This window comes from uncultured Maribacter sp. (assembly GCF_947496775.1).
In the GTDB taxonomy this organism is placed as follows: Bacteria; Bacteroidota; Bacteroidia; order Flavobacteriales; family Flavobacteriaceae; genus Maribacter_B.
Genome location: NZ_CANMDU010000004.1, coordinates 115344 through 286815, shown reverse-complemented (window position 1 = coordinate 286815; position 171472 = coordinate 115344). Strand labels below are relative to the sequence as shown.

Here is a 171472-nt window from a genome sequence, read left to right as displayed (position 1 = left end):
AAAAAATCCAGCGAAGCTAGCTTCGCTGGATTAATTTAATTATTTAATAAATTGTCAACCTATTTTAGGACGACTCAAACTTTGTTTAAAACCCCTGTTTTCAGGGAACACTTTTTACTGCTTTCGGCCTGTTTTTTATTGTTATTACCACCTATTTTTGGTACCATAAATAAAAGAGAAGTAAAAACACAATTTATAGTTAAAAGTAGTGTTAAATAGTAAAGTATTAACCAACCTATTTATGAATAGAAAAGCGCTAGTTTATTTTAGTTTGTTTCTATGTATTTCTTTATGCACAAGTTGCTTCGAAATATTAGAAGAGATAAAACTAAATAAAGATGGAAGTGGTACTATTATGGTAACACTAAATATGAGCAAGAGCAAAACCAAATTAGCATCTCTAATGCTTTTAGATAGTATTAATGGATATAAAATTCCTTCTGAAGACGAAATAGATGAATCTTTTAAAGATGTTTTATATCATTTAGAAAAAACACCAGGAATATCTAACATCAAAAAAACAAAAGATTTTGAGAATTATGTTTTTACCATTTCTTGTGATTTTAAAAATGTAGATAACGTAAATGGTATTTTTAAAGACCTAATTAAGAAGCAGAACAAAAACAATTACACCAATTTTACTACAACCAATTTATCATACAATACGTCTACTAATGTTTTTAGAAGGCATTTTACCTATGATGATGCTATAAAGAAATCTTTTAATAATTTAAAAACAGAAGACCGTAAAGTATTTGATGATGCTAGTTATACATGCATTTATAGGTTCGAAAATAAGGTAAAAAATGTATCTAATACAAATGCTAAGGTTGCCCCTAATAAAGGAGCAGTCTTTTTAAAAATTGATGCATTATCTCTTATTCTTGGAGAGAAGAACGTTGAAAATAAAATAGAATTAACCCAATAATATCTTTAAATGAAAAAGTTTTTAATAGCAGTTTCTGCTTTTTGTATCACTGTCTCGCTAACTGCGCAGGACTTAATATCTAAAATACCATCTACGGCTTCTGCTGTAGTTTCTATAAAAGGAAAAAATGTTTTGGAGTTAATGAGTTTAGAGGAGTTTTCTAACTCAAAGTTTGGTTCTTTTTTAGAGAAAGAATTAATGGATGAAAGCAAGGGGAAACTAGAAACTCTGGAAGATTTAGGTTTAGATTATAATAATACATTTCATTATTTTTTTGAAATAAATGATGGTGTTTACACCAACTGTTTTCTTATTCCTTTAAAGGATGGAAAAGCTTTTACTGGTTTGTTAAGAAATAGTGAGATAAAAAAAACCATAACAGAAGGTAATCTATCTTACATTCAAAATTATAGAGGAGATGAGGTTACTATGTGGAATAAAGATGTTTTAATGTTTGTTGTTTCATCTGACCATAAAGTAAAAGAAGAATCTTATAGTTATTACAATGATTACCAATCAGAAGTTGCAGTAGAAGCTGTTGTAGAGGGAGCTGTAGATGCAACGGAAGATGATTATTATACTAGTGATGCTTATAAAAAAGAACAAGAAGAGAGAGAAAAAAAGCGTTTAGAAAGAGAAGAAAAACGCTTGGCAAGAACTAAAGAGTTTTCTCAAGAAGTTTTAGATAAAGCAAAGAAAATAATAGGGGGTACTTATGCTAATAAAAGCATACTAACCAATAAAAGCTATCTTAAAAGTTTAGGTAAAGGAAAAGAAGAAGCTAGCGTTTGGGTAAACGATTTTGCTACAATATATGAGCAAGCAATACCTAGTTATAGGTTAGGGAACTCTTTTAATCCATATAATTTTATGAATATAGACAAATTATATGGTGGTTTAACTTTAATGGCAAAGTTAGATTTTAATAAAGATGAAGCGGTTATAAAAACAGAATATACCATGAATAATGAAATGGCGGAGCTTTATAAACCTATGTATAATGGGAAGATTAATAAAAGTTTTGTCAAATATATTAATGAAGATAATATGTTAGGGTATATGTCTTTAAACCTTAGTACAGAAGGGGTTCTTAAGGCATACCCAAATTTAGCCTCCAGTTTGTTTGATACTGGTTCTGGAGAAACAATAAGTGAGTCGGTAGCTTTAGGAGCTAAAGTTTTTTCTATGTTAATAGATGAAGAAGAAACTGCAAAAATATTTAGAGGGGATATGTTTTTAGCACTTACAAACCTAACAGAAAAGCAAGTAACCTATACAGACTATGAGTATGATGAAGATTTTAATTACAAAGAAGTAGAAAAAACTAAAACCGAAACTATTCCAGATTTTATGTTCATGTTTACATCAGAAGAGCAAGAAATATTTAATAGACTGGTAAGAATAGGTCTTAAAGAAAAGCAATTAGAAGCCAATAATGGGGTGTATCAATTAATAGACTTACCCAAATCTACTCCGTTTAACATGTACGTTATGTATAAGGACAAAACAGTATTTCTTGGAAGCTCTTTAAAAGATATGAGTGCAATACAAAGCGGAAGATTTGTTTCTAAACTTTCTGGTGCGCATAAAAAGAACATTATCAAAAATGCATTGAGCATGTACGTAAATGGAAAAAAGATTATTTCTGAAATTCCAGTGGAATCTTTTCCAAGAGGATTACGTAAAAAAGTAGATTTCTTAACCTCTAATACAGAAGATATAAAGTTTAATTTTCAGAAAATAAAAGGAAACGCTATGAAAGGAGAACTTATATGGGAAATACCATCAGAAGGGCATAAGAACAGTTTTGTTTATTTCATCAATATGATAGACGCTATGATGGATAAATAAATATGAAAAAAACGCTCAAAACATTTTTATTACTTAGTATAACTTCATTAATTGGTTATTGGGGTTATACTTGGTATTGTAATACAGCCTCTTTAGTTGGCGTTATTCATAAAGATGCTGATAGTGTTATTAAAATATCTGTTCACGATATAAAAAAAACAGTACTACTAGATGCAATTACTTCTCCAAGGTACTATTATAATAACGTTTCTTTTAAGAAAAAGGAAACTCGAAAAGATACTATAGATAAAAAAGGAGTAGACTTTTTACCTTATAACCTTGTATTATTTACGGTTCCAAATATAAAGGACACCTATTTCTCTGTACTGCATATTAAAGACGCTAACGCATTTAAAAATCAATTAGAGCATTATATTGGTTCTAATGGATCAAAGTTACAGACCAATGTGAAGAACAATACTCACTGGTTAGAAAATAAAAAACAACATTGGGTTTGTGCATGGAACACGGAAAAACTAATTGTTTCATTTGGGTTAGAGAATTCATATGAAAAAAGCAAAGAGATATTTTTAGATGTTTTAAAGGAGGACAAAGTAATACAGTCTAAAGAGAATAATTGGATTATTTCTTTATCCGAAGCTAAAGGGCATATAACATATTTTACTCAAAAAAGTAAAGTGGAACTCCAATTTAAAGATGGAGAAACTACTCTAGAAGGAATTATTCAAGCGGATGACCAGGTTTACCCTGAGAAAGTTACATATACAAAGATTCCGGAAGCATCAGTGGACTTTTATTGGGATGCTAATTTTAAGAACAAAGACAATACAAAGCAATTTATAAAGTCTTGGCGAAATAGTTCTTTTCTAAGAAAAATGAATATAGACTTGCCACAAGTAACAGAGCTGACTAACGGTTTTTTTTATTTGGGTATAGATGGTATAACGAAGCAAACGGATACTATTGTAACATACACTTATGATGATAATTTTAATAAGATAGAGCAAAAGGCAAGGAAAGAAAAGGAAGTACCTAATATGATTTTAAACTTAGGGAAAAACAAAAAAGGACTAAAAGACTATTTGCTGAAACAAAATCTAATTACTAAAAATCAAGTTTTTATTGGTATTCCTTTATATCAATTTTATATAGATGAAAACAGTGAACATACTACTTTTAAAACAGGAACGCTAAACAGTTCTTTGGAAGAAGTTACTAGCACAAATTTTATGAGCCTATCTGTAAATTTTGAAAAAGCAAAAGAAGATTTGCAAATTGCGCAGTTGCGCCCCTATTTTAATCTACTAAAAAAGTTGCAACTATCCGCAAGGCAATCTACTAAAAAACAAGTTGTACTAGAAGGAAACATCCAAGGGAAAAAGGAAGATATTAATTTTCTTTCCCAGTTGTTTTTTGGTCTTAAAGAAGACTAACATACGGACTGCATAGTCTAATTTAAAAAGCAATGGATATACTTTCTAAAAAAAATCATTTCTAGACGTAATAAAATGTATTTCAACGATACCTATAAATGTTTTTATTGGCAAGCGGAAAAATAAAATAGACTAGCAAGTTGGTTTTGCAAAACCGGCTAATTTTTTATTTCTAAATACAGTTTAACCAATTGTAGTTACTTTAGTAGTATGAATCTTAGTTATTGGGAATATAAAACATGGTTGTCTAACATAGACTTTACTATAGTTGGTAGCGGAATTGTGGGTTTAAATTGCGCTATGTCTTTAAGAATAAAATATCCTAAGGCGCGAATCTTAGTTTTAGAAAAGGGAATATTACCACAAGGGGCAAGCACTAAAAATGCAGGCTTCGCTTGTTTTGGAAGTCTCTCAGAAATACTATCCGATTTAAAAATAAATACTCCAGAAGAAGTTGTAGATCTGGTTCAAAAAAGGTTAGATGGTATTCAGGCTTTAAGAGAAAACCTAGGAGATACAAACATAGGGTATCAACAACTAGGAGGACATGAGCTATTTTTAGAAAAAGACATGGAGTTATATGATATTTCTATGTCCAAAATAGAAGAGATAAATGAAGTACTATTTCCAGTTTTTAAGGATAACGCTTTTTCGGTAAGTAGGAACATTTTTAATTTTTTAAATATTAATGAAAAGTATATAACCCACAAATTTGAGGGTCAGATAAACACTGGAAGTATGATGCAATTTTTATTGAGCAAAGTATTGCAATCTAATATTACTATCTTAAACGGAATTACTGTAGAACAATTTGCAGAAAATAGGGAGCATGTAGAGGTAAAAACGAATAGATTTCATTTTAAAACAAAACAGCTTTTTATTGCTACCAATGGTTTTTCGGCAAGTTTAGTAAAAGAAAAAGTAAGACCTGCGAGAGCTCAAGTATTAATTACCCGACCTATAAAAAATTTGCATATTAAGGGCAATTTTCATTTGGAAGAGGGTTTTTATTATTTCAGAAATATAGAAGACAGAATCTTACTTGGGGGTGGTAGAAATTTAGATTTTAAAGGAGAAGAAACTACAGATTTTGGAAGTACGGCTATAATTCAAGAAAAATTAGAAACCCTTTTAAGAGAAACAGTTTTGCCCAGAAATTCTTTTGAAATTGATCAAAGATGGAGTGGTATTATGGGTGTTGGCTCGGTTAAAAAACCTATAATAAAAGCGGTGTCTAGCAGAGTATATTGTGGGGTAAGATTGGGAGGCATGGGAGTGGCTATTGGTAGCTTTGTAGGGAAAGAGCTAGCCTCAATGTATTCAAAATCTTAAGGCTAGTATTTAAATTAATTACTATATTGATAGTGCCTAAATTAACTTGCTTAATATCTTTTCTTTTGGTTAAACTAAAGTATAATGCTTTAGAAAAACTCGTAATTGTAAATAGGAATGAAAAAAGGAATAAAACGTTTTGGTTTAAAGGTTGTATTCCTGTTTATTACAATCTTTCTAGTAGCGGCATGCTCCTCTTCTAAAAATAAGTATAGAAGAGCGTATGCTAAAGTTTGGAAAGAATTAATTCAATCCCAAGCATGGAAAGAATCGCTCGCAGCAGATAAAAGCGAGGAAGCCCCAAGTAATTTATATACCAGTACAGAAGAAACACTTATCTTAAAAGAACCTGGCACGTTTAAATCTATTGAAAGTGCGTGGTTTATAGATAGATATGCTTCTCTGGTTTCTAGAGCTTATTTTAAAATTATTGCAGAAGCAGAAAATGCGGATACAAGGTTACAACAGGATTATGAGTATTGGACAGCCAAGAGTGAAGCCACTAAAACGAAAGATAAGGAGTTAAAAAAGAAACTAGAGATTGTAAATAAAAAATACGAGGCGCATAAAAATATGCTCTTAGGATTAAAATCATGGAATATTTTTAGTGAAGATAGGTCTGGTGATTTAGACTATTTTAAAGCAGAAAATGAAGAGGCAATTTATAAAATGTATTTGCAGGGCTTAGAGGAAAAAAAGATGATAAATTATCTGGTTTTTCAGTTAGCAGATTTATATCATTTTGAAGATTAATCGCAAAGCCAGAATGTGGTTTATTAGTTTATAAGAGAATTACAATATTATTTATGCCTACAATAAGTTTAAAAGAAGATGCATTTCAATTTTGTAAAGATTATATTAAAAATCGTTTTAATAGAATTCAGAATCAAATCCAAGAAATACAAACAGCCTTAACTACAGAAACCAAAAGTAGTGCTGGTGATAAACATGAAACCGGTAGAGCAATGTTGCAACTAGAAAGGGAAAAACTGGGCCAACAATTGGCAGAGGTAGAAAAAGTATCGCAAGTATTAAGTAAAATTAATATCTCTGGAAAGCAAAAATATATAGGACCTGGAACTTTGGTGAAAACAAATGGATTTCATTATTTTATTTGTATATCGGCAGGAGAATATGTTCATAACGAGGCAAGAGTCTATTGTGTATCGGCAGCGACACCAATTGCAAGGATATTAATAGGAAAAGAGACAGGAGATGTTGTTTTTTTTAATGGTAAAGAAATTAAAGTAAAAGAGGTTTTTTAATTATTAGCCAAAAGTATAGTGGGCCATATATATAGCTGTAGATATAGGATATGAATTTTTTACTTATTCCAGACAAATTCAAGGGGTCGCTCACTGCAAATGAAGTAATTAATGCTGTTTCTAAGGGAATAAAAAAAGTAGATGGTACATCCACTATTTACAGTATACTAGCTTCAGATGGCGGAGATGGGTTTTTAGATGCCATTTCTAATAGTATTTCAACTCATGAAGTAGAAATTGAAACCTTAGATCCTATGGGTAGATTAATAGCAGCAACATATTTATTGAACGAAAATAATGATACCGCATATATTGAATTAGCAAAAGCTTCTGGTTTAGAACTTTTAAAAGAAGAAGAACGCAATGTAATGCAAATGTCTACATATGGTACAGGCCTGCAGATAAAAGATGCTGTTTCTAGAGGAATAAAGACAATTTATATAGGTTTAGGCGGTAGCGCAACCAATGATGGTGGTATTGGTATAGCAAATGCTTTGGGATATGTTTTCACAAATAAAGCAGAGGAAGAATTAAAACCTATAGGGGCTAATCTGGGCGCTATATCAAAAATTAAAAAGAGAAAATTTTTAAAGACATTCGCAAGTGTAAAATTTTACGCTGTAAATGATGTAGATAACCCGCTTTTTGGAACAAAAGGAGCTGCTTATGTTTATGGAAAACAGAAAGGGGCGAATGAAGAAGAATTACAAATCTTAGAGAACGGATTGATACACTTAAATCAGTTGGTAGGAGAGCAATTACGGAAGAATTTTGCTTTTATACCAGGAGCTGGTGCAGCTGGAGGAACAGCATATGGATTAAAAACTTTTTTAGATGCCGAATATTTAAGTGGAGTTAACTTTTTATTGCAATTGGCAGAAGTTCCTAAAATAATAGAGACAAAAAATATAGATTATATTATTACCGGAGAAGGTAAAATAGATAGCCAAACCATCCATGGGAAATTAGTAAATGGTGTAGTAAATATGGCTAAGAGATTTAATATTCCTGTAGTTGCTATTTGTGGTAAATTAGATGTTAATGAAAAAGAATTGCAAAAACTGGGAGTTGAAACAGTACTGCAAACGTATAATCCCGAAAAAGGGGTACAGTATAGTATGGATAATGCCGCTTCCGTAATTGTAGAGTTAATAGCGGGTCACTTTAAAGAATCTCGTTAATCTAAATTTGGTTTTCTTCTATTCATTTTTTTTAAAGCTGCTCTTTTTTTAGATTTTAAGCGTTTCTCAATAGCAGACTTCTTTGGTTTTGTTTTACGCCTTACTTTAGGAACTTTTAAGGCATTTTCGAGAAGAAGAAAAAAACGTTTTACAACTAGTTCTTTATTTTTATGTTGACTTCTACTTTCATCACACTGTAAAATAAGAATATTTTCTTTATTTAATCTATTGGCTAGGAAACGCAGAATACGTTCTCTTTCAATATTTCTTAACGCTTTAGAATCGGTAACATTAAAACTCAATTCTACTTTAGAAGAAACTTTATTTACATGCTGTCCGCCGGCACCACTACTTCGTATTGCTTTGAATGTTAGTTCAGAAACGAGTTGCGTTTTGTTCATAACGTAATTACACTAATCGTTGGTTTATAGTTTCAATAGAGACATTTAAAAATACTTTTTTACCAGTTTCTACTGCTATGTTATGGTAGAAAAATATTTTTTCTTCTTCATAAATACCCTCTACTAAATATTGTCCTCCTTGGTAATACGATGTACTTACTTCTACTTCTAAGCCAGATTTATTGGATACTTTAAATTCACTTGCATAAACAATAATTTTTCTTTTAGTGTCTGCATACGACTTTACAATATGTATGGGAATTTTATTCGCTTCTCCAAAAAGAGAAGCTACATATAAGTTATTTGGGTGCTCATATAATTTTTTTGGTGTGTTTTGTGCTAGTATTTTAGTGTCTTTTAAGACAATAACTTGGTCTGCATAGGGTAATATATCATTTGGGTCATGAGTTGCAGTTAATACAGTTATTTTTTCCTTTTTTAAGTAATTAAAAAGATTTCTTCGGAGTCCATTTTTTCTAAAATTGTCAATATGGCTAAAAGGTTCATCTAATAGTAATAATTCTGGTTGTTGTGCCAGTACCCTAGCAAGGGCAACACGTTGTTGTTGTCCGCCACTTAAAAGTTTTACTTTGGTTTCTGCAAAGGAGGTCATTTCAATAGTATCTAAAAGCTCATAAGTTCGTTTTTTTAGTTCTTCTGGGTAGAAGACAGATAAATATTGACTAACATTTTCGAATACCGTTGTATGCGGCATTAAATCAAAATTCTGAGAAAGGTACTTTACATATTCCCCACCTGGAAGTAGATTATAAAGTGGACCTAGAATAGGAGTATCTTTCCAAAATATTTCCCCTTTGTTTAAATCGTAAATACCATAAATAAGCTTTAGTAATGTACTTTTACCACAACCGCTTTCTCCAATTAGAGATATATGTTCTCCTTTAGTAATAGTAAAGGAAACATCTTCTAATATAGGATTTGTACCGTAAGAGAAACTAATATTAGTTACAGCAAGCATATTGTCGAAATTTTGTTTTCTTATTTTATAAAGCTATTTGGTAATTTGGAGTATCCCATATTAAATAATGTAAATCCAAAAATATCTGCGTATTGTGTAATGGTTTTACTTACGGGAGTTCCTGCGCCATGACCAGCGTTAGTTTCTATTCTAATTAAGGTTGGGTTATCGCCAGTTTGTTTAGCTTGTAATTCAGCTGCAAATTTAAAGCTATGTGCAGGAACAACTCGGTCGTCGTGGTCTCCAGTAGTTACCAAAGTTGCTGGATATGAAACACCGTCTTTTACATTATGTAAAGGGGAATATCCTTTTAAATAGGTAAACATTTCTTTACTCTCTTCCGATGTACCATAATCATATGCCCAACCTGCACCGGCTGTAAACGTATGGTAGCGTAGCATATCTAAAACTCCAACCGCGGGTAAGGCTACTTTCATTAAATCGGGTCTTTGTGTCATAGTAGCGCCAACAAGAAGCCCTCCATTACTACCACCACGAATTGCTAAATAATTGGAAGAAGTATATTTGTTTTTTATTAAATATTCTGCAGCGGCAATAAAATCGTCAAAAACGTTTTGCTTTTGCATTTTGGTTCCGGCATCATGCCATTTTTTACCATATTCTCCACCGCCACGTAAATTGGGAACAGCATATATTCCACCTTGTTCCATCCAAACGGCATTGGTAATACTAAAAGAAGGCGTTAAGCTTACATTAAATCCGCCATAACCATACAGAATAGTGGGGTTAGTACCATCTAGAACAAGTCCTTTTTTATGGGTAATTAACATAGGTATTTTAGTACCGTCTTTAGAAGTATAAAATACTTGATTGGATTCGTATTCGTCCGAATCAAAATCTATCTCCGGTTTCCAATATAGGCTATATTCTCCATTTTTTACATTGTATTTATAAGAAGAGCTAGGGGTTTTATAATTAGAGAAAGAAAAGTAAAAATGTGTATCGTCTTTTTTACCACCAAAACCACTGGCACTACCTAAACCAGGGAGTTTAACCTCTCTGATAAGATTTCCGTTATAATCGTACTGAAAAACTTTAGAAATAGCATCTACCATATATTCCGCAAAAAAGTACCCGCCACCTTTACTCGGAGAAAGAACATTTTCTGTTTCGGGAATAAAATCTTTCCAATTTTCTGGCGTAGGATGCGATGCATCTACTGTAACAATTTTTTTATTTGGAGCATTTAAATTAGTAACAATAAATAATTTGGAACCTATATTCTCTAACACATAGCTATCTGTATCGGTTTGGTCAAGAATAGTGGTTAGTACGGCATTAGATGTACGTAAATCCTTAATGAATAATTTGTTTCCTGAGGTAGAAGTTGCAGCTGAAATCACCAAATAGTTATTATCCTTGGTTACAGTAGCACCTACATACCTGTTTTTTTCGGTATCTATTCCGCCATAGACTAAGACATCAGTATTTTGCGGAGTTCCAAGTTTATGATAATAGACTTTATGTTGGTCCGTTTTTGCCGAGAGTTCACTGCCTTCTGGTTTATCATAGCTAGAATAATAAAAACCTTCATTTCCTTTCCAAGAAATACCACTGAATTTAATATCTACTAGAGTATCTCCTAGTATTTTTTTTGTTTCCGTATCTATTACTATCGCTTTTCTCCAGTCACTTCCGCCTTCGGAAATTAAGTAAGCGGCTATAGAGCCGTCTTTTGTAAAACTTAAACCAGCTAAGGAAGTGGTGCCATCTTCGGAAAAAGCATTTGGGTCTAAGAAGATTTCTTCTGAACCATCTTCTTTTTTTCTATAAAGTACGTATTGGTTTTGTAACCCATCATTTTTGTAGTAGTAGGTATAGGAACCCTCCGTAAAAGGAGCGCTTAACTTTTCGTAATTCCATAATTTTTCTAACCGCTCTTTTATCTGCGATTTAAAAGGAATAGTATTTAGGTAAGAAGCAGTTACTTTATTTTGTTCTTTTACCCAAGCTTCGGTTTCGGAACTTCTGTCGTCTTCTAACCAGCGGTATGGGTCTTTTATAGATGTTTCAAAATACGTATCTGTATGATTAGACTTTTTTGTTATAGGGTATTTCACAGTAATGGGTTTTGTTTGCGCCATGCATATGGTGCTTAATAAGGAAAGAAGAATGAAAGATTTCATTTTTTTAAATTAGTCTGTCCTAAATTAATACAAAAAAACCTTTGACACCATTATGGGTCAAAGGTTTTTTATAGGAGGATTAAAATTTCGGTGTTTACTCGATAATCGAGATTTTCCTTTTGGAATACCTTGTCGACTTGCTCCGAATTTGTTCAAATAATACGTTTACACTAATTTATTTTCTAATACGTATTCCGCTATTTGTACGGCATTTGTTGCAGCACCTTTTCTAAGGTTATCGGCAACAATCCACATATTTAAGCTGTTTGGTTGTGTCTCATCTCTACGGATTCTTCCAACAAAAACATCGTCTTTATCATGCGCGTATATTGGCATAGGATAAGTGTTTGTTTCTGGGTTATCTTGTACAGTTACACCAGGAGTATCGTTTAATAATCTTCGAACTTCATTCAGTTCAAAATCGTTTTCAAACTCAACATTAACAGATTCAGAGTGTCCACCTGCCGTAGGTATACGTACCGCAGTAGCACTAATAGAAAAAGCCCTGTCATTTAATATTTTTTGAGGCTCTCTGGCTAGCTTCATTTCTTCTTTGGTATATCCGTTTTCCAAGAAAACATCGCAATGTGGTAATGCGTTTCTGCCAATAGGATAAGGATACGCCATTTCTCCTTCCACACCAGCAATCTCATTTTCTAACTGTTGTACGGCTTTAACACCGGTACCAGAAACAGATTGGTATGTAGATACTACCACACGTTTCATAGTATATTTATTGTGTAACGGAGATAATGCCATTACTAACTGAATTGTTGAGCAGTTTGGATTGGCAATAATTTTATCTTCTGCAGTTAATTCGTTGGCATTAATTTCCGGAACTACTAATTTTTTAGTTGGATCCATACGCCAAGCAGAAGAATTGTCTATTACTGTTGTACCAGCTTCTGCAAATTTTGGTGCCCATTCTAAAGAAGTATCACCTCCAGCAGAAAAAATAGCGATGTCTGGTTTGGCAGTAACTGCATCTGCTAAACCAATTATGGTATAATCTTCTCCTTTATAGGCTAATTTTTTACCTACGGATCGTTCTGATGCGACTAATAATAATTCTGTAATAGGAAAATTACGCTCTGCTAACACTTTTAGCATTACCTCTCCTACCATTCCTGTAGCTCCTACAACTGCTATTTTCACTTTGAAAGTATTTAAAGATTAAAGTGCAAAGTTAGTCATTAGTTAAGGTTGTACAAGTATTAAAAGAAAGAATAATTAAAATTTAACAAAATGTTTTATTTATAACAAATGATAATTAAAACTAAAAAACCCCTACGATTAAGCAGAGGTTTTAATTTTTTATAGAATCTTAAAAAAGCAAGTAGTTGAATTACTTTTTTAAAGAATCACGAATCTCAGTAAGCAATTCTTCTGCAGTAGGTCCTGCTGGAGCTGCTTCTGGCTCTGGCGCTTTTGTTTTGTTGTATGCTTTTACAATTAAGAACATAATAAAACCAACAACAATTAAATTAATAATAGTGTTAATCCATGAACCCCACATAATAGCATTTTCAGGAGTAGTAACTACACCAGCCGCATCAACTACAGCTTCATCTAGAACAATTTTTTTGTCTGCAAAATCAACACCTCCAGCGAAATGGCCAACAAATGGCATTACGATGTTGCTTACAAATCCTTTAATTACTCCGCCTAGAGCGGTTGCCATAATAACTGCTACTGCAAAATCAATCACGTTTCCGGTCATGATGAAATCCTTAAATTCTTTTAACATAATATATAGTGTTTAATTGGTTACATAGTTTAAGACGCAATTTAATAAAAAAAGTCACATTTAAAATTCAAGAGAAGTAATTTAAGGTTTTATTTCTCTTTTAACACGAGAAGATATACTTGTTAAAAGTTCATAAGAAATAGTATTTGCTGTATTCGCAAATTCTTCTGCAGACGAATCTAATCCAAAAATAAGTACTTCATCTCCTTCATTGCAATCAATTTTTGTGACATCAATCATTATCATATCCATACAAACATTTCCTATAATGGGTGCTTTTTTTCCATTTACTAGAACAAAGGATCTTCCTTGTCCATATTGTCTGCCTATTCCATCTGCATGACCAATAGGAAGAGTAGCCGTAATAGTTTCGTTAGTGGCGATAAAAGCTCTATTATAACCCAGGCTTTCTCCTTTTTGTAGTGTATGCTTTTGCGAGATAATAGTTTTTAAAGTAGCTACTGGTTTTAATTTTTTATCTATAGCAGGACTGTTGGAGTAACCATATAATCCTATACCGCTTCGGACCATATTAAATTGAGCCTCAGGATAGTTTAAAATCCCTGAAGTATTTAAAAGATGGTACATTGGTTGGTAATCAATTTCAGAGTCTACTTTAGTTTTAATACTTAAAAATGCCTTAATCTGTTTATTAGTAAATTCTTCATCTTCTAAATCATCAGAGGCAGCTAAATGAGAAAAAACACTTTTAATTTTTAAAGAACTGCAAGCATTTATTTTTGCAAGCAATACGGAAATAACAGAATCTGAAAAACCTAACCGATTTAATCCGGTATTAAACTTTATATGAATAGGATACTCTTGTATCTTTTTTTCTTTTAAAACTTTTTGAAATTCCGTAAGTATACTAATAGAGTATAAACTTGGCTCTAAATGGTTATCAATTATAGTTTTAAAATTGGATGCTTGCGGGTGTAGTACAAGAATAGGTGTGGTAATACCAGCATTACGTAATTCTACCCCTTCTTTAGTATATGCTACAGCTAAATAATCTATACCTAAACCCGATAATTTTTTGGCAATTTTACAAGCATCACTGCCATATGCAAAAGCTTTTACAACACCTAAAAATTTAGTTTTCGGATTTAATTTTGCTTTTAAAAAGTGATAATTGTGTTCTAAAGCTGCTAAACTAATCTCTAAAACGGTCTCTTTGGTTTTAGTCATTAGAATTACTTTTACTCCCTTTAACCTCTTGCGATTTTACAGGAAATTCTTTTACTTTTTCTTTTAATTGCGCTTTGTAAAAAGAACCTCTACTCAAAGGTTCATAAGCTTCTACTTCGCCTAGAAGAACTAAATCATCACTATTTGCTTTTCTAAAGCTGTAATTGGCTAAATTACCAGATCTAGTACAGATTGCATGTACTTTAGTCACATACTCGGCTGTTGCCATTAAATTAGGCATAGGCCCAAAGGGTTTTCCTTTAAAGTCCATATCTAAACCGGCTACAATTACTCTAATGCCTTTATTGGCAAGATCATTACAAACCTGTACAATTTCATCATCAAAAAACTGAGCTTCATCAATTCCAATAACATCACATTGTTCCGCAAGAACTCTAATTTTTGCAGCGGATGATACTGGTGTAGAATGAATTGCGTTGGAGTCATGAGAGACTACTTTCCGATCATCATATCGAGTATCTACGATAGGTTTAAAAATCTCAACATTTAATTTTGCGAATTGAGCCCGCTTTAATCTACGGATTAATTCTTCTGTTTTGCCAGAGAACATAGATCCTGCAATGACCTCTATCCAGCCAAATTGTTCTTTATGATTAACAGTATTTTCAAGAAACATTTTGTAATTTTAGACGAAAATAAGGTGTTTTTCGTTCTTATTTAACGATGATATAAATTTAAAAAAAAAGAAGCACCTTTTCCGAAAGGATAAAAATAATGCCATGAAAAAGAAATTAAAAAGCGAGTTGGTTAAACTGGCGACGCAAATTATTACCGCAGAAGATGTTACTGAGATTGCTGAGCTTTATGAGGTTAGTAAAGATTTGTACGAAAAATTGGCAGTATTAAAATTTATAGACGACAAATTAAATGATGTAGAAGTTAGCACAACTAAGAACGCAATTGCTACGAAATTTGAATCCATGGCAAATGCTGTTTTAAAGGAAAATACTTCTGTACCAGAAAGTAATCCGCATGAAGAGGATATAATTACACCAGGGATGGATACAATAAAAGATATGGTTTTAGAAATGCCCGATACAGAAAAAGTAGATGCTGTCTTATCGGAGTTTATGGCAAAACCAGACTATGCAAAAAATGATAAGGAGCTTTTTATGGCTAAAGGAGATGAGGTGGTTGCAAAAGAAGCAAAATCTGTTAATGACCGAATAAACGGGAAAGAAATTAAAGTGGATTTAAATAATAGATTAGCCTTTGTAAAGAATCTTTTTAATGGCAGTACCGAAGATTATAATCGAGTTTTGTCTCAGTTAAACACCATAGATTCCGAAGAACAATCTATTTCTTTTATTGTAAACATGGTAAAACCAGATTATAATAATTGGGAGGGAAAAGAAGATTTAGAAGCTCGCTTTATGCAGTTGATTGAACGTAAGTTTGCCTAATGTATAAAAATAGTTAGAATATAATACCTTGCTTTTGCAGGGTATTGTTGTTTTAAGACTATTTGAACGACTAAAGTTCCAACCAATTAAACTAATACGTATGAAAACGCAAAAAATCGCATATTGGATTGCAACGGGGCTATTAACAGTGCTAATGCTTTTTTCAGCTTCTATGTATTTTTTTCAACATGAAATGATAGAGGGAGCATTTACATCTTTTGGTTATCCCACGTACATTATTTACCCCTTAGCTGTAGCAAAATTATTAGGATTAGTTGTAATACTTTCTAATAAAGGTGGTGTTCTAAAAGAATGGGCATATGCTGGATTCTTTTTTGATTTCGTACTCGCTTTTTTTGCACATTATATGATTAGCGATGGTCAGCAAACCTTAGCTTTTATTGGCTTAGTGGTTTTATTAGCATCCTATTTTCTTGGAAAGAAAGTAAGGCCGTAAATTTGCAGTATGGGAAAACTCTATTTAGTGCCAACACCAATAGGTAATTTAGAAGATATTACATTACGTGCTATACGTGTACTAAAGGAGGCAGACCTTATTTTGGCAGAAGATACTAGAACAAGTGGTAAGCTTTTAAAACATTTGGAAATAGGTACACCAATGCAAAGTCACCATATGCATAATGAGCATAAAATGGTAGATACGTTAGTACATAAAATAAAAGGAGGAACAACAGTAGCTTTAATCTCCGATGCAGGAACACCAGCAATATCTGATCCAGGGTTTTTATTAACTAGAGCTTGTGTTGCAGAGAATATTGAAGTAGATTGTTTACCTGGCGCTACAGCTTTTGTGCCTGCTTTAGTTAATAGCGGACTGCCTAATGATAAGTTTGTTTTCGAAGGGTTTTTACCTGTGAAGAAAGGTAGGCAAACAAGATTAAAATTATTAGCAGAAGAAACCAGAACCATTATTTTTTATGAATCACCACATAAATTAATAAAGACTTTGGGGCATTTTGTAGAATATTTTGATGCAGAAAGATCTGTTTCTGTTTCAAGAGAACTTACCAAAATGTATGAAGAAACTATAAGGGGAACTGCGGAAGAAGTTTTAAAACATTTTACAGAAAAGCCTCCAAAAGGAGAAATAGTCATAATAGTAGGCGGGAAAAAATAAAAGACTTAAGAGTATGAAAATAGAAGAGTTTAAAGTAAAACTAAATAACACCATGGCAGAAATTGAATTTGCCGATACTATGGCCGTTATAGAAGAAAATTATAATTTTACACCAACGGCTTTTACCAACGGAAAATTAAAAAATAAGGCTGGCGAAAATTCAGGTTCCTGTAAATTATTTGCCTTTGCAACATTACAAGGTTTTACGGTGAATGAAACATTGCGTTGTTTTGGGAAATTTTATTCGGAGGAGGTTCTTTTTAATTTAGACGGTGACAATCATCAGAATATTAGAAATTTTATGTTAACAGGTTTCGATGGTATTTTATTTGATGGAGAAGCCTTAAAAACAAAATAAGATATAATGGAAAAGCTCCTTTCCGAAATTAGAGCCTGTGAGGTATGTAAGGAGCATTTGTCTTTAGGCCCAAGACCTATAGTTACTGCACATGCAGAAGCTAAAATTGCCATTATTGGTCAGGCTCCAGGAACCAAAGTACATGCCTCTGGTATTCCATGGGATGATCCCAGCGGAAAGCAACTACGAAAATGGATGGGAATAACAGACGAAGTTTTTTATGATGAAAAACAAATAGCAATTATACCCATGGGGTTTTGTTATCCTGGAAAAGGAAAAACCGGAGATTTACCGCCAAGACCAGAATGCGCTCCTTTATGGCACGAGCAGTTGTTTAATAAACTTCCGAAATTAGAATTGATTCTTTTAATAGGTATCTACGCCCAAAAATATTATTTAGGAAAAACAGCAGAGAAGAACCTAACAGAAACTGTTCGTGTATTTGAGAATTACCTTCCTAAGCACTTTCCTTTGCCGCATCCTTCTCCTAGAAACAGATTTTGGTTTACTAAAAATCCTTGGTTTAATAGAGATGTTTTGCCGGTGTTGAAAAGTAGGGTAGCTAATACTACTCCATAAGATTCAGTCCAATTTTTTGTGATAGTATCATAAATTTTTCAGGATTTTTTTCAGGGTTTATAGTGTCTATTATTTTGTGTTTTTCGTCTAAAATAAAAATAAGATTGCTACCTAAATCTCCACTTTCTTGCATAGCCATAATTATCTTTACTTTTTTAGAACCATCTCCTTCATAAATTTTTATAACAGAAAGTTTCCCTTTTTCTATATGATTGAATTTGTATTCTTCACCAATAAGTACCCCATCTTTGTATAGATTACCATCAATATCGTCATATTTTGGAGATAAAGAGCCATCTTTTTCATAATAGACTGTTTCCCCTATTTTTTTGTTGTTAGAATATTTTCGCGTAGATTTTAATTCTCCTGTTTTATAATAAAACTTCTCTTCTCCAAAAATAATTCCTTTTCTATAGTTTGTTTCTTGAGCTAAACTTCCGTTTGGATAAAAGATTTTGTTAGTTTCATTAAGAAGGCCGTTATTAAGAATCATTACTTCCTTTAAAATGTTGTTATCTATAACATGGAAAGTCCCTGTCATTTTTTCATTATCATTGGATAAGTGTAATGTAATATCATTCTCTAAATATTGTTTGTAATAATCTTTTGAGCTTATTTCTATTATTGTTCGTGAAGTATTCGAAGGGTTTTTTTTAATATCGATACAACTAGTAATTATAAATACTAGTGAAAAGATTAGTACAAATATTTTATTCATAATAATTTAGTTAGTATAAGGGTTATTTAATTAGGTACTTTTTATTGTATTTTTATCTTCTACAAGAAACGTAAAATTATGAGTACAACAAATAAAGTAACTACAAAATGGTTGGGTAATATGGCTTTTGAGAGCGATAACCCATCTGGGCATAACCTAAAAATAGATATAGCTAAAGAAGATGGCGGAGATGGTAGTGGGTATAGACCTAAAGCCTTAATGCTTAGTTCTCTTGCAGGTTGTTCTGGCTTAGATGTAGCTGCATTGATAAAAAAGATGAAGCTAGAGGTAGAAGAATTTACGATAGAAACTATTGCAAATTTAACAGATGAGCATCCAAAATTTTACGATGCAGTAACGGTAGAGTATCATTTTACAGGACCAAGCTTACATGAGAAAAAATTACAAAGAGCAGTAGACCTATCTATAGAAAAATATTGTGGTGTTATGGAAATGTTTCGCCAGTTTGCTACCATGGAAATTAAAACGGTTTTTCATCATAAATAAATTATTCGTCACTTCGAGTAATTTTGACGGTAGGAGAAATTGTATCGAGAACCTATTCTTTAAATTTCTTTTTTGCATTTGCTACTTGCACTTAAAATTTGAACTTAAACTATGCGCTGGACAATTAAAGCAAAACCCAAACAAGAAGACATTACTGCTTTAGCGCAAGCTTTAAAAGTAGAAGATATAGTTGCAGAACTACTTTTACAAAGGGGAATTTCTACCTACGCAAAGGCTAAAACTTTTTTTAGACCGCAGCTCTCCGATTTGCATGATCCTTTTTTAATGAAAGACATGGATATTGCGGTAGAGCGTATAGAAAAGGCCATTGCAAATAATGAGAACATACTAGTATTTGGCGATTATGATGTGGACGGAACCACCTCTGTAGCTTTAGTTTCCTCTTACCTATTAAGCTATTACCCTAATGTTGCTACTTATATTCCAGATAGATATGCGGAGGGGTATGGAGTATCTTATATGGGGATTGATTTTGCCGAAGACAATGATTTTACTTTAATCATAACCTTAGATTGTGGTGTAAAAGCGATAGACAAGGTTGCTTATGCAAAAGAAAAAGGAATAGATTTTATTATTTGTGACCACCACAGACCAGGAAAAGAATTACCAAAAGCAGTTGCAGTTTTAGACGCTAAAAGAGACGATTGTAATTACCCATATGATGAGCTATGCGGTTGCGGTGTTGGTTTTAAGTTGATACAAGCTTTGGCTGTAAATAATAACCAAACTATAGATGATTTAATACCGTATTTAGACTTAGTTGCCACAGCTATAGGGGCAGATATTGTACCCATAACAGGAGAGAATAGAGTATTGGCCTATTACGGGCTAAAGGTTATTAATAGTAAACCAAGGACTGGTTTTCAAGCTATTATTGCGCAAACAAAGAAACAAAAGTTAACTATTACAGATGTTGTTTTTGTAATTGCACCTCGCATTAATGCTGCAGGAAGAATGAAACATGGGCAGCATGCGGTAAATTTACTAACAGAAACCAATATTGCGCAAGCGGAGAAGTTTGCTAACGAAATTGAGAAGTACAATTTAGATAGAAAGAATTTAGATAAAGAGATTACTAAGCAAGCTTTACAACAAATTATAGACAATGGAGAAGAAGAGAAATTTACTTCCGTGGTATATAAAGATTCATGGCATAAAGGAGTAATAGGTATAGTAGCATCTAGATTAACCGAAACATATTATAGACCTACCTTAGTTTTTACAAAGAGTGGTGAAAAGTTAGCCGCTTCAGCGCGATCCGTAAAAGGTTTCGATGTGTATAATGCCTTAGAAGCAAGCTCGGAATTTATTGAGCAATTTGGAGGACATAAATATGCGGCCGGCTTAACACTTTTAGAATCGCAATATGATGCTTTTAAAACAAAGTTTGAAGAAGTAGTTTCTAAGACTATTAATCCCAATTTATTGACTCCAGAGATTAGTGTGGATTCTAGAATAGAGTTTGCCGATGTAACCCCGAAATTAATGCGAATTATTCGTCAATTTGAACCCTTTGGTCCTGGAAATATGACGCCAGTTTTTATGGCAGAAAATTTAATAGATTCTGGCTATGCTAAAGGAGTTGGCGCAGATGAAAGCCATTTAAAGTGTTGTATTTCTCAGAATTTAAGTACTACCAATGGCACCAAAATTAATGCTATTGGGTTCGGGTTAGGAAATAAATTAACCACTGTTAAGAAAGACTCTTTTAGTGCTGTTTTTTCTATAGATGAGAATGATTGGCAAGGGAATATTTCTTTACAACTGAAAATCAGAGACATAAAATAAGTGCAATTATCAGTACACTTGTATTGATGCCTGTAGGGTATTAATTGTTGGGTTGGATGTTTCGTGTTTTTTTTGTTTTTACAAAAAAAATCTCTCTTACAAAGATAAAAAAGCCCTTGCGAAAGGAGCAAGGACTTTAACCAACTAAAACTCAAAAAATATTAATGTAAAGCGTTAGGTTTCTTAAGAGAAATCTTATAATTTTTCATAAATAAATTGTGGATTTCCTCGTTCGCCTTCACTACTAAGCAGAGCAGTAAACTTAATTTTATAAAAATTACCTGCAGCATCTTTTAAAACAAAATAACGATCATCTTTTACGCTGGGAGGTGAACTAAAAGCATTTCTCCAACCACTACCAATAACGCTATGATCATCATTAACTAATAAAGATTGGTCTACATCACTAGCTGTAAAATCTGCATAACTGGGAATAGGATAATCCGTTCTCTCTTTAGTATCCCTATCTACAGTATATAATGTTTGTTGATATAAGCTTACATTCCCTAATGTATTGTGCAATACATAGTCTGAATATACAAATCCAAATCCGTTACTTGTATTCACAGAAAAAACTCCAGTGAAATTTATATCCCAATTTTCTGTTGCTGGTTGCACATCTACTTCTTTAGAATCACTTAAACTAACAGCTGATACTATTTTAGTAGCATCTTTATTTACCGTTATTTCTGAGAATGTATTAGCATCTAAGGTTGCATATTGTATAGTATAACTACTACCATCTGTTAAAACACGTACTTTCATAAAGCCGTTATGATCTCCTGAAGTAGAAATACTTCCTGAATCCGGAGTCTCTGTAGAAATAGCATTTCCTAATCCAACAATATATACATTGTTTTCTTCAGCGGTTGTAGAAATGGCAGAAAATGCTGTACCGTTTATTTCACCAGACTGTAAATCCGTAAAAACATATCCTTCTGCATGATTAGAATACTGACCATATCCTAAAGGTAACCCTTCTATCAATTCTTCCACAGTTGTAACGGTAACTTGTTTTGGAGAAAAATCTGGGTTTATTGAATTTAAAGTTAAAGCCTTAGTCAATACTGTTCCTTTTGTAACTGTATTTAAATCCGTAATTCCTTCTAATTCTGCAGCTGAAACTAATAATGCCGAGTTTAAAAATACTCTATTCTCTGCACCATTGTATAAACCAATTTCCCATGTATCTCTTTGAACGGCTTTTTGTTGTCCTGTGCTTAAATCTATATATACCTGGTTTGGTTCATTAGGACCGCCTAGTAATACATCTATAACACCAGATGTAGCAGCAGTGGGTGTAAAGCTTAATAGAGAAGATGCTATACTTCCTTTTACCCATTCGGTTTGATCAAAACTAGTAATCTTAAATGTCACTGCTTTAGTGGTACCTTCTATAGCATCTTTTAACTTAGTAAAAATTATTTTGGAATTTAAATCTCCTACTGCTACAGGTATTGTTATTGTTCCATTTACCCCAGAAGGGGTTGTTGTAAAATCTTCTCCGTATGTTGCATTGTCTAAGGAGTAATTAATAGTTATTGTACCTGTTTCTGTAGCAGCTCTAGAGTAGGTAAGTGTAATTTCTTTATCCGTATCCAAGTCTAGCAAACTACTAGTCTCTGCTGTAAAAGCAATAGAGAAGTCAATAAAATCTGTTTTGTCATCATCACTACAAGAGGATAATAAGAGCATGGCTAATACTATGTTGTATACTAATACTTTTTTCATGATTTGTAATTTAATTAAGGTTTAGATTGTATAAAATTTTTATAAAGTATGATCTTCCGTATCCTAGTAACCTAGATCCTCCAGTACTAGAGTTATGTGTTCCCGTAGCTATATCTGTTGCATTAACTCTAATAATATCAGCAAGGTTTCTTGCTCCAAGCGTCAGTTCTAGATTTTGCAGGAGTTTTGTTTTAATAGAAGCGTCCACAAAGTTAAAGGCGTTGGTTTGCCTTACTGCTACTTCATCATTATCATCTAATACATAAATTTGGGATCTACCATTGTGTTTTAAAGAAGCAGATAGTGTTGTGTTTAACTTTGGGATAGTATAGGATAGGCCAGAAGTTAAACTAAAACTCCATAAGTATTTATTTACATCAGCGGTTACATCTATAATAGAACTAGATTCTCCTCTATAGGTAGCTCCTAAATTTATTTGCCAGTTGTTGTTGTAACTAAGACTATTTTCGAAAGAAAAACCTAAAGTTTTGAATTGATCTATATTCTTATAAGTAAATTGTATATCATCATCATCGGCTACAACAAATTCTATTTTATCATGAATGTCAAAAAAGAAGAACTTAAAAGAAGATTTTAAAAAGCCTTTATCTTCTAGTGGCAGTACGTTTTCTAGGGCTAAAAAATAAGATACACCATCTTCTGGTTGTAAATTAGGATTGCCCTGTATATTATGGTTGCTGTCTACAAAAAAGTAGAAAAGTTCTGTAAAATTTGGAGCTCTAAAAGCAGACCCAAACACGGCTTTTAATTTTAGTTTTTTGGTAAAATCATAAGTAGACGATAAGGACCAAATTAATTTATTTCCAAATTGCGAATTTGTAGTAAAACGAGCTCCTGGGTATAATGCTAATTTATCCGTAATATAAAAATCTGCAGAACCAAAAAAGTCATAATTTTCTAATCGATTCTTGACTACACTTGTAGATTGAGTTCCTGATGCAATAGCATCAAAACCAGATTGGTTTGTAAACTCATAGCCTAACTGTAGATTTACTTTTTTATAGCCTGGGAGAATATTACTTATAAAACCTTTAGAGTATAGAATATCGGTAGATTGGTTTAGGAAATCTTTAGTATACCCCTCTATTCCCTGCTGTAAAATATTGTATACGTACTCCTCTATATATCTTTTTTGAGTTTGTAAGGATAGGGAAAGATTATAAGTGCTTTTACCTAAAAAAGGACCATAAACATTTAAGTTATTTACAAGGCGTTTTGTTGTATACCTCTCATCTGTTGCTGTAGGGTTTGCATTTCCTAAGGCGCCTAAACGTCCGTTTACGATATGGCTGTATATATCTAAAATCTCTTCATAAGATTGTAGCCTATATAAAAAAGTGTGGTTCTTTATTTTTAAATTTAAATTACCAAAAAATGTGATTTGTTCTTTTGGATTCCATTCTGCCCCTCTTAAACCATCATTTTCTACAATACCATCTACTAAATTAGCATAGTTTTGTCCTTTAAATGTATTAAAGAAGCCTTTAAAATCGTTTCTTGACACTCCTATATTAGCAGATATATAGTTGTTGTATTTATGTCCTATCTTTAGATTTTGAATATGTTTGCCTTTATCAAACCAAGCATATTCGCCACCAACTGTTTCTTCTTGTAAAGAGGTTTGTACTTGCCACTTGTGTTTTACGTCCTTCTTAGATACAATATTTATAACTCCGGCAACAGCATTGTCTCCATATAATACCCCAGTGGCTCCTTCTACTATCTCTACTCGTTCTACATCTTCTAAATTTATTTGTGTTATATCTATATTATTCCCAATGCCATTATCGCTTGCCATAGGTATTCCATCTAGTAATATCTTTACATATTGACCATCTAAACCAAATAGACTTATTGTTGACCTACCTGTAGTAGCATCAGGTATTACAGAAATATTTAAATTAAATTGAAGTATGTCTGCGAGATTATTTCCAGCAAATTTTGCAATGTCAGTATTATCTATAACTCCAACCGAGAATAATTTTTTACTTAAAGACATCACTTTGTTCTCTCCGGTAACTATTACTTCGTTAAGTTTAGTTACCTCAGTAGAATCGGTATTTATGTTTTTTTGCGCATTGACAGAATGAACTATAAACAAAAGAAAAAATAGAATTTGTTTAGGATAAAAAGCTAGGCTAAAAGAGGGGCTATTGTAGTTGTTTATTTTCATTTAATTAGAATGGTTCTAAATAATTATTTTGACAAATATATGTTTTATTTTTATTCAGTCTAAATAAAATTAATATTTTTGTGATGACATATTTATTTCGATAACTAAAAAACACCTTATGAAAAAAGTAGTATTACTTACCCTATTAGCAATTGGATATATAGCACAGGGTTATTCGCAAAAAAATCATAAAAAACAGGATCAAGAGGCTATAAAGGCCATGTGTGGTTGTTTTAAAGTACAGTTTAAATACACAGAAACATTTGCTCCTGAAATAGATTATGAGAAGCATTTAGATTATACTTCGGGGGCTTTAGAGTGGGCAGAATTAATTGAAGATTCTAATAACAAATTATCTATTCAGCATTTGTTAGTAATAAAAGATACTATGGTAATAAAGCATTGGCGCCAAGATTGGTTGTACGAGAACCAGCAAGTTTTTTATTACGATAAAGACAATAGGTGGAATTTTAAAACCTTACCTAAAGAGGATGTAGAAGGGCAATGGACACAAAAAGTTTTTCAGGTAGATGATAGTCCAAGGTATTCGGGTTCTGCTACATGGATTCATGCGGATGGAAAGCATTATTGGGAAAACAAATCGGATGCTCCATTACCCCGTAGGGAATATTCTAAGCGTAAAGATTATAATGTTATGTCTAGAGGAAATAGACAAGAAATAACAGATATAGGGTGGATTCATGAACAAGATAACGATAAAATTATTCGTAAAATAGGAGAAAAGGATGTGCTTTTAGCGCAAGAAAAAGGATATAATACTTATGTTAAAGTTCCAGATGCTGAGTGTTTGGCAGCCAAGACCTGGTGGCAAAATAATGCTAAATTTTGGAGCAAAGTAAGAAAATCATGGAGTACTATTTACGATAGAGAAACACCCTTGGAGTTAAAAAAGAGTGTAGATAAACAACCTCTGTTTATGCATATGTACGCATTAGAAAAAACAAAGGAAAGTAAAAAAGCAATTACTGCTGTATTAAATCAATTCGTAGTGCCAAGTAATAAAGCAGAAGATGGTAAATAAAGTAGGTATTCTTTTTTCTTATCTATTAATTAGCTCCCTTTTAGTATTTGTTTTCTCCTCTTGGATGCATACCCCTAAACTGATAGCAAAAGTAGATAATGCTATTTTACAAACTTTTGAAATTGACAATTTTCAAAAAGAGATTATTATTCTAGATAATACGAGTTACCCAGAAGGTATGGTAGATTTATCTGAGGACAGGTTATTCAAAATAAAGCAGAATAATGTTGTGCTAGGATATGGATATTTAGGAGAAACAGCAAGTATGAAACGCATGTTCGATTATCTAATCTTATTTAATGCAGACCTAAGTATTAAAAAAGCAAAAGTACTAATCTATAGAGAAGAACATGGAAGGCAAATTGGTAGCCAACGATGGTTAAAACAATTCATTGGTCTTACCATTAAAGATTCTCCTATTTATGAGGAGAATATAGATGCAATTTCTGGAGCTACAATATCGGCAAACAGCATGACTCTTGCTGTTGGTAAAGTTTTACTAAGTATTAAAAACCTCAAAGAGGATAACCTGTTAAAATAATATGATATGGAGGATATTAATCCAATTTATTCTAATGAATTTGGTATGGCTTTTCAATGGAAAAAGAATACCCTAAAAGATAATAGCAAAATACAATTGGTATTTAAAGATACAGGTCTTTTTATTACAAGAGAAGAGTTAATAAGCTTTTCGCAAAATGTGATGCATTCCGTAGAAAGTAATTATTTACAGTGTGAGAATTGTGCGCAAAATGATTCTTGTAGAAAACTATTGTTAAATACACCTGCGTATCAAGTTACTCTTGCATTGGATACTATGGAGTTGTTTGCAATGAAAGATTTGGTGGAAGGCACTATTTTTCAGTTAGATTTAGGCAATTATTTAGATAGTATATGTTCTAATAATTAGGATACTAAAGGTGGTATTATATTCTAAATTAAATATAGTACTACCTTTGGTTTTTTAAATAGAAACCTTTGGATCCATACGCAGCACTTCGTTATAAAGAATTCAACTTATTTTTAGTAGTACGCTTTGCCATGGTATTTGCTTGGTCTATGCAGTTTATTGTTATAGAATGGCAAGTATATTCTATGACAAAAGACCCTCTTTCTTTGGGAATAATTGGTCTTATGGAGGTTATTCCTGCGGTGCTAATGGCTCTTTTTGCAGGACATATTGTAGATCAAAAGGAGAAGCGAACTTTATTGGTTAAATGTATACTTGGGTTTTCTATAATAAGTCTTGGTTTGTTTATGCTAAGTATGCCACAGGTTCAATTAGATTATAGTACCAAGACTATTCTTTATACTATTTACTTCTTAGTTTTTCTTGGTGGTATTGTACGTTCTTTTATTGGCCCAACCATATTTTCTTTAGTAGCTTTAATAGTCCCTAAAAAAATATACCCTAATGCAGCTACTTGGAGTAGCTCTACTTGGCAAATGGCATCGGTTTTAGGGCCTGCTTTTGCTGGTTTTTCTATAAGTTGGATTGGTGTTCATTGGTCCATGTGTATCATTTTTGCGTTTTCTATTGTAGCCTTACTTTTTCTTTTTCAGATAGACAGAAAACCAATATTAAACCCTAAAATTGGCGAACCTATTTTCCAAAGCTTAAAAGAAGGACTAGATTTTGTTTTTAGTACCAAAGCAGTTCTGGGAGCGTTAACTTTAGATATGATAGCTGTTCTTTTTGGAGGAGCCGTGGCATTGTTGCCTATTTTTGCACAAGATATATTATATGTAGGAGCGGAGGGTTTTGGTATACTTAGAGCCGCTCCAGCAGTTGGAGCATTTTTAACTATGCTTGGTTCTACCCGTTTTCCTTTGCATAAAAATGCAGGGAAGAAGTTACTTTACGCCATTTTTGGGTTTGGGGTCTGTATTATTGTTTTTGGATTGTCTACTTACTTTTGGTTATCTGTATTGGCTTTGTTTGCTAGTGGAGCTGTAGACGGGGTTTCTATGATAATTAGGCAAACCATATTGCAATTAAAAACACCAGACCATATGCGAGGAAGAGTAGCATCAGTAAATTCTATTTTTGTAGGCTCTTCTAATGAATTAGGGGCTTTTGAAAGTGGATTAACTGCAAAATGGATGGGAGCAGTTACAGCCGTAGTTTTTGGCGGAACAATGACTTTGTTAACTGTTGGAATTACAGCCATTTCTTTGCCATCTTTTAGAAAGTTAGATTTGCAAAAAGATATAGATAAACATCAGGAAGAGACTACTGCTTAGGTAGTTTTTCTAAATTAAGTTTAGTGCCATCAAAAACGCCGTATGTATAGTAAGAAATCCAATCACCAAGGTTTACGTAGGTAGATTTTCCGTTGAGGTCTATTTCTAAAGGTAAATGGCGGTGTCCAAAAACAAAATAATCGTAATGTTGGCTTTCTAATTTGCGTTTAGCATATTGTACTAACCACTCGTTTTCTTCGCCTAAGAATTTAACATCTTCATCTCCGGAAATAAGTTTATTTTTTACAGATAAGTATTGTCCTAGTCGAACACCAATATCAGGGTGTAACCATTTAAACAACCATTTGGCAAGTGGATTGGTAAACACTTTTTTCATGCGTTTAAAACCTTTGTCCCCAGGGCCAAGACCGTCTCCGTGACCTATAAAAAAGGAAGTGTCATTCAGTTTAAATTGTTGCGTAGTATGGTAAACAGGTATATTTAATTCTTCTTCAAAATAACCATTCATCCAAAGATCATGATTACCAACAAAATAATAAATCGGTATTCCGGCATCACTTAATTCTGCTAATTTACCTAAGGTACGTGTAAATCCTTTTGGAATTACCATTTTATATTCCATCCAGAAATCGAACAAATCTCCTAAAAGCAAAATAGCAGCGGCATCTTCTTTAATCTCGTCTAGCCAAGCAACAAATTTCTTTTCGCGAGGTAAGCTTTGTTTCATGTTGGGAGCTCCCAAGTGGTTATCACTTGCGAAATATACTTTTTTACCCTCCGGAATAGATATTTTTTTCATCTGGATGTAAATATAAGGAAAGTCCTTTTTTTAAGCTTAAAGATGCTTGTTGTAAATCTAAAAAAGTAAGTTCTTTAGCTAAATATTGTAATTTTATATTTAAGGTATAATAGGTTGTTATAAAAACAGACGTTCCATTATGAAATTAAGATTATTACTATTAATTGTTTTTTTAGGTATTCAAACTGTACATGCGCAAAGAGTTATTAAACTACCTCATGAAAAACCTAAAATAATTAATTGGGAAAAAGGGGAAAAAGAATACTTTTCTAAGGTTGCTAATGCTACTATTGTAGCAAATATATCCTCACCTACTTTAACTGTTTATGAACCTGATCCAGAAAAGAAAAACGGAACATCGATTATTATAGCACCAGGCGGTGGTATGTACTTTTTAAGTATGAAGAGTGAAGGTTATAATGTTGCAGAATGGTTAGCAAGCAAAGGAATTACTGCCTATATTTTAAAATATAGATTAGTACCTACAGGTGAAGATGCTGCGGAAGATTTAAATGCTATTATTAAAGAGAGTAACCAAGAGAGAATTCGTATTACAAAAGAAGTATTACCTTATTCTGTAAATGATGGTTTAAGTGCTATTAGTTATGTTCGGGAAAATGCAAAAACCCTAGGTATTGACCCCCAAAAAATTGGTTTTATGGGCTTTTCCGCTGGGGGTGTAATAGCTTTTGGGGTGGTAAAAGAGTGTAAAAAAGAGAATAGGCCTAATTTTTTAGTTCCTGTATATCCCGGAACAGATTTAATTAGCCCTAAACCGACTAAAGATACACCTCCTACATTGTTTGTTACAGCGGCGAACGACCAGTTAATTGATGCTACTTTTTTTACAGAATTGTTTAATAGATGGCATAAAGCGGGTGTAAAAACAGGAATGCACATGTATACCAAAGGCGGACATGGTTTTGGCACTTGGAAAAGAGGTTTTCCAAGTGATAATTGGTTAGATCGCTTTTACGAATGGGCAGAAAGTGAAGATTTTATTACAACGAAACCCTAATATATTACACAGCCTATTTATTATTATCAGATGCATACCATTCTGCAAAAGAAGTTTCTGTTTCTTGTAATTTTAAAGAATGTAGTTGAATGTTTTTTGGTAAACGAGCTTTTATTTTTGCAGAGAAATCTATTACCATATTCTCACTCGTAGGTTGGTAATCTGCTAAGATTACATTGTGACCTCTATCTGTTAGTTCCTTTGCTAAATCTACATGCGGGGTATTTTTATTAAAAACAGTAGCATGATCAAATTGATCTACAATTTCTTCTTTTACTATTTTTTTTAAATCCCCAAAATCTATTACCATGCCTAGTTTTACATGACTTTTGTCTGTAATAGGAGTTCCAATTACGGTTACAGAAAGTTTATAGCTATGGCCATGAACATTTCTACATTTACCATCGTAGCCAAAAAGGGCATGACCGGTTTCAAAATTAAACTGTTTGGTAATTCTAATATTGCTCATTTTCTGTGGAGTATTGCAGTGCAAAGGTATTATATTACAGCAAATCTTTTATTTATCAAGGCATAAATCTCTACTTAGTAAATAAAAGGAGTACAATTAAAGCTTTAGCTAGCTATAAATTAACGTATATAGGGTTTACTAGATAATCGAGATTAAATATTTTAAAGCTTGCTTCAAAATAAAAATTAGTTTCTAATGAATGCCTCGTGTGCTTGTCCCGAGGTAGTTTCCTAAAAGTTCACAAAAGTCACTATGTTAAATTGATCACGGCCCGTTGTTTCAAAAAACTGATTCATATACCCTGCTTCTAGTCTTATATTTTTATTAATATGATATCCTAGCCCTCCGTATAATCTATTTCTATCGAATATAGATGATTTTGTATTTAAGAATATTTCATTGTAGGCCGATATATAATAGCTTTTTTTAGTTGCTTCTTTACTGTATAAAGGAATATTTATTCCTAAGAAATAGCGAAATCTCATTTTAAAATCGCTTTCAACAAAACGCTGTTCAAATCTATATCTATGATTTAAGGTTGTAGTTCCTATTTTTTGTTTCGTGGTAAACTGTTGAAAAATTCTATGTTCATTAACGGAAACTTTATCATCGGTATTTGCTATATAGTTTTCAGATAAAATATAGCCATAACCAAGCAATACGTTACTTTTTCTTTCATTAAAAGTATAACCCAAACCTGTTCTTAATAAAAGTTGTTCTAAGTCACCAATAGCATTATAATTTCGGTATTGTACTTCATGATGTAGGTTCCATTTTTGGTCAATTTTTTTACTACCTATGTAAATTAACCAATTTCCAAAATCGCTTTCCTGACTTTGTACTAGAGTGGGGAGCATTAGACCAAGAATTAATAGTACTACGAGAGTTTTTTTATGCATTACTTAAGTTTAAATTTTGATAAGATTATGCCAATAATAGTAAAAAAACTAATTATACTACAAAAATATATGAAAGAGGAGGAATAAAATTAAAGAGAGTGCAAATAGTTTTTATACTTTGTGACCCAGAGTTATTTTACTTGCTTTATTTTGTCACCTTTAATCGGAGAATAATCTTTTTTTATTTCTTTCTCTACAAGTATTTCTTCAAAGTAACATTTTACACCTGTTGCTACATTCATATCTTTTACGTTTTGAATATGGAAGTGTAGATGTGGTTCCGATGAGTTTCCAGAATTTCCAGAAAGTCCTAAAACTTCTCCCTTTTTAACTTCTTGCCCTAGTTTTACTTCAATGGAGTTTTGTTTAAAGTGTGCAAAAAACAAATATTCATTGTTAATGGTTTTTAAAATTACAGTATTACCAGGAATATAAATTGGATTTATCTCTCCTGGTATATTGTCTTCAATTCCGTCAACTGCCAGTACAATTTTTCCATCACAAGGAGCAATTAATTTTTTTCCAAAAGCATAATAATCTTCGTTAGTTTTTCCGTTCGTTTTATAAGATTTTCCGTTTTTATCTGTAATAACAAAGTCAAAAGCATTTTTTTGAGCTTTACTTTCTACATGGTAATTCAATTCTGCTGTATCTCCGCCCCAAGTTACTGTCCATTTATCTTTAAACGGAAGAACTAGTTTTGTTGTGTTTCGCTCTATTTTCGGAAGAATAACTTCAACAAAGGGCTCAATAAAAAGACCATTAATTTTTGATTGATTATCGGTTGAAATATGTAAAGAAAAAACGCCATATTCGAATTTGGTTATATAAGAAGCAAAAGTTCCTTTAACGTACTTATTAAACTCACGATTTTGTATTTGTCCTGTTTGTTTTTTTAAGGTGGATAAATACTCGTTTGTATCATTTTTCGATAAAGTATTCTTCATTTCGATTGAAAACAAATCGAAAATTCCATTAAAGTTTCCTGAGTTAAACTTTTGTTCAAAATCTTCTGAGATTTTCTTATCCGTAACTTTCTCTGTCTGAGCAAAACTTAAACTCGTAGTAAAAATATAAATGACAAATAAAAATGTTATTCTCATAATGGTGGGTAACTCTATACCTTATCTCTTATATTTTCTTCTATTGCGTACTCTATTTACAAAATAGATTACCAAAACAAAAAGAGCTACAATTGGAAAAACAAGGTCTCCGTTTAATAAATTAATAAATTTCATGTAATTAGTTTTTATGATACCTAAACGCTAACCATAGTCGATTATTATTTTTTAAACTTACGTAAAGTCTGTTTCGTAGCATCGGAAAGTACTAGTTGTCCCGTTATAGCAGCTCTATCTAAAAGAAGTGTATCCCAATGATCGGTACCTTCCCAAAGTACTTTCTTCCACGCTTCTAAAGCCTCAGTATTATATTGGGCTAGTTGGTTGGTATAGAAATCTAATTCTTTATCCATTTCATTAATATCTCTAAAAACCTTAGCAAACAGACCTTTTTGTTGTGCCCAATAGGCGGTTTTCCATTCCGTAGGAGCTAAAGAAAGTTCTCCCAAAGCTGCTTTTCCGATTCTATGGGCAACTGCAGGGGCAATAACTAACGGAGCAATGCCAATAGAAAGTTCCGATAGTTTTATAGAAGCGCCTTCCGATGCAAAAACATAATCGCATGCGGCAGCAATACCGACACCACCACCAACAGCTTTACCTTGAATACGACCAATAATTACTTTAGAACAGCTACGCATGGCGTTTATAACATTAGCAAAACCACTGAAGAAAACTTTTCCTTCGGATAGGTCAGAAACCGCTGTAAGTTCATTAAAAGATGCGCCAGCACAAAAGGCTCTTTCTCCTTCTGATTTTAAAACAATTACGGAAACAGTATTATTGGAAGAAAGCTCCTTTAAGGTTTTGGTTAATCTTTGCAGTAATTCTGCGGTGAAAGAATTACTAGCTGGGTGGCCAAATTCAATGGTAGCTATTTTGTTGTTTATAGAGGTATAGAGGCTTCCTTCGGTCCGTGTAGTTCCCATTTTTTTTGTTTAAAATTAATGCTTTTGTAATAAGGGGCGAAACTTTTGGTTAAACTTCCAAACCAAAGTGCCACCTCTAATTAACATCCAAACGGAGAAAGCTATCCAAATACCATAAAGTCCCCAATGTAAATATTTGCCCATAAAAAGTGTTGGTATAAACCCTAAAAAGGTAGCAGCTAGCTGCACTTTTCTTAAGTACTTCATTTCTCCTAAACCTTTAAAAAGGCCGTCTAATACAAAGGCAATGGTGTGTAAAGGAAGACCTATAAGAATAATAATGAATATAGTGTAAAAAGATTCTAATACTGGAGGTTCTTTAGAAAAGAATGTTCCTATAGGGTAGTAAAAAATAAAGCCAATGAGCATTAATGCAAGACTTACTATGATTCCGTACTTAGTTATTTTCTTAGCTAAAAACCATAGATTTTTGTAATCTTTTGCACCTAGCAATTTCCCTCCTAGAATGTTTCCCGCGGCACCATAACCATCAATAAAAAAGGCAGCAAAAAGCCACAGGTTTATAGCTATAGTATGTGCGCCAATATATTGGTCGCCAAGTGCAGTAGCTTCTCTAACAGCTAAAATAAGAGCAGTATTTAATGCTATGGCACGAACAAAAAGGTTTAGACTCATAATAACAAGTCTTTTCAGTTCTGAATGGATAGGAAGTTTTAGTTTTAAACTTACATCCGTTTTTGTAATTAAAAGTATAAATGCTAAGATTGCCATTATTGCTTGTGCAATTAAACTGGCCCAAGCAGCTCCTTCTAAATACATAGGATTTATAAGACCTTCTATTCCATAAACTAATGCAAGATCTAAAATAACATTTACAATCGCTCCAACTATAGCTATCACCATGGGCCATACTGTATTTTGGAGCCCTCTAAAAATACCCATAATAGCAAAAACAAATAAAGTAAGAGGAAAGCCCCAAACTCTAATGCTATAATATTTTATGCAATAATCTAATATTTTACCCGAGGCATTTAATAGCATAAATATTTCTTCTATAATAAAAATGGTAGATATTAGAATAATAGCGCTTAGAGCAAGGTTCAAAAATATGGCTTGGGCGGGTAGTTTTTTTACATCATCTAATTTTCCAGCCCCTAAATATTGAGAAAGTATAGCAGATATGGCACTACGGGTTTGTCCTAATATCCAAATTAGCATAGATAAAAAGGACCCAACAATTCCTGCTGCAGCTAAAGACTCTAGTCCATCTACTGGAATGTTACCTACTATAGCGGTATCGGTAATAGATAAAAGAGGTTCTGCTATTCCTGCAATAGTAGCAGGAATGGCTAAATTATTTATGCTTTTAAAACTAATTGTTGTTTTCAATATTTCTTTACCATTAAAATGCAAATAGCAACTTTGCGAATAAGAAAATATCAGTAATTTCCGATATCTTTGCACTTGTTATCATCAATAGATTTCAATTTAATTGTAAATTTAGAATATAAATAATCAATCTAACGGTATGAAAAATATCCTAGTTCCAATTGGCACCTCACAAACGTCTCATGAAACCTTACAATATGCAATAGATTTTGCTGTAGAATTTTCGGCAAATGTATTTGTAATGGATGTATTTAGTGCTTCTTCGAAAACAGGAAGTTTAGCAAATATAACGGAGAAGATTGCAAAAAGTAGTAAAGAACGTTTAAGGGAAGTTATTGATAAAACAGAAGCTAAAAACATTGATATTAAGATTGCTACGTATAACGGAGATATCGTTGATGGTATAAATCAAATAGATAAAGAATTGGGTTTAGATTTAATTATCTTGGCGCCTAGAAGTAATGATATAAAGGAGGAGCTATATTTAGGAAGAACTTCGGGTAAGATTATAAAAAGAACAGATATACCTACATTATTGGTTCCTAAAGGAAGCATAAAAAAAGATTTTAAAAAGATATTGGTAGCTTTTAAATCTGGTGTTATTAAAAGACATAGAATACTGGATGCATTAGATACGATACGCAAAAATCAAAATTCTAAAGTAAATTTATTATTAGTAAAAACACCAGGATATACGGATGAGGATTTAAGAGTAAATACAGCCTTAATGGATATAAGCTCTAACCTTACGTTAACTGAAAATGCAACTACATATCTTGGAGTTACAGAGCATTTTAAATCTCATGAGCCAGATTTATTATGTGTTTTTAGAAGAAAAAGAGGTTTCTTTAAAAAATTATGGGAAAAGACCACTATTTCTAAATCGGAATTTTTTGCACCAATTCCAGTACTGGTTTTAAGTGTTAATAATCATTAGGATAAAAAAATTATAGGATTTCCTTTTTGGGGGATTAGCTCAGCTGGCTAGAGCGCTTGCCTGGCAGGCAAGAGGTCACCGGTTCGACTCCGGTATTCTCCACAAAACCATCACTATTCTTGGATTAGTGATGGTTTTAATTTTATAAATTAGATTTATAAAAAAATGCGCCCGTTCTCACTGACGCATTCCAACCAACCTACTTATTGACGGAGAAAATCTCCTTCAATTGTTTTACCATACCTCCGTTACCGGAGACGGTAATCTCACCGATTTTTTCGGCAATCTTTTCAACGTATTCCATTTCCTTCAGCTTGAAGAGCATTTCGTTGTCTTCCATTAGTTTTGCGGTGTTCAGCAAGCTTCGGGTCGACGCCGTTTCTTCACGCCGGGTAATGATATTCGCTTGAGCTCTCTTCTGAGCCACCAAAACCTGGTTCATTATGTCTTTCATTTCACCAGTTAAGATTACATCACGGATACCGCAGCTCAGAACTTCAACACCTAATTGTGTAGTATCCGTTTTGATATCTGCAAATACCGCTTCCGCGATGCTTTCTTTTCGCTCTAGAAGTTCATCTAGCGTATAGGTGCCGATATAGGCACGCAATACCAACTGCATAGCAATGTACAATTGCTTCTCGTAGTCTTTGCTTCCTAGCAAGGCCTTTTCGATATCTATAACTTTATACTGCGTATAGAAGTTGATACGAATAGCAGCCTTGTCTTTTGTCAACAATTCTTGACCAGAAATCTCCAATTGCAATTGACGCATATCCGCTCTGGCGATTTTGATGGAGATATCATTTTTCCAGAAATGGTAAGCACCACTTTCGAGAGTCTTGATATAAACATCATCAACCAAAAGAACAGCTTTTTCATGTGCGGCAACTTCCAAAACACGAACGTAAGGAAGTAATTGTGTATGGCTCAACATCGCTTTGGTAATAGCCTCAGTGATATAGATTTTACTCAAGTCTGCTATAACGAACTCATAGTTGATCAAACCTTTCCAGAAAGCGTACTTACCAGCTGTCAAGACCTGCTTCAAGTTTCCGTTTTCAGAAACCAAAGCCAGTTCAGCATCTTTAACTTCGATGATATGCAACATTGCTTCCAAATCTTGGTCCTGTAGCAAGATTTCTAATGCTATAGGAGCAACAAAGGCTTTGGTAAGGTCATAAATCATAACCACATTTCTAAAACCTACCCAATGTGTACCTTGGGTAATTACTTTTTGGTAATCGCCTCTTTTGAAGACCAAACCTACTTTTCCTGCATTAATTCTTACTCTTTTCATTACTTAAAATTTGTGTCCGCCAGTCTAGTGACGGACGAACGGGTTAAACTATTATCATGTATTACTATTTGTTCTATTTAAAAAAACAGCAGGGGCATATCATCTTTCTGATACGGAAATACTGGTTTTTGATACTCGTTACAATTCGTTTTATAGCATGCATCCGATTGTCTTACTAATAAAATTGTTATCAGTTTTCCAGAAGGAAGGATGACTAAAAAAGGATTTGCCTTTCACATCAAAAAAATCACCATTTCAAAGTAGCTTCATGATTGTCTTTACTCCTCTTTAGGAAATAATGACCGATGTACAACTACTGTTTTTGTCAATTATACGGAGTGACCATCCGGTGGTCTTTTTACAAGTGACCTTCTTGTTGAAAATGGATTTTCAGTCCATAACCTACATTAAAAGTGTAGTGCTCTACCAACTGAGCTACAGGTTTTCAAGCCTGATGGGAATCGAACCCATGACACCTACGTCTGTTGTTCTAACCTCTGAACTACGGTTCTTTTCAGAACCGATGGGATTCGAACCCATGACCCACAGCGCGGAGATTGTTTTTTGGTAAACAATCGAAACCATCAAGTCAAGTTATACATGAAGACATTATACTTCTCAGTAAAACTTCATACAATAGTGCCCTACAGAAACACCCAACAAGACCAGCTTGATATTGTTAATCCTGCCTAAGCAGAAATTTCTTTTCAAAGAACTTTGTACCTCTTGCCAGATTCGAACTGGCACTTTCGTCGAAACGAACAGATTGGCTATAAATGCGCTTCCCTACTTTGGTACTTGACTATTTCGGTGCTTCTGCAAATTCTATTCATTAGCAGGCACGCCGCTAACAACATCTTCCAATCACTCCGTGGCTACGATCAATATCTTTTACCACAGCTCTTCCTTTTAAGCTAAAGAGGTATTTTCCAATTACTTCACAAAACTGAAACATAACTACGCAATTATTATGCGTAGTTCAGATTTCTTTTGTTTTTAGCAGAAGTAGCAAGACTCGAACTCGCATTTCTGGGTTCGTAGCCCAGCGTTCTATCCAATTGAACTATACTCTTATGGTGGAACAGACAGGATTAGTTCGCCTATTCTTTATTTTATAAATCGTTGCTCATGAATGCAGAAAAGCATTTCGAATATGTGCTACAATCGCCTGTATATCAATTGTTTCGTAATTCAACTATCTAGTTTTGTATTTTTTTACTTCTCATTCAATTGTTTAAAATTATTCCACAAAAAAAGCGCCCAATTGTAATTGGACGCTTTCATTTTATCGCTTAATCGAGTTATTTCATAGAATCAACTGTTGGATAAAGTCACATAGCGTCCGTTTCGCTCACTATATTCTGAGCGAAAATAGAAGAGCCAAAGCTCTATTTGTTGGATGATATGTAACTCTCTCGGTGTCATTTGTTTACAAAGATGTTATTTTTAAACGTTTTGTTACTACTATTTGTTCTTTTTCTTCCTTTTTTTAGTTGATAATTTCTTCTTTTGTGCTTTAGATTTATCCAATTTCAATTTCTTTTTAATTCTATTTTCTTCATCAACTATATAAAACATATAGTCATTGTTATAGGTAAGTCTTTTTGCTTCTTTTAAATGTTGCAGCGCAACCTTATAATTTCCATTTGTTTCTAATGCATAGGCCGAAATACAGTACAGCTGAGCTTTATCTATACCTTTTATAGAAAGAGCAAATTCAATTAATCGAAACGCCTTTTCATTTTCATCCGCCCAGATTAAATACTTAGCATATAATGGGTATACATCTATATTATAAGTATCAATTGCTATCACCCTATCAAAGCAATCGAATGCTTCCGAATACTGATTCAAATTTCGAGCATAAACTTTACCTAAAAGACAAAGGGAGGCACAATGATTTTCATCGTAGGACAGGGCGTAGTTCAGTGATTCACAAACTTCGTCCCAATCATAACCAGATGCCGCCTTTGCTTTTAAATAATAGGTATCGGCTATTGTTAGTCCCATTTTTGTTGTTTTAAATCGTTTTTTAGCTTTTGCCGTTTTGGTTTAAAGCTTTTATTTTCTTTTTGGTGTTTGAAATCGGTTCCTTTAAAAATCCGGACCGGATTTCCGCGTTCTATATTCAGATGATTTTCCCATTGGTCCGTCATCCTTTCTTTAAGCTTTTCTATGTTAGCCTCGTTTGCTTTTTCTTTTAATCGGGCTATCGCAAGTTTTTTGTTTTGATGTTGCGAACGACTATCCATGGCAACTACTTGTACTCCTGTGGGGGTATGAATTGCCCGTACGGCTGAGTTTACCTTATTTACATTCTGACCACCAGGACCTGCACTTCTCATCGTTTGAAAAGAGATATCTCTGTCACATATTTCAGAATGCTGTGGCAATTTCAATTCGAAAGCTCCGATAAACCAGTTTTTACGTTTGTGGTATTTTCGAAAAGTTGAGTTGCCAATCCATTGAATTGTTCCTAACCAAGTAGCTAAAAAAACTTCTAGGGTTGCCCCTTTCAAGCGGATGCTGACTGATTGTATCGTTCCATTTTGATTGCCTTTTTCTCTTTGCAAGATGACATACTGAAACCCTTCAGTCTTGGCTTCTTGCAAGAATTTCCTAAGCACTTGGGAAACAACCCAGCTACATTCTGCTGGGCCTCTTCCTGCTGTTATTTGTATTATTTTTTCCATTTTTTCTTTCTTTAAAAAAAAGTAGCCAGCATTAGTATTCCAATAATCTTAGGTTTTCAATATGCTTTATGAATACCGTCGCTAACTACTATCTGTTATTTATCCATTCGCACTATTTTGGGTGTAAAGGTTCCGAGTACTTCAACCAATTCTTGTTGATTTGCCATGACCTTTTCAATGTTTTTGTAGGCCATTGGTGCTTCATCAATTCCTCCACCTATAAGGCTTACCTCATTTGCGTCTAATTGCTTTTTAATCTCGCTGCGAGTAAACGTTTCTTTACACTTTCGTCTTGAAAAAAGACGTCCTGCACCGTGGGAAGCAGAGTGTAAACTCTCCTTGTTACCCAAACCTTTTACGATGTAACCAGGAGCGGTCATTGAGCCAGGTATAATCCCCAATACTCCTTTCCCTGCTGGTGTAGCTCCTTTTCTGTGCACAATGCATTCTTCGCCGTTTACCTCTTCTTTCCAAGCGAAATTGTGATGATTGTCAATTTTTGCCACCGCTTTTTCTCCAATTAATTTGGCCAGACGCTTGTGAATATTATCATGACATGCGGTTGCATAATCGCCAGCTAAATTCATAGCTAACCAATATTCTTGCCCGTCGTGCGTATTTAAATCTAACCAAGCCAAGTGTTGTACTTGCTTTGGTAACGGACATTGCTTAGTTGCCAAATAGGTATAGTGCTTTGCAATATTTGCACCCAACCCTCGTGAACCGCTGTGAGATAATATGCCTAGATATTCTCCAGATTTTAATCCCCATTCGTTTTTTGCATCCATTATAGAAACACTTCCGAACTCGACAAAATGATTTCCTCCACCTGAGGTTCCTAATTGCTTATAGGCTTTGTCTTTCAATCTTTTTACCAAAGGGATGTCGTTAAATTCATCTCTTTCAAAGATTTCATGGTCATGTTTTATTTGATGCGTTTCTCGCATTCCGAATTTGGTATGCTCAGAAAGGATGTTCGACAATTGATGTTTCTTTCCTTTCAGATAAGAGACTGGAATAGGATAAATAGTCAAACACATTCTACAACCGATATCAACGCCTACTCCATAAGGAATCACCGAATTCTTCGTTGCCAAAACACCACCAATGGGTAAACCATAACCAGAATGTGCATCTGGCATCAATGCGCCGGCAACAGAAACTGGAAGTTTTAAGGCATCATACAATTGATACTTGGCTTGTTCTTCAATTTCATTTTCACCATAAATATGAAATGGTGCGCGTACCGCTTTGAGTGCATGCTTTTTCACTATTACAGGATCTACCAAACTTTCAGCAATCTTACCCCAAACCCCATCACCTTTATAGTTTTCAGGATGTAACAATACTTTTTTGGCTTCTCTCAGTATCTGTTCTTTCTTTACTCGTTTGTGATACCGATTGATTTGACCTAATGTAATGTTGATACTATTGTTCTTTGGAAATCCCAATTTAATTAGGTCTTTTCCGCTTAATTTCTTTCCCATGATTTTAATTTTAGGAATAGGATGGCTGTTCCATTTATGGAAACCATACTAGATTTGATATGTTAATTCGGAAAGTTGTGCCTCGAAAAAGAAGGGCATAAAAAAAGTCCGAAACTTTGGAGCTTCGGACTTTCTATCATATTGCGAGTAGCGCTATGCGTGTATGAAGTCCTGAAGCGACACTACAATTGCACCTGGTGCTTGTAGTGTTTTTTGATATGTGATTGAAATTGTCATATATACTTCAGTTAAAAATGTTATTGTTTAATTCTGGTGCAAATCTAAAACGGATATTTGAATTACACAAATAAAATTAAATATAAATTACTGACAATCAATTGTTTGCGGTTAAATTTAGACATAAGATAGCCTGTCCGTTAGTTAACAGATAGCAGCATTATTCATCAATTTGCTGTTTTTCAAATGCTTAGCTTTCAAATGGCATTCTTTTAGAATTTTGAGAATTCTCTAAAAAATTTACATAAAAAAAGCGCCCAATATCTTGGACGCTCTAGTTATGTATCTGTTTTCAATAGTATCTACCCATCAATTCGATGCAATTTTAGCTTTTTAGCGTCCGGTATGTGATTAAAATGATTTAGCATGTACTTTGTTTTTATGATTTACTTTTAAAATTTAAAGAATAAAATGTGGTATGATGCCTATAATATTTCTATTACTTTACCATACACATTTTTGGTCCATCCGTTAATTCTACCGCTATTATTACCAATGAGTAAACCGCGTTTGTCACTTTTTCCTTTTACAAGGTGCGTAAATACATTTCCACGTACTTTACAGAATACAATATCACCTACCTTACAATTTTCCCAACTTATTGGCGCAAGCCTAACAGGTTGTTTAGATTTTAGTATAGGTAACATAGAATTACCAGGTTCTTTTGAAATGATAGTCTCACCATCTTGCAATTTTTGAATTTTCCAATTCATCATTTAAATTTTAAAAGTTATGCAAACCAACTCTTGGCTTACATATCTCCCAAAAGATTTCAAAAGAACTATTTCAATGAACTACTGCAAAGGTGCAAAAATTATTTTAAAGAAGCATTTTTTAGGTTAAGTAGAATTTCTTCTCGACTAGCACCATCAAGTTGTTTTTTATAACAATCGTCTAAAATCACTCCGAATTTTTCGGATGGTTTTAGACCTAAAGCAATTAAATCTCTACCCAGAATAACACGTTGAATCTCTTTTTTACCAAATTCTTTAAATAGCTCAAAACACTTTTCAGATGCTCCATGCTTATCTAACATAACATTTCTACCAGTTCTTCCCGCTGAATCAGCTTTGCTTTGCCATCCTAAAATATCTAACCTACATTTATTATGCAGACGTTTCCAAGCAGACTCTTTGGCCTTAGAATTAAATAATTGCCCTGCTCTCATGTGTAACCCAACAATTGTACTCACTCTTTCTATAAGTGACTTATTATTAGTAATTCTTTTCATAAATGTTTCAGCTAAAGGAATTCCTGCAACATCATGCCCATTAGCCGTTAGTTCTGGTGTGGTGGTTGATGGTTTTCCAATGTCATGTAGCAATGCACCAAACATATAAGTTAACCGCCAATCCTCAGGCACCAAATCTCTTAGTTTAGCCGCATTGTCTATAACCATACAAGTATGCACCCAAACATCTCCTTCAGGATGCCAAATAGGATTTTGTGGACATCCTACTAAATTTTGTAATTCAGGAAAATGTTTTAACCAACCCGAAGCTTTTAAGAACTCTAATCCAATAGAAGGTCTTTCAGCTTTTAGTAATAACTTTTCCCACTCTACAAAAATGCGTTCCGCTTGTAATTCAGAAAAAAATTCAACCATTTTTTTACAAATCTCTAGCGTTTCTTTTGCTACTAATTTACCTTTTCTAGGTAAAAGCTGCATAATACGTAAAACTCGTAAAGGGTCTTCTATAAAAGTATGTTCATTCGTGGCTCTAAGTATTCCTTTTTCTAAATCTGCCAACCCATTATATGGATCCACCAATTCTCCAGTATGTAAGTTTAGATACATGCTATTAATAGTGAGGTCTCTTCTTTTACCTGCTTCTTTTGGCGTCATTTTCGCATCTAATTCAACGGTAAATCCTTTGTGACCTATCCCTACTTTATTTTCTCTTCTAGGGATTGACATATCGATTTCGAAATTAGCAATGACTGTTTTTATAACTCCAAAAGATTTACCTACCAGATTACAATTCATATCTAAACCTTCTATCAACTCAACAAGTTGTACATAGGAAAGACCATAAACTTCAATATCTATATCTTTTACTTCTAATCCATTGATGTTATCAATAACGGCTCCACCTATCAACATAGCTGTTCCATTATTCTGTTCTATTTCTTTTAATAATCTTTGGAAAGCTTCTTCTTCAAAGATTGTATGCCTTGTATTTTGTGAATTTTCCATAGTATTATTTTGTCTAAATTAATTTTTATTTCTTCCTCCTTCTCTTCCAAGGCGCATTGATCTGAAAATCTCCAGCCATAATGCAGCCATAAGGCAGTACTTCATCTATAACCTCTCCTAAACCATATTCTTCCATTTGAGAACGAACTGTTTGTGCATTTTTATAAGCACTAGGTAATTCAGAAATGTCAATCTCTTTAGAAAAGAAACGTACATCTAAGCCTTCTGTTTCTATATCAAACAATGCTTCTTTTGTAAAATCGGCGTTGTTTCTTTTGTGTTGCGTACGGCTCATATTTCTACCAGCACCATGTGGTGCAAAGCCTAAATTGTTTGCGGTTGTTTTACCCTCGACAATTAAAACGGGTTCAGCCATGTTCAAAGGAATCAATCTAGGCCCAGTAATATCAGGCATAAATTTCGCATCCAAAGGAGTGGCGCCCTTAGCATGATAGAACAAATCTCCATCTTTGAAAACAAAGTTATGCTCATTCCAGTAACGGTCTTCAGCTTCCATCTTCAAAACTTCTAAAGTGGCATTATGAATACATTCGTGGTTTAACTTTGTCCATTTTCTTATGGTTTGTAAAGCGTTCCAATACAACTGTCCTTCTTCCGTTTCAAAAGGAATCCACGCATTTTGTTTTAAGGCAGCAGGGCATAAATCTTTTCTGAATCGCTCAGCTATATGCATTCCTTTTTTATATAATCTGGCACCAGGCGCTCTTGAACCATGATGCGTAATCATCATAGTATTACCCGTTTTTTCTGAAATACCCACAAACAAGAAGTGATTACCATCACCTTGTGTACCTAAATGCTCCTTCGCGAGACTTATGTCTTTATCGGCACTCAATAATTTGTTGGCCTTGAACTCAGCTAATAGTTCTTCGGTCAGCTGAAATTGTTTTCCACGTGGTCTTCCACCAGGACCAAAATGCGTTACGGAATGCGCAGCATCCAAAACTAGTTTTGGGTCCGTTTTTCCGAAATCAGTCAACATTACAGAACAACAAATATCTGCACTATGCATACCTGGATGGATGGCGTTTTTTACGACTACCACACCCCCAACAGGAATTGTTCCTGAAGGACCAGTCGGACAAGCATCTGGCATAACTGCACCATTGACTACCGTAGGCGTACGCATTAAAACCTTCATAGATTCTACCACGGAGTTAACATTGGTTTCTTCCAATTGGTTTTCTGCTTTGATGTTTATAGCAAATTCAGCAGCAGTTGCATGTAAGTTTACCATAGGAGGTAAGCGATATTGCTCTAAGAACTCGAGCATAGCTTCACCTTCTAATTGGTTTGTGTTTATATAGTCGATGGCTTCTGGAAACCATTTTCCTGAACGAAAACCTAAATCGATTAATTCTTTTCCTGTAATGTTTACTTTATTTTTCATCTGTCGATTCTTATTATTTTTCAAAGGTCAGATGCAATTCGCCTTTGGAAATCGGATAATATTAGCCAATCCGTTTTGGCTCATTTCATAATTCCTTTTAATTAGCTCTGCCGATTCCAAGCGTTCGGCAGAGCGCTACATGAAGTCGGTGAACCGGCTTCTTTATGATTCCGGTACAAACTTGCGATTCATGTGCGCAATTATTTTGCGTAGTATAGGTTGATTTAGTATTTTCATTAAAAATACTCCTAAATGGCCCTAAACAAAAACGCTCTAATCCGATACAAAACTATTGACAAATGCCTTCAAAATAACTATCGGCAATGGACTCTGAATGATTTGATAGAGGCCTGTTCAGATGCCCTACACGAATACGAGGGTAGGGAAGTGAACGTAAGTAAACGTACCGTGCAACTCGATATTCAGTTGATGCGCGGTGATAAACTAGGTTACAATGCTCCAATTGTTGCTTATGATAGAAAGTATTACAAATACGAAGATGAGGATTATTCCATTACAGATATCCCGATAACCGAGAACGACATGAATGTGCTTTCCGAAACGGTGGAAATGCTAAAGCAGTTTAAAGATTTTTCTTTGTTTTCAGAACTGGGTGGAATTATTCAACGGTTAGAAGATAAAGTATATACGGAGAAGACGCATCAATCCTCCATTATTCATTTAGATAAAAACGAGAATCTCAAAGGACTCCATTGGCTTGACGAACTCTATCAAGCTATTCAGAAAAAGGTGGTTTTGAAATTAGAGTATAAATCTTTTAAAGCTGCTACGGCTAATGTAATTACTTTTCACCCCTGTTTATTGAAGGAATTTAACAACAGATGGTTTCTGATTGGGATGGGAAATAAGAACATGGGCATAGTAAATCTGGCCCTTGACCGAATCATTTCCATTGACTATGATTTCACAACTCCATATTCCAACTATGAATTTGATGCAGACAGCTTTTATAAAGACATAGTAGGTGTGACCGTTAACCAAGGGGAACGGGCTTCTAATATTAAATTATGGATTGACAAATACAATGCTCCTTATGTCGTCACTAAACCTTTACATCATTCACAGATTATTGAAAAAGAAAATGAAGATGGAAGTGTTGAAGTAAATATCAAAGTGAAAATCAACTTTGAATTGGAACGTTTGATTTTGGGTTTTGGTGATGCTATTGAAGTAATTCAACCTGAAAGACTTCGCAAGCGAATTGCTAAGAAATTGGAAAAAGCTATAAGTCTGTATAGCAAAAGTTAGCTTTACACTTCCCTAAGCCAAAGTACTCTTTCCCTCAATGCCTGTTTTATAAAAGATAATTTAGAGCGAGTTTTACATTAAACAATAAAACAGACCAACCATGAAAAAGCTAATTTCACTCATTTTTTTGTCCGTATGCTCCCAGCTTTTTGCCCAAGAGTCTCTGGAAATAGTACTAAAAGATTCTAGTAAATTAAAACTTACTAGTCTAAAAATAGATGTAAGTATCGTTGGTAATTTTGCCACTACTACCTACGATATGAAGTTCTACAACGAACTAGATAGAACCTTGGAAGGAGAATTAGTGTTTCCTTTAGGAGAAGGTCAATCAGTTTCTCAATTTGCTATGGATGTTAACGGCAAACTTCGTGAAGCAGTCATTGTAGAAAAGGAATTAGCTCGTGTTGCTTTTGAAAGCACTGTAAGGCAGAACATTGACCCGGGCCTATTGGAAAAAACGGAGGGAAACAATTATAAGGCAAGAGTATATCCCATATTACCAAGAAAGCATAAACATGTTGTTTTGACTTTTGAGCAAGAACTGTCAACATCGAACCAGCATAAAACCTATGAACTGCCATTGGGTATAAAGACAGATTTAGATAATTTTTCAATACAAATGCAAGTTTTTAATGGAGAGATGCTGCCTAAAATAAAAAGTAGTAGCTACAAAAACTTCTTCTTTAAAAAGAAGAATGATGTTTTTACTGCAAATTTAGAACGGCAAAATCATGCTCCAACCTCCCCTGTACTTGTAGAACTACTAAATACAAACAATACAGAGACAATATTAAGCTACAGGGATTATTTTTATGTAAATCAGACACTCAAACCGAACACTAGACTAAAACAAAAACCTAAAAAAATCAACTTGCTGTGGGATACGTCTTATTCATTAAGAAATAGAAATTTAAGTAAAGAGCTATCGATTTTAGGAGAATATTTCGAATACCTCAGAGACGTTGAAGTGCATTATATTACCTTTAGTAATTCTATACACAAAAACATTGTTTTCAAGGTTCAGAATGGGAATTGGGAAGGACTGAAAAAAGTACTGAAAGAAGCTGTTTATGATGGGGGAACATCTATGAATTTGTTTAAATCACTACTCAAGAAGTCGGGCGAGACACTTCTGTTCACGGATGGGTTAGCAAATCTTGGAGATTTCTCTATTCCGAATAAGCAAGCTATTTATACAATCAACTCAACTACTTCTGCAAATCATGAATTGCTAAGAGAAATTGCTACTTCATCTGGCGGCACTTATATCAATCTAGTTCGGTTACCTGAAACAGAAGCCATAAATACTTTAAAACAAGAAACATTTCAATTTTTAGGAGTTAAACATAACAATACTGTTCGGGAAGTATATCCAAAGAATAAAACATACGTTTCCAAAGATTTTTCCGTTTCAGGGAGATTTTCAGAAGAAACTTCCGTAGAACTGTTATTTGGCTATGGTGGAAAAGTTACTGAGCGAATCAAGGTTCCAATTAAAAAATCTCAAGGTACAGAGTTAGTCAAAAGATTATGGGCCAAACAAAAACTTAAGTACTTAAATACTAATAAAGGGGAGAACAAAGAAAAAATAATTTCACTTGCTAAAAGCCATCATTTGATAACAGATTATACCTCAATGTTGATTTTAGATAGAATTGAAGATTATGTGCGTTATCGTATTGAGCCACCTCAGGAATTGAAAGCTGAATATAAGGAACGGATTAAAAATTTAGAGTCAGCCGAAGTTGATAACCTTGAAGACTTAAATGACAGAAAAGAAGATTTGTTTGATGATTACGCAGCTATTTCGGAATGGTACGCTACCAAGTATCCAAAGAAGAAAGTAAAACAACCCAAAAAGGAAATAGCAAATAATGAAGATACTTCTGTTCCACAAAATAATACTGCTAATGTAGACGCTACCATAGCAACTGACAGTCTTACGAGCCATCCGCCATCTACAAGAATAAGTATTAATATTGATTCGACTAGAAGAATAATTTCTGGTACAGTGTTGGATATTGAAGGAGAACCATTACCAGCAGCGAATGTGTTAGTAAAAGGAACAACGACAGGAACAACAACTGACTTTGATGGTAATTTTAACATAAATGCCGAAGAAGGTGATGAGCTTGTTTTCTCTTATATCGGATTTACGACGACAAATGCTTTTATCGGAGATGCGGATAGCATTTCAATTTCATTGGAAGAAGATGCCGGACATTTAGATGAGGTGGTTGTTGTAGGGAATGGTGTTCAAAGAGTACAAAATATGACCGGTTCAGTGACCTCGGTTGTTTCTCAAGCCTTACAAGGCAAGGCCGCAGGGGTTCAAATCACTCAAAATTCCGGGGAACCAGGTTCAAATACAACTGTTGTAGTAAGGGGATTGAGTTCTATGTCTAATAATAGCAATCCACTTTATATTGTGGACGGGAAAATAGCAACAAATAACCCGATGCTGAACTTAAAACCAGATGATATCCAAGAGATACAAGTTTTAAAAGCACTAAGTGCTGCAGCAATTTATGGTGCTAGAGCTTCTAATGGAGTTATAATTATAACCACAAAGGAAGGCTTGGAATCTAATCAAGAAGCGATAGAGGAATTGAATCAAGAAATAACTGATAAAATAGAACTAAAATCATGGAATCCAGAGACACCCTATATTAAGATTCTAGAAAAAGAGGCAACCGTTGAATTAGCTTATAAAAAGTATCTGGATATAAGAGATGATTATTCCAATAGCCCTTCATTTTATCTTGACGTATCTGACTTTTTTGAGAAAAAAGAAAAATATGATATCGCCATTACAATTCTTACCAACCTAATGGAAGTAGAATTGAACAATCACGAAATCATGAAAGCTTTAGCGTATAAGTTGGAATATTTTGAAGAATACCAATTGGCAACTATTGTTTATGAGAAAGTATTGGAATTAAGACCAGAGGAGCCGCAGTCATATAGAGATTTGGCTTTGGCGTATGAGCAGTCTGGTGAAATACAAAGGAGTTATGATTTACTATACAAATTGTATAAAGGGGATTTATTAGAAAAGGATGAAGAAGAACGTTTCTATGGAATAGAACAAATTGCCTTTATTGAACTTACCAGACTTGTCAATAAATATGGGAAAGAGCTTAAACTTAATAAAGCCGAAAAGGAGAATTTTAAAGACCTGTCGATGGATGTAAGAATCGTTATCGATTGGAATCATAACGATACTGATATTGATTTATGGGTAGAAGACCCAAGAGATGAAAAGGCGTACTATAAAAACCCAGAAACCAAAATTGGGGGTCATATGTCAGAAGATATGATGGAAGGTTATGGACCTGAAGAATTTATGCTAAAAGACGCAATTAAGGGAGAATACAAAATTTTAGTAGACTATTATGCAGATGCTGTTCAGAAAATATCTGGTCCAACCGTTTTAAAGGTGACGATGTTTACCAATTACGCTAGGCCAAGCGAAGAACGTAAAATAGCAGTAGTAAGACTCGATAAAGAAGAAGATGAACTTGAGGTTGGAGTTTTAAGGTTTTAAAAAGAATACCTTCTATTAAGAATTAAAATTTTCTATCTATTTATAAAAGCTTCATGAGTTAAGGACTTGTGAAGCTTTTTTCATTTGAAGACAAAATAGGTTTAAAAAAAATATTATAGATTAATAGGAAAGTAAGTAAGATAGAATTATATGTTGCTTATATTGAGTTCTTTACCTCTTTCGGAGTATTATCTTTAGGATTAATTGTTAAATAATACATAAAATAGTACCTTTTTATACATAGTACTGTAACAAAATTATAAGTCTCTCGTCTATTAAGTGTAAGTCAATTAAACAACAACAACTAAAATATAGAAATTATGAAAGCATCTACGAACAGAACATCTACAGAATCAAGAACAGGACAATATTTTTCGTCTTTAAGTAATAGTAAAAGAGCTCAATGGGCGCAGTATAGAAATTTTAATCGGTAATATCGATTTTAGTACATCAATCATAAAAAAACAATCATGAAAACACTCATCAATCAATCGACAATAGAATCTAAAAAAATCATTTTTTTTAATAGGCTTATAGAAAATAAAAGGTACCGCTATACGGAACAAAATTACTGTTTACATTAAGAAAAAAGAAAATTTTAAAGGGATACACTTCATCAATGTATCTCTTTTTTTTTTGGAATTTGTTTGAATCTGCGTTTTTGTACAATAGTGGGGCGTTCGAGGTTTAATTATTTCTAATTTTTAATTAGAGTTACCGTTTTTGGTTTTGTTAAATGTAAATTTATATAATATACTCCGGATGGAAGAAACTCCGATTCTACTCTAATTTCATTGTTTTCTACTGTGTAGTTTTTATAAGAAACTAACTGGCCTTGAGCGTTAAAAATTTCTGCAAAAACTTTTCCTACTTCTTCAGGTATAAAAATGTTGGAGCTTAAATTAGTAGGGTTAGGATAAATTATTGCATTATTTTTTGACGCTATTGTTTGGTTAAAATTTCCTTCGCAAAGAATCCCTGAAGTAATTTTAATTTTATCTCCTTCCTTAATGTTTATTCTGAAATTGTTTTTGTTTTCTTGTACAAAAAAAGCATTGTTAATTGTAATATTGAATGGGGGAGTTCCATATACTATTTCAATGTTAGCTTCATTAATATATTCTCCATTATTTGTTTCTAGTTTTACCTGCAAAAGATTAGCTTTTTCGATAATAAAATCAAAACATTGTTCAAAATCTATATTTTTTATTGGTGTTACGCAAAAAGAATAGCTCCCTGGTTCTAGATTCTCAATTTCTAATTCATTTTTAAAAGTATAATCTTTATTGTTTAAAGAAAATTTAAAATCTAATGTTTTATTAAGGGAAGAAATTAATATTTTTCCATTATTCGGGTTTATACAATCTTCATTGGTAATATTTAAGCTTAAATTTTCAGGAGATAATGCAATTCCATCAAAATATTTTTGTGCAAGATTAAAAGATTCTATACCAATTTTTTCTCCTATAATGCGCCCCCTAATATCATCAATAGGTGGGTGTATCCCTCCCCAAATTCTGGATAAACTTGTTTGGTCAGATGCATCTCTATAAGTTGCCCATTGTAAAGTAATATCTTCACTTGGACCGTTTTCAAAAACTAAAAAGTTGTTTTCCTCTATATTAAAAGTACCCATTCCACCAGGAAAAAAAGCATCGCCAGTTAGCATAGTTAATACTTCTGAGGCGGCTCTAGAAAAAGTAGAATGTCCTGAAACATAACCAGCAAAAGGAGGAGTTACAAAGGTGCCTCTTTGATAAGGCCACCAATGCGTTCCCAATATCCAATCTACCCCGGCAATATCTGTAATAGGATCTTGAATAAAATCTGGGCCTTTCCATGCGTATATTTTAATTTTGCCCACATTTTCATTATTATCTCCGGCTAACACATCTCCAGATTCAATAAGTTCTATACTGCCCGGAATAAGAGGTATTCCATGGGGATCGTAGCTAGGTAAAGAAGAATCTGTACTTTGTCCTTTTCCGGCCATATATCTAATAGCAGAAATTGGTCTTATATAATCATAGTATCCTTTTATACCCCATGTGTTAACTGCTGAATCGTGCATTGCTCCACCTAATGCAAGATAAGATTTAACATCCCATTCTAAATCATTTAATATAGCACCTTGACCCTCTAATCTTTTAATAGTTTCTGGATGATCATTGACATAGTTTAATATGGTAAACCAGTGACCAGGAGGAGTTTCGGAATCTGGGCCGTCTGCCCAAAATTCAGCTAAAACCCTAGCATAATCTGCCCTTTTTACTAATTGAGGCATATATGGTGCATTAGTAGCAGGATTTAAAGAATGCCCTGTTCCGATGTCTCCTCCTTCATAAAATTTATAGAAATTTTTATATTCTTCAAAAGTTTTAGGGTAGTTAGCTATGTCTACATTGCCCAAAGCTCCTGGAGAAATATCAATAAGGGTTGGGTCGTTAGGGTCTAATTGTGAGGACCATTGGGCTACTAAAGAAAAATGCCATTTATATGGGTCTTCAATACCATTTTCATTAGAGTTTTGAATATATACGGGATCACCAGGGTTATTATATACATAACTATCAAAACCATCATAAAAAGTGCTTTCAAATCCGTTATTAAGTATTTCTAGGTCTTCTTTTTTTAGAGAGAAAGGAGTTACTTCTCCCCATTCGGGACTTAAAAAATCCGGAATGCTAGATGGTTGTGGATTGCCACTTTGATCAATAAATAAGTCAAACGCTAAGGGTTGCCATCTATCAGGGAAATTTAAATCATTTGTATCTTTATATTGCTCTAAAATAATTGGGTCGTTGCTGTACAAATAGTGTTGATTTCTATAGTCATTTTCTTCGTTAGAACCATCTTGCATTCCAAAAGCAATAATTTCACTTGCTAAGTAATTACCTAAAGAAGCATAAGAATTCGTGGTTGAATAATCTAGACTAGTTATATTTTCATCATAATTATAGGATAGGAATAGATTTCGAAAATTTTCTAATGAAGTTGCAGCCCCTGGGGAGTTTTTAAATCTATGGTTCAATAATCTAAACATAGCATAACTTATAACCTCATGTCTTGCTCTTTCTATGTCTATAGTTGTTGGTATGCCTTCAAAAGAGCAATAATAATCACCATAGTTTTTACCTAAAAATACAGTTTCTGCTGTCTCATCAAAAATAGACCATGCATCATACATAATAATAGAGCTATGAAATAAATTTCTTGCATGTACGGTGGGTCTTGCGTAGTCTAATCTTATAGCTTCTAAAAGTACCTCATTCCATTCTCTAGCCACAGAATGCTGAGCTACGGACTTAATAGAAAAAATAGTAGTACATAACAGAACAAGAAATAAATTTTTATTCATAGAAGTAATAACAATTAGTCAGTATTTACCGCTAAAAATAGAAAGAAATATTAGTTCAACAGGGTATTTTTAGTGCAATTACGGCTAATAATTGGTAAAATATAGTTATAGAATTGGTGAAAAGCTAATATTAAATTTGTTGTGCGATAAATAAGGTTGGTATTTGGATTATGATAAAGATGTAGGCACTTTAAAAATAATTTTATTTTTTAGAAATCCCGGAAAAAACAAAAGTTGAAATTTGCCTTTCAATTTCGATAGGATTCATCTGTACAGGGTGCTCCGAATTTTTATCGTGTAACCATCGTAGGGTAGATAGAAAAGTAAATGTGGCAATTTCCAAATCTAAGACCTTAAATACGCCTTGTTCCATTCCTTGTTTTATAACCGTTTTTACCTTATCCTCGTAGGTGTTTCTTTCGGCAACAAAAGTACCAAGTTTAGGTTCTTTTAGGTTTCTCCATTCATTAACTAAGAGGGCCAATTCATATGGTTTTTTAACCATTAAGTCTATATGTGTTCGTATAATTAGCCTAAGTTTTTTTTCGGACGATATGTTTGAATCTATAATAGTATCTACAGCAGAATGAAATTCATTGGAAATTCCAAAGAGATAGGTTTCTAAAAGAGATTGTTTGGAATCTATATAATTGTAAATATTTGCTACTTCACAATTTAGACTGCTTGCAATATCTCTTATGGTAGTTGCTTTAAATCCTTTTTCATTAATCAATTTTAAAGAGACTGCTAAAAAGCGTTCTTTTTTTGTCATTTTGCTCATGCTAAAAGTGTGAATGCATTGGTTAAAGAGCTCAAAACTAAGGAAAAAGTTTGCAATTATCTGTATAATGAATATATTTACATGAACAAACGTTCACGTAAATATATAATTATGCCACTATATCATACTTTAGGTAAAATCCCCAGAAAGAGACATACGGTTTTTAAAAAAGAAGATGGAACGCTACATTACGAGCAATTGTTTGGTACTATTGGTTTTGACGGAATGTCTTCCCTAATGTATCATTTACATAGACCAACGATGGTAAAAGAAGTTGGGGAGAGTATAGATTTAAGCCCCAAAGCAGCTTTAAAACATAATATAAAATCTAGATTATTAAAAGGGTTTGAAGTTAGACCAGAAGATGATTTTTTAGAGAGCAGAAAAGTAGTTTTATTTAATAATGATGTTCATGTTAGCTTGGCGGCTCCTAGAAAATCTATGACGGAGTATTTTTATAAAAACACAGATGCGGATGAGATGCTATTTGTTCATAAGGGGAAAGGAGTTTTAAAAACAATGTTAGGAGATATCCCTTTTGAATATGGAGATTATATTATTATCCCAAGGGGAATGATATACCAGATAACATTTGAAACGGAGAATAACAGATTACTTATTGCAGAATCTTATAATCCAATTTATACACCTAAAAGATATAGAAATTGGTTTGGTCAGCATTTAGAGCACTCTCCATTTTGCGAGCGAGATTTTAAATTGCCAGAAAATCTTAATCCTCAAGATGCCTTCGGAGATTTTGTTATGAAGGTTAAAAAACAGGGACAATTGCATCATATGGTCTATGCATCGCATCCTTTTGATATAGTTGGGTGGGATGGCTATAATTTTCCTTATGCTTTTTCTATCCATAATTTTGAACCTATAACAGGTAGAGTACATCAACCACCACCAGTGCATCAAACTTTTGAAACAAATGCCTTTGTAATTTGTTCTTTTTGCCCTCGTTTGTATGACTACCATCCAGAAGCAATACCTGCACCTTACAATCATTCTAATATAGATTCTGATGAGGTTTTGTATTATGTAGATGGAAATTTTATGAGTAGAAATCACGTAGAACAAGGCCATATTTCCCTACATCCTGCAGGTATACCACATGGACCACATCCTGGAGCTTATGAGAAGAGTATAGGAAAAAAAGAAACAGGTGAATTGGCCGTAATGATAGATACTTTTAAGCCTTTAAAATTAACGCAAATGGCCTTAGATATTGATGATGGTACCTATTATCAATCTTGGTTAGAATAATAGTACCATAACAAAACAACTACAACTATGACAAATACGACTTGTTGGATAGATATTCCACAAAATTCAGATTTTTCTATATATAATATTCCATTCGGAATTTTTTCTACAACCCTTCATACTTCAAGAGTTGGTATCGCTATTGGGAATCAGATTTTAGATTTAGTAGCCGCTTCGGAGCTTGGAATATTTAGTTCCTTAGATTTTAGTACCCATGTTTTTTCTAGCACAACTTTAAATAGTTTTATTGCTTTAGGTAAAGAAATTACTTCTAAAGTAAGAACTATAATTCAAGAAGAACTAACAAATGCGGATAGTGTTTTAAAAACGGATTCCAGTGTTTTTGTAAATCAAAAAGTGGCACAAATGCACTTACCTGTATTTGTTGGAGACTATACCGATTTTTACTCTAGTATTGAGCATGCCACAAATGTAGGTACTATGTTTAGAGACCCCAATAACGCTTTGTTGCCAAATTGGAAACATATTCCGGTGGGTTACCACGGAAGAGCTTCTTCTATTGTGGTAAGTAATGTAAATGTACATAGACCAATGGGCCAAACTATTGCTCCAGATGCTATAGAACCAACATACGGGCCTTCTAAAAGGGTAGATTTTGAATTAGAAATGGCGTACATCATTGGTAAAAAAACGAACCTTGGAGATACGGTTAAAGTAGAAAATGCGGAGGAGTATATTTTTGGAAAAGTATTATTTAATGACTGGTCTGCAAGAGACATTCAAAAATGGGAGTACGTTCCTTTAGGGCCATTTTTAGCAAAGAATTTTGCTTCTTCTATTTCTCCATGGATTGTAACTATGGATGCCTTAGAGCCTTTTAAAGTTGCTGGCCCAGAACAAACTCCAAAAGTATTACCATACTTAGAATATAAAGGAGAACGTAATTATGATATTGAGTTACAAGTAGCTATTAAACCAGAAAGTGGAGAAGAAACTGTAGTTAGTAACTCAAATTTTAAATATATGTATTGGAATATGGCGCAGCAATTAGCACACCATACCATGAACGGTTGTAATATAAATGTAGGGGATATGATGGGCTCTGGTACTATTAGCGGAAAATCTAAAGACAGTTACGGCTCTATGCTAGAACTTTCATGGGCTGGCAAAAACCCAATACAACTTAAAGATGGTACCCAAAGAACTTTTATTGCCGATAACGATACTGTTATTATGCGCGGATTCTGTGAAAAGGATGGAAAAAGAGTTGGTTTTGGAGAAGTAAAAACAAAGTTATTACCTATAAAAAAATAATATGGCAACATTTACTTTAGATCCGCAAGAAATAGAAGTTGTGCAATTGCATGGGTTGTTATTATCAGGTGTAGCACCAAGACCTATTGCACTTGCAAGTACGGTAGATAGAGAGGGAAACGTTAATTTAAGTCCATTTAGCTTTTTTAATGTTTTTAGTGCCAATCCGCCAATATTGATTTTTTCACCAGCAAGAAGGGTTCGGGATAATACAACAAAGCATACTTTAGAAAATGCTTTAGAAACTAAGGAAGTAGTTATTAATACGGTCAATTTTCCTATGGTGGAGCAAATGTCTTTAGCCAGCACGGAATATAATAAAGGAGTAAATGAATTTGCAAAGTCTGGTTTAACAGCTATCCCTTCTGTTAGAGTAAAATCCCCAAGAGTAAAAGAATCTCCGGTTTCTTTTGAATGTGTAGTAGAGAATGTAATAGCGTTAGGAGATCAAGGGGGAGCTGGTAATTTAATCATTGCTAAAGTGGTTTTAATTCATATAGATGATGTGTATACAAATAAAGATGGAAAATTAGATACTATAAAATTAGATATGGTGGCAAGAATGGGAGAAAGTTGGTATACCAGAGCTAATGAAGCTGCCCTATTTGAAATTCCTAAGCCGATTTTTACACAGGGAATAGGGGTAGATAAACTACCTACTCATGTTATAAAGAGTGATATTCTTACTGGAAATAATTTAGGAAGATTGGGTAATGCCGAAAAAATACCATCTGAGAAGGAAATAGCGCAATTTATAAGTACAGATGATTCATTAAAGAAAATGGTTAAGGATAAGGATTTTTATGCATTGCATTGTCGTATCCGAGTTTATATAAAAGAAGAGAATATAACGAATGCGATTTTAACTACTTTTTCGATAAAGTAGATTCTTGAGAATAATAAAAAAAGTAAAAAAATGTCACAAACAGTAGAAGGGGCTAAAGATTTTATGCCTATTAACGGAACTGATTATTTAGAATTTTATGTTAGTAATGCTAAACAAGCAGCACACTATTATAAATCAGCATTCGGATTTAAGTCTCTTGCTTATAAAGGTTTAGAAACTGGAAGTAAAGAGTTAGAGTCTTATGTAGTTGTACAAGATAAAATAAGATTGGTTTTAACTTCTCCTTTAAAAAGTGGAACGGAAGTTGGCAAACATATAGATAAACATGGTGATGGTGTAAAAGTTACGGCGCTTTGGGTAGATGATGCTACTTATGCTTATAATGAAGCTATTAAAAGGGGAGCAACACATTATATGAAACCAGTTTTAGAGAAAGACGAGTTTGGTACTGTTGTACGTTCAGGTATCTATTCTTATGGTGAGGTGGTACATATTTTTGTAGAACGCAAAAACTACAATGGTGTTTTTTTACCAGGATTTACTTCTTGGGAAACGCCTAATTATACTCCAGAAGATGTAGGTCTTAAATATGTGGATCACATGGTAGGAAATGTGGCTTTAGGGCAAATGAATCATTGGGTAAAATTTTATGAAGAAGTAATGGGCTTTACCCAAATTATGTCTTTTGATGATAAAGATATTTCTACAGAATTTACCGCTTTGATGAGTAAAGTAATGAGTTCTGGTAATGGTAGAATAAAATTTCCTATCAATGAACCAGCACCAGGGTTAAAGAAGTCGCAAGTAGATGAGTATTTGGAATTTTATGAAGGAGAAGGAGTGCAACATATTGCAGTAGCAACGGATAATATTGTAAAAACGGTAACAGAATTAAGAAATAGGGGTGTAGAATTTTTAAGAGTTCCCGATTCTTATTATGATGTACTTACAGATAGAGTAGGTAAGATTGATGAAGATATTGAGGCTTTAAGACCTTTAGGAATTTTAGTGGATCGTGATGATGAAGGATATTTGTTGCAGATATTTACAAAAACGGTACAAGCAAGACCAACTATGTTTTTTGAAATAATACAACGTAAGGGAGCTACTTCTTTTGGGAAAGGTAATTTTAAGGCTTTATTTGAAGCCTTGGAAAGAGAACAAGAACTAAGAGGAACTTTATAAGATTAGATTTTCTTATTTATAAAAAAGCCCCATAGTTTAATTAAATATTGGGGCTTTTTTGTTGATAACCTCTCTTATTCTTAACTAATTTTTACTTCTCTTTAGAAGACTTATTTAATACTTTTGAGAGTATATTATGATAATAAAGGATATGAAAGATTTAACAGGAAAAGTAGCGTATATAACAGGCGGTTCTAAAGGAATAGGGTTTGGAGTAGCAAAAAAACTGATGGAAGTGGGCATGAAAGTTGCTATTAGTGGTCGAACCTTAAAGACAGTAGAAAAAGCAGCGGAGTATTTAGGTAATGAAGAACAGGTTTTAGCTTTGTCTTCGGATGTTACTAAGCTAGAAGACGAGAAAGCAGCCATTAAAAAAATCAAAGAGAAATGGGGGCAAGTAGATGTAGTATTGGCAAATGCCGGGGTTGGTCATTTTATGCCCATAGATCAAATGTCTAGTGAGGATTGGCACGTAATGGTAGACACTAATTTAAGTGGTGTTTTTCATACTTTAAAAGCCTCTGTTGAAGCTCTAAAAAAATCTAAGGGGTATTATATAACTTTGGCTAGTTTAGCAGGAACCAATTTTTTTGCAAATGGAGCAGGGTATAACGCCACTAAATATGGAGTTGTTGGTTTTACTCAGGCTGCAATGTTAGATTTAAGAAAGTATGATGTAAAAGTTTCTACCATAATGCCAGGTTCCGTATCTACAGAATTTGCAGGAAACTCCCCATCCGAGAAAGATGCTTGGAAAATACAGCCAGAGGATATAGGAGAATTGGTTTTAGATTTACTTAAAATGCACTCAAGAACATTGCCTAGCAAAATTGAGGTAAGACCAACAAGGCCAGATAAAAAATAACTAAACATCCTTTTCTATAAAAGGAGAATTGGGGTTACATATTTCTAAAACAAGTGATTTTAGCTCTTTGGTAAATAGAGTTAAAATTTCTTGATTTATGATGCTATCATTGGCACTCTTTCTTTTTCCTTCTTGGTAAGCAAATTTTAATAAACCAGCATTCAGGTTTTTAAAAGTTAATATTCCAGCTTGTAATTCAGATATCGGATTGTTAGCATTGTACATAATGCTATAACATAATAGTTGAAATGCTTTACTAAAGGAATATTCTGTAGTTACCTTTTCCCAATTTTTAATAGTAACATTTTTGCCCTCTACACGACCTGTTTTATAATCAATAATTCTTAATGAACCATTTTCTTCATCGATACGATCTAATTTTCCTTTTAGAGTTACCGGGAAGTCTAACTCAGGAAAATGGAGTTTAACACGTAACTGTTGTTCCAGTCCAATTATTTTAATAGAATTTTGTTTTAGTTGCGTAATTTCTAAATCTACAAATCTTTCTATATATCTAATAATTATGTTAAAGGCTAATAGATTTTTCCCTTGTGTAATATCTCCTTCAGAATAGGTTCGTGCGAAGTGTTTTTTTACTAAGGTTGAGATTTGTTTTTTGGATGTTTTAAGAGCCTCCGCATCTAATAGTTTTCCTATGAACGGAGTGTATAAATCTTCTAAAGTATCATGAACTATAGTGCCAAAAGTATTTGCCGCAACGGTTTCTTCTACTGCTAAAACATCTTCAATTTTTAATAAATTACGTTTGTAAAAATCGATAGGATTCCTAATATAGTTACTTAACGATGTTGGTGAAAACCCTTTCGTTGCATGTTCTTTTATAAGTTCTAGTAAGGCAGAATCTTTTTCTATTATTTCTAAATCTTTTACATTCGGTATTATTATAGGTGTAGCAACTTTCTCCTTGATATCTTTTGTTTTATTCTCGTCTGTAAGCAGTTGAGTAATTAATCTACTTTTTTCACCACCTTCTAATACATCCGGTTCTGTATTGTAAATTAAATAGATGTTTTTAGCACGTTGTAATAAACGATAAAAATGATATGTATAAACGGCATCTTTTTCTTTATACGTAGGAAGGCCATGATTAATTTTTAAGTCGAACGGAATAAAAGAATTATTCGACTTTCCAGAAGGTAATATTCCTTCATTGACAGAAGTAATAATTACTGTTTCAAAATCTAGATTACGACTTTCTAACATTCCCATTATTTGAAGTCCTTCAATAGGGTCTCCTTTAAAATCTAAAGTTTCAGAAGAGAGCAGTTCGTTATAAAGACTCAAGAGAGACTTTAAGTCGTTTACGTAGTTATATTCCTGTATTAAGGTGTTAAGTTGATTAAATAAGCTATTGAAGCGGTATAGATATTCTAATGCTAAAGAATTGCTCTGACTAGTGTATATATTTTTTAGCTCAGAGATAATATGTAAGCATTTTTCTATAAAGGTTATCGGTGTATAGGATTCATCTACAAAGAGTTCGGATAGAATTACGTTATCAGGAGCTAAAGCTTTTATTTTAGATGTAGATATGTAAGACCAATTTTTTGTTTTTATCGTTGTACTAATTTTAGAACAACAATCTTCTTCTTTTTCATTAATTAGCGTTGTAGTTGTCGGATGCGATATAAAAGATAGTAAGTTAGAATAGAACCATCCTTTGGAGTTGTTTCCTAGGTATAACTCGAAAAAGGAATTAAAAAAACTTGCTAGAGTAGTTTTTTCTAAGGCATAGCCCATCGTAATATTAATAGCATCTATTTCTTTAGGAATAGAGTTTATTATTGGGTTTAATAGGGTTTCATCTGCAAGAATAACGGCAGTGTTTTTAATAGAATCAGGGGATTCTATTTTTATGTGCCTTAAGAGGTTGCCGACATACTTAGCCTGTGAAATATTTTTGGGAGCACCAATAATTTCTATTTTTTTAGGAGTGTTATAGTAATTACTAACTCCTTTAAAATTATTGGTCTTAAAATAATTCCAGTCTTTCTTATGGCTTCTTAAAAACAAACTTGCGTCATGTATAGAATCTTGCATAAAATAACTATCCATATCCCAATAAATATCAGAATTATGGTATTCCAAAATATACTGTATTATTTTGCTTTCGGACGTATTAAGGGCATTAAAACCAAGGAAAACAAAAATGTTATTTTGTTTTGTTTTTAGATACTCCGTTAATTTTTCAGTGGCTGTCCTATATACTAATCCTTGGTGTCCTTTATTATTTTTAAGTAAAGAATTTTTAAATGTTTGGTATATGGCATCTAGATTATTCCAAAACTTTAGATAGTCATCCATCATCTGTGTTTTTGGAGCATCAGGAGACCAATGGGTAATTTCTTGTATGGCAGATAGGTTAGAAAACAAATCTTTAGTTTCGATTAAGTATCTATCTATTTCGTTAAAATCTTGTAGTAGTGTTTGTCCCCATTTAGAAAAAGAATAAAATGTTTCTACTTCCTGCGGTTTGCTTTGTAAATAGGTGTTGTAAAGCTCAAAAAGTTGTTCTAGATTAGATGCGTATGATAAGCCCGATATTTTTTCTATAAAACTTTCGGTACTTAATATTTCTGGAGCAAAGGAAGTTTGAGTCGTTTTTTGAGCTATTAAATTTTTAAGAAAGGTGCCAGCTCTTTTACTAGGGAGAATAAAAATATGATTACTAAGTGAGTCGTGTTTTTGTACTATTAATTCTAAAGTTTCTTCTAAAAATCCTTTCATTTTTAAATATAAAAAAAGCTCCGCAATTGCGGAGCTTTTAATTTATATTAAGATTGTTAAATCTTCTTATTTTACTAAGTTGATTTCAACTCTTCTGTTAGATTTTCTACCAGCTCTAGTATTGTTAGTAGCGATAGGCTTATCTTCTCCGTATCCAATAGCAGTTAATCTATCAGAAGCAATTCCTTTATCAATTAAGAAATCACGAACTGAATTAGCTCTAGAATCAGATAATTTTTGGTTTAATTTAGCACTACCTACACTATCCGTATGACCTTCAACTGTAAATTTAGCGTTAGGGTACTCTGCTAAGATTGTAATAATATCAACCATTACAGCAGTAGATTCTGCTTTGATAGAAGATTTACCAGTATCAAATAAGATAGTTCTTGCGTAATCGTTTAATTTCTTTTGAACTTCTTCAGTTACTTCAGGACAACCATTGTTAGCAACAGTACCAGCGATAGCAGGACAAGCATCATCTTTATCTAAAACGCTATCACCATCTTTATCAGCCCAAGGACAACCTTTGTTTTCAGCAGGACCAGCTTCGTTAGCACAAGCATCATCTTTATCAGCAACACCATCACCATCAGCATCAGGACAACCAGCTAAAGCAGCTAAACCAGCAACTTCTGGACAAGCATCATCTTTATCAGCAACACCATCACCGTCACCATCAGGACATCCGTTCATTTCTTTAGTACCAGCAGCATTAGGACAAGCATCTTTGCTATCTTCAATACCATCACCATCAGCATCTGGGCAACCATTGAAAGCTTCTAAACCAGCAACTTCCGGACAAGCATCATCTTTGTCATAAACACCATCACCATCTGTATCTGTACCACCAAATTTGATAGCTATACCAGCCATATGTTGCCAGTGAGATACTAAGTAATCCTCAAAAGAATGCTTATAAGAAGATTGTACAGTAAGACCAATGTTTTCTGTAAACCAGAAATTAACACCTAGACCAGCATTAGCAGTACCAGCACCAATTTCATCAATCCAAGAATAACCACCACCTATTTCAGCGAAAGGGTCTATACATTTATTTTGTATAAAGTTGTACTTAATTGTACCATCTATACCATAGTGAGATAAATCATCTCTACTATCATCTCCCCATTTGCTAATTTTATTTAAAGAACCTCTAGCACCAACAGAAAATCCACCACCTACATTTTTAGAAACTCCAATATAAGAGATTGAAGGTAGAATGTTCCAGTGATCTGCTGCGTTGAATAATTCGTTTCCAAAAGAACTAGTACTAAGATCGTCTGCTACGAAATCTCCTGTAGGATATACGTCAATCGCATTAGCTCCAAAACTAACCTGCCATGGGTTATTTTCGTCTTGAGCTTGTATGTTGTTAAAACCTACAACAAGTAGAGCAACAACTAATAATTTGCTAAGATGTTTCATGTTTAAATTTTTAAGTTTAAGTGTTTATTAGCTGCAAATGTAAGTTGTTAAATATTATTAACAAAATGCATAACCTATTTTTTTTGGAGCCTTTTATAGAAAAAAACCTTCCTTTTATCGAGTTTTAGAGCCTTTTTTTGTTTTTAAGACAAATTTTTTTTGTGAGATTTTCCTTAATAAGGAACAGTTCTAAATAAATTCACAGGTTATTTTGTCATTTATATATACAATTATTTTAGTATATATAGAATACCCCATGCTTTCTAGGGCATCGGCATACGAATATAGCTGTTGGTTATATCGGGAGTCTTTTTTTCCGGTTTTATAATCTATAATGGATGCCTTGTTATTTATAATTACTATTCTGTCTGGGCGGAGAATTTCTCCGTTAGGTGTAATAATATCTTTTTCGTTATATATGGTAATGGTGTCCTTATAGTACATACATAAATCTGGATGATTTATGATGTCATTTATGTTATCCTTTAAAATAGGAACATCTATCGGGCTAATCTCTCCAGAGGATAAAGCTTTGGATAAGGCATAATCCGTATCCTTCTCCGTATAAATATTACTTAATATGTTATGTAAAATATTTCCTTTATTTATTGCTTGTTCTCTGTCGGTATTCCAAAGCATGCCAGATTTGGTTATTATCTGAAATCCGGGCCTATTTTTTTCGGTATATCCATAGGCAATATCCGTTTGGTTTTTATTGCTAATTGTTTTTTCGGGATTACTTTCTAAAAGGCCAAAAGTGTATATAGATTGTTCTATGTTCCAAAGATTTTTATATTTTAAAAAAGCAATAAACATTCCCGAATATGTTGCTTCTTTATGGTCTCCTTTTTGAGTTAGGTCTTTTTTAGTAATTACATATAGTCCTTTTACGGCTCTCGTTAATGCCACATAAATAACATTAAAGGCGTCTAGCTCTAATTTGTATTCTTCTTCATTGTATAAAAATTCTGCAGCGGGACCATATTGTACCACTTCTTGCTTTTTGCTAATTAGAAGTTCATTAAAGTTTGGCGATATTTCTGAATTTATAGGCATCCATAATTTGGGTTCTATTTGCTCTTTAAAACTAGAATTTGCAAAAGGAAATATTACTATTTTAAACTCTAGTCCTTTTGCTTTATGTACTGTCATTATTTGTACAGCATTCATACTATCTGGAGCGCTGATACTTAGAGTCTCCTCTTTTTTGTCCCAATAGTTTAAAAACGTTTGTATGTCGGCACCACTATTTTGCTCTATTTCTAATGCTATATCCAAGAAATAGGTAATATAGGCATTTGAAGATTCTGCTAAAGCAAACAGTTTAATGGCAATCTCTAAAGTATCAAAAACAGATAATTGTTCTGTTAATTTTCGATTATAGTAATAATTAGTATGTAATAAAGTATCTAACTGTTTTATATTGTCAGAAATAAACTGGTGTTTTTCCGTTTTATCTTTTGATAGATAATTTAGTATTTGGTAGTTGTTTTCTAAATCATTTGGTAATAGATTGTATCTTAATAAACAAATTAAAAATTTTACTTTAGGGCTATTTTTAAGTAATAAACTTTCAGAAGAGATAATAGGAATGTTATTCTGCATTAAAAAATTTGCAACAGCCACGCCGTGTTTTCTTTTACGAGTAATAATGCAAATATCTTTATAAGAATAATCTTTAGATTTTACTTGTTTAATTGTTTGTAGAACTTCTATACAATAGTCTTCATCTGTACTAGTATCTTTCTCCAAAAAAGAAAGAGATACTACACCTCCTTTTTTAGTATTAGTTCCTTGGTTATTTCCTTGTATATATAGATTTTTATAGGTGTCGTTACTTAATAATGAACTTGTACATGTGAAAAATTCATTGTTAAAATTAATCACCTCCTCATAACTACGATAATTATCGGGTAAATTATTTATGGAAGGTGGCAGTACAAATGGATTTACATTCTTATTTGTTAAATCTAAAAATTGTTCCGCCTTACCGCCTCTCCATCTATAGATAGATTGTTTAACATCTCCTACTAAAAACAAAGAACCCGTTTCCCCTAGAAGGTTTTCACTTTCTAAGGCGTTACCAATTAAAGGAGTAAGATTATTCCATTGCATTTCTGACGTATCCTGAAACTCATCAATAAAATAATGCCTGTATTTTTCTCCTAATCTTTCATAGATAAAAGGAGCAGGTTGGTTTTTAATTTCATTAGATATAATAGTATTAAATTCTGATATGGATAATTGGTCTTTCTCTTTTTGAATATGTTTAACTTCATGTTGAATTGCGTTTAAAACTGTCAGAGGAACCAAATTTTGATAAGCATTTTTTAAGAATGCTCGAGTATACAAAAGGTTTTTTATGGTAGAATAGTATTGTAATAATTGCGAAGAAAGTTCTTCTGTAGATAATGAAACTGTAGCTTTTACAATTTTATTATCGATTAAATTTTGTTCTAGTTTGTTATTGTAAATTTTGCTTGGCTCATAAATACCTTCAATTATTTTTTTAAAATGGTTTGGGAGTGTTTCTCTGGGAAAATCAGTATACTCAAAGCCACTTTTGCTAATTAACTCTAGGGTTTCGGAGGCTAAATTATTAGCATTTTGTTCTATAGTATTTATATCTTTTTTTAGTTTCTTTTTTAAATCCAAGAAGGCATCTAAACCTTTATCGCTTATTTGTTTTAAATGCGGAACATGATTTTCGTTAAATAGAAGCTTGCCAATTTTAGTTAGATCAATGGCAATGTCCCAACTTTTATCATCATCTATCTTTTCAAGGGCAAAATCTAATAATACCTGTGTTAGTTTATCATTAGAGCCGGCTTTATTTATTAATGCGGAAACAGCCTCATCTAACAATAAATTGGTATCTAAAACGACTTCAAAATTTTGAGGTAATTTTAAATCTTTAGCAAAAGTTCGTATTAGTCTATGTGTAAACTTATCTATGGTAGAAATGTCAAAAAAAGCATAATTATGTAAAATTTCTTTTAAAGTTCGTTTACTTTTTTTTTGTAAAGTAACAGCATCTAAATGAAGTTCTTTCATGATGTCTAAGAACATGGAAGAAGCATCTGCTGTCGAAGTAGTTTTACTGAACTCAAACAGGCTAGTAATAATTCTATGTTTCATTTCATTTACCGCTTTATTGGTAAATGTTATAGCAAGTATTTGTTTAAAACTATGTGTAGAAGATAAAACAGTTTTAATATATTCTTTAGAAAGAACATATGTTTTTCCTGAGCCGGCAGAGGCACTGTATATTTTATATGGAACTTCTTGCAATCTCTTTTAATTGCAAAATACGAAATATTGCAATGTTCTTAACAAAGAAATAATTGAATGTGATGGTTAAATACTGTAAATTTGATATGCAAAACTAATATATAAATACACATAATTATGGCTTTTGAATTACCAAAATTACCATACGCATACGATGCGTTAGAACCACATATTGATGCAAGAACTATGGAAATACACCATACGAAGCACCATAACGGATATACAACTAAATTAAATGGCGCTATTGGAGGCTCAGAATTAGAAGGAAAATCTATAGAAGATATTCTTACTAATTTAGATATGTCTAATGGGGCAGTAAGAAATAATGGAGGCGGTTTTTATAATCATTCCTTATTTTGGGAAATCTTATCTCCTAATGGAGGAGGAGAACCTTCTGGAGAATTAGCAGATGCAATAAATGCTGCTTGTGGTTCTTTTGAAGAATTTAAAAACGCATTTAGTACGGCTGCAGGAACAAGATTTGGTTCTGGATGGGCTTGGCTATGTGTTCATAAAGGTGGTAAGGTAGAAGTTTGCTCTACTCCTAACCAAGATAATCCACTTATGCCAGAGTCTGGTTGTAGTGGTTTCCCTATTTTGGGCTTAGATGTTTGGGAACATGCATATTATTTAAACTACCAAAACAGAAGACCAGATTACGTTAACGCTTTTTTTAATATTATCAATTGGGATAAAGTTTCGGAGTTATACGCTGCAAATAAATAATTTATAAGTACTACTCAGTACTAAATTAAAAAACCACCTTGTTTTAACAAGGTGGTTTTTTTGTTTTTATGGCATAGAAAAGGGCGGAGAAGTCTCCACCCTTTTCGTCCCAAATCTTACCATAAACTTAACCTACTTATGCTATGGCGAAACTAAATTACTGGTATTGTGGGAAATAAAAAAGGAATTTTGCGAAATTTTATACAGTAACCTTAAAATTATTTTCTCTAAATATCCTAAAAATGAAGGGTAAATCTTGTTAAATGCTTGAGTGTCAGCAATAAAAAAGGCAGAGTGTAACCCTGCCTTTTTTCCCCAAATCTTACCATGAACTTAACCTACTTATGCTATGGTCCTCCAAAAGTAATGTAAAGAAGAGTTAGTGTAAAAGGTATTGGACGAATGTAGTGTAACTTTAGTTAAAGTGTTGTTTTGGAACTTTAGGTGGTAATTATGTTTGGTTATTTGGCAGTTCTATTTTGTAGAATGCATAAAAAATAAAAGACGGAACATTGTCCCGTCTTTTCCCCAAATCTTACCATGAACTTAACCTACTTATGCTATGGTTCTGCAAAGGTAATGTAAAGAAGAGTTAGGGTAAAAGGTATTGGATGAATGTGGTGTAACTTTAGTTAAAGTGCTGTTTTGGAACTTTAGGTGGTAATAATGTCTGGTTATTCGGCAGTTCTATTTTGTAGAATGCATAAAAAATAAAAGACGGAACATTGTCCCGTCTTTTCCCCAAATCTTACCATGAACTTAACCTACTTATGCTATGGTTCTGCAAAGGTAATGTAAAGAAGAGTTAGGGTAAAAGGTATTGGATGAATGTGGTGTAACTTTAGTTAAAGTGCTGTTTTGGAACTTTAGGTGGTAATTATGTTTGGTTATTTGGCAGTTCTATTTTGTAGAATGCATAAAAAATAAAAGACGGAACATTGTCCCGTCTTTTCCCCAAATCTTACCATGAACTTAACCTACTTATGCTATGGTTCTGCAAAGGTATATCCTTTATATATGCTACAAAAAGCTATTAGTTGAACTACGTATAGATTGGTTAAAAGGTGTAAAGTTTAAAAATAGGATATACGTATTAGGATACTATAAGAATGTATCAAATAAAAAAGGCGGAGTAGTAACTCCACCTTTTTTGCCCCAAATCTTACCATGAACTTAACCTACTTATGCTATGGCAAGTCTAAAATAGCCTTGTGTTATAGGACAAAGACTATAATGCCGTTAAAAGGTAGGTTTTATCGATGAAATACACTATAATATGCATTTCATCGATAGAATTATTAATAGGCTCTTTCGTTTTTTCCTTCGTAAAAGTTTATAAATGCTTTATTTACAACCCTATTCCCTCCTGGTGTGGGGTAGTTACCTGTAAAATACCAATCGCCCAGGTTTTTAGGACAAGCTTGGTGTAACCCTTCTATATTTTGATATATTATTTGAACTTCAGCTCTTATATCTTTTGGGCTTAAAAGTTCTCCAATTTTAATGGATATTTGTTCCGCTGTAAAAGGTTTGTAGAACTCTTTCACATAATTTACAACATCTTTATCGTCTGTAGATAATTGATTTTTACATTTCTTATATATTTCTTCTACAAGATGCATAGTATTATTATCCTTATGTAAATCTAGGGCAGCTCTAAAAGCAATAAAATCTTCTAGCTTGGCCATATCAATTCCGTAACAATCAGGGTATCTAATTTGCGGAGCTGAGGATACAACTATAATTTTCTTAGGCTCTAAGCGATCTAAAATTTTAAGGATACTTTTCTTAAGAGTAGTTCCCCGAACAATACTATCATCTATAATCACAAGATTATCGTCCTTATCTACAGACCCATAGGATATGTCGTATACATGAGCTACTAAATCATCCCTACTACTATCTTGTGTAATAAAAGTTCTTAGTTTAGCATCTTTAATAGCAACTTTTTCTATTCTAGGACGAATTTTTAATATTTCATGTAGTTCTTCACTTGTAATTTTAGAACCAATGGATAGAATCTGTTCTTCTTTTTTCTTATTTAAATAGTTTTGAGCCTCTTTGACCATACCAAAGAAAGAAGTCTCTGCAGTATTTGGTATATAAGAAAAAACAGTTTTTTTGATATCGTGGTCTATGGCATCAAGAATTTGAGGAAAAAGTAATTTACCAAGCTCTTTTCTTTCTTGGTATATTTCTTTATCACTTCCTCTAGAAAAATAAATACGTTCAAAAGAACATGCTTTTCTTTCCGTAGGTTCTAATATTTCTTTAATAGAAGTACTACCACTTTTCTTAATAATAAGCGCATGTCCTGGATCTATTTCTTGCACAGATTCATATGGCACATTAAACACGGTTTGTATAACAGGTCTTTCCGAGGCTACAACAACAACTTCATCATCTTTATAATAATATGCTGGTCTAATGCCTCCAGGGTCTCTTAATACAAAAGCATCTCCATGCCCTAAAAGTCCGGCCATAGCATAGCCACCATCAAAATTTTTGGCAGCCCGCTTAAGAATTTTCGATACTTTTAAGCGTTCCGCAATTAGTTTAGAAGCTTCTCTTTTTGTGTATCCTTCCTTTTTAATTTGCTTGTAGAGTTTAGCTACAGCGTCATCTAAGAAATGGCCAATTTTTTCCATAACAGTAACAGTATCTGCCATTTCTTTTGGATGCTGACCAATTTGCACAAGATTATCAAAAAGCTCATGAACGTTAGTCATGTTAAAATTACCAGCAACAATTAAGTTACGGTGCATCCAGTTGTTTTGTCTTAAAAAAGGGTGAACACTTTCTATACTGTTCTTTCCAAAGGTACCATAACGAACATGACCTAATAATAATTCTCCTATATACGGAATGTTCTTTTTTTGTAATTCTACATTGTCAATGTACTCAGGGTTTTCTGCAAAAGCGGTATTAATTCTGTTATTGATTTGCGCAAAAATGTCTTGGATAGGTAGTTGTTCCGCAGAACGAACTCTACTCATGTATCTTTCTCCGGCATCCATATCTAACTTTATACTGGCTAAACCTGCACCGTCTTGCCCCCGATTGTGCTGTTTCTCCATCATTAGATACATTTTGTTTACACCATAAAATGCAGTGCCGTATTTTTCTTTATAATATTCTAGGGGTTTTAGTAGTCGTATTACAGAAATTCCGCATTCATGTTTAATGGCATCACTCATTACTTTGTAGTTGTATTAAAAAAGCCCCAAATTTGGGGCGTTAGATTATTATAATTCGATGTCAAATTGTGTTAATGTCTTAAATTGATGAAGTCTTTTATTGACTTCATCTCTTTGTAAGTTTTCCATTCTTTCCGTTCCAAATTTCTCTACCGAAAAAGAGGCAAGGTTAGAACCATGTATTACAGCATTTTTTAAATTATTAAAACTAGTGTTTTTGGTTGCTGCTAAATACCCAGAAAATCCTCCTGCAAAAGTATCTCCAGCACCAGTTGGGTCAAAAACTTCCTCTAGAGGTAACGCAGGAGCAAAGAATACTTTGTCATCATGGAATAATAAAGCACCATGTTCTCCTTTTTTAATAACTAAATATTTTGGACCCATTTTAAGGATAGTACTAGCCGCTTTAACTAAAGAGTATTCGCCAGTTAATTGTCTGGCTTCTTCATCATTAATAGTTAAAATATCTATTTCTTTAATTACGCCCTTCAACTCTTCTAAGGCATTATCCATCCAGAAATTCATAGTATCTAGAATGATAAGGTCGGGTTTCTTATCCATTTGCTTAATAACACTCATTTGTACGCTAGGGTGTAAATTTCCTAACATAACAACATTAGCATCTTTAAAGTTTTCAGGAACAACCGGATTAAAATCTGCTAATACATTTAATTCTGTAGTAATTGTATCTCTAGAATTTAAATCATTATGATATTTTCCTTCCCAGAAAAAGGTTTTTCCTCCTTTTACAATCTCTAAAGAAGAAAGGTCTATGTTTTTAGATGTAAGAAGGTTTAAATATTCTTCCGGAAAATCTTCTCCTACCACAGAAACAATGGCAGAATCTACATCAAATTGAGAGGCTGCTAAACCAATAAAAGTAGCAGCTCCTCCTAATATTTTATCGGTTTTTCCAAAAGGAGTTTCAATGGCGTCAAAGGCAACTGTGCCTACTATTAATAATTTACCCATTTTTAATAAAAATTAAGCTGCAAATATACGGCTTTGAAAAACGAAAAACAGTAACCAATTATATCAATTAGTGAAATTTTATAAATAGACTTATTAATTTGTTAAAAAACAACTAGGCGGAATTATTTGCGGCCAAAATCGGCAGGAATTTCTCCCCAAGCTTTGGTTTCCCATTTTACTATGATGGTATTATATGAATTAGTTTGTAACCAATCTGTAGCCCGTTTAATTAGAATAAAAAGTTCCTCGTTTTTTTTATTGGGTTTCAGCTTGGTGTTGCAATTTTTTTTTCGAACCCAACTCATTGCTGTTCTAGAATCGGTGTAAAGAATTCTATCACTATCGTGTTTTTTTAAAAAAGCTAAGCCATGTACTAAAGCTAAAAACTCTCCAATATTATTTGTTCCTTGTTTAAAAGGACCTTGGTGAAATAATTTTTTTCCGGTTTTGGTATCCACGCCTTGGTATTCCATTATACCAGGGTTACCACTAGAGGCAGCATCTACAGAAATAGAGTTGTAATTGGGTAAACCATATTTTGCAAGTTCTTCTTTAGATAATTTGGCTTTATTTGGTTTTTGCCCTTTGTAGTCATTGTAACTACCATTAAATGCAGTTTTAGCAAGGGTTAAGGAGTCAAAAGATTTGTATTGCGCTCCTTTAAAACCAGTAATAGCAGTTTTGCATTCTTTCCAGCTAGTGTAAATTCCAGGTTTTACTCCTTGCCAAACGACATAAAATTTCTTTTTGCCCGCCATTATTGTTCTAAAAGTAGTTTTTCTATCACTCTAGGAAAGTGTTCGTATTCTAAATTATGTACTTTTTCTGCTATTTCTGGAACGGTATCGTTACTTAAGATTTCGACTTTTTCTTGTTGTATTATCGCTCCTTCATCATAATTTTCATTCACATAATGAATGGTAATACCAGTTTCGGTCTCTTTATTTTCTTTAATGGCAGCGTGTACATAATCTCCATACATACCTTTGCCTCCGTATTTAGGTAATAAAGCAGGATGAATATTTATAATTTTTTTTGGAAAAGCCTGAATAAGATTTTTAGGTATTTTCCACAAAAAACCTGCAAGAACAATTAAATCTGGATTAAAAGACTCTAGTACTTTTAATACAGCATCTGTTTTCGAGAATGCGTTTCTATTAAAATATAGGGCATTGATATTTAGCCTGTTGCATCGGTCTAAAACTTTGGCATCCCTTTTGTTAGTTAGTACGCAGGCAATAGTTACATTCGTCTTATTCTGAAAAAACTGTACTATGTTTTCAACATTAGAACCAGAACCAGAAGCAAATAGAACAATACTTTTCATAGTAAGAATTGGTGTGATATATTAAAATATTTATAGGGCTAAAATAGCACACTTGTTTTTAATTTGTTTAAATTAGTTGACATTTTAACGGCAAATAGTGTTATTAAACCATAAGTTTTTTATTTTTGCCAACAATTTAAATTTTAAAACCAATATTATTATGTCAGACATTGCATCAAGAGTAAAAGCTATCATCGTTGATAAATTAGGAGTTGATGAAAACGAAGTGGTAACGGAAGCTAGCTTTACTAACGACTTAGGGGCAGATTCACTGGATACTGTTGAGTTGATTATGGAATTCGAAAAAGAATTCGATATTCAAATTCCTGATGATCAAGCTGAAAATATCGCAACAGTTGGCCAAGCCATAAGCTATATAGAAGAAGCTAAGTAATCCTATGATTACTGGAACAAGATTTTAAATTATCCATGTGGTTAGTATGCCGCATGGATATTTTTTTTTAATTTCCCCTTAGTTAAGGAATAATAAATACCCGGTTCAATGCAATTAAAAAGAGTTGTAGTTACTGGATTAGGCGCGTTAACGCCTATAGGTAATAATATAGAAGAATACTGGAATGCTTTAATCGCTGGTAAGAGTGGGTCTGCGCCTGTTACTTATTACGATACGGAAAAGTTTAAAACTAAATTTGCGTGTGAGTTAAAGAATTTTAACGCATTAGATCATTTTGATAGAAAGGAAGCGCGTAAATTGGATAAATTTGCACAGTATGCCTTAGTTGCTTCAGATGAAGCAATTATAGATTCTGGCTTAGATTTAGATAAAGTAGATAAATTTAGAGTTGGCGTTATTTGGGGTGCTGGTATTGGTGGGCTAGAAACTTTCCAGAATGAAGTTATGAACTTTGCAGAAGGAGATGGTACACCTAGATTTAACCCTTTCTTTATTCCTAAAATGATTGCAGATATTGCTCCAGGAAATATATCAATAAAACATGGTTTTATGGGAGCAAATTATACTACTGTATCTGCATGTGCTTCTTCAGCAAATGCAATGATAGATGCTATGAATAATATTCGATTAGGATATAGCGATGTTATTGTTACAGGAGGAAGTGAGGCAGCAGTAACTATTGCAGGTATGGGAGGATTTGGAGCTATGCACGCTTTATCTAGAAGAAATGATAGCCCAGAAACGGCTTCTAGACCTTTTGATGCTACTCGAGATGGTTTTGTTTTAGGAGAAGGTGCAGGTGCATTAATTCTAGAAGAATATGAACATGCTAAGGCAAGAGGCGCCAAAATTTACGCCGAAGTTTTAGGAGGAGGTTTATCTAATGACGCGTACCATATGACCGCTCCGCATCCTGATGGAATAGGAGTTGTTCGTGTTATGCAAAATTGTTTAAAAGATGCAGGATTAAATCCTGAAGATGTAGACGCTATTAATACACATGGAACATCTACGCCTTTAGGGGATGTTGCAGAACTTAAAGCAATTTCAGAAGTATTTGGCGAGCATGCAGAGAAAATAAATATTAATTCTACCAAGTCCATGACTGGTCACCTACTTGGAGCAGCAGGAGCTATAGAAGCAATAGCATCTATTCTTGCTATGAAACATAGTATCGTGCCTCCAACAATTAACCATACTACGGTTGACGAAAGAATTGATCCGAAATTAAATTTAACACTAAATAAGGCTCAAAAAAGAGAAGTTAATGTTGCTTTAAGCAATACTTTTGGTTTTGGAGGGCACAATGCATGTGTTATTTTTAAAAAAATGAACTAAGAATCGATGAATTTCCCATCAAATATATTTAATTCCCATTCTAAAGAGGATGGGAATTTTTTTTTGGGAATAAAGGCAATACTAGGCTTTAAACCTAAAAATTTAGGAATTTATAAAAAAGCATTTTTACATAGGTCAGCTAATGTAAAAGATAGTGATGGTATTCCAATGAATTATGAGAGGTTAGAGTTTTTGGGAGATTCCATGCTAGGAACCATAATTTCTAAATACCTTTATAATGAAGTTCCAGAAGGAGATGAAGGTTACTTAACTAAGATGCGGTCTAAAATTGTAAGTAGAGAACATCTTAACGAATTAGGAAAAGATTTAGAACTCATAAAATTTGTTGAAAGTAGAATACCAAAATCTCATTTTGGAGATAATATTCACGGAAATGTTTTTGAGGCATTGATAGGAGCAATATACTTAGATAGAGGATATAAATATTGTGAAATATTTATTGAAAATAAGGTTGTTAAACCATATGTAGATATAGAACAGTTAGAAGGTAAAGTAATTAGTTACAAAAGCCTAATAATTGAATGGTGTCAAAAACAAAAAAAGACATTTAATTATAATGTTTACGAAGATACCGGTAACGATACTTTAAAGCATTTCGCAGTAAAATTGTCTATTGCAGATACTGTCGTTGCCAAAGCTCGAGCAACATCAAAGAAAAAGGCAGAAGAAAGAGCGTCTAAAAGAGCATATTTTGCTTTGCAAGATAAAATGAACCAATCTTAGGTTATTTTTTCAACACTATAACGTTATAGTAACAAATTAGGGCGTTTTATTATAATTTCTTAATTAGGCAGATTGCTAATTAATCCTATATTTGTCTTTTTTGTGGCCTATGGTAGCAGTACACAAGATTACTGGAGATTTTTTTGAAGAAGCTTTTATTTTAATTGCTCTGCATAGTAGCTTACCAGATTATAATTTGGTATATGAGATAAACAACTGTCTTAAAGCTAATTTTAAAAGATCTCGAAAAGATTTAGACATATCCAATACAGTGTCTTTTCCGTTTTTTGAATGGGAAGATGAAATTAATGATAGGTATTGGACACTTATTTCTAATAATAGTAAAAAAGAAGAAAGTACTGTATCAACAAATCTTTTTAAAGATGAGCCTGCCTTTACAACGCATCATTTAATTCCAGAGCATAAGGAAATAGATTATTTTCTTAAAATTGAAGAGGATGAAGCACAAATGGTAGATACTATTTTAAAAGCATTGGTAACCATACCCAAAATAATAACAGCATATGAAATAGATGCTGAAAATTTAAAATCTAAGAACAACTTAATATTTTAACAATGCCAAGACAAAAGAAGACAAAAATAGTAGCCACCTTAGGTCCTGCAACAAGCAAAAAAGAAGTTTTAAGAGATATGATCAATACTGGGGTCGATGTCTTTAGAATAAATTTTTCTCATGCAGATTATGAAGATGTTACAGAGCGTGTTAAAATAATAAGAGAGCTTAATGATGAATTAGGAACTAATGTTTCTATTCTAGGAGATTTACAGGGTCCTAAATTACGTGTTGGTGTAATGGCTGGTGAAGTTGTTGTTGTTCCTGGAGACGAAATTACTTTTGTTACTGGTAAACCTTTTGAAGGAACATCAGAAAGAGTGTATATGAACTACACTAAGTTTCCAGAAGATGTACAAGCCGGAGAACGTATTTTATTAGATGATGGTAAGCTAATGTTCGAAGTAATTTCAACCAACAAAAAGGATGAGGTTAAGGCTAAAGTAATTCAAGGAGGTCCTTTAAAATCTAAAAAAGGGGTAAATCTTCCTAATACAAATATTTCCCTACCGGCTTTAACAGAAAAAGATGTTAAAGATGCCATTTTTGCTATCTCCCTAGAGGTAGATTGGATTGCATTATCTTTTGTTCGTTTTAGTCAAGATTTAATAGACCTTCAAAAAATAATCCAAGAACATTCGGAACATAAAATTCCAATTATAGCAAAAATTGAAAAACCAGAAGCAGTTGAAAATATTGATAAAATAGTTTCATACTGCGATGGATTAATGGTGGCCAGAGGAGATTTAGGAGTTGAGGTTCCTGCACATGAGGTTCCACTTATTCAAAAACAATTAGTACTACGTGCTAAAAAAGCAAGAATACCAGTAATTATAGCAACCCAAATGATGGAAACTATGATTACAAGCCTTACGCCTACAAGAGCAGAGGTTAATGATGTAGCAAACTCAGTTATGGATGGGGCAGATGCAGTGATGCTTTCTGGAGAAACTTCTGTCGGGAATTATCCAGTACAGGTTATTGATAAAATGGCAAGTATATTAGAAAGTGTAGAAGGTTCAGATTTAATTAAAGTGCCACAAGAGCCACCACATATTCGTACTAAAAGATATATTACAAAATCGGTATGTTACCATGCATCTTTAATGGCTAACGAAATTAAAGCAAAAGCAATTTCTACTTTAACAAATAGTGGTTATACGGCATTTCAAATTTCCGCATGGAGACCAAGTGCACATATCTTAGTATTTACATCAAACAAAAGAATATTAACACAACTAAATTTACTTTGGGGAGTTAAAGCATTTTATTATGATCGTTATGTCTCTACGGATGAAACTTTAGAAGATGTAAATAAAATTGCATGCAAAAAAGGATTCTTAGAAGAAGGAGATATGTTAATAAGCCTTGCCGCTATGCCCATAAAGGATAAAGGAATGGTAAATACATTGAGAGTTACAGAAATAGAAACTTGTAATTTTTAAGAAAAAGTAAAAACTTATATAAAAGCCCAAACATCATAATGTTTGGGCTTTTTGTTTTTGTAGGATTTCGTAAGTTATAGGGTAATCTTTAGACTAATTTATAGCACAATAATATATATAGTATGAAGTTTGAATTCCTAGATTATAAATTAGGCTCTATTTTTGGATTAACAGATGACATTAAAAAAGAGCACCATAATTTTTCTTTAACTTCTGGGACTATAAATTTTTTATGGAATAGGAACAAGGAAGTCTTAGAAATTAAGATTGATGATATTCCTGTGCAGTTACAGCCCAATCAATTAGTTACCACTACCTATTTACAGCATGTCTCCTATAAAAATACCAATTTACCATTAACTTCTTTCTTATTTAATAGAGAGTTTTATTGTATTTCTGATCATGATAGTGAAGTTTCCTGTAATGGTATTTTATTCTTTGGAACTCAGGACTTACCTATAATTACTATACCTAAAGAACAGGAGCGTAAGTTTAATACATTATATGAAGTGTTTTTGGATGAATTCTCCACTCCAGATAAAATACAAGGAGATATGCTTCAAATGCTTTTAAAGAGGTTAATAATTATTACTACAAGACTTGCTAAAGAACAACTAGTAGTTAAAAGACTAGATAATGATCAAATAGATATTATTCGTAAGTTTAATGTTTTGGTTGATACACATTATAAAACAAAAAGAAAAGTAAACGAATATGCGGAGCTTCTTTTTAAAAGCCCTAAAACACTTTCTAACCTGTTTTCCATTTATAACCAGAAGACTCCACAGCAAATAATTCTGGATAGAGTAGCATTAGAGGCAAAACGTTTAATACGATTTACAGATAAGCAAAACCAAGAGATTGCTTATGAACTAGGATTCAATGATCCTGCTCATTTTAGTCGTTTTTTTAAAAAAACGACTAATTATTCTCCTTCAAAATATCGCGAAATGCAGGAAATCCTTGCCTAAAGGAAATTTTTACAAGTCATCGGGAAATAGGTAATAACAAAAAGGTTGTTTCTCATCGCATCTTTGTAGTGTAATTAAAAAATAGTACAAGATGAAAAACATACATACATCTATTTTTAATCTCATTGAGATTTTTGGAAACACTAAAAGGCCAGGAATTAAAACTTTTAGTTTAGAAAGCCATTGTGAGCAAAAACACCATCATGATTTATATTGTGATGCAGAGAAACCATTTATATCCTATTAACAATAGTTTTTAAAAAATAAGAAAATATGAGCAAATTTAATGTACCAAAAAGAGAAGAAGTAAGTATTGCAAACCAAGCAATTTTTGACAACTTAGAAAAAACAGTAGGGTTTGTACCAAACCTTTATGCTACTTATGCGCATTCAGAAAATGCATTAGGAAACTATTTAGCTTTATCTGGAGCCAAAACATCTTTATCTGCAAAGGAAAAAGAAGTAGTAAACTTGGCAGTAAGCCAAGTAAATAACTGTACATACTGTCTTTCTGCACATACTGCAATAGGTAAAATGAACGGATTTAATGACGCGCAAATATTAGAATTAAGAGCAGGTAAAGCTTCTTTTGATAACAAATTAGATGCATTAGCAGCATTATCTAAAAACATTACGGAAAACCGCGGAGCGACAAGCGGTACTGTAGTAGAGAAATTTTTTAGTGCAGGTTGGACCAAAGAAAATTTAATAGATACTATTGTTTTAGTGGGCGATAAAACTATATCTAACTACTTACATAAAACAACAAATGTGCCTGTAGATTTTCCTGTAGCGGAACCTTTAGAAACAATAGAAGCATAATAAACACAAATAAATAATAAATTTTAAATTTTAAAAAGATGAAAAAAGTAATAGCAATAGTAGCTTTAGTATTAGGAGTAACATTTTCGGCAAATGCCCAAGATAAAATGATGAAAAAGGCTCAAAAAACAATTTCTTTAGAGCAAACTTCAGGAGAATTTACACAAAAACAGATTACAGTTTCTCCAGGAACTTATGTTTTTGAAATTGCAAATAATGCTGTAGGTCATGATGTTGGTTTTGTTTTGGTACAAAAAGGAAAAGATATAAGTAAGCCAGAAAATCATATTCAGACTGCTTATGTAACAGAAGTGGTTGCAACAGGAAAAACCCAAAAATCTAAACCTACAACTTTGGCTAAAGGGGAGTACGTATATTTCTGCCCTATGAATCCAACAGCGACAGACAATACGTTAATTGTACAATAAAGGTTAGGTGTTTGTGCTTATAAATCTTCGGTATATTTTATATATCGGAGATTTTTTATTCTCAACATTTACGATTATTGGGAACAGAAAGTTCCTATTTACTGGGTTACAATATTACCTTGTAGGGTTTTGTTTAGAAATCAAATCGTAATTGAACGTCGATACTTTTTTCTTTGGGTTTTTCTTTAACTTCTGTATTTAAGTTGGTTAATGATATTCCTAACAAGCGTACAGAGTTTTGAAGCTTTTCTTGGTATAAAAGTTCTTTAGCATTTTCTAGTATAAGGTCTTTATTGGCTATAAAATACGGTAACGTTTTACTACGTGTTTGCAATGTAAAATCGCTATATTTTATTTTTAAAGTAATTGTCTTTCCTGCGATCTTAGTTTTTTTTAGGCGTTTTTCTAATTCAATAGCAATATTTTCTAAGCGTTCTAGCATAAAAATTTCACTACTTAAATTTTCATTAAAAGTACGCTCAGCACCTAAAGATTTTGGGATTCTATGAGGTTTAACTTCACTAGTATGAATTCCACGGACCACATTGAAGTAATACGCGCCACTTTTTCCAAAATTTGTTTCTAAGAACTCTTGAGATTTACTTTTTAAATCTTTTCCTGTAAAGATTCCTAGTGTATACATTTTTTGGGTAGTAACTTTACCCACACCGTAAAATTTCCGTATTTCTAAACCCTCTAAAAAGGCATTAACCTCTTCTGGGTTTACTGTTTTTTGTCCATTAGGTTTGTTTATATCACTTGCTACTTTGGCAATAAATTTGTTAATGGATATTCCTGCTGAAGCGGCCAAACCAAGCTCATCAAAAATTCTTTGTCTAATTTCTTTGGCAATTAACGAAGCGGAAGGATTTCCTTTCTTATTTGTGGTTACATCTAAATAGGCTTCGTCTAAAGAAAGAGGCTCTACTAAATCGGTATATTCAAAAAAGATAGCTCTTATTTTTTTTGAAATTTCTTTGTATCGTCCATAACGGGGTTTTACGAAAGTAAGATGAGGGCAATTTTTTTTCGCCATAAAACCACTCATTGCACTACGAACTCCGAATTTCCTAGCTTCATAATTGGCAGCAGAGACCACTCCTCTTATTTCATTGCCGCCAACAGCTAAAGGCTTCCCTTTTAAACTAGGATTGTCTAATTCTTCTACAGATGCATAAAAAGCATCCATGTCTACATGAATTATTTTCCGTAATGGTATATTAGAGGACATAAACAAATGTAAACTTTATATACTTTTACAGAAATAAAAATCTTTTTTTAAATGGTAGAAATAGAGCGTAAATTTTTAGTTAATTCTGATTCTTATAAGAAAGAAGCAAAAATTAAAACGCGCATTGTGCAAGGATTTCTAAATACCCACCCAGAACGTACCGTTCGCATTAGAATTAAGGGAGAACGAGGCTTTATTACAGTAAAAGGAAAAGGCAATGATACGGGAGTTTCTAGGTATGAGTGGGAAAAAGAAATAACGATACTAGAAGCGGAAGAGCTTTTGAAAATAGCAGAACCTGGTAGTATTGATAAGTTTAGATATGAAGTGTTGGTTGGAAATCATGTTTTTGAAGTAGATGAATTTTTTGGGGATAATAAGGGTTTGGTAATAGCTGAGGTAGAATTATCTTCTGAAGAAGAAACTTTTGAAAAGCCAAAATGGTTGGGGAAGGAAGTTTCTGGAATAACGAAATACTATAACTCACAATTAAGTAAGTGCCCCTTTAAAGAATGGGCTTAAGAGGCAAGTATTCCTTTAATACCAAGTAAGGGAATCTTTATTGTATTATTTTCAGTTACGGTATCTTTTTTGAATAAAAAACGCTTTTCAAATAGAACCCCCTTAGAATAGAAGGTTACAAAAAATTCATTATTTAGTTTTAAAACTTCATCTTGTACAAACTCTAATTTAGCAAAAGATTTAGGTTCTAAACCAGCCATACTATGTCGCATAGCTGCTGTCTTTATATCACCATCAAAACCTTTAGAAACTATAAAAACAAGCTCAATGGGAACGTTTTTATCGTTTAAAATATAAGCGTTCCATTCTTTGGCTTTAAAATCAGCATTATACTCATATATTAAGGCTATATAAATATCTGTTACTTCAGGAATATGAATATCTTTTTTCAAAGGAAAAGAGTTTTATAATGCGCTTTTAAATTGCTCCAAAAAGCGAATATCATTCTCACTTAATAAACGAATGTCTGTTATTTGATATAATAACATTGCAATACGGTCTATACCAACACCAAAAGCAAAACCAGAATATTCATCAGGGTTTATGCCACAATTAGTTAAGACATTTGGGTCTACCATACCGCAACCTCCAATTTCTAACCAGCCAGTACCTTTGGTAATCTTGTAATCTGCTTCTGTCTCTAGTCCCCAATAAACATCCACCTCGGCACTAGGTTCCGTAAAAGGAAAGTAAGATGGGCGTAATCTAATTTTAGATTTTCCAAAGAGCTCTGTAGTAAAGAACTGTAGGGTTTGTTTTAAATCGGCAAAAGAAACATTTTTATCAATATATAAACCTTCTATCTGGTGAAAGAAACAGTGTGATCGTGCTGATATAGCTTCGTTTCTGTATACCCTACCTGGCGAAATGGTGCGTATAGGTGGTTTATTATTTTCCATATAACGTACTTGTACAGATGAGGTATGCGTACGTAATAAAATATCCGGATTAGTTTGTACAAAAAAAGTATCCTGCATATCTCTAGCAGGGTGGTATTCTGGTAGGTTTAGGGCTGTAAAATTATGCCAATCATCTTCAATTTCTGGTCCTTCCGATACGTTGAACCCTATTCTAGAAAAGATATCAATAATTTGGTTTTTAACAATGGAAATAGGATGACGAGATCCTAAATTTAGAACTTCTCCAGGACGAGTTAAATCGCCATAAGCTCCTGTTTCTTCCGTTGTTTTTTCTAAAGCATTTTTTATAGTGTTAACTTTTTCTTCTGCCGCCTTTTTGAGTTTGTTTATAGTTTGTCCGAACTCTTTTTTTTGTTCATTAGGAACATTCTTAAACTCCGCAAAGAAATCGTTTAACAACCCTTTTTTACCTAAATATTTAATTCGAAAAGTTTCTACCGCATCTTTAGAATCAGTAGCAAATTTTTCTACTTCGGCAATATGTTCTTTAATTTTGTCAATCATGATTCTTTCTAAACCAGCAAATTTAAAACATTTAGAGCAGTAGCGACCGATTTTTGTCCAAATATGCTACCGTTCTAGAACATTTCACAAAAAATAGTTACTCTTTTACATTCTCTTTGACCCAAGCTAAACATTCTTTAAATGTTTTAAAAATATGTTCTCTAGGAACAAGGTCAGGAATAATATCTACACGTTCCATCATATGTTTGGGTTGCTCTAGAACATCAATGAATAATACGGTTATTTTCGATTTTTCTAAATCTACGAGAACATCTTCCATGGCATATACTCCAGATTGATCCATGTACTGGGTTCTTCCAAGACGAATAATTACGGTAGAAGCAGTTTCTGGTATTTGGTTAGCTAGTTCCTGAAATTCGCTTGTGGAGCCAAAAAATAATGGTCCTTTTAAGTGTTTAATAAAAACTCTTTCCTGTAAATTAATTGGTAAGCCTATTTCATCTGACCAAGCTTTTTCTTTGGATAAGGTTTTAACATCCGATTTTTTAGCGGTAAGGTCACCTATTTTTTTCATGAACATTAAAGATGCTATGATAAGACCAATACCAACAGCATAAACTAAATTCCAAACAGAAGAAAGTACCATTACTAAAAGCATAATCAGTACTTCAGAACTTAACTTAATAGGACCTATTTTTATGTCTTTAGGTAAAGTAGATATTGCTTTTAGGCCTTTATAGTCCATAACCCCTATACCAACGGTAATTAAAATGCCAGCTAAAACTGCTGCTGGTATTTGCGAGGCAACAGTGCTTAAGGCTAACATTACAATTAGCAATAATACACCGGCAATCATTCCAGATAATTTTGTTTTACCACCAGAGTTTATATTTACAACAGTCCTAATAGTAGCTCCAGCCCCTGGAATACCACCAAAAATGGCAGCAATACTATTTCCTATACCTTGCCCAATTAATTCTTTGTTAGGTTTGTGTTTGGTTTTGGTCATATTGTCTGCTACTACAGAGGTTAAAAGAGAATCTATGGATCCTAATAATGCTAAAGTAAGTGCAGTAAAAATATAGGGTGTTACGGCACTTATTTTAAACTCTGTTAGTATCTCTATATTGGGCATTGGAAAACCTTGGGGAATCTCTTCTATTGGTATATATGGTAATCCAAAACCATATGCTACACCAGATACAAGAACTAAAGCAACTAATGTACTTGGGATGGTTGTTGTTATTCTCTTAAAACCAAATATGATAACAATAGTAGCTATTGCTAAACATAGTTCTAACCAGTTAATATTTTGCAAAGCTCTAGATAGTACTTTAAAAGTTCCTAAAACTCCTTTGGCTTCAGAACCAGCTAAGGTTTTGGCCTCTCTTAGAATATCGTTAGAGGTTATTTTTTTAGCTCTTTTAATGGTCTCTTCAAAATTTTCTAAGACTAGAATACCCTCTCCTGCTTCTTCCTTTAGAATATTATCTAAAATAATTTCTTCTGCTTTTGGTTTAAAAGTATTTACATAGTCTACATCTTCTTTTGGATAATAACCAATGGCAGGAAGAATTTGCGTTATTAATATAATAATACCTATGGCAGTCATAAAGCCAGAAACCACGGGGTATGGTATATATTTTATGTATTTACCAATACGCAAAACTCCTAGAATAATTTGAAATATTCCTGCGAGTAGAAATACAGAAAGAATGGCGGGTATAGCTAAAGAAATATCACCATCGTTAACGGCAATTATTTCTGCAATTACAACCATACTAACGGCGGTCATTGGAGCGGTTGGGCCAGATATTTGTGTGTTTGTTCCTCCAAAAAGAGCAGCAAAAAAACTAATAAAGATAGCGCCATATAAACCGGCACTAGGACCTAATCCGGAAGATACACCAAAAGCAAGAGCTAATGGTAATGCTACTATTCCTGAAGTAATGCCACCGAAAAGATCTCCTTTTATGTTAGAGAATAAATTTTTCATGTAAAGGTTAAATTTATGCGTAATTATAGATTTTGTAAAAATAGGTTAGGAAGAGTTTTATACACAAAAAATAAAGTTATTTATTTTTTGTGTATAAAATTTAATATAAGACACAAAAAGAGTCTTGGTATATACCAAGACTCTTTCCACATAGTAGTTTATAGCATTAATGTTTAATAAAAATCTACACCGCCAGTAGAAATATTATACATGGCACCAACAATTTTTATTTCATTGTTTTTTTCCATTTCAGCTAATACGGGGCTTTTAGTACGAATATTATCTATCGTTAGTTCTACGTTTTTGGCTGCTACATTATTTACAAAATCTATATTTTTAGAATTTCTTAGGTCGCTATTTGTAGGCTCTTTTACAGCATTTACTGCAGGCTTAATTTTGTCTAACAAAATTGTTAAATTACCTAATTCAGCTCCGTCACAAGCCCCTTTTACAGCGCCACACGCCGTGTGGCCTAAAACAACAATTACTTTGGTTCCGGCTAATTTACATGCAAATTCAATACTTCCAAGGATATCTTCATTAACAATATTGCCAGCAACTCTAGCACTAAAGATATCTCCAACACCTTGATCAAATATTAGCTCTGAAGATACTCTAGAATCAATACAGCTTAAAATGGTAGCAAATGGGTATTGACCGCTTGCGGTATCTTTCATTTGGTCTAAAAGGTCTCTGTTTACTTTATTGTTTGCTATAAATCTAGCATTACCTTCCTTAAGAAGTTCAATAGCTGAATTAGGGGTAATAGCCGCTTGCGTTTCTTTTGTATGTGCTTTCATTTATAATTTTTTATGGTTATTAATTTAGGCTGATTTTGGTCTAAGCTTAAAAAATTCGATAAAACTTGGAGGATTTTCAGCAACTCCTCTTTCCGATATTATTTTAATATTAATATTTCTTTCTTTTGCCTTAAAAGCAAAGTCGTCTAGAATCTCAATTATATCATTATCTAAATATCTGGTTTTCCTAACATCTAGCTCTAAATAAGTGCCTTCTGGTAAACCGTCTAACTCTTTCAATATGGCTCCTTTGTTAAAGAAAGTAACTTCTTCTGCTAAGGTCATTTTAATTTTACCATCATCAATATCTTCTCCTTCTTTGTGTAAGAAGTGCGAATTTTGATAGTTTTTAAGTAAAATAATAAAAATACCTACCGCTAAACCTAGCCCAATACCAAGTAATAAATCTCCAGTGATTACCATTGGTAATACCGTTGCCATAAAGGGTACAAATTGTTTCCAGCCTAACTTGTACATATTTACAAAAGTAGATGGTTTTGCTAATTTAAAACCAACTATAAATAATACTGCAGCAAGAACAGCTAAAGGTATTTGATTTAGTAATGTAGGAATTAAAAGAACAGATACTATTAATAAGAATCCATGTATAATGGCAGATAATTTAGTTCTTCCTCCAGATTGGATGTTCGCAGAACTTCTTACAATTACTTGTGTTATTGGTAAACCTCCTATTAATCCAGAAACTATATTTCCTGTTCCTTGAGCAAATAATTCTCTATTCGTAGGAGTTACATTTTTGTGAGGGTCTAACTTATCTGTTGCTTCAACGCATAATAAAGTCTCTAAAGAGGCAACTAAAGCTATAGTAAAAGCAGTAATCCAAATTTCAGGATTTCCAATAGCTGCAAAATTAGGAAACGTTATTTGCTCCTTAATATCATCTACGCTTGCAGGTACTTCTACAAGTTGATTTAATGCTAATTCTAGAGAACCTCCTTTAGTTACTATGTAGAAAATAATACCTACCACAACAGCTACTAAAGGCCCTTGTACTAGTTGAAATATTTTTCCTTTTTTAGACAATACGTTTGACCATAAAAGTAAGATAGCCAATGCAATTACGCCAATTACGGTAGCACCAATGCTAATGTTTCCACTTATTAAAGCGTTAATGGCTTTTAAAAGTCCAGAGATTAAGTTATCCCATTCAACTTGTAAAAAGTCATAGTTACCAACAGGATTTTTACCCATTCCAAAGAAATATGGAATTTGTTTTAGAATGATAATTATACCAATTCCTGTAAGCATTCCTTTAATTACAGATGAAGGAAAGAAGTATCCAATAATACCAAGGCGTAATACACCAAATACTATTTGAATAATGCCACCAAGTACTACAGCTACTAAGAAATTTTCATATCCTAAGGATGTAATGGCTACTAAAACTATTGCTGCTAAACCAGCTGCAGGACCACTTACTCCAATATGTGATCCACTCATCGCGCCAACAACGATACCCCCAATAATACCGGCAATTAAGCCAGAAAACAGAGGTGCGCCACTGGCAAGGGCAATACCTAAACATAAAGGCAACGCTACAAAGAAAACAACCACACTTGCGGGCAAGTCATTTTTTAAATATTTGAACATAAAAATAAATTATTATGTCTTTTGAGTTATCAAAAAACAAGTTGTACAATTAAACTAAGTAAATATAAAGATGGAAATTAACTACACGTTTAATTTTGGAGGAGGAAGAAATATGGCTATTGTAGAATTATAATATTTCATAGTATACGTATGAGAAATGGTATTTCTTTCTTGTATACCTGAAGTGTTTAAGTCATCAATTGAATAAAAGAAAATGTCTTTCTCGTCAAAACCCTTTTTCTCTTCTTTTTTATTGTCTTCTTCTGTTATTTCAATAGTAATAATAGAATTATCATTGTCGTCCAACAAACTTACAATTGTTGGAGACAGTATTACAAACATTAGAAAAAAAGATACTATAGAAAGGACATTAGACCTATTCATTATTCTTTTGAATTTTGGTAAATATAATAGTTAAAACGGTTAAAAAAGTTAAATAATATTTAAAAGTCTTTAAGAAGTTTAATATTTTCGATAAGGACCCAACCTGTTTGCCCGTCTACAAGACTTATTTTTCTCCAATCTTTAAGCTCTTCTAATACATTTACTTTAGTTCCAGAGTGTAAACGAAAAACTTCTTGGCTGTTAATGTTTGGATCCGATTTAATAGCTATTTCTTCCGTAAATACAATTGCGGGTTGTTTAGCGTTGTAGTCTTTGTACTGTAAAAAAGCAAAAAGAATACTTAAGGCAGTTATAAATAAAGAAACAAAACTTCCAATAAAAGCAATACGTTTTTTGGTAGAATAATTAAAGTATTTAAAAGCAATATATAACAGTACAAATAGAAATATGAATACTATTGCTATATAACTCCATTGGTCAAAGGAAAACAAGCCAATTAATGATTTGTAAAATTTAGAGAATTCGGTCTCTGGCAAGGTTTCAAAAGCATCTAATGTCATATTCTGCGCATAACTTAAGTTATTCAGAATTTCCCTATCATTTGGCTTTAATAATAGGGCTTTTTCGTAGTAATATATACTTGGAGCAATCTGGTTTAGTTTATAGTATGCATTGCCAAGATTATAATATAGGGCAGCAGAATGCTCTCCATTTTCAACTATTTTTAAATAATTTTCAATAGCAGTATTATAATCACCATCGTTGTATGCTGTAGTAGCATTATCAAAAAGAGAGATATTTTGTGCGTATCCAAAAGTGTTTGCACAAAGAATAAATAGGAATATTATTTTTTTAAGCATACCTATAATTGTTTATCCATTAATGAAATTACCTCACTTGCTTTATCATAATCTTGTTGCATTTGCACATTAGAGAATGGACTATAACGTGCAGATTCGCAATTTGTAAGAAGATGTATAAAGCCTTCTATTGAGCTAGAGTCCACTTTTTTATCGCGCAACAAAACTTGAATTTTATCTTTACTAAATTCAGATGTTTCTATTTTTAACTTAGCTTTTAAATAATTATGCAATGCTTTCTCTAACGCTACATAGAAATCTTCTTTATTACCCAATTGACCTTTAGCAGTAGAAAGGTATTTTTTTGCAAGTCTATTTGCTTTTTTTACTTTATTACCAACCACATCATTGGAAAGAGCGTCTCTTTTTTTACGGAATAAAATGTAAATAGGAATTAGAAAAAGAGGTAATAACAGCCATAAGTAAAAACGAGTAGAACCAAAGAAATAATTTGCTTTAATAGGATGTAAATTGGATTTCGTTTTAATAAAGTGAAAAGCGTCTCCGTTAGAAACCACTACTTGTTTATTGCTGGTGTTGTTTAGGTTGTTGTTGGTTGATGAATTGGTCGGACCCTTTATTACATTTATCAATATTTCATTAGAATGCGCCGTAATATATTGTTCCGTTTTTGGATTAAAATAACTAAAAGAAATAGAAGGAATAGGGTATTTTCCTTTATAAGCAGGTACAACAGTATAACTATCGCTTACCTTTCCTTGCATACCCGATAGTGTGGTTCTTATACCTTCATTAAATTCTGGCTCATATACTTCTAAAGAACTAGGCAAGTTAGGTTTTGGTAGTTGAAAAAGTTTTAAATTTCCTTTTCCTTTAACTTCTACCTTTGCTTGTAGGGACTCGGATGCATTTAATTGTGTTTTACTAGTGGTTACAGAAAAATCGAAATCGCCCACAGCACCACTAAAATCTGCAGGTTTTCCTTTATCTGGTAAAGGCCTAACTTTTATAGTTCGGTTACCAGCGGAAACGGTTTTGTTCGTTTGTGTGTATACTCTACTACCGAAAAAATCTCTTTTATTGGTAGGTACATCCACTGTTACTTCTAATGAAAGAGGTTCTATCTCTAAATCTCCCGATTTTTGGGGGTATAAAACAACACGTTTTAAAACCACATAACGATAGGATTTTCCTTTATATGTCCCATTTTGAGCATTGAGTCGTGAAACTTGCATATCTTGACTCCAAAAATTGTTGTACTTAGGGTTGTCCAAAGGACGATAATTAGATACACTTATTTGCGGACTTACATATAATTTATAAACGACACTAATTGCTTCATTTAGATATGGATTTGCTTTAGAAACTTCTGCTACTAAATGTAAATTATCGTCTGCAATAGAATCAGGAGATTGCTCTCCATTTGGTTTATCTACAGCTGCCGTTACTTCTATTTTTTTTGCTAAAGATTTGTACGTTTTACCACCTATAACAATGGAGGCTTGTTTAATGGTAAATTTACCTCTAGCAGTAGGAGCTAGGGTGTAAGAATATGTTTTAGAATAACTGCGAACACCATTAATCCAAGAGGAACTAATAGATTGAGATGGTCCCATAAGCACTCTAAAACCATTAAAATCTGGTGGCGTAAAATTGTCACCATCTTTATTCATGGCAAAATCTACCCGTAAGCGTTCATTAATACCTAGTTTTTCTTTACTAAGTTTCATTTCAAAAGTAACAGCTCCCTCATCTTGGGCCTTTACCATAAAGCTAAAGAACACTAAACATAATAGGGGAATATTTATTTTAAATAGTTTAGGCATTACCAGTCTTTTTCGTTTTTAACTTTAACTCCTTTTACTTTTTTAGCGTCTATTTTATCTTTTACCTTTTTTTCTTCATTTTGCATAGCCTCTAACAAATTCTGAACTTGTTGTTTAGATAATTGATTGGGTCTAGGTTGTTGTTTTTGTTGTTGGTCGCCTTGGTTTGGTTGTTTTTTCTCTTCTTTCTTTTCGTCACCATCGCCTTCTTTGTTATCTTCCTTTTTATCCTCTCCTTTATCTCCTTGGTCGCCTTCCTCTTTTTTATCCTCTTGATCTTTGTCTTTATCTCCTTTGTCTCCTTCGTCCCCGTCTTTTTTGTCTTCGTTTTTGTCTTTTTTATCGTTTTTATCTTGGTCTTTTTTATCCTGGTCTTTATTGTCTTTATTGTCTTTATTGTCTTTGTTCTCGTCGTTTTTTTGCTCGTCTTGTTGCTTTTTAAGCATTTCTTTGGCTAGAGCTAGGTTGTAACGAGTTTCTTCGTCCTTAGGATTGTTACGTAAAGCTTCTTTATAGGCCTCTACGGCTTTTTCATATTCTTTACGTTTCATAAAAACATTACCCATATTATGATAGGCCTTATGTTTGTCGGCTTTACTTGTAGCAATTTCACCAGCTTGCTTAAAACGTCCAAAAGCTTCGCTATAGGTTTCTTTTTTGTAATAAGCATTACCTAAATTATAGGGAGCAGCTGCGTTTTCGGAACTTTTGGAAATAGCTTTTCTATAGTCCACTTCGGCATCCACAAATTTATCTTCGGATAGGTTTTTATTGGCATCCCAAGTATAATTATTAGAAGCCTCTAAAGCCTTTATTTTTTCTTTATCTTCTTCCTGAGAAAACCCAATATAGCCTAGAAGAAAAATAGTAAATAGAACGTATTTTTTCATTTTATTATCCTTCTTTTTCGTTAAACAAATTTAATTTTTTTAACCATTTGGTTTTTTTATCTAACACAAAAACATCTAAAAATAAAAATAGAAGTCCGGCTGCTAAAAACCATTGAAATTGGTCTTTGTATTCCGCAAATTGTTTTGCTTCAAATTCTGTTTTGTCCATTTTTAGTAACTGTTCCTTTATAAAATTAACTGCTACTTCTGTATTTGTGCCATCTATATATTCGCCATTACCTTCATCAGCAATGTCTACTAGTACTTTTTCATTTAGTTTGGTAATTACTACTTCACCTTGAGAATCTTTTTTTAAGGTTTCTACAATACCATTTCGCTTTATCGGAATCGGAGCTCCTTTGGCTTTACCAACACCGATAGTAAAAATTTGTATACCTTCTTCAATAGCTTCATCAACAGCATCGGAAGTTAAGCCTTCAGAGTGATCCTCTCCGTCTGATATAATAAAGAGAACTCTGTTGGTTTGTTCATCATCATCATAGTATGTTGTTGCAAGTTCAATAGCTTCGTTAATAGCAGTACCTTGGGAAGTAAGCATATTGGTGTTCATACTTTGTAAGAACATTTTTGCGGCACCATAATCCGTAGTTATAGGTAATTGTGGGTATGCTTGTCCTGCATAAGCAATGATACCGATACGATCACTTCCTAACTGGTTTATTATTTCAGAAACTAATCTTTTTGCTTTTTCTAATCTATTAGGAGCAATATCTTCTGCTAGCATACTTTTAGAAACGTCGACGGCAAAGACAATATCTACTCCTTCTCTTTTTACTGTTTCTAATTTTGTGCCAATTTTAGGATTTACTAAACCAATAATTAATAAAGCAAGACCTAAAAGAAAGAGAATTAACTTTAAAGTAGATTTAAAATGCGATTTATTGGGTGTTAGTTTTTTAAGCAATAAAGGATTACCAAATTTTTTCTGTGTTTTTCTTTTCCAAAGTATTACCAATAGAAATAGTATAATTATCACGGGAATGATAAATAACAGATAGAAATATATTTTTTCGTCGAACTGAATCATAGTTTACACAAAACTTCTAAATAAAGTATTTTTTAATAGCCATTCTAACAAAAGGAGCGCTCCTGCTAAAAGTATCCAAGGTCTAAATTTTTCTTCGTACTTGTAATATTTAAACTCTTCTATTTCGGTTTTTTCTAGCTTATTTATTTCGTCGTAAATGGCTTCTAGCTTTTCATTGTTGGTTGCTCTAAAATATTTTCCTCCTGTAACTTTGGCGATATCTTTTAATAACTCTTCATCAATTTCTACCTGCCTCATTCCGTACCTAAAAGAACCATCTGGGTTATATGCAATTGGAGATAGAGCGTTGCCGTTTGTTCCTAAACCAATAGTATATGTTTTTATACCAAATTCTATAGCTAAATCTGCTGCTGTTTGCGGTTCTATAAATCCTGAATTGTTTACACCATCGGTTAAAAGGATTATTATTTTACTGATAGCTTTGCTTTCTTTTAGTCGGTTTACAGAAGTTGCCAAACCCATACCAATAGCTGTACCATCATTTAATTGTCCATAGGTAATTTCTCTAAGGGAGCTTAATACAATAGATTTATCACTAGTAATAGGTGTTTTAGTAAAACCTTCCCCAGCATAGGCAACAATACCAATACGGTCGTTAGGACGTTTTTTAATAAAATCAGCAGCGACCTCTTTTAGTGCCGCTAGTCTATTAGGTTTTAAGTCACGAGCAAGCATACTAGAAGAAACATCTATAGCCATGACAATATCTATACCCTTAGTCGTTTTGGTTTTAGTGGAAATATCCTCAGTTTGTGGCCTTGCCATTGCAATGATTATTGCAGCTAGAGCAAGTAATCGCAATAAAAATAATAGTGGTCTTAATTTTGGTAAAATACTAGATGTTTTAAAACCTTGAATACTAGATACTTTTAAAGTTGCAGTTTGTTCTTTGCGTTTAAAAAAATACCACAATAGAGCAATAGGAAGCAAAAGTAGCAACCAAAAGAACTCAGGATTTGCAAATGATATATTCTCTAACATTTAGGATTCTGTTTTAACTTCCATACTGGTTACAACGCGGTCAATAATTTGTTGCGCATATGAGTCATCTTCTAACCAAGTAAATAATACTTGTTGTTGAAAACCTTTACCGCCAAAACTTAGTATAATATATTTTCCTTTTATTAATTCTTTAGAATTTGGAATTTTAAATTTTCCACTACCGTATGTTTTAAGTCCTTTAACACCTGCAATAGTAGTAAACTCCTCGTTCTTAGTAATTATATTTTTAGTTCCTTTCTTTTCAAAATTTTCAATCAAATGTTCCGTTGATTTTTTGTGGTCTGGTTCCTCTTGTTCATTAAATGTAGTAGAGGTGGTAGCTATAGTAAAAAGAGACGCTTTGTTTTGATATACAAAAGTTTGCACTTCTTTAATTTTTGCTTGAGCTTCAGCAGGTATTTTAGTCTTTTTTCTAATAAGAACTTCAGGGGTTTCTAAACTTATAGGAGGGTAACCGTATGAACTAGATATCCATTCCTTATTATCTAACATTTTTTTAGACGGATGCGCTGTTAGGGTGTCCCACACCTTTGTAGGTCCATGATAAACAGTAAAACCAACCATTCCTAAAAGAATAGCGCCTACAGCAGCACTTATTGCTATTAAGGTTTTTTTTCTTTTTTGTTTGCGAGCCAATTCTTCTTGATATTCTGCCTGTTCTAAAAGTTCTTCTTCTGTAGGTTCTGGAATTGCCTCGTGCGTCTTAACAACAATTTGTTCTACTGCTTTGCGATCACTTTCTGCCGCTGAAACAGGAGGTTTAGATTTTGCAAATTTTACTAAATCCGCGGTTTGAAGAATTTTTTTAAATTGAGAAATAGTTTCCTCATCTAAATCTAATTCCCCTGCGTCTTTTCTAAGTTCTAATTTGGCTATTAACTCGTCCGTGGTGCTTTCTAGGGCAGATACGTTTGCATCTTCATGTAAATAAGAACGAACAATATCGGTTAGTTCGGAATAGTATTGTTTGTATTCGTCCTGAATTAAATATTTAGAATTCTCTAATTTTTTCAGCTCCAATAATGCTCTATCGTATGGAGGTAAGAGTGCCACTTTTTCTTCCTCTGTTAATGGTTTTTTACGGTATAAAAACCAGTATACAAGTCCGCCAATTATAGTTACAAAAAGTATAGCTAAGATAATTTTCCAAATATTAGTATTGCCTTTCTGAACGGTAATGAGAGGCTTTATATCGAACATTTTCTGTGCAACAGTATCTACTTTTATATTAGAGACTTCGATGCGCAAAGAATCTGTAAAAAAACCTTTGCCATTAATTTCTATCCGTTGCTGTGGTAGTTTGTAAGACCCAGAATCGAATTGCGTTAATGCATACGTTTTTTGTAATGTAATACGGTCTTTTTTTCGGGTAGTATCCGTTTTAAAAGCTTCTACAGTTTCTAATGGAGAAAAGGTTTGCCCTTCTGGGAAAATTACCTGCGCAGTAGAATCTACATTGACCGTAACTTTAAAATGTATTTGTTCTCCTATTTTTAAAGTAGTAGCATCTACTTCAGATTTTAAGGAAGGTTCGGATTGTGAAAATCCAAAAAAACTACTTATCAGAAGTAGATATAAAAAGGGTACGCGCAAGCATTGCGATACATTATTCTTTATATAGGAAGTGATACTTTTCATTTTTTTAATTTCCTAATTTTAGAATTTTTTAAACTCTAAAATAATTACCCAAATACGGGTTTATCCTCTTCGTTTAAAATATCCTAATAATTTTTTTACATAACTTTCGTCTACTCTACAACTTAGAATTCCGCATCCAGATTTTGTAAAACTGTTGGTAAAGTAAGCTACTTGTTCCTTATGATATTTAGCATAAGCGGATCGTACTTTTTTAGATTGGGTATTTATATATTGTATATCTCCAGTCTCGGCATCTTGCATTTGTACCATACCAAGATTTGGGATGTTTTCTTCTCTTTCGTCATATACTCTAATACCGGTTACATCGTGCTTATTTCCAATTATTTTTAAAGTTTTTTCATAATCATTTGCAATAAAATCGGAGAGCATAAAAACAATAGCTTTCTTTTTCATCACATTAGTTAAGTATTTTAAAGCCTCTGTAATATCCGTTTTAGTACTTTTCGGTTGAAACTCTAATAACTCCCTAATTATTCGGAGTACATGTGTTTTTCCTTTTTTCGGAGGAATAAACAATTCTACTACATCTGTAAATAAAAGAACACCAACCTTATCATTATTCTGGAGGGCAGAAAAAGCTAATGTAGCAGAGATTTCTGTTATAATCTCTTTTTTAAACTGGCTATTAGAACCAAAATGTTCGGAGCCACTAACATCTACCATAAGCATCATTGTTAGCTCTCGTTCCTCTTCAAATACTTTTACAAAGGGTTCGTTATACCTTGCAGTTACATTCCAATCAATACTTCGAACATCATCTCCAAATTGATATTGTCGAACTTCACTAAACGTCATTCCACGACCCTTAAAGGTAGAATGGTATTCACCTCCAAAAATATGGTCAGAAAGACGCCTAGTCTTTATTTCTATTTTACGAACTTTTTTTAGTAATTCTTTAGTATCCATTTTCCTTTCTCCCAACCCTCTCTCTAAAGGAGAAAGGGTTTATGAAAACTTTATTTTTTAATACTCTCTTTAAAAGTCCTTCCATTTGGGAAGGATTTAGGATGGGATTTTAAGGTACCTCAACCTCATTTATAATTTTATTAATTATTTCTTCAGAAGTAATGTTTTCTGCTTCGGCTTCATAAGTAATTCCAATACGATGCCTTAGTACATCATGAACAACAGCCCTTACGTCTTCTGGAACAACATATCCTCTTCTTTTAATGAAAGCATAGCATTTAGATGCTATTCCAAGATTTATACTACCCCTTGGCGATGCACCAAAATTAATTAATGGTTTAAGGTTTTCAAGATTGTATTTTTCAGGATAACGAGTTGCAAAAATGATATCTAAAATATATTTTTCAATTTTTTCATCCATGTAAACTTCTCTAACTGCTTTTTGAGCACTTAAAATCTGTTCCACACTAATAACCGGGTTTACTTCTTCATATTTTCCTAAAAGATTTTGGCGCATTACCATTTGCTCCTCATTCATTTTAGGATAATCTATAACTGTTTTAAGCATAAAACGATCCACCTGAGCTTCTGGCAGGGGATATGTACCTTCTTGTTCTACAGGATTTTGTGTTGCCATTACCAAGAAAGGCTTATCTAAAACAAATGTTTCGTCGCCAATAGTAACTTGCTTTTCTTGCATGGCTTCTAAAAGGGCAGATTGTACTTTAGCAGGGGCACGGTTAATCTCATCTGCCAAAACAAAATTGGCAAATATGGGACCTTTTTTTATAGAAAAGTCGTTAACCTTCATATTATAAATCATAGTACCAACTACATCCGCAGGTAGTAAATCTGGTGTAAATTGTATTCTACTAAAACTTCCTTTAACTGCTTTAGATAAAGTGTTAATAGCTAATGTTTTAGCAAGCCCAGGAACACCTTCTAATAAAATGTGTCCTTGGCCTAAAAGACCAATTAAGAGCCTTTCTATCATATGCTTTTGCCCCACAATTACCTTATTCATTTCTGTAATAAGAAGGTCAATAAAAGCGCTTTCTTGGGCAATTTTCTCATTCACTGCGCTAATGTCTACCGTGGTATTTTCTTCCATTATAATTGTATATATTTTTGGTGTTAAGTGGTTTTGGTTTTAACAGATATGCAAATTGAAGATTTATTCATTGTATTGCTGTTAACAATTGGTTAAAAAATGGTGTAAGACCCTATTTTTTAATAACATTTTAAGTCATTTCTTTTTAATTTCACCTCATTGTTATGTAGAGAATCTTAATTTTTCTTTTGTTTAATAAATTTTACAGTAATTTCAATTGTGCAATTTAATGCTTAAATATAAAATTAAAAATGAATAAAACCGCTTTAATTACTGGAGCAACGAGTGGAATTGGTAGAGCTACGGCTTTTCTTTTTGCCGATAACGGAATAGATTTAATTATTTGTGGAAGGCGTAATGAGCGTTTAGATAAAATGCAACTTGCTTTGTCTGAAAAAGTTAAGGTGCACTCACTATGTTTTGATATTCGAGATAAAAATGCAGTTCGGGACAAAATAAATACTTTGTCAGGAACTTTTAATAAGATTGATATTTTAATTAATAATGCGGGAAATGCCCATGGATTAGATTCTATTGAAAATGGAAATATAGAAGATTGGGATGCAATGATAGATATTAATGTAAAGGGATTACTCTATATTTCTAAAGCAATTATCCCTAAAATGATAACTAATGGGTCTGGTCATATTATAAATATTGGCTCTACTGCAGGAAAAGAGGTTTATCCTAACGGAAATGTGTATTGCGCAAGTAAACATGCAGTAGATGCTCTTAACCAAGGAATGCGAATAGACCTAAATAAATACGGAATTAGAGTTGGTGCAGTAAATCCTGGGCTTGTAGAGACTGAGTTTAGTGATGTGCGTTTTAAAGGAGATACAGAAAAAGCAGAAAATGTTTATAAAGGATTTCAGCCTCTAAAGCCTAAAGATATTGCAGATATAATTCATTTTACAGTAACAAGACCTTACCATGTAAATATTGCAGATATGGTTGTAATGCCAACAGCGCAAGCAAGTAGTACTATCGTTAAAAAAGAGTTATGATTAACAAACGCTTACTAGTTAAAAACTTATTGGCCCATAATGATGAAAATAGTTTTTATGATAAAAAGCGTTTTATAAATATTGGAGAAAAAGAAGGAAAGGGAAAATTTTTAAAACATGTTTGCGCTTTAGCAAATAGCAATCCTAATAATAATTCGTTTATAGTTGTAGGTGTTGAGGATGAGGATAATAAAATCGTAGGGGTAGATTTTTTCGACGATAGTAAAATTCAGAACCTTGTAAATGCCTACTTAGATAATCCTCCATTAATTACGTATGAAAATATTCCTTTTCCACATTTACCAGAAGGAAAAGTAGTTGGTTTGGTTTCCATAAAATCTAATGGAAAGGTTTGTGCTTTGCGAAAGAATATTTGGAAGTATTACGGAGGAGCCGTATTTTTTAGAGAGGGTAGTATTAGTCTACCAAAAGCGTTCAATATAGAGCTTAAAGATAGAAATTCGGAGACAGTAGCTACCATTGAACTTCATGCTAGAAACAATATAGAATTTACATTAGATGGAGTTATAGATTTTCTTAATTATCGACACAAAGATTTAGAGAGTAATTATAAAGTTTTTAAAGAGCAATTTGTCGTATGTTGGGCAGGAAATATTAAAAAAGTAAAGGGTGAAACATATTTTTCTAGAGTAGATATTGAATTAATAAATGAACAAGTAAAGTTGTTTTATTCTGCTCTAGATGAGGTTACTATAAGCTCTGATGATGATTCTTTTTGCATTACAGAATACGTGCAATTGGGTTTAGAAAAAAAGGCCAAATACTACGCCTTGGAAAGAGTTATTATTAATTTTGATGCTAATGGGAAGTATGTAATAGAAAGCGAATTAATTTTTAATCCTCCGCAATACAATAAAGAAAATTTGCAGCATATCTTAAATGCGAATAATGAACTATTACAGAAAATAAAAAATAAAAATTCATTGACAACTTCAGAAAAAACGGATTTAGAACTTTTACCTGCTAAGTATCTTATTTGTTATTTAAACGGATTTGAAGAGGCTAAAGAAAAAATGGAAGAAGCTGGGTCTATGTTAAAAAAGGATTATAAAAAAGTATATGGCTTATTAAAGGCAGCTCTTCGAATTTTAAGAAAGGTCAAGTATAATTAATTGTTTTTAACTAAAGACCTGTTCGTAGGTAGGTAGTGAGGGGATAGCTCCGTATCCTGTAGTTGTAAGAGCACCAGCGATATTTGCTTTAGTTACCATTTTCACTAATAAATCAAAGTCTTTTATAGTATCAAAAGGATTTCCAATAGACCCCAATTGGTAAAGTAAACAGCCGACAAAAGAATCTCCAGCGCCAGTGGTATCTATAGTGTCTACGGAAATACTCGGAATCATTTTTTGTTTTTTAGATGTACTGAGTAAAGTACCTTTACTACCTAAGGTAATAGTAATTATTTCTGCCCCCGATTCATGTAATACAGAGCAACAATCAATTGCATTTGTTTCACCAGAAAGGAGTTGAGCTTCTTCTAAACTAAATTTACATAAATGCGATTTTTGAATAAATGGCATACATTTTTTTATAAACACCTCTTCATTGTCAGACCAAAGGTCTTTCCTAAAATTAGGATCAAAGCATATAAAGGCATTTTGGGTAGGGGCATCAAAAAAATAACGATTATATGCATCTTCTAGCCTATTTCCAAGGAAAGCCGTAGCAGCACCAAAATGAACTATATTGTGGTTAAAAGCTTTTTTAATAGTACAATCGTACCTCAATTTTTTATCTGCACCACGACTAAATACAAAATCTCGCTCTCCATTTTCATCTATAGAGACAAAAGCTAAAGTGGTAAAAGCTTTACTTTTTTTAGCATTAGAAACGTCTACTTTATTTTGTTTTAAAACCTTTAGGAGGTATTTGCCAAAAGAATCTTTGCCAACACAACCAATAAAGTTACTTTTTCCACCAAGTTTAGCAATGGCACAGGCAACGTTTGCTGGCGCGCCACCAGGATTCTTAGTGAAATTAGTAGCGTTACTTAAATCTCTTTTTTGTCTTTCTGCAATAAAATCAATCAGCACTTCACCAATACAAAAAACACTTTTCATTTAAAATAGGATACTTTCTTTTGACTAATATACTTGAAATTTTCCAAAGGTTCTGTTACTTCATTAAACTAACCGCATTTAGATGATCCGCAATCGGTACAAGTTAAACAACCTTCTTGATAAACAATATTGGTAGAGTTGCAATTAGTACATTTTTGACCTTCGGCCTTTGTGCCATCTTGCACATATCCTTTAAGGGCTCTAACTACCCCATTTTTCCAAGTATTTATAGACTCTCCGTCTAGTTGTAAACTGTTAATTAAGTCTACGATATTTTCAATGGGCATTCCATGTCTTAAAGTACTAGATATAAGTTTGGCGTAATTCCAATATTCCGGATTAAATTTATGAGATAAGCCTTCAATAGTGGTTTTGTATCCTCTTTTGTTTTTGTATTGAAAATCATACCTAGTAAAACCATTTTCATCGCTATCCTTAATAATTAAACCCTCGTTTACCCAACGTGGTATTACTAAGCCATCTTCGTCGTCCGCTATTCCCGTAAATATTTCGTATGGTTTTTCATCTATTAATCCAATTACAGCAATCCATTTTTCTTTATTGTTTTGAAAGCGAATTACATCCGCTTTTAGTGTTTGCGGCCTTTTTGTAGGGAATATGGTTTCTTTTTCTTTTTCATCATTTGCGAGTAAAACACCGGACCTAGAACCATCTCTGTAAACGGTAACTCCTTTACAACCTGCTTTCCAAGCTTCTAAGTATAATTGTCCTACTAATTTTTCGGTCGCTTGGTTTGGTAAATTTACTGTTACACTAATAGAGTGATCAATCCATTTTTGAACCGCTCCTTGCAATTGTACTTTGCTTAGCCAATTTACATCGTTAGAAGTAGCTTTGTAATAAGGAGATTTTTTTATTAATACATCTAATTCTTGATTAGAATATTTTTTAGAGATATCATATCCGTTAACTTCCATCCATTGTTTAAATCTATGATGAAACACCTGATATTCTTCCCAAGAATCACCAATTTCGTCTACGAAATCTATATGTACATCTTTATCATTTGGGTTTACTTTTCTCCGTCTTTTGTACACAGGCATAAAAACAGGTTCTATTCCTGAGGATGTTTGTGTCATTAAACTTGTGCTTCCTGTTGGGGCAATAGTAAGTAAAGCAATGTTTCTTCTTCCATGCTCCAGCATTTCGTAATATAGTTTCTTATCTGCTTTTTTTAATCGATGAATAAATGGGTTGTTTTTTTCTCTTTCGATATCAAAAATCGGAAAAGCTCCACGCTCTTTTGCCGTTTGTATAGAGGCTCTATAGGCTTCAATTGCCATTGTTTTGTGTACTTGTATGGAAAACTCGTTTGCAATTTCACTACCATATTGTAAGCCTAATGCGGCAAGCATGTCGCCTTCTGCTGTTATACCAATACCTGTGCGTCTTCCTAAAGTGGCTTTTTCTTTTATTTTTTCCCAAAGTCTAATCTCAACCGCTTTAGTTTCTTCTAATTCTGGATCAGATTTTATTTTACCTAAAATACGATCTACCTTTTCTAATTCTAAATCTATAATATCATCCATAATACGCTGCGCAGCTGCAATATGCTTACGGAATAGTTTAAAGTTAAAAGTGGCTTTTTTAGTAAATGGTTTTTCTACGTAAGAGAAGAGATTTACGGCTAATAATCTGCAAGAATCGTAAGGGCAAAGGGGAATCTCTCCGCATGGGTTAGTAGATACTGTTTTGTATCCTAAATCTGCATAACAATCTGGAACAGATTCTTTAATAATAGTATCCCAAAATAGAATTCCTGGTTCTGCAGATTGCCAAGCATTATGCACAATTTTGTTCCAAAGTAATTTAGCTTCTATCTCTTTAGTGACTTTCGGAGAGTTACTATGTACAGGGAATTTTTGAATGTATTTAGTTTCATCTGTTACTGCGTTCATAAAATCATCATCTATACGAACAGAAACATTTGCCCCAGTAATTTTCCCTTGTTCCATTTTTGCATCAATAAAGTCTTCTGCGTCTGGGTGGTTTATAGATACGGATAGCATTAATGCTCCTCTACGACCATCTTGTGCAACTTCTCTGGTAGAATTAGAATAGCGTTCCATAAATGGCACTAGACCAGTGGAGGTCAGTGCAGAATTTTTAACAGCGGATCCTTTAGGACGTATACCAGAAAGATCATGGCCGACACCTCCTCTTCGTTTCATTAATTGTACCTGTTCTTGGTCTGTTTTTAAAATACCCCCATAAGAATCGGAAGAACCTTCGTTGCCCACAACAAAACAATTAGATAGAGACGCTATTTGGTATGGATTGCCAATACCAGCCATAGGACTTCCTTGCGGAACTATATATTTAAAATTTTTGATTAAGTTAAAAATTTCATTTTCTGTTAATGGGTTTGCGTATTTATTTTCAATTCTTGCAATTTCTTTAGAGATGCGTCTATGCATATCGTTTGGAGATTGCTCATATATATTTCCTTCCGAATCTTTTAGCGCATATTTGTTAACCCAAACTTGTGCGGCTAAATCATCTCCTTTAAAATATTCTAAACTAGCTTCAAAAGCCTGTTTTTGAGTATATATCCTTGTTTTTTTTGGTGTTTTTATGGCAGCCATTGTATCTTGATTGTAGTTAGGAAGTGTATTACATGGTGTAAAATTATTCATTAGAACAAAGTGAATTGTATGATAAATATCATAGGTTTAATCGGAAAGGAAGCATTATATATACAGCCTATGTTTTTAAAGAAATATTTAGCTTAAGTATTTAAAATTTGTAAGATTTTAAGATCCTTTTGGATAAAAAATGATAATTTTTTTCAATCGTTTAAAATATTGGAACTACTTTGTTATCTTAATCAGGAAATGCTTACCTTTTTACGATTAAAGAATAGAAAACATGAATTTATTTGAAGAAATAAAAAAGAAACTTAGTCACGAATTTATCGATATAGTAGAGTGGCTAGACAATACAGAAGATACTATAGTTCATAGATTTGAAAGGTATCAGAATGAAATTAAAAATGGAGCTAAACTTATTGTTAGAGAAGGGCAAACAGCTGTATTTGTAAGTGAGGGTCAATTAGCAGATGTTTTTACACCAGGTACATATACATTAGATACTAAAAACCTACCTATACTAACTACTCTTAAAGGTTGGAAATATGGTTTTAATAGTCCATTTAAGGCCGAAGTATATTTTGTAAATACGCATTTGTTTACAGATGAAAAGTGGGGCACCAAGAATCCGTTTATGCTTAGTGATGAACGTTTTGGATTGGTAGAAATAAGGGCATTTGGAACCTATAGTTTTAGAATTAAAGATGCAGGAAAATTTGTTGTAGATGTAGTAGGTACAGATGGGCATTTTACTAATTATGAAGTTAATGAACATCTTAAAAGTTTAATTGTAACTCGTTTTACGGATACTGTGGGAGAGGCTAATCTTCCTATTGAATTATATGCAGCAAATACCACGGAGTTGTCGGAAACTTGCCAAGAGGTAATGCAACCGGAATTTGATAGAGTTGGTATTGAACTAGAAAGATTTTACATAGAGAATGTTTCTATGCCCGAGGAACTTAAAAAAGAAATATTTGAATATAGCCGTTTGGATAAGTTAGATATGACTAAACTTGCCCAATTTAAGGCCGCAAAAGCCATGGAATTAGCAGCAAAGAATGAAGGAGGAACTGCAGGAGCTGGTATGGGTATGGGAATGGGCTTTGTTTTAGCGCAGCAAATGGGAGGTTTAATGGGGCAAACAGGTGTGCAACAACCTTTAACGCAGCACGCGCAACAAAATACAATGTCTCCACCACCTATACCAACGCAGGTTATGTATCATTATGCTGTAAATAAGCAACAAATGGGTCCAGTTTCTATAGATCGTTTAAAAGAACTGTTCGCAAGCAGAACTATAAATAAAGATTCTTTGGTATGGAAACAAGGAATGGCTAATTGGGCTTCTTTAAAGGATGTAGAAGAGTTAAAGGCTTTTCTTGGAGGTAATACACCGCCGCCGCTACCAAGTGTTTAAAAAGATATTTATCTCACCAGTGGGTTTAATTTACCCATGCTCACCTAGAAATGATAAAAGGACATTTCCTTGTAATGTTTTACGGGTTTGCCCGAGTGTACTAATTCTTGAATAGTGCTTTTCCAATCATGGAAAATGCTTAATTATATATGGAAGATATACATAATTCAGAACATAAAAAATCTTGCGCTAATTGCGGTGCGGAGCTTAAATTTAAGCCTGGCTCTAATCAATTAAAATGTGAGTATTGCGGGTATGAGGAATTTATAGAACAAACCAAAAGTAGTTTTGAGGAATTAGAGTTACAACATTATCTCAAAGTTGTTGGCGAAAATGCCTATACTGAAACTATAGATCTTCTACATTGTAAAAATTGTGGGGCAAATCAACATGTAGAAGAAAATTTTAAATCTCTAGATTGTGTGTATTGCAGTGAGCCTTTAATTAAAGAGGATATTGAGAAAGAAGGTTGGATTTTACCAGGAGCCTTGGTTCCTTTTCAGTTAGACACTAAAAAAGCAAGGGAAATTTTTAAAAAATGGGTAGGGAGCCTTTGGTTTGCTCCTAATAAATTAAAAAGAGCCGCCTTGGACCCAGAAGGATTGCATGGTTTATATGTTCCTTATTGGACATTCGACAGTAATTTAATAGCTACATATAAAGGGCAAAGAGGGGATTATTATTATGAAAATAGAAGGGTAAGAACAAAAAACGGAACTCAAAACAAAAGAGTTAGAAAAACTAGATGGTCTTCCGCATCTGGTTCTGTAAATGGTTTTGTAGATGATATATTGATAAATGCATCGCAAAAAAAGAGAAGAGATATACCAGGAAAGATTGCCTTTTGGAATTTAAAAGAATTAATTCCCTATAACTCTAAATACCTTTCAGGTTTTGTCACAGAAAAATACACAGTTTCCTTAAAAGAAGGGCATCATCAATCTTTCCAAGAAGCAAAAAAGGTGGCTTACAATTGGATTCGCCGTGATATCGGTGGCGATACTCAACGCATTGCTCATGCTGATATTAAGCTTTCTGAAGAGACTTTTAAGCATATTTTATTACCTGTTTATATAAGTTCTTACAATTATGGAGGTAAAGAATATCGCTTTTATATTAACGGACAAACAGGAACGTTAAGCGGTTTTAGGCCATATTCTTTTTGGAAGATATTTTTTTTAGTGCTTTTTATCATTGCAATTATTACAGTAATTGCGATTTTTGCAGAATGAGAAAATTAGTTATTGGAGACATTCATTCTGGATTAAAGGCATTACAGGAAGTACTGAAAACTGCTGAAGTAACCCCAAAAGATCAATTGATTTTCTTAGGAGATTATGTAGATGGCTGGAGCGAGGCTGTAGAGACAGTAGAGTTTTTGTTACATTTAGATAAAACCCATAATTGTATTTTTTTAAGAGGAAATCATGATGAACTTTGTTCCGATTGGCTCTTAAAAAAAGAACATAACCCAGTATGGTTACAACATGGAGGGCAGGCATCGGCTGATTCTTATGCAGTGGTTAATAATGATATTAAAGAAAGGCATATTCAGTTTTATAAAGATTTAAAAAATTATTATTTAGATGAAGAAAACAGACTTTTTCTTCATGCCGGATTTACAAATCTAAAAGGAATAGAAAACGAATATTTTACAAAGACTTTTTATTGGGACCGTACCCTTTGGGAACTAGCGGTTTCTCTAAACCCAGATTTAAGTCCAGAGGATGCTAACTATCCCATGCGATTAAAAAAGTATAAGGAAATATATATTGGCCATACACCAGTTACAAGAATGGGGAAAACAACGCCGCAGAATTTTGCTAATGTATGGAACATTGATACTGGTGCAGCATTTAAAGGACCTCTTACTATTTTAGATATAGACACTAAAGAAAAATGGCAAAGTGCCCCTGTATATACCTATTACCCCAACGAAACAGGAAGAAATTAGTTAAATTGATGTAGAATAAGGGTAGAAATAAGTATATTATTACCGAACTTAGCAAAAAATAATTAGATATATGGTTATCAAGAACATTAGATTAGAAGTAATGCAAGCTCTGGAACATAAGGTAGATAGCTTTATGGAGTCCTTTCTTGTGCCTGTTGAAAAAATTTGGCAGCCGTCAGATTTTTTACCAGATTCTGAATCTGATACTTTTTTACAAGATGTAGAGCAATTGAGAGAGGAGTCTAAAGATTTAGGTTATGATTTTTGGGTAACTATGGTTGCCGATATGATTACAGAAGAGGCATTACCAACATACGAATCTTGGTTAATGGACGTAGAGGGTATAAACCAACATGAAGGTAAGGAAAATGGTTGGTCTAAATGGGTAAGAGCTTGGACTGCGGAAGAAAATAGACATGGAGATGTTTTAAACAAATATCTATATCTTTCTGGACGTGTAAATATGCGCGAAATAGAAATTACCACACAACATTTAATCTCCGATGGTTTTGATATTGGTACGGATAGAGATCCTTATAAGAATTTTGTTTATACTTCTTTTCAGGAGTTGGCAACACAAATATCGCATAAACGTGTTGGCCAGTTAGCTAAGAAAAAAGGAAATGCTTTACTAGGAAAAATGTGTAATATTATCGCAGGTGACGAAATGAGACATCATTTGGCTTATCGTGAGTTTGTAAAGAACATTTTTGTAGAGGACCCTTCTGGGATGATGTTGGCTTTTGCCGATATGATGAAAAAGAAGATTGTTATGCCAGCACACTTTTTAAGGGAATCTGGGGAAAGTATTGGTGTAGCTTTTGAAAACTTTTCTAATTGCGCGCAGCGTTTAGGAGTTTATACTGCGGACGATTATGTAGATATTTTAAGTAAATTAAACAAATTTTGGGAGTTAGACAGCATACGTTCATTAAATGAAGAGGCAGAAAAAGCTCGGGATTATTTAATGAAATTACCAGCGCGTTTAACGCGTATTTCTGAAAGAATGAAATTGCCAGAAGACGAATTTACTTTTAAGTGGGTACAAGCAAACGGAAGGTTGTAAAGTATATATTTTTAAAAAATTAAAAACCCGATCTATTCAATTAGATCGGGTTTTTTTTAGGTATGGTTGGATTGTATTATAATTTTCCATGATCATGTTCGTCTTGCCATTTTGCAAGCTCTTTCCATTTACCTTCGTAAGCCATTTTGGCTTGCATTGGCCATGATGCTGGGTCGTGTATTTTATAACGATCTCCGCCACCATCTAATACTTTTTGGCATTCCGCAACCGTTGCTTCAGATAAAGCTTTCCAAGTTTTAATTCCAGAATCAATAAACATTCCTGAAATTTTGGGGCCAATACCTTCTACTATTTTTAAATCATCTTCTTTTACAGCTTTTCCAAAGGCTGCTTTTGCAGCTGCCGAATCAAAAGGTATAGAGGCAATCGCAGCGCCAGCAGCAAAGGACGCAACTGGAGTGGCGGCTTTTACCGATAATTTGCCGTTACAAGCATCTAAGTCTGCTTGTAATTTAGCATTTTTAGTTTCTAACAATTTTAACTCTGCGCTATTATCTATTGTTGTAGTTTTCCCTTTTCCTATAAGATACCCAAAGTAAGCACAAATTGCTCCTACTAAGAAAGGAATTAACCAGCACCAGATGTTCATATTTGCAAAATCCATATTTTTTTAGTTTTTAATGTTAGTTATTTAGTTTAGTGTAATTACGGTTCTTCTATTTTCAGCTCTACCTTCTTCTGTAGCATTACTTGCAACAGGGTTATCTGGGCCTTTGGAAGAGGAATTTATTTTAGTTTCGGAGATACCATTTCTTACTAGATAGGCTTTTCCAAAATCAGCACGCTCTTGTCCAAGGATAATATTGGTATTACGATTTCCAGTATTATCCGTGTGCCCAATAACGTTCGCAGAAGCGCCATCTACTTTATCTAGATATCTAGATATGTCAGCAACCTTTTGGCGTTGATCGGCATTAAGATTAATAGAAGTTTGAGCAGTATTAAAGTGAAGAACCAACGGATTAGCTTTGATTTTTTCATAAAGCGCTTGCAGTTCATCATCTACATTTTCAGCTTTGTTATCTAATCCATAAGCAATTGGACCTAAAAAGATATTATCCTTAGCTACCATTTCATCTTTTAAACTACCAAAGGTATTTATCTGTGTAGAATGTATTCCATTAGCTACCAAATGGTTTTTTACAGAATTTGCCCTTGCTAAACCTAAGTTTGGAAATGCAGAGTCATTGGTTTCATCACTTTTATAATATCCAGTGATGTTTATAACTTTAGATGCATTTTCTCCTAAAAAAGATTTAAGACTCGCAATACCCTCTTCTACTTTACCAGATAAAGGCATAAGTATAGAAGATGTTGATGCGTTAAAGTTGTAGTTGTCATTGTCGTTGTACGCGTAATCTCCATCGCTAAAAGCAAAAGGATAAGACGTGGCAGTTGGTTTTGCTGGAATTACCGTCTCATTTACAGGTTCTTTTTTTACAGTGGCGCCGCATTCGCTACAGCACGTAATGTAAAAATAAGTACCCGCTAGAATGGTAATAAAAATCCCTAGCAGATTCGTAGTTGTTTTTGTCATTGTTAAAATTCATTTAGTGTTTAGACTACAATGTATTAAAAATATCTTACAATATTCTTATTAAACACTAAAAATCAAGGTAGTAACAATTGGCAATTTGTAGGGAAAGATGAACCAAATACACAGAGTTTCTATCGAACTATATAAATCTAAATGAATTTGGTTACGGAAGGAAGTATTTTTGTATTGAATTATTTTTGAATCTTTAACCCTCCCGACCACGTTACGGCATTGGGTTAAAGATGAAATAACTTAAATTAGTCTGTTTAGTTATTTAAAGACCCTAATGTTGTTAGCATTAGGGTCTTTTAAATGTATTAATCTTTTTGTTAGCTTATAAATCGAATTTTATACCCTGTGCTAATGGTAATTCGGTGGTATAATTAATGGTGTTGGTTTGGCGTCGCATATATACCTTCCAAGCATCAGATCCACTTTCTCTGCCACCTCCGGTTTCTTTTTCTCCGCCAAAGGCACCACCTATTTCTGCACCAGATGTACCTATATTTACATTAGCGATACCGCAGTCAGAACCTTGAACGGATAAGAAAGCTTCAGCTTCTCGTAAGTTATTGGTCATAATCGCAGAGCTTAACCCTTGCGCTACTTCATTTTGAATAGCTATTGCATTATGTACGTCTCCAGAATATTTCAGTAGATAAAGTATGGGTGCAAAAGTCTCGTGTTGAACAATTTTATAATGTGGTTGCGCTTCTGCAATTGCAGGTTTTACATAACATCCAGACGCATAACCTTCTCCAGAAAGAACACCGCCTTCAACAATTACGTTTCCTCCTTCTGTAACTACTTGTTCTAATGCATTTTCATACATTTTTACAGCATCAGTATCTATAATAGGTCCTACATGATTATTTTCGTCTAATGGGTTACCAATTCGTAATTGGCCATAAGCTTTTACTACAGCATCTTTAACGGTATCATAAACGCTTTCATGAATAATTAATCTACGGGTAGAAGTACAACGTTGTCCGGCAGTACCTACAGCGCCAAATACAGCACCAATTACAGTCATTTTAATATCGGCATCAGGAGTAACAATAATTGCATTATTACCTCCTAACTCTAATAAAGATTTCCCTAATCTACCAGCAACTTCTTGTGCTACAATTTTACCCATTCTAGTAGAACCCGTTGCAGATACTAATGGAATTCTAGGGTCTTTGGTAATCATTTCTCCTACTTGGTAATCTCCATTTATTAGATTACATATTCCTTCAGGCAATCCATTTGCTTTAAATACTTCGGCAGCAATATTTTGACAAGCGATTCCGCAGATTGGAGCTTTTTCAGAAGGTTTCCAAACACAAACATCACCACAAATCCATGCTAATGCCGTATTCCATGCCCAAACAGCAACAGGAAAATTAAAAGCCGAAATAATACCAACAACGCCAAGAGGGTGATATTGCTCGTACATTCTATGTCCAGGTCTTTCAGAATGCATAGTTAAACCATGTAATTGGCGAGAAAGACCTACAGCAAAATCGCAGATGTCTATCATTTCTTGCACTTCACCTAAACCTTCTTGGTAACTTTTTCCCATTTCATAAGAAACAAGTTTACCTAGAGCTTCCTTTTTTTCTCTTAATTTTTCTCCAAATTGGCGTACTATCTCTCCCCTAAGTGGAGCAGGTTTTGTTTTCCATTCCGTAAACGCTGCAGTTGCAGTTTGCATCATTTTATTGTAATCTTCTTGGGTAGTTGCTTTTACCTTTCCTATTAACTTACCATCTACAGGGGAATAAGATACAATTAAATCTCCATTTGAAAAATGATAAGAACCTGTTGAAGTTCCTTCATTAATTTCATTTATACCTAATTGTTTAAGGGCTTCTTGTATTCCGAATGCTTCTGCTATTTTTGACATTTTATAACTTTTTGAATACTTATTGTTAAATTTTCAGCAAATCTACGAAATAAACTGGTTTATCCTAGTAGTTAATTATACCTGCTTACGGTAGAGCTAAATTAGAATAAGTAGAATGGCTACAAGAGCCGGTAATGCTTGTATATAAAATATTTTTTTACTGACAGAGATGGCACCGTAAATACCGGCAATTGCTACGCAGCCTAAAAAAAATAGGGCTACATTATTTGCCCATTTCTGGTCCGAGATAAAAAATGTCCATGAAAGCCCTGAAGCCAAAAAACCATTATAAAGACCTTGATTTGCAGCCATGGATTTGGTCGGTTCAAACATATCCGGAGGAAATTTTTTAAAGACCTTTCTTCCTTTGGTGGTCCACGCAAACATCTCTAGCCACAGAAAGTAAAAATGTAGTAGAGCAATTACTCCAATTAAAAATTTTAAAATAATATTCATAATTACTCTTTTTTAGTAAGCCATATTATATAAGACAAGCTTGTTAAGGATTCATTATAAATTAAATTTTATTTAAATCTCGATTATTGAGTAAATCTTTCGTCAACGGGCATTTTGGCACCACAATTATCACAACTGAGCAGTGCCGGAGAGCTATAAAAATGCTTAAAGTGGTTTAGAAAATCTTTTTCAATATCATTTAATTTAAAATAAGTTTCATAAAGTTTATGATTACAGGTATCGCAAAACCATAATAACCCATCTTCAGCATTTAAATCTACTCTTTTGCGCTCAATTACTAATCCTATAGAGTCTTTATACCTTACAGGAGAATGCGGTATTTTTGCAGGATGTAAATACATATCCCCCGGACCTAGTTTCATTGTTTTTTTCTCTCCATTTTCTTGGATATGTACTTCTATATTTCCTTCGAGTTGAAAAAAGAGTTCTTCTGTTTCATTATAATGGTAGTCTTTTCTGGCATTTGGACCAGCAACAATCATTACAATATAATCTCCCGATTCTTTGTATAGGTTTTTATTTCCTACAGGTGGTTTAAGGAGGTCCCTATTTTCTGTTATCCATTTTGTTAAGTTAAAAGGAGGAGCTATAGTCATAAAATATTGTTTTACTCGATAATTGAGATTTATATGCATCGAGGCTTGCCTCGAAACAAAAATTAGTTTCTAATGAATGCCTAACGGGCTTGTCCCGAGGTCGTTTATTTTATAAATATAAAAAAACACCAACCAAGGGTTGATGTTATCAAATTTAAACAAAATGTCTTTAAAGTGTTTACCTAAAGAAGAGTTGAGTAAAATACAACTTATTGTTGCTGTCTTTTTTTACACTTACGGCAGTATGTGTAAATTCCCCTTCCATTGTTTTTTTGTGGCTACTACTAGCTAACCAACCTTTAAAGGCTTCATTAGCGGTAGCGTAATCTTTGGCAACATTTTCTGCTACAAATTCGGCATTTAACTCAATGGAAATTGCAGAAGCTCTTGAGCTAAAATTATCATGACTTAAATCGCCTCTAGAAATCATATAGTCATTGTGTTTGTTGGCCTGTTCGTAAGCTATACTATTATGTTCTAATGAACTATAACCTAAAGATACTCTGTAGTCATTGACTATATCCAACAATTCGGATTCTACTATTTCAATATTCTCAGCTTCTATGTTTGTATCTTTCGCGGTCTCCTTACTACAAGAGAAAGCCACAAATACAAATAAAACTAAGAATGCTTTTTGCACACTCATTTTCATACAATGTTCTATTTGCAAGTAGGTGTTTTTCTATTAAGTAGGTAGAAAGAATGGGGATTCTAATGTTCTAATTTGTAGCCTAGGGGATTGCAACAGGTGTAATATTAAAGAATTATTGTATTGCTAGGGTAAAATTTTGCTTTTTTTCGATGAAATACCACTTTATAGTTGAAATATATACTTTTTCCGACAGAAAACACGTTGTTCCATATAGTGCGTTGTAGTACATTTTTATCTTTAAATTTCTTTTTAGAAAAAGGTATAATTTTCATGGTAAACTGGGATGTATTATAATCGGAACACTATTACATTTACATAAAATTTAAACAAATGAAAATCCGCTTTTCAATTCAATTCCTTAGTCTTATAATGCTCTTAATTGGATGTAATCCTAAGAGTAAAATGGATGATTCTAATTTTGATGATTTAAGTAAATATCAGGAATATGTCTCTGAAGTTACCCATGGTATTATCTCGGTAAAATCGGATATTAGAGTTGTTTTTAATGACCCCATTAAGGACTGGGAAAATGGGGTAGAATTGGACAAAAGTGTATTTAAAATTACCCCAAAAGTAGCAGGCAAAGTAATGATTTTAGATAACCGTACTATTGCTTTTATACCAGAGGCCCCTTTAGAACAAGATACAGAGTATTCTTTCCTATTAAATTTAGAAACTATACTACCAAATTTACCGAGTGATTTACACCAAATGACTTTTGGTGTAAAAACACTGAAGCAACAGTTTAATGTTTATACCAATGCGGTACAATCATATTCTAAAGAATTACAATATATAAATGGGCAATTAAGGAGTTCTGATGTTCTTTCTATAGAAAAAGCTAAAACGTTATTGACTATTACGCATCAAGGAAAGAAAATAAAACCAAAATTTGAAGAAGGAGTAAATGAGGGTACTCAATTTTCATTTATCGTGGATAGTATTCAACGTTTGGATGACGATAGTGAACTTCAATTTACGTGGAGCGGAAAAAAATTGGGCATAGAAAGTTCTGGCGAAAACACCATTACCATAGCGGGTAAGAACAACTTTACAATACTAGATGCTACATTGGAGTCTTCTGAAAATCAGACTATTATTATAAACTTTTCGGACCCAATTAAAAAGGGTCAAAATTTTAAAGGTTTAGTGGTTTTAGAGGGAGATGATAAAACCAAATATGGAGTAGAGGGTAATACTTTAAAAGTATACCCTTCTAAAGAAATGAGTGGAACCGCACAATTAGATGTTTTTGATGGAATACAAAGTACAGACGGGAATAAATTAAAATCTAAATTTACAGAACGTATCGCTTTTGAAGAGCTAAAACCACAAATAAGATTATTGTCTAATGGAACTATTTTACCATCTTCTAGCAATCTTAAGATTAATTTTGAATCTGTAAATTTAAGAGCGGTAGATATTACGATTCTTAAGATTTATGAAAATAATATATTACAATTTCTACAAAATAATAACCTTAATGGACAAGGTAATTTAAGAAGTGTTGCTAGGCCAATTGTTACTAAGAAGATAGAGCTTGTGAGTAAGCTTTCTGGAAGTCATGGAAAATGGACTGCCCATGCTTTAGATTTAAAAACCATAATTACTCCAGAAGTAGGTGCTATTTATAGGGTAGAATTTAATTATAAAGGGACATATAGCTTATATACCTGTAGTTCTACTAATTTTGAAGATGAGGAAGATATAAATGATAATTTCGATGAAGAACAAGAGGATAGTTCTTGGGATGGAGTAGAGGATTATTATGACAGTTATTACTATGATTATAATTGGTCCGAAAGAGAAAACCCATGTAATACTTCCTATTACTATAATAAGAAAATAGGTATAAATGTATTAGCAACGGATATAGGTGTTACTATAAAAAAAGGAGTAAATAAAAGTTATTTTATTGCCGTAAATGATATTGTTAGTACAACCCCTATTGCAGGAGCTAAGATTACTTTTTATAATTACCAACAACAACCTTTAGGCAATGTTACAACGGATCAGGAAGGCATTTCAATTTTTGACGCGTATAAACTTCCATTTTTTGCAATTGTAGAAAGCAAGGGACAAAAAAATTACGTAAAACTTAATGATGGCAATGCGCTTTCTGTAAGTAAGTTTAATGTTTCTGGAACGCAATTGCAAAAAGGCATTAAAGGGTTCGTTTTTGCAGAACGTGGAGTATGGCGCCCTGGAGATAAAATATATCTTTCTTTTATGTTGAATGATAATGCTAATAAACTTCCAGAAAATCATCCTGTAAAATTAGAACTTCTGGATCCTTATAATAGCGTTGTTCATAGGGAAGTTAAAACAGGCGGAGTTCAAAATTTTTATCATTTTAATCTAAAGACAGATGAGAATGCTGTGACAGGTAATTGGTTGGCAAAAGTTTCAGTGGGGGGAGCCTCTTTTACAAAAACTATTAAAATAGAGACTATAAAGCCCAACCGTTTAAAAATAAAAACAGCATTTAGTAAAGAAGTTTTATCTAGCAGGTCTCCTGTAGACGGAGAGATAGAGGTAAAATGGTTGCATGGAGCTATTGCAAAGAATTTAAAAGCAGATATAACAGGAAAATTCAAAGCCAAAGCAACTTCTTTTAAAAGATTCTCAGGTTATATTTTCGATGATCCTTCTCGTAGTTTTTCTAGCGAAGAGCAAGTAGTTTTTAATGGTAAGATAGATAGTGAAGGAAAAGCAAAATTTAATGTAAATCCGCAATTAACAGCAAAAGCTCCAGGAATGCTAAATGCAGCATTTATAACTAAGGTTTATGAAAATGGTGGTGATTTTAGCACAGATGTTTTTACAAAAGCATATTCACCATATACCACTTATGTTGGTTTAAATGCTCCTAAGGGTGATAAAAGAAGAGGAATGCTTTTAACGGATGTAAAGCATAAATTTGAAGTAGTTTCTGTAGATGAAAACGGAAAGCCAAAAGCAGTTAACAATCTTAAAGTTACTGTCCATAAAGTAAATTGGAGATGGTGGTGGGATACTTCTGCAGATAATTTATCCTCTTACAGTAGTAGCCAGTATAGAGAAGAAATTTTTACAAAAAATATAAGCACGGACTCTAATGGAAAAGCAAGTTTTGATTTTGAACTTAAATATCCAGATTGGGGACGTTATTTAGTGCGTGTAGAAGATACCAAAGGCGGTCACGCAACAGGAAAAACCATTTATGTAGATTGGCCGGGATGGGCAGGTAAATCTAAAAAGAACGATCCTTCTGCAGCTACTATGCTAGCTTTTTCTACAGATAAAGAAAATTATAATGTTGGCGAAAATGCTACGGTTTCTTTCCCAAGTTCAGAAGGAGGTAGAGCCTTAGTTACTGTAGAAAATGGAAGCGAAGTTTTAGAATCTCTTTGGGTAGAAACTGCTAAAGAAGAAACAAAATTCACATTACCAATAACAGAGTTGTATACACCAAATGTGTTTATTCATATTACGTTACTACAACCACATGCAAGCACTTTAAATGATAATCCTATTCGTTTATATGGTTTGGTACCAATAGCGGTAGAAAACCCAGAAACAAAGTTAGAGCCAGTAGTTTCTATGCCAGATGTTCTTAGACCAGAAGAAGAAATAAAAGTAACGGTAAAAGAAAACAAAGGAAAAGCTATGACTTATAGTATTGCTATTGTAGATGAAGGGTTATTAGATCTAACAAGATTTAAAACTCCGAATCCTTGGAACACTTTTTATGCTAAAGAAGCATTAGGTGTAAAAACTTGGGATGTTTATGATGATGTTATTGGGGCTTTTGGTGGAAAAATAAACCAAGTATTCGCCATTGGTGGAGATGATGAGTTAGCTGGCGCAAAAAATAAAAAGGCGAATAGATTTAAACCTATGGTGGTGCATTTAGGTGCGTTCGAATTGAAAGCAGGAAAATCCAAATCGCATAAAATCCAAATCCCAAAATATGTGGGATCGGTACGCACTATGGTGGTGGCTGGTGATGTTGCAAAGGAAGCATATGGTATAGCAGAAAAAACAACTCCTGTACGTAAACCATTAATGATATTGGCATCCTTACCAAGGAAAATAACACCTGGCGAAAAAGTAACACTACCTGTTACCGTATTTGCAATGGAAAAGAAAGTTAAGAATGTAACTTTAAAAATTAAGCAAGACAAAGCTTTTACAGTAGAAGGCGGAAATTCGCAATCATTGAGTTTTTCTGAACCAGATGAAAAGATGGCTTATTTTACTTTGAACGTATCCGATTTTAATGGAATAGGTAAAGTTATTGTTGAGGCTTCTGGTAATGGAGAAAAAGCTTCTTTCGAGATTCCTATAGATGTGGTAAATCCAAACCCTATGACCTCTAAAGCTGAATATATTGTTTTAGACGCTAATAGTGAAAAAACAGTTTCTCTAGAGTCTTTTGGAATTAATGGAAGTAACTCAGTAGATTTAGAATTATCCACATTACCAGCAATGAATTTTAACGGGCGTATGCAACAGCTTATTCGTTACCCTCATGGTTGTGTAGAGCAAACTACTTCTGGGGCATTTCCGCAATTATTTTTAAATTCTATTTTCGATTTGGATTCTAACAAGAAAAAACGAATTCAGCAAAATATTGAAAGTGCTATTAAAAGATTAGGAGGGTTTCAATTAGCTAACGGAGGTTTAGGGTACTGGCCAGGGCAAAAGGAAGCTAATGATTGGGGAACAACTTATGCTGGCCATTTTTTACTAGAGGCAGAAAAAAGAGGCTATGTACTTCCAATAGGTTTTAAGTCTAGTTGGGTAAACTACCAACAGCAAAAGGCAAAACAATGGAGGAATAGTAGTACCAATTCTTCTTTAGCGCAGGCCTATCGTTTATACACTTTAGCTCTTTCTGGTAATGCAGATATTGCGTCCATGAACAGGCTAAGAGAAACCAAAGAATTATCTAATACAGCCTATTTTAAATTAGCTGCGGCGTATGCACAAATTGGTCAAACCAAAGTTGCTAAAGATTTATTATTAAAAGCTAAATGGGTATTTACAAATAAGAAATCTTCGTATACCTATGGTTCAGCACTGCGAAATAAGTCTATGGCTTTAGAAACTGTTGTTTTATTACAAGACCAATTAAAAGCGCATCAATTGGCAAAAGAAATTGCAGCAGTATTATCTGAAAAAAGGTGGTTAAGTACACAAGAAACGGCATATAGTTTATTAAGTATGGCAAAGTTTGCAGATATGGTAGGAGGCAAAGGAGTAAATGCCGGTATTTCTATTAATGGAAAATCAGATAAAATAAAGACTTCCAAAACCTTAATAAACAAAAACTTTGAAATTAAGAAAGGGACTAACAGTGTGGTTATTCAAAATAAAGAACCCAATGTACTTTATGTAAGTATAGTTAATAACGGAATTTTACCTGTGGGAACAGAGAAAACAATAGCACAAAATTTGATAGCAAATGTTGCTTATAAAAATAGAGATGGTTCTAGAATAGATATTTCCGAAATTTCTCAAGGAACAGATTTTGTTGCTGAGGTAAGCCTTACCAATACTTCTAGCAATAAATTAAAAGATATGGCTTTGTCTCAAATATTCCCAAGCGGTTGGGAAATTGTAAATACAAGGTTTACAGATTTTGGAAGTTTTGCAGAGAATAATGTTACCCATACTGATATTAGAGATGACAGGGCTAATTTTTATTTTGATATGAAATCTAAAGAAACCAAAACCTTTAGAGTATTGCTTAATGCCTCTTATTTAGGCACTTATTATTTACCCGGAGTACAAGCAGAAGCTATGTATAATAATGATTATATGGTGCGCACTAAAGGCCAATGGGTAAAGGTTGCGCGGTAAATCTAAGAAATACTAAACTGCCTTGTTTTTTAATAATGGGGCAGATTTTTCTACTAATTCTGTGTTACTTGTTTCGGCCCATTCTACGGCCTCTTTTAAAGAAGTAAAAGTTCTTAATTTGGTAGGTACAAATACCTTTTCTAATAAAGCATTAAAATAGCCTCTTTTAGAGTAACTTACAATACCGTAACCTGTAAAATTATAATTACATTTTGCAAATTTAAGCCAGTCAGACGGAATAATGGAATATTTATGAATACGATTACTAATGTATATTAGTTCATCATATTTTTCGTAATAAATACTTTTAAATTCTTCGGCAAGAAATTCCCCTTGTTCTTCCCAAGAGATAAGAACATCTTCGGCCATTTCTCCAACGATATAATTTTCATACAAGTAAAAATCCCCAAAATCATAACTCAATATATGAAGGGGCTTCTTATAAAACGGGGAATCTTTTAACTTTCTCAATATAGTGTGCTTCTGTTCTCAATGTAAAAAAATACAATTTTGAGTTAGATAGTATATTTTATCGCTTAAAAACTTAAAAAAACTATCTATGGCAAATTTTTAGTTGATTTTTGAGGAATCAGAAAAATTTGAAATAGGAATTCTTGTTTTAGTTCTAAAATAAGAAGTATAAGAAAAAGTTATTCTACTTCCTTTGCAGGTAAAACTTTATCAAAAACAAAAGTTCCAATTTCTTTTACTGGCTCAAAAAGGATAGATTCCTTTTTTGCATCTTCACTAATAAAATTCAAAGTATTATTCATTCGGTCAAAAAAGACTAAAACAGCACCAAGAATAACAGCAACTTTTAGAGCTCCAAATAGGGCTCCTGCAATTTTATTTAGCAATCCCAACATAGCAAAATCTGCAAATTTAGTTAATAGTTTACCAGCGATGTGAACAAGGACTACTATGGCAATGAATGTTATAAGGAAAGAAGTTATATTCATATACTTTTCATTCCATTGCATATTTTCAGATAAATAGTCTCCTGCAATATAAGAGAAATGAATAGCGCCGTATATTCCGGCTATTAGAGCGATAATAGATGCTATTTCAATAAAAAGTCCGTTTTTTAAGCCTTTCCAAAGTCCCCAAATAAGTAATATTCCTAAAACAATATCTAATATAGCCATGCTTCTTTTATTTAGGCAAATATAAAACTTTGATTTGTACCTTTGATTTTTTAAAACGCAAAGCGGCATAAATTAAAACGGAATAAATGTCAAGAGATTTAGAGTTAAAAGAACGTTGGAAAAGTTTAGTTGAAAAACTATCTACTCAGTTTGCGGATGGGGATACCTTAGATTTGGATGCAATTATATATTTAGTTGGTGTACAAGAACTAGGTCAGTATCATAAAAAATACAAAAAAGACGAAAAATTAAATTTAATGCATATTGCTATTTGTAGGTTATTGGAACCTTACGGGTATTATAAGTTCGATTTTTTTGATGAAGAAGGGTGGCCTCATTATATAAATTTAGAAGAACTACCTGCATTAAAAGCTGGGGAGCAATCCGTTTTAATGAAAGAAGCAATTGTTGGTTATTTTTTAGAGAAAGAATATATAGTATAAATAACGTACAGGATGTTTTAATATACATGAAGAATAACATTGCACAGTTTGTAAAAACAAATCCTAAGAAATTACTTCTTCTAAGTGTGCTATGTATTTTGTATTATTTTTGCCTTCCTCAAGTTTTATTTCATAGTCCTACTGCTACGGTTGTAGAAAGTAGTGATAATAGTTTAATAGGAGCTAAAATAGCAGAAGATGGGCAATGGCGATTTCCTAAAGTAGATAGCATTCCCTTTAAATTTAAAACCTGTATTCTACAATTTGAAGATGCTCATTTTTACCATCATCCAGGTTTTAATCCAGTTTCAATGGCCAAGGCTATTGGAGCTAATTTTTCTGCTGGTACAACAGTCCGTGGAGGTAGTACTATTACCCAACAAGTTATAAGGCTTGCAAGAAAAAATAAAGAACGCTCCTATTTAGAGAAGATTATAGAGTTAGTATGGGCTACTAGATTAGAATTTAGGTATTCTAAAAAAGAAATATTAAAACTTTATGTTAGTAATGCCCCTTTTGGTGGTAATGTGGTGGGTTTAGATGTGGCTTCATGGCGTTATTACGGCTTACAATCTCACCAATTATCCTGGGCGCAATCTGCAACTTTAGCTGTTTTACCTAATGCTCCTGGTTTAATTTATCCCGGGAAAAATCAAGAACATTTATTAAAAAAAAGGAATAGGTTACTTAAAAAAATGGCAGATGCTGGGATTATAGATAAGACTACTTATGAGTTGGCATTGTTAGAAGAGTTACCACAAAAACCATATGCATTACCTAAAATTGCACCTCATTTAATACAAGAAATTGCAAAAGAGTACAGAGGGCAAAGAATAAAAACTTCTATAGATAAGGCGTTACAAAATAATGTAAATAGGATTGTAGAAAAGCATTATGATAGATTAAAACAAAACTTAGTATATAATACAGCTGTTCTGGTTTTAGAGGTTAAAACAAGACAGGTTTTAGCATATACGGGGAATACACCAACCACGAAAGAATATCAAAAAGATGTTAATTTAATTAAAGCTAATAGAAGCACAGGGAGCGTAATAAAACCGCTGCTTTATACTGCTATGTTAGATGCTGGCGAATTATTACCAGAAATGTTGGTGCCAGACGTACCTACGCAAATAGCAGGTTATACTCCAGAAAATTTTAATGAAGATTATAGCGGTGCTGTAACCGCTAAAAAAGCCTTAGCTCGATCTTTAAACATTCCTGCAGTACGTTTATTACAGTCTTATGGTTTAGAAAAATTTAGAGACCAGCTTAACTATTTTAATTTGGGAGGAGTTAACAAATCTGCGGACCATTACGGTTTAACTTTAATTCTAGGAGGAGCAGAAAGTAATCTATGGGATCTATGTAAAACCTATGCAAACTTAGCTTCTACGGTAAATCATTTTAATGAAACATCTAGTGAGTATTATACAAATGAATATGTGGAACCAGTTTTTTATAAAGACACCAAACGGGATTTTGGCACAAAAAAAATAGAAAAAAATAACTTGGATGCCGCCAGTATTTATTTAGCTTTTGAAGCCATGAAAGAAGTAAATAGACCTGATGGAAGTGAATCTTGGGAGTTTTACGATAATAGTAAAGAAATAGCATGGAAAACGGGCACTAGTTACGGTAATAAAGATGCCTGGGCTATAGGAGTAACACCCGATTATGTTGTTGGTGTATGGTCCGGTAATGCAGATGGGGAAGGAAGACCAAACCATACAGGGGTAAGTAGTTCTGCTCCTATTTTATTTGATGTTTTTGATGTATTACCAAAATCGGACTGGTTTTTAAAACCCTTGGATGCATTTGTAGAAACTAAGGTTTGCAGCACAAGTGGCTATTTAGCAACCCCTATCTGCCCATCTAAGACTATTTCTATTCCTAATAAAGACAATAAAATTAGAGCCTGTAAGTACCATCGAAATATACAGTTAGATAGTAAAAAACAGTTTAGAGTAAACTCTTCCTGCGCAGATTTATCTAATACTACGACAGAATCTTGGTTTGTTTTACCTCCTTTAATGGAGTTCTATTACAAGAAAACGCATCTTAATTATAAACTACTTCCAAATTTTAAAAATGGATGCAGTTCTGTAGATACCTCTCCCATGCAATTCATCTACCCAAAGAATGGAAGTAGAATAACCTTAACTAAGGGTTTTAATAGTGAAAAAGGAGAGTTAATTGTAAAATTGGCGCATTCTAAAAAAGAAACACCTGTTTATTGGTACGTAGATGAAGATTACATAAAAGAAACCATTAATTTTCATGAAGTTGCAATACAACCTATAGAGGGCAAACATAAAATAACTGCTTTAGATGCACTCGGTAATGCATCTGTTATATGGGTTACTATAGAATAAGTAGTTAAAAAAACATCTAAATCACTATTCATTAGTTTGGTAACATCTCCCCAAAGAAATTCGGTTTCACCTGAGCTTGTCAAAAAGAAACTTTAACATGTTCTTCGTTTGGATATAGGTCTATTAATTTTTTGAGCTCGTCTAAACTATTCTTTGCATGCTAATTGCTGCAATCATAGTTGGGTTATCGTTATCAATTTCTAACGGCATGATTTGAGGTCTTGAAGAACCAAGGAAAAAAACTAAACACCAAGTAAAATAAAAAGCCCGACTAAAATATATCATGTTTTATAATTCTAAGTTTTTCAATTGTTCCAGCTTTTCATTTTTGGTTATTCGCTTACCGAAGAATTGCTCAATTTTTCCGTTAAGCCATTTTTTTCGATAGTTCTCCCAGCTTTTATAATAAGGAGGTTCTCCATTGTCATCAAATCCATATTCAAACCCACAGGAACAAATATCATAGGAAGGATGACCATTTTCGTCATAAGGTCTCCATTTTTTATCATCTGATTTTCTTCCACATACTGGACAGAAACAGTATCCGTCGGAACTTATTTTTAGCTCTACTTTTTCTCCATTCCAAGTATTTATAATTTCTTTTCTCAAATGTTTGCCAACGGTCTTGTGAATGAAATGTAGTGTATAAATAAACAACTAACTTTTCGGATTTAATGTCATTATAAATATACAAAGACCTTTTGGTTTTGCCCTAATGTAAGCATTACGTTTAGGTAGTATTGTAATCAGTAGAGACATGTTCGAGTAAGCACGGAACTTTTCGATTTGGTTTTTATTCTGTCCGAGTAAAGTACATCAACGCAACAGTTACATCTTACCAAGGGTCATCTTCTAACAGCTTGTTTAGTGGAATTATCTGAGGATACGAAGTTGGATTTTCTTACGTTTAAATAGTAGAACCAAGGCCAACTGAAATTTGAAGAATACTTTTCTTAGTCCATTATTATTACTCTTCTTTTTTTCTGTTTCAAATGGGCAACTCGTTGATACATCTATTAGTGGAATACAAGCTGGTTTATTAGGCGTATGGTGGCATAATGAATCTAAATTAGCACATCGCTGGGCATTTCGAACTGAAATTGGATATGCTGCTCCCGTTTACGAAAGAAATTTATATAGGGAAGAAGTTAGTGGCAACGAGAATTATTTATTTCCAGTTTTTCAACCTGTCTTTTGTATTGAGCCTCGTTGGTATTATAATTCTAGAAAAAGACAAGGCAATAGCAATAATACCTTTCATAACAGTGGTAATTATTTTACCGTTGCTTTTCAGTATAATCCTAAATTTTTGGCATACTCGCCATCTGGTAATACCAACGAACCTTTAGCTTTTGATGCAGAAGAACCAAATGGTGGTTTATTTATTACCCCTACTTGGGGTATGCGTCGTAATATTAATTATCGGTGGAATTTTGAAATTGGAGCTGGTCTTGGTATTGATATTTCAGAAACTCAAAAAAGAATAACGGTCAAAGAAGCTGGACACATGGGCAATGACTTTGTTTTTAATATTCATTTACGAATCGGTTATAAATACGGAATGAAAGAATGAGATACTAAATTTCATAGATATCAAATCGAAGGAAAGATAAAAAACGTTCCATAATAATAAAATATATTTCATACTCTTTACAAAACTAGTCTTTGAAAAAGAATCAAAACTATAGAGATAAGTAAGGATTACTCTTTAGATAAAAAGTGTTATTAATCTAACAATTGTGTTTGGCTCTCCTTTGAATTAACCGAATGATTTATATTCATCTTCTTGTAGTTTTTCATAAAAGGTTATGATGTAAATCATTAATAGCTTCAATGACAGAGACACCATAACCTTTAATAATTTCATAGCCTTCCTTATCAATCAGTGCTACCACGTATTCGTCATTTATAATCTCAAATTTTAAGTTTTTGAGTTTATGTGTAGCAATAATAGTATTCGTCATATTTAAAATGATAATATTGAAGAAGAGAAAAAGATTAAGGAAATGGTATAATTATAAACTAAATTCTTCTTTATATTCTGTTGGGTCATAGTATATTTTCATTGATTTTATCAAACCGTTTTCAATCGTATAGAATTCGGCAATATCTAAATCAATCATTTTTCCAGAAGGTGCTTCAATTTTTATAATTACTTGGGTAGAAATAGTGTTTTTTCCTGCTGTAATACTTAATAATTCGTGTCCTCTTACCAGTTTGCCAAATTCCATATGTAGTTTGATATTAGCCTCTTTACCCGCAACTTTATCAACCGGACCTTGAAATACAATGTTGTCATCCATTAAATCCATCCATTTCGATGTTTGTGATGCCATAGATTGTTGAAATGCTTCGAAAATTTCTAATGCTGTTTTTGTCATTTTTATAGTTTTTAAATGTTGTTATATTATTTAGACAAATCACAGTCTAATTTCGGACGAAAATTGGGATTATTTTTTCTCTATACTATCTTTTACCCACATTTCAGCATTTTCAAGCATATATGTGTTTAGAATTGCGTTTTTGGAATTCATAGGGTCAATTCCTTTTACAATTTCTAATCGTAATTTTAGTAGGTATTCATTATCTTTCTTACTGCCTTCTTTTACTAATTTTATTTTTTGAGCTTTAATATGTTCATTTTGACTTGGATTTAAAACGCCCTTAAGAGTTGTGCATTGGTCGCATATTCCTTTTTTATTAATAAAAGAACATCTATTATTAAAAATACGTATCATATTTTTTCGAGCATCTGCTAAAGAATGTTTTACAATACCTTCAGTAAACGCTGTAATTTCCATAATTTCAGATATCTTAAAATGATATACTTCTTTAAGCAATAAGCAAATTTGCTGTTTTAAGAGTAATGTTTTGTTTATGCAATTAAAACAATAGTTTATATGCTCTTTTATTTCATAATCTTTTTCATGCGTTTGCTCAAAAACAACTCTCATTCTATTTGTTAACTCTTCGGATTTTGAATGTAAATCAGCACCATAGTCCTGTGTGTTTTCGACCCAACGTTTTTGTTTATTTAGTTTATTTTTGGCAGTATTTAATGCTATAGTAAACATCCAAGTTTTAAATGAAGATTGTCCTTTAAAAGAGTCTATTTTTTCAAAAACTTTAATATATGTGTCTTGAATAACATCTTCTGTATCTTGTTTATTAGTTAATAATCTAAAAATAAAAGAAGATAATTCGTTTTTGAACTTTATAAATTCTATTTGGTATTGATTTGACATTTTCGGAGAGTAAGATTCAATTTTATAAAATAACCTTTAGATGTAAGTAGGTGACGTATTCCGCACAACGGTTTTGTATATGAAACGCAGCGCATAAATAAACGCAAACTTTTAAGATTAGGCACAAGCCAAATTTTTAACTTTCTTTGGATAAAGATACAAAGTTAAAAACTTGGCGGACTTTGTAAGTAAGCTAAACCTTTGCAGAGGCCGTAATAATTATGTTTTATATATGTTGTTGTCGCCCGTACTTTCTCCGTACTATATTAAATGTTCCGATTTCCATTCCTCCGATTCATTGGAGGACATCATATTTTTAAATGCAGGAAACCCTTGTTCCTTTTCAAATTTTGCCATATTCCATTTAGTAGTGGTTATTGCTTTCATCATAATTCCCATAGTTCGCAACTTGTTGAGAAGCGATTGTTTTACCATAGGATTGTTTTTTAAATATCTTCTTGTAATGGTTTCAAAGTCATCTGCTGGTTTGCCAACAATATCCTGAACTGTTGTTGTTGGTGCTTTTAGTGCAAAACCTCCATTTTGCCCGTCTTTTACGTAATGGATTACTTGGGATGCGTCTCTTTGCGGAAATCCGTAGGAACGTAACATTTTCAATAGCATACTTTCAGGTAATACATCAGCCTTTATTTTACGACCAACGATTTTACCAACAATGTCTGCCATTTCTTGTGGTTTTAAAAGTTCTCTACTTGTTATACAATAGGTTTTTCCGATATGTGGTTCAGGTTTTTTTAAAATGTGTGCAACTGTTAATCCAATATCTTCGTTAGAAGGCGGTGCATTTGTACCAAAATCTGGCATCATTCCGAATTGTAGCATAGGTTCTGGCATCATAAAATACACGAATGCAAAAAGTCCAGGATTTACAAATGTAATATTGGTATTTTGTAGTCGTTTAAAAGTTTGGTCAACTAACCAATGTTCTTTTGTGTAAACTGAAGGATGCGAATTAGATGATAACCATTGGGTAAGCACAACCACGTTTTTGGTTTTCATTTCTTCTACAGCGGTTGCAAAAGTTGAACCTTGAAAAAGTACATTTGGGTAAGTTGGTACAAAGTATGCACTTTCTATATTTTCAAGCGACTTTCTAACATCTCTGATGTCTTGAATATCGCCAACGAATATTTCTGCACCTAATTCTTTTAATTCTTTTGCCTTTTTGGTTTGAGGGTTTCTAACAAAGGCACGGACTTCGAAACCTAATTTTAATAATTCTTTTGATGCAGGAAAACCTGTATTTCCATTTGCGGCAGTTACTAATATTTTTTTATTGTTCATGTTTTTGTTTTTTGATTTATTCCAACAGTTTTAATGTATTTTACTGTGAGAGCATTTTGCGCCATCATTTTATTTTCAAACGTTTTAAGCATAATTGTTCATAAGTTGTATATACAACATTGTATTTAAAAAAATATTAATTTAATCTGTTCTCCAATTCACTCAAATATGTTAATCCATTTTCGCCCAATTTCGAAATTAGTTCGTCCATAGTTTCTTCCCAAAGTGGAATTAGTTTTTGTACCAATTCATTACCTTTTTTTGAAAGTTCAATTTCTGGTCGATAGTCAGAAGTCCGTTTAATATAATTTTGTTTTTCTAATAGTTTTATGTTTCTACTTACTGTTGAGCGTTCCAAGACTAGTGTTTGTCCGATTTTCCCTTGTTCAACTTTTCCCATTTTGTTCAAAACAAACAAAATGGTCATTTGATTTTCAGTAATGTTAAATTCAGATAATTTACTTCTAAAATGTCCATCTACTATTCTCGATAGTCGTCTTAATCGAGAACCAATACAAAGTTGCAAATCGTATTTCATACGGTAAAGGTATAAAATTAAGTTGTATATGCAACATTGATTATAGTTTTTTGCTAATCCTATTTATTGATACTTTAATCTAAAGTAAATGGGATTTCAGACGAAAACGAACATTTTTCTATTTCTTCATTATTCATAGTCCAAGTAACAGAAGTTATTTTCCAACTATCGTTTAATAAGATAAGTGACCAGTATTCAACTCCCCAGTTCTGGATTTTTGAGTCAACAGATAAAGTGTAATCAAAAGATATAGTTGCAAAGTCTCCTTGCTTGCTAATTTGGACATTATAAAACTTTTCTTCTGTATTCTTTTTTAAATTTTTATAGAAAGTTTTGTAATCAGTTGAGTAAAAAGTGAAGTCGGGCATTTGTTTCAATGCCATTTCTTTTGTCTTATTTGTAAAAATAGCAGACCAAGTTATGGAATCGTGCAGAAATAAATTATCAAATTTTTCGAAATCATTATGCATGATTATGGAAGTTCTAAAATCTTCAATAACTTGTTTTAGTTTCTTATCAGAACTTTGGTTTTGGGCGTTAAGAGAGCTAATTGCAAATAGCATACTCAAAAAGAATAGATTTAATTTCATTACCATGATTATTTTAAAGGTTTATTTTATTTAGTATTTCATTTTTGTTCATTTTACTCAGAATTATGTAACCAATAATCAATAATGGCAAAAAAAACAAAATAGGTGTTGCAGAGGATAAAATTTGTTCGGTCAACGTTGGTTCCACTGTTGGTTCTGAGTAACCATTTTTGTTGTTGATTAGTTTTGGAAGTGAACCAAAGAGGAAGAAAAAATTAATCAGACCGTGAGTAATTGCAATTGGTGTTAGCTTGTTGGTTTTGAGAAGTGCTACTCCAAAAAAGAACCCAATACAAGCTGCGTAAATTGATTGTCCAATTACCTGAGGAATATTATCGTTAACCGTCAAATTTAATAAATGTGAGGAGCCAAAAAATAGTGCAGGGAGTAGTACACCTAAAAAAACACCATTTTTATGTGATATATATTTCTTTATAAAAATAGGCTGTAAATACCCTCTGAATACAAATTCCTCTGCAAACCCTACTAATAGGCAAGCTATTAGCAATAACAATACATTAATAATGTTTATAGATGATAAGTCTTTACCAATAAAACCTAAAATACCTAATATAAAAAGATAGAAGGGGATTAGGTTTATGTATTTAAAGGACCATTGATATTCTGAACCAATGCCAGATAAAGCTTGCTCTTCGAGCTTTTTTACTAACAACAGACCGGACAAGAAAATTAAAAACATTTTGGTCGACAGCACAATATATTCAATCTGAAAACTGGTAAAATATTGTTTGGTAATTACTTTATCCAACGGAAGAAGCATTATAATACTAATTACAGCTATCACTACTAATCCAGAAAGGAAAGGATTTTTATTTTTAAACATTATCATATGGTCTTGATGGGTATTTTTCTACTTAACGACGACCAGTGATGAATTTTGTTACATATGAATAAGGATTTAAACCTATTAATCATTTAAGTTAAACAAAAAAATGGTCAACCTATTTCAGGAAAGTACTCCGGGGGTTCTTCGTAACGGTTTTGTATATGAGAAGAAGTGGGGTTTTCTCTCTAACTTTTTCGTTTATAACGGAACTTAATTATATACGTTATCTTTCGTTTTATCACTTAAACCGCTATTTTAAATTTACATTGTTAAGCCCTTTTATTTTCTTTTCGTATTTTTTCAATGCTAAATAATATCCTTCTTCGATTAGTGGGAATAATTTATCAAAAGTTTCCCTTGTCGGATTTAAAATACAAATCCAACTCATCCAACCATAAATCGGATGAGGCATTATTTTATTAAGTTCAGAAAAGTCATAAGGCATATCAATTATTTGGCCTGCTTTTGGTCTTTTGGGTCTTTCTCCAAATAACCTAAAAAAGGTATCTTTTGATATTCCAACGTTTAGCCTAAATACGCCATTTCTATCCGTATTTGATGCTTTATCATTTAAACCATCTTTTTCTTTGAATGTCAATAGATAGATACCCTTACTTAGTTTATTTTCTGGATTGTAAAATAGTCCTATTTCTCCCCAATTTTTATTTAGGACAAGACCATCAAATTTTTCCTGAACCCTTTTAATTATGTCGTTTTTAGTCATACCTTTTTATTTGGAATCCATTACAGGCTCAAGATGCATAAATTGCATAGTTTCTTGATTTATCATTCCAAAGAATTTTTTACAGGTTTCACTTTTCAAAATTTCTTGTGCAGCATGTTCAGCTGATTTCAGGTCAGTCCAATAAACAATATCAGTCCATTTACCGTTTTTGTCTACAGCTAGCTTCCTTCCAATGTAGCCATCAAATTTTTCTGCAACAGGATTCACGGCTTTTGCTGCTGCTATAACTTCTGCTTTGGAATATTGAGGATAGGTATCAAAAATAACCAATTCAATTGTTCCAACCTTTTTACTTTGTTCGCTCATACTTGTTTTGTTCTGGGTATTACAGCTAAACAATGCGACAGCTATAATACCAATTAATAAATGCTTCATTTGGTATATTTAAGTTTATGAGACAAATGTAAATGGGAGGAGTGACAACCCTATGTCAACTATACTTCAATAAATTTCTTGAAATAATCATTTAATGAGAAATCTTGTTGATAATCAAACGTTTCTGAGGTAATAAAGAGTGTAGAAATTCTATCTAATCTAAATTCGCGTAGGTTGTTTCGTAAACGACAGAATGCAACTAAAACCCAAGAACTCTCGGTGAAATAAATGGCAAGAGGTTCAATTTCACGAGTTGTATGTTCATCCTTGTAAATTGATAAGTAATTGATTTTTATAACATTGGAGTTGGTGATTGATTTTTGTATTGAAGACAACCAATTACTTGTGTTTTTTTTGTTTTTCGTTGAAGGCTCTATTCTATTCTCCAGTTTTGAAATTTCTTCTTTTTCAAAAGCCCTAAGAGTCGATTTTATTTTTATTAGTAAGGAATTGAAATCTTTAATCAAGGAAGTGTCTCCTTGGTTTAGAATTAATTTTTCCGAAACAATTAGAGCATTTGCTTCTTCTTGAGTAATCATTATTGGTGGTAATGAATAGCCATTCACCATAAAATATCCAACTCCGTTTTCAGAACCTACCGGAACTCCAGCATCTTGAAGTGTTTTAATGTCTCTGTAAACAGTTCTTAAGCTAATTTCAAATCTTTCAGCTATTTCACTTGCAGTAACTATCTTTTTAGATTGTAATTGAATTAGAATTGCTGTTATTCTAGTTAGTCTATTCATTTTCATTTAATTGGGCAACGGACTTATGTATGAAACGTAGCGTTTAAAAAGACGCTGCCTTTTGGGGTTAACACAGAGCCGAATTTTTATATTTTCTTTTCTAAATATAACCAAATTAAAAATTTGGCTTATTTATAAGTATAGAAAAACTTTTCGGTTAAGCACTTATTAGCTATGTTTTGTACACCGTGTTGGTGTTATTTTTTTTATCTTCTCTATAAAAAGCCTGTTGTACAACCAATTGTTATTGCAGAGCGCTATTTTTTAAGTTCTTTGATTTGAATAATATTCTACTTTTTCTAATTCGTTTTATTTAACAATTATCTTCTCCCATTTTTTAAGTAAGTTCTGAGCAACTTTTGAGAATTTCCATTTGAGCATCGGATATAAAAGTAACTTTTGATAGGACTTTTTAAATTCGAAATCAAATATCATAATTATTTCGGTTTCTCTCGTATTTGTTTCATTTACCTTCCAAGTTCCCTTTAAATATTTAAATGGATAAGGATAATCTGGTGCATTAGTATTTACAACAAATGAATATTGATTTTGATCTTCCCAAAGAGTGCAAGTTTCTGTCCAAGAATCATTTCCATGTGAACAGGAACGTACCAAACCTTCACCTTCTCCAGAAACAATTTCTACCTTATCTATATTGGAGGCTACTTCATGGTAGTTTTCTATATCTGTAATAACATCCCAAACGGTATTTTTACTTGCTTTAACCACTCTGCTGAAAGTGAGGCGTTTAGTGCCAGAATGACCTATAACATCCATTTCTATTATCCCTTTGGACTGAGATTTAATAAAATATAAAATGGGTAAAAGAAATAGTCCAATTATTACATACCCTGTTGTGGATATATCGAAAGGTTGAAGAATTAAAATAACGATACTTGCTAAGACAAATAATGTGTCTTGTGCTACAATCCAGAGAAGGGCGAGAGCTCTTTGCTTTTTTATTTCCATAAACATGGTGAGAGAAAAGAAAGTAATAACCCCACCTACTATTATAAATGGTAGTGTTTCATTAATCTCAAACATTACCATTAATTGGTGTTGAAATCCCAAAATTGCCAGGCCAGAAATTAGTGTCGAAATTGCATTGGCTTTTGTAGCCTTAATTGAAGTTGTCATGATTTTTATTTTTTACTTAGTGCAAATTTCGGTAGTGAAAACTGCATGATATTGATATTTTACGCCAATTTTATATATTTGATGAATGAAAGTTTCTAATGGTCACATTAACAACTTAATCGAGTTTCTTTCTAGTAGAAAGATTGATATTAACATTCTCTTTGAAGAAAGTGGCTTTGATCCAAAAGACTTAACTAATCCGCTGGGTTCCGTTGAAGATTATAAATTTCTTGATTTTTTAAACCGTTCAATTCGTATTTGTAATGATGATAATTTCGGACTCAACTATGGATGCTTTTTGAACTTAAAATCTCTTGGACTAATCCTTGAAATTTCCTTAAGCACCAGTAAAATTCAACAAGCAATTTCTTTTTTACAAGAATATTTAATGGCAACATTTCCTATGGTCAGCATCAGTTTTAAAAAGTACGATGACGAATTTCAATTGTCATTAACTAGCGATGTTGAAGAAAGGGGAGTGCGAAGGCATCTTTTGGATTCTGTCTATTGTGTAATTTATAGGGAATTAAAGTTAATGCTTGAATTGAGATATGCCCCAAGGCTTTCTTTGCCCTATATAGATAATCATCCGTATAGAGTAGGGTTAGGTGTAGCGGATATTGAAAAGGGAAGCGGACATCATTTTTATATACCAAACGAAGTCTTGCTGCTCGAAATAAATAAGAAGAGAATAAAGCAAATTGAATCTCTTTTACCTCTATTTATGAAAGAATTACAGCTGAACGACAATTCCTATGGTGAAATGTCCAAAAGGGTAAGACAAATCATGCTTAATCTCAGTTCTCCAGAGCTTCCAAAGATTGACCAGGTTATTAATCAACTGGCAGTTAGTAAAAGAAGTATTCAGCGAGAATTATTTAAAGAAAATACTTCGTACCGGAAATTGGCTAATGGAATCAAACAAAAAATGGCATTTTACCTTGAACAAGAGGGACTGTATAGAACTACCGATATTGCCTACATTTTAGGTTACTCTGAACCAAGTGCCTATATTCATGCTAAGAATAATTGGTAATTACGTTATTGTTACCTTGTCCTGAAATAGGTTAATCTTTTTTGTTATGATTAAAAATTTGAGCTCAAAAGCCTACCTTTTTGTAGCTTTTTTTCGGCAGGAGAGTTTGTCTTGTTTTTCCATAATTAACTAAAAATGTTTGTTTTTTTAGTCAACCTATTTCAGGACGATGCAACTTTGAGTTTAGCAACTAACGGCCTATGTTTTTACCTCCGTTCTTTGTTGGAAACGTTATTTTTTGATCTATTTGTATTAATTGTTTCCGTTATTACTTATTCATCTGCCCTAATTTTTCAACTTTATTCAACCATTTAACTCTAAACTCTTCTGTAGAAAGACGTATAGGTCCAATGGCAGTAATTCGCACTTTTTTTACGCCAATATAGTGCAATGTTCCTTTTTTTATTGCATTGTGGCTAGGACTTCTGTAAACCAATTTGTAGAACCAAGTTGGTTGATCCATTGTGCAAATTATTCTGGCAGATTTACCTGTTAAGCATTTATCCGAAAGCAATGAATTTTCTCTTTTTTTAAAAGCAAATCCAGGAAGTAAAATTCGGTCTAAAAAGCCTTTCATCATTGCTGGTATAGAGCTCCACCAAACGGGATATACCCAAACTATATGGTCTGCCCATTTTATTTTATCTTGTGCATCTAGTAAATTGGGTTCTAATTCAGTTCGTTTTCTATATCCAAATTGTAGGTTTGGGTTGAAGGTTAATTCTCGGATATTAATTTCTTTTATTTCAGCGTTTGATTTTTCAGCACCTTTTTTATATGCTTCAGAAAGTCCAAAACTATAGCTTTCCTTGTCAGGATGCCCATTTATAATGAGTATTTTTTTCATCTATTTTAGAAATATTTTTTGATTTTTGATTCAAATTGTGTTCCTGATAAATTTTCTATTTTGAAGAATTTATAGAGGATGAAAGCGGTAGGAACGGTTAAAAAGAAGCTGCAAATTGCAAAAGTGACAATGCTACAAAACATAGCTACGATTTGTGAACCAAGTGCTCCCATATAATTTTCTGTGATGAAAAAAAGATAGGTGGCTTCTGAATAGTCGTAAAAGCGAACGGTGGTTTCGTAGATTAACCAAGCAGAATAAAACCATTTTCTAATAGGTACCCACCATTTCCCCCAAATTGATGTTAGTTGTGTATTTTGTTCTTCCATTTGTAAATATTTATTACAAAGATCAAACTACTGGAAGCGGTATCATTTGATATAAATCAAATTCGGTTTTTAGGGTTTCTTATTCTACTCAAAGTTTCAAGTGTAATGCCTAAATAAGAAGCAATATGAGTGAGGGGAATTCTGTTTGTTATGTCAGGATAAATGGTTAAAAGGTGCTTATATCTTTCCTCAGCTTTGTTGAACTGAATAGTGTATAATCTTTCGCACAAGCCCAACATAGTTTCGGTCACCACTTTGCTTATAAAGCGTTCAAAATCGTGATATTTATTAGCAAGCATATCGACAGTATCTTTTGAAAACTCAATAACTGTTGAATCTTCGATAAACTCAACATAATGAGGACTCGGCTCCTTGCTGAAAAAACTTACTATTGAAGCCATAATCTGATTTTCAAAAGTAAACCAGTCGGAAATGTCTTTTCCGTCTTTTAGATAATAGGCTCTAGAACAACCCTGCACAATTAGATATCCTTTTTTAGAAAATTGCCCTTCGCGAACCACAATTTCCCCTTTTTTAAACGTGCTAATTTTTGAATTGGCAATAAATTCATCTTGGCATTTAATGGATATTGGGGAATAAATTTCTCCAATTTCGTTTAAGATTTTTTCAATATTCATTTTTTATGTACTGCAATTCTTTGGTTTAGCACAGAGGTTCGTTTTAATATCTTGCCCTAAAATATGGCTACAGGTTAAAATTGATTTTAAGTAGATAATTTATACCCGGTATAGTGCATAGTGTTTTTTATAGTTCAGACATTAATTTCTTAAAGTTCCAAACAGTTGCAAATTCATCATTCAAATTAGCAAGAGTTGTTAAATGAATGGTTTCAGAATCATACTTTTCTCCGTTAATACCGATTCTGTCAAATGTTGCAGTTGCATCGGAAATTAGATAAGTTTCATATCCAAAATTACCAGCCATTCGTGTTGTTGTCGATACACAATGGTTTGTCGTTATTCCTACAATAACTAAAGTGTGAATATTTAATTTATCCAATTGTTCTTTTAGGTTAGTACCAATAAATGCGCTATTAACCTCTTTTGTAATTATTGGTTCTTTCTCTAAAGGTATTACGTTTTCATTGAATTCAAATCCTTTATTAAATTGGTTCAATTTAGAATTCAGGTTTGCCGAACTATGTCTTATATGGAATATTGGTAAATTTAATTCTCTCCATTTTTTCAATATTTTGCCACAAACAAGCTCTGCATCTTTATTGTTTCTATTTCCTCCCCAATATTTTTCATCTAAAAATGCTTTTTGTACATCGACTAGTATTAGAGCAGGTTTCTTATCTTGTAATTTCACTATTTAGTTATTTGTATTTATGCTAATGATTAGTATAAGAGCGGTAGCTGATTGATTGCACTAGTCTTTCGTGTTGCAATATACTTATTTAAAAGCAATAGCGGTTCGAGTTTGCACCCGGACCGCTATTGCTTTTATACCTCAGTTCTTTGTTAAAGATAGTTTTTATTTCGTACTTCTTTGATAATAAGTAACAATACTTGCCTTAGCCAATGTATTATTCCGTAAGTAATATCCAACTACGGCAGGATTTGTACTTTCATTTAGACCAAGTTTATCTGTTTTAAGTGCGTAAACTGTAATTACATATTGGTGTAAACCGTGTCCTTTAGGAGGGCAAGGTCCACCGTAACCATTCGCTCCATAATCTGTAATACTCTGAATAACTCCTTCAGGTGTTAAGTTTAGTTTTGTATTTCCAGCTCCAGACACTAATTCGGTAGTGCTTACTGGAATATCAAATACTACCCAATGCCACCATCCACTGCCTGTTGGTGCGTCTGGGTCGTACATAGTTACTGCAAAACTTTTAGTTCCTGTAGGTGCATTTTTCCAGGATAACTGAGGGGATTGATTTTCACCAGTACAGCCAAAGCCATTGAACTCTTCATTAATTGTGGCTTGTCCTCCTAAGTCATTACTTGATAAAGTAAATGTGTTTTGTCCGAAAACAGAAGTTGAAAAAGTAATTAATACCATTAAGATTTGAAATGATTTCATCATAATATTTGTTTAATTATTAATTTATGATGCAAATCTAAACAGCAATTCAGGTTTTGCGTTAAGCAGAAAAGCTCAAAAAGTATTGATAAAAGTTCAATTTAACTGGTATTGTTTTGGGGTAACTCCGTATTTTGATTTAAAAGCTTGAATGAAGTTTGAAAGGTTTTCATATCCAATTTCTTCAAAAATATCCGAAGGTCTTTTTGATTCGTTTTTTAGAAGAAAAGCTGAGTGTTCGAGTCTTTTATCTTGAAACCACTTGCTAGGTGAACTCTTAAAGTTTTTCTCAAACTCTCTCTTGAAAGTTGATACACTCATATTAGATAGAAAAGAAAGTTCTTTTATTGTGAGTTTATTCAGTCTGTTGCTTTCAATTGTTTGGATGAACGTTTGATTTTGATTATCACTATTGTTAACTAAAGAATAAAGAAAATCTAAACCTTTCAAGTCTACAAGGTAAAGCATTATTTCTTCGAGTTTCGTTTTCAACATATTTTCTTGAATTGACTTAGAAAGTTTGGATATTTCTAAAAGACTTTCAACAAATCTTTTGATAAATGAATCATACTTGAACGAATATGTTGAGTACAGTTTTTTAGAATTTGAAGTCTCCAATTTAAATTTTCGCAAAAATTTAAAAACTTCTTCGTCCGAAAAGAAAAACAAAACACTGCGATAGTATTCTGAATCCTTAGAGAGCTTCTCTGTCATTAAACAATGCCCAGATTTCATTAATAGAAATTGAGAATTATCTATTGCATATGCCGAATTATCGAAAAACACTTCTTTAGTTCCTTCTTGAAGAAAGCTGAACGTATTTTTATTTAATAAGATTTGTTGTTTCGATATTTCGGTAATGCTTTCATAATTATAAACCACAAGAGCCTTAGAAGAACTCAAATTTAATTCGTCTGGTAATTTAATAGTTTTCATCGGGTTTTCTAATTGTCTTTAACGTTTCAGCTATAATTTAGTTTGGGAGAAAGGAAAACTTCTGTTCCCGTCTTTACACATAGCCGAAACTGTTTGTTTATTTTAGTTTTTCAAAAGACAAATCCTAAGGATTTAGCGACTTCATACATATACACAGACCTTGGCTTAAAGACTAAAACCCGTATTAGTTAAAGCCATTGTTGTAACACGTTTTTTATGTTCATTCTTTCCATAGAAAACGTTGTGGAATTTTCGTCCAGTTTATTAATCATTAATATATTTTTTTTAATTAATTCAGATTGATCTAGATTAATATTTTCATTGCTAGCTTTTATTTTTTTTATTAATTCGAATACTAATTCAATTAATTGTTCAATATGAGTTTCATTCATTCCCTGAATTATTCTCAATAAATCCTTATTGCTAATTTCCGAGATTTCTTTTATTGACAAATCAAATTCACTTTTAAGTGCTTGCTCGGTTTCTTCTATTCCATTACTTATATTTCCAGAATCTAAATCAGTAACTTTACTTATAAGTTGTTTTAATAGTAAGGTTAACCTTTGAATCTCTCTTAGAATAAAATCCTTTTCTTCAATCAATATTTCCTTTTTTTAAATGTTTTACAACAATTGAACATAGATTACTAGTGATCTATATATAGCAAAACTATTTAGTCTAACTTATCGGTTAGCGCTTTAAATATTTTTTTAGCGTTCTTACCTTTATAAAGAACTTCATAAACAGCATCTATAATTGGAGTGGCATTTTCTTTTTTTATTTTTTTCATTAATAAATGCGCACTTTTGGTAGCGTAATACCCTTCTGCAACCATGCTCATTTCCATCATAGCACTTTTTACGGTATAGCCCTTACCTATCATGTTTCCAAACATACGATTACGGCTAAAAGTAGAATACCCTGTTACCAATAAATCTCCTAAATAAGCAGAGTTGTTAATGTTTCTTTTCATTTTATGAACACGCTTTATAAAACGTTTCATTTCTCTGATAGAGTTACTCATTAACACACTTTGAAAATTATCTCCATATCCAAGGCCATGAGAAATTCCTGCTGCGATTGCATAAATATTCTTTAACATGGCTGCATATTCTGTCCCTATAATATCGTCCGATATTTTGGTTTTTATATAATGACTTTTTATGTTTTCTGCTACAACTTTAGCCTTATCTTGGTCTGCACAAGCAATGGTTAAATAAGATAGCCGCTCTAGAGCTACTTCTTCGGCATGGCAAGGGCCAGTTAAAACGCCAATACTTTCAAAAGGGATATTATATTTTTCGTGAAAGTGTTCCCCAACAATTAATCCTGTTTCTGGTACGATTCCTTTTATGGCCGAGAAAACAATTTTATTTTCTAAAGAAGCAGTTAGGTTTTTTAATTCACTTTCTAAAAAGGCAGAAGGAATAGCAAATATTAGGTAATCTGCATTAGAAATAGCAACATTAATGTCGGATGTTAGTATTAATTGTTCCAAATGAAATTCTACGGAACTTAAGTAATTTGGATTATGCTTTTCATTTTTAATATGTGCAATGGCATCCTCATTACGCATGTACCAATACACTTGTTTTTGGTTTTCTGTTAGCATTTTAACAATTGCCGTTGCCCAACTTCCTCCGCCTAAAACTGCAAACTTTATCTCTTTATTCATGAAAGTGATTTTGTATTTCAAAATTACCAAAATTTAAGCAGCTTTCTAGAAGATAAAACAAGCATTGTAAAATTTTTGGCATGAGGTTTGTTTAGTACTAAGAGAACTTTAAAACCGATGTAAGATGAAGGCGATGAAATTACTTTTAGGATTTACTTTAATAGGTACCTTACTAAGCTCATGTTATACAGAAGTATTAGTAGAAGATAATTATATAGACGAACCTGTGTTTACTACAAACCAAGTTTTACAATCTTATGATTTATGGTATGTAGATATTAATGCAACAAAGGGGAATGGAGAAGTCCCTTTTTTACAAAGAGCATTTACCGTTTCTTTTAAGAATGGAAAAATATATGCTAATAATAATATTGTTGGTATTGGTAAAACAGGAAATGGTTTTGGTATTCCAGTAGGGTATTATGATGGTTATAGTGGCGCAGTAGATGTAGACCACGATGTAGATGGTTCTTGGATATTAGAGGTGCTTACAGTTAATAATAATACGATAGAATTGTATGATGCTGGATCTAGAACATCTTACTTTTTAAAAGGGTATTATACGGATACGTTTGATTATGACTATGTATTTTATGATAATATAAACTACTTTTTACAAGAGTATGATGCTTGGGAAAAAAGCTATACAAGTGAAGAAGGAGTCATAAATGATTTTGATGACGAGAACTATTTACAATTCTTACCAAGTTATTTTAGGTCTTCTATAGATAAACCAGGAACTTCCATTTCTGGGTTACAATGGGATTTTGAAGGAGAATATCAGGTGTATGACATAGAAAACGATGAAACGCTTAAAACTTTAACACTTGCATATGATTTTATGGGCAATGATTACTTTGAGCTTTACGTTATTAATGATAGTACTATTGAGCTTTATCATCCGGACAGTAAAACCATTTATGAGTTTAAAGGAAAGGGATATCAACAGTATTTAAAATCGGGAAAAAGCTCGGTTAGTAAAAAGAGAAAAAAGACTTCGAATCCTATAATGAAAGTGAAACGAAGTAGAAAAATAAAATAAAAAGGAGTAAAGTTTATCTACTCTGATAAGAATTTTTTGGTTGGTTATTTAGTTGGAAACCGCTCTGGACAACATGTTTAGAGCGGTTTTTTTGTTTTTAAACTATTTCTAACAGTTTGTATATAAGAATAGTAACAGAATTATTTTTTTAATAAAATATAGCTATATCCTTAATTATTAAACACTTTGGGGTGTTCCAAAAGAATTTATCCTATTTTTGCGCCCTTAAATTAATGATGTGAAAAAGTATCTAAATCTTTTCGATTTTAAACAAAAAGTAGATTATAAAACAGAAATACTTTCTGGTTTAACCGTAGCTTTAGCATTAGTTCCAGAAGCTATAGCATTTGCACTTATCCCAGGATTTTCTCCTTTAACAGGATTATATGCGGCTTTTGTATTGGCGCTAATTACTTCGATTTTTGGGGGTAGACCAGGAATGATATCTGGTGCTACCGGAGCTGTTGCCGTTGTTTTTATAGGGCTTATTTTAGAGTTAAAACGCCACTTCCCAGGAATAGAACCAGAGACCATACTTAACTATGTATTCGCCACGGTTATTATTGCAGGAGGTTTACAGATTTTAGCAGGAGTACTTAGATTAGGGAAATTTATACGTTTAGTTCCTCACCCAGTTATGTTTGGATTTGTAAATGGATTGGCTATAATTATTTTTATGGCACAATTTCCTAACTTTTATCAGAAAGGAACAGATAGTCTTTTAGAAGGGAATTCTATGTATATAATGCTTGGTTTAACCCTTTTGACCATGTTAATTATTTGGGGGTTACCAAAATTAACAAAAGCAGTGCCTTCTTCTTTGGTAGCTATTATAGTGGTTTCTGCGATTGTTTTAGGATTTGGAATTGATACACTTACTGTAGCAGATACCATGAAAGAGGGGGAGTCTATAAAAGGAGGTTTTCCGCCAATATCTATTCCCAATATACCTTTCACATGGGAAACATTTAAAATAATAGTACCTTATTCTGCAATAGTTGCGGGAGTAGGTTTAATAGAGAGTTTACTCACTTTGAATATTGTCGACGAAATTACAGATACTAGAGGGCGTAGTAATAAAGAATGTGTAGCCCAAGGAACGGCAAATATCCTTTCGGGATTTTTATCAGGAATGGGTGGTTGCGCAATGATTGGACAGAGTTTAATTAATACATCTTCGGGAGCAAGAGCTCGTTTATCCGGAATTACTGCAGCAGTAATGTTATTAGTATTCATTATGTTTGGGTCAGATTTAATAGAGCAACTACCAATGGCTGCATTAGTAGGACTAATGTTTATGGTAGCTATAGGAACATTTGAATGGGCAAGTTTTAAGACTTTTAGAAAAATGCCTAATTCCGATGTAATAGTAATGGTTTTAGTAACTTTAATTACAGCTATTACACACAACTTAGCCATAGCGGTGTTATTTGGAGTTATTATTTCTGCACTAGCTTATTCTTGGGAAAATGCAAAACGTATTAGAGCAAGAAAATATGTGGATGATAAAGGAATAAAACACTATGAAATTTTTGGACCTTTATTTTTTGGTTCTACCACCCTTTTTAATGAAAAGTTTGATATTCAAGGAGACCCTGAAGAGATAATTATAGATTTTAAAGAAAGTAGAGTAGCAGATATGTCTGGTATAGAAGCTCTAAACAAGCTTACAGAACGTTATTTAAAAGTGGGTAAAAAAGTACATTTAAGACATTTAAGTAAAGACTGCATACGCCTACTTAAAAATGCTGATGATATAATTGATGTAAATGTTTTAGAGGATCCTACGTATAAAGTCGTTGCTAAATAAATCTAATTATAAAAGAAGATTTGTAGAAAGTAACTTTAAGGCGGGACAATTAAAACCAAAAAGAGAGCATCTATTTTTAGATGCTCTCTTTTTTAGTATAAAATAATGTTACAAAGTTCTTAAGTACTCAGCTATAGCTCTTGCTTCGTCTTCTTTAAGATTTTGATTAAGCATTACAGCATTGTTATATTCTTTTAAAAGGGCTTTTGCAATAGGGTCCTCTTTAATCATACCATCAGGATTTAAAATCATATTCATTACCCATTCTGGACTTCTTCTTTCATAAACACCTTTTAACGCTGGGCCAATTAAACGTTTATCTGGTAAATGGCAAGCAGTACATATTGCTTTGTATTTAGCAGCTCCGGCATCGGCCATATCCTTATCAATATCAGCTCCAAATTCTAAAGAAGTAACAGGACCAACACCTTTGTTATTTAAGTCTACAGGAACTTCCTCTTTTGTAGTAGTAGATTTTGCTTCTTTTTTGGCTCTGTTCATTTCAAAACCGCCTTTTTTTTCTTCTTTTTTTTCGCCGCAGCTTACTATTAAGGCTCCTAAAGCCAAAATGGTGAATATTTTTTTCATTATTTATTTGAGTTTGATGCCACTAATATAAGAAATAGAAAAAATTAAAACACCTCATTTAAGAAGTTTACGGCTCTTTTTTCCGTATATGTTATGTTTTTTTTGCCATAGAACCCAACATGCCCGCCATATTTTGGAGTTTCTAAATGTAAATAGTCATGATTTTTGGCTATTTCAATTGGGTAACAGCTTTTTCCTAAAAAGGAATCGTTTTGCGCGTTAATTAAAAGAACTGGCTTATTAATGTTTGGGAGAAACTGTAAACAACTACTTTTTGCATAATAATCTAGGGCGTTCTTAAAACCATGAGCTTTGCTGGTATAAAAATTATCAAAATCTAATAGTGTACGAATGGTCTTAATATCTTTATCTAAAACTTTGTCTGGAAATAATTTTTGCTTTTCTTTTAATTTTCCAATCAAGTGTTTTTTAAACCTTATTGCATAAGGTATATTTTTTGACTTTAATAATTGTTGCAAAGAATTATGTAAATCGCAAGGAACCGAAATGGCAACAGCTCCTTTTATTTCTTTCGGGATATTGGTATTCTCTCCTAAATATTTTAAGGTTAAGTTCCCTCCAAGACTAAAGCCTTTAATATATATACTAGAGTAATTTTTAGTCTCTAAGATGTGCTGTATAGTAGCTTTTAAATCTTCTGTAGCTCCAGAATGGTATGACCTATATACACGATTAATTTCTCCACTGCATCCTCTTAAATTAATAGCGCAAACATCATAATGGTGGTTATTGAAAAGTGTAGCACTCCCTGTAATGTAAGCGCGCTGCGCGTTACCTTCTAATCCGTGAATTAATAGCACAACTTTTTTAGTTTTTTTTGTAGAATAACTCCAATCTAAATCTAAAAAATCGCCATCAGAAAGCATTATTCTTTCTCTTTTTTGGGATACGTTTTTTACTTGCCTAAAAATCCCAGAATAAATGGTGGACAAATGCCCATTTTTAAATATAAGAGGTGGGTTATAGCTAGAGGATACAACGGGCATCTATTTAGGATAAATTTCTAAATATTTGGCCTGTTCTTCAATTGCAAATTTAAACTCAGATTTTAAATTGGCAACCAATTCGGTTACAGAAACGGTATTATCAATAGTTGCGACTCCTTGCCCAGCGGACCATATAGTTTTCCAAGCTTTTGCCTCGGTATCTAATTCTTTACCAAAATCTATTTTCTTATCCTTTTTTAAATCCTCTTCTGTAATACCTGCAGCTTGTAAACTGGCACCTAAGAAATTGGCATGTACGCCTGAGATAGATGCTGTGTAAACAACATCACTCGCTCCAGCATCAATAATCATTTTTTTATAATCCTCAGTAGCTTTACTTTCGTTCGTATTAATAAAACGAGTACCCATGTAGGCTAAATCTGCGCCTGTTTGCAATGAAGTTGCTATGTCTCTCCCGGTGCTTATACAACCAGAAAGCAAGATTGTTTTTTTAAAAAACTGTTTTATCTCTGCAACAAAACTCATTGGGTTTAGAGTGCCTCCATGTCCTCCAGCTCCTGCAGCGACGAGTATTAAACCATCTACTCCTGCAGCGGCAGCTTTTTTAGCATGCCGCTTTTTTATTACGTCATGATAAACCAAACCACCGTAGCTATGAATAGCATCTACTACTTGAGAAACTGCCCCTAAAGAAGTTATTATAAGCGGCACTTTATGTTTTATACATAGTTTTATATCGTCTTGCAACCTTGGGTTGGTTGGGTGTACAATAAGGTTAACACCAAATGGAGCAGCTTTTTTACCTGTTTCTTTTTCAAAAGCTTCCAAGGTTGTTTTTATTTCTATAAGCCATTCTTCAAAACCTTCAGATGTACGTTGGTTAAGTGCAGGAAAAGTACCCACAATACCATTTTTACAACATTCTATAACAAGTTGAGGTCCAGAAATTAGAAACATTGGAGCTGCGATAGCTGGTAATGAAAGTTCGTTAATAAAAGAAGGTTTATTACTCATGTTATGAAGCTTTTAGAAGTGAAATAAAATTAAGTATAAAATTTTTTGAAAAAAAATGCTCGATTATTCAAAACTATGGTATTTTTATCAGGTATTATGCATGCATAGCAAAAAAATATTATATGTACTTAAAAGAATTTGAAATTAGGTGGAGTGATGTAGATGCTAATAGGCATTTGGCGAACTCGGCATATTTAAATTTTATGAGTCACACTCGTATGGCTTTTTTAATGGAATTGGGGTTTAATCATAAAACCATGGCAGAACAAGGTATTGGTCCTGTCGTTTTTTACGAACATATGTATTACTTTAAAGAGGCTTTTCCAGGGAGGCCCGTAAAAGTGTCGATGGAAGTTGTTGGTATGAGTGATGATGGTAAGTTTTTTGAATTTCATCATAATTTTTATGATTATAAAGGAAGAAATTTTGCCCATTGCGAAATGATGGGGGCTTGGATGGATTTAAAAACTAGAGCTTTAACTGGTCTTTCGGAAGACTTTTTAACAGCGTTTAATAGTGTTGAAAAACCAGAAAACTTTAGAGTTTTATCTAAAGAAGACACTCGAAAATTTGCAAAACTTCCTAAAGATTTAGTTTAGGTTTTTTGGTAGCTAAATAAACACCAATAAATATTAGAAGAGTGGCTCCTATTTTTAAGGTATTTAGTGTGTCTTTTCCTGTAACAAGAGCAAAAATTATGCCTATTAAAGGTTGTACGTATACAAAGGCACTAACCGTAGAAGCTTTTAATTGTGTTAGAGCAAAACCATTAAATAGATAGGTTAAAAACGTAGTGCAAAAAATTACAAAACCAATAGAGGCGATAGCATGTATAGGTAAAGATACCCATTGAATTTGACTTGCTTCCGAAAAAGTAATAGGAAGGTTAATTACAATTCCTATAGTAAACATCCATTTCATTAAACGAAAAAGGTGGTATTTTTCTATTAGTTTTTTAACGAGGATTAGGTAAGTTCCGTAACAAACACAGTTAACAATAAATAGGATATTTCCAAGAGGAATATTAGGTGCATTCTGTGCCGATTTTGCTCCAAAAAGGATAAGGGTTACAGCACCTATAAAGCCAATTATAATTCCCGTAGCTTTAAGTAATTTTATTTTTTCTTTTATTAAAAAAGCAGATAAAATAACCGTAATTATTGGGGTTACAGTAATTAATACTGCACTATTTATAGGAGTAGAAAGTTCTAGTCCTTTAAAAAAACCTAACATATTAATGGCCATTCCAAATATGGAACAAAGTATTAACTTAGGCCAATCTTGTTTGTCTATTTTCTCTTTTGGAATAAAAAAAGAAGCTATCCAGAATAATATAGCAGCGCCAATAACTCGTAATAATATAAAACCAAAAGGTTTTACATATATGGGCATTACCCCCTTAGCGACAGTATGGTTAATACCATATATAATTGTAGTCGCCAATGCGGCTAGTATAGCAAGTGTTCTTTGGTTCAAGAATGTATATTTAGTTTGGCAGCTTCAACCGTTTTTTTACTATTTCCGATAAAGATTTTGTTGCTATTTATTAACACAGGCCTTTTAAGAAAGGTATAGTGTTCTAAAATAAGCTCTTTATAATCGTTTTCGGTTAAAGCTTTTTCTTTTAAATTTCTTTCTTTAAATAATCTAGCTCTTTTACTAAACAAAGATTCATAGGAACCAGAAAGAGCATGCATTTCTGCTAATTGTTCAGAAGTAATACTATCATTTTTAATATCTTGGAGCGTAAAGCCATCTAGTGGCTGTAATTCTTTAATTATTCTTTTACAGGTATCGCAAGTGCTTAAATGATACAATTTTTTCATATCGAAATCTATTTAGATATTTATTTGGCAAAGAAACCATATTTAAAGGTAATGTTCTATTTTTGATAGAGTAAAAGGAATCCTTGTAACTCTAAAAAATAATCTTAGTGGAAAAGCTATTTGATATTACTTTAAAGAATAGAAAAATATTGTATAGAATATTAGAAAATACACCGAAGGAACAATTGGTTAAAATACCAGAGGGTTTTAGAAATAGTATTTGGTGGAATATTGCACATGTAGTAGTAACGCAGCAATTACTCGTTTATAAAATGAGTAATTTAGAGATGAAAATAGATACCGCTATTATTGATAAGTATAAAAAAGGAACTGTACCAGACGGTACAGCTACAGATGAGGAAATAGAAATGATGTCTGCCTTTTTATTTTCTACTGCCGAATGGGTAGAAGAAGATTATAATAATGGAATTTTTAAAGAGTTTAATGAGTACACCACTACGCCAAAAATTACACTTACTAATGTGGAAGATGCTATAGCCTTTAATGTATACCATGAAGGGGTGCATTTAGGGGTAATTCTTTCTTTAGAAAAAGCTTTATTAAGTAATTAGAGCTTTAATTTTATAAGGAGATATTTTTTAACTTCTGAATAAGGAATGGTTAGAGTAATTGGGCCATCTGCATAAGAAGCTATTTCGTATTGGTTGTATAAAAGTTGCAATCCATTTTTGGTATACCCTATATTTGCTGGTAGAGAATAAGAATCATCTTCGAACATAAAACCAGTGTTATTAATAGGCGCGTTTTGCGATATATCTTCTTGTATTCTAAACTTAAGTTCGGCAAATTTTACAAAATCAAAATCGGTATTAAAAAGCTCCCAATTTTCTAGTTCCACTCCTTTTTTCTTATTAAAATTTAAAAATCTAGTGGAGGTATATCCATGAGCACCTCCAGTAAATAAATAAGAGGTGAGCATAATGGATATTACGTTTTTGTCCTCATAAGAAACTGCACCAGTGATAGAGGCTTCCCATTTGGTAGATTCTTCTGGGAATTTTTTCATTAGATCGGAGTATCCATTTTTAAAAGAGGAAATCGCTGTTTTTATAGAGTTTATTTCTACGGATTCATCAAAATTAAGAAGCGTTATAATTTCTTCTCTTATAGCTGTGTTTATAGCATTATCAATTTTGTCATTTTCCAAAGCTTTAGGGATATTAATTTTTACGACAGGACAAGTGTCGCATTCCGCTTCTTCAATTACTATAGGCTCAAACGATAATAAAGATTCATCTTTACAACTAGTTACAATTATTAAAAAAAAGAAAGCAATATATATAGGTTTCATATCTGAGGGGTACTATTTTTATTACACAAAAATACACCTTCATTATTATCCCCAAAGAGAATAGTGTAAATTTAAAAGGTATTACAAGCAATACGATTTTCGACTAAGTTAATTCTATTTTATGAATAAAGAAGATTTAAAGTTTAATAGTAAAACTATACATGGAGGGCAAGAACTAGAGAAAGGGTATGGAGCTATTATGCCACCAATATATCAAACTTCAACATTTGCCCAAGTTACGCCTGGAAAGCATAAAGGCTATGCTTATGCAAGGAGTGCAAACCCAACACGTACAGCGTTGGAAAATTCTTTAGCAAGTATAGAAAACGGAAATTATGGTTTGGCTTTTGGAAGTGGCTTGGCTGCTATTGATGCCATAATGAAATTGTTTAATCCTGGAGATGAAATTTTATCGAATTACGATTTGTATGGAGGAAGTTTTAGATTGTTTAAAGAAGTTTTTGAGAAATACGGATTAGTTTTTCATTTTATAAATATGCACGATGTAGAGACTATTGAAAATTATATAACAAAGAACACAAAGCTTATTTGGATGGAAACCCCTACCAATCCTATGCTGAATATATTAGATATTAAGGCAATAACAAATATAGCTAAGGAGCATAAACTACTTGTGGCGGTGGACAATACTTTTGCAACACCATATTTGCAAAGACCTATAGATTTGGGAGGGGATATAGTAATGCATTCTGCAACTAAATATTTAGGAGGTCATAGCGATACTGTAGTTGGTGGTATTGTCGTTAAGGAAAAAGAACTGGCAAATAAACTTTACTTTATTCAGAATGCAAGTGGAGCCGTTTGCGGACCCATGGATAGCTTTTTAGTTCTTAGAGGAATTAAAACATTACATGTAAGAATGCAACGGCATTGCGAAAATACAGCTACTATAGCGAAATTCCTTAATCAACACCCGAGAGTAGAAAAAGTATATTGGCCTGGTTTTAAGAACCACCCTAATCACGAAATTGCTAAAAATCAAATGAAATATTTTGGCGGGATGGTATCTTTTATGCCTAAAGAAGGGGATTATAATAGAGCTATAGAGATTATAAAAAAACTATCCCTTTTTACCTTAGCAGAATCTCTTGGCGGTGTAGAAAGTTTGGTGGGGCATCCTGCTAGTATGTCTCATGGAAGCATGCCAAAAGAAGAACGAGAAAAAATTGGTATTAAAGATGCATTAATTAGAGTTAGTGTTGGAATAGAAGATGTACAAGATTTAATAAAGGATTTGGAGAATGCTTTAAGTTAACTTGTTATGGTTTAGAACAATCTTAAGTTATATAAAATATTATTGCAAAAAGAATAAAAAAATACAAACTTACATCTAGTAGGAAAATACTTTCCTTATTGATTTTATGATAATTTAACGAAAAAAAATAGCAATATAATTATAGTAATGTCATAATTTCGCCGTTATATTTTCAAATTATCAATATTAATAAGATATTAAATTAGCTTTATGGAAGCAAAAATTAAAGGTTTTATGGATGAGGTGATAGCCAGAAATGGCCATGAACCTGAGTTCATCCAAGCAGTACAAGAGGTAGCAGAAACTGTGATACCATACATTGCTAAAAATGAAATATATAATGGTAAAAACGTTCTTTTGAGAATGGTAGAGCCAGAACGATTAATCTCGTTTAGAGTTGCTTGGGTAGATGACCAAGGAGAGATACATGTAAATAGAGGATATCGCATACAAATGAATTCTGCAATTGGCCCGTATAAAGGTGGTTTGCGTTTTCATCCTTCTGTGAATGCCAGTATCTTAAAGTTCTTAGCTTTTGAGCAAGTATTTAAAAATAGTTTAACTACACTGCCAATGGGTGGTGGTAAAGGTGGTTCCGATTTTGATCCTAAAGGAAAGTCAGATGATGAAGTAATGCGTTTTTGCCATGCCTTTATGTTAGAGCTAAACAGACATATTGGTCCAAACACAGATGTTCCTGCTGGAGATATTGGTGTCGGAGCAAGAGAAATAGGATTCCTTTTTGGAATGTATAAGAAAATTAGAAACGAATTTACCGGAGTATTAACAGGAAAAGGACTCTCTTGGGGAGGTTCCAAAATACGTCCTGAGGCTACTGGTTATGGCACAGTGTATTTTGCAGAAAGTATGCTAAAAACGCAAGGTAAAGATGTTGCTGGTAAAACAGTGGTTCTTTCTGGATCTGGTAACGTTGCGCAATATGCAGCAGAAAAAGTAATTCAATTAGGAGGTAAAGTGGTTACTTTATCCGATTCTGCTGGATATATTTATGACAAAGATGGTATTGATACAGAGAAATTGGCTTTTGTTATGGATTTAAAAAATAATAAAAGAGCCCGTATATCCGAATATACTAAAAAGTATAGTTCAGCCACCTATCATGCAGGAGAAAAACCTTGGAGTGTAGCTTGCGATATTGCTTTACCATGTGCAACACAAAATGAATTAAATGTGGAACATGCTAAAGAGTTAATTGCTAATGGCTGTATTTGTGTAGCAGAAGGAGCAAATATGCCTTCTACAGCAGACGCTATCCATGCTTTTCATGATGCTAAAATACTTTTTGCTCCAGGAAAAGCTTCAAATGCAGGTGGTGTGGCTACCTCTGGTTTAGAAATGTCCCAGAACTCCTTAAGAATTAGCTGGACAAGAGAAGAAGTAGACGAAAGATTAAAAGGAATTATGGCTGATATTCATAATTCTTGCATCGAATTTGGTTTGGAAGAAGATGGATATTGTAACTATGTTAAAGGAGCAAATATTGCTGGTTTTGTTAAAGTAGCAGATGCTATGTTAGCGCAAGGCGTTATATAATTCTTTTTAGGATTAAGTATAGAATTAGGCTTTCCGGTGTTCTGGAGAGCCTTTTTTGTTATATTACAATTATCTTTGATTAGATTTAATATTATTTATGCAAATAACAACTAAGGCCATAATTTTGTCTTCCTTAAAATACGGGGACACAAGTTTAATTGTAAAAGCATTTACAGCTTCGGATGGCCTTAAATCCTACTTATTAAAGGGAGTTTTAGCTTCAAAAAAAGGAAGGTTAAAAACAGCTTATTTTCAACCTTTAATGCAGTTAGACATAGTTGCTAATCATAGAAACAAAGGTACTTTAGAAAGTATTAAAGAAGCCAAAGTAAATTTTCATTACCAAACCTTACATTCGCAAATAGCAAAAAACGCCATGACTCTTTTTTTATCAGAAATGTTGGGTAATAGTATTCATGAAGAGGAGAGCAATGAAGATTTGTTTTTGTATTTAGAAACTATGTTGCAATGGTTAGATACGAATGATAAAATTGCTAATTTTCATCTTTATTTTTTATTGCATTTAACTAAGTATTTGGGAATATTTCCGGATACAACGAATAGCCATGAATCTTATTTCGATTTGTTAGAAGGAGAGTTTATAAACACCCCTTCTTTAAACCCTATTTTACAAAATGATAATTTGCTCAATTTTAAAACCCTATTGGGCATAAATTTTGATGCACTACATACCATTAGCCTAAATAAGCTAGGTAGGCAAGAGTTATTAAGATCGCTTATTCTGTATTTTGAATTACATTTGCAGGGATTTAGAAAACCCAAATCGTTAGACGTCTTAAATGAAGTTTTTAGTTAGTATGAAAAATGTAGGTTTACTAATGTTATTCCTTTTTTTTAACCTTATTTCCGCTCAAGAAATTAGGGTTGTGGACGGTATTACTAACGAACCTATAGTTAATGTAGCAGTATATAATAGCAGCAAAACAAAAACCACTATTACAGATTTTAACGGGTACTGTAATTTAGCAGAATTTGGTTCTAGCGAGCGTATTATTTTTAAACATATTAGTTACGATATTTATAAGAACACTAAAACGCAAATTGTTAAGCATAACCATAGAGTTTCGTTGGTTTTAAAACCAAACGAATTAGATGAGGTGGTAATGTCTATTTCTAAATGGGAACAGCAAAAAAAAGATATTCCTAATAAGATAGTTTCCGTAAATGCTAAAAGTATTGCTTTTACAACCCCACAAACGACTGCGGATGTTTTACAAAAAAGCGGAAAAGTGTTTGTGCAAAAAAGTCAGTTAGGAGGAGGCAGCCCTATGATTAGGGGGTTTGCAACGAACAGATTATTGATTTCCGTAGATGGGGTTCGTATGAATAATGCGATTTTTAGAGGTGGAAACGTACAAAATGTTATTTCTGTAGACCCTTTTACAATTGAGAATACAGAAATAATATTTGGACCTGGCTCTGTTATTTATGGTAGTGATGCTATAGGAGGGGTGATGAATTTTTACACCAAAAAAGCAAGTCTTTCTATGGGAGATAGTTTGGCCGTATCCGGAAATGCCAATTATCGTTTTTCAACTTCCAATATGGAAAATACTATACACGCTAATGTTAATGTTGGGAAGAAAAAATGGGGTTTGTTAACAAGCGTTACTTATAATGATTTTCAAGACTTGCAAATGGGTAGTTCTGGTCCCGACTCCTATTTAAGGAATTTCTACGTAAAAAGAGTCGAGGGGCAAGATGTATTGATACCTAATGATACTCCTAGAAAACAAGTTACTAGCGGCTATAGTCAGATAAACATTATGCAAAAAGTTTTGTTTAAACCTAATCGTAAATGGGATTTAAACTTGGGAACTTATTATTCGGAAACCTCAGATTATTCCAGGTATGATCGTTTAATTAGACCATCAAGTGATGGGGTGAGTTTGCGTTATGGAGATTGGTACTATGGACCACAAAAATGGTTCATGGCTAATATGCAATTACATAAAAAAGGGAATGGTAAGTTTTATGATGGTTTAAAAATTACAACAGCATATCAATACTTTGAGGAAAGTAGAAACAGTAGATATTTTGGAGATACTAATTTGTATTCTACGAATGAGAAAGTAGATGCGTTATCTACAAACTTAGATTTTGAAAATAAAAAAATTGGAGATTTACGGTTGTATTACGGAGGCGAGTTTATTTTTAACAAAGTATATTCTAAAGGAATAGAAAAGAACCTAGATACAGGAGAAACAGAAGAGGCTCCATCAAGATATCCGAACGGTTCTAGTTGGAAAACCGTTGCTGGCTATGTAAATGGAGAATATAAGGCTAAGCCTAATTTTACGTTTTTATCGGGTTTACGATATAGTCATGTTTGGATAAATGCAGACTTTGACACTACTTTTTATCCCTTTCCATTTGATAATGCCACGTTAAGTACAGGGGCTTTAACAGGAAGTTTGGGGTTAAGTTGGTTTCCTCAAAAAAACCTGCAAATAACATGTAATGGATCAACCGGTTTTAGATCTCCTAATATAGATGATGTAGGTAAAGTTTTTGATTCAGAACCTGGCTCCGTTGTAGTCCCTAATCTAGATTTGGAGCCAGAGTATGCCTATAATGTAGAGTTAGGGGTTCATAAAAATGTTAAAGACAAATTGGTTTTAAAAGGAGCGGCATTTTATACTTATTTAGTAGACGCACTAGTTCGAAGAGATTTTTTGTTTAATGGAGAATCAGAAATAATTTATAATGGAGAGTTAAGTACCGTACAAGCTATGCAAAATGCTGCGAAAGCTTATGTTTATGGCTTTGAATTTGGTTTAGATGCGTATTTGACAGAAAGTTTTTCTGTTTCTGGTAATTTAACCTTCACGGAAGGGATAGAAGAAGAGGATGACGGAACCGAATCCCCTGCAAGGCATGTATCTCCAACTTTCGGAGATTTGCATTTAGTTTGGAAAAATCAAAAATTAAAAACAGACTTATTTGTTAATTATAATGGAGAGATATCTTATAATAACTTAGCTACCTCAGAAAGGAACAAAGACTATATATATGCTTTAGATAAAGATGGTAATCCGTACTCGCCGTCATGGTACACGCTTAACTTTCGTTCGCAGTACGCTATTGCTTCCAGGTTTAAAATGTCTACTAGTTTAGAAAATATTACGAACCAAAGATATAGAACATATTCTTCGGGGATTACTGCTCCCGGAATTAATTTTATTTTAGGTATTGCATATCAATTTTAAATAAAAAAGGGCGAAACAGTAATGTTTCGCCCTTTTTTATGAGAATAAGTTCTTAGTGCTTTACTGCATCTTTAACTTTATCAGCAGCAGCTCCTGCAGCATCTTTAGCTTTGTCGGCAGCATCATTTGCAGCGTCTTTGGTTGCATCAACTGCGTTACCCGCAGCGTCTTTAGCAGCATCAACAGCTCCATTTGCAGCGTCTTTGGTAGCGTCAATTGCATTACCAGCAGCGTCAGCAGCATCACCAGCTACATCTTTAGCGGCATCAACTGCATTACCAGCAGCTTCTCCTGCAGCATCGGCAGCGTCAGTTGCAGCGTCAGCAGCAGCTTCTGTAGCGTCTTTTGCTTTGTCAGCAGTTTCTCTACAGGAAACAAAAGATACACTTAATGCAACCATTAAAATTGATCCTAAAATTACTTTTTTCATTGTGAATGTTTTTTAGTGTTTAATATGTTTTCAACGCAAATATATACGTAAAAAACCAAATTTTAGATGTTATTATCTAAGAAAGAAGGTATAAGGAGGTATATTGGTTGGGTTTAAGAGCCTTTTATTCAATCAAAATTTATAATTTTGCAGCCTTAATTTAAAGGTAGAGCACTGAAATAATGAAGTTTGCGGGATACAACAATTTAGACTTGCCAAAAGTGGCAGAAGAAATTCTTAATTACTGGAAGGAACACGATATTTTTGATAAAAGTGTTTCTTCGAGAGAAGGGAATCCAAGTTATGTTTTTTATGAAGGACCACCTTCGGCAAATGGTATGCCGGGTATTCATCATGTAATGGCTCGTACTATTAAGGATATTTTTCCTAGATATAAGACCATGAAAGGTTTTCAAGTAAAAAGAAAAGCAGGTTGGGATACCCATGGATTACCTATTGAATTAGGAGTAGAGAAAGAACTTGGTATTACCAAAGAAGATATAGGAAAAAAAATATCGGTAGAAGAATATAATGCAGCCTGTAAAAAAGCTGTAATGCGTTATACTGATGTTTGGAATGAAATGACCGAAAAAGTTGGATATTGGGTAGATATGGAGGATCCATATATTACCTATAAATCCAAGTATATGGAATCGGTTTGGTGGTTGTTAAAACAAATTTATAATAAAGACCTTATCTATAAAGGGTATACTATACAACCGTATTCTCCAAAAGCTGGTACTGGATTAAGTTCTCATGAATTAAATCAACCTGGGACGTATCAAGATGTAACAGACACTACTGTTACAGCACAATTTAAAGCGGTAGAAAATACGCTACCTAGCTTTTTACAAAATGAAGGGGACGTATATTTTTTAGCATGGACAACAACACCTTGGACGTTACCTAGTAATACTGCCTTAACAGTTGGTCCTAAAATAGAATATGTTTTAGTAGAGACTTACAACCAATATACATTTAAGCCAATGAATGTTGTTTTGGCAAAAAATTTAGTTGGGAAACAATTTGTTGGAAAATTTAAAGCTGTAGAAACAAAGCCAGAGCTATTAGAATATAAATCTGGGGATAAAAAGATACCATATTATATAGTAAAAGAGTTTAAAGGAAAGGATCTTGTTGGTATAAAATACGAACAACTAATAGGCTTAGTACAGCCTTATCAAAATGCAGAAAATGCGTTTAGAGTAATTGCAGGAGATTTTGTTACTACGGAAGATGGTACAGGTATTGTACATACGGCACCAACATTTGGCGCGGATGATGCTTTTGTGGCAAAGCAAGCTGTTCCAGAAATACCACCCTTACTCGTTTTAGATGAGAACGGAAATCCAGTTCCTTTAGTAGATTTACAGGGTAAATTTAGACCAGAATTAGGAGAATGGGGAGGTAAGTATGTTAAGAACGAATATTATGAAGAAGGAGAAGCTCCGGAGCGTTCTATAGATGTAGAAATAGCTATTCGTTTAAAGGAAGAAAATAAAGCCTTTAAAGTAGAAAAGTATGTTCATAGTTACCCAAATTGTTGGCGTACAGATAAACCTATATTGTATTATCCGTTAGATTCTTGGTTTATTAAAGTGACGGATGTAAAGGATAAAATGTTTCAATTAAATCAGACCATTAATTGGAAACCTAAATCTACAGGAGAAGGTAGGTTTGGTAACTGGCTAGCAAACGCCAATGATTGGAACCTTTCTAGGTCTAGATATTGGGGTATTCCTTTGCCAATTTGGCGAACAGAAGATGGTAAGGAAGAAATTATAATAGGCTCTGTATCCGAGTTAAAAGAAGAAATGACTAAAGCACAAAAAGCAGGTGTTTTAGATAAAGATATTTTTAAAGATTTCGTTGTTGGTGATATGAGTGACGAAAACTACGAGAAAATAGATTTACACAAGAATATTGTAGATCAAATTACTTTAGTTTCTCCATCAGGAAAACCAATGAAACGAGAAAGTGATCTTATTGATGTTTGGTTCGATAGTGGTTCTATGCCTTATGCACAATGGCATTATCCTTTTGAAAATAAGGATTTAATAGATAAAGGAGAGACATTCCCTGCAGATTTTATAGCCGAAGGAGTAGACCAAACCCGAGGTTGGTTTTACACACTACATGCAATTGCATCTATGGTCTTTGATTCCGTAGCCTATAAAAATGTAGTATCTAACGGATTAGTGCTAGATAAAGAAGGAAAGAAAATGTCTAAACGTTTAGGAAATGCTGTAGACCCCTTTGAAACTATGAGTGCTCATGGACCAGATGCGACCCGCTGGTACATGATTTCTAATGCTAACCCGTGGGATAATTTAAAGTTTGATGTAGAAGGAATAGCAGAGGTAAAAAGAAAGTTTTTTGGAACACTATATAATACGTATTCTTTCTTTGCTTTATATGCTAATTTGGATGATTTTAAATATGCAGAAGCAGAAATTCCACTAATTGAAAGACCAGAAATAGACCGATGGATTCTATCTGAATTAAATAGTTTAATTAAAAAGGTAGATCAAGCCTATGAAGAATATGAACCAACAAGGGCTACCAGAGCAATTTCGGATTATGTACAAGAATACCTAAGTAACTGGTATGTTAGATTGTGTAGAAGGCGTTTTTGGAAAGGAGAATATGAGCAAGATAAAATTTCGGCATACCAGACACTTTATACCTGTTTGGTTACTATAGCAAAGTTATCTGCTCCAGTGGCACCGTTCTTTATGGATAGACTTTACAAAGACTTAACAAATACAGCAGAAAAAGGCGCAGTTGAAAGCGTACATTTGGCAGACTTTCCTATTTGTAATAAAGAATTTATAGATAATGAGTTAGAAAGTAAAATGGAAAATGCGCAGACTATTACTTCTTTAGTTTTATCGATAAGACAAAAAGAAAAAATAAAAGTGCGTCAGCCATTACAAAAAATAATGGTTCCTATTTTAGACGAAAAACAAAAGCATGAAATAGAAGCTGTGGCAGATTTAATTAAATCGGAAGTAAATGTAAAAGAAATAGAATTACTAGATGACGCTTCTGGTATTTTGGTAAAACAGATAAAGCCTAATTTTAAGACTTTAGGACCTAAATATGGTAAAGAGATGAAGCAAATTGCTAAGGCGATTGCAGGACTTAAGCAAGAAGATATCCAAAAAATAGAGCAGAACGGCGAATTATCTATTGCAATAGAAAATAAAATTATTAATTTACAGTTACAGGATGTAGAGATTTCTTCTCAAGATATAGAAGGATGGTTAGTAGCAACATCAGGAAAAATTACAGTTGCATTAGATGTTACTATTAATGAGGAGTTAAAAAAAGAAGGAATTGCTAGAGAACTAGTAAATAGAATTCAAAACATTAGAAAAGAATCTGGATTTGAAGTAACAGATAAAATTGATATTAAAATGTTAAAGGACGGCATAGTTGAAGAAGCGGTTGCAAAGAATTTAACGTATATTAAGACGGAAACTTTAACAGCGGATTTACATTTTGAAGAAAAATTAGATAGTGGGACCGAAGTTGTTTTCGACCAAGTAAACACTAAATTGTTTATTGTAAAACATTAAAATATGGCAGAAGAGTTAAAAGTAAGATATTCAGACAAAGATTTAGAAGAATTTAGAAGTCTAATAGCAGAGAAAATTGTGAAAGCAAAAAGTCATCTAGAGTTACTTAAGAGTTCTTATATGAATGATGGTAATAATGGTACTGATGATACCTCACCTACTTTTAAAGCTTTTGAAGAAGGTTCACAAACTATGAGTAAAGAAGCTAATACACAATTAGCTATCCGTCAGGAGAAATTTATTAGAGATTTAAAAAATGCGGTTCTTCGTATAGAAAATAAGACATACGGAATTTGTAGAGTTACTGGTAAGCTGATTAATAAAGAACGGCTTAAGCTTGTGCCTCATGCAACATTGAGTATAGAAGCTAAGAATATGCAAAAATAATTTAAACGCCCTATTCAGGGCGTTTTTTTTGTAATATGGTTAAGAAATTTATTTGTATTCTCATTTTAATATGCTCTTTTTTTGGGTACACTCAAAAACTAGTGAAAAAGTCTATCATAAATAAGAATATTTCGTCTATTAAAATTGAAGGAACTAATTGCTACTTGGTTGAAATTATAACGGAGAATAGAGAAGAAGTAATTGTAGAGGCTGCCATTGAGGGGGAATATAAAAAGGATTTAATTATTGCCATAGAGGAAGAAGGTTCTTCTATGAAAATAAATCCAATTTTTCAGCCTGTTTTTAGTAACCCTAATGATAAGCTTAGCGCGCATAAAGTGGTTTCTATAGCTCTACAAGTTACAATACCCAAAAGCATGCAAGTATCGTTTTTGGGAACAAGTAGCACTTTTGTAGCTTCTGGAGATTATAAAAAGTTGCAGGTTTCTTTAAAGGATGGTTTGTGCGAGTTGAGCAATATTTCTGGAGAGATTAATGTAGAAACACAAAGCGGAGATATTTTAGTAAAAAAAGCTGCGGGTAATTTTGTATTAAATAGTACGTATGGTAAGGTACAAAAAGAGATAATGCCTAGAGGAGACAGTCAGTTTTACTTAACAACTAATACGGGAAACATCCGATTAAAGAAAATGAAATAATAATGTCTATTTTTGCCACTTTATAATAATTGCAAATGAATTTAAAGAAGTCTTTAGTCTTAATATTTATTTTATTGTTTATAGATCAACTTAGTAAGATTTATGTAAAAACTCATTTTACATTAGGGGAATCTGTAGAAGTACTTAATTGGTTCAAAATTCTGTTTATTGAGAATGAAGGTGCTGCTTGGGGGGCCAAATTAAGTGATATTATGCCAGTATCAGATGCAACTGGTAAATTAATATTAACCGTGTTTAGGTTATTTGCTATAACGGGAATAGGATATTGGTTGTATGATGTAATTCGTAAAAAAGGCTCTAGCACGTTGGTTGTTGCAGTTTCCTTTATTTTCGCCGGTGCCTTGGGTAATATTTTGGATTCTTTATTTTATGGAGTTATTTTTAATGATAGTTATAATAATGTAGCTACGCTATTTTCTGAAGAGCCCTATGGCGGTTTCTTTTATGGAAAAGTAGTAGACATGCTCTATTTTCCAATGGTAGATACAATATGGCCAGAATGGGTACCTTATTTCGGTGGAAGTAATTTTAGATTTTTTGAACCGGTTTTTAATGTAGCAGACACGGCTATAAGTACAGGAGTAGGTATTTTACTGGTGTTTAATAAAAAAGCGTTTGGCCAAGAAGAAATAAAAACAGAACAAGAAGATTAAGGAGTATTAAAAAAGTATGTTTTTTCTGGTGTAATGCAATAATCTAGAGGCACGTCGCCTTTGTAAACATCAGTAATAGTTTCTACGCAAGGGAATAAAGATAATCCTACCTTTATTACGTTTGGTTTGCATTGTTTTAAAAAAGTGTCGTAATATCCTTTGCCGTAACCAATTCTATTCCCATTATTATCAAAAGCTAATAATGGAACAAAAACTACATCTATGTCTTGAGGGGCAACTTTAAACCCATCTACTGGTTCAGGAACTCCCCATTTATTCGTTTTTAACCTTGTGCTATCTGTTAAAAGATAATTTTCTAATTGGTTACTTCCTATCACCTTAGGAATTATAACATTTTTATCTTTTCCTTGTAAAATAGATAGTATAAAACTAGTATCTATTTCCTTTTTCTTCTCAATAGGTAAATAGATATGATAATTATTAAAACCCCAAATAGGTAATTTTAATAATTTATTAGATAAGGTTAAGCTAGAGTTTAATAAAGATTGTAAAGAGATAGATGCTCTCTTTTCTATAAATAATTTACGCAAATCTTGTTTCAACATTTTTCGTAGTTGATATAGGTTTTGCGGTAAGCTAATGTATTTTTTATTCTTTTACAGATCCTGCAAAGAAAACTTTAAAAAACAACATTAATATTAAATAAGTTCCTAATGTAATGATATAACTGTCCATGTTTGTTCGGGTTTGATGTTCTAAATATAGAAAAAAAATCGTTATAATGCCTATTAAATGCACTTTTTTATCGATGAAATACACTTTAATAAGAAAAAGGCTACAATATATTTTATGTAAAAGAAGTATTTAAACGTGTTTTTTACATTTAAACTGTTGAAAATCAATAAATTAAAAATCGTATCTTTTTAAAACACAAAAAATGTTAAATAAATTTAAATTTTCTTGTTTTTTACGATTGTATCAAATTATTAAAAACAGTGTCTTAAAAATACTATATCTAAAATACGGCTCTACAAAAAATATGAAATTGATAAAATGATGAAAGTTTGTGTTGTTGTATTATAAGTCGTTAAAAAAAAATAAAAAGGATAGTTTATCATTCAAAAACATAGTAATTTAACCTATAGATATTCTAGTAATAAATTTACATTTTTTCAATGTCAGATATTCCACTTAAAATTCAATTAAAAACGATACCCAATAACCCGGGTGTATATCAATTTTATGATGTGGAAGATAAAATATTATATATAGGAAAGGCAAAGAACCTAAAAAAAAGAGTGTCTTCTTATTTTAATAAGAATCATGATTACGGAAAAACTAAAGTATTAGTAAAAAAAATTCATAGTATAAAACACATAGTGGTTCCAACAGAATCCGATGCTCTTTTATTAGAGAATAATTTAATTAAGAAGTATAGGCCTAGGTACAATGTTTTACTAAAAGATGATAAGTCGTATCCCTGGATTTGTATTAAAAACGAACGTTTTCCTAGAATTTTTAGTACAAGAAGACTAATTAAAGATGGGTCAGCATATTTTGGGCCTTACACTAGTGGACGAACGGTAAAAACCTTATTAGATCTTATAAAAGGAGTTTATCCTTTAAGGACCTGTAACTATGATTTATCTAAAGAAAAAATAGAAGCGGGTAAATATAAAGTATGTTTAGAATATCATTTAGGAAATTGCAAAGGCCCCTGCGAAGGATATCAGACTTTAGAGGAGTATAGTAGGCAGGTAACAGAAATAAAAGAGATTTTAAAAGGTAATTTTAAAGAATCTTTACGCCACTTTAAAGAAGAAATGGCAGTTTTGGCTGGGGATCTTAAGTTTGAAGAAGCGCAGACCATAAAAGAGAAGATTGAAATTTTAGAGAATTACCAGTCTAAGTCTACTGTGGTAAACCCTAAAATTAATAATGTAGATGTTTTTTCTATTATATCGGATGACGCTTATGCATATATAAATTTTTTGCAACTCTCCCATGGATCTATCATAAGATCGCATACTATGGAGATTAAGAAAAAGTTAGAAGAAAATGATGCTGAGTTATTGTTACTTGCTATAGTAGAAATACGGCAACGATTTAACTTAATGTCTAAGGAGTTATATCTTCCTTTTAAGATAGATGTTGCTCCGGAAATAAAGATAACGGTTCCTAAATTAGGGGATAAAAAAAGGATTTTAGAATTATCAGAGCGTAATGCTAAATATTATAGACAAGAGCGCTTTAATCAAATAAAAATAATAGACCCAGACAGGCATACAAAAAGGATTATGGGGCAGATGAAGAAAGATATTCGTCTTTCTGTTGAGCCAAGGCATATAGAGTGTTTTGACAATAGTAATATTCAAGGAACACATCCTGTTGCCGCTTGCGTTGTTTTTAAGAATGGGAAACCGTCTAAAAAAGAATACAGACATTATAATATTAAAACTGTTGAAGGACCTGATGATTTTGGTTCTATGGAAGAGGTGGTTTTAAGGAGGTATAAGAGACTATTAATGGAAGATGAGCCTTTGCCTCAGCTTATTGTAATTGATGGGGGAAAAGGGCAATTATCTTCCGCCTTAAAAAGTTTAGATGTTTTGGGACTTAGGGGTAAAATAGCAATTATTGGAATTGCTAAAAGGCTAGAAGAAATTTATTTTCCTGAGGATCCTATCCCTTTATATCTAGATAAGAAATCGGAAAGCTTAAAAATTATTCAACAATTAAGAAATGAGGCCCATAGATTTGGAATAACATTTCACAGAAATAAAAGAAGTAAAGCAGCAATAGATTCAGAATTAGAAACTATTGATGGCATAGGAGGGAAAACAGTAGAGGAACTATTAAAAACTTTTAAATCTGTAAAAAGAGTAAAAGAGGCAAGTATGGAAAAATTAACAGAGTCGGTTGGTTTTTCTAAGGCAAAAAAAATATTTAAAACCTTTAATAAATAAGGTGTTGTTATGCGTAAACTAGTAATTATATTATTGGTGTTCCTTTTTGCAAATTTTGCTAATGGGCAAGATGTAGCAATACGTAAAGATGTTAAAGTAGGTTTGGTTTTAAGTGGGGGCGGAGCTAAAGGTCTGGCGCATATTGGAGCATTAAAGATTATTGAAGAAGCGGGTGTAAAAATTGATTATGTTGGTGGTACCAGTATGGGGGCAATAATAGGAGCTTTATATGCTTCTGGATATTCTGCGACGGAATTGGACTCCATTTTTAGAAATACTAGTTTGGGTAACTTAATACAAGATAACCTTCCTAGAAGTGCCAAAACTTTTTATGAAAAAGAAGATTCAGAAAGGTATGCCATAACACTTCCGTTTAATAATTTTAAAATATCTGTTCCAACAGCATATTCTGGAGGACAAAATATTTATAATGAATTTGTACGTTTATTATATCATGTAAAAGATGTTGAAAATTTTAAAGATTTGCCCAAACCTTTTGTTTGTATCGCAACAAATGTAGAAACAGGAAAAGAAGTTGTTCTGGATAAGGGTTATTTGCCAGAAGCCATTATGGCAAGTGGTACATTACCGTCTCTTTTTGAACCAGCTTCAGTAAAAGGAGAACTTTTAATTGATGGGGGTATAGTCAATAACTACCCTATAGACCAAGTAAGAGCATTAGGAGCAGATGTAGTTATTGGTGTAGATGTGCAACATGGACTGTCTGCTAGGGATGAATTACTGTCCGCCACGGAAGTTTTGTTTCAAATTAGTAATTATAGGGCGGCTACAGATATGCAAAAAAAGTCTGAAGAAACAGATGTTTATATTAAACCTAACATTGCAGAATATTCTGTTTTGGACTTTGGCAAACAAGAAGCTATAATCGAAACAGGTAAGAATGCAGCAATAAAAAAGTTTTCTGAGCTTAAGACACTTGCTTTTAATCAATTAGAAAGAAAAAAAGTAATAAAAAAAACAACCTTACAAGATACTTTAATAGTTAGTAGATTAATTATAGATGGGAGTAGTAATTATTCAAGAGGCTATGTAAAAGGAAAGTTAAGATTTTCTATGGGAGAAGAAATAACTTTTGATAAGTTGCAACAAGGTATTTCCAATTTATCTGCTACAGGTAATTTTCACACCAATAGATTTAAGCTTTTAAAAAATGGAATAGGACAAGATCTTATTTTAAATTTAGAAGAAAAACCAACAAAAACTTTTATAAGATTGGGGGCTCATTATGATGATTTGTATAAGAGTGCCGCAATAATTAATCTTACGCGTAAGAATTTTTTAACTAAAGATGATGTAGCCTCCTTTGATTTTATATTAGGAGATAATGTAAGGTATAATATGCAATATTATATTGATAAGGGAACTTATTGGAGTTTTGGGTTTAACTCAAGATTTAATGCTTTTGATGAAGAGATAGACTTTAGTTTAATTCAGAACAATTATGATGTTATGGATGTTTCAAGCATTAATAGAATAAATATAGATGTAACAGATTTAACAAACCAAATATATGTGCAAACTGTACTTAAGGAAGAGCTCTCCTTTACCTTGGGAGTAGAGCACAAATTTTTAAAATATAGTACAAGAACATTATCAGACAATCAACCTATTGCAAGTGCAACATTTTCTACCTCTTCGGATAAAAGAACCGTTTTTGAAAAAAGCAATTATTTAAGTGCCTACAGTCAACTAGTTTTTGATACATATGATGATAGGTATTTTCCAACCAAAGGATTAAATTTTAATGGTGATTTTCATTTTTATTTATGGTCTTCGGATTTTACGGGAAATTTTAAAGAATTTTCAATATCAAAGGCAAGAATAGGTGCGGCTTGGCCTATAACAAAAAAGTTAGCCCTAAATGTGGAAACAGATGGTGGTTTTAAGCTAGGAACTTCTACTGTTGCAACTTTTGATTATGTTCTAGGCGGCTATGGAGGTAATCTTATTAATAGTTTTACGCCATTTTTAGGATACGATTTTTTAAGTTTACCAGGGAATAGTTATGTAAAAGCGTATGCAAGATTGGATTATGAAATTGCTCCTAAAAATCATGTATTGCTCGCTGCGAATTACGCTAATGTAGAAGATGATATTTTTAGAACTGGCGAATGGTTTACAACTCCTAATTTTTCTGGTTATGGCATAGGCTATGGTTTAGAATCTTTTGTTGGACCAATTCAATTAATGTACTCATGGTCTCCAGAAGGAAAAAAAGGACACTTATTTATTAGTTTAGGGTACTGGTTTTAACAAAAAACACCTTATATTTCTTAAAAAAAACCTAAAATACAGCCGTTTTTACCAATAACTGTTAACAGAAGAGTTAAAGTAAGTTAAAGACTGCTATTAGGTACTTTCTTTAATCTAAATTTGTAACCATAAGGGGTGGTTCCCTTGTAACTTTAAGTATTGGTTTTTCATAATTTAAAGTTTGGTTGGTTATTTAGGAAAAGCCCAGTTTTAAAACTGGGCTTTTTTTATGCAATACTTTGGAACAAATTTTGTTTAAGTAATTGTTACTAGTTATTAAGATGTGCTAATAATTAATAATTTTAGAACGCAAATAATAAGACATATGAAAAAATTTATATTTGTTTTATGCCTATCTATTAGCTTTTTGAGTAGTGCTCAAAAAGAAGAATCTGCATTTAAACCGGGAGAGTGGTTAAAATTTAGAATGCACTATGGTTTTCTAAATGCAAGTTATGCTACCTTACAAGTAAAATCTGCTAAAATTAACAATGTTCCCGTTTATCATGTTATTGGTCATGGAGAAACTACTGGTTTTGCTAGTATTTTTTTTAAGGTAGACGATACTTATGAAACTTATTTTGATAAAAAAGATGGCAAGCCTTATCGTTTTATAAGAAAGATAAATGAAGGTGGTTATAAGAAAGATGTGGAGATAAATTTTGATCATGAAAAAGATCAGGCAATATTAAACGATAAAAAGAACAAGAAAAAGCTTAATTTTGATCTTCAGGATAGTATACAAGATTTATTATCTGCGTTCTATTATCTTAGAAATAATTATGACCCCTCAGATTTGGTAAAAGGGGAGGCTTTAACGTTAAAAATGTTGTTTGATGACGATGGAGTTTTCAATTTTAAATTGAAGTATTTAGGAAAGGAAATAGTAAAAACTAAATACGGAAAAGTAGAATGTCTTAAATTTAGACCTTTAGTACAATCTGGAAGAATATTTAAAGAGCAAGAAAGTTTATCTCTTTGGGTCTCGAATGATGATAATAGAATACCTATTCGTATTAAAGCAGATTTAGCAGTAGGTTCTATTAAAGCAGATTTAGATGGTTATAATGGTCTTAAGCACCAGTTTAAAATAATAATGGATTAACGTAATAATGGATAATAAAGAGCAGATAGATTCCCAAATTTCTAAATTAGAAGAAAAATATAAAGACTCCGGTCAGGATCTCAGTGCTTATTTAGACGGCTTGCTCTACCAACGTTATTTAACCTATTGGGACTATATTCATTTAGATACTTTATTAAGTTTACAGGTTCCAAAAACATATTTCCCAGACGAGGAAATATTTATAATGTATCATCAGATTACAGAGTTATATTTTAAATTAATTTTACACGAACAGAAACAACTAGTAGATGATAAATCTCAAGATGTTTCTTTTTTTATTGATAGAGTAAATAGAATTAATAACTATTACAAGGCTCTTATCTCTTCCTTTGGAATTATGATTAAAGGAATGGAAAGAGAACAATTTTTAAAATATAGGATGGCGCTTCTGCCAGCAAGTGGTTTTCAATCTGCGCAATATAGAATGATTGAATTATATGCAACTCCAATGGAAAATTTGGTACACCATTCTCAACGAGATTTATTTTCTTCGGAAAATAGTATAGAAGAACTTTACGAAAATATATATTGGAAAAGGGGAGCTACGGATAGAGAGACTGGAGAAAAGACATTAACTCTAAAGCAATTTGAATATAGATATACCCCTCGTTTAATACGTATAGCTAAACAAGTAAAAGACAGTACTATTTGTCATAAATTTTTACAATTCTCAAAAGAAGATAGAGAAAACGAAGAGTTAATAAAAGCATTAAAAACTTTAGATTTGAACGCTAATGTAAATTGGCCATTAATGCATATGGGTTCTGCACATAGGTATTTAAGAAAAGATAAGGAAAATATAGACGCTACAGGAGGCACCAATTGGAAGAAATTTTTGCCGCCTAGTTTTCAAAAAGTAATTTTTTTTCCAACCATATATACAAATCAAGAAATAAAAGATTGGGGTAAAGAATGGGTAAACCATATATTTAATCCAGAAAAAAATAATAAATAATAATGCAAAAATATTGGGGCGCAATACTGGCATTGATAGTTATCATTGCTTGTAAGGATAAGAAAGAAATAAATTCTTTAGTTGAAAAAGAAGAAATTAAGAAAGTAGAAAAAGTAGAAGTTAAACAGTTTGGTTTTAATTTCGAAAACTTTAAAGTGCATCGAGATACCGTTAGAAATGGGGATAGTTTCGGAGAGCTAATGCTCGAAAATCATGTAGAGTATCCTAAAATTTATAAAATTTCTCAGGAGTATAAAGATACTTTCGATGTTCGTAAAATAAGAGTTGGCAAACCATATACCATATTAAAATCCAAAGATACATTAGAAGCAGCTCAGGTATTTATTTATGAAAATGATCGTATTAATTATACAGTAGTAGATCTAAGAGATAGTGTAATTGCTTATACAGATAAGAAAGAGGTTAAATGTGTAGAAAGAGTGGCTTCAGGCATAATAGAATCTTCATTATCTGAAGCTATATTAGATCAAGGAATAGATTACAATGTAACCAATAATTTATCAGAAGTATATGCATGGACCATAGATTTTTTCCGATTACAAAAAGGAGATAAGTTTAAAGTTATCTATAAAGAAAAATATATAAACGATTCTATTTATGCAGGTGCAGGGCCCATTGAATCTGCTTTTTTTGAGCATAATGGAAGGCCAATATACGCTTTTGCATATGAAAGTGATTCTTTAAAAAATGTGGTAGACTATTATGATGAATTAGCCAATAATCTTAGAAGAACATTTTTAAGAGCACCAGTTAAATTTAGTCGTATATCATCTAAGTACAATTTAAAAAGAAGAATTAAGTATTACGGTTATAAACTTAGGCCACATAAAGGAACAGATTATGCAGCGCCAATAGGAACGCCTATAATGGCAACCGCAGACGGTACTGTTACAGAATCTACCAGAAGAGGAGGAAATGGTAAGTACGTTAAAATTAGGCATAACGGAACCTATTCTACGCAATATCTTCATATGAAAAACCAGAATGTTAAAAAAGGCCAATTTGTAAGGCAGGGAGATGTTATTGGTTGGATTGGAATGACGGGAAATACTGGAGGGCCTCATGTATGTTATCGTTTCTGGAGAAACGGAAGACAGGTAGATCCGTTAAAAGAAGAATTACCATTAGCAGAACCATTAGCAGAAGAACTTAGAGCAGATTATTTTAAATTCATTAGTGCTAAAAAAGAACAACTGGACAAAACAGCTTATCCAAAAACAGAAGAAGAACTAGTAACACTTAACCAAGAAAATGGCATTACAAAAAATTAACCCTACAGAAACTAAGGCTTGGAAAAAATTAACGGAGCACTTTAATACAAATAAAGAAAATACATTAAAAGAGTTATTTGTTAGTGATGCAAGTAGAGCATCAAAATATACAATCCATTGGGAAGATTTTTTAGTAGATTTTTCTAAAAACAGAATGTCGCAGGAGACTTTAGATTTGTTACTAGAATTAGCAAAAGAAGTAGAGTTAAAAGATGCTATTGATAAATATTTTGCCGGAGACCTTATAAATGAGACAGAGGGAAGAGCCGTTTTGCATACTGCTTTAAGGGCTAAAAAAACGGATTCGGTACTGGTAAATGGAACAAACGTAATTCCAGAAGTGTATGCAGTAAAAGAACATATTAAAAGTTTTACTGAAACTATTATTTCTGGTGAAGCAAAAGGCTTTACGGGTAAAACTTTTACCGATGTAGTAAATATTGGTATAGGAGGCTCAGATTTGGGACCAGCAATGGTAACAGAGGCTTTAAAATTTTATAAAAACCATCTAAAATTACACTTTGTTAGTAATGTAGATGGGGATCATGTTCATGAGGTTATAAAGGAGTTAAATCCAGAAACTACACTCTTTGTTATTGTTTCTAAAACATTTACTACCCAAGAAACATTGAGTAATGCAACCACCATAAAAAAGTGGTTTTTAAAACACGGAAAACAAGAAGATATAGCGAAACATTTTGCTGCCGTTTCAACAAATGCAGAAAAAATAGCTGAGTTTGGAATTTCAGAAGAAAACGTATTTCCTATGTGGGATTGGGTTGGCGGTCGTTTTTCTCTTTGGAGTGCCGTAGGTCTTTCTATAGCTTTAGCCGTTGGGTACGATAATTTTGATGCTTTGCTACAAGGAGCAAATGAGATGGACGAACATTTCAAAAACGAAGATTTTGATAAAAACATACCAGTGGTACTTGCCTTATTAAGTGTGTGGTATAATAATTTTTATGGAGCAGATACAGAAGCCATTATCCCTTATACGCAATATCTAAGTAGATTCTCTGCTTATTTACAGCAAGGAATAATGGAAAGTAATGGTAAAAGTGTAGATCGCAGTGGTAATGCAACAGACTACCAAACAGGAACCATTATCTGGGGAGAGCCGGGAACAAATTCGCAGCACGCTTTTTTTCAGTTAATTCACCAAGGAACAAAATTGATTCCTGCTGATTTTATAGGGTTTAAGGAGTCTTTATATGGAGAAACGGATCATCATAACAAGTTAATGGCAAACTTCTTTGCGCAAACAGAAGCATTAATGAATGGTAAAACTTCGGAAGAAGTTAAGGAAGAATTAGATTCAAAGAATGTATCTCTAGAAGAAATAGAGAAATTATTTCCTTTTAAAGTTTTTAGTGGTAATAAGCCTACCAATACTTTGCTTATAGAAAAATTGACTCCTAAATCATTAGGAGCTCTTATAGCTATGTACGAACATAAAATATTTGTCCAAGGTGTTATATGGAATATATTTAGTTATGATCAATGGGGGGTAGAATTAGGGAAACAACTAGCAGGAACTATTTTAAAAGATATAGAAGGTTCAGAAATAGCTAAACATGACACTTCAACTTTGCAGTTACTGCAAAAATTTAAGAAGTAACTACATAAATAATTAATTTTATTAAGAGCTTGTAACTTATAAGGTTACAAGCTTTTTTTATGATAAAATTATGTTAAATTTGACATGACTAATTTAACGTTGTGTTAATGCTAAGCATAAAAAAATGCTACACATTTGCACAATAATGATAAATTCAAACATTAGAAAAATGAAAAAAATGTACATCGCATTAGCAGCCTTTTTAATGACTGCTGTTGCATTTTCACAAACAGTTATTTCTGGAACAATATTAGAAGAAGGTACAAACTCTCCGTTACCAGGTGCCAGTGTTATAGTTCAAGGAACAACAAATGGAACATCGACAGATTTTGATGGTAACTTTACAATCGAAGTTTCTGAAAACTCTGGAACTTTAGTGGTTTCTTATATAGGTTTTGTTAGCAAAAAAGTTCCTTTTACTTCAACAGGTAGTATTGGGGTTATTTCTTTAGAACCAAATGCAGAGGAGCTGGAGGGGGTTATTGTAACTGGTGTTCAGGATATTGCTAAAGACAGAAAGACTCCTGTCGCAGTTTCTACAATTAAATTCGCTGAAATTCAAGAAAAGTTAGGGTCTCAAGAACTTCCAGAAATATTGAATACAACCCCTTCTATCTACGCTACTAAGTCTGGTGGTGGTTTTGGAGATGGCCGTGTGAACATTCGAGGGTTTGATACAAATAATTCGGCGGTAATGATAAATGGTATTCCTGTAAACGACATGGAGAATGGTAGAGTTTTTTGGAGTAATTGGGCCGGACTTTCAGATGTAACATCTGCTATACAAGTGCAAAGAGGTTTGGGGTCGTCTAAACTTGCAGTATCATCTGTTGGTGGTACCATAAATGTTGTTACAAAAACATCGCAAAACCCAAAAGGGGGTTCTTTCGGTGCTACTGTAGGTAATGATGGTTATGTTAAAACATTGGCATCCTATTCTTCAGGTATTTTAGAAAACGGTTTCTCAACTTCTTTACTTTTAAGTAGAACAGGTGGTAATATGTATGCTGATGGTACTAATTTCGAAGGGTATAATTTCTTTGTAGGACTTGGTTATACAAGCGGAGATCATAGTTTAGAATTTATGGTAACTGGAGCGCCACAATGGCACAATAGAAGAGGTCGAGCAACATCTATTGAACAGCAGATTCAATATGGAAAAGGCGATGGCGAACCGAACAGAAGGTATAATGAGAGTTGGGGACGTTTAGATGGAGAGGAATACACGTTTGCGGGTAATTTTTATCATAAACCAGTTATTAGTTTAAGTTGGAATTGGGAATTGAGTAGTAAAACAACATTACAAACTAACGCATATGCTTCTTTCGGTCGTGGTGGTTCATTAGGAGAGATTGGTGAAATTGGAGGCAGAAGACAATTTGCTTTGCCAAGAACAGCAGATGGTTTAATACGGGTAGACGATATTAAGGCCTTCAATAGTGGAACAGTTGTAGCCGATTTTAATGGAGGTAACGCCAGAGAACAAATTGATGGTCAATATGTTAATAATAGCGATAGAAACCCAAATGAAAATAACACTAATGGTATTACTAGAAGGTCATCTATAAATTCTCATAACTGGTATGGATTACTAGCTAATTTTAACAATCGGATAAGCGATAAATTAACCATAGATTTTGGGGTAGATATCAGAAAATATAAAGGATTTCACTATCGTAGAGTAAATGATTTATTAGGAGGTGATGTTTATCAGCAAACAGATGATCGTAATAACCCTTTAGGTGAAGGAGCATCAAACCTGTTTACGGAAACTTATGCTGGCGACGCTCCTTGGTGGGTCTTTAGTAATATTGATGATGAAGAAAAAATAGATTATTATAATACTGGCTTTGTAAACTGGTTAGGCGTTTTTGCTCAAGTTGAGTACAACTTTACAGAGGATGTTACTGGTTTCATACAAGGAGCCTTATCGAACCAAGGTTTTGCTCGTGAAGAGTTTTTTGGAGAAACACCTCCAGAAAAAACAGATTTCGAAAACATTCTTGGTGGTAATGTAAAAAGTGGTTTAAATTGGAATATTAACGAAAACCACAATTTATTTGCTAATGCTGGGTATTATTCAAAACAACCTTTATTTGATGCTGTTTATTTAAATTTTAGCAATAGTCTAAACCCCGATTTAACGAATGAAATAATTGTTGGTTTTGAATTAGGTTATGGATATAGAAGTTCAAAATTCAGAGCTAATGTAAACTTGTATAGAACTAGTTGGAAAGATAGATTTGATAATGTTACAGCTACTTTTAATAGAGGCGAACCTGATGAGGTTAGAGGAACAGGAAATATTTTGGGTATTACACAAGTGCACTCAGGGTTAGAATTCGATGCAAGACTACAGGCAAGTGATAAATTATCATTTACCGGTATGGTCTCTATCGGTAACTGGGAGTATAAAGATAACATTACTGCAACATTTTTTGACA

Annotated in this window: 153 protein-coding genes and 2 tRNA genes (1 of these 155 running past the window's edge); 69 read left to right on the top strand and 86 right to left on the bottom strand. The window is 32.9% G+C overall.

Annotation, left to right across the window (positions count from 1 at the left end; translation table 11 throughout):
- The first annotated feature begins 241 nt into the window (after nucleotides 1-241).
- The 7 genes from Q0856_RS09375 (at nucleotide 242) to Q0856_RS09345 (ending at nucleotide 7951) form a co-directional block, all read left to right on the top strand.
- Complete coding sequence (locus Q0856_RS09375; protein WP_298504380.1) at nucleotides 242-928, top strand: hypothetical protein; 687 nt, start codon at nucleotides 242-244, stop codon at nucleotides 926-928.
- Between the two features lie 9 nt (nucleotides 929-937).
- On the top strand, nucleotides 938-2779 hold the full coding sequence (locus Q0856_RS09370; RefSeq protein WP_298504377.1) for a hypothetical protein: 1842 nt from the start codon (nucleotides 938-940) through the stop codon (nucleotides 2777-2779).
- 2 nt (nucleotides 2780-2781) lie between these two features.
- A complete protein-coding gene (locus Q0856_RS09365; RefSeq protein WP_298504374.1) occupies nucleotides 2782-4173 on the top strand; it encodes a hypothetical protein in 1392 nt (463 codons plus the stop codon).
- A 210-nt stretch (nucleotides 4174-4383) separates the two neighbouring features.
- Nucleotides 4384-5505 (top strand): FAD-dependent oxidoreductase, encoded by a 1122-nt coding sequence (locus Q0856_RS09360; RefSeq protein WP_298504370.1) that lies wholly within the window; start codon nucleotides 4384-4386, stop codon nucleotides 5503-5505.
- Between the two features lie 117 nt (nucleotides 5506-5622).
- The gene (locus tag Q0856_RS09355; protein ID WP_298478461.1) at nucleotides 5623-6258 is read left to right on the top strand and encodes a hypothetical protein; all 636 of its coding nucleotides are present in this window, start codon (nucleotides 5623-5625) and stop codon (nucleotides 6256-6258) included.
- A gap of 53 nt (nucleotides 6259-6311) precedes the next feature.
- Nucleotides 6312-6770, top strand: a complete 459-nt coding sequence (locus tag Q0856_RS09350; protein WP_298478463.1) for a 3-oxoacyl-ACP synthase — start codon at nucleotides 6312-6314, stop codon at nucleotides 6768-6770.
- Between the two features lie 50 nt (nucleotides 6771-6820).
- Entirely contained in the window at nucleotides 6821-7951 is a 1131-nt protein-coding gene (locus Q0856_RS09345; protein WP_298504367.1) for a glycerate kinase, read from the top strand.
- On the opposite strand, the gene arfB is transcribed toward Q0856_RS09345, so the two are convergent.
- The 7 genes from arfB to Q0856_RS09310 all read right to left on the bottom strand — a co-directional run bounded on the left by arfB (nucleotide 7948) and on the right by Q0856_RS09310 (nucleotide 15050).
- A complete protein-coding gene (gene arfB / locus Q0856_RS09340; protein WP_298504365.1) occupies nucleotides 7948-8352 on the bottom strand; it encodes an alternative ribosome rescue aminoacyl-tRNA hydrolase ArfB in 405 nt (134 codons plus the stop codon). The two genes, Q0856_RS09345 and arfB, sit on opposite strands and share 4 nt — an antisense overlap.
- Nucleotides 8353-8359: 7 nt before the next feature.
- Nucleotides 8360-9331, bottom strand: coding sequence for an ABC transporter ATP-binding protein (locus tag Q0856_RS09335; RefSeq protein ID WP_298504362.1), 972 nt, complete (start codon nucleotides 9329-9331; stop codon nucleotides 8360-8362).
- A 20-nt stretch (nucleotides 9332-9351) separates the two neighbouring features.
- On the bottom strand, nucleotides 9352-11478 hold the full coding sequence (locus Q0856_RS09330) for a prolyl oligopeptidase family serine peptidase (protein WP_298504360.1): 2127 nt from the start codon (nucleotides 11476-11478) through the stop codon (nucleotides 9352-9354).
- Nucleotides 11479-11643: 165 nt separating this feature from the next.
- Nucleotides 11644-12633, bottom strand: coding sequence for an aspartate-semialdehyde dehydrogenase (locus Q0856_RS09325; RefSeq protein ID WP_298504358.1), 990 nt, complete (start codon nucleotides 12631-12633; stop codon nucleotides 11644-11646).
- 190 nt (nucleotides 12634-12823) lie between these two features.
- A complete protein-coding gene (gene mscL, locus Q0856_RS09320) occupies nucleotides 12824-13225 on the bottom strand; it encodes a large conductance mechanosensitive channel protein MscL (RefSeq protein ID WP_298478478.1) in 402 nt (133 codons plus the stop codon).
- 81 nt (nucleotides 13226-13306) lie between these two features.
- Nucleotides 13307-14413 (bottom strand): alanine racemase, encoded by a 1107-nt coding sequence (gene alr / locus Q0856_RS09315; RefSeq protein WP_298504356.1) that lies wholly within the window; start codon nucleotides 14411-14413, stop codon nucleotides 13307-13309.
- Nucleotides 14406-15050 (bottom strand): thymidine kinase, encoded by a 645-nt coding sequence (locus Q0856_RS09310; RefSeq protein ID WP_298478484.1) that lies wholly within the window; start codon nucleotides 15048-15050, stop codon nucleotides 14406-14408. The genes alr and Q0856_RS09310 overlap by 8 nt, the downstream gene beginning before the upstream one ends.
- Nucleotides 15051-15153: 103 nt before the next feature.
- Between Q0856_RS09310 and Q0856_RS09305 the strand changes: the two genes are divergently transcribed.
- The 5 genes from Q0856_RS09305 to Q0856_RS09285 all read left to right on the top strand — a co-directional run bounded on the left by Q0856_RS09305 (nucleotide 15154) and on the right by Q0856_RS09285 (nucleotide 17912).
- Nucleotides 15154-15837: a hypothetical protein gene (locus tag Q0856_RS09305; protein ID WP_298504354.1), complete on the top strand. Its 684-nt coding sequence runs from the start codon at nucleotides 15154-15156 to the stop codon at nucleotides 15835-15837.
- 100 nt (nucleotides 15838-15937) lie between these two features.
- Nucleotides 15938-16294: a DoxX family protein gene (locus tag Q0856_RS09300; protein ID WP_298478490.1), complete on the top strand. Its 357-nt coding sequence runs from the start codon at nucleotides 15938-15940 to the stop codon at nucleotides 16292-16294.
- A gap of 9 nt (nucleotides 16295-16303) precedes the next feature.
- Complete coding sequence (gene rsmI, locus Q0856_RS09295) at nucleotides 16304-16975, top strand: 16S rRNA (cytidine(1402)-2'-O)-methyltransferase (protein WP_298504350.1); 672 nt, start codon at nucleotides 16304-16306, stop codon at nucleotides 16973-16975.
- A 13-nt stretch (nucleotides 16976-16988) separates the two neighbouring features.
- Nucleotides 16989-17333, top strand: a complete 345-nt coding sequence (locus Q0856_RS09290) for a HopJ type III effector protein (RefSeq protein WP_298478495.1) — start codon at nucleotides 16989-16991, stop codon at nucleotides 17331-17333.
- 6 nt (nucleotides 17334-17339) lie between these two features.
- A complete protein-coding gene (locus Q0856_RS09285; RefSeq protein WP_298478498.1) occupies nucleotides 17340-17912 on the top strand; it encodes a uracil-DNA glycosylase family protein in 573 nt (190 codons plus the stop codon).
- On the opposite strand, the gene Q0856_RS09280 is transcribed toward Q0856_RS09285, so the two are convergent.
- Nucleotides 17902-18630, bottom strand: coding sequence for a hypothetical protein (locus Q0856_RS09280; RefSeq protein ID WP_298504348.1), 729 nt, complete (start codon nucleotides 18628-18630; stop codon nucleotides 17902-17904). The two genes, Q0856_RS09285 and Q0856_RS09280, sit on opposite strands and share 11 nt — an antisense overlap.
- A gap of 78 nt (nucleotides 18631-18708) precedes the next feature.
- On the opposite strand from Q0856_RS09280, the gene Q0856_RS09275 reads away from it, so the two are divergent.
- Nucleotides 18709-19137: an OsmC family protein gene (locus Q0856_RS09275; RefSeq protein ID WP_298504346.1), complete on the top strand. Its 429-nt coding sequence runs from the start codon at nucleotides 18709-18711 to the stop codon at nucleotides 19135-19137.
- 111 nt (nucleotides 19138-19248) lie between these two features.
- Nucleotides 19249-20946 carry a single-stranded-DNA-specific exonuclease RecJ gene (gene recJ / locus Q0856_RS09270; protein ID WP_298504343.1) on the top strand — a complete coding sequence of 566 codons (1698 nt, stop codon included), beginning with the start codon at nucleotides 19249-19251 and terminating at the stop codon, nucleotides 20944-20946.
- A 195-nt stretch (nucleotides 20947-21141) separates the two neighbouring features.
- Here the strand turns inward: recJ and Q0856_RS09265 are convergent, their stop codons facing one another.
- Nucleotides 21142-22677: an HmuY family protein gene (locus tag Q0856_RS09265; RefSeq protein WP_298504341.1), complete on the bottom strand. Its 1536-nt coding sequence runs from the start codon at nucleotides 22675-22677 to the stop codon at nucleotides 21142-21144.
- Between the two features lie 10 nt (nucleotides 22678-22687).
- Nucleotides 22688-24871: a TonB-dependent receptor gene (locus Q0856_RS09260; RefSeq protein ID WP_298504339.1), complete on the bottom strand. Its 2184-nt coding sequence runs from the start codon at nucleotides 24869-24871 to the stop codon at nucleotides 22688-22690.
- 118 nt (nucleotides 24872-24989) lie between these two features.
- On the opposite strand from Q0856_RS09260, the gene Q0856_RS09255 reads away from it, so the two are divergent.
- The 4 genes from Q0856_RS09255 to Q0856_RS09240 all read left to right on the top strand — a co-directional run bounded on the left by Q0856_RS09255 (nucleotide 24990) and on the right by Q0856_RS09240 (nucleotide 28157).
- Nucleotides 24990-25913 (top strand): DUF6607 family protein, encoded by a 924-nt coding sequence (locus tag Q0856_RS09255; protein ID WP_298504338.1) that lies wholly within the window; start codon nucleotides 24990-24992, stop codon nucleotides 25911-25913.
- On the top strand, nucleotides 25903-26454 hold the full coding sequence (locus Q0856_RS09250) for an FMN-binding protein (RefSeq protein ID WP_298478517.1): 552 nt from the start codon (nucleotides 25903-25905) through the stop codon (nucleotides 26452-26454). Before Q0856_RS09255 ends, Q0856_RS09250 begins: the two co-directional genes overlap by 11 nt.
- A 6-nt stretch (nucleotides 26455-26460) precedes the next feature.
- Complete coding sequence (locus tag Q0856_RS09245) at nucleotides 26461-26823, top strand: DUF6686 family protein (RefSeq protein WP_298478520.1); 363 nt, start codon at nucleotides 26461-26463, stop codon at nucleotides 26821-26823.
- 68 nt (nucleotides 26824-26891) lie between these two features.
- Nucleotides 26892-28157, top strand: a complete 1266-nt coding sequence (locus Q0856_RS09240; RefSeq protein ID WP_298504337.1) for an MFS transporter — start codon at nucleotides 26892-26894, stop codon at nucleotides 28155-28157.
- Here the strand turns inward: Q0856_RS09240 and Q0856_RS09235 are convergent.
- Nucleotides 28147-28917 carry a UDP-2,3-diacylglucosamine diphosphatase gene (locus tag Q0856_RS09235; protein WP_298504335.1) on the bottom strand — a complete coding sequence of 257 codons (771 nt, stop codon included), beginning with the start codon at nucleotides 28915-28917 and terminating at the stop codon, nucleotides 28147-28149. The two genes, Q0856_RS09240 and Q0856_RS09235, sit on opposite strands and share 11 nt — an antisense overlap.
- A gap of 139 nt (nucleotides 28918-29056) precedes the next feature.
- On the opposite strand from Q0856_RS09235, the gene Q0856_RS09230 reads away from it, so the two are divergent.
- The gene (locus Q0856_RS09230; protein ID WP_298504333.1) at nucleotides 29057-29935 is read left to right on the top strand and encodes an alpha/beta hydrolase; all 879 of its coding nucleotides are present in this window, start codon (nucleotides 29057-29059) and stop codon (nucleotides 29933-29935) included.
- Nucleotides 29936-29948: 13 nt separating this feature from the next.
- On the opposite strand, the gene Q0856_RS09225 is transcribed toward Q0856_RS09230, so the two are convergent.
- The 5 genes from Q0856_RS09225 to Q0856_RS09205 form a co-directional block, all read right to left on the bottom strand.
- Nucleotides 29949-30404 carry a 6-carboxytetrahydropterin synthase gene (locus tag Q0856_RS09225; RefSeq protein WP_298478533.1) on the bottom strand — a complete coding sequence of 152 codons (456 nt, stop codon included), beginning with the start codon at nucleotides 30402-30404 and terminating at the stop codon, nucleotides 29949-29951.
- A gap of 230 nt (nucleotides 30405-30634) precedes the next feature.
- Nucleotides 30635-31303, bottom strand: a complete 669-nt coding sequence (locus Q0856_RS09220; protein ID WP_298504331.1) for a DUF2490 domain-containing protein — start codon at nucleotides 31301-31303, stop codon at nucleotides 30635-30637.
- A gap of 131 nt (nucleotides 31304-31434) precedes the next feature.
- A complete protein-coding gene (locus Q0856_RS09215; RefSeq protein WP_298478538.1) occupies nucleotides 31435-32406 on the bottom strand; it encodes a M23 family metallopeptidase in 972 nt (323 codons plus the stop codon).
- A gap of 179 nt (nucleotides 32407-32585) precedes the next feature.
- Complete coding sequence (locus Q0856_RS09210) at nucleotides 32586-33353, bottom strand: enoyl-CoA hydratase/isomerase family protein (protein WP_298504329.1); 768 nt, start codon at nucleotides 33351-33353, stop codon at nucleotides 32586-32588.
- 15 nt (nucleotides 33354-33368) lie between these two features.
- The gene (locus Q0856_RS09205) at nucleotides 33369-34703 is read right to left on the bottom strand and encodes an MATE family efflux transporter (protein WP_298504328.1); all 1335 of its coding nucleotides are present in this window, start codon (nucleotides 34701-34703) and stop codon (nucleotides 33369-33371) included.
- 139 nt (nucleotides 34704-34842) lie between these two features.
- Here Q0856_RS09205 and Q0856_RS09200 point away from each other — a divergent pair, with 139 nt between their 5' ends.
- The gene (locus Q0856_RS09200; protein WP_298478546.1) at nucleotides 34843-35640 is read left to right on the top strand and encodes a universal stress protein; all 798 of its coding nucleotides are present in this window, start codon (nucleotides 34843-34845) and stop codon (nucleotides 35638-35640) included.
- Between the two features lie 28 nt (nucleotides 35641-35668).
- Nucleotides 35669-35742 (top strand) — tRNA-Ala (locus tag Q0856_RS09195).
- A gap of 97 nt (nucleotides 35743-35839) precedes the next feature.
- Here Q0856_RS09195 and Q0856_RS09190 read toward each other — a convergent pair.
- From Q0856_RS09190 to Q0856_RS09155, 8 genes are all read right to left on the bottom strand, one after another.
- Complete coding sequence (locus Q0856_RS09190) at nucleotides 35840-36940, bottom strand: slipin family protein (protein WP_298504326.1); 1101 nt, start codon at nucleotides 36938-36940, stop codon at nucleotides 35840-35842.
- A gap of 1000 nt (nucleotides 36941-37940) precedes the next feature.
- Nucleotides 37941-38013: transfer RNA gene (locus Q0856_RS09185), tRNA-Arg, on the bottom strand.
- A gap of 391 nt (nucleotides 38014-38404) precedes the next feature.
- Nucleotides 38405-38950, bottom strand: coding sequence for a hypothetical protein (locus Q0856_RS09180; RefSeq protein ID WP_298504325.1), 546 nt, complete (start codon nucleotides 38948-38950; stop codon nucleotides 38405-38407).
- Entirely contained in the window at nucleotides 38941-39633 is a 693-nt protein-coding gene (prfH, locus tag Q0856_RS09175; protein WP_298504323.1) for a peptide chain release factor H, read from the bottom strand. Before prfH ends, Q0856_RS09180 begins: the two co-directional genes overlap by 10 nt.
- 95 nt (nucleotides 39634-39728) lie before the next feature.
- Nucleotides 39729-41120 (bottom strand): RtcB family protein, encoded by a 1392-nt coding sequence (locus Q0856_RS09170; protein WP_298504321.1) that lies wholly within the window; start codon nucleotides 41118-41120, stop codon nucleotides 39729-39731.
- Between the two features lie 662 nt (nucleotides 41121-41782).
- On the bottom strand, nucleotides 41783-42073 hold the full coding sequence (locus Q0856_RS09165) for a hypothetical protein (protein ID WP_298478561.1): 291 nt from the start codon (nucleotides 42071-42073) through the stop codon (nucleotides 41783-41785).
- A gap of 98 nt (nucleotides 42074-42171) precedes the next feature.
- A complete protein-coding gene (locus Q0856_RS09160) occupies nucleotides 42172-43554 on the bottom strand; it encodes an HD domain-containing protein (RefSeq protein ID WP_298504319.1) in 1383 nt (460 codons plus the stop codon).
- A 25-nt stretch (nucleotides 43555-43579) separates the two neighbouring features.
- Nucleotides 43580-44965, bottom strand: coding sequence for an RtcB family protein (locus Q0856_RS09155; RefSeq protein WP_298504318.1), 1386 nt, complete (start codon nucleotides 44963-44965; stop codon nucleotides 43580-43582).
- Nucleotides 44966-45217: 252 nt separating this feature from the next.
- On the opposite strand from Q0856_RS09155, the gene Q0856_RS09150 reads away from it, so the two are divergent.
- Both Q0856_RS09150 and Q0856_RS09145 read left to right on the top strand, forming a co-directional pair.
- A complete protein-coding gene (locus Q0856_RS09150; RefSeq protein WP_298504317.1) occupies nucleotides 45218-46234 on the top strand; it encodes a WYL domain-containing protein in 1017 nt (338 codons plus the stop codon).
- 100 nt (nucleotides 46235-46334) lie between these two features.
- On the top strand, nucleotides 46335-49781 hold the full coding sequence (locus Q0856_RS09145) for a VIT domain-containing protein (RefSeq protein WP_298504316.1): 3447 nt from the start codon (nucleotides 46335-46337) through the stop codon (nucleotides 49779-49781).
- A 697-nt stretch (nucleotides 49782-50478) separates the two neighbouring features.
- Here the strand turns inward: Q0856_RS09145 and Q0856_RS09140 are convergent.
- Both Q0856_RS09140 and Q0856_RS09135 read right to left on the bottom strand, forming a co-directional pair.
- Nucleotides 50479-53139, bottom strand: a complete 2661-nt coding sequence (locus Q0856_RS09140) for a T9SS type A sorting domain-containing protein (RefSeq protein ID WP_298504314.1) — start codon at nucleotides 53137-53139, stop codon at nucleotides 50479-50481.
- Between the two features lie 202 nt (nucleotides 53140-53341).
- On the bottom strand, nucleotides 53342-53911 hold the full coding sequence (locus tag Q0856_RS09135; protein WP_298504310.1) for a TetR family transcriptional regulator: 570 nt from the start codon (nucleotides 53909-53911) through the stop codon (nucleotides 53342-53344).
- Between the two features lie 120 nt (nucleotides 53912-54031).
- On the opposite strand from Q0856_RS09135, the gene Q0856_RS09130 reads away from it, so the two are divergent.
- From Q0856_RS09130 to Q0856_RS09110, 5 genes are all read left to right on the top strand, one after another.
- Nucleotides 54032-55189, top strand: a complete 1158-nt coding sequence (locus Q0856_RS09130) for a homogentisate 1,2-dioxygenase (protein WP_298504308.1) — start codon at nucleotides 54032-54034, stop codon at nucleotides 55187-55189.
- Nucleotides 55190-55216: 27 nt separating this feature from the next.
- On the top strand, nucleotides 55217-56464 hold the full coding sequence (fahA, locus tag Q0856_RS09125; protein WP_298504305.1) for a fumarylacetoacetase: 1248 nt from the start codon (nucleotides 55217-55219) through the stop codon (nucleotides 56462-56464).
- Between the two features lies 1 nt (nucleotide 56465).
- Nucleotides 56466-57350, top strand: a complete 885-nt coding sequence (locus Q0856_RS09120; RefSeq protein ID WP_298504303.1) for a flavin reductase family protein — start codon at nucleotides 56466-56468, stop codon at nucleotides 57348-57350.
- 30 nt (nucleotides 57351-57380) lie between these two features.
- Nucleotides 57381-58496: a 4-hydroxyphenylpyruvate dioxygenase gene (hppD, locus tag Q0856_RS09115; protein WP_298504301.1), complete on the top strand. Its 1116-nt coding sequence runs from the start codon at nucleotides 57381-57383 to the stop codon at nucleotides 58494-58496.
- Nucleotides 58497-58647: 151 nt separating this feature from the next.
- Entirely contained in the window at nucleotides 58648-59361 is a 714-nt protein-coding gene (locus Q0856_RS09110) for an SDR family oxidoreductase (RefSeq protein ID WP_298504299.1), read from the top strand.
- Here the strand turns inward: Q0856_RS09110 and Q0856_RS09105 are convergent, their stop codons facing one another.
- From Q0856_RS09105 to Q0856_RS09095, 3 genes are all read right to left on the bottom strand, one after another.
- The gene (locus Q0856_RS09105; protein ID WP_298504296.1) at nucleotides 59362-62109 is read right to left on the bottom strand and encodes a PD-(D/E)XK nuclease family protein; all 2748 of its coding nucleotides are present in this window, start codon (nucleotides 62107-62109) and stop codon (nucleotides 59362-59364) included.
- Between the two features lie 66 nt (nucleotides 62110-62175).
- On the bottom strand, nucleotides 62176-63537 hold the full coding sequence (locus tag Q0856_RS09100; protein ID WP_298478600.1) for an OmpA family protein: 1362 nt from the start codon (nucleotides 63535-63537) through the stop codon (nucleotides 62176-62178).
- 189 nt (nucleotides 63538-63726) lie between these two features.
- Nucleotides 63727-66828: a UvrD-helicase domain-containing protein gene (locus Q0856_RS09095; protein ID WP_298504292.1), complete on the bottom strand. Its 3102-nt coding sequence runs from the start codon at nucleotides 66826-66828 to the stop codon at nucleotides 63727-63729.
- 117 nt (nucleotides 66829-66945) lie between these two features.
- Here Q0856_RS09095 and Q0856_RS09090 point away from each other — a divergent pair, with 117 nt between their 5' ends.
- The gene (locus Q0856_RS09090) at nucleotides 66946-67554 is read left to right on the top strand and encodes a superoxide dismutase (RefSeq protein WP_298504288.1); all 609 of its coding nucleotides are present in this window, start codon (nucleotides 66946-66948) and stop codon (nucleotides 67552-67554) included.
- Nucleotides 67555-68852: 1298 nt separating this feature from the next.
- Here Q0856_RS09090 and Q0856_RS09085 read toward each other — a convergent pair.
- From Q0856_RS09085 to purN, 4 genes are all read right to left on the bottom strand, one after another.
- Entirely contained in the window at nucleotides 68853-70751 is a 1899-nt protein-coding gene (locus tag Q0856_RS09085; RefSeq protein WP_298478609.1) for an amidophosphoribosyltransferase, read from the bottom strand.
- 48 nt (nucleotides 70752-70799) lie between these two features.
- Nucleotides 70800-71723, bottom strand: coding sequence for a PfkB family carbohydrate kinase (locus tag Q0856_RS09080; protein ID WP_298504286.1), 924 nt, complete (start codon nucleotides 71721-71723; stop codon nucleotides 70800-70802).
- A 122-nt stretch (nucleotides 71724-71845) separates the two neighbouring features.
- Entirely contained in the window at nucleotides 71846-72481 is a 636-nt protein-coding gene (locus Q0856_RS09075; protein WP_298478615.1) for a ribonuclease H family protein, read from the bottom strand.
- On the bottom strand, nucleotides 72481-73050 hold the full coding sequence (purN, locus tag Q0856_RS09070; protein WP_298504284.1) for a phosphoribosylglycinamide formyltransferase: 570 nt from the start codon (nucleotides 73048-73050) through the stop codon (nucleotides 72481-72483). Before purN ends, Q0856_RS09075 begins: the two co-directional genes overlap by 1 nt.
- A 160-nt stretch (nucleotides 73051-73210) precedes the next feature.
- Between purN and Q0856_RS09065 the strand changes: the two genes are divergently transcribed.
- From Q0856_RS09065 to Q0856_RS09025, 9 genes are all read left to right on the top strand, one after another.
- Nucleotides 73211-73444 (top strand): acyl carrier protein, encoded by a 234-nt coding sequence (locus tag Q0856_RS09065; protein ID WP_008269813.1) that lies wholly within the window; start codon nucleotides 73211-73213, stop codon nucleotides 73442-73444.
- A 108-nt stretch (nucleotides 73445-73552) separates the two neighbouring features.
- Nucleotides 73553-74803, top strand: a complete 1251-nt coding sequence (fabF, locus tag Q0856_RS09060) for a beta-ketoacyl-ACP synthase II (protein ID WP_298478621.1) — start codon at nucleotides 73553-73555, stop codon at nucleotides 74801-74803.
- 6 nt (nucleotides 74804-74809) lie between these two features.
- Nucleotides 74810-75547, top strand: coding sequence for a ribonuclease III (gene rnc, locus Q0856_RS09055; RefSeq protein WP_298478624.1), 738 nt, complete (start codon nucleotides 74810-74812; stop codon nucleotides 75545-75547).
- A 109-nt stretch (nucleotides 75548-75656) separates the two neighbouring features.
- On the top strand, nucleotides 75657-76121 hold the full coding sequence (locus Q0856_RS09050) for an IPExxxVDY family protein (RefSeq protein ID WP_298478626.1): 465 nt from the start codon (nucleotides 75657-75659) through the stop codon (nucleotides 76119-76121).
- Nucleotides 76122-76123: 2 nt separating this feature from the next.
- The gene (pyk, locus tag Q0856_RS09045; RefSeq protein WP_298478629.1) at nucleotides 76124-77566 is read left to right on the top strand and encodes a pyruvate kinase; all 1443 of its coding nucleotides are present in this window, start codon (nucleotides 76124-76126) and stop codon (nucleotides 77564-77566) included.
- A gap of 122 nt (nucleotides 77567-77688) precedes the next feature.
- Nucleotides 77689-78537 carry a helix-turn-helix domain-containing protein gene (locus Q0856_RS09040; protein WP_298504282.1) on the top strand — a complete coding sequence of 283 codons (849 nt, stop codon included), beginning with the start codon at nucleotides 77689-77691 and terminating at the stop codon, nucleotides 78535-78537.
- A 91-nt stretch (nucleotides 78538-78628) separates the two neighbouring features.
- Nucleotides 78629-78784 (top strand): hypothetical protein, encoded by a 156-nt coding sequence (locus Q0856_RS09035; protein WP_298504279.1) that lies wholly within the window; start codon nucleotides 78629-78631, stop codon nucleotides 78782-78784.
- A 26-nt stretch (nucleotides 78785-78810) separates the two neighbouring features.
- Nucleotides 78811-79359: a carboxymuconolactone decarboxylase family protein gene (locus tag Q0856_RS09030; protein ID WP_298478638.1), complete on the top strand. Its 549-nt coding sequence runs from the start codon at nucleotides 78811-78813 to the stop codon at nucleotides 79357-79359.
- 38 nt (nucleotides 79360-79397) lie between these two features.
- Complete coding sequence (locus Q0856_RS09025) at nucleotides 79398-79787, top strand: cupredoxin domain-containing protein (protein WP_298478641.1); 390 nt, start codon at nucleotides 79398-79400, stop codon at nucleotides 79785-79787.
- 133 nt (nucleotides 79788-79920) lie between these two features.
- On the opposite strand, the gene dinB is transcribed toward Q0856_RS09025, so the two are convergent.
- Nucleotides 79921-81018 (bottom strand): DNA polymerase IV, encoded by a 1098-nt coding sequence (gene dinB / locus Q0856_RS09020; RefSeq protein ID WP_298504277.1) that lies wholly within the window; start codon nucleotides 81016-81018, stop codon nucleotides 79921-79923.
- A gap of 51 nt (nucleotides 81019-81069) precedes the next feature.
- Between dinB and Q0856_RS09015 the strand changes: the two genes are divergently transcribed.
- On the top strand, nucleotides 81070-81540 hold the full coding sequence (locus tag Q0856_RS09015; protein ID WP_298504276.1) for a CYTH domain-containing protein: 471 nt from the start codon (nucleotides 81070-81072) through the stop codon (nucleotides 81538-81540).
- On the opposite strand, the gene Q0856_RS09010 is transcribed toward Q0856_RS09015, so the two are convergent.
- From Q0856_RS09010 to Q0856_RS08945, 14 genes are all read right to left on the bottom strand, one after another.
- Nucleotides 81537-81932: a hypothetical protein gene (locus tag Q0856_RS09010; RefSeq protein WP_298504275.1), complete on the bottom strand. Its 396-nt coding sequence runs from the start codon at nucleotides 81930-81932 to the stop codon at nucleotides 81537-81539. The two genes, Q0856_RS09015 and Q0856_RS09010, sit on opposite strands and share 4 nt — an antisense overlap.
- A gap of 12 nt (nucleotides 81933-81944) precedes the next feature.
- Complete coding sequence (gene pheS, locus Q0856_RS09005; protein ID WP_298478653.1) at nucleotides 81945-82964, bottom strand: phenylalanine--tRNA ligase subunit alpha; 1020 nt, start codon at nucleotides 82962-82964, stop codon at nucleotides 81945-81947.
- Nucleotides 82965-83061: 97 nt separating this feature from the next.
- Nucleotides 83062-84921, bottom strand: coding sequence for a SulP family inorganic anion transporter (locus Q0856_RS09000; protein ID WP_298504273.1), 1860 nt, complete (start codon nucleotides 84919-84921; stop codon nucleotides 83062-83064).
- A gap of 173 nt (nucleotides 84922-85094) precedes the next feature.
- Nucleotides 85095-85721, bottom strand: coding sequence for a carbonic anhydrase family protein (locus Q0856_RS08995; protein WP_298478659.1), 627 nt, complete (start codon nucleotides 85719-85721; stop codon nucleotides 85095-85097).
- Between the two features lie 24 nt (nucleotides 85722-85745).
- Nucleotides 85746-87332 carry a SulP family inorganic anion transporter gene (locus tag Q0856_RS08990; protein ID WP_298478662.1) on the bottom strand — a complete coding sequence of 529 codons (1587 nt, stop codon included), beginning with the start codon at nucleotides 87330-87332 and terminating at the stop codon, nucleotides 85746-85748.
- Nucleotides 87333-87413: 81 nt separating this feature from the next.
- On the bottom strand, nucleotides 87414-87716 hold the full coding sequence (locus tag Q0856_RS08985; RefSeq protein WP_298478665.1) for a hypothetical protein: 303 nt from the start codon (nucleotides 87714-87716) through the stop codon (nucleotides 87414-87416).
- A gap of 59 nt (nucleotides 87717-87775) precedes the next feature.
- On the bottom strand, nucleotides 87776-88537 hold the full coding sequence (locus Q0856_RS08980) for a tetratricopeptide repeat protein (protein WP_298478668.1): 762 nt from the start codon (nucleotides 88535-88537) through the stop codon (nucleotides 87776-87778).
- A 2-nt stretch (nucleotides 88538-88539) separates the two neighbouring features.
- Nucleotides 88540-90324 carry a BatD family protein gene (locus Q0856_RS08975; RefSeq protein WP_298478671.1) on the bottom strand — a complete coding sequence of 595 codons (1785 nt, stop codon included), beginning with the start codon at nucleotides 90322-90324 and terminating at the stop codon, nucleotides 88540-88542.
- Complete coding sequence (locus Q0856_RS08970) at nucleotides 90324-91214, bottom strand: tetratricopeptide repeat protein (protein ID WP_298504272.1); 891 nt, start codon at nucleotides 91212-91214, stop codon at nucleotides 90324-90326. Before Q0856_RS08970 ends, Q0856_RS08975 begins: the two co-directional genes overlap by 1 nt.
- Nucleotides 91215-91218: 4 nt before the next feature.
- Complete coding sequence (locus tag Q0856_RS08965; RefSeq protein ID WP_298478677.1) at nucleotides 91219-92262, bottom strand: VWA domain-containing protein; 1044 nt, start codon at nucleotides 92260-92262, stop codon at nucleotides 91219-91221.
- Nucleotides 92263-92265: 3 nt separating this feature from the next.
- Nucleotides 92266-93264, bottom strand: a complete 999-nt coding sequence (locus Q0856_RS08960; protein ID WP_298478680.1) for a VWA domain-containing protein — start codon at nucleotides 93262-93264, stop codon at nucleotides 92266-92268.
- Entirely contained in the window at nucleotides 93265-94923 is a 1659-nt protein-coding gene (locus tag Q0856_RS08955) for a BatD family protein (RefSeq protein WP_298504269.1), read from the bottom strand.
- Between the two features lie 60 nt (nucleotides 94924-94983).
- Nucleotides 94984-95850, bottom strand: a complete 867-nt coding sequence (locus tag Q0856_RS08950) for a DUF58 domain-containing protein (protein WP_298478686.1) — start codon at nucleotides 95848-95850, stop codon at nucleotides 94984-94986.
- 109 nt (nucleotides 95851-95959) lie between these two features.
- Nucleotides 95960-96961, bottom strand: a complete 1002-nt coding sequence (locus tag Q0856_RS08945) for a MoxR family ATPase (RefSeq protein WP_298478689.1) — start codon at nucleotides 96959-96961, stop codon at nucleotides 95960-95962.
- Nucleotides 96962-97212: 251 nt separating this feature from the next.
- Between Q0856_RS08945 and Q0856_RS08940 the strand changes: the two genes are divergently transcribed.
- Together Q0856_RS08940 and Q0856_RS08935 are read left to right on the top strand one after the other, a co-directional pair.
- Nucleotides 97213-97968, top strand: a complete 756-nt coding sequence (locus Q0856_RS08940; RefSeq protein WP_298504266.1) for an SDR family NAD(P)-dependent oxidoreductase — start codon at nucleotides 97213-97215, stop codon at nucleotides 97966-97968.
- Entirely contained in the window at nucleotides 97965-99101 is a 1137-nt protein-coding gene (locus Q0856_RS08935) for an ATP-binding protein (protein ID WP_298504263.1), read from the top strand. Before Q0856_RS08940 ends, Q0856_RS08935 begins: the two co-directional genes overlap by 4 nt.
- 6 nt (nucleotides 99102-99107) lie before the next feature.
- Here the strand turns inward: Q0856_RS08935 and Q0856_RS08930 are convergent, their stop codons facing one another.
- Entirely contained in the window at nucleotides 99108-100052 is a 945-nt protein-coding gene (locus tag Q0856_RS08930; protein ID WP_298504260.1) for a carbohydrate kinase, read from the bottom strand.
- Nucleotides 100053-100120: 68 nt separating this feature from the next.
- Entirely contained in the window at nucleotides 100121-102658 is a 2538-nt protein-coding gene (locus Q0856_RS08925) for an adenosylcobalamin-dependent ribonucleoside-diphosphate reductase (RefSeq protein ID WP_298504386.1), read from the bottom strand.
- A gap of 283 nt (nucleotides 102659-102941) precedes the next feature.
- On the opposite strand from Q0856_RS08925, the gene Q0856_RS08920 reads away from it, so the two are divergent.
- The 4 genes from Q0856_RS08920 to Q0856_RS08905 all read left to right on the top strand — a co-directional run bounded on the left by Q0856_RS08920 (nucleotide 102942) and on the right by Q0856_RS08905 (nucleotide 107101).
- Complete coding sequence (locus Q0856_RS08920; protein ID WP_298504257.1) at nucleotides 102942-104081, top strand: SPFH domain-containing protein; 1140 nt, start codon at nucleotides 102942-102944, stop codon at nucleotides 104079-104081.
- Nucleotides 104082-104230: 149 nt separating this feature from the next.
- Entirely contained in the window at nucleotides 104231-105313 is a 1083-nt protein-coding gene (locus Q0856_RS08915) for a DNA helicase PriA (RefSeq protein WP_298504254.1), read from the top strand.
- Complete coding sequence (locus Q0856_RS08910) at nucleotides 105310-106035, top strand: metallophosphoesterase family protein (protein ID WP_298478706.1); 726 nt, start codon at nucleotides 105310-105312, stop codon at nucleotides 106033-106035. Before Q0856_RS08915 ends, Q0856_RS08910 begins: the two co-directional genes overlap by 4 nt.
- 70 nt (nucleotides 106036-106105) lie before the next feature.
- Entirely contained in the window at nucleotides 106106-107101 is a 996-nt protein-coding gene (locus Q0856_RS08905) for an acyl-ACP desaturase (protein WP_298478709.1), read from the top strand.
- Between the two features lie 76 nt (nucleotides 107102-107177).
- Here the strand turns inward: Q0856_RS08905 and Q0856_RS08900 are convergent, their stop codons facing one another.
- From Q0856_RS08900 to Q0856_RS08875, 6 genes are all read right to left on the bottom strand, one after another.
- Nucleotides 107178-107726 carry a hypothetical protein gene (locus Q0856_RS08900; RefSeq protein WP_298478712.1) on the bottom strand — a complete coding sequence of 183 codons (549 nt, stop codon included), beginning with the start codon at nucleotides 107724-107726 and terminating at the stop codon, nucleotides 107178-107180.
- 27 nt (nucleotides 107727-107753) lie between these two features.
- On the bottom strand, nucleotides 107754-108659 hold the full coding sequence (locus tag Q0856_RS08895; RefSeq protein ID WP_298504251.1) for an OmpA family protein: 906 nt from the start codon (nucleotides 108657-108659) through the stop codon (nucleotides 107754-107756).
- A gap of 334 nt (nucleotides 108660-108993) precedes the next feature.
- Complete coding sequence (locus Q0856_RS08890) at nucleotides 108994-110547, bottom strand: aldehyde dehydrogenase family protein (RefSeq protein WP_298504248.1); 1554 nt, start codon at nucleotides 110545-110547, stop codon at nucleotides 108994-108996.
- A gap of 96 nt (nucleotides 110548-110643) precedes the next feature.
- The gene (locus tag Q0856_RS08885) at nucleotides 110644-111003 is read right to left on the bottom strand and encodes a DUF1304 domain-containing protein (RefSeq protein WP_298478722.1); all 360 of its coding nucleotides are present in this window, start codon (nucleotides 111001-111003) and stop codon (nucleotides 110644-110646) included.
- Nucleotides 111004-111086: 83 nt separating this feature from the next.
- Nucleotides 111087-111620, bottom strand: a complete 534-nt coding sequence (locus Q0856_RS08880) for a 3-hydroxyanthranilate 3,4-dioxygenase (RefSeq protein ID WP_298504245.1) — start codon at nucleotides 111618-111620, stop codon at nucleotides 111087-111089.
- 178 nt (nucleotides 111621-111798) lie between these two features.
- Nucleotides 111799-112272: a CAP domain-containing protein gene (locus Q0856_RS08875; RefSeq protein ID WP_298504243.1), complete on the bottom strand. Its 474-nt coding sequence runs from the start codon at nucleotides 112270-112272 to the stop codon at nucleotides 111799-111801.
- 330 nt (nucleotides 112273-112602) lie between these two features.
- Here Q0856_RS08875 and Q0856_RS08870 point away from each other — a divergent pair, with 330 nt between their 5' ends.
- Nucleotides 112603-118119 (top strand): MG2 domain-containing protein, encoded by a 5517-nt coding sequence (locus Q0856_RS08870; protein WP_298504242.1) that lies wholly within the window; start codon nucleotides 112603-112605, stop codon nucleotides 118117-118119.
- A gap of 12 nt (nucleotides 118120-118131) precedes the next feature.
- Here Q0856_RS08870 and Q0856_RS08865 read toward each other — a convergent pair whose 3' ends face one another.
- Both Q0856_RS08865 and Q0856_RS08860 read right to left on the bottom strand, forming a co-directional pair.
- Nucleotides 118132-118590 carry a hypothetical protein gene (locus tag Q0856_RS08865; RefSeq protein WP_298478733.1) on the bottom strand — a complete coding sequence of 153 codons (459 nt, stop codon included), beginning with the start codon at nucleotides 118588-118590 and terminating at the stop codon, nucleotides 118132-118134.
- A 179-nt stretch (nucleotides 118591-118769) separates the two neighbouring features.
- The gene (locus Q0856_RS08860; RefSeq protein ID WP_298478736.1) at nucleotides 118770-119264 is read right to left on the bottom strand and encodes a CvpA family protein; all 495 of its coding nucleotides are present in this window, start codon (nucleotides 119262-119264) and stop codon (nucleotides 118770-118772) included.
- A gap of 86 nt (nucleotides 119265-119350) precedes the next feature.
- Here Q0856_RS08860 and Q0856_RS08855 point away from each other — a divergent pair, with 86 nt between their 5' ends.
- Together Q0856_RS08855 and pbpC are read left to right on the top strand one after the other, a co-directional pair.
- Complete coding sequence (locus Q0856_RS08855) at nucleotides 119351-119707, top strand: hypothetical protein (RefSeq protein ID WP_298478739.1); 357 nt, start codon at nucleotides 119351-119353, stop codon at nucleotides 119705-119707.
- A gap of 26 nt (nucleotides 119708-119733) precedes the next feature.
- A complete protein-coding gene (gene pbpC, locus Q0856_RS08850; protein WP_298504240.1) occupies nucleotides 119734-122082 on the top strand; it encodes a penicillin-binding protein 1C in 2349 nt (782 codons plus the stop codon).
- 288 nt (nucleotides 122083-122370) lie between these two features.
- Here the strand turns inward: pbpC and Q0856_RS08845 are convergent, their stop codons facing one another.
- The gene (locus tag Q0856_RS08845) at nucleotides 122371-122691 is read right to left on the bottom strand and encodes a hypothetical protein (protein WP_298504239.1); all 321 of its coding nucleotides are present in this window, start codon (nucleotides 122689-122691) and stop codon (nucleotides 122371-122373) included.
- A 328-nt stretch (nucleotides 122692-123019) separates the two neighbouring features.
- Here Q0856_RS08845 and Q0856_RS08840 point away from each other — a divergent pair, with 328 nt between their 5' ends.
- Complete coding sequence (locus Q0856_RS08840) at nucleotides 123020-123655, top strand: hypothetical protein (protein ID WP_298504237.1); 636 nt, start codon at nucleotides 123020-123022, stop codon at nucleotides 123653-123655.
- A 223-nt stretch (nucleotides 123656-123878) separates the two neighbouring features.
- Here the strand turns inward: Q0856_RS08840 and Q0856_RS08835 are convergent, their stop codons facing one another.
- The 11 genes from Q0856_RS08835 to Q0856_RS08785 form a co-directional block, all read right to left on the bottom strand.
- A complete protein-coding gene (locus tag Q0856_RS08835) occupies nucleotides 123879-124046 on the bottom strand; it encodes a hypothetical protein (protein WP_298478753.1) in 168 nt (55 codons plus the stop codon).
- A gap of 51 nt (nucleotides 124047-124097) precedes the next feature.
- The gene (locus Q0856_RS08830; RefSeq protein WP_298504234.1) at nucleotides 124098-124463 is read right to left on the bottom strand and encodes a nuclear transport factor 2 family protein; all 366 of its coding nucleotides are present in this window, start codon (nucleotides 124461-124463) and stop codon (nucleotides 124098-124100) included.
- A gap of 69 nt (nucleotides 124464-124532) precedes the next feature.
- A complete protein-coding gene (locus tag Q0856_RS08825) occupies nucleotides 124533-125327 on the bottom strand; it encodes a sigma-70 family RNA polymerase sigma factor (protein ID WP_298504232.1) in 795 nt (264 codons plus the stop codon).
- A gap of 261 nt (nucleotides 125328-125588) precedes the next feature.
- On the bottom strand, nucleotides 125589-126632 hold the full coding sequence (locus Q0856_RS08820; protein WP_298504229.1) for an NmrA family NAD(P)-binding protein: 1044 nt from the start codon (nucleotides 126630-126632) through the stop codon (nucleotides 125589-125591).
- Nucleotides 126633-126768: 136 nt separating this feature from the next.
- A complete protein-coding gene (locus Q0856_RS08815; protein ID WP_298504227.1) occupies nucleotides 126769-127170 on the bottom strand; it encodes a MarR family transcriptional regulator in 402 nt (133 codons plus the stop codon).
- Nucleotides 127171-127244: 74 nt separating this feature from the next.
- On the bottom strand, nucleotides 127245-127760 hold the full coding sequence (locus tag Q0856_RS08810) for a hypothetical protein (protein WP_298478764.1): 516 nt from the start codon (nucleotides 127758-127760) through the stop codon (nucleotides 127245-127247).
- A 13-nt stretch (nucleotides 127761-127773) separates the two neighbouring features.
- The gene (locus Q0856_RS08805) at nucleotides 127774-128604 is read right to left on the bottom strand and encodes a type II CAAX endopeptidase family protein (protein ID WP_298504226.1); all 831 of its coding nucleotides are present in this window, start codon (nucleotides 128602-128604) and stop codon (nucleotides 127774-127776) included.
- 253 nt (nucleotides 128605-128857) lie between these two features.
- Nucleotides 128858-129331: a DUF6194 family protein gene (locus Q0856_RS08800; RefSeq protein WP_298478770.1), complete on the bottom strand. Its 474-nt coding sequence runs from the start codon at nucleotides 129329-129331 to the stop codon at nucleotides 128858-128860.
- A gap of 6 nt (nucleotides 129332-129337) precedes the next feature.
- Nucleotides 129338-129727 carry a hypothetical protein gene (locus Q0856_RS08795; RefSeq protein WP_298478773.1) on the bottom strand — a complete coding sequence of 130 codons (390 nt, stop codon included), beginning with the start codon at nucleotides 129725-129727 and terminating at the stop codon, nucleotides 129338-129340.
- A gap of 59 nt (nucleotides 129728-129786) precedes the next feature.
- Nucleotides 129787-130473: a YafY family protein gene (locus Q0856_RS08790; RefSeq protein ID WP_298504224.1), complete on the bottom strand. Its 687-nt coding sequence runs from the start codon at nucleotides 130471-130473 to the stop codon at nucleotides 129787-129789.
- 309 nt (nucleotides 130474-130782) lie between these two features.
- Nucleotides 130783-131610, bottom strand: coding sequence for an SRPBCC family protein (locus Q0856_RS08785; RefSeq protein WP_298504221.1), 828 nt, complete (start codon nucleotides 131608-131610; stop codon nucleotides 130783-130785).
- Nucleotides 131611-131695: 85 nt separating this feature from the next.
- Between Q0856_RS08785 and Q0856_RS08780 the strand changes: the two genes are divergently transcribed.
- Complete coding sequence (locus Q0856_RS08780; RefSeq protein WP_298504219.1) at nucleotides 131696-132646, top strand: AraC family transcriptional regulator ligand-binding domain-containing protein; 951 nt, start codon at nucleotides 131696-131698, stop codon at nucleotides 132644-132646.
- A 268-nt stretch (nucleotides 132647-132914) separates the two neighbouring features.
- Here Q0856_RS08780 and Q0856_RS08775 read toward each other — a convergent pair whose 3' ends face one another.
- From Q0856_RS08775 to Q0856_RS08740, 8 genes are all read right to left on the bottom strand, one after another.
- Complete coding sequence (locus Q0856_RS08775; protein ID WP_298504217.1) at nucleotides 132915-133493, bottom strand: NAD(P)H-dependent oxidoreductase; 579 nt, start codon at nucleotides 133491-133493, stop codon at nucleotides 132915-132917.
- 5 nt (nucleotides 133494-133498) lie between these two features.
- Nucleotides 133499-133822 (bottom strand): hypothetical protein, encoded by a 324-nt coding sequence (locus Q0856_RS08770; RefSeq protein WP_298504216.1) that lies wholly within the window; start codon nucleotides 133820-133822, stop codon nucleotides 133499-133501.
- Between the two features lie 56 nt (nucleotides 133823-133878).
- On the bottom strand, nucleotides 133879-134460 hold the full coding sequence (locus Q0856_RS08765; RefSeq protein ID WP_298478793.1) for a Crp/Fnr family transcriptional regulator: 582 nt from the start codon (nucleotides 134458-134460) through the stop codon (nucleotides 133879-133881).
- A 127-nt stretch (nucleotides 134461-134587) separates the two neighbouring features.
- A complete protein-coding gene (locus tag Q0856_RS08760) occupies nucleotides 134588-135154 on the bottom strand; it encodes a cysteine hydrolase family protein (RefSeq protein WP_298478796.1) in 567 nt (188 codons plus the stop codon).
- Between the two features lie 165 nt (nucleotides 135155-135319).
- The gene (locus Q0856_RS08755; protein ID WP_298504213.1) at nucleotides 135320-135877 is read right to left on the bottom strand and encodes a YbhB/YbcL family Raf kinase inhibitor-like protein; all 558 of its coding nucleotides are present in this window, start codon (nucleotides 135875-135877) and stop codon (nucleotides 135320-135322) included.
- Between the two features lie 93 nt (nucleotides 135878-135970).
- Complete coding sequence (locus Q0856_RS08750; RefSeq protein ID WP_298478802.1) at nucleotides 135971-136810, bottom strand: AraC family transcriptional regulator; 840 nt, start codon at nucleotides 136808-136810, stop codon at nucleotides 135971-135973.
- 188 nt (nucleotides 136811-136998) lie between these two features.
- Nucleotides 136999-137412, bottom strand: a complete 414-nt coding sequence (locus tag Q0856_RS08745; RefSeq protein ID WP_298478805.1) for a hypothetical protein — start codon at nucleotides 137410-137412, stop codon at nucleotides 136999-137001.
- 71 nt (nucleotides 137413-137483) lie between these two features.
- Entirely contained in the window at nucleotides 137484-138485 is a 1002-nt protein-coding gene (locus tag Q0856_RS08740; protein ID WP_298478808.1) for an NAD(P)H-dependent glycerol-3-phosphate dehydrogenase, read from the bottom strand.
- A gap of 124 nt (nucleotides 138486-138609) precedes the next feature.
- On the opposite strand from Q0856_RS08740, the gene Q0856_RS08735 reads away from it, so the two are divergent.
- Together Q0856_RS08735 and Q0856_RS08730 are read left to right on the top strand one after the other, a co-directional pair.
- Nucleotides 138610-139527, top strand: coding sequence for a nicotinic acid mononucleotide adenyltransferase (locus Q0856_RS08735; protein ID WP_298478811.1), 918 nt, complete (start codon nucleotides 138610-138612; stop codon nucleotides 139525-139527).
- 238 nt (nucleotides 139528-139765) lie between these two features.
- Nucleotides 139766-141337, top strand: coding sequence for a SulP family inorganic anion transporter (locus Q0856_RS08730; RefSeq protein WP_298478814.1), 1572 nt, complete (start codon nucleotides 139766-139768; stop codon nucleotides 141335-141337).
- Between the two features lie 108 nt (nucleotides 141338-141445).
- Here Q0856_RS08730 and Q0856_RS08725 read toward each other — a convergent pair whose 3' ends face one another.
- The 3 genes from Q0856_RS08725 to Q0856_RS08715 are packed head-to-tail and all read right to left on the bottom strand — an operon-like array spanning nucleotide 141446 to nucleotide 143907.
- A complete protein-coding gene (locus Q0856_RS08725) occupies nucleotides 141446-141925 on the bottom strand; it encodes a cytochrome c (RefSeq protein WP_298478817.1) in 480 nt (159 codons plus the stop codon).
- A gap of 44 nt (nucleotides 141926-141969) precedes the next feature.
- Nucleotides 141970-142932: an alpha/beta fold hydrolase gene (locus Q0856_RS08720; protein WP_298504210.1), complete on the bottom strand. Its 963-nt coding sequence runs from the start codon at nucleotides 142930-142932 to the stop codon at nucleotides 141970-141972.
- Nucleotides 142933-143907: a nitronate monooxygenase gene (locus Q0856_RS08715; protein ID WP_298478823.1), complete on the bottom strand. Its 975-nt coding sequence runs from the start codon at nucleotides 143905-143907 to the stop codon at nucleotides 142933-142935.
- Nucleotides 143908-144029: 122 nt separating this feature from the next.
- On the opposite strand from Q0856_RS08715, the gene Q0856_RS08710 reads away from it, so the two are divergent.
- Nucleotides 144030-144506, top strand: a complete 477-nt coding sequence (locus tag Q0856_RS08710) for an acyl-CoA thioesterase (RefSeq protein ID WP_298478826.1) — start codon at nucleotides 144030-144032, stop codon at nucleotides 144504-144506.
- Here the strand turns inward: Q0856_RS08710 and Q0856_RS08705 are convergent.
- Both Q0856_RS08705 and Q0856_RS08700 read right to left on the bottom strand, forming a co-directional pair.
- Entirely contained in the window at nucleotides 144490-145383 is an 894-nt protein-coding gene (locus tag Q0856_RS08705; protein ID WP_298504207.1) for a DMT family transporter, read from the bottom strand. The two genes, Q0856_RS08710 and Q0856_RS08705, sit on opposite strands and share 17 nt — an antisense overlap.
- Nucleotides 145380-145733, bottom strand: coding sequence for an ArsC/Spx/MgsR family protein (locus tag Q0856_RS08700; protein ID WP_298478831.1), 354 nt, complete (start codon nucleotides 145731-145733; stop codon nucleotides 145380-145382). The genes Q0856_RS08705 and Q0856_RS08700 overlap by 4 nt, the downstream gene beginning before the upstream one ends.
- 107 nt (nucleotides 145734-145840) lie before the next feature.
- Between Q0856_RS08700 and Q0856_RS08695 the strand changes: the two genes are divergently transcribed.
- The gene (locus Q0856_RS08695) at nucleotides 145841-146305 is read left to right on the top strand and encodes a DinB family protein (protein WP_298478834.1); all 465 of its coding nucleotides are present in this window, start codon (nucleotides 145841-145843) and stop codon (nucleotides 146303-146305) included.
- Here Q0856_RS08695 and Q0856_RS08690 read toward each other — a convergent pair.
- Entirely contained in the window at nucleotides 146302-147045 is a 744-nt protein-coding gene (locus Q0856_RS08690; RefSeq protein ID WP_298504204.1) for a DUF3298 and DUF4163 domain-containing protein, read from the bottom strand. The two genes, Q0856_RS08695 and Q0856_RS08690, sit on opposite strands and share 4 nt — an antisense overlap.
- Before the next feature lie 121 nt (nucleotides 147046-147166).
- On the opposite strand from Q0856_RS08690, the gene Q0856_RS08685 reads away from it, so the two are divergent.
- The 4 genes from Q0856_RS08685 to Q0856_RS08670 all read left to right on the top strand — a co-directional run bounded on the left by Q0856_RS08685 (nucleotide 147167) and on the right by Q0856_RS08670 (nucleotide 153105).
- Nucleotides 147167-148321: a PLP-dependent aspartate aminotransferase family protein gene (locus tag Q0856_RS08685; protein ID WP_298504201.1), complete on the top strand. Its 1155-nt coding sequence runs from the start codon at nucleotides 147167-147169 to the stop codon at nucleotides 148319-148321.
- A 210-nt stretch (nucleotides 148322-148531) separates the two neighbouring features.
- The gene (gdhA, locus tag Q0856_RS08680; RefSeq protein WP_298504199.1) at nucleotides 148532-149875 is read left to right on the top strand and encodes an NADP-specific glutamate dehydrogenase; all 1344 of its coding nucleotides are present in this window, start codon (nucleotides 148532-148534) and stop codon (nucleotides 149873-149875) included.
- A gap of 97 nt (nucleotides 149876-149972) precedes the next feature.
- Nucleotides 149973-150692 (top strand): DNA repair protein RecO, encoded by a 720-nt coding sequence (recO, locus tag Q0856_RS08675; protein WP_298504198.1) that lies wholly within the window; start codon nucleotides 149973-149975, stop codon nucleotides 150690-150692.
- Nucleotides 150676-153105, top strand: coding sequence for a TonB-dependent receptor (locus Q0856_RS08670; RefSeq protein ID WP_298478848.1), 2430 nt, complete (start codon nucleotides 150676-150678; stop codon nucleotides 153103-153105). The genes recO and Q0856_RS08670 overlap by 17 nt, the downstream gene beginning before the upstream one ends.
- A 52-nt stretch (nucleotides 153106-153157) precedes the next feature.
- Here the strand turns inward: Q0856_RS08670 and Q0856_RS08665 are convergent, their stop codons facing one another.
- Entirely contained in the window at nucleotides 153158-153535 is a 378-nt protein-coding gene (locus tag Q0856_RS08665; RefSeq protein ID WP_298504195.1) for a hypothetical protein, read from the bottom strand.
- Nucleotides 153536-153717: 182 nt separating this feature from the next.
- Here Q0856_RS08665 and ileS point away from each other — a divergent pair, with 182 nt between their 5' ends.
- The 4 genes from ileS to Q0856_RS08645 all read left to right on the top strand — a co-directional run bounded on the left by ileS (nucleotide 153718) and on the right by Q0856_RS08645 (nucleotide 158836).
- Nucleotides 153718-157116, top strand: a complete 3399-nt coding sequence (gene ileS / locus Q0856_RS08660) for an isoleucine--tRNA ligase (protein WP_298478854.1) — start codon at nucleotides 153718-153720, stop codon at nucleotides 157114-157116.
- A gap of 3 nt (nucleotides 157117-157119) precedes the next feature.
- Nucleotides 157120-157503 (top strand): TraR/DksA C4-type zinc finger protein, encoded by a 384-nt coding sequence (locus Q0856_RS08655; RefSeq protein ID WP_298478857.1) that lies wholly within the window; start codon nucleotides 157120-157122, stop codon nucleotides 157501-157503.
- Between the two features lie 101 nt (nucleotides 157504-157604).
- On the top strand, nucleotides 157605-158162 hold the full coding sequence (locus Q0856_RS08650) for a DUF4097 family beta strand repeat-containing protein (protein WP_298504192.1): 558 nt from the start codon (nucleotides 157605-157607) through the stop codon (nucleotides 158160-158162).
- Nucleotides 158163-158197: 35 nt separating this feature from the next.
- Nucleotides 158198-158836 (top strand): lipoprotein signal peptidase, encoded by a 639-nt coding sequence (locus tag Q0856_RS08645; protein ID WP_298504189.1) that lies wholly within the window; start codon nucleotides 158198-158200, stop codon nucleotides 158834-158836.
- Here Q0856_RS08645 and Q0856_RS08640 read toward each other — a convergent pair.
- Nucleotides 158833-159402, bottom strand: coding sequence for a 5-formyltetrahydrofolate cyclo-ligase (locus Q0856_RS08640; protein ID WP_298504186.1), 570 nt, complete (start codon nucleotides 159400-159402; stop codon nucleotides 158833-158835). The genes Q0856_RS08645 and Q0856_RS08640 overlap by 4 nt on opposite strands.
- A gap of 570 nt (nucleotides 159403-159972) precedes the next feature.
- Here Q0856_RS08640 and uvrC point away from each other — a divergent pair.
- The 7 genes from uvrC to Q0856_RS08605 form a co-directional block, all read left to right on the top strand.
- Nucleotides 159973-161763, top strand: a complete 1791-nt coding sequence (gene uvrC / locus Q0856_RS08635) for an excinuclease ABC subunit UvrC (protein ID WP_298504184.1) — start codon at nucleotides 159973-159975, stop codon at nucleotides 161761-161763.
- A 9-nt stretch (nucleotides 161764-161772) separates the two neighbouring features.
- Entirely contained in the window at nucleotides 161773-164037 is a 2265-nt protein-coding gene (locus Q0856_RS08630; RefSeq protein ID WP_298504182.1) for a patatin-like phospholipase family protein, read from the top strand.
- 325 nt (nucleotides 164038-164362) lie between these two features.
- Nucleotides 164363-165142 (top strand): DUF3108 domain-containing protein, encoded by a 780-nt coding sequence (locus Q0856_RS08625; RefSeq protein ID WP_298478876.1) that lies wholly within the window; start codon nucleotides 164363-164365, stop codon nucleotides 165140-165142.
- A 7-nt stretch (nucleotides 165143-165149) separates the two neighbouring features.
- Nucleotides 165150-166118 carry a tryptophan 2,3-dioxygenase family protein gene (locus tag Q0856_RS08620; protein WP_298478878.1) on the top strand — a complete coding sequence of 323 codons (969 nt, stop codon included), beginning with the start codon at nucleotides 165150-165152 and terminating at the stop codon, nucleotides 166116-166118.
- Between the two features lie 2 nt (nucleotides 166119-166120).
- The gene (locus tag Q0856_RS08615) at nucleotides 166121-167410 is read left to right on the top strand and encodes a peptidoglycan DD-metalloendopeptidase family protein (RefSeq protein ID WP_298504180.1); all 1290 of its coding nucleotides are present in this window, start codon (nucleotides 166121-166123) and stop codon (nucleotides 167408-167410) included.
- Nucleotides 167391-169028: a glucose-6-phosphate isomerase gene (gene pgi / locus Q0856_RS08610; protein ID WP_298504178.1), complete on the top strand. Its 1638-nt coding sequence runs from the start codon at nucleotides 167391-167393 to the stop codon at nucleotides 169026-169028. The genes Q0856_RS08615 and pgi overlap by 20 nt, the downstream gene beginning before the upstream one ends.
- 169 nt (nucleotides 169029-169197) lie before the next feature.
- Nucleotides 169198-171472 carry the 5' portion of a TonB-dependent receptor gene (locus Q0856_RS08605; protein ID WP_298478887.1) on the top strand. 452 nt of this gene lie beyond the right edge of the window, so 2275 of the gene's 2727 nt are visible here — the first part of the coding sequence; the start codon lies at nucleotides 169198-169200; its stop codon lies off the right edge, out of view.

Excerpts from the sequence above, each read along its gene's own strand:
- Q0856_RS09235 (WP_298504335.1), bottom strand. The coding sequence starts at position 28,917 with ATGAAAAAAATATCTATTCCGGAGGGTAAAAAAGTATATTTCGCAAGT.
- Q0856_RS09335 (WP_298504362.1), bottom strand. The coding sequence starts at position 9,331 with ATGCTTGCTGTAACTAATATTAGTTTCTCTTACGGTACAAATCCTATA.
- Q0856_RS09250 (WP_298478517.1), top strand. The coding sequence starts at position 25,903 with ATGGTAAATAAAGTAGGTATTCTTTTTTCTTATCTATTAATTAGCTCC.
- recJ (WP_298504343.1), top strand. The coding sequence starts at position 19,249 with ATGCGCTGGACAATTAAAGCAAAACCCAAACAAGAAGACATTACTGCT.
- Q0856_RS08855 (WP_298478739.1), top strand. The coding sequence starts at position 119,351 with ATGTCAAGAGATTTAGAGTTAAAAGAACGTTGGAAAAGTTTAGTTGAA.
- Q0856_RS09225 (WP_298478533.1), bottom strand. The coding sequence starts at position 30,404 with ATGAGCAATATTAGAATTACCAAACAGTTTAATTTTGAAACCGGTCAT.
- Q0856_RS08935 (WP_298504263.1), top strand. The coding sequence starts at position 97,965 with ATGATTAACAAACGCTTACTAGTTAAAAACTTATTGGCCCATAATGAT.
- Q0856_RS09200 (WP_298478546.1), top strand. The coding sequence starts at position 34,843 with ATGAAAAATATCCTAGTTCCAATTGGCACCTCACAAACGTCTCATGAA.
- Q0856_RS08960 (WP_298478680.1), bottom strand. The coding sequence starts at position 93,264 with ATGTTAGAGAATATATCATTTGCAAATCCTGAGTTCTTTTGGTTGCTA.
- Q0856_RS08915 (WP_298504254.1), top strand. The coding sequence starts at position 104,231 with ATGGAAGATATACATAATTCAGAACATAAAAAATCTTGCGCTAATTGC.
- Q0856_RS08765 (WP_298478793.1), bottom strand. The coding sequence starts at position 134,460 with ATGAATATTGAAAAAATCTTAAACGAAATTGGAGAAATTTATTCCCCA.
- Q0856_RS08670 (WP_298478848.1), top strand. The coding sequence starts at position 150,676 with ATGAAGTTTTTAGTTAGTATGAAAAATGTAGGTTTACTAATGTTATTC.
- Q0856_RS08805 (WP_298504226.1), bottom strand. The coding sequence starts at position 128,604 with ATGTTTAAAAATAAAAATCCTTTCCTTTCTGGATTAGTAGTGATAGCT.
- uvrC (WP_298504184.1), top strand. The coding sequence starts at position 159,973 with ATGTCAGATATTCCACTTAAAATTCAATTAAAAACGATACCCAATAAC.
- Q0856_RS08920 (WP_298504257.1), top strand. The coding sequence starts at position 102,942 with ATGAATTTATTTGAAGAAATAAAAAAGAAACTTAGTCACGAATTTATC.
- Q0856_RS08955 (WP_298504269.1), bottom strand. The coding sequence starts at position 94,923 with ATGAAAAGTATCACTTCCTATATAAAGAATAATGTATCGCAATGCTTG.
- Q0856_RS09085 (WP_298478609.1), bottom strand. The coding sequence starts at position 70,751 with ATGAGTGATGCCATTAAACATGAATGCGGAATTTCTGTAATACGACTA.
- Q0856_RS09080 (WP_298504286.1), bottom strand. The coding sequence starts at position 71,723 with ATGGGTAAATTATTAATAGTAGGCACAGTTGCCTTTGACGCCATTGAA.
- Q0856_RS08790 (WP_298504224.1), bottom strand. The coding sequence starts at position 130,473 with ATGAATAGACTAACTAGAATAACAGCAATTCTAATTCAATTACAATCT.
- Q0856_RS09120 (WP_298504303.1), top strand. The coding sequence starts at position 56,466 with ATGGCAACATTTACTTTAGATCCGCAAGAAATAGAAGTTGTGCAATTG.
- fabF (WP_298478621.1), top strand. The coding sequence starts at position 73,553 with ATGCAATTAAAAAGAGTTGTAGTTACTGGATTAGGCGCGTTAACGCCT.
- Q0856_RS09050 (WP_298478626.1), top strand. The coding sequence starts at position 75,657 with ATGGTAGCAGTACACAAGATTACTGGAGATTTTTTTGAAGAAGCTTTT.
- Q0856_RS08940 (WP_298504266.1), top strand. The coding sequence starts at position 97,213 with ATGAATAAAACCGCTTTAATTACTGGAGCAACGAGTGGAATTGGTAGA.
- Q0856_RS09265 (WP_298504341.1), bottom strand. The coding sequence starts at position 22,677 with ATGAAAAAAGTATTAGTATACAACATAGTATTAGCCATGCTCTTATTA.
- Q0856_RS08875 (WP_298504243.1), bottom strand. The coding sequence starts at position 112,272 with ATGAAAATGAGTGTGCAAAAAGCATTCTTAGTTTTATTTGTATTTGTG.
- Q0856_RS08950 (WP_298478686.1), bottom strand. The coding sequence starts at position 95,850 with ATGGATACTAAAGAATTACTAAAAAAAGTTCGTAAAATAGAAATAAAG.
- Q0856_RS08870 (WP_298504242.1), top strand. The coding sequence starts at position 112,603 with ATGAAAATCCGCTTTTCAATTCAATTCCTTAGTCTTATAATGCTCTTA.
- Q0856_RS09150 (WP_298504317.1), top strand. The coding sequence starts at position 45,218 with ATGGCCCTAAACAAAAACGCTCTAATCCGATACAAAACTATTGACAAA.
- Q0856_RS08770 (WP_298504216.1), bottom strand. The coding sequence starts at position 133,822 with ATGGAAGAACAAAATACACAACTAACATCAATTTGGGGGAAATGGTGG.
- Q0856_RS09090 (WP_298504288.1), top strand. The coding sequence starts at position 66,946 with ATGGCTTTTGAATTACCAAAATTACCATACGCATACGATGCGTTAGAA.
- Q0856_RS08990 (WP_298478662.1), bottom strand. The coding sequence starts at position 87,332 with ATGTTCAAATATTTAAAAAATGACTTGCCCGCAAGTGTGGTTGTTTTC.
- fahA (WP_298504305.1), top strand. The coding sequence starts at position 55,217 with ATGACAAATACGACTTGTTGGATAGATATTCCACAAAATTCAGATTTT.
- Q0856_RS08620 (WP_298478878.1), top strand. The coding sequence starts at position 165,150 with ATGGATAATAAAGAGCAGATAGATTCCCAAATTTCTAAATTAGAAGAA.
- Q0856_RS08700 (WP_298478831.1), bottom strand. The coding sequence starts at position 145,733 with ATGAAAAAATTGTATCATTTAAGCACTTGCGATACCTGTAAAAGAATA.
- Q0856_RS08895 (WP_298504251.1), bottom strand. The coding sequence starts at position 108,659 with ATGACAAAAACAACTACGAATCTGCTAGGGATTTTTATTACCATTCTA.
- Q0856_RS08740 (WP_298478808.1), bottom strand. The coding sequence starts at position 138,485 with ATGAATAAAGAGATAAAGTTTGCAGTTTTAGGCGGAGGAAGTTGGGCA.
- Q0856_RS09365 (WP_298504374.1), top strand. The coding sequence starts at position 2,782 with ATGAAAAAAACGCTCAAAACATTTTTATTACTTAGTATAACTTCATTA.
- Q0856_RS08640 (WP_298504186.1), bottom strand. The coding sequence starts at position 159,402 with ATGTTGAAACAAGATTTGCGTAAATTATTTATAGAAAAGAGAGCATCT.
- Q0856_RS08725 (WP_298478817.1), bottom strand. The coding sequence starts at position 141,925 with ATGAAAAAAATATTCACCATTTTGGCTTTAGGAGCCTTAATAGTAAGC.
- Q0856_RS09260 (WP_298504339.1), bottom strand. The coding sequence starts at position 24,871 with ATGAAAATAAACAACTACAATAGCCCCTCTTTTAGCCTAGCTTTTTAT.
- Q0856_RS08720 (WP_298504210.1), bottom strand. The coding sequence starts at position 142,932 with ATGCCCGTTGTATCCTCTAGCTATAACCCACCTCTTATATTTAAAAAT.
- Q0856_RS08780 (WP_298504219.1), top strand. The coding sequence starts at position 131,696 with ATGAAAGTTTCTAATGGTCACATTAACAACTTAATCGAGTTTCTTTCT.
- Q0856_RS09075 (WP_298478615.1), bottom strand. The coding sequence starts at position 72,481 with ATGGCGGGCAAAAAGAAATTTTATGTCGTTTGGCAAGGAGTAAAACCT.
- Q0856_RS09000 (WP_298504273.1), bottom strand. The coding sequence starts at position 84,921 with ATGAAAAATTTATTCTCTAACATAAAAGGAGATCTTTTCGGTGGCATT.
- Q0856_RS08830 (WP_298504234.1), bottom strand. The coding sequence starts at position 124,463 with ATGACAAAAACAGCATTAGAAATTTTCGAAGCATTTCAACAATCTATG.
- Q0856_RS08975 (WP_298478671.1), bottom strand. The coding sequence starts at position 90,324 with ATGCCTAAACTATTTAAAATAAATATTCCCCTATTATGTTTAGTGTTC.
- Q0856_RS08655 (WP_298478857.1), top strand. The coding sequence starts at position 157,120 with ATGGCAGAAGAGTTAAAAGTAAGATATTCAGACAAAGATTTAGAAGAA.
- Q0856_RS09105 (WP_298504296.1), bottom strand. The coding sequence starts at position 62,109 with ATGAAAGGATTTTTAGAAGAAACTTTAGAATTAATAGTACAAAAACAC.
- Q0856_RS09140 (WP_298504314.1), bottom strand. The coding sequence starts at position 53,139 with ATGAATAAAAATTTATTTCTTGTTCTGTTATGTACTACTATTTTTTCT.
- Q0856_RS08820 (WP_298504229.1), bottom strand. The coding sequence starts at position 126,632 with ATGAACAATAAAAAAATATTAGTAACTGCCGCAAATGGAAATACAGGT.
- Q0856_RS08795 (WP_298478773.1), bottom strand. The coding sequence starts at position 129,727 with ATGAAGCATTTATTAATTGGTATTATAGCTGTCGCATTGTTTAGCTGT.
- Q0856_RS08900 (WP_298478712.1), bottom strand. The coding sequence starts at position 107,726 with ATGGATTTTGCAAATATGAACATCTGGTGCTGGTTAATTCCTTTCTTA.
- rnc (WP_298478624.1), top strand. The coding sequence starts at position 74,810 with ATGAATTTCCCATCAAATATATTTAATTCCCATTCTAAAGAGGATGGG.
- purN (WP_298504284.1), bottom strand. The coding sequence starts at position 73,050 with ATGAAAAGTATTGTTCTATTTGCTTCTGGTTCTGGTTCTAATGTTGAA.
- pgi (WP_298504178.1), top strand. The coding sequence starts at position 167,391 with ATGGCATTACAAAAAATTAACCCTACAGAAACTAAGGCTTGGAAAAAA.
- Q0856_RS08835 (WP_298478753.1), bottom strand. The coding sequence starts at position 124,046 with ATGACGAATACTATTATTGCTACACATAAACTCAAAAACTTAAAATTT.
- Q0856_RS08995 (WP_298478659.1), bottom strand. The coding sequence starts at position 85,721 with ATGAAAGCACATACAAAAGAAACGCAAGCGGCTATTACCCCTAATTCA.
- Q0856_RS09375 (WP_298504380.1), top strand. The coding sequence starts at position 242 with ATGAATAGAAAAGCGCTAGTTTATTTTAGTTTGTTTCTATGTATTTCT.
- Q0856_RS09300 (WP_298478490.1), top strand. The coding sequence starts at position 15,938 with ATGAAAACGCAAAAAATCGCATATTGGATTGCAACGGGGCTATTAACA.
- Q0856_RS09160 (WP_298504319.1), bottom strand. The coding sequence starts at position 43,554 with ATGGAAAATTCACAAAATACAAGGCATACAATCTTTGAAGAAGAAGCT.
- rsmI (WP_298504350.1), top strand. The coding sequence starts at position 16,304 with ATGGGAAAACTCTATTTAGTGCCAACACCAATAGGTAATTTAGAAGAT.
- Q0856_RS08615 (WP_298504180.1), top strand. The coding sequence starts at position 166,121 with ATGCAAAAATATTGGGGCGCAATACTGGCATTGATAGTTATCATTGCT.
- Q0856_RS09145 (WP_298504316.1), top strand. The coding sequence starts at position 46,335 with ATGAAAAAGCTAATTTCACTCATTTTTTTGTCCGTATGCTCCCAGCTT.
- Q0856_RS09345 (WP_298504367.1), top strand. The coding sequence starts at position 6,821 with ATGAATTTTTTACTTATTCCAGACAAATTCAAGGGGTCGCTCACTGCA.
- Q0856_RS09155 (WP_298504318.1), bottom strand. The coding sequence starts at position 44,965 with ATGAAAAATAAAGTAAACATTACAGGAAAAGAATTAATCGATTTAGGT.
- Q0856_RS09035 (WP_298504279.1), top strand. The coding sequence starts at position 78,629 with ATGAAAAACATACATACATCTATTTTTAATCTCATTGAGATTTTTGGA.
- gdhA (WP_298504199.1), top strand. The coding sequence starts at position 148,532 with ATGGAAGCAAAAATTAAAGGTTTTATGGATGAGGTGATAGCCAGAAAT.
- Q0856_RS08930 (WP_298504260.1), bottom strand. The coding sequence starts at position 100,052 with ATGAAAAGTGTTTTTTGTATTGGTGAAGTGCTGATTGATTTTATTGCA.
- Q0856_RS08965 (WP_298478677.1), bottom strand. The coding sequence starts at position 92,262 with ATGATTCAGTTCGACGAAAAAATATATTTCTATCTGTTATTTATCATT.
- Q0856_RS08710 (WP_298478826.1), top strand. The coding sequence starts at position 144,030 with ATGTACTTAAAAGAATTTGAAATTAGGTGGAGTGATGTAGATGCTAAT.
- Q0856_RS09210 (WP_298504329.1), bottom strand. The coding sequence starts at position 33,353 with ATGGGAACTACACGGACCGAAGGAAGCCTCTATACCTCTATAAACAAC.
- Q0856_RS08690 (WP_298504204.1), bottom strand. The coding sequence starts at position 147,045 with ATGAAACCTATATATATTGCTTTCTTTTTTTTAATAATTGTAACTAGT.
- Q0856_RS08910 (WP_298478706.1), top strand. The coding sequence starts at position 105,310 with ATGAGAAAATTAGTTATTGGAGACATTCATTCTGGATTAAAGGCATTA.
- Q0856_RS09030 (WP_298478638.1), top strand. The coding sequence starts at position 78,811 with ATGAGCAAATTTAATGTACCAAAAAGAGAAGAAGTAAGTATTGCAAAC.
- Q0856_RS09220 (WP_298504331.1), bottom strand. The coding sequence starts at position 31,303 with ATGCATAAAAAAACTCTCGTAGTACTATTAATTCTTGGTCTAATGCTC.
- Q0856_RS09280 (WP_298504348.1), bottom strand. The coding sequence starts at position 18,630 with ATGAATAAAATATTTGTACTAATCTTTTCACTAGTATTTATAATTACT.
- Q0856_RS09215 (WP_298478538.1), bottom strand. The coding sequence starts at position 32,406 with ATGAGAATAACATTTTTATTTGTCATTTATATTTTTACTACGAGTTTA.
- Q0856_RS08945 (WP_298478689.1), bottom strand. The coding sequence starts at position 96,961 with ATGGAAGAAAATACCACGGTAGACATTAGCGCAGTGAATGAGAAAATT.
- Q0856_RS09165 (WP_298478561.1), bottom strand. The coding sequence starts at position 42,073 with ATGATGAATTGGAAAATTCAAAAATTGCAAGATGGTGAGACTATCATT.
- Q0856_RS08665 (WP_298504195.1), bottom strand. The coding sequence starts at position 153,535 with ATGAAAAAAGTAATTTTAGGATCAATTTTAATGGTTGCATTAAGTGTA.
- Q0856_RS09245 (WP_298478520.1), top strand. The coding sequence starts at position 26,461 with ATGGAGGATATTAATCCAATTTATTCTAATGAATTTGGTATGGCTTTT.
- Q0856_RS09065 (WP_008269813.1), top strand. The coding sequence starts at position 73,211 with ATGTCAGACATTGCATCAAGAGTAAAAGCTATCATCGTTGATAAATTA.
- Q0856_RS09180 (WP_298504325.1), bottom strand. The coding sequence starts at position 38,950 with ATGGGACTAACAATAGCCGATACCTATTATTTAAAAGCAAAGGCGGCA.
- hppD (WP_298504301.1), top strand. The coding sequence starts at position 57,381 with ATGTCACAAACAGTAGAAGGGGCTAAAGATTTTATGCCTATTAACGGA.
- Q0856_RS09230 (WP_298504333.1), top strand. The coding sequence starts at position 29,057 with ATGAAATTAAGATTATTACTATTAATTGTTTTTTTAGGTATTCAAACT.
- Q0856_RS09135 (WP_298504310.1), bottom strand. The coding sequence starts at position 53,911 with ATGACAAAAAAAGAACGCTTTTTAGCAGTCTCTTTAAAATTGATTAAT.
- Q0856_RS08735 (WP_298478811.1), top strand. The coding sequence starts at position 138,610 with ATGAAGGCGATGAAATTACTTTTAGGATTTACTTTAATAGGTACCTTA.
- Q0856_RS08810 (WP_298478764.1), bottom strand. The coding sequence starts at position 127,760 with ATGAAATTAAATCTATTCTTTTTGAGTATGCTATTTGCAATTAGCTCT.
- alr (WP_298504356.1), bottom strand. The coding sequence starts at position 14,413 with ATGACTAAAACCAAAGAGACCGTTTTAGAGATTAGTTTAGCAGCTTTA.
- prfH (WP_298504323.1), bottom strand. The coding sequence starts at position 39,633 with ATGGAAAAAATAATACAAATAACAGCAGGAAGAGGCCCAGCAGAATGT.
- Q0856_RS09170 (WP_298504321.1), bottom strand. The coding sequence starts at position 41,120 with ATGGGAAAGAAATTAAGCGGAAAAGACCTAATTAAATTGGGATTTCCA.
- Q0856_RS08825 (WP_298504232.1), bottom strand. The coding sequence starts at position 125,327 with ATGTCAAATCAATACCAAATAGAATTTATAAAGTTCAAAAACGAATTA.
- Q0856_RS08630 (WP_298504182.1), top strand. The coding sequence starts at position 161,773 with ATGCGTAAACTAGTAATTATATTATTGGTGTTCCTTTTTGCAAATTTT.
- ileS (WP_298478854.1), top strand. The coding sequence starts at position 153,718 with ATGAAGTTTGCGGGATACAACAATTTAGACTTGCCAAAAGTGGCAGAA.
- Q0856_RS09330 (WP_298504360.1), bottom strand. The coding sequence starts at position 11,478 with ATGAAATCTTTCATTCTTCTTTCCTTATTAAGCACCATATGCATGGCG.
- Q0856_RS09040 (WP_298504282.1), top strand. The coding sequence starts at position 77,689 with ATGAAGTTTGAATTCCTAGATTATAAATTAGGCTCTATTTTTGGATTA.
- Q0856_RS09355 (WP_298478461.1), top strand. The coding sequence starts at position 5,623 with ATGAAAAAAGGAATAAAACGTTTTGGTTTAAAGGTTGTATTCCTGTTT.
- Q0856_RS08860 (WP_298478736.1), bottom strand. The coding sequence starts at position 119,264 with ATGGCTATATTAGATATTGTTTTAGGAATATTACTTATTTGGGGACTT.
- Q0856_RS08970 (WP_298504272.1), bottom strand. The coding sequence starts at position 91,214 with ATGAAAAAATACGTTCTATTTACTATTTTTCTTCTAGGCTATATTGGG.
- Q0856_RS09310 (WP_298478484.1), bottom strand. The coding sequence starts at position 15,050 with ATGTTTCTTGAAAATACTGTTAATCATAAAGAACAATTTGGCTGGATA.
- Q0856_RS08815 (WP_298504227.1), bottom strand. The coding sequence starts at position 127,170 with ATGAAATACGATTTGCAACTTTGTATTGGTTCTCGATTAAGACGACTA.
- Q0856_RS09290 (WP_298478495.1), top strand. The coding sequence starts at position 16,989 with ATGAAAATAGAAGAGTTTAAAGTAAAACTAAATAACACCATGGCAGAA.
- Q0856_RS09305 (WP_298504354.1), top strand. The coding sequence starts at position 15,154 with ATGAAAAAGAAATTAAAAAGCGAGTTGGTTAAACTGGCGACGCAAATT.
- Q0856_RS08775 (WP_298504217.1), bottom strand. The coding sequence starts at position 133,493 with ATGAAAAAAATACTCATTATAAATGGGCATCCTGACAAGGAAAGCTAT.
- Q0856_RS08925 (WP_298504386.1), bottom strand. The coding sequence starts at position 102,658 with ATGGCTGCCATAAAAACACCAAAAAAAACAAGGATATATACTCAAAAA.
- Q0856_RS09025 (WP_298478641.1), top strand. The coding sequence starts at position 79,398 with ATGAAAAAAGTAATAGCAATAGTAGCTTTAGTATTAGGAGTAACATTT.
- Q0856_RS09015 (WP_298504276.1), top strand. The coding sequence starts at position 81,070 with ATGGTAGAAATAGAGCGTAAATTTTTAGTTAATTCTGATTCTTATAAG.
- Q0856_RS08625 (WP_298478876.1), top strand. The coding sequence starts at position 164,363 with ATGAAAAAATTTATATTTGTTTTATGCCTATCTATTAGCTTTTTGAGT.
- Q0856_RS08685 (WP_298504201.1), top strand. The coding sequence starts at position 147,167 with ATGAATAAAGAAGATTTAAAGTTTAATAGTAAAACTATACATGGAGGG.
- Q0856_RS08755 (WP_298504213.1), bottom strand. The coding sequence starts at position 135,877 with ATGATGAAATCATTTCAAATCTTAATGGTATTAATTACTTTTTCAACT.
- Q0856_RS08785 (WP_298504221.1), bottom strand. The coding sequence starts at position 131,610 with ATGACAACTTCAATTAAGGCTACAAAAGCCAATGCAATTTCGACACTA.
- pbpC (WP_298504240.1), top strand. The coding sequence starts at position 119,734 with ATGAAGAATAACATTGCACAGTTTGTAAAAACAAATCCTAAGAAATTA.
- Q0856_RS08980 (WP_298478668.1), bottom strand. The coding sequence starts at position 88,537 with ATGCTTAAAAAAATAATATTCCTATTTATTCTTTGTGCAAACACTTTT.
- Q0856_RS08800 (WP_298478770.1), bottom strand. The coding sequence starts at position 129,331 with ATGACTAAAAACGACATAATTAAAAGGGTTCAGGAAAAATTTGATGGT.
- Q0856_RS08750 (WP_298478802.1), bottom strand. The coding sequence starts at position 136,810 with ATGAAAACTATTAAATTACCAGACGAATTAAATTTGAGTTCTTCTAAG.
- Q0856_RS09360 (WP_298504370.1), top strand. The coding sequence starts at position 4,384 with ATGAATCTTAGTTATTGGGAATATAAAACATGGTTGTCTAACATAGAC.
- Q0856_RS08985 (WP_298478665.1), bottom strand. The coding sequence starts at position 87,716 with ATGAATAGGTCTAATGTCCTTTCTATAGTATCTTTTTTTCTAATGTTT.
- recO (WP_298504198.1), top strand. The coding sequence starts at position 149,973 with ATGCAAATAACAACTAAGGCCATAATTTTGTCTTCCTTAAAATACGGG.
- Q0856_RS09285 (WP_298478498.1), top strand. The coding sequence starts at position 17,340 with ATGGAAAAGCTCCTTTCCGAAATTAGAGCCTGTGAGGTATGTAAGGAG.
- Q0856_RS09275 (WP_298504346.1), top strand. The coding sequence starts at position 18,709 with ATGAGTACAACAAATAAAGTAACTACAAAATGGTTGGGTAATATGGCT.
- pheS (WP_298478653.1), bottom strand. The coding sequence starts at position 82,964 with ATGATTGACAAAATTAAAGAACATATTGCCGAAGTAGAAAAATTTGCT.
- Q0856_RS09350 (WP_298478463.1), top strand. The coding sequence starts at position 6,312 with ATGCCTACAATAAGTTTAAAAGAAGATGCATTTCAATTTTGTAAAGAT.
- Q0856_RS09190 (WP_298504326.1), bottom strand. The coding sequence starts at position 36,940 with ATGAAAAGAGTAAGAATTAATGCAGGAAAAGTAGGTTTGGTCTTCAAA.
- arfB (WP_298504365.1), bottom strand. The coding sequence starts at position 8,352 with ATGAACAAAACGCAACTCGTTTCTGAACTAACATTCAAAGCAATACGA.
- Q0856_RS09370 (WP_298504377.1), top strand. The coding sequence starts at position 938 with ATGAAAAAGTTTTTAATAGCAGTTTCTGCTTTTTGTATCACTGTCTCG.
- pyk (WP_298478629.1), top strand. The coding sequence starts at position 76,124 with ATGCCAAGACAAAAGAAGACAAAAATAGTAGCCACCTTAGGTCCTGCA.
- mscL (WP_298478478.1), bottom strand. The coding sequence starts at position 13,225 with ATGTTAAAAGAATTTAAGGATTTCATCATGACCGGAAACGTGATTGAT.
- Q0856_RS08880 (WP_298504245.1), bottom strand. The coding sequence starts at position 111,620 with ATGACTATAGCTCCTCCTTTTAACTTAACAAAATGGATAACAGAAAAT.
- Q0856_RS09110 (WP_298504299.1), top strand. The coding sequence starts at position 58,648 with ATGAAAGATTTAACAGGAAAAGTAGCGTATATAACAGGCGGTTCTAAA.
- Q0856_RS09100 (WP_298478600.1), bottom strand. The coding sequence starts at position 63,537 with ATGAAACATCTTAGCAAATTATTAGTTGTTGCTCTACTTGTTGTAGGT.
- Q0856_RS08645 (WP_298504189.1), top strand. The coding sequence starts at position 158,198 with ATGAATTTAAAGAAGTCTTTAGTCTTAATATTTATTTTATTGTTTATA.
- Q0856_RS08715 (WP_298478823.1), bottom strand. The coding sequence starts at position 143,907 with ATGAGTAATAAACCTTCTTTTATTAACGAACTTTCATTACCAGCTATC.
- Q0856_RS08905 (WP_298478709.1), top strand. The coding sequence starts at position 106,106 with ATGGTTATCAAGAACATTAGATTAGAAGTAATGCAAGCTCTGGAACAT.
- Q0856_RS08885 (WP_298478722.1), bottom strand. The coding sequence starts at position 111,003 with ATGAATATTATTTTAAAATTTTTAATTGGAGTAATTGCTCTACTACAT.
- Q0856_RS08890 (WP_298504248.1), bottom strand. The coding sequence starts at position 110,547 with ATGTCAAAAATAGCAGAAGCATTCGGAATACAAGAAGCCCTTAAACAA.
- Q0856_RS09130 (WP_298504308.1), top strand. The coding sequence starts at position 54,032 with ATGCCACTATATCATACTTTAGGTAAAATCCCCAGAAAGAGACATACG.
- Q0856_RS09255 (WP_298504338.1), top strand. The coding sequence starts at position 24,990 with ATGAAAAAAGTAGTATTACTTACCCTATTAGCAATTGGATATATAGCA.
- dinB (WP_298504277.1), bottom strand. The coding sequence starts at position 81,018 with ATGTCCTCTAATATACCATTACGGAAAATAATTCATGTAGACATGGAT.